The organism is Lysinibacillus sp. FSL M8-0134 (genome assembly GCF_038069745.1).
GTDB classification, from domain to species: domain Bacteria; phylum Bacillota; class Bacilli; order Bacillales_A; family Planococcaceae; genus Lysinibacillus; species Lysinibacillus irui.
Window position 1 is genome coordinate 2,993,617 of sequence record NZ_JBBPAJ010000001.1, and the last position, 230,686, is coordinate 3,224,302.

Genomic DNA, 230,686 nt, shown 5'->3' on the forward strand with positions numbered 1-230,686 from the left:
TATAGATTGGCTAAACCATAATAAGCTGTAGCCGCTGTTTCATCCACAGTAATGGCCTTCTGAAAGAAACGCTCAGCACGTTCTGTATCTTCGAGCACCGCTAATAGATTCCCAAAATTCACATATCCAATAGCATTTTCTGGCTCTGCTTCAATTGCTTTTGTAAATAATTGTGCAGCATCCTCATAACGTTTTTCTTGAAATGCTTGAATGCCTTGTTCATTAAAATTCATTCGTTCTTCACCTCTTATGTAGCGAAAGACTGCTTCTATGAAGCCAAGAGGCAGTAAAAGCAGTCTTAACGCAAACTATCCAACATATGTTAGTTTTTCATTACCTTTAAAGACTTCGTCAATTGTTCCGCCACCCATACATTCTTCTCCATCATAAAGAACAACTGCTTGTCCAGGAGTGATAGCACGAACAGGCTCAGCAAAAATAATATGAGCACGGCCATCTGGTAAAACTTCAACTTCTACTGGAGTATCAGTTTGACGGTAACGGAATTTTGCTGTACATGAAAATTTCCCAGGCAATTTTTTTGTCGAAGTATAATTCATTTTCACAGCAGTTAAAGATGTAGAGTATGAATACTCGTTGTCAAATCCTTGTCCTACAAGTAGAACATTTCGCTCTAAATCTTTTCCTAATACAAACCATGGCTCACCATCTCCACCAATTCCAAGACCATGTCGTTGACCAAGTGTATAGTACATTAAACCATCATGCTGTCCCATCACAACGCCATCCATCGTTTCCATTTTGCCAGGTTGAGCTGGTAAATATTGACTTAAAAATTCTTTGAAATTACGTTCTCCGATAAAGCAAATGCCCGTTGAATCTTTTTTCTTTGCAGTTGCTAATCCTGCTTCTTCTGCAATTTTACGCACTTCTTTTTTCTCAATATCACCAATAGGGAACATGACGTGAGATAATTGCTCCTGTGATAGTTGGTTTAAAAAGTATGTTTGATCTTTATTGTCATCAACACCGCGTAACATTTTGACTTCCCCGTCATCTCTGCGGTCAATACGTGCATAGTGACCTGTTGCTAAGTAATCAGCGCCAAGGTTCATGGCATGCTCTAAAAATGCTTTAAATTTAATCTCTTTATTACACATTACATCAGGGTTCGGAGTACGTCCTGCTTTATATTCTTCTAAAAAGTATGTGAAAACTTTATCCCAGTATTGTTTTTCGAAATTAACGGCATAATATGGGATACCTATTTGATTACATACTTTTATCACATCATCATAATCTTCTGTTGCTGTACAAACACCGTTTTCGTCCGTATCATCCCAGTTTTTCATAAAGATCCCGATTACTTCATACCCTTGTTGTTTTAACAAGTATGCAGCTACCGAGGAATCAACCCCACCAGACATGCCGACAACAACGCGAATTTGTGAGGGGTCACGTGTTTCTTTCATTGTGTTCACCTTTTCTTTTATCTATTTACAGTTCGTTCTTCAAAATTTGTAGAACATAACATTCGTTTCGCAAATTATTTTTTAGCTAGTTTTTTCACAATTTGTGCCGTCTTCTCAGCTGCACGTCGAATATCATTTTCCGTTAAATCCTGACCAAAGCTAAATCGAATGGAGTTTCTTAATTCCTCTGAACCTTGTCCAAACATAGCAACTAACACATGTGATGGATCAATTGATCCAGCAGTACATGCCGATCCACTCGATACACAAATTCCTGCTATATCAAGATTTACTAAAAATGATTCTACTTCCATGCCATCAAAACTGATATTTAGAATATGCGGTAATGACTGCTCCTCATTGCCATTCACATGGAACGCTAACTTTTCCTGTGAAAAAACATCAAGCATAATTTGCTTAAAGTGATTGTATAGTGAACGCTTTTCTTCACGCAACTCATTTGCAACTTGTACAGCTTTTGCAAAACCAATAATAGCTGGTATATTTTCAGTACCTGCGCGACGTTTTTTCTCTTGTGCGCCTCCTAAAGCATAACTCGCTAACGGTGTGCCCGTCTTTTGGTAAAGGAATCCAATTCCTTTAGGACCATTGATTTTATGAGCGGATACACTTAATAAATCAACTTGTAATTGGTCTACATCTATCGCCTCTAAGCCATAAGCCTGTACAGCATCTGTATGGAATGTAGCCTGATGATTACGCAATAGCTCACCAATTTCCGCAATAGGCTGAATCGTACCTACCTCATTATTACCATACATAATCGTTACTAAAACGGTATCTTCACGGAGTGCTTTTTGGACATCCTCCACCGCTACACGTCCCATTTGGTCTACTGGTAAATAGGTCACGTCGAAGCCTTCCCGTTCAAGTTTTTCACAAGTATGTAACACCGCATGATGCTCAACTTGAGTTGTAATAATGTGTTTTCCTTCATTCGCACGGGCATAGACAGTCCCAAAGATAGCCGTATTATCAGCTTCCGTACCACCACTTGTTAAAATAATCTCCCCCGCCTGAGCACCAATGGAATTGGCTAATACCTCACGAGCATCGTCCAAATATTTTCGTGCTTCTCGACCTGCTCCATGAATACTTGATGCGTTGCCAAATACTTGCTGCATAGCAGTTGTCATCGCTTCTATGACTTGGCCGTTCATCGGAGATGTGGCTGCATGATCGAGATAGATATATGAATTCATGTTTAAAAAACTCCTTTTTGATAAAAAGCGCTGGAACCCACATTGATTATCATTCGCTTGTCAAAAGCATTCAGCTTGAAGTCCATTACTTCAACCAACATATGATAAGAATGGGGGAGCAGCGCTTTAGCCTAAACATTTTAAATATAGAACATATAGCCTTCTGCTACATTTTCTTCTGTATATTGTGCTAAATCTTCAATTGTTGTTGTGTCTAATACATTTTTTACCGCATCACGAATACGAAGCCATAGCTCTCGTTGTGGTGCTTCCTCATTTTCGATACCCTCTACAGGTTGAATCGGCCCTTCTAGTACACTAATAACATGGGCAGCTGAAATTTCGCTAGGTGGATTCGCTAGCATATAACCACCATAAGCACCACGTACACTTTTTACTAAGCCTGAATTACGAAGCGGGGACACTAATTGCTCTAAATATGCTTCAGAAAGCTCTTTTTCCGCAGCAATTTTACGCAATGGAATAGGTCCTTCCCCATAATGCTTTGCTAATTCAATCATAATCGTAAGCCCATAACGGCCCTTTGTTGAAATTTTCATTTTATCACCCTCAATTAGTCTAGTCAAAAATACTACCAACAGTATATCATAATCTCCTCTTGAAGAACTCGGAAATACACCTAGAAGGATATGATATACTAATAAATGCGATTCATACTCGTTCAAAAATGACCATCAGCGCTTTATTTTAACGTAAAAACATGGTCGAAGCAAAACATGACAACGACTGAAAGGGGGAATTATTATGCACAATGAACCACTCGCTTTTCGAATGCGTCCTTTAACCCTTGATGAGATTGTTGGTCATCAGGATTTCATTGGTCCCAACACAGCCCTTTATAAAATGATTCAAAACGAACATGTACCTTCGATGTTGCTATACGGAGAGCCCGGCATTGGTAAAACATCTATCGCGAATGCTATTGCAGGAAGCTCAAAGCTCCCTTTCTTTGCACTGAATGCAACTCGTGCTGGTAAAAAAGATGTGGAAGATATTGTACAAGAAGCTAGAATTTCCGGAAAAGTACTCCTTTTTTTAGATGAGATTCATCGTTTCAATAAATTACAGCAGGATACTTTATTACCACATGTTGAAAACGGCTCCATTGTATTGATTGGTGCTACAACGGAAAATCCTTACCATGATGTGAATCCAGCTATCCGTTCACGTTGTGGGGAGATTTATCAACTAAAACGGCTAACAAAAGATCATTTAATTGAGCTTATAAAAAAAGCTCTAGCGGATGAAAAACGAGGCCTTGGTAAATATCATTTTGCATTAACTGATGCTCAAATCGAACAAATTGCTGGAGCAGCTAATGGAGATGCACGAAAGGCATTGACTTTACTTGAATCTATTTACTATGCAAGCGATGAGGTTGATGGGCAAGCCATTGCAGCTGACCACATCATTGAGCACCTCATTAGCCGCATTGGTGTTTATGGCGATAAAAAAGGTTCTCATTTTTATAATTTACTATCTGCCTTGCAAAAATCTGTACGAGGGAGTGACACAAATGCCGCTTTATATTATTTAGCGCATTTATTAGAAACAGGTGATTTAGTAGCTGTCTGCAGACGACTCCTTGTTATGGCCTACGAAGACATAGGTTTAGCCAATCCTGAAGTCGGCCCTCATATGTTGGCAGCAGTCCAAGCAGCAGAACGACTCGGATTACCAGAAGCGCGAATACCACTTGCAAGTGCTGTTATTGAAATGTGTTTATCATCCAAATCCAATTCCGCTATTGCTGCAATTGATGCTGCCATAACGGCCATTCATGAAGGGAGAACAGGTGATATTCCACACCATTTACGCGATGCTCATTATGAAGGTGCGAAAGATTTAGGGCATGTCGGCTACCAATACCCACATAACACGCCGATTGGCACTTTTGGCGGTTGGGTGGATCAGCAATATTTACCCGATGAGCTTGTAGGAACAGAATTTTATAAACCGGTGATTGCTGGTGAAGAAAAACGAATGGCAGGCATTTACGAAAAGCTCAAATCATTTCATCAATAAAAGCACAAAAGCAAAGTCACAATTGCTAGTGACTTTGCTTTTTTTATAATGAAGACTACACTGGCAATCATCCTGTAAAGCTCGGGTTATTAGTTGTGTAACGTTCCTTGTAAAATTGTTTTAAAGGTTCAGCTATATGGCGAAGCGATGGCAAAATGGATTCTTCTCCATCTTCTTCATTTGCCTTACTATGCAAAAAAACAATTAAATTATACGATTGATATAATAAACTTGCGAACTCTTGATTGTTTTCTCTTACTTCAAAGCGAATGGCTTTTACAGCCACTGCTTCTGCAATTTTTTGTTCCCTTGTTTCAAAAAATTCCTCATCAAGTACTTCATCATCTGACACTCGGTATAATAGTTTTAATGAACCATATACTTCTTGATTGTTACTAAAACGATCCTTTAACCACTGCAAGACAAATTGTAAAAGAATAACGGCATAAATAAGGGAAAGACATTCATCATCTCGTGACTTTTTAGCTAAACGTTGAAAGTATTCTGCTTGTGTAACTAACTCAAAAAGAATTAAACGGATTGGAAATAGCATGGCATGACCGCTATTGACGTATAATTTATCTCGATCCCTGTACAGCGCCAACCAAATATCTCTGACTAATGAAATCGATTTTCTTGTAGAAAGAGCTAATTGACATTGAATCAACTCATGCTCAATCGTTGAGTGGATAAGTCGTTGAAATAGATGCTCATCTTCCTCGCTGATTAGTAATAGTGGTTTTTCCAAATTCGCCAGATCTATTTCTATTCCGTTTACTATCATTGCCTAGCCCCCTTCCAATAAGTTTGAACAACATCAAATAGAGTGAGCATATGTACTACCAATTTTTTAACTAATTCGACAAAAATTCATAAATACCTTTTAAAAAAACATGTCTTTTTTATGCTTGTATAAAAAAAGAATCTACAAGACTTAATAAGCAAGTAAATCGATTATCTTCTACAACGTACACTGTAGAAAAAGCTAGAATTAATTGAATAAGTTATGTAGATTCTTGTCTAATATGCTATTTTCTGAAAATAGATGGTCTAGTCTTGTCTATGCTGATAGTTCTTGATCAACAAATAATTTAAACTGTTTTAGACAGCTCTTCACATCACCTTTTTGGGACAACACTTCATCGCGTATTATTGTCGTTTTTTCTTCATCCTCTAGCACTTCCGCTAAAAGGGCCAAGATATCTGTTAATAATTGTTCATTCTCTTCCTGTTCGATACTTGGTAAAGAATAGGCAGCTATTGATAATAAACGCTCCACTTTTTCAGGTGTTTTTTGTAAAGCATTTGAGGAATAATAAGTCGATGCAGCTAAAAAGTAACATAATTTTGCACAGCAATCGATAAATAAATGCCAATACGTATTCGCACTTGGTAATTCTCCAGCACGCTGATCAATATACGCCTTATAATATGTTGTTACTTGTGTATATAAAGGATTTAATTCTCTCATGGCTTTCGGATAATTGTTGGAGGTATCCAAATAGTCAAATACAATGGCATTCATTTTCTCTTGAAGTTTAACAATATCTAAATGATCACGAATTACTTGAATTTCCATTTTCCCACTCTCCCATATGTCATTTGTTGTTTTCACATTTTGCTATTCATTGAGTAGCAATGAGCAACCCAAACAAACTGATCGATTATCTTATGGATGATTCAAATTATAGCAATAAACCATATGAAGAAGTGTAGACATGAAAAAAATAAGACAATTTCGTGAATTAATAGCATTTTATGTACATAAGAGGAACTATTTTGGTAAAATTATACCCTTTGTACATATTCATCAAATAACCATTGTTCCTGTGCTTGATCAACAATTTCGAGAATACTACCCTGCATATATTTTTTAATGCGCTTTTTTGGTGTATAAAAATAAGCATTATTCCTAATTAACCACTCACTTAATGTTAAATCACCCTCTACATATTGATCTGTTAATATTTTCTTATGGCGCAGAACATCCGCCATTTTATAAAAACCATCTGATAATTCATAAGCCGATACATCGAAATTAAAAATGGGGCTGACAACCTGTCCAACGTCAAAAATATGGATGGTTTGCTTTTCTTCATCTATAGCTAACTCTACTGTGCTAATTTCATCGAAAAGATTTAAACCTCTATATTCCATTTGATAAATTTTTTCCATCTGTTTACGCCTCCTTTTTAGAACGGTCTAATTGTAACACAGAAAAAGTAGCTACCTCTAAAAATTGAAGGTAGCTACTTCTACAAAAATAATCCATGATATTGTTTGTTGCAATGTATGGCTTTAACCTTGTACACGAGTAATTTTAACATCTTTTAAGATGGTATTGACCACCCAACTAGCAGCAATTAAACCTGCAACTGACGGCACAAAAGCATTGGACGATGGCGGCATCTTTGCTTTGCGGATCGCCGCATCTGGCTTCCCAACATGTTCTACAACATCTGGTCGAACGACAATCGGGCTCTCATCCGAAAATACAACGGTTACCCCTTTATGAATTCCGTCTTTTCGTAGCTTTGTACGTATGATTTTAGCTAGAGGGTCTGTGTGTGTTTTTGATATATCAGCAATTTGGAAGCGAGTAGGATCCATTTTATTTGCTGCACCCATACTTGATATAATAGGAATATTACGCTTTAAACATTCCTTCATTAAATGAATTTTATACATAACTGTATCACTTGCATCGATTACATAATCAATGTTTTGTGCAAAAAATTCCTCATATGTTTCTTCCGTGTAAAACATATGCATATCAATCACTTCACATGCTGGATTAATATCTGCTATGCGCTCTTTCATTACAGCTGATTTAGATTTGCCCACAGTAGATAGATATGCTACTAATTGTCTGTTGACATTTGTAATATCTACATTATCTTTATCAACTAAAATGATGCGGCCGATCCCACTGCGTGCACATGCCTCAGCAGCGAATGATCCCACACCACCCACACCAAGAATGGCAACCGTTGTATTTTTTAATTTTTCGAGACCCTCTGTTCCTATTGCGAGCTCGTTACGTGAAAATTGATGTAACATCCTGACACTCTCCATCTATGAAATTTTATTAGTAAACCTAGTTATATACTAAGATAAAAACACAACCTATCTTACATTTTATCATGTTATTCATCAAGTGAAAATTATAAAGAAAAAAATAGTTGCCTACTTATAGTCATACTATAAAGAGCAATTGAATCACTTCAACTACTCTTTGATTACTATATATAATTTTTTTGAAATACTTCAACAAAAGACATATGAGGCTGAACGTCTAGCTGTTGAAATGCTGCTATTACTGCCCCACCAATTGGCGGTAAAGCTGGTGTCTTAAAGCTAAAAGGTAATGCTTCCTCTAGTGCCATAGCTTGAAGTCTTGAAACAAAATGAGCTTCATTGGTAAACACCCCACCTACTAAGACGACTGGTACTTCGTCTTGCTCCCACTGCATATCCAAATAGCAAGCCCTAATCGCCTTATAATAGTTTTGACAAGCATTTTCTATTATTTGCTTAGCTACAAGATCCCCATTGTCAGCTGCTTCAAAAATATACACACTCAATGGGGCGACGACCGTACGTGGATGTTCCTCGCCATAAATATGGGCTATTAATTGTGGCACAGTTTTTACAGAAAAATGATGCAGCACAGCTTCGGTTAAGAGTGTAGCTGTTGCTCTTCCATCATAACTTTGAAATACGGCTTTTAGCAGCTGAACACCTAAATCATAGCCGCTACCTTCATCATCAAAAAGATAGCCCCAGCCACCTACTCGATGAAAGCGTTGGTGACAATCGTACCCCATCGTAATGGCCCCTGTTCCAGCAATTTGAACAATCCCTGCTTTGCCAAGTGTACCTGCATAAAGAGCAATTAATGCATCATTATCCACCCTAATTGTTGCGGCTTTGGAAACATAGTGTCGTAAAACAGCTTCAACCACGCCTCCTGCTTGTAGCTCCTGAACTCCTGCCATACCAGCAAAACAGCTAGCAACTTCTGCAAGTGCTTGTGGATTTTGCTGCTGTAAATTTTGCATGATTGTATGCAAAATTGCCTCAAAATAGGTTCTATCCATCGCTGTTGGATTACTTCTTGTCGTCACCACTTGAGCATAAATATTCCCCTTTTCATCACAAATAACAGCTGACGTTTTCGTTCCACCACCATCAATTGCTAATACATACATAACAATGTTTCCCCCCATAAAGAAAAAGAGATTGATAACTCAATCCCTTCCTCTCCATTCTTTACTTGGTAAACCCAAATGATGCCCATGGTTGGATATATGGTAATAAAAATCGCTCTTCCTCGACAATGCTAGCAACGACATTGCTGGAACCAGCATTTGGAATGTCCTTCAGAACAATTTGAAGCTCACCTTTATAACGAACATCAAGATTATTATCAATCGTAACATCACCTAGTTTAAGTGGACGTGTATCATGGATAGGAAAATCCTCATTTTTATATTTAACTCGAGATTGAGTACTCCGAATGACATAATCAGAAACATCACCACGATTAAAATGAGGCTCCTGAAAAAGAATGGTCTCCTCTAAACTACTAGTATCTGAGGACTGGCTCACCTTTAATTCAAGCTTATAGCGATTTAATTGACCTAATGCTCGTATTTCTTCCTCTGAAGCATACATATTGCCAATAATACAATCATCAATTAGCCCCGTGTGCCATAAATCTTTTGCCTGTACAGTAACTGGTAGTTGACGGTGCTCCTCTAGTGTTGGTAAACCATGTTCCGTTTGCTCCCAAGGTCCAAATTTACCATGCTGTGAGGAAATCATCGCTGCCGTTCTTATATTGTGTTCCTTAAAGCATTGTGATGTTTGTAAAAAATGCTGACGAGATAAACCAGTAAAGCGTCTTGGATAAAAATTATGACAGCCAATAATATTCTCTTTATTTGCCTGGTAAGATAACACATTATCGACATACTTCGTACCATTACTAATATTTAATTCTATCTTCAGATTACTTGCGTCAAATGACATCAGCGCTTCTTCCTGACCTGAAAATCCCATGTCTAAACGTATAGCTGCCAAAGAAAAATGTTCTTTTAAATAGCCAATATCCCTATAGGTATAGCCTAAATCATCAAAAACGGCTGGTGCGATATCAGCTGAAATGTCAAAACCTAACTGTTGAGCAAATTGGTTAATTTGCTGTAATTTCTGGCGTTCTTCCTTCTGCTTTAATGACATCAGACATGTAAAAATACGGTCAAAGCCATTGTCATGGGCAAGCTGAACATAGCGCTTCATTTCGTCAAGTGTAGTATGCTGCGGATAGAGCGAAATTCCTAATCTTCTCACTTTAAACCCTCCATTAGTTCACGCTTAAACTTCTACTTTTTGCCCTTCTGCTTGGACAACAGCTTGTTGTTCATTTTGTGCTGCTAAAGCAGCTTTTTGCTCATTCTGCCTTGCCATACGGTTTGCCATCGAAATAAATGGCAAATAAATACAAACGGCAATGACAATTAACACAATACTTAAGACTGCCCCACGCCAAGATTGAGTTGCTAGGAATCCGTTAATAATCGGAGGTGTTGTCCATGGTGGTGCTACAGTAGCTGCTGGCACCCAGCCCAACTTCGTTGCAAAGAAGGCAATCGTTACGTTTACCATTGGTGTCAAAATGAAAGGTACGAATAAAACCGGGTTTAATACAATTGGCAGTCCGAAAAGTAATGGCTCATTAATATTGAAAATCCCAGGAGCTGCGGATAATTTTCCAACTGTATTATATTGCTTATTCTTTCTTGCAAATAGGAATATCGCAATAATAAGTGCTATTGTCGTACCAGAGCCTCCCATGTTAATAAATGCATCAAAGAATGGTTTATTTACAATGTAAGGCGCTACTTTACCAGCAGAGATAGCAGCAACGTTTTCGTTAATAGCTGGTAAATTAATCGTTTGCATAAATGGTTCAATGATATTTGCTCCATGAACGCCAAGTGTCCATAAAAATGTAGGGATAAATGCCAAAATTAAAGCCGCAAGCCATGTATTTGTTAGACCCATAAATGGCTCCTGAATCGCCGTGTAGAAGGAACCAACAATATCTGGTATATCAAAACCTGCCGAAATAATTGTTCGAACTAGAGCAAATAATCCAATAGTTATTATGGCAGGTAGTAACGCTGCAAATGATTTCGCAACAGCTGGTGGTACACCATTTGGCATTTTAATTAGTAACTTGGGATTGCCAGACAATTTACAAAACAATTCTGTAGAAAGTAGTGCAATGATCAGAGCAATGAATATACCACCTGTACCTGTAGTTAATCCTGTTAATCCACCTTCACCAAACGTACCAAATGTCATATAGCTAGCAAGCCCTATTACTCCACCAGATAATGCATCTTTGTCATAGCTTTTCGTCAAATGATAGGCAACACAAAAGGCTAGTAATAGTGAAATAATTCCAAATGTAGCTCCCCAAATATTGCCACCAAACTGTGTCCATGTCTCATGCTTCCAAATGGCATCGAGTGCATTTTGATAAAATTTGATAGGCAAATTGTTAATAAGTACAGCCAGAGATCCCACAATCGTTAAAGGCATAATCGTAATAAATCCATCACGAATGGCAACTAAATGACGCTGATTTCCAACCCTTGCAGCAACCGGTACAAATTTCTCTTCTAAAAAACGGAACATCCCCATACACTCCCTTTGCTTTTTATTGTGACATCAAAATTTGATGTTACTCCCCTTTGATTCGTTCATATAGCTCAATCATTTCCTGTGCTAAATCACGAAATGTAATAGCATTCATTAAATGATCTTGTGCATGAATTAATAACATAGAAACCTCTACTTTTTCTCCCCTTGCTTCTTGAGACAGTAACCCCGTTTGAGCGTGATGTGCATCAATTAGAGATTCATTCGCTAATTTGATTTTCTCCTTCGCCGCCTCAATTTCCCCTTTTTTTGCTAGCTGAATAGCTTCCATACACTCACTTTTCGTATTACCACTATGCACAATAAGACCCATAATCGATTCCATTAATGCTACTTCTCCCATTTCCCGTTGTCCCCTCTTTCATCCTATTAATTGCAGGGCTTGCTTCAAGACATTCTCCCCATTCATCATGCCGTAATCCGCCATATTAATAACATCAATAGGAAAACCCATATCCTTGTATTTTGATTCAAACGTGCCCTTTAAGTAGCGTACCTGAGGGCCTAGTAAAAGCACATCCGCCTTTTTCGCAGCTAATACTTTTTCAACCTCTCCTTCTGCAATAGCATAAATATCAGCTTCAATATTTTTCTCCTGTGCGGCTTTTTGCATCTTCGATACTAATAAGCTAGTACTCATGCCTGCTACACACACTAACATGATGTTTTTCATTCGAAACACTCCTTTAATGTTTTTATTTTGTAATCGCTTACTTATGTTGAGAATAGCACCTATTGGTATATACCACAATACAATTTTTACATTAAATATATGCTAAGCTAATAAATTACAAAATTGGGCTATTGCAGTTGTATAGCATAATTAACGATTCTTTTTAACTGGTATAGTCCAGAAAAAAGTTCAAAAAATTTTTATATTTCCATCAAATTTAATGCCTAAAAATACTCATAAAAAGCAGGTTTTTCTGAAGGTAACGCCCTTTGCCAATGATCAATTATCTTTTTCTCTATAGGCTGATTAGCATAGATAACTGCTTCTTTTACAGAAAGATAGCCCACCATCATTGCAGAAAAAAGATTAATTGGTAGTGTTAACATATGCATGGTATCGGTTGAATTTGTCTCAATTATTGAGACATGACCATTTTTATTTATTTGATAGACATGCTCATTCCAATGACAAAAAGAATCTTCAATACGAATAGTCAAAATGTCATTAATCTCTCCCCATGGATACTGCTGCATGAATGCATAAACGTCCACCACCCTAATCATGACATCCTGAACGACTTCCTTTTTGAATTGTGGCTCTTTGAAATAAAAGCCAAATGGATAATGATTGCTAGTAACTCCTGTAATGTTACTAACACTTGCTGCGTGCGACGTAATATAACGCCATATTGCTTGTTCCGCTAAATGATTGGCTACAATAAAATCTTGAACTTCAAATGTCTCCTGCCTTATTGCATAACGAATATACCCCTCTAGATGCCCATCTAGAAAATAAGCTGCAAAATGACTATCAGGGCTCCTTCTCTCAATTCGCTTCCACCAAGCATCATCACGTACCATGCCACCATGTTGTACGATTGCCATTGCATTATGAAATTCCTTAATACCCTGAAAAAGATCGGGATCTAACCATTCAAAGCTCATCCTTTTAACGACATCTAGTTGTTTACCTAAATCTGGAAAATTCACTTGTGGAATCGTATAATGAAGCTTCTCAAAAAATAGTTCCCACCCAAAATATCGATAGAATGACACGGAATAAGGTGCTAAAACAGAAATCGTCTGCCCATTGTTCCGCATTTTTTGCAGTGCTTCCGTCATGAGCCTTTTCACAATTCCCTGTTGCCGATACTCTGGATATGTAGCGACAAATCCTATCCCCCCCATTTTGTACTGGACGCCATGCACCATCATGTTTAATGGTAATATTAGAAGCTGCCCAACGACTTTTTTATCATCATAAGCCCCTAGTGTTGTGCTATGCTCAATCCAATAGTGAAAATCGTCCCGACGAGCCTTTGTATATTTATTTGGAAAACAATAATCCCTCAATTGATGTATTTGCCAATAATCGTTAGGTGAGACAATGTTAATGTTCATACTTAACCACCTCTGTTTAATGAATATTCTGATAAATATTGATAAATAAATTCTTTTTCCAAGGGCTCTTTTGCAGTGGTATAACAACAACCACTGCAAAATCCCTTAACACTCTTCTCCAAAATTCCCTTAACATCTTTGTTATTCCTAGTTACGAACCGCACTTAACCCATTTTCAACGTAAATTTCCTTTTGCTATTGCTCATGTAAAATCTATACGATGCTGGTATTTTGCAATCATTGTTTCATTATGTGACCAATCTGAATCCACATTATTACTAACAAAAATAGGTAATTCAGTTGAGTTCTTTGCTATCTCCTCAATGATTTCGCTAAATAACGCATTTAATAGTAGTGAACCAATAACAGTAGATGCTGGCGCATATTGCATTTCATGTTTATGCAAAACGCCATCACCAATAGGTATATGTGTGTTGATGATGAAATCTACCACTTCTTCTAGTCTTTGCCCGCTATGATGACGTGTAGGCTGCTCTTTATAGAAGAGCGATTGTAGGGATAGAACAAAAACACCTCTAGCCTTTGCTAATAAAGCGGCGTCAATAGGTGCTGAATTTCTCCCGGAAGTCGAAATCACAATGCACACGTCATTTTCACGAAAATCAAACTGTTCCTTATGTTGTTCAATAATAGTCGGGTCCTTCTCATTACTTGAGGAAGCTAAAGCCCCCGCATGTAATGCTAACGGTTCAATAAAAATGGGACGCACAGGAACTAAACCACCTGCTCGGTAAAATGCCTCCTGAGCTAATAACTGCGAATGTCCACAACCAAAAAGTTGGATAATGCCACCTCGCTGAAGGCGCTGCACAATGATACGAGCAGCTTCATTAATCCGTACAGCTTCCTGCTCTTTTACAACTTGGATTAGCTTTTCGATTTCAGAAAAATATGCATGCATATGATCACCTTTTAATTTCACTTATAAATTTGTAGCGATCCGCTCGATAAGTACTACGTACAAGCTCAAACGGCTTACCATCCGATAAATAACTTGTTCGTTTAATAATTAAAACTGGTGCTGTTTGATTAATCTGCAAAAACTTACTATCTTCTTTTGATACAATGGCTGCCTCCATTTGCTGAACAGCATTTCCAATTTTTTGATGGAATTTTGCTTCAATTAAGGCATAAAGCGAGCCCATAATTTGCTTTTCATCCAATTCAGGATATATTTTCACAGGGATATACGTTCTTTCAATCGCCATTGGCTGAGAATCCGCATTTCTAATCCGAACTACAAAGAATACCTCTTCTCCTGACTCAATCATTAAGTCTCTGGCGATATCCATCGGCGGTACGATTTTCTCAAATCGTAAAACTTTACTGCTCGGTTCCATGCCTCGTGTGCGCATATCCTCAGTAAAACTCGTTAATCCCTTTAATGGTTGCTCTAATTTTGGATTGGCAACATAAGTACCTCTCCCTTTTTCTCGATAAAGAAGACCACTATTTACTAGATTGGTAATGGATTGACGTACAGTCATTCTACTAACGTCAAATTGCGCGGAAAGCTCTCGTTCTGAAGGAATTGTTTCACCAATTTTGTATTCTTCTAAATAAATTCGTTGTTTAATAATCTCTTCTATTTGTATATAAATAGGAATATGGGAATTTTTCTCTAACAAATCTTGCACCTTCCTTATGCCTCATTTATGATATTCCAAATACAACTTTACCTGACAAATCGTTTTTTGCCCATGCAAATGTTGAGTAAGCAATACACAATTCACATGAAAACCATCCTTAGCTTTCTTGGTAAGTCGTAATTTTTTAACATTGGCTTACACTATTTTTTGTATTGACTACTTTGTCATGGCATCTCTATTTCTACTGTCTACTCCATCATTAATTGAATGCCTTTTTATGCATCGTTTGCTAATGGAGACTTTTTTGCTTCCAACTCATGTTCATCATATTACTAGCCAATTACGAAGATAATGTTTGCCTGAGCATTTTTTCTGTAAGGCTAACTTTGCAATTGATGAAGGTATAGTTGTCTATACCAATTATATGCTGATTAACCAAAAATAAAAAGTAATTCTTTCATATTTTCAAAATTTTCCTATTTTTCAATAGCTATGTCCCTTTTTCAACATAAAAAAAGGAGCTATACTCAAGCTCCTTTTAATCCTATGTATAGGACGAATCCCAATTGTGCCGTAATGCCAAGAAACATTCGTTTTGAACCCGCAATTTGCAGGGGGGTGCCCGCTTTGCAGCTTTAAACGTCCCGCTCCGCTAGGGGCATGTTTGCGACTACAAAATGAAGGCTCCCGATTCGATAATGTTCGGTCAAAACTGTGAAGTAGAGTTAGCAGTTAGACAAACACATCAGGATTCGTATTACAGATATCATACCACCACTTTTCTGATAATTCAAACGATTTTCTCTAACAATCTATAATTTCATAAGAAAACGCAAAAAATACCTAGGTTCCCAACAATATTTGCTAGGAAACCTAGGTATTCTGTATTATTGTTTATTTTCTAAATGGTTTAATTGCTAAACTTAATTCGCTTAGTTGCTCTGGTGATACTTCACTTGGTGCTTCTGTCATTAAGCAGCTAGCACTTGCTGTTTTCGGGAATGCAATCGTATCCCGTAAATTGTTACGTCCCGCTAATAACATAACAAAGCGATCAAGACCAAAGGCAAGACCAGCATGTGGTGGTACACCATATTCAAATGCTTCTAATAAGAAACCAAATTGCGCCTGAGCCTCTTCTTCTGTAAAGCCAAGTAATTCAAACATTTTTTCTTGTAGATCACGTTCATAAATACGTAATGAACCACCACCAAGTTCGTAGCCATTTAATACAATATCATATGCTTGAGCACGAACTGCTGAAGGATCTGTGTCCATTAACGGGATATCTTCATCAAACGGACGTGTGAATGGATGGTGTGCTGCATAGTAACGTCCATCTTCCTCAGAGTATTCAAATAATGGCCAGTCAGTAATCCATAGGAAGGCAAATTGAGATTCGTCAATTAAATTTAGATCCTGCCCTAATTTTGTGCGAAGTGCCCCTAAAGATGCGGCTACTACAGCTGCTGTATCTGCTACGAATACTAGAATATCGCCCACTTCTGCACCCATACGTTCTATTAATGCAGCTGCTAATGCTTCATCAAAGAACTTCGCGATTGGACCATTTAAGCCTTCTTCTGTAACCTTTAACCAAGCAAGACCTTTTGCCCCATAGATACCAACAAACTTTGTTAATTCATCCATGTCTTTACGTGAATATTTGTCGGCTGCCCCTTTAATATTGATACTTTTTACTTGCTTCCCTTGTGCCACTGTATCTGCAAACACTTTAAAATTACAACCTTCAAAAACATCATTTAATGCTACTAATTCTAAGCCAAAACGAACATCTGGTTTATCTGAACCATAACGATCCATTGCTTCTTGGTATTTCATGCGTTGGAATGGTGCAGGGATATCAAGCCCTTTCACTTCTTTCATTACGGCTTGGATTAAACGCTCATTCATTTCTAATACTTCTTCTTGTGTTAAGAAACTTGTTTCAATGTCTACCTGTGTAAACTCTGGTTGACGGTCAGCACGTAAATCTTCATCACGGAAACAACGTGCAATTTGGAAATACTTTTCAAAGCCAGCAACCATTAATAACTGTTTAAATAACTGTGGTGATTGTGGTAAAGCATAAAATTCACCTTCATGTACACGTGATGGCACTAAATAATCACGAGCACCTTCTGGCGTTGACTTTGTTAAAATTGGTGTTTCAACTTCTAAGAAGCCTTCATTTTGTAGGAAGTTACGAATTGTACGTGTAACATCAGAGCGCATTTTAAAGGTATCGAACATCACTGGACGACGTAAGTCCAAATAGCGATATTTTAAACGTAGATCTTCTGACACGTCTGTACGATCTTCAATTTGGAATGGCGTTGTTTTGGCCGTATTAATGACAACCAATTTTGTAGCTTCTACTTCAATTTTACCGTTCGGCACATTTGGATTGATTTGGTCCTCTGTACGAAGGATAACCGTTCCTTCCACTTCAATTACATATTCACTACGCACTTTATCCGCTAAAGCATGTGCTTCTGCAACGTCTGGACTAAAAACAACCTGAGTAATACCTGTACGGTCACGTAAATCAATAAAGATTAAACCACCAAGGTCGCGACGACGCTGTACCCAACCTTTTAATACGACTTTTTCGCCTTGTAACGCTTCTGAAAGCTCGTTACTAGCATGTGTTCTTGTAGCCATTGTTAAATTCCTCCAAAAATATCTTCTTTTTATGTAGCATTTAACGAGAAATGCCATGTCTTTTAGGATTGTTGAGATAAATAGTTCACTAATTCTGAAAATGCAACCTTATGCTGCTCACCAGATTCCATATGCTTCACTGCTGCTGCTTGCTCTTCCAGCTCCGTTTCACCAAGGACAATCGTAAACCTCGCCCCTAGGCGGTCCGCTGATTTCATTTGTGCCTTCATTTTTCGATCTAAATAATCCATTTCTGTGGCAAGGCCTTTTGCGCGGAACGTACTAGTTAACTCTACAGCCTTTTGTTTCGCCTCATCGCCCATTGCAATAATATAAACATCTAGTCCAGAAGCCGTATCTAATTCCACACCTTCTGCCTCAAGCGCTAATAATAAGCGTTCAATACTTAGTGCGAATCCAATACCTGGCACATCTGGCCCTCCAATTTCTTGTACGAGACCATTGTAGCGTCCACCGCCACAAAGTGTTGTAATAGCACCAAAGCCAGAAGCAGTCGACATAATTTCGAATGTCGTATGATTGTAATAATCAAGTCCACGCACAAGATTTGGATCAACTTCATACGTAATGCCCAATGTATCCAAATACGCTTTCACTTGAGCAAAATAGGCAGCTGATTCCTTAGTTAGGAAATCTGTCAATGCTGGAGCCGTTTGCATTAATGGATGCTCGCGATCTACCTTGCAATCTAAGATTCGCAATGGATTTTTTTGTAAACGATTTTGACAATCGGAGCAAAACTCCTCTATATGTGGCTCAAAATGTTGTAATAATGCTGTACGATGCGTATCACGAGTTTCTTTGTCACCAAGTGAATTGATGACCAATTTCAAATCCTTTAAGCCCGCTGATTCATAAACATCCATCGCAAGAGCGATAACTTCTGCATCAATGGCAGGATCTGCTGAACCGATTGCCTCTACACCGAATTGCACGAATTGACGGTAGCGACCGGCTTGTTGGCGCTCATAGCGGAACATAGGTCCTAAATAAGAAAGTTTAACAGGTTGGTCTGGGGCACCAAACATTTTATGTTCTACATACGCACGGACAACTCCAGCTGTATTTTCAGGACGCAATGTTAACGAACGCCCCCCGCGATCTTCAAATGTATACATTTCCTTTTGCACAACATCCGTTGTTTCACCAACACCACGTGCAAATAAATCTGTCTGTTCGAAAATCGGTGTACGAATTTCGTTATAGCGATACACACGGCAAATATCACGAATAATCGCTTCAACCTTTTGCCATTTTTCAGATTGACCTGGCAAAATATCTTGTGTTCCTCGTGGCACTTTAAAACTCATGTAATTTCCCTCCTATATTGATTGCTTATGATTGAGCAGCTGTCATTCCACTTGGAGCGGCTTCGAGCTTTCTTTGAGCACTTTCCTCTCCACTTGGAGCAGCTTCGGTCCTTCTTTGAGCGCTTTCCTCTCCACTTGGAGCGGCTTCGGTCCTTCTTTGAGCGCTTTCCTCTCCATTTGGAGCGGCTTCCACCCTTGATTAAGCACTCCGCTCACCAGTTGGAGCTATTTTTCTTGCTGTTCAGTGAAGCATCTTCCACATAGCGCAGAATTCACCCCATTTTCAGCAGGGTCGATTGCTTTTTAGACAACAAAAAAGCCCTCGTCTCCTTGCCATTGCAAGGGACGAGAGCTGTATAAGCTTCCGCGGTTCCACCCTAGTTGACACAAAATATAAATCTGTGTCCTCCTCATAATCGGATAACGGCCGATTCCGTTTTTTCCTAGTAGGCATTGCTGCTTTTCAGAAAAAAGCCTCTCAAGTGTTATTCGCATCATACATATTTGTAGGAAAGATTGCAGCCTAAGTCTTCCCCTCTCTTTTCCAATAGAGGTACACGCTACTTGCTTGGTCATAAGCGATTAATCATTTTTCGATTACCCTTTATGTTAGTCACTAGCCAAGCCAATGTCAACTATTTTTATATTTTTCATCAAACAGCAATGAAAATGACAAATTCCATTACCTTTTTACCACGAATTTTTATACAAAAGCATGGTAAAATAGCACAAGGAATAGGAGGAATCTGATGAGGACAAAAATTTTACATAGTATAATGATCTTCATACTAATGGTAACTATTGCGATGCCAAATAAGAACTTTGTTCAAAAAGCTTCCGCTGACACTAGTGATCTAAAAGTCGCTGGAACAATTCTTCATTTACGTGAGGGTCCTGGTTTGTCTTATCCTATCATTACAACATTAGAAGAAGGTGATCCTTTATCCTCAATTGGTCGTGAAGGTGATTGGATTCAAGTAAAAACAGGTAACTACGAAGGATGGGTTGCCTCTTGGCTGACAGCTCCTACAAATGCTAAACAAGCCTTAGATAAAACTGTCATCGCACAAGTTGACCGTTTAAATATTCGAACAGAGCCAGATATCTCATCAGCAGTGCTTGGGCAACTTTCGACGGGCAACCAAGCAAACCTCATTGAAGAAAATAGTGAATGGGCCAAAATTGATTGGAATGGACAAACTGGATGGGTTTCAAAGGATTATGTCACGATAAACGATAATCCTAAAAAAGAAATAGAACCAAAAGAAGATGCAGTAGAAGTAACTACTACTACAACACCAGTAAACAAGGATACTACTTTTACAATCTTAGTGGACGTTCTAAATGTCCGTAAAAAACCTGATTTAAATACTAAAAAAGTTGGTACTGTGACAAAAGGGCAAGCCTTTAAAGTACTGGCTCAAGAGCATAATTGGGTACAAATACAGTACAATGATAAAAAAACAGGATGGGTCTATAGTTTTTACGGTACATTCTCTAATAAAGTGAAGAGTACTTCCAAAACTTCCTCTTCTAAAGAGTTGGAGTCTGTTACGATTATTTATAATGGGACAAACCTACGAACAGATGCGTCAACAGATGCTGAAGTTGTTGAACGTGTCGATGCTGGCATTAATTACCCGATTGTCGGCGTGAAGAATGATTTTTATGAAATACAATTAGATGATGAAAAAACGGCATTTGTCGCGAACTGGGTAGTAACAACAAGTTCAAATAAAGCAACAATACCTCAAAAGGATAAAGAAGAACCTCGTAAAAAAGGAACTTTAAATGGACTGACGATTGTTGTGGATGCAGGACATGGTGGGAATGATCATGGAACAACAGGGCAGCGTGGTACAGAGGAAAAAGGCATTACTTTGAAAACAGCTACTCTACTTGCTTCTAAATTAAGTGCTGCTGGTGCAAATGTGGTCATGACGAGGGAATCAGATGAATATGTAGCTCTACGTAAGCGTGTATCAATTGCCCATCAATATGAGGCAGATGCCTTTATTAGTCTTCATTATGATGCAACAGACGACAGCTCTATTAACGGCTTCACATCCTATTATATGAATAGTAATCAAAAAGGACTTGCTGAAGCGATCCATGATGGCCTTTCAGGTAAATTAGAATTGAGAGATCGTGGGACACAGCAAGGTAACTATTTAGTACTTCGAGAAAATCGTCAAAAGGCTGTACTTATTGAGTTAGGCTTCTTGAGTAATTCAAGCGAGGAGCGAGTCATCACGACAGCAAAGTTCCGTGAGCAGGCAACACTCGGTATTTATCAAGGTATACTCAACTATTTTAATAAGCAAGAGGAATAAACAAAAAGCTGTGGAAAGAATAATCTTCCACAGCTTTTTTCACGTTTTAAGTGATCCCTATTGCTACTGCAGCAATCAATGCAAGGCATGCAATCACTGCCCAACCAAGTATCATCTTCCAAATAAATTTGATCCACTTTTCATATGGGATACCTGCTACAGCTAAATACGCCATTAGCGCAGATGAAGTAGGAATGATAGAATTTGTTAAGGAATCCCCATATTGAAAGGCTAACACAGCCACTTGACGTTCCAATCCTAATAAATCAGTAATTGGAATCATAATTGGCATTGTGGCTGCTGCCTGTCCACTACCTGATGAAATAAATAAATTCAAAAGTGCTTGGATAAATAACATGCCAATTGCGCTAATAGCATGTGGTAAATGGCCAATGGTTTCTGATGCTGCATAAACAATCGTATCAATAATTTTTCCTTGCTCTAACACAACCGTGATTGCACGGGCAAAGCCTACAATTAAGGCACCGAACGTTACAGCTTTTGCCCCATCAATAAAGGAATCAAAAATAGTCGCAGGTTTTAAACCGCCAATTAGCCCCGCAATTAACCCCATAATTAAAAAGGATGCTGTTAATTGTGTTAGGAACCAGCCCCAATTAAAGACACCATAAATATTAAAGCCAATTCCGCAAGCCATCACAATAAATACAAATTTATGCTTACCTGTTAATGTAGGAATGTCAATTTCGGATACAGTAGATTTAGCCTTTTGCTCAATGTCATAAATAACACTTGCTTGTGGATTCTTTTTTACTTTAAAAGCATAGCGAGACACATAAAATATGGCAAAACCTAGAACAAAAATATAGACAACTGCACGGAAACCTATTCCAGAAAATAGCGGTACATCTGCTAATGATTGCGCAACACCTACTGTAAAGGGATTAAGCATACCTCCAAAAAATCCACTAGCTGCACCAAGAGTAATCATAGCTGTCCCTGTTACAGCATCAAAGCCCATTGCACGAGCAATCGCTACACCAATCGGTACGAAAATAATTGTTTCTTCTGCCATCCCCATTGTAAAACCGCCAACAGAGAACAAGATCATCGATAATGGAATGAGTAATTTTTCTCTTCCCTCTAGCGCTTTTACACCTTTATAGACACCAGCTTCAATGGCACCTGTTGAACGGATAATGCCAAAAACACCGCTGACTAAGAAAATGTAGAAAATAATTTGAGCTCCTTTTTCAAGCCCCATTGGAATCGCTGTAAACATTTCGAAAAATGAAACTGGATCACTCTCAATATGATGATAGCTTCCATCTACAACGAGCATTCGCCCTTCCTCATCCTCTACACGGTCAAACTCACCCGCCGGAATAATATAGCTTGCAATACCTGCTAAAAAAATAATAGCAAAAATAATGGTATATGTATGAGGTACTTTGAGCCAACTTCTCTTTTTAACATTCTGTTCATTTTCCATAAATTCACTCTCCTTTTCATAGATTTAGACATCGGAACAATGTTGTCGTTATATGTCGTTAATTGAGAATAAATATACATGAGTTCAAATTTATTGTAAAGTATTAATTTTCTATTATTTCAGAATGTCCAATAGTTTGTTGCCTTATAAAGCTTTCGCGGACGGCCTTGATGATAAGGTTGCTCCTCTCCTACTAACTTAAAGTAATCATGCTCGATTAATCGATTAATAATGCGTTCAGCAGATCGACGTGACAGATTCATATATTGCGCTAATTCCGTAGCTGAAAATGGGCGATTATTAGTAACTGTGATAAATTGCTTCATAACATTTAAATTTTTAGCACTCATTTTCACCTTTTCAGCCATCTCTAAAATGGCTTTATGATGGCTACTTAATGCAATTTGATTATTATGTTCAAATAATTGTTCATGTAACTTATTCTCTGCATCTACTAAACAAATGACGGTCGATGCATCTCTCCATTTGGACGTGAAAAATAAAGCTTGGGAAGAATGAGTTTCTGCTTCATGTAATGAATATCCATAGCCAATGCCAATCGTAAAAGTGGTTTTAAATTGTCGTTCACACTGTTCAATTAATGATCTTAAATAAGCAGGATCAAGTTGTTCAATTACCCCTCTAGTAGAAATGATTAAATAAGGCTCCTGTTGGGCTTGCGTGATTCTTGCCTGAAAACGCTTGCAAATATTTTCTAACGACTTTACAAATAGTTGTTGTTCATCCATCAACTTTTGTTTACTACAAATAGAAACGACAGCTATTTGCGACGAAGTCAACATTGTATGCTGATAAGCTTCAAGCGCTGAATTAATTGTCATTATGAATGTTTGTTTGCTTTCAACCATGTACTTCGAAGGTATACCTAATCTTTGTAACTCAACAAAAACTGCGTGTAAACTAGTAAGCGCTAAAGTGGTTTTCCCTGCTTTATATAATTCCTTATGAAAGTGAATAAAATCATTCACATTGAGCTTTGTGATTTTTTCTGGTTGATCATAAACCCATTCGTAATCTTTTACATAGACGTCAGTAGATGGAATACCGGCTTCCATCATTACCTGATGAAGACTATTCTGCTTAGGTACATCGATCGATAGCTGGGATAAATCCACCTTTTCATGATGTTGTAAGGATAATAACGATAGTGCTAGTGTCAATTCATCAAAAGGGATAAACACTGCTTGGATGTGAGATGCTTTTATTTTTTCATAGCAGTAATAATAGGGAATCGATCCAGCAAATAGTAATATATCCGAACAAGATGCAGCTTCATCAAAAAGATTTACACATTGATCTGGTGAAGTATAGGGAAAATGAATAAATTGTACTTGTGGAAACAACGTGAAATGTTCTTTTATATTATTCCAGAAAAATAATGAACCTAGAATCCCTATTGTTTTCAAAATGCTCAGATCCTTTAATACGCACAATATTCCGATAATTTTAATCATTATACCGTAAATATATAAAAAAAGAACCTTCTATCAACTATTATGTTGAGAAGGTTCATACATACTTATTTTCTTGTAGCTTCCAGCGTTACCCATACAATCTCCTCCATTGGAATGAAGTAAGGCGTACGACTAATCTCTAGGATTAAATGGTCAGGTAGTATGGATAATAAAATACCTTGCTGAATATTTTTTTCTGTTTGCACGACAACTGCCTGACCAATCATCATTTTAAAAGTTTCGTATAAATATGGATTGGATATACTCCCCATCTGTGCCATGTGTAGACACCCCTTCCTATAAAACTAACCATACTCTTTAGTATATGAAGGAATTATAGGAAATGTACCATTATTTTGATTCTAGAAGTATTGTGACTGGACCATCATTAATTAGTGCAACATCCATCATCGCACCAAAAACACCTGTTTCCACATGTAAGCCATGCTCTCGCAGTGCTTGATTAAAAGCTTCCCACAGCGGTTCGGCTACTTCTGGTCTAGCTGCACTTGTGAAACTTGGTCGATTCCCTTTTTTGGCATCCCCATATAACGTAAATTGTGAGACGGACAAAATAGCACCTCCATGCTCTAAAATGGAATGGTTCATTTTGCCATCAGCATCTTCCCAAAGGCGTAAATTGGCTATTTTTTTCGCTAAATAAAGGACATCCTCCTGTGAATCTTCATGTGTAATACCCACTAGAAGAACGTAGCCACTATCAATTGCTCCTGTGACAGCTCCGTCTACTGTTACAGAGGCAGCTTTACTGCGCTGTAATACTACTTTCATGCATTAAAACCCCAATTCTATGTTGTTGCTTACCATTAATTAATGACCCGTTGCACCGAATAAATATCAGGTGTTTGTTTAATTCGTTCCACAACTTTATGCAAATGAGAAATATTTGAGATCGAAATAGTTAAATGAATTGTCGCCATCTTATCGCGATCAGCACGACCACTGACTGCTAAAATATTCGTTTTTGTTTCACTAACAATTTGCATGATCTCATTTAAAATACCTGGTCTATCGAAAGCTGATACTTCGATATCGACTGGATATTCTTTTTTCTCTGGAATGACACCATGCTCCCATTCCACCTCAATTAAGCGCTCCTGCTCATCCTCGATTTGAATATTTGGACAGTCCGCACGGTGCACAGACACACCTCTCCCCTTTGTGATAAAGCCTACAATTTCATCTCCAGGAACAGGTGTACAACAACGTGAAAGTCGAATAAGCATATTATCAATGCCCTTTACAATGACACCAGATTCCGTACGTTTTTGCGGAATTGGATTTTTCATTTTTTGTTCGATTTTCTCTAAAGCTTCTTCCTGCTCACGCTCTTTACGGCGTTTTTCCGCTAAACGATTGACTACTTGCTGTGCTGTTATACCGTTTACACCAACTGCCGCATACAAGTCTTCTTCGTTCGTATAATTAAATTTATCACACACTCGTTTGAGGTTTTCTGATGACATTGTTTCCTTTAAATCGAAATCCTGTGCACGGATTTCTTTTTCGATCATCTCTTTACCTTTGATAATATTCTCTTCACGTAGATGTCGTTTAAAGAATTGCTTAATCTTATTTTTCGCCTGGGAGGATTGCGCTATCTTTAACCAATCGCGGCTCGGGCCAAAGGATTGCTTAGAAGTTAAAATTTCAATGATATCTCCCGTTTTTAGTGGTGTATCAAGAGGTACCATTTTCCCATTAATTTTGGCTCCAATCGTACGATTTCCGACTTCAGAATGGACACGATACGCGAAATCGATCGGCACAGAACCAGCTGGCAATTCAATGACATCGCCCTCAGGTGTAAAGACGTACACCATATCGGAAAATAAATCAAACTTTAAGGATTCCATAAACTCTTCTGCGTTGGAAGATTCATTTTGGAATTCTAAAATTTCACGGAACCATGTTAGCTTTTGGTCGACATTTTGCTTTTGATGGTCGACCTTTTTGCCTTCTTTATACGCCCAGTGTGCAGCAATCCCGTACTCTGCAATCTTGTGCATTTCCTTTGTGCGAATCTGCACCTCTAGTGGATCACCATAGGGTCCAATAACAGTTGTATGCAAAGATTGATACAGGTTTTGTTTTGGCATGGCAATATAATCTTTAAAACGGCCTGGCATCGGTTTCCATAATGTATGCACAATACCTAAGACGGCATAGCAATCTTTAATACTATCTACAAGTACACGAATGGCTAGCAAATCATAAATTTCATTAAATTGTTTCTTTTGTAGCACCATTTTTCGATAAATACTATATATGTGCTTTGGACGACCATAGACATCTGCTTCGATTTCTACCTCATTCAGCTGTGACTTCATCTCAGCCATGACATTCTCTAAATAAGCCTCACGTTCATCACGCTTTTTCTTCATCAAACTGACAATACGATAATATTGCTGTGGGTTTAAATAGCGAAGTGCTGTATCTTCAAGCTCCCATTTGACTGTTGAAATTCCTAGGCGATGTGCAAGTGGTGCAAAGATCTCTAATGTCTCTTTGGAAATACGTCGTTGCTTTTCAGCAGGTAAATGCTTAAGTGTACGCATATTATGAAGACGGTCTGCTAGCTTGATTAAGATGACACGGATATCCTGTGCCATCGCTACAAACATTTTACGATGATTCTCTGCTTGCTGCGCCTCTTTAGATAAATATTTAATTTTCCCCAGTTTAGTAACACCATCAACTAGCACTGCTACTTCCTCGCCAAATTCCCGTACCAAATCATCCCGCGTAAAATCTGTATCTTCGACAACATCATGCAAAAAGCCTGCCGCTACAGTTTCCGGGTCCATTTGTAATTCAGCTAAAATACCTGCTACTTGTACTGGGTGAATAATATACGGTTCACCAGAGCTACGGAATTGCTCAATATGAGCATCCCTTGCTAATTCATATGCTTTTTTCACGAATGCGACATTTTCATCATTCATGTAGGATTTGACTAACTCAAAAACGTCCTCAGGAGTCAAAATTTGCTCTTTCGCCATAACATGTCCACCTTGCTCGTCAAATTTTTCAGATTAGATATAAACTTAATTGTATAAAATATTATGGTCTATTGTAAAGAGACTGTATCATTTAGTTTAGTTAATCTCGTGAACAGCTTGAAAAATGGAAAAAATAATCTCTTTTTTAATAAAAAAGACCCTTGTGACGATATGCGCCACAAAGGGTCCTTGTTTCGACAAGAGGATTAGTGTAATTGGTTGTAAGCTACAGCAATTTTCGCGCCTACTACTGCATTGTTTTTCACTAATGCAATGTTGGCATCAAGACTTTTACCTTCTGTCAATTCTTTCACTTTACCTAGTAAGAATGGTGTAACGTTTTTACCTTGAATACCATTTTCTTCAGCTTCTACTAAAGCTTTTTCAATAATGTTAGTAATAAATGTATGCTCTAATGCTTCAGCTTGAGGAATTGGATTTGCAATAACAGCGCCGCCTTTTAATCCTAATTGCCATTTCGCAGATAGCATTGCAGCAATTTCTTCTGGCGTATCCAATTGGAAGTTTACATCAAAGCCACTTTGACGTGTATAGAATGCTGGCAGTTCATCTGTTCCGTAACCTACAACAGGCACACCTTTTGTTTCAAGGTATTCTAGTGTAAGACCGATATCTAAAATAGATTTTGCTCCTGCACAGATAACAGCAACATTTGTTTGTGCTAATTCCTCTAAGTCTGCAGAGATATCCATTGTTGTTTCAGCACCACGGTGAACACCGCCAATACCTCCAGTAACAAAGATTTCAATGCCTGCAAGCTCTGCACAGATCATCGTAGCTGCAACTGTAGTAGCACCTAATTTTTTCGTTGCAAGTAGGTAACCTAAATCACGGCGAGATGCTTTTGCAACACCTTGTGCATTCCCGAACATTTCAAGTTCTTCATCAGATAGACCAATTTTAATTTTTCCATCAATTAACGCAATTGTTGCAGGTACTGCTCCGTTATCACGAATAATTTGCTCTACCTCACGCGCAGTTTGCACGTTTTGTGGGTATGGCATACCGTGTGAAATAATTGTTGATTCTAATGCAACGATTGGTAGACCTTTTGCTTGTCCTGCTTTTACTTCTTCTGATAATACGATGAATTCTTTCATGTTGTTATTCCTCCATTTCACTTGTTAACAAATCTACGGATAATTCTGGTCTTACTGTATAGGGAGATGCCAAAGTATTTTTAGCATTTGTTAAGCCAGCATCAATGCTTGTCGCAAAGGATTGTCCTGTCAACCAGCTATGTATGACTGCGCTGACAAAGGCATCTCCTGCTCCTGTAACATCTTCAATTTTTTCTATCACTTTGGCAGCAAAATGACTTGGAGCAATGGTAGTAGATGCTGCATATACACCCTTGCTGCCTGCTGTAATAATGACATGTTCGGCACCTAGCTGCAGGAGCTGTTGTAAAGCTTTTTCATAATGGGTAGCGTTTTCAATTTTATGTCCAACAATTGTTTCCGCTTCATCCGTGTTACAAATAAACCATGTTACTCCTTGTAATGTTTCAGGTAGTCGATTCATTTTCGGTGAAGATACCGGCACAATGACAAGTGGGATATTACGAGCAACGGCTACTTGTTGGATATAGGCTACTGTTTCTTTTGGACAATTTAAATCCAGAATAAAGCAGCCTGCGTTGACTAACATTGTTTCATGCTTTTTCAATAAGCTAGGTACTAGTAGATCATACACTTCCATATTGGCTACAGCTAATGCTAGCTCCCCTTGCTCATCCATAATAGCTGTATAAGAACCCGTTGAAGCCTCTGCTAGCTGCTCCACATAACGTAGGTTCATAAAGGATTCCGAAGCTTCTTGGATGACTTGCCAATCAGCATCTTTCCCAGCCGTTGTCAGCAATGTCACTTGATGGTTTAATCTGCCTAAATTTTCAGCAATGTTTCTACCAACACCACCAACACTAAAAGAAGAGCTAGCAGGGTTAGATGTCCCAAATTGAACATTGCCTTTCACGTGGAATTTTCGGTCTAAATTGGCTCCCCCGATGCAAATAATTTCATTTTCCTCGGGTAAAATATATGCACGACCTACAATTTTTCCTTGCTTTGTTAAACTAGACACTAAATTAGCAAGCACTGGACGTGAAAGATTCATTGCATCTGCCATCTCTTGCTGAGACATAAACGGATTTTGGCGAATTAAAGCAAGCACCGCCTGTTCTCTTTCATTCATAGCATCACCTTTTATTATATTTGTTTACATTATAAACTTTTGTTTGATTCATGTCAAAGGATTTTAAAAAAAGTTGAACCCGTTATTTGAGGTTCAACTTTTTTCGTTTATTATACATGCTGTGGTGTTTGTTTTTTGACAATGATTACGAACAGGCTAGCCATGGCACAGAATATACCCGCAAGGAAAAAAGCCCATGTATAGGAATTAAAAAATTGATAGATCAATCCACCACCATATGCAGCAACAGCAGCTCCTGCTTGATGTGAGGCAAATATCCATCCGTAAATAATACTACTTTTTTGCATACCAAAAATTTGTCGTGTAATACTGATCGTTGGTGGTACTGTGGCAATCCAATCGAGTCCATAAAAGATAGTGAATATCGTCAGTAAAATAACAGAACCTTGTGATAATGCATAAGGGAGTAATAATAAAGAAGCTCCCCGTAACAAGTAATACCAAAATAACAGCCAACGATTATCGAAGCGATCTGATAGCCAGCCTGAGGCAGTCGTCCCTAGTAAGTTAAACACACCCATAAATGATAAGAGTGATGCAGCGGTGACTAAAGGAACGCCAAAACTAATACAATACGAAACAAAATGAGTCCCGATCAAGCCGCTCGTTGAAAGTCCACATATAAAGAAGCTTCCTGCTAATAGCCAAAAGGCTTTAATCTTAACCGCCTCTAGTAAACCGTTAAACGCAATATGAATCGGATTTTTCTTCTGCTGCACTGTCTGTTCTTCAATAAACTCCTCTTGTCCATATGGGTTTAGCCCCACATCCTGAGGCTTATTTTTAATAAAAATAGCAATCAAGGTGAACATCAACGTACTTAGAAGAAGAATTAACCCCATTGCCCAGCGCCAAGAATAATGTTCAATGATCATGGCTAGCACTGGTAGTAGAATTAATTGTCCTGTAGCTGTACTAGCCGTTAATATACCAACTGCTAATCCCCTGCGTTTGACAAACCAATGATTAGCTACATAGGGACTAAGGACCGTTAGAAAAAGGCTTGCACCAAGGCCGATGATGCCACCCCAAATCACAATTAACTGCCATGATTGATTCATCAAAAATGTCAAAGTAATCCCTACAATTAACGTAGCCATCGCGCTTAGCATCATTTTCTTTAAGCCAATAACTTCAAGCAATGCCGCCATAAATGGCCCTGATATACCATATAAAAATAGACTTATGGCGAAGGCTAGGGCAATAGTTGACCGTTCCCATTGAAATTCCTTTTCAAGAGGATTGATAAAAACGCCAGAGGATGACAATGTAATACCTGCCACAATAATAGAAAAAAATGTGACAATTAAAATAAACCAGCTATAATGAACACGCTTCATCCAAACACCTACTTTTCATATGAGTGGCACTAAAAACATGTATATACATGTTTTTATGGTAGTAAAAAAAATAACATTCTCTAATGGGATAGGTGAAAAAGGCTTTCCATTCTATGCTACTTACTTGCCGCTTCAGCCCGCTAGTTGGAAAGCTAAAGAAAACCCTTGTGAACTAACGTTAGACATAAGGTACATCGTAGGCTCCCTGAAAAGGACGCAGCCCCCTTTGCCATAGGTTCTTTTTCATGTCCTACCAATTATATGTATATACATGTACAATGATAATAACTGCCGCTCATATAGCTGTCAAGAAGTAATTTCCACCTCTAAGGTGTATACTTACAATTAGTAGAATCCCTTAAAAGGAGTACTGACCATGAAGAACCAACTAAAAAACATTGATTATACGCAAATATGTGTTTGTGCGAACCTTCGAAAAAAAACGAGGGCTGTCACACAATTATATGATAAGCTGCTACAGCCTACTGGATTAAAGGTAACACAATATTCAATGCTTGCACACATTGACCTTCAGCAAGCTGTCTCGATTAGCCGTCTAGGTGAAATTTTACAACTCGATCAAACTACGGTGACACGTAATATAAATCTCTTAAAGCAACATGGCTATGTGGAATTAAAGCGAGACACAAACGATGCCCGTACGAAACAGATTACACTTACTGAAAAAGGGTTAGAAAAGTTGCATGAAGCTGCTCCCATTTGGCAAGCAATTCAAGATAGAATTATTGAGGATATCGGGATTGAAAAATATGCAGATTTCTACGATACATTGCGAACAATGCAAAAAATCATCCAATCCTATGAGGAGGAATAAAAAAAAGCGCCCCATTGTTTTTAGGGCGCTTTCTTCTTGCTCTTAGTATTGAATAAGTGTTTTAATATTTAAATCGCCAAGTTTAGCACGACCATTTAATTCTAAAAGTTCGATTAAAAATGCACAACCTACTACCTGACCACCTAATTGTTCTACTAAGCGAACTGTTGCTTCCACAGTACCACCAGTTGCTAGTAAGTCATCACAGATTAAAACTTTTTGACCTGGCTTAATCGCATCATGATGCATTGTTAATGTATCTTTGCCATATTCAAGACCATAGTCAGCACTAATGACCTCACGTGGTAATTTACCAGGTTTACGAACAGGGGCAAAGCCGATTTCAAGTGCATAGGCAACTGGGCAACCGATAATAAAACCACGAGCCTCAGGACCTACTACAATTTCAGCTCCTACTTCTTTGGCGTATTCTACAATTTGATCTGTTGCATATTTGTATGCAGCTCCATTGTCCATAATTGTCGTAATATCTCTGAAAATAATGCCCTCTTTCGGCCAGTTTTCAACCGTAGTGACGTATTGCTTTAAATCCATGTTATTGCTCCTCCTACGAAACATTTTTCGTCTAGTCATGTATTCGTTCATCAAACCATTGTTTTAATTCTATATAAGGAGCGTAGACAAGCTTTTGCTCCATTTCAATCTGTTCTGAACGTTGTTTGTAAGACGGTGCCTCTGTTAGTGCCTGTTTTGGGGCATTCACGTTGACAGTCGTCAGTCCACTCTCCATTTTAACAAAACCAAGCTCAAAAAACACCTGTGTCATAAATTTTAATGCATCTAATGGCCATCCTGTATGCTTCGCTAAATCAGCTATGTGCATATCAAGCGGAAATGCTGGTCGATTTTTCAGGAATTTATAAAACCAAGCAAATTGCTCTCGTGTAGGTAAACTACTGAAATATTGTGAATCTGGCATATAAAAGTGCGCATAAATTCGTGAAGGCTTCGTTTTCTGTAATACTTCTTCTAATCTTTGAACATTTTGTGGCAAATCTAAAAGCACAATATAATCACTTTGATCAACATTTGAAAGTGTAGGGTCCACTACTGTAATAGGTACACCAATCAATGACTGATAATAGGTCATCGTTTCAGGACGAAAGGCTATAAACATCGCCTCATCCTTCGGCACTGTATTAAGCCAACGAGCTGTTTGACGGATTCCACGGATATCAAATAGCTGCCATTCTGTTGTTTGGACATCTTCAATCATAAATTGAGCTTTTTTTCGCCCTTGCCATTCGTTAATTTGTAAATCACCTATAAAGGAAACTTTGATGCCATACGTTAGCTCATCATGTAAATGACCTTTATTAAAACCGACACTATCTAATTTGTCATAGCCATTTGTTAATTCCATTTTAATATGATTTTCTGATGCACCAATTTTACGCATGGATGAAATTTCTACATCCTCCAGTACATAAATAGGCTTTGGAAAATCAGTTCCAAATGGGCCAAGTGCTGAAATTTCTTCGATAGCATCTGCTGAAATTTCATCAATACTTAGTGGTATATCAATATGGACAATAGGGGTTAAGTGCTCCTCTGTTAAACAGGCCCTTGCTTGAGCATCTAAACGTCTACGTAGTTCATCAACATGCTCTAACGATAAGGTCATTCCTGCTGCCATGGGATGTCCACCAAAGTGAGGCAAAATATCCCGATTTTTTGCTAGTTCGTTATATAAATGGAAGCCTTCAATGCTTCGGGCGGAACCTTTAGCTATCCCTTTATCAGGATCGAGTGAAAGGACAATGGTTGGACGGTAATATAACTCCACAAGACGAGAAGCAACGATGCCCACAACCCCTGCATTCCAGCCTTCCCCTGCCACAACAAGAACTAAGGAATTGCCAATCGTTTCATCGGCTTCGATAAGGGCGATAGCTTCATCTGTAATGCTTTTCACAATATCTTTTCGTTCTGTATTGCAAGCATTTAACTGTTTTGCCAGCGCAGCTGCCTTGGCATTGTCCTCAGCCATTAATAACTCGACTCCTGGAGCTGCTTCTCCGAGTCGACCAACAGCATTTAATCGAGGGCCAAAATAAAAGCCAATCGTTTCTTCAGAAATTTTTGCCTGCTCTGTACTCGCTATGTCACACATTGCTTGTACCCACGGACTAAGGGAGCGACGCATTTCCTGAATACCCCGTTTGACCAGATAGCGATTTTCATCTACTAGCGGCACTAAATCTGCTACAGTGCCAATCGCAACAAATTCAATTAAGTGGATGGGTAGCTCTCCATATAGAGCATGTGCTAGCTTAAAGGCTACACCTACTCCAGCTAACTCTCCGAACGGATAATGCCCTTCTGGTAATCGCGGGTGAAGAATAATATCTGCTGGCGGTAGCTCCTCCCCAGGTTCATGGTGATCAGTCACAATAACATCCATGCCAAGCTCTTTCGCTACTCGGATAGGTTCAATTCCTGAGATCCCATTATCCACTGTAATGATTAATTGTACCCCTTCTTCATAGGCTTCTCGAAATAGAGCCTCATGTGGTCCATACCCATGGATAAAACGATTTGGGATTTTAAAAGATACATCGGCACCAAGATCCAATAACACATTTAGCATGACAGTCGTACTTGTCACACCATCCGCATCGTAATCGCCATAGACTAATATTTTCTCACCATTTTCTAGTGCTTGCTCAATTCGCGCCACCGCTTCAGCCATGCCATGCATGAGAAATGGATCATGAATATTTGCTTCGGTCATATTTAATAAGCTTTCTGCGTCAGCGGTTGTTTCACAGCCACGTGCTGCTAAAATTTTTGCTGCAATCGCAGAAAGTTGTAAGTCATTTTGTAATGTTTGGACAAGTGTGGCATCTGGACGCTCCACCTGCCATCTTTTTTTCGATAGGATCATCTTCTCACTTCCTTACGAAAGCTATTATACCGAAATTCGATTGGTTACGCACTATCCATTAGATTGATAGTTTTACCATCCATTCGAGATGTAGATCCATCACTTTTCCTTAACTATGCTTCAAATTAAATATTCACTCCCAAGCAAAAAGCCTACTCTTTTAAAGAGTAGACTTCGCTAGTATACCTTTAGAAGCAGCTATTAATGCTTCCACTGTTGCTATATCTCCTTCATGCAGGGCCGTTACAATGGCGCTCCCGACAATAACCCCATCCCCTAATGCCCCCATCTTTTTGACGTGCTCAGGTGTCGAAATACCAAAGCCCGCCAGCACTGGGATTGGACTTGCCTGACGTAGACCTGCAAAATGATGTTCTAAATTATTAGCAAAATGAGACCTTGCTCCCGTAATACCATTAACGGTTACTGCATAAACAAAGCCCTGACTAGCAGCTGCAATACGGGCAATTCGATCTGGAGGGCTAGTTAAAGAAACGAGTTGAATCACATCAATACGATGAGGGTTTAATGTTTCACGTAGCAGTGCACTTTCTTCTAATGGGACATCTGGTACAATTAACCCTTTTACTCCTGCTGCTACACAGTCTTTGGCAAAGGTCTCTAAGCCATAAGCTAACACTGGATTGAAATAAGTCATGACCACTAGAGGCACCGTTATCTCCTCTCTAAATGAAGCGAGCGTTTGCAACACTTTCCTTAATGTCACACCAGCTGCCAGTGCGCGTTCTCCTGCACGCTCAATCGCCGGTCCATCCGCTACAGGATCTGTAAAGGGAATACCTACTTCGATCGCTGTCACACCGAGCTGTTGAAAAGTTAAAATCGTCGGCTTGATTGTTTCTAGCCCCCCATCACCTGCCATCATATAGGGGATAAAAGCTTTATTTCCTGTAGCCTTTGTTTGTTCAATTGCTTGTTTTAGTGTCGTCATTTAGCATCCCCTCCTAGTACCGCTCGAACTGTGTGAACATCTTTATCTCCACGACCAGATAAGCATACAACTATAATAGAATCCTTCGGCATTGTCTTAGCAAGCTTTGCTGTATAAGCAATGGCGTGGGAACTTTCAAGTGCAGGAAGAATGCCCTCTGTTCGACTTAACAATTGCAAGCCCTCTAGTGCCTCATCATCTGTAATGGAGTCAAATTGAGCTCGGCCAATATCATGTAAATAACAATGTTCGGGCCCTTTCCCTGGATAATCCAATCCGGCTGAAATAGAATGTGCTTCTTGAACAAAGCCATTTTCATCCTGTAATAAATACATATAAGCACCATGTAACACCCCTAGCTGTCCACCGGCAATGGCCGCTGCATGCTTTCCAGTATCAAGACCACTCCCTGCCGCCTCAACACCATATAAGGCTACTGATTCATCATCAACGAATGGATGAAACATACCTATAGCATTACTGCCACCGCCAATACAAGCAACTACTGCATCTGGTAAACGTCCCTCTTTTTGCAAAATTTGCTTTCTTGTTTCAACGCCGATTACACGCTGGAAATCCCGAACAATTTTAGGAAATGGATGAGGGCCTAATGCAGAACCTAAAATATAATGCGTATCCTCAACATTTGTCACCCAATAGCGCAATGCTGCATTCACCGCATCCTTTAAGGTTTTAGAACCACTTTCCACCGACTCGACCTTCGTGCCAAGAAGCTCCATGCGAAACACATTTAGCTGTTGGCGTTTGATATCCTCTGCCCCCATAAAAACAACACATTCTAGATTTAGTAAGGCACAAGCAGTAGCAGTTGCCACCCCATGCTGTCCTGCACCTGTTTCGGCAACAATTTTCTTTTTACCCATACGTTTAGCAAGTAGCGCTTGCCCTATGGCATTGTTTATTTTATGAGCCCCTGTATGGTTTAAATCTTCACGCTTTAAATAGACCTTTGCGCCACCTAGCTCCTTCGTTAAATTTTCAGCATAATAGAGAGGGGTTTCTCGTCCAACATACTCCTGTAAATAATAGGTAAGCTCCTCTGTAAACGTTGCATCTTTTAATGCATCATCATAGGCGGTTTCTAATTCTAGTAATGCGGTCATTAAAGTTTCTGGCACAAACTGACCACCAAATCGGCCGAAACGTCCTTCCTTTGTCGGTACACTATTTGCAATTGAAATCCCCATTAGATGATCCCCCTCTTTACTGTCTTTAAAAATTCCTGTATTTTTGCAGAATTCTTCATTCCATCTGTTTCCACACCACTCGAAACATCCACCATAAAAGGGGCTACCGTTGTGATGGCCTCTTCAATATTGTCCACGTTGAGACCACCAGCTAATAGTAATTTTTCTCGTGGGATACCTACCTCCTCCAGTAGGCTCCAGTCAAAAGTATGGCCACTGCCACCTTTAAAATCTGTCCCAGGTGCATCGAATAAATAATAATCTACCTGATAATCAGCTGCAGCTTGAATATCCTCTTTGCCTCGTACCGACAATGCCTTAATAGCTGGATAACCTTGTTCTTGAATAAATGCTGGCGTTTCTTCTCCATGATATTGCACATAGTCTAATGACACACGTTCTACCGCTTCCTTTAGTTCAGCTGCAGACGGATTGACAAAGACACCAATTTTTAATACCCCTTGAGGTACTTCGTTCGCTAAAAGCTGAGCTTGCTCAATAGTTACGCGACGTTTGCTCGGTGCGAAAACAAAACCAATGGCATCTGCACCAGCCTGAATAGCTGTTATGACATGTTCTTGTTTTTGCAATCCACAGATTTTAACTTTTGTCATACAGAAGCCCCTCCTTTCGTACTTGAAAACATTGTAGTGCCTGCCCAGCATCTCCACTGCGCATTAATGCCTCCCCTACAAGAATTCCACTAGCCCCCATGGCTGCTACTTGTTGTGCATCTTCCTGTGACCAAATACCGCTTTCACTTATTAATACACGGTTTTCATTAAATGGAAAAGCGTCAGCAATTTCTTGTGTACGTTGTAAACTGACCTCAAACGTGCGTAAATCTCGATTATTAACACCAATCAACTTTGCATCTACTGCAAGTGCACGGTCGAGCTCCTCTCTATCGTGCACTTCCACTAAAACCTCTAAGCCTAACCCCGTTGCGTAGCTATATAAATCTCGTAAGGATTCGTCCGTCAAAGCAGCTACAATTAATAAAATAATGGATGCTCCTGCTGCCTTCGCAAATCGAATCTGCACCCTATCAATCATGAAATCCTTACATAGTAGAGGGATATTCACAACACTAGCAACCGCTGCTAAATCGTCAAAAGAGCCTTTGAAAAATTCTTTATCGGTTAAGACAGAAATGGCGGCTGCTCCTGCTTGTGCATAGATTTGTCCTTGGGCAACTGGATTTGCCCCTTCTGCAATTAGCCCCTTGGAAGGAGAAGCACGTTTCATTTCAGCAATGACTTGTAACGTATTCGCCTGTCGTAGCGAATCAAATAACGATGGACGTGTCTTTTCTGTATAACTTGCTAGAGGATCAGGTTGCTCTAATAAAGCATCTACTTCTATCCTCTTTTGCTGTAGAATTTTGTTAAGTATATTCATAAACCTACCTCCACTTTTTTTATTTGCTCGCTAAAGGTAACTACCGCTTCCAATTTTTGAAGTGCTCGCCCACTAAAAATACTTTCCTTTGCCATGGCTACCCCTTCTTTAATCGTTACTGCTTGACCATAGCCAAATAAGCCAATACCTGTATTGAATAACACAGTATCTAAATAGGCACTCTGCTCCCCAGCTAATAGTTTTCTCATGAGTACAGCATTTTCATCTGCATTGCCACCTCTGATTGCCTCTAACGGTGCAAATGGGAGACCAACATCTTCTGCTGTTAAGGAAAAAGGAATTAAATCCCCTTTATCTACTAAAACTAGCGTATTTTGACCCGCTAACGAAGCTTCATCTAAGCCTTGTGGTCCTGATACGACAATGGCTCGTTCACGCCCAAGCATTTGTAAAACAGAAGCATATTCCATTACAAAATTAGGTCGGTTAATTCCCGTGAACTGTGTTGACAATGGGACTGGATTTGTTAAAGGTCCAACAAGATTAAAGATTGTTGGTTTCCCTATTGAACGGCGAACCTCCCCAATCCGCTTTAATTTTGGATGAACATTTGGCGCATAGAGAAAGGCGATTCCTTCTTTCTCCAATAACTCAATAGTTTGCGGAATAGAAATAGCTGTATGAATACCTAATGCCTCCAATACATCGGAACTGCCCGAGGAAGATGATATTTTGCGGTTTCCATGCTTGGCTATTTTGACGCCTGCTCCAGCTAGTACAAAAGCGGAAGCTGTACTGATATTAAAAGTATGAAGTCCATCACCGCCAGTACCGCAATTATCCATATAGCCACTAGCTTGTATGGCTACCTCACGTGCAAAAGACCGCATAATTGTTGCTAATGCTGCTACCTCATGCGCCGTTTCTCCCTTTACTGATAAAGCTGTTAAAAAGCATGCCATTTGGTCTTTAGGTGTCTGATCATCAAATAACCATTGTGCCGCCTTCAGCATTTCCTCATACATTAAGTGTTCGCCTTGCAACACTTTTTGTTGTAATTGTTCCATTAATCTTGCCCTCCATTGTTCGTCAGTAACTGTAAAAATGCCTCTTGTTCCTCTTTCACTCGATCTAATACTTTCTGCACGTCTGTATATTTCGTCACGGTGATGGTCGTTTGCATATTCATGGATTCATGATCAACTACAATGGACTGTCCTGTTAAGGCAAAATCTAAATGTCCATTAAATCCAATAAAGCCTAAAGCTCCACCAAAATTGGACCTTCTTTTAATAGATCGTGCCATCTGTTCATTTGGAAATCCCACAGTCGAAAATGTTGGCAATGTTGCTGCTAATACGTCAAGCGCATGAAGCATAGGTAAAAGCTGCCCCTCCACCGTTGATGTCATATGCAATGCCTGTTTCGATTCCTCAATACGCATGGCATCAATAATTTGAACAGAGTCTCTGAAGCAAACAGACTGTAAATCTTGTTGAACTGTACGAACAAGAAGCGCATGTGATTTTCTAATGTCCGAATGATCGTATAATTTGCGCTCATTTTCTAGGTCTTCACTTTTTGTCTCCCCTCGTGGATATGTCCCCTCCATAGGCGTTGCAATGACTTTATCTCCTTTGACACGTATCAGACTTTCAGGGGAAGTTCCTAATACAACATAATCATCGAATTCTATATAATACATATAGGCTGCTGGCTTCATTTTACGTAGCTGTCGGTATAAGGTAAACGCATGCCCCTGAAAGTTTGCTACATATTGCTTGGGCAGTACAACCCGTGAGATATCATTAGTTAAACTTTCTTGTATTGTCTGTAAATCTTTTGCGAATTGTACATAAGACATCCTATCGAGTCCATGATACCGAGAAGTTGCTTCATCACTTACATGTCCGTTTAACAATTGTTGTGCCAATTCTTCCAAACTAGGTTGTTGTTTTTCCGCATCAATATTTGTATGAATTAATGTCACTTCATCTGTTAGATGATCAAACACAATAATTGTTTCATAAACATGAAAATGGGCCTCAAGCATTTCTACTTGATTGTCGTTGAACACCTTTGTTCCACTATGACCTATAAAACCAACAGCCCCACCAGAGAATGGAAATTGTGTCGTATTGGTAATGCGTGGCATTAGTCGTTTAAGTAGGACAAAGAGGTTTCCTTTATGCACATATGTTTTTCCAGTTTCATGGGAAATCTCCTGAATTTCTTGGCCCATTCCTTTATAAGTCTTTCTTGGATTCGCTCCAATAAATGAAAATCTTCCTGCTCCCTCATGCTGGGAGGAGCTCTCCAGCAAAAATTTATGTGTACCCTGTAACCTTCTAAAAATCAAAATAGGTGTTAAAGAATCGCCATTAATGGTTTTCATTTTTGTCCTAGAACTCATTGTTTGCATAGCTATTAAACTCCTTTTTAAAGATTCTTTTTCACTGTTTAGTCGAATGCTGAATCAAATAAAAAAGCCCTCTGCAAAAAGGATTAATCCTAATTGCAGAGGACGATCATGACCGCGTTGCCACCTCATATTAGAGCATTTGCTCTCACCTTTGTGCTTTCCAGCTCTGTTTTACATATGGAAAAGCACCCCTATAACGTGGGGAATCACGTTCGCTGTTTATTAGCGACTCTCATAAGTCCATTCACATAAGCTGTAAATCAGTTTACACCAACCACTGACTCTCTACATTACAGGACTTATGTTACTACTCTTATTCAACAATTTCTCAGCTATTCTCATCTAAACTCAGCTCATCTGTTCTTAGGCTGACCTCGCTCCCGAAGCCTTCTACCTGATCCGAACAAAAAGTTAGCCTTAATTCTATGCCAAAGCAATATAATTGTCAATAAATTCTGAAGAAAAAGTGGTGATACATGCTTTTTGAGTAGACCTTTATAGTGGGTATATTCTCCTTTTAAATACCCTTTAATAGGGAAGTTGATTTCCTACTATTGAATATTTTCTTAGTATTGACCATGTAAATATATCAAGTTATAGTAATTTCAGAACATTATTTTTTCCATATAATTAAAGAAAGTAGGAACGTATATGACCGTTCGCAAAAAACTAAATCTAGGCTTTATTTCTTTAACATGTTTACTTTTCATTTCAAGCATCCTATCATTTCTTCAATTTAAAACAACACAAAATGATTTAGAAGAAGTCTTGAATCATCGTATTGTTCAAATTCAATTAACCGAGAAAATACAGCAAGAACTTGCATCTCAAGGATTGTTTTTACGGTCTTATATTTTAAATAATAAGGATGAAACTGCTAAAGCCAACTTAGAGCGCTATGAAAAGCTATTACCTGAAACCGTAAAAGAACTATCTACCATTGTTCGCTCTGATTATACGAAAAACATTATGCAGCAAATCACAGAATTGCAAAATGAATTATTAGCAAATTCAGCAAAAGCACAGCAAGCGTTTAATAACGGTAAAAAGGATTTGGCACTTACATACATAAATGTCGATGTTACAAAATACAATAAGGAAATTTTTAAGCTAACGAAAGACTTATTAGAATATCATGATCAACAGCTTCAAAAGGTTGATCGTGATGTTAATCAAACCGTTTCTAGCGCAATAATTATTGCCATTAGCCTCCTCATTGCTAGTGTAGTAATCGGTTTATATTTTATGTACTTTATTAAAAATAGCATTGTTATGCCACTTCGGAAGGTCATAGGTGCAGCAGATACATTAGCGCAAGGAGATTTAACGATTGCTGAGCTTAACCATCAAGCAAAGGATGAGATTGGCACACTAGCAAATGCAGTCAATTCATTAAAACAAAATCTCGCTGGATTGATGACAAACATTCAAGATAGTGCATCCCATCTATCAGCTGTCTCTGAAGAGCTTTCAGCTAGTACAGAGGAAGTGACGGCAACATCGGATGATATTGCCCAAAGAATTCAAGAAAACGCAACACATATCAATTCATCTGCTAGTGCTTCACAGCAAAGTGCGGTGGCTATGGATGAAACGGCCGCTGGTGTCCAACGCATTGCGGAAGCAACGCAAAGCCTCCATCAAAATGCAGAAAGTATGACGAAACTTGCCCATACAGGTGGAGCAACTATTTCAACAGCGAAAGACCAAATGGATAGGATTTCAGAGGCTACTACAGAGATTGCTCAATTAACTCAAAAATTAAGTAAGCAATCTGAAGAAATCGGTCAAATTACAACAGTCATCACAGCCATATCAGAACAAACCAATTTACTAGCACTCAATGCTGCTATTGAAGCTGCAAGAGCTGGTGAGCATGGTAAAGGGTTTGCAGTGGTAGCTGATGAAGTGCGTAAACTGGCTGAGGAATCGAATCAATCTGCCAATCAAATCGTTGCTATTACGAAAGAAGTTCTGACAGATACACGCAATGTTGCAGCTGCGGTTGATAACGGCTTAGCATCTGTAAAGGATGGCGTAGTTAAAATTCATGAGGCTGGAGATGCATTTTACTCTATTACTTCAGCCGTTGCAGCCTTTACCGAGCAAATTGAAGAAATTTCTGCTACATCAGAAGAAATTTCAGCAAGTGCCGAGCAGGTCTCGGCGTCTGTCACGGAAATAGCCAATGTCTCGAATCTGTCAGCAAGCAATTCACAATTGATTGCAGAATCTGTAGACGAACAGGTTGCAACAATGCAGCAAGTAAATGCTGTTGCGGAGGAATTAAGCCAAAATGCGCAACAGCTCCAAGAATTACTTCAACAATTTAAATTATAAACATATACGAAAATCTGCTACCTTTTAAAAAGGTAGCAGATTTTTTTGCATAGAAAAAGCAGAGAATAGAAACTAAATTGTTTTCTATTCCCTGCTCACTACTTATACAACAGGTTCGTCTGTACCCCATTGTTTTTTCTCTTTTTTGTGTAGCTGTCCATCTGATTTTTTCATTTCACGAATTTTTAATGAATACCAAATTTGGGCTGCAATACAGATTGATGAATACATACCTGTAATTAAACCGATTAATAACGCGATAGAGAAGTTTTGAATAGATGGTGCACCAAAAATTAATAGGGACACAACGACGATAATAACTGTTAACACAGTATTAACAGAACGTCCCATTGTTTGACGGAGCGATTTATTCACAATATTCGCCAATACTTCACGGTCAGTAATCGTGTCATATTGATCTAAGTTTTCACGCATACGGTCAAAGGTAACGATCGTATCATTAATGGAGTAACCAACAATCGTTAACACAGCCGCAATGAACGTTATATCCACTTCTAAACGCATGAAGCTAAAGACAGCAACGATGAGGAATACGTCATGCAGTAGTGACACAATTGCGCCAATACCCATGCGCCATTCAAAGCGAATTGCTACATAAATAATAATCCCTATTGCTGCAAGGGCTAATGCTTTAATGGCATTTTTCACAAGTTCCTTACCTACTGTAGATGAAACAGTACTTACAGTTGGTTTATGGCCATATTTCTCCGTTGTTTCTTTTTGGAATTTCAAAATATCCGCTTGTGATAAATCAGTTTTATATCGTACAACTGCAGAATTGCTCTTTTCTCCTGAAAGAACAATATCGTCAGAAGGAAAACCGATACTATCTACATATTTTTCAACTTCCTCTTTTGTCAACGATTGTTCTGCCTCAATTTGAACACGTGTACCGCTCGAGAAATCGATACCTAGGTTTAGACGGAAAATACCCAGAACGACTAGACCTGCCACTAAAATAGCTAATGAGAATGTATAGAATTTCTTACGGTTGTGAACAAAGTCAAAGCGATCAAATTTCGTTGATAAATCTAATGTACCAATGTTTTCATCCAGACTATGCTGTTTGGACTTCGCAATTCCAAACCATGCTGAACTGTTGAAATAGCCACTGTTAATAAGTAGACCTAATAGGACACGTGAGCCCCATACCGCTGTTAAGAAGCTTAACAAGATACTAATGATTAATGTTGTTGCAAATCCTTTTACAGAGCTTGTCCCGAAATAGAAAAGAACACCTGCTGCTAATAATGTAGTCAACTGTGCATCGACAATGGCCGATAATGATTGTTTAGAACCAAGCTGGAAGGCTTGTTTCACAGAATAACCTACACGCAGCTCTTCCCGAATACGTTCTGCCGCTAAAATATTAGCGTCTACTGCCATCCCGATCCCTAGGACAATGGCCGCAATACCTGGCAGCGTTAATACTGCATTAATCCAATCAAATACCACCAATACTAGGAATGTGAAAATAGCTAATGTGATGATGGAAATAAAGCCAGGTAAACGATAGTAGAATAACATGAACAAGAAGATGATTACTACCCCGATAATACCTGCTAAAATAGTACTTTTCAGTGCTTCATCACCGAATTGTGCACCAACAGATGTTGAATAAATTTCATCAAGCTTCACAGGTAATGCCCCTGCATTTAAAATACCTGCTAAATTTTTTGTTTCATCAACAGAGAAGTTACCGCTAATCATAACGTCTGTTGTATTTAATGTTTGATTAACTGTTGCAGCCGATGCATAGCGAGGCTTCGCTTTTTGTGACTCAGCTTTATAGGAGTCAACACCCTCTTCAAAGTCTAACCATACAACCAGTAAATTTTGGCCTGCAGGTTTCGCCGCAATTTTACTTGTGATATCAGCAAATTTTTTCGCATCTTTTAATTTAAGCGATACAATTGGACGATTTTGTTGGTCAAAGGAAGCACTTGCTCCATTTTCCTTTAAATCATCTCCATCTAATAATAAATTGTCATCCACATCGCGGAATGTTAAATTCGCAGACGTAGACAATAACTTACGTGCAGACTCTTGGTCCTCAACACCTGCTAACTGCACACGAATACGATTTTCTCCCTCAACCTGAATGCTTGGTTCACTTACCCCAATCGCATTGACACGGTTGCCTAGAGCTGTTGCCGTAGCTGTTACAATTTCCGGTGTGATTTTTTGTCCTTCTTTTAATTCATTCACCTCATAAAGCACCTCAAACCCGCCCTGTAAATCAAGACCAAGCTTAATGTCCTTTAAGACGCCGTTTACAGTCGTACTAATACCTGCTGCCAATAGCACGATAATCAGTAGGAATGCAACTATACGACTTTTTAGTTTCATCAATAAATCCTCCTCGAATTGGTGTAAGGGCTGTCCTTACACGCCAAACAAGTAACTTGCAAACCTTTTGAAACGTTTAATCCTCCTTTTCATCTAGAATTGTGTTACCTTGCTTCAAAAAGGTTGCATACTTATTTCAATCGTTCATAACGCGCAAGTTTTTCTTTGTATTATTAGGTACTAGCCTCCAAGCTTAAGTAAAGCTAAAAAAGACTTATGTAAGTAAGAACTTATTCAAAATAAAAAAAGCGCAACACACTTATTATGAAACAGGTTGCGCTTGGTGTCAATTCAACACATTAAGGATTCTATGAATTGTTGTAAAATTTGACACATCATTGATTACGTTTTGACTGGACCAAGCAGTAATTGCAATTCTTCATTATTGACTTCTTCAAACCAATTATTACTTTGTAAAAACTCTACTTGATTAAATGAGACGATATCAGATGGTGATACCGCAAAAATAGTAGAAATAACTTCATGTAACCGTAGCTGTTCAACCTTCTTTTTACGCCATTTTTTTTCAACACAGTAACGCCAAAGTTCTTCCGCTGTAATGGCATCATATTGATAATACTTAAACTCTGCTATCTTACTATCAATTGCCGGACGAATTTTTTCAAATAGCTGCTCATACTGCATACTCATTTTGAATCATCTCCAATCAAAGTCGTAACGTAAGACATGCTTGCATACAAATAGTGTAAATGAATTTTTGCGGCTTGAGAAGGGACGGATGGCATGAGTTCTTTTGTACGGGGTACATTATTTTTAATGTTTGTCATTTTTTTATCTAAACTTTTTGGCTTCTTTTATAGAATGCAATTTATGCGTATTGCTGGTGAAGAGGCAGTCGGCATTTATATGACCGTCTATCCTGCATTTATTTTCTTCATCTCACTGATTCAACTTGGACTACCTATTGCAGTTGCTAAAATCGTAGCAGAATTACTAGCAAAAAATAAACGTGAAAGCATATTTGGTGTCATGCGTACTGCCATTCTTTGGTCATTTATTGGCATGATTGTATTTATGCCACTCGTTGCACTCACAATACCATATATTTCGACGACGCTATTACATAATGAACAGACAACATTTACGCTATGGATTGCTCTCTTTGCAGTACCTGTATCAGTTGGATCTGGTTTATTACGTGCTTATTTACAAGGTGTAGCTAAAATTACCCCAACAGCTTGGGCACAAATGATTGAGCAAGTTGTGCGTATTAGCTTTATTACACTAATGCTTCCTTATGTGGCCAACTTTAATAATGCTGCTGTGACAGCTGCGGCAGCAATGGGGATTACTCTTCTTGCGGAAGTTGTAGCCTTCCTTTATTTATGGCTGCATTATATCGTCTCCAAAAAGAGATTATTAACACGTAAAACTAAAATCGAAGGGTATCCTGCGTCTCCAATGCTTCGGATAGCGCTACCCTCCGCAGGCAGTAAGCTGTTTGGATCGTTCACTTGGTTTTTGGAACCGATTATCTTTTTAAAAGCTTTAACTGTGGCCGGCCTAACAGCATCTGCAGCCACAATTCTTTATGGTGTCATCTCAGGTGTTTTGGTGCCATTACTGCTATTCCCTGCGTTTGTGTCAACAGCATTATCGATTGTCCTCATTCCTGCTGTTAGTGATGCTGTTGCTCGTCAACATATACCACTACTACAGGAGCGAATTTCGGTCTCACTAAGATTATCTTCCTTAGTAGGCTGTTTTGCAGCTACGTATTTCTTTGTCCATGGTGATGAATTGGCTATGAAGCTCTTCCATTTAGAAGAAAATCGTGGGTACGTAAAAATTTTAGCACCTATTTTTTATTTTTATTATATCCAAAGCCCACTGCATTCCATTTTGCAGGCGATTGGAGAAGCTCGAGCGGCTATGATGAACTCCATCTATGGTGGACTGGGTAAACTATTTGTAATGTTTGTACTTGCCTCACAACCTGGTATACAGGAAAAAGGCGCCGTTGTAGCAATTGGCTTTGGTGTTTTATTAACATCCTTCTTGCACATCGCAACTGTTAGACAAAGAAAAAATTTACGTGCTGGCTTTAGGATGTTCATCGTACCATATAGTTGCTTTATTGCCGTATGCGTAGCACAGTATTTCCTTATCCCAATATTGTCCTTACCATTTATTTTGAGTAGCTGTGTTACTTTATTTTTACTTTTTACTTTTTTATTAGTGAGCAACCAGCTACGGATAACAGATTTCCGCTACATCCGAAAATTAGCAAAAAAAGTTTAAGTTTCTTTTAATTGGATGTGCAACTTATTGTCTTCCCAAATACAAAAAAATACAGTTTCACTATCTGTAATATTATTTTTAGCTAGCTCACCCATTAACCATTCCACATCTTTATGCATAGTGAATAAATGTCTTTCCTGAATATCACCGTCAATTATCAGTGGATACACGAATGATTTTTCATCTTTTTTGTAGACCGAAAGATTGCCTGAAGGCTCTAAATACGCAAATGCAACATCTGTCACAGAGGCAATTCCATTTTCTCGTAATTGCTGACATAAATCATCTAAATTATAGCGGTGTTTTCGCATTTCACTCTCTAAAATAACACCGTCCTTTATTAATAAAGCTGGATCACCATCGACTAAGTCACGAATTCTCTTGAACTTTAACGATAAAAAGGCACTTAATATTTGAATAAAAAGCAAGACGATAATAGGTAGAATGGCATTAAAAAGAGGATTTTTATAATCATCTAGCGCAAAAGCAGCCACCTCTGCAATTAAAACAAAGACAACCAAATCAATGACTGATAATTCTCCTACTTCTCGTTTGCCCATTAATCGAAAAACAATGATGATAAACACATATAAAAAACAAGTTCTAAAAATAATATGGAAATACTCTTCCATAGAAACACCCCCATACTATCAAGGTGACCTTACTCATTGTTTTTTATACAGGTTTATAGTCCGATGTCACTGAAAAAAGTGATTTGCAACGAATAGTCCTTAAAAGAAGGTAAACAATATAAAGAGCCAAATACTTAAAACAAACAAGGTGAGAACATGACAAGGAAAATAATTGTTGTCGTTTTTGTTTATATAGTTCTGTTCACTTATCCTTTTCCCATCCATGGATACCAAGAACAGAAAATACCCGTTCTTATGTACCACCATTTAGCGGAGAATATAAACAACAATACAGTTATTTCACCCAATAATTTTGAAAATCAAATAAAAGCACTTAAAGCAGAGGGTTATCATGCTATTTCAGTGCAAGAATTGTACGATTACTTCAATAATCACATAAAACTACCTGAAAAGCCTATATTGATTACATTCGATGATGGCTATCTCAGCAATTACGAAAAAGCCTATCCTATTTTGAAAAAGTATGACATGCATGCAGAAATTTTTGTGATTGCAAGCCGGATTGTTCATACAAAGAATGTCTACCCAAAGGAAATTGCCAAGATGAATTGGGATCAATTAAATGAAATGCAAGATTATATAACCATCCAAAGCCATACATGGGACTCTCATTATAAATTAACTTCAAAAAATGGAAGAGTATATGGGGCAATTTACGGTCCAAGCTATATAAATGGACAACTAGAAAGTCAGCAACAATTCGAAGAAAGAGTTCGTCATGATTTACTTTACTCAAGACAAATAATTAAAGAAAAATTAGGCTATGAGCCTATCGCTATTAGCTATCCGTACGGTAATCAATCTCCAGCTACCATTCAAATAGTAAAGGAGGCTGGTTTTAAAATGGGCTTTGTGATTCAAAATAAAAGTGTCAGAATGGGCGATGATTTATTTACGCTAAGTAGAATAACTGTAAATGGACATGATACAGGTCCTGAATTAATTCATAAATTAACTACGCAATGAAATAATACGAAGAAAGCAGGAAGGTTCGGCGTCCCTTCTGCTTTCCAATTATAAGAAAAGGCTTACAACATAGCTATTGCCTATTGTAAGCCTTTTTCTTTAATTACTTATTGTCATTGATTTTCATTGACAACTCGTCCAATTGCCTGACGGTCAAATTTCACACGTACATTGTCAGCAATTTTTAATGTCACTGCAGTGTCCTCAATTGCATCGATGACACCATGTAGACCACCAATTGTAATGACTTTATCTCCACGTTGCAAACTATTTTGCATATTTTGAGTTTGCTGCTGTCTTTTTTTAGCTGGACGGATTAAGATAAACCACATTGCAACGAACATTAATAGTATTGGTGCTAATCCTATTAATTGATCCATACTACATCTTGCCCCCTTTCTAAATCTCACTTTTTTAGTATAGACTATTCCACCTGCAAAAAGCGATGGACATGCCCAAAAATTTTCTCAATTACTAATATTTTTTCTATGATTGACAATATTTTGCTAGAAATATTCACTTTTTACAAAGTTTTGAATAACTTTTCCTAACTATAGCTCTTAGTTGACGTTATTACGCCAAAGCGAATTACTTAAAAGTTTTTCGCATTTGGGCCATTAAAGCCATATTTTTCAAAGAATTCCTCACGGAAATCACCAAGACGGTCTTGACGAATTGCCTCACGTACTTGTTCCATCAATTTTAATAGGAAATGTAAATTATGATAAGTTGTTAAACGAATTCCAAACGTTTCTTCTGTGCGAATAAGGTGGCGAATGTAGGCACGAGAATAATTTTTACATGTATAGCAATCACAGTTTGGATCTATTGGGCCAAAGTCACGTGCATATTTGGCATTTTTCACTACTAGACGTCCCTCAGAGGTCATTAGTGTACCATTACGTGCAATACGTGTTGGCAGTACACAGTCAAACATATCAATTCCACGAATAGCTCCATCAATTAAAGAGTCTGGTGAGCCAACCCCCATTAAATAACGTGGTTTATTTTCAGGCATCATTGGTGTTGTGAATTCTAAAACTCTGTTCATCACATCTTTCGGCTCACCAACAGATAAACCACCAATTGCGTAACCTGGGAAGTCTAATTCTACTAAGGCTTCTGCCGAACGGCGGCGTAAATCCTCGTACTCCCCGCCTTGAATGATACCAAATAAACCTTGGTCTTCTGGACGCTTATGTGCTTCTTTACAGCGTTTTGCCCAACGAGTTGTACGATCGACTGATTGCAACATGTATTCATGTGTTGCAGGATATGGTGGACATTCATCGAAAGCCATCATAATGTCAGAGCCTAAATCATTTTGAATTTCCATTGCTTTTTCTGGACTTAAAAATAATTTATCTCCATTTAGATGGTTACGGAAATGAACGCCTTCCTCTTCAATTTTACGGAATTGGCTTAGTGAGAACACTTGGAAACCACCTGAATCCGTTAGAATTGGACGATCCCAGTTCATAAATTTATGAAGTCCCCCTGCTTCCTTGACAATATCATTACCTGGTCGTAGCCATAAATGGTACGTATTGGACAAAATGATCCCTGCATTCATTTCTTTTAATTCTTCTGGGGACATTGTTTTAACTGTTGCTTGTGTCCCTACAGGCATAAATGCTGGTGTTTCAAAGGAGCCATGTGGTGTATGCACGATACCAAGACGAGCTCCTGTTTGTTTACAAGTATGAAGTAATTCATATCGAATTGCTGGTTGTGTCATAAAATAAAAAATCCTCTCTTATCTGAAGTAAAAACAGTACTTCGATTTAATCCCCGATTATTTTTTCGGACGTATAAACATCGCATCCCCAAAACTGAAGAAGCGATATTTTTCCTCTACAGCTTGTTGATAGGCGCTTAAAATGGTTTCGCGTGTGGCTAGTGTACTAACAAGCATGACAAGCGTTGATTTTGGTAAATGGAAATTGGTAATTAACCCATCTACCACCGTGAAGTTGTAGCCCGGATAAATGAAAATTGATGTCCAACCCTGTTCAGCCCGCACTTCGCCATCGTATTTAGAGCCAATCGTTTCTAATGTTCGTGTAGAGGTTGTCCCAACAGCTATTACCTTACCACCGTTACGCTTTACACGATTAATTGTGTCTGCTGCTTGTTCGGTAACACTATAAAATTCAGCATGCATTTCATGGTTTTCAATTGAATCTACACTCACTGGACGGAAAGTACCAAGTCCTACATGTAATGTGATAAAGACTACTTCTACACCTTTAGCTTTCACTTGCTCTAATAATTGCTCTGTCCAATGCAGTCCTGCTGTAGGCGCTGCAGCTGAGCCACGTTCTTTGGCATAAACTGTTTGGTAACGATCCTTGTCCCCTAGTTTTTCACGAATATATGGAGGCAACGGCATCTCACCAAGCTGTTCTAATATTTCATAAAAGATTCCATCGTAATGAAATTCAAATGTACGTCCGCCATGTTCAAGCTCACCCGTACAAGTCGCTGACAATAAACCATCTCCAAATGTGATAGTTGTCCCTACCTTTACACGCTTCGCTGGTTTTACAAGTGTTTCCCACTCATCTGTACCAGCTAATTGCTTCAATAGCAATACTTCTATATGTGCACCTGTTTCTTCTTTGACGCCCATTAAGCGAGCAGGTAAGACTCTTGTATCATTTAATACAAGACAGTCTCCTGCATGTAGCTCATCTAAAATATGAGCAAAATGGTGGTGCTCTACTTTATTGGAACCAGGTGTTACGACCATTAATCGACTTGCTGTACGATCGGCTAATGGTGTTTGGGCAATGAGCTCCTCTGGTAATTCAAAATCAAAATCTTCTACACGCATGAAAAAAACTTCCTTCTATTATGTTTGTTGGGGATATTCATATCCAAAATGTTCGTAAGCTAAATGTGTGGCTACTCTTCCACGTGGTGTACGCTGAATTAGGCCAATTTGCATCAAATAGGGCTCATATACATCCTCTATCGTAACCCTTTCCTCACCAATTGATGCAGCAAGTGTATCTAAGCCCACTGGACCTCCTCGGAAGCGCTCAATCATGTTCGTGACAAGTTTATGATCAATATGATCAAGACCCCTAGGATCGACTTGTAACAGTTCTAGCGCTTGCTGTGCAAGTCCCTCCGTTATCATACCATCTCCAAGCACTTGTGCATAATCTCGCACTCGTTTCAATAGACGATTGGCTATTCGGGGGGTTCCACGTGAACGCCTCGCCATTTCCATTGCCGCTACTTGCTCAATTTCCACTTCAAATAAATGAGCACTGCGCACCACAATTTCTGCAAGAGAACGATCATCGTAATATTCTAATCGTAGTAAAACTCCAAAACGGTCTCTTAGAGGGGCAGATAAGGCGCCAGCTCTTGTTGTAGCACCTACAAGGGTAAAGGGAGGTAAATCAAGTCGAACTGAACGTGCTTCTGGACCTTTCCCAACCACAATATCTAAACAGAAGTCCTCCATTGCTGGATATAACACTTCTTCAATGGCACGGGGGAGTCGATGAATTTCATCAATAAATAAAACGTCCCCAGGCTCTAGTGAACTTAAAATAGCTGCTAAATCTCCTGGACGCTCAATCGCTGGTCCACTTGTCATACGGACATTGACATTCATCTCATTCGCGATAACAGCAGCTAATGTCGTTTTCCCGAGTCCTGGAGGCCCATATAACAGCACATGATCTAAACTTTCTTGGCGAAGCTTTGCTGCTTCAATGAATATTTGTAAATTTTCCTTTACTTTATGCTGCCCAATATACTGTGCTAGTCTTTGTGGGCGTAAAGATAATTCAAATTGCTCATCATAGCTTCCTGCCTCACTTGCCATCATACGTTCAGACATGTACCTTCCCTCCTTTTCTTATTTTAATTTTAACAGTAGTTGCAGTGCTTGTTTCATAAAGGCATCTGTCGTCTCAAGCTTGTCATTATCCTCAAGCTGTGGTCGAATTTTTTCGAGCTCCTTTTCAGAATAACCAAGTGCCATTAAGGCAAGTATGGCTTCTTCTAGTTCATGTTTATAAGGTTTGACACCAAATAACGGTAGCTCATCTTCTGTACTAGGTAACTCTATTGTATCTAATAGAGAGCCTAGCTTACCTTTTAAATCTAGTATCATTTGACGAGCTGTTTTCTTCCCTACTCCAGGGAACTTTACTAAAAACGCCTCGTCTTCCCGTTCAATCGCACTAATAACCTGTTGCGGGTTGCCTGTAGCTAGAATAGCTAGAGCCCCCTTTGGTCCTATACCAGATACTAAAATTAGCTTTCTAAACAGTTCTCGTTGATCTAGATTAGGGAAACCATATAAAACCTGTGCATCTTCTCGAACATGCAAATGAACGTATATCTGTTGTTCAAGAGCAGATGCTCGAAACGCAAACGGGTTAGGGGTATTAAGTTGCCAGCCAATACCCTGTTGTTCAAGTACAATATATTCTGGTGTAATACGAGTAATTTGTCCTTTTAAATAATCATACATCCATAATCCCTCACAATCATCGTCTTCGATTATAGCATATAGCGAACGAATGCTCGACAAAAAGTAGTATGAAAAGCGTTGCTCTCAGACAAAAATGACCGCCAAATGACGGTCATTTCTTGACAAATCTATCAATATCGTACCACAGTTTTGGCCAATAGGTGAGGGCTCGTTTTGTAAATGGCACTAAATAATCTAAAAATACTAGCTGTTGCTCTAATGGTAAATCCACTGCAAAAAGCCATTCACGTAATAATTCATTCGGATATTTCAAACGATGGAGCTTTCTTTTATCCAATCGCTTCAGCTCCGGTAATTCAGCAAAAACCTTTGCAAGGTCATAATCGACAGCTGGTAATACCCGATGCAACCATAAAATATATTCATCATCCGCTTCTCCAAGATGTGCTAAATCAAAATCAATTAAACGCAATTGTCCATCAGAGCACCATAAAAAATTATGATGGACAACATCCCCATGTAAGAGTGTGATGTCTTTTTCTGGTACATCCTCTAGTGCAATCAATTGTAGCGATTTATCGCTGTAGTGCAAAATTTGATCTATTTCTTCTTTTGTTAGAAATGCTCGAAACTCATTTCTTCTACTTTTAAAACGCATATGACGCATTTGCCACTTTAAAAGTTGTGAGTAGGTATGCAAGCCTGGCACTCGCTGCCAAGCAATTTTTTTATGTGTATCATGTAAAGCAATTAATAATTTAAGAGATTCCTTACGATCCTTTTTATGTGCAAAGTTAGCGCCATGACTTCCCTCTTGCCAAACTTGCACAATTAATTGCTCATCATCGCTTTGGACTATTGGTAAAATGAGAGAAGGCTCCAATCTTCCTAACTGGCGATGAATAGCTCTCACCTTCTCCGCAATTTCCACTTGCTTTGCTCGTTTAACAAAATAATTATTCGATTGATACTTATATTTCCAAATATTTGGCTTTACCTCTTCTACTATATACGCTTTTTCACCATCGATAAGGCGTCATCCCGCCTGGGAAATAGTGCGGTGACATCCATGGTCCTGCTCCTGATGGGCACGGCGGTTGACATTGGCAAGGATCCATTTGCCAATTAGGCATCATCATTGGTTGGTTATGACAACCACAGTCTGGCATTGGCATTGGTTTTGTACCACAGCCACAAGATTGACCCATATTCATGTCTGGCATTGGCATTGGCATCGGCATTGGTTGGCTACCACAACCACAAGATTGGCCCATATTCATATCAGGCATCCCCATATTCATATTAGGCATCATATCAAATTGTGGTTTCATTTGCTCATTATGAGTAGGGAAAAACGGTGACGTAGATTCTAAAAAGTCTTCCATCCCCCCAACCTTATGATCTGGCATATCATAGGACATCGGTGGCTGTGGCATCGCATAATGCTCTACCTGTGGCTGCATCTGCATTGGCCACCACATTTGATGATGATAAATCGGCTGGTGACAACTTGAGCAATGTGGTACAACAGGCATTTGTGGCATGATATGCATTGGTGGCTGTGGTGCTGGTTGTGGCACGGGCATTGGCTTTGGTTTTGCTACTGGTGGTGGTGGCGGTGTAGGTGCTGGCGGCGGTGGTGGCTGTATTTGTACGGGTGGTGGAGTAACAGTTTGTTCTACTTGTGGCATTACCACTTGTTGGTGCCAATTCATTTCCACAGGCTGCGGTACCCACATCGGTTGTTGGGGCATCTGCATTGGCATTGGCATTGGTATAGGTATTGGAATCATTTGTGGTTCTGGCATTGGCATAGGAGCTGGTGGTGGTGGTACAATCGGCGGTGGCGGTGGCATCGGTCGTTGTACCTCCTTTTTAGGGCTTTCCTTTGTCGGTGTCTCCTTATGCACTTGTGTTTCCTTTTTCGGCATTTCTTTATGTGAATCTCTATGCGGCTCTTTGTTTATTTTTTCAGGCAATATAATCTCCATGCCTGGAACAATATAGTCTGGGTTGGCAAGATGGACATTGAGCCGCTTCAAATCTTCAAACGAAATGCCGTACTCTTTCGCAATCTTCCACAATGTGTCTCCCTTTTGAACAATATGAATACGCAATTTTTTCCTCCCTTCCTCTCTACGTATCATATGTTCAATGTTTCATTTGGATACAAAAATTTCAGCAAGTAAGAAATGCTTCATGGTACACTTAATCATAAGGAATGCGGATTCCTTTACTATGAGCAGAGGTGAACTCTTATGAAAAAAATGTTAGGCGAAGAACGCCGACTGCAACTATTAACACAATTAAAAAAAAGTAAAACTCCTATAACTGGGACAGACTTGGCTAAGTTTGCTAATGTTTCTAGACAAGTGATCGTCAATGATATGACTTTATTAAAGGCAAGAAATGAGCCCATTATTGCAACGAGTCAGGGCTACCTTTATATGCATCAGGAACATTTACAGCAAACTGTTGAACGCACTCTCCCTTGTTTGCATACCTCTGATCAAACAGAAGATGAATTAATGACGATTGTTGATTGTGGTGGTACAGTGAAAAATGTCATTGTCGAGCACCCAATATACGGAGAACTCATAGCATCGATTATGGTATCTAACCGTCATGAAGTGAAACAATTTATAGAACGTGTTAACGAAACACAGGCAAATTATTTATCAGCTCTCACAGGCGGCATTCATTTGCATGTTATTACTGCACCTTCTGTTGAGGTATTAACTTTGATTGAACAAGCTCTAGAAAAAAAGGGATACTTAGTGCAAGATCAATAAATAAAAAAGCACCGTCTGGGATATCATGTCAAACGGTGCTTTGTGTTTTATTGTAGGTATAGTCTTCTCTCCGCGGGTACCCCTATCATATTAGGAGAGGAATCTTTGTCGTTGAGAAGGTGTTGGCAAAAGACATTCACTTTTCTGACCGAATAAACGATAGCGATATTTGGCAAATAGGCGGTATAGCGCATTGCGTATAAATGGTGGCACGAGGATGAAAAGATACAAGCAAGGCCACAGCCTATCTAATTTCTTACATATTTTTAGAGCAGCTGTTGATTCAAAAAAAACTTGCCCATGTTCAATAAGAATCACACTATCTATATTCTTTGAAATATTGAACTGCGCTAGTAGGTTTTGGCCAAAATCACTTTGAAGTGAGGCAAATTGAAAATAGCCAGCTTGATCACGCTTAATAATAAATTGAACCGTGCTATCACAAAAATTACAGACACCATCAAATAAAATGATCCCACCCATCACATTTCCTCCTTATCGTTACTCTGCATCGTCTGAAGTTAAATAAGTAAAGTAGGTACCCAGTGACTTGACCTTACAGCCTAGGGCAGCAAGCTCTTCCATTGCCCCACGCATCATCGGTTCTTTTTCATCTGCTAATACATCAATCATGAAGAAATAATCGCCTAAACCTGTTTTAAGTGGACGTGATTCAATTTTACTTAAATTCAGTTGACGCCAGGCAAAAACAGAAAGCACCTGATGTAACGCCCCTGAACGATCAGTCGGCAATGTTATCATAAATGTCGTTTTTGCTTGCCCCTCTGATAGCTCTTGTGGCAAGCGTTTATTTTGTTTAGACAATACAAAGAAGCGTGTATGGTTAAAATGGAAATCATGGATATTCGACTCCACTATTTCAAGGCCATACTTTTCCGCTGCCGCCGCATTACCGACTGCCGCTATACATTCTTCTGGGTTTTCAGATACATATTTTGCTGCAGCTGCAGTTGAAGTAGTTTGATGTAATGGTACATGACTGAAACGATAAAATAAATATTTATGACATTGTGCAAGCGCATGAGGATGGGAATAGACACCCTCGATCGATTGCCAATGATCCTTCTGCGCTTTATTGACCATTAAATGTTGCTGGATTTTAAGGAGTAATTCACCAGTCACATACAGTGTTGCCTCATGGAATAAGTAATCTAATGTTAACGTTACAGAACCTTCTAAGGCATTTTCTAAAGGTACGACAGCTAAATCAACCTTTCCCTCTGCGACAGCCTCAATACATTCTGGAATCGTTGCGCATGGTATAAGCCACTCATTTGGAAAAGTAGCCTTTGTTGCTAAGTATGTAAATGATGCTTCTGGTCCTAAATAGGCAATTCGATTTTCCCATTGTTGCTTTGTCATTGCAAATACCTCCTTTATGGCACAATAAGGAGCAGTCCCTCCTGTGCAATCACTGTTGGGACAGCTCCTTATTTGAGCTTTGTTATCGTATTTTTTACCTATAGACTTATTCAATACGATAATTGTCATTTTTATCAAAAATTAAAGGCTTTGAACACTACAATACTTATAATGCACCAGAACTAATCACTTCTGCTGATTCAACAAAATCTAAGCGTTTTAATTGCTGGATGAGATCATCAAGGTCACAGGTCATGCTCGTTACATCCAATGATAATGTAACATTAGCACGACCCTGAATAGGGATTGTTTGATGAATTGTCAATACATTACAATGTGTAATGGTCACCGTTTCTAAAAGCTTGGCAAGTGTTCCTTTTCTATCTTGAAGCTGTAAAAAGACTGTTAAAATGCGTTCCTGCACAATTGAATGAAAAGGAAAAACCGCATCACGATATTTGTAAAACGCACTTCGCGATAAATCCACCTGCTTTACCGCATCCCAAATGGAGGATACTGAACCACTTGATAGTAGGTGTTTCGCCTCCAAAGTTTTTTGCATTGCATCCGTTAAAACATCCTCACGAACTAAATAATATCGCTGATTCGCAACATTCTTCATACGCTTCCCCCTAAAACTCATGTCTTAATCGACAAATTCAAATTCAAACTCTTGTAGGCGTACTGTATCGCCATCTTGTGCTCCACGTTCTCGAAGAGCCTCGTCCACACCCATTGCACGCAATTGTCGAGCAAAACGACGAATTCCATCTTCACGGCTAAAGTCTGTCATTTTAAATAAACGTTCAATCGCATAACCACTAATAATAAAGGTACCATCATCATCACGAGTAATTTCGAAATCTTCGCCTTTTGCTTCATGCTTGTACATGACTGTTGCCTCTGATTGCTCCTCTAAGTCATCATATAGAGGGAATTCAGGCGTTACTTCTAATAGATCCGCAATGGCAAATAGAAGCTCTTTTAACCCTTGACGTGAAATAGCAGAAATCGGGAAGATTTGTACTTCCTCTCCGACCTTTTGGCGGAATTCCGCTAAGTTTTCTTCTGCATCTGGCATATCCATTTTATTGGCAACAATAATTTGTGGACGCTCTGTTAAACGAAGATTATATTGTTTCAGTTCTTCATTGATTGTTAAATAATCCTCATACGGATCGCGGCCTTCCATTCCTGACATATCAATGACATGAACAATAACCCGTGTACGCTCAATATGTCTTAAAAATTGATGGCCTAATCCTACCCCTTCGTGTGCTCCTTCGATTAGCCCCGGTAAATCTGCCATCGCAAAGCTTCGGTGATCATCTGTTTCAATCATCCCTAAATTCGGTACAATGGTTGTAAAATGATAAGCACCAATTTTTGGTTTAGCTGCAGAAACAACAGATAAAAGCGTTGATTTACCAACACTTGGGAAACCTACTAACCCTACATCTGCTAAAACTTTTAACTCTAATATAACATTTAATTCTTGTCCTGGCTCACCTTTTTCAGAAAGTTCTGGCGCTGGGTTAGCAGGTGTGGCAAATCTTGAATTCCCACGGCCACCGCGTCCTGCTTTTGCAATAATAGCTCTTTGTTGGTGCTCGACTAAATCGGCAATGACAGCGTTCGTTTCCTCATTGATAACCACTGTTCCTGGTGGCACTTTAATAATTAAATCATCAGCATTTTTACCATGCATGCCTTTACTCATCCCATGTTCACCACGAGGAGCCTTAAAATGGCGTTTGTAACGGAAGTCCATTAATGTACGGAGACCTTCGTCTACTTCAAATACTACATTACCACCATGTCCACCATCGCCACCTGCTGGACCACCATTGGGTACATATTTTTCACGACGAAAGGCTACCATACCGTCTCCGCCGTCGCCACCTTTAACATAAATTTTTACGTGATCGACAAACATTTAGTTCACTCCCTATTTGCACTCAAGACATATTGCCAGCGCGTATTTGACTGCTCAATTGTTTGAATGTCGAATTGTTTCAAACCTTTTTCGGTGAATGCATCAGCACTCCATAACCCATTTAGCGTGAATGTCACGGCAAATGTATGATCGTCAACACGTACATCAAGCGTTAGGATCTGCTCTGTAAACGGATCTAATGTATCATAAACATGCAAAACTGTTTTGTTTAAATAATCTACAACTTCCTGATCAATATCATTGGTCACAGGCTTTTTTATCTCACCGCTTAGCTTCCATACTAATGATGGATAACGCCATCCTGCTGTTTGTAGCCATTCTATTGTTTGTGGTAATTGTAGTCGATTGAGGATAGAAAACACTCTTAGTTGTTCTGAATAATGCTGAATAAGTTCCTTTGTTTCATCAATTCTACCTAAATCTAAATTCATGCGAATCAGTTGCAGTTGATTCACATAATCATGATTTGCAAAACGTAATACTTCACTAATGGTTAGTGATTGATTGTTCATCCCATTCACTCCAATAAAGTTATCCTTACTAGTATAACAAGTTTTGCTGTAATTTTCCCTAATTCTTTATTCAATTATGCCTTAGCATAATATGTTTCGATTGAGAAGTTAACGTGATAAACTACATTCTTCTCATCACCTATAGAAGAGGGAGACTTCTGTACCAGTTACTATGCTTTCATAAAAACATGTACTAAAAGTCATTGAAATTTAGCCAAAAAAAGGACTGCAATAAATGCAGTCCTCCGCTTTATGTTATCTTATAAAAGATTAAGCTTCTTGTGTTGCTGGGTATACAGATACTTGTTTGCGATCGCGACCTAAACGTTCGAATTTCACAACGCCGTCAACTTTAGCAAATAGTGTATCGTCACCACCACGACCTACGTTTGTACCTGGGTAAATTTTTGTACCGCGTTGACGGTAAAGAATTGAACCACCAGTTACGAATTGGCCATCAGCACGTTTAGCACCAAGTCGTTTAGACTCAGAGTCACGTCCGTTTTTAGTAGAACCAACCCCTTTTTTCGATGCGAAAAGTTGAAGGTCTAATGCTAATAATAATTTCATCGAGTTCCACCTCCTACTTGGTTGTAGTTGATTTGGATGTATTGTCCGTAATTTTGCACCATAGAATACACTTGGGCAGTCATTACTTGAACAATTAACTGTAGTTTTGCATCTATTTCAGGCTCTAAATCTAATGGTAAATCTACCTTCAGATAGCCTCCACCTTCAGCTGCTTGTTCGATTTCTGGTTGAATCTGTAATAATGCATAAATAGCATTGACTGTACCAATGGCAATAGTCGACGCTCCTGCACATACTAAATCTTTGCCAGATTCATCGTAACCAGCATGTCCTGAAAATTCGAATGCTGACACATGTCTATTTTCATCGTGATGAATCGTAACTTGTATCATTCGCTACACCTCACAATTAAGCGTTGATTGCTTCAACAACTAATTTTGTGTAAGGTTGACGGTGACCTTGTTTACGACGGTAGTTCTTTTTAGCTTTCATTTTGAAAACAACGATTTTTTTCGCACGGCCTTCTTTCACAACTTTAGCTGTTACAGTAGCGCCTTCTACGAATGGAGCGCCAACTTTAACGTTTTCGCCACCTACGAATAAAACTTTATCAAAAGTTACAACCTCGTCAGCTTCTACGCCTAATTTTTCAACATAGATTTCTTGACCAGCTTCTACTTTGATTTGTTTACCACCAGTTTCAATAATTGCGTACATTTTACTGCACCTCCTCTTAGACTCAGACTCGCCTGTTTAATAAAGGTGATCCTATCAGATACTTAAACCTTTCCAGAGCGGTTGTAGTAGCACGGGTGCTACAAACAATAACATTAAAATATTACCACATGATTTATTTTAAGTCAATCTATTCATAACATATTTTTCAAAGGCTATTCGATATTTTCGATAATGCCATTCTTTCCATGCTTGAAGCCAAATAAATAAAATGATAATTGCTAAAAAAATAGATTGTGGCAAAAAAAGCAACGTGATGAATAAAAGTATAGTCGAAACGATGAAGGATAGCCAATAATAACTTTCCACCAACTGAGCTCTTGGGTGATGTAAAAAGAGCCAGGCTAAAAATATTCTCCCCCCATCTAACGGTATGATAGGAACAATATTTACAGCCAATAACACTAGTTGCACGCTTATAAGTCTAGTAGCAAGTAGTTCAGGCATAAAAAAAGCGAGGCCAATCCCAATAATGGTAGCGATTGGTCCTCCTAATGCAATCCATAGGAGTGACGACGCTTGCACAACCGCTGGATTTTCAAATTGAATTTCTCCCCCATATGGTGTAATGACGCATGATTTCACCTTGACACCGCACAATAATGCTGCAATTAAGTGCCCTGCCTCGTGCCATAACAATGAAAATAATATAATGGCGTAATAAGCTAATTGCCCACTCAAAATCATGACAAACACAAGAGGGATGCACAGAAGATGTAATTTAATCTTCATTGGTCTCCGACATTTCGAGCCATTGTACAATTTGCTCTAAATCGTAATGGGTATCTCCCTTTTCAATGGAAAGATAAAGTTGACCCGCTTCTTTCATGCCAATTAAATCATTTGCTTGAATAGATGTATAAGGTAGTTGTGCTAAACTATCTAGCATCCCATAAGATACTGTTGTACCATCTTCGTAACTAATGGTCATGGTCTTACCTGTATACTTTGTATGTCCAGTAAAAACAACTAAGCCTGTCTGACCAGCATAGACTGGCAAACCTACATCATACTGCAATAAATAGCCTTCTTTAAAAACTTGGGCGTTGGCAAATGTTAAAAGATCTGCTTGCCCTACATCACTAGATACCATGATCGTCTCTTTTTCTTTTTCGAACCAGCTTTGCCCGAGCTCACTTAAATACGTTAAATCAGCAGAGGTTGTCACAAGCTTCCGAACAGGTGTATCCACTACACCCTGATCCTCTAAACGAATTACAAGCATAATTGCTGCCACAAGTAATATCGTGACGAACCATTTCCATTTTTTAAACAAGCTCTCATCCTTTTTTCCACACTATATGAGATTGCATGTCCAAACATGCACAAGAAAAAACCTTCTCGTACAATTGCACGAAAAGGTTTTAATTTATTTTGAAAATAGCGCTTTAAGTTTAGAAAACATTCCTCTTTGCTCGTCTTGAATAGCCATCAAAGGCACCGATTCACCTAAAATACGACGAGCGATATTTCGATAGCCTAATGATGCTTTATTGGATGGGTCCATGACGATTGGCTCCCCTTTATTTGAAGAAGAAATTACTCCTTCACTATCTACAATAATACCTAATAAATCAATAGATAGATGGGTTGTAATTTCATTGACATCCAATGTGTCACCGCTCTTCATCATATGTTGTCGTATACGGTTAATGATTAGTTTAGGTGCTGTAATTTCCTCTTGCTCAAGTAAACCGATAATTCGATCCGCATCACGAACAGCAGAAATCTCAGGTGTTGTGACAACAATCGCATGATCTGCACCAGCAACGGCATTACGATAGCCTTGTTCTATACCAGCAGGACAGTCAATTAACACATAATCATAATCTCTTTTCAATTCCTCTACTAAGCTCTTCATTTGCTCTGGGGTAACAGCATTTTTATCTGTTGTTTGAGCAGCAGGTAATAAAAATAGTTTTTCATCTACGCGCTTATCCTTAATTAATGCTTGGTGAATTTTGCAGCGTCCTTCCACCACATCAACTAGGTCATAAATAATACGATTTTCTAGGCCTAAAATTACATCTAAATTACGCAGGCCAATATCTGTATCGACTAAACATACTTTTTTACCTTGTAGAGCCAATGCAGTCCCAAGGTTAGCCGTTGTCGTTGTTTTACCGACACCGCCTTTACCTGAAGTTATGACGATCGCTTCTCCCACACTAGCTTCCTCCCTTAGACACATTTAACAATGGTCGAATATTTTTTAAGGCATGAATTTGATCGTACGTAATCCGTCCATCGTAGCCAATAAAAGCACAAGTCATTTCTGCTTGATTCATCGCTTTTACATGTTCATCTGACATTGCCTGAGCTTGATCGGCAATCATGATATGTGTGGCTTCGAATCGAGATGCCGCAATGATGGCTTCTTTATTACCATGCACGCCTGCATGTGCAATCCCTTTCAATTTACCTAGGACATATACATTACCACCAGCCTCTACACGACCATTCGGATTTACATTTCCAACGATGATAATGTCTCCTGACGAACGCAGAATTTGTCCTGATCTGACCACGCCAATATATGTATCTTGTTGACTTTCAATCATTTTCTGGTTGCTTTCATGGACAGTCAGTACTTCACTTTGCACCTTTGATACAATAAGTTGCTCTGTTTCTTCGACAATTTTGATCAATTCATTAATTTGGTCATCAGTACAGTATCGATAGCCTAAGTATAATTGTACATCTACTTTACCATCGATACCGCCTTCTAAAACTTTTTTCTTTAATTCTTCCACTAACTCGCCATACGCACATTGGTCGTCTAGGCGTAGTACAAAACCGTCCTTCGTTCCCTTCATATTAACTAACTGTTTTTTCATGAATGCCTCACCTCACGTTGTTCTTTATTAAGAAACTTCACGTGCTCTCTGTAAGACACGCGCATTAATTAGATATTTGAAGGCCCAACCAAGAATCATTAAAAATAAAGCATTGGCAATGATTGTTGGCAATAGTCGTGAACGTAAGAAATCCGCTAAAGGTATTGCTGTAAAATCGATTAAGAAGAAGAATTGATAGAGTATAAATTCTAAAATTGCTACTAGAACAACTGAAATTGTCGTTGTCACAACTAAGTGCTGATGTATAACTTTCACGATAGACCCTGCTAAAAAACAAATAAGTGGATAAAGTACTGAATATAATCCAATAATATCAATGTAAAAGACATCATACAAGACACCAAAAAAAAGTCCATACATTACCGCACGTTGACGGCTGTAATAGATGGATATAAAAATTAAATATAAGATTAAAAAACGCGGTATCAGATAATAGACTTCCCCTTTAATTTCAATTGGGGAAAGCATGGCAAACTCTGGTTCTACTAAGAACAGTAAAACCGCCACAGAGGGAATGAGAAATCGAACCATCACTCCGCCTCCTCTTTATTCGCCTCTGGCGGATTCGATAAATCCTTATTTGTTGCATTGCCATCTGAGCCATCAATAGCTGTTGACGTACGCTTTGCAATCACGACATGCTCTAAAATTGAAAACTCATCAGATGGTTTGACATAAGCCATTTTCGTTAAGCCATGATCATCTGTACTAACTTCTGTAATTTCTCCAATCGGGACACCTTTAGGGAAAATTCCACCAAGCCCTGAAGAAACTACTTGCTCGCCTTCCTTAACCTTCATGCTAGAATCGATTCGCTTCATAATGAGTTCATTACGTTCTTCATCAAAGCCCTCGATTAAACCGTATGCTTCTTTTTCTCCTAACACCATCGCAGATACACGATAGTTTGGATTATTTGTATATAAAAGCTCTACCTCAGATGTGAAAGGTGTTACTAGTGTAATCTTACCAACTAGTCCTTTCGCCGTCATAACTGCCATATTCTTTTGAACTCCATGAGAAGACCCTTTATCTAAAATAATTTTCTCTTCCCATTGGTCAGGATTTCTAGCAATCACTGTTGCATGAATTGGATTAAATGCTTTTAAGCTCTCAGTTTTACCCAATAGCTCTCGAAGCTTGCTATTCTCTGATTTTAAATCCGTAGCCTCAGCTTGTACAACTGCAAAATCTTCTAAGCGTGCTTTTAAACGTTTATTTTCTTCGTACGTGTTTAAGAGGGAGTCAATATTATTAAAAATGCCATTAATATAATTTGCCGGCTTCGCAACAATTGATTGTGCGACGCCGACAGTATCTTTAATAATTTGCTCTGGTAAAGTTGCATTCGTCCGATCACGTAATGAGAAGCTAATCAATGCCACAAGAAATACCATGCCTACGAGCAGCAAAATTACTTTCTTATTGAAAAAAAAGTGTGGCATTGCCTAAACCCCCTTACCCTTTAACTTGTTGTTGACGAATTAAGTCGATATGATCTAAAGCCTTACCTGTACCGATTGCTACACAGTCTAACGGATCTTCCGCGATAAATACTGGCATGTTTGTTTCTTGGCTAATCACTTTGTCCAAGTTAGTTAATAGCGCACCACCACCAGTTAAAACAATTCCGCGTTCCATAACGTCAGCAGACAATTCAGGAGGAGTTTGTTCTAATGTTTTTCGAACACCATCAATTATAGATGCAACAGCTTCACGTAATGATTCAGAAATTTCCTGTGAAGAAATTTCAATTGTCTTCGGTAAACCAGTTAACAGGTCACGTCCTCTAATTTCCATTTTTTCCTCTGAACCTTCTGCTAAGGCAGTACCAATTTCCATTTTCACAGCTTCTGCTGTACGTTCACCAATTGTTAAATTATACGTTTTACGAATATATGAGATGATAGATTGGTCCATAGCATCCCCACCAACACGTACAGATTCACTTGTTACAATACCACCTAATGAAATAACTGCAACTTCTGTTGTACCACCACCGATATCAACAACCATTGAGCCAGTAGGATCCCATACAGGTAGATTAGAACCGATCGCTGCTGCAAATGGCTCTTCGATTGTGAAAGCCTCTTTTGCACCGGCTTGTCGAGCAGCATCAATAACCGCACGTTGTTCAACTGATGTAATACCGTACGGCACACAAATCATAACATTTGGTTTTTTCCAGTTACCGCCGGAGTTTTTACATGCTTCTTTTAAATAATACTCAATCATTGCTGTTGTAATATCGAAATCAGCAATAACACCATCTTTCATTGGGCGAATTGCTACGATTGAGCCAGGTGTACGACCAATCATATTTTTCGCATCATTACCAACGGCAACGATATCTCCTGTTTTTGTATTTTTTGCTACCACTGAAGGTTCACGTAAAACGATTCCCTTTCCTTTAATAAACACTAATGTATTCGCTGTGCCGAGGTCAATCCCGACATCTTTACTTCCTAGTCCAAACAAATTGTGTACTCCCTTTCTATATAAGCCATACTTTCGTTGACATCCATTATCTTTGACGACAATGTATAGGAAAATTGAATTGTGTAGTGTATCTACACAATTGACTCCTCTCAAAATCCATAACATCCGTCAAATTGTTTATCTTCATCAGCCGGTGATTCACACCACGAAAAAACTACACACTCATTCACCTCACCACCAATTTTCGATGGGAGTCCTTCCTGAATAAAGATAAAATTCATACCTTTCATTATAACGGAATAACGCAAGAATTTGTAGTGCCACATACTCCATCTCACAGAAAAGATACTATTTTAATTCCCTCTTAAACTAAAAATAGTACGTATAGATTAGCATATAATTTTTATTCTCATAAAACAATGTGTATCAGGCTACCAATTTTTGTGAAGATAATAGAGTTTCTATGAATACATTAACGATTTGTAAGGAAAAAGGTTCGCCAATATACCACAAAAAAATACAAAAATTTTATGACTACCTATCATTGACACTTTGATGTTATTATTGCACAGATTTTTTAGCTGACTTACATGATGTAATCAATAGGTATTGCTAGCCCCTCCTACCGAAAGCAAAAAACTCTGCACAATACATGCAGAGTTAAAAATATCCTTTTTCCTTCAAACTAATAAATTGATGATCACCAATAATAACATGATCGATTAATTCAATGCCGATAATATAACCAGCTTCAACGATACGCTTCGTAACTTCAATATCCTCCGTACTTGGCGTTGGAACTCCACTAGGGTGATTATGGGCACAAATAATTGAAGCAGCAGATCTCTTGACAGCTTCACGAAAAATTTCCCTAGGATGTACGATGGAGGCATTTAAACTGCCAATAAAAATCGTTTGTTTATGAATAATTTGATTCTTGATATTTAAAAACAGAACGACAAAATGTTCCTGATTAAGCGAAGTCATATTAGGCATTAAATAGGCCGCTGCATCTTGTGGAGAGCGAATAGTAAATTTTTCATCATTATGCTTCTGAGCCAGACGTCTTCCAAGTTCAATGGCTGCTAATAATTGAATAGCTTTTACCTCTCCTATTCCTTTAATGGCCACCATTTCTTCGATGGTTGCGTGCTTCAGATGGTGTAGTCGTTCAAAAACATTTAAAACTCTATTGGCAAGAACTAGCACAGATTCTTCCTTTGTGCCTGTCCTTAACAAAATAGCAAGTAGCTCTTGGTTAGACAAACTTTCAGCCCCTTGCCTTAGTAGCCGTTCACGGGGACGATCCTCCATATTGACATCACGTATCATTAAAGTTGGTACTTCTAGCAAACATACTCACTCCTTCGCAAATTGGACTATTTGTAGCGCTACCAATTGCGAAAACAAAGCTGCAAGTGGTAGACCTACAACATTGTTATAATCTCCTTCAATTCGTTTAACTAATAATGTACCGATTGTTTGAATGCCATATCCACCAGCTTTATCAAATGGATCACCAGAATCTACATATGCTTCGATTAGTTTTTGTGTTAATTGGTGAAAAACAACTGTAGTTTCTTCCACAAAAACAGTTTCCTGACCACTTGGCTCAATAATGGCTACAGCCGTCATCACAACATGCTTATTGTCTGATAGACGTTGTAAGTGAGAAATAGCTTCCTCACGAGATTTTGGCTTATGTAGTAGCTCATTGTCGTACACTACAATTGTATCCGCGCCAATAATCGTGGCTTCTGATGCTTTTTTGGCTACATCGCGTGTCTTTAATAAAGCTACTCCTTTTACATAATCCTGCATGGTTTCTGCTCGTACACTTGTTTCTTCCACTTTACTTGTCATAACCTCAAATGGAAGAGCTAACATGCCAAGCAATTCCTTCCGTCTAGGTGAAGCAGAAGCAAGTATAAGCTTATGATTTGTTTTCAACATTATCTGACCATTCCTCCTTATCCTTATGATAGCGAAGAATGGGCTATTTGAAAATTTTTTAAAAATCAAGATAACGAGGATTTCGCTATGTTTTATGATTAAAATTTAACCTGTAGACACGTATTCTTCGATTGATAATGAGAAAAAACGTGCAAGCGGATGATATTAAGATCGTTGGAAATAGTAGAGGCTGCCGCACCAATAGATTGCCAATCCTCAGGTAATGTGGAATCTTTTCCTTTTTCCTTAAAATTTAATTTTGTGGCATTTTTATCTGCTAAAGCTGCAGGTATTTCCGCAAGTGTGGGCTCCTTACAACTTTCACCACTAACACTAAAGGCTTTTTTAAATGTTGCAGGTTCCTGTAAAAATTCAAGCTGACTTTCTTCAGTCACCATGCTTGTCCATACATAAAATTTCCCATCAACTTGAACAATTGCACTCTCTTTTAACGCAGGGTACTCTGCAACGAATGAACTGGCACTCTCATAATTTGAGTAGACGCCTGCTTGGCTAGCAAAAAACATCGATGCATTCGATGTATTGCTTGTCTCACCGGCAGTTGGAATCGTCTCTGATTGTGATTGATTATTTGCCACTTCACTACCGTTTTTCTTTAATGGTAATTGCGTACTCGCTTGTAAAGCACCCAAAAAAATAGCTACCCCTAATAGACCAACAAATCCACCTATAATCATTGCTCGAAATATTTGTTTTTTCATCACATGATTGACAATTTTCATTCATCTTCACCTCATCCTTCCACCTATCTATCCTACGAGTAACTTTTTCAAACATACTATGATTCAATATGATATAAGTATATGTAGGTTATGAAGTGTAAATGCGAAATTATTGTTTTTTGATACATAACTAGGTTTGCTAGTATATATAAAAAAACTAGGACCCTCTCTCAAGAGCCCTAGTCTTTTCATTCTTTTAATCTATTACGGACAGCAGTTAATAAATATAACGAGCCAGATACAACCGTTCTTTGCTTGCTCTGTGATTGTGCCTGTAAAAAGGAGGCATAATCAACTAGGACAGTCTTTGAAGTTGCATTAGAAAGCTCTAGCATTTTTTGCGCAGTCATGGCACGTGGATTGTCAAAATCAACAAAATAAAAATCATCACTAACCTGCTCAAAAATTTGTAAAATCTGCTGAACATCTTTATCTGCTAGTATACCAATGACAAATGTGATCGGTTCACTAGGAAACTCATTCTTAATCGTTTCTACTAATTTTTCTGCACTTGCTGGATTATGAGCACCATCCAAAATAATAAAAGGCATTATTTCTTCAAAACGTCCTAAAATCGAGGCATTTTGCACCGCTTGTCTAATGGCTGAATGATTGATCGATACATTTAAAACAGAAGCCACTTCAAAAAACGCTGTGATAGCTAGTGCCATATTATTTGCCTGATGTCCACCTTTCATGGAACGTGTTAGGTTTGAAATTTGGCAATGTTGGGCTTCATTCGTATAGCATTCCCCATCAGGAGTGGCCATAATCGCAAAATGATGGCCTAATTCAAAAACAGCGGCTCTTTTGTCAGAAGCTTTATTATAAACAACACGCTTCGCTTCGTCTGGTAATTCACCAATAATGACCGAGCAATGTTGTTTAATAATCCCCGCTTTGTGATGGGCAATACTTTCAAGTGTATCCCCTAAAAACTTTGTATGTTCTAAAGCTATGCTCGGGATAATGGAAGCAATCGGTGTTACGACATTCGTGCTATCCAATAAACCACCCATACCCGCTTCAATCAACGCGATATCCACCTTCTTATTTACAAAATGTAAAAAGGCTACTACCGTTAAGAGCTCAAAATCTGTTAATTTCCCACTAAGTCCTGCTTGCTGCATTTGTTGAAATACTCGGTCCATTTCAGTAGCTGAAATAGCTTGACCATTTACTTGAATTTGATCATGAACATCAACTATACAAGGTGACATAAATTTACCCACTCGTAATCCATGTTCTTGAGCAATGGCCTCTAGGAAGGTTAATGTAGAGCCCTTCCCATTAGAGCCAGCTAAATGGACAACACGCAATGTTTGTTGCGGATTACCTACTAGAGACAAAGCTTCTTCAATGGCCTCTAGACCAGGTTTAATGACATCATCACTTTCGACTTGCCACTTCACTTTATAATGATCAAAGCTTGGTATCATTGTCCATCCCCCTGTAGCCATTGTCGAACTTCCGCTATAAAGTATAAAGAACCTGTAATCACCACAATATCTTCTTTATGTCTCTCATGTAAGACTGTTTGAACGGTATGTTGCCATTCTTGATGATGTCGTTTATTAGGATTTGTTGACAATATCGCTAAGCTTTCGGCATCCATCGCATTTGGTAAATTTATTTGTGTAAAAGCAATAGAAGTTGCAACGGCATCCATTAACGCAATGCTGTTGGCATGATCCTTATCTGCTAATGCAGCATAAATAAAGTGATATTTTTTTTGCGGATAGACTCCTTCTAGTGTTTTAATAAGGGCAGCTGTACCTTCGGAATTATGCGCCCCATCTAGAATTATATGATTAGGCCATTGTTCAAAGCGTCCTGCCCATTGCGCACGACGTAGACCGTGACGTATTGAATCGTCAGCAATGGTGATTGCTCCTTCCTCACGTAAGATGAGCATAGCCGTTATCGCAAGACTTGCATTACTAATTTGATGAGGGCCAGCCATTTTTAAGGATATATTTGACATCCTGAACTGTTCTCTTTCATATGTAAATTGCTGAAAGTCTGTATTTTGGGAAATAGAGGAAACCTTGAAATCTTGCCCTAAAATAAAGCACGGTGCATGTCGTTCTTCTGATGTAGCTTTTATGACAGCCAATGCCTCCTCATGCTCCACACCAACGACAACAGGTACGCCATCCTTGATGATTCCAGCTTTTTCGGCAGCAACCTTTGCAAATGTGTCACCTAAAAATGCTGTATGTTCAAGAGAGATTGTTGTAATGATGGCTAAAAGTGGTGTTACAACATTTGTTGCATCTAAACGTCCTCCAAGACCTGTTTCAATAAGCGCTAAATCTACTTCTCGATCGGCAAAATATTGGAACATTATTAATGTCACTACTTCAAAGAAGCTCGGAAAATCTCCATTGTATTGCTCTTCTATTATTTCGGCAACTTGATTGAAATAGTATAAAAATTGTTCATCAGAGATTTGTACGCCATTAATGGTTATACGTTCATTAACTCGCTCTAAATGCGGGGACGTAAATGCTCCTACTTTGTAACCTGCATGTTGTAGTATTTCTCTTAGTGCATTGACTGTTGAACCTTTGCCATTTGAACCGGCCACATGGATAACGCGTAGTTTGTCTTGTGGATTGTTCAAATGAGCTAGTACTTCCCGCATGAGTACAAGAGGCTGACGTTTATGATCAACTGCTTTTAAAGTAAAGATAAATTTTGTACATTCCTTCATTGTGTTAAACAATAGAAAACACTCCCTCTTACTGCAATACCTTTATTTTAGTACAAGTATCATTTAATAACATAGCTAAATGTCAAAACTCTAAAAAACACGCAGTGAGCGACTGCATGTTAGCACTCTCTTTTGTTTATGCATCTGGTGAGCATCTAGAAAAGCACCCATATTGTCTAAAATAATTTGACGTCATTATTTATCAGTGGAAGTTCTTTTTAGTATTGATATATAAATCCAAGATTATTGTAAATAACACTATATGTTTTTCCTAAGCCGCACAAAAAAAGCAATGGATGACTTTCCTCATCCATTGCTTCTAGCTTACATATTTTTTAACTCTTCTAAACGTTTTAAAACAACGGCATGTTTACTTTCATAATCCGCTAATTTTTCACGCTCTGCATTCACTAATGCTTCAGGTGCTTTCGATACAAATTTCTCATTTGATAGCTTACCTGTAACAAGCTTCACTTCTTTTGCCCATTTCTCTAACTCTTTTTCAAGGCGAGCGATTTCTTCCTCTAGGTTAATAAGTCCAACAAGTGGTAAGAAAACTTGTGCTCCTGTCACAACTGCCGTCATTGATTGACCTGGCGCTTCTAAGCCTTCACCAATTGTTAGTGTATCAGGATTACAGAATTTTTCTAAATAAGCTTTATTCGCCTCAAGAATCGCCACTGTTGCAGCATCTTTTGCTGAAATAAATAACGGTACTTTTTTGCTCATTGGTGTGTTCACTTCCGCACGAATATTACGTACTGAACGTATAATATCCATTAGGAGCTTCATATTATCTGCTTCATCAGCAAAATGAAGGTCCTCACGTACTGTTGGCCATGCAGCCACAGTAATAGATTCACCATCATGCGGTAAGTGCTGCCAAATTTCCTCTGTAATGAATGGCATAAATGGATGTAATAGACGCATTGTTTGATCTAGAACGTAAGCTAAAATAGAGCGAGTTGTCTTTTTAGCTGCTTCATCCTCACCGTAAAGTGGTAATTTCGCCATTTCAATATACCAAGAACAGAAATCATCCCAAATGAAATTGTAAAGTTCACGGCCTACTTCTCCAAATTCATAGCGTTCTGCAAGAGAAGTTACACGTTCGATAGTCTCATTTAAGCGCGTTAAGATCCATTTGTCAGCAACGGATTTTTCACCTGTTAAGTCGATTTCATCAAATGTCATACCGTCCATATTCATAAGCGCAAAACGTGATGCATTCCAAATCTTATTAGCAAAGTTCCATACTGACTCTACTTTTTCGGTTGTATAGCGCAAATCTTGACCAGGTGATGAACCTGTTGCTAAGAAGTAACGTAATGAATCAGCACCATATTGTTCAATAACATCCATTGGATCAACACCATTGCCAAGTGATTTACTCATTTTACGTCCTTCGCCATCACGTACTAAGCCGTGAATTAATACATCTTGGAATGGACGTTGACCTGTGAATTCTAAACCTTGGAAAATCATGCGAGATACCCAGAAGAAAATAATATCATAGCCCGTTACAAGTGTATTTGTTGGGTAATAGCGTTTATATTCTTCATTCGCTTCATCCGGCCAGCCCATTGTAGAAAACGGCCATAGTGCAGATGAGAACCAAGTATCTAGGACATCTTCATCCTGTGTCCAATTTTCTGCATCAGCTGGGGCTTCTTTCCCTACGTAGATTTCGCCTGTTTCATTATGATACCAAGCTGGGATTTGATGACCCCACCATAATTGACGAGAGATACACCAATCACGAATATTTTCCATCCAGCGAGAATATGTGTTTTCAAAACGAGCTGGTACGAAGTTTACTTTCCCTTCTGCGTCCTTTTGTAGTTCAAGGGAAGCATCAGCAAGTGGCTGCATTTTAACGAACCATTGTGCTGAAAGATATGGCTCAACAACAGCACCTGAACGTTCCGAGTGTCCTACTGAATGCATATGCTCTTCAATTCGGATTAGCACGCCTGCTTCTTGTAAATCAGCAACGATTTGCTTACGGCATTCGAAACGGTCCATTCCTTTATACTTACCAGCAAGATCGTTCATTGTGCCATCTTCATTCATGACAAGGATGCGCTCTAGATTGTGACGGTTACCTACTTCAAAGTCGTTTGGATCATGGGCAGGAGTCATTTTAACAACCCCAGTACCAAATTCCATGTCAACGTAATCGTCTGCAACAATTGGAATTTCGCGGCCTACAATCGGTAAAATAACCGTTTTACCAATTAAATGCTTATAGCGCTCATCATTCGGGTGAACTGCTACCCCAGAGTCACCTAGCATTGTTTCTGGACGTGTTGTGGCAACTTCCACATATCCTGAACCATCAGCTAAAGGATATTTCATATGGTAAAAGGCACCTTGCACATCCTGGTATATTACCTCGATATCTGACAATGCTGTTTTCGCTGCAGGGTCCCAGTTAATAATGCGTTCACCACGGTAAATTAAACCTTTTTCATATAATTGAACAAACACTGTTTTAACAGCATCTGAAAGACCACTATCTAATGTGAAACGTTCACGCGTATAGTCTAATCCAAGGCCAAGCTTTGCCCATTGATCGCGAATATGTCCAGCATATTCTTCTTTCCATTCCCATGTTTTTTCAAGGAATTTTTCACGACCTAAATCATAACGTGTAATATTATCTTCACGCAGTTTCGCTTCTACTTTAGCTTGAGTGGCAATACCTGCATGGTCCATACCTGGTAGCCATAGTGCATCGTAGCCTTGCATTCGTTTCATACGAATAAGAATATCTTGTAATGTTGTATCCCAAGCATGACCAAGGTGTAATTTTCCTGTTACATTTGGTGGTGGAATAACGATCGAATAGGGTTTTTTCCCGCTTTCAGGCTGTGCCTCGAAAAATTTCCCTTGCAACCACCATTCATAGCGACCTGCTTCTATGGACTGCGGGTCATATTTTGTTGGCATTAAAATGTTTTCTGTCATATTGACTCCTCCTAATGTCTGTAGAATGTTGGTAAAATAACGCTGTTCATTTTTTTACCCAACAAAAAAACTCCTCTCGTCAAAAAGGACGAAGGAGTTTTAGTTCGCGGTACCACCTTTAATTCCAGCAGTAGATAAGATAAATGTAAATAAATCACATTTTCTCAGCCTAAATTACTGGCTCTTAATTCGGTAACGGTGTTTAACCGGCTTTAACTACTATTAGTTCACTAAAGCTGCTCAAGGGCTACCTTCAATTACGTACAAATAGAAACTTCTCAGCAACCGTTTCCTCTCTGAAAATGTAAATATAATTTACTCTTCCCCATCATAGCATCTGTATTTGATTTTCCTTATTGTACCGCAGAAACGTGTCATTTTTCAAGTGATTTAGTCATCTTTTAGTAAGAGTAAAGTAAATAGAAAGGAAGTGAGTATTCAAATGCGACGACGCAAGTATAACCCTTGGCTTTTACCACCTTGGCTACGGCAGGTTCGTTTTTATTGTAGAACTATTATCGTACCCATTTGTGCTTTTCAATTTATCCGTGTCATTATTGTGCCAACATCAGGTGATCTAATCTTCTTATTGCTCCTGCTACTTCTCTGCTATTTACTTTTGAAAGACATCATTTGAAACACGGACTTTAAGCGGTGTATATTCTTCTGTAAGGTCCCAAATCATGGAAGGCACTTCATGCCAGGAGCTGGATTCACGCACAACAATATGACTGGAGGATTCCCTCATCACTGCTTTTTGGTCTACTGTTGTCACTTTCTCTTGGCGTGAAGCTGCTGCTACGGCTTGGGGTTGTTCTATATGCATACTTTCTTCAATCGTAGCAATCGCCTTTTCTTGCTCGAAGGCTTGAACAGAGAGATGTTGACTGTCTAACATATCCTTTTCAACAATGGGCTCATATTCATTAAAAATACTTGTTACTGTCCACTCAAGCTGACACATTTGATTTGTTAGACTAGGACGAATATCTTTGACCATTAAATCTTTAAGATCCGATTCTTTTGGTAAATCCACATGTAAAGGTACAGCATACTCAAAATAACCAGTATCGCCTTGGATATCAAGGGCATCAATTGTAATTAGTTCTTCATCGTCTGTAAATGCTTCCATATCTTGAAAATCAAAGCGAACGTGAGCGGTGATGTGGTAGATGCCCATAAGTCGAAGTGAATCCTCTAACTGCATTGCCTGCCACTGAGGCTTAATTTGCACTGCTGCTATTTCAGTTGGGCAGCCGTATCCAGGAAAACAAAATGTTTCGCGCATATTCCATGTTTTTTGTTCGATAATAATCCCTCCCTTTGCATCATATGACAATTGGGAGGGTAGTATGCTAGAATGCTTCAAGTTACATACAACGATAAGAGCATTCTAGTAAAAAAATGGCATGCTAGAGAATTTCATCTAGCATGCCATTTTATGAATGATCTTCCATTCAATTAAACATGTACTAATTTAATTTTATTCGCTACACGATCTGTTAACATTTGTGTTGCTTTTGGAACGATCGGTTTAAAAATTGGATTTAAAACAGGTCCTGCCAAGCCGCCAGCGACTACTTCTAAAAAACCTGTCATTTTTGTATTTTCAGCATCAATGCTTTCTGCAAGGAAATAGCCATTTCCAGTAAAATTATCAGAAAGCCCCTTTAATTCGAATGTTACTTTTGAGGGCGCTACCCATTCTAAAATGATAATTTCTACTTCTACTGTTTTTTTCAAAACACCAACATTACCTTTAAATGTCCATGTTGAATGTTTATCATCAATCATTTCATGTGCATTATAACCTGGGACAAGTTTTGCCCATTTTTCCATATCACTGACGAAATCCCATACATGATCAATTCCTACGGGTACTTCGACTGTATGTGTGCCTGTTGCCATATCAATTCACTACTTTCTTTTATGAATAGCTATATTATAAACGATTTCGCCCACAATTTGGCTATGCTGAAAGATATAATTTTGACAAAAACAGGTCCTTCATCCAGTATAGATGATCTTGCTTACTAGTTAATATATGCTAGTTCCTCATTTTTCTCATTCATTCCTCAAGCACTACCTTATTTTCCATTTTGGTCATCAAAAAAGAGCATGATAGAAATTCTTCTATCATGCTCTCTCATTTTTATCGCGCTAATTGCGCAAACACTTTATGGAATGCATCTACTGTTTTAGTAATGTGTTCTTCCGTATGAGCTGTAGAAATAAATAATCCCTCAAACTGAGATGGTGGTAGGAAGATGCCTTCCTCTGCCATCAATCGGAAGTATTCCGCGAATAATTGTAAGTCGGATGTTTTAGCTGAGGCAAAGTCAACAACCTCATCATTTGTAAAGAAGAAACCAATCATCGAGCCAGCACGATTTACTGTATGTGGAATATTGTATTTCGTAGCTGCCTCACGGAAACCAGCCTCTAGCTGATCACCTAATTGTTTAAAGTAATCATATGTTCCGTGATCTAAACGTGATAACGTTTCATAGCCAGCCGTCATCGCCAACGGGTTTCCTGATAATGTACCCGCTTGATAAATCGGTCCTGCAGGGGCTACTTGCTCCATAATCTCTTTTTTCCCAGCAAATGCACCTACAGGGAGGCCTCCACCAATAACTTTACCTAATGTAGTGATATCAGGCGTTACCCCAAAATAACCTTGTGCACAACCGTAGTCTACACGGAAGCCTGTCATTACCTCATCAAAGATTAATAACGCGCCATGCTCAGATGTAAGTGCACGTAAACCTTCTAAGAAACCTGGTTTTGGTGGTACAACACCCATGTTCCCTGCAACAGGCTCTACAATCACTGCTGCTAGCTCTGCACCAAATTTTTCGAAAACAACTTTTGCCCCTTCTAAATCATTATAGGCAACTGTTAACGTATTCCGTGCAATATCTGCTGGAACACCAGGGCTATCAGGTAAACCTAATGTCGCAACTCCTGAACCTGCTTTAATTAATAAAGAGTCTCCATGACCATGATAAGAACCTTCAAATTTTAAAATTTTATCTCGCCCTGTAACCCCACGAGCTACACGTAACGCAGACATTGTAGCTTCTGTTCCTGAAGAAACAAAGCGAATCATTTCCATGCCTGGTAGACGATCTAATACTAATTGAGCTAAACGATTTTCTGTATAGCTTGGCGCACCAAAGGATGAACCTTTTGCTGCTGTGTCAGCAATCGCTTTGACTACCTCTGGATGTGTATGTCCCAAAATTAATGGACCCCAAGATAGTACGTAATCAATATACTCATTGCCGTCAATGTCTTTAATGATCGCACCATGGCCAGATTCCATAAAAATCGGGTCCATATTCACTGATTTGAATGCACGTACTGGGCTGCTAACACCACCTGGCATTAACTGAACCGCCTCAGCATAGGCTTGTTTTGATTTTTCGTAAGAACGTGTCATTTATTTCTCCTCCAACCAACGTGCAACATCTTTTGCATGATACGTGATGATTAAATCAGAGCCTGCTCGTTTCATGCCTAATAATGTTTCAAGCACAACTTTTTTCTCTTCAATCCAGCCATTTATAGCTGCCGCCTTAATCATCGCATATTCACCAGAAACATTATAGGCAACAAGCGGTAATGGATAGTTATTTTTCATATCTCGGATAATATCTAAATAACTAAGAGCCGGCTTCACAATTAAGAAATCTGCTCCCTCTTCAATATCTGATTCTGCCTCACGGAATGCCTCTAGGCGGTTCGATGGATCCATTTGGTAGGATTTACGATCGCCAAATTGAGGAGCTCCATCTGCAGCGTCACGGAATGGACCATAGTAGCTAGATGCATATTTGACTGCATAAGACATAATTGGAATATGTTCAAATCCTGCTTCGTCAAGTCCTGCACGAATCGCTACAACAAAACCATCCATCATATTAGATGGAGCAATAATATCCGCTCCTGCTTTTGCTTGTGATACAGCGGTACGGGCTAACACGTCTAATGAAGGATCATTTAAAATTTGATCGCCTTCTATTAATCCGCAATGTCCATGATCTGTGAATTCACATAAACATGTATCCGCAATAACTAATAGCTCAGGATGACGTTTTTTTATTAAACGAGTCGCTTCTTGAACGATACCATGATCATGGAACGCACCTGTTCCAACAGCATCTTTTTCAGCTGGTAACCCAAATAAAATAACTGCAGGTATGCCTAAAGCTACAACCTCATCAATTTCTACTTCCAATTTATCCAATGAAAATTGAAAAACGCCAGGCATAGAAGGTACTTCATTTTTAATGTTCTCGCCTTCAATTACAAAAATAGGATAGATCAGGTCCTCTTTATGTAAATATGTTTCTTTTACCATTGATCGCATTGTCGCATTCGTACGCAAGCGACGATGTCTTTGAAATTGTAATTTTGTCATGATTTGTCCCCTACTTTCATAATTTCTTCGATGACTGCTTGCATTGTATATACACTTGGCATAATATCCACAGTAGCACCGTATTGTTCAAGAGCCGCTTCTGTAATATGACCGATGGCTGCGATACGCGTTGCTTGCCAGCCAATCTGTGACGCTACATCCTTTGCGTATACATCAACCGCTGAAGGACTAGCAAAAATCACAGTAACATCTTGTTGGTGATGAATACAATTCATAATAACAGATGTCTGATCATGTCTTTCCACCGTTTCGTAAACTGTCCACTCAACTAAATCAAACGGCAGTCCATCCTTTAGTGTACTTTTCGCCTTTTCTCCTCGTATAAACAGGCAACTCGGACAGCTACCCGCTACAGTCGGAAATTCTTTAACGAAAATATCAGCACTAAATACAGAGGGCATAAAGCTCACTTCAAAGCCAAGCTTTTCTAACGCTGATGTTGTTTTTGTCCCTATAGAGGCAATTTTCCCTCTAAAATTATCGACCCTAAATTGGTGCTGTTGCATCTTACTAGCAAAAGCATCGACAGCATTTTGACTAGTAAATATAATCCAATCAAATTGACATGCCTTTTTCAATTGCTCAGCATCATTACTGCCCAATCGTTCACAAGTTTCAATTAATGGGGCAATTACAGCATGGCCACCTAATGTTGTGATGTCATCTTCAATAGTAGCTGTCTTAGATGTACCAGTTAAAACGATTGTTTTACCCTTTAGAGGTAAATTATTTTGCATCTTGCTCAGCCTTTACGCGCTGAATTAATTCGAATGCACCTTGTTCTGTTAATATTGCTGCAAGCTCTTCTCCAATTTTTTGTGCATCTGTCCCCACTACTGTTTCCTTATAGATAACAGATGCATCTGGAGCGGCAACTAAGCCTGTTAAAGTAATTTCATCCCCATTTGAAGTGGCGTAACCAGCGATAGGTACTTGACAGCCACCATCCATTGCTGCTAAAAATGCGCGTTCTGCATGTGCTTCTTGCCATGTTAATTGATCAGTAAGCTTTGCTAATTCAGCCAATAGCTCCTCATCATCTGCGCGACATTCAATTCCTAGAGAGCCCTGTGCTACTGCTGGCAAGCAATCTTCTACTGGTAAAAATTCAGTAACGACATCATCACTCCAGCCTAATCGTTTCAAACCAGCTGCTGCTAAAATAATCGCATCATATTCTTCATCTTCCAGCTTAGCTAAACGCGTATCAACGTTTCCTCGAATCCATTTTATTTCGATATCAGGGCGTACTGTTAATAGCTGTGCACTACGGCGCAAAGAACTTGTCCCCACTACAGCACCAGCAGGAAGATCTGCAAATTTAATATGTCCTTTTGAAATAAATGCATCACGTGCATCTTCACGTGGAGGAATACAACCAATTACTAAGCCATCTGGCAATACAGCAGGCATATCTTTCATAGAATGAACAGCAAAATCTATTTCTTTATCGTAAAGGGCTTGCTCTATTTCTTTAACAAACAATCCCTTCCCTCCAACTTTAGATAGCTGTACATCTAAAATTTGATCACCTTTGGTCACGATTTCTTTCACTTCAAATTCGAATGGTGCACCAGCCTCTTTTAACTCATTGATAAACCAATTAGTTTGAGTTAGCGCCAACTTACTTCTCCTAGAACCTACAATAATTTTTCTCAACAGTCTCCAACCTTTCTTCTAATACCATAAATGGAATCGCGATAAACTGCTTCCTAAGAAGAAGTTCACAACAACTAATAAATAGGCATATATATGTACCCATGCATAAGTTGTACCTGTCAGCTTGCTTTTGCGATTCACATATAAGATAACGCAATACAAAATTAAAATGATGAAGGACCCTATGATCTTTGCATCGAAAATCGAAAGACTCTCTAATGTTAATAGTGCCCATTCAAAGCCCAATATTAAACTTATAAATAAAACTGGAATTCCAATAAAAAATGACATATTCATCCAGCTACTTGTCTGCTGTAAGGATGGTAACCTTGTCCATAGATGTGACCACTTTTTCTTTTTCAGCAAACGATATAAAACTAAGTATAATATGGCAAACACAAATGTTAACGTGAATGCGGCATAGGACAATATCGCAAATGATATATGAATAAAAAGCATTTCCGAAATTAATGTATCCCCAACAGCGCCTGTAGGACGTTTTGGCATAAAAGTAAATATACTAGCGAATAAAAACCCTAGTATATTAATAATAAATACAGGCAAATCAACCCTAGCTATACAATGTAGAATGATCGATAGCGTCACAAGTAACCAGGAGTAAAAGAGAATCCCCTCTGACAAAGATAAGATCGGAAAACGCTTCGTTTCCACAAACGTTAAAATGATAATAGCGCTTTGAATCATCCATACAAATGAAACAAGCCAAAAAGCTATTCGTCTTGCTCGCACTTGCTTATAGAAATAATCAGTAAAGTAAAAAACTAGACTGATCGCATACAAGACGATCATCACTTCATAAAGCCTCGTCATGGTCAAATCAGCCAATAGACATCCCTTCTTTATAGTGAAATTGTAAAATTACTATACAAAAACAAAAAAACGTTTTCGTATCCTAAGTTTACCATACAGATACGAAAACGCCTCATGTAATATCAGTAGAAATCCAATAGCGTCAACACTATCGTACATTTGTGTATGCGACGCATCAGATATTTAGAAAGAGTACTTTGGTTCAACGGAAGTTTGAGAAGCCTCTGCGCGTTCTTTGCGCTCAAGCTCTTGCTTCGTCATCTCTTGAACTTCAGCTTCCACAGCATCCTCTATACCAAAAATTTGTTGGAATAAACGTAACTGTTCATTTGCTTTTGGTGAATTTGCCATTTCTTTCGCTTGTAAGATTGGCTCTTTTAACAATTGATTAATAATAGATTTTGTATGCTTACTTAAAATTTTACGTTCACGTTCCGTTAAATCTGGCATTTTATTTTCGATACTAGTCATCGTCTCTTCTTGAATTCGATTAGCCTTTTTACGCAAAGCTGAGATCACTGGTACGACGCCTAGTGTTGCTACCCAATCTTTAAATTGCACAACTTCATTACCAATCATATCCGTAATATCAGCAGCAGCACGTTCACGCTCTGCTAAATTCGCCTCGACAATTCCTTGTAAATCATCGATATCATACAAGAAAACATTTGGCAGGTCGCCTACTCGTGGATCAATGTCACGTGGAACAGCAATATCTACCATAAATAAAGGTTTACCTTTACGTAAACGTTCCACAAATTGCATTAACTCATAATCAATGACATAATCTGTTGCACCTGTAGAAGTAATTAAAATGTCTGCTTCTAATAATGAACATTGTAATTCCTTCATTGATTTAGCTTCCCCATGGAATTTAGCGGCTAGGCTTTCTGCTTTTTCAAACGTACGGTTAATGACCGTAACTTTTCCTACACCACTACCATAAAGGTTCTCAATCGCAAGCTCTCCCATTTTCCCTGCACCTAAAATAGCTACATGCTTGCGTTGTAAAGAGCCAAAAATTTTCTTTGCTAATTCTACTGCTGCATAGGAAACGGATACCGCATTCTCACCAATTGCTGTTTCATTATGAGCACGCTTAGCAAATGTTACCGCTTGTTTAAATAGCTGATTGTATACCGTTCCTGTTGTGCCAATCTCTTGTCCACTTAAAAAGCTTTTTTTTACTTGTCCTAAAATTTGTGTTTCCCCAAGAACCATTGAATCGATCCCTGCAGTCACTTTAAATAAATGTTCGATTGCCTCATCTTCTTCTCGAATTGTTAAATAGGAAGAAAATGTCTCCACAGGCAAGTCAAACCAGTTCGCTAAAAATTGTTTCACAAAATGACGTCCAGTATGCAATTGATCCACAACAGCATATATTTCTGTACGGTTACATGTCGAAACAATAACGTTTTCTAATATACTTTTTTGCTTTTGCAGCGCTTCCATTGCTTGTGGTAGTTCACTCTCTATGAATGATAACTTCTCACGTATTTCAACAGGCGCTGTTTTATAATTCAAGCCTACTACGATGGTATGCATGAATAACACCTCACACGTTCTAATTCACAAATCTCATTATAGCACAGTTCGACAATAGTTCACGTATAATTTGTGAACATGTCATGAAGAACTGTCATTCGTCATCTACATTAGAATTATTATAAACTAAGTGTAACAAATTATACGTCTTGTTTCAAATTAAAAAACTGCACCTTCAATTGTTAGATCAATCTAACAATTGAGGTACAGTAAATTTGTGATCAGTATTTTCTTAATTTGTCATTGTGACAGTTTTCATTGCAATAATATTACCATCTTTATCATAGGCTATAAACTCAATGTCATTATTAACTTTAAAGTCCTGCATAGTTTGTACTGTTTTCGTTAGCATATAAACTGAATCACTACGTTTTTGTAAATCAAACTGTACATCTCCACTAACTGAATTGAAGCGTACATTCATCTTTGCAACATTAGAACAATTACCATCAATTCGAGCACTCATAGTAATATAGCCTTTTCGTAGCGAAACGCTTGTTTCTTCAAATAAATCTTCAGGATTGATACAGCTCGAAGCTGGTGTTTTACATAAAATTGTATCAACTAGCTTTTGGAATACTTGATGCAATTGTAAATTATCAATGGCGTGGAAATAAGCGCCGCCAGTTTGCTCTGCTACTTGCATTAACGTAGCATCATTGATTTGTGATTTCTTGCCCATACTAATTGTATAAACTTTCACACCTTGCTTTTTCGCTTCATTGATCGCCTTAGTCATTTTAGATTTACTTGTTTTACCATCCGAAACAACAACAATGGCCTTCGATGTTTTAGTATCATTAGAGAATTTAGTTAAGGCGATATCAATGCCGGCAAAAATATCCGTCGCACCTTTATCTTTGGATGCTTTATAAAGATCTTTTTTCAGTACATTTTCTGTCGTACCTTCACCTAGAACAGTTGCTTTTGTATTCGTTTCAATAACAATATTATTTTTTGCCTTTATTTGATTGATCAATTCAATCATCTTTTTACCACGGTAATTTGTTGGATCAACCGCCTTCATCGAAGAAGAATAATCCACTACATAGGCAATTTCCGTTGCTAAAGAACAAGAGTTTTTACTAAAGTATGGATTCGTAAATATTTCTTTCGTTACTGTCTTATCTTTTAAGCCCTTCAAAATTGTTGCATAGCGTGGATCTAATGGATTAACGAGCGTTGCCTCTACTTTAGATTTTCCATAAATAATTGAGTCAAAGTAAGCGACGGCCGTACCTGGACTACCTGTATTATTTAATGGATCTGAAGTATTTGTTATAAACGACGCTGTTTTTTCTACTCCATCAAATTTAATTTTGACCGTTCCCTGATAGTCCGAAACGGGCTCCCCACCTGGACGAACTAAAGTCACCATAACTTTAGTATATCGATCTTTCCCTGATGGTCTTGATGCAGCATCAGCACTTTCTTTCAATGCTTCAACACGTTTTTTATAGGCTTCCACTTGTCCAAGTAATTTCCCGCCCTGATATTTTAATAACACAGTTCGGTCATAGTTACTTAAGTTTGTGAAGATTGCATAAATCTTCATCACACTATCGTAATGCTCTAATGTTAAATCTTTTTCGTTTGGCATATGATTCATAAGCTGAATGATAGCTCCGACCGGATTAATATTTTCTACCTGAGAAGCAATATCATCATCAATCCCTTGAACACGATAAATTGGTCGTCCATCATCAGAAATCATATACATAATTTCAGTTTTGGCAGGCGTTGTTACTGAGTTATCAAAACGGCGATTTAAGAGCTCTTCAAATAAGTATACTGAGATATCATAGTTTTCAAATTGTAATATTGCATGTTCATATCCTAACGCTGGGTACCTAGGATCAGATCCACCGTAGCGCAAATAAACATTTTGTACGTTCCCTAAAGCATCCGTTACATTTGTTTGCTGACCAATACTAAATAACTTTTCATCAGAGTCAGGATCTAAAGGTACTGGAGCATACACATCAATTAAGTTTTGAGTAAAGAACTCTGGCAATTTTTCATATGGAACATAAGGAGGTGTTACACTACCATTATCATCTGTATTTGTTGGATCATATACTTGGTAATCAATACGTAGTTCTGGCTGTGGTGCATAACGCACTTCTGCATTTAACTTCTCCCCCACTAAACACTTCATAGCAGGGTCTGTATTATTAACTAGCTCAAAAGAAATCGTATCACGGACAGATTTTGTTAGTGATGGTGCGATTACGATAGCAGATACAGTGGAGCCATCAGATTGAACCGTTTTAACCGCTTCACCGGATGTATCCACAATTGTCCCATAGGATGACGTCACTTTGAATGTATACGATTTATCATCCGCAATTGGGTCACCATTACAAGCCTTTAACGATACCGTCACAAGTGTAGAATCCACATCATTTGCGATTAAATCCGGTTTTTCAACTACAATGCTTTGCAATGCATTATTTACATATTCTGGTCCAGTAAAGTCATTTGAGTTATCTTTTGGTTCTTCAAAATCAGCACTGTTAGATCCCATGAAACCTGGTGGTAACGTAATGCTATCATTATCACGGCCAGCAGCACTTCGCTTTAATCCTTGTACAGCAAAATTGCCATTTTGAACAGCTCTATATAAAAATGTAGCAACATCCGCACGTGTTAATTTAGTAGATGGATTAAAGCTAGCAAAAGTCTTTTTACCTGTACCACTGGTAGAAAGATCATTCGAATATAAATATTGTACAGCCTGTGGTTCATCTAAATCTAAACCTTTGAATGCAGCGTAGATCTGGGCAAATTGGCCTCGTGTCACCGCTTTTGAACGATTAGCATTCACATGTGTGCCGTTAAATGGTAAATAAAATTCACTGTAGAAATTATAGGCAACACTATCAATATAAGATAACGCATAATTACGATCTAGCTTGGCAAACATTAGCACAAGCTCTCGATCAGTTACTTGTTCATCTGGTAAAAAGTTATTAGCACTGTTCAAGGACATGAGGTCATTGTCCACTGCCCAGGAAATAGCCTTATAATTATTACTATTTGAAGGAACATCTCTTATTGTGGTAGCTGCTTGCGTGACAACAGGTGTTGCCGTCATCAGTAGTAACATGAAGCAAAGCAAAGAGAGCAATGCTTTTTTTACATATGTCATTAATGTTCAGTCCTTTCTTTAGTTAAAGAACAAGATATCATCACGATAGTTTTGTTTTAGATCATCTTCTAAATATTTTAAGAATCGCTCAAGGACAAGAGAAGCCTCTGCACGAGTTAGCGGCTTATTTGGATTAAAACGGCCAGCGGAATCACCAATCATTAACCCAAGTTCATTTGCAATATAGATGCCGTCTCTAGCATAGTTTGGAATTTGATTGTTGTCTGTAAATTTCGTTAGATAGCCAGGATCAGGCGCTCTATTTTCAAGTCCTAAAGCACGCACAAAAATAGTAGCTGCTTGTGCTCTTGTAATGGCATTATCTGGTTTAAAGTAGTCAGCTGAAACGCCTTTTATTATGCCTTTATTTAATGCCGATTCAATATAGCCATAATCTTTAACCGTACGCTTTAAGTCTTTAAACACACTTGTAGTAGGAGTCTTTTTCGATTTCTTTTCTTCAAATACACGTAAGTCTACGGCTTTACCGATTGCCGTAGTAAAATCTATACGTTTCATTGGTGTATTTGGAGAGAAGAAATTACTTGCATCTGAATAGATACCTAGTGAATACATTTTTTCTATCGCTTCTTTAGCAAAATGGTTTGTTAAATCACGGAATTTAGGGATAATAAGACGTTCAATAGTTGGCATGTATTCTGTATCTAAATCAAGCGTCCCTTTTTGTCCTGAAGATAAGTCGTACGTGTACTCAGAAATAACATCTTTTTCACTTACAACTGCATAGCCACCCTCAAAACTACCCAAGCTTCCAAGATTCTCCTCATAATTTAAAACACGAGATTTACTTGTAGATAAGCGGTTTTTTACATGGCTTGTTTTGCCATCACTGTAGGAATAAACAGACTCTGTGATTTGAGTTTCTGTTGCTCCCCAGAAGTTTTCATAGCCCGCATGGCGACTATCGGTTTCAATCGTTACTGTGTTTTGGACAGCGTTTTTCCCTTTTCCTGTTTCAAAAGCATAGGTTTTTCTAGAGATTACATTCCCCGAATAATAATCAGAGGCAGCTCGATTATCTGTCACCGTTCCTTGAGAAAATTGATAATCAACTAACGTATAAGTAATCGCTCCAATTGTAATTTTTTCAGTGTATTTCTTTACCTCACCATTAGACGTTTTTTGACCAAGAACTGCATAGTCAACAACATCAGATTCATAGGCGATATTTCTTGTCAATGTGGCTCCATTATTACCTGTCAACTTCATGTTATAAGTTTCAGTTAATCTGCCTTTAGATTCCTTTTGTGTAATTTTAATATCTTTACTAGTGCCCTTAAAAATAACAGGTGACCCTGATAGGAAGACAGCTTCTTCATATGTATACTCATTTTTTACTGCACCAGTTGTTTCTAATGAAGCAGCCGATGCATTGAACGAAATAGTAGTTCCCATTAAACAAATAACAAGAACGACTACCATTAGTTTGGCTAAATATTTTTGCATTCGCTTGTCCTTTCTTTCACTGTGCACTGTTATGCATAATGAAGCATATTTTAATGACTAAAAATCTGCTCGTCTTTCGAACATTTTGCCTATGCGAAGTAGCCTTCTCATCAAATGTGAATACATCGCCCTTTTGCAAATATTATTCGCCTGAGACTAAGCAGATTTTCAGTCTATATTTACTTTTAATCTACTAGAATAAAATGAGCTTTTACAAATCGATCTGATAATACAACTAAACGGTCGGATGCTTGTAGATCGGAAGGCTGTATCACTTTACCTGCTTTAATGATTGTTGCTTGGTCAATATTCATATCCACCATTTCACCAGCCTCATACCAACGGCCATTCTGCCATTGGCTTACACTTTTTACGTTAATTACAGCTGGATACTTCGATTTTACAGACTGTAGTTTCCCAGTCAGCATTAATGGGGCTACTGGTTTAGCATTATCTAAAATATGAAGTGCTTGTACATGGCCATCCTTCACATAGAAGTAACCATAATCACCTTCGGATAAATAAAGCTCAATATCTGGCATGACGCTGTATGTTTTATTGCCATCATCGACCATTGCCTTTGTTGAATTACTAACTGATAAGACAGTATCATCTGTTTTCTTGAAAACATTTGATTCAATTTTCATCGCATCATCAATTTCAATTAAATACCCATCAGCTTGAGATAAGCGTCCATAATATAATTCATGTCCAGCTAAGTTAGGTGACATAAAGCTGTCACTTGTCACTTGTACAACCTGCGCATAATGGTCACGTGCAGCACCATCTGCAATGACAAATGCCGTACCATAGGCTAAAAGACCAGTTGGTTCAATTAAACGTCCATTACGAATTAAAATAGTTCCATTATGGAAGTACAATGTGCCTGCAGATTTCAGCTTCAATAATTGGTAATCTGTATCTACAGACAACATGGGTTCGTAATATGTTCGTTCATTGTTTTTCAATACTACAATTTTCTCAATGACTTCTTTACCGAATTGTTTAACCGTCGCATAGTATGCTTCACTACCGATATAATTTTTCAGTTGACCTTTTTCGACTTTCGTATTGCCAACATATATTGGTACCTTGGATGTAAAAGACATAGTCGATAGATCATTGGTTGTTTGAGAGCCAAATTGCCAGTTAATAAAGGCATGTTGATTTTTCACCGTTAATTTATTGGCATTAGGATTGACTGCTTGTATTTCGCCTTTGTATAAGTTTTCAACTAGTGTGCCTGTCTCACTAATGGCTACTTTTGTTACGACAGAAGTGTTTTTATTTTTAAAGTTTAGTTTAACTCGATCCCCAACGTATAACGCACTAATATCAGTGGCTGAAGAGCCTTTTTGATAATTAGTCTCTTTGTTAATATAATAAGTCGTTTCTTCACCTACATCTGGCTTCACTATAATAAATAACCCATTTGGATCGATACTCGTTACTACACCAGCTGTTGTTTTACTGCTACTTCCTGATCCTGCGGATGATCCATTCGGTTCTGTTGCTGTTGTAGATGTACCTCGCAGTTCAACAACACTTCTTAGAGAAATTTCAGCTTCAACTTCCATTCCCATCTTAAAGCCCTCGATAGTCGTTGCCGTGTTGTTAATATATAATCGAGTATTTTTATTAATATTAAAAGTCACTGTTCGGCCACGATCATTTTGCAAAGTTACTTTACTAAGTTGTTGTTCTATCGTGCCATCTGGCTTTGTGTATTCTGAAAATGTTACATCCACAAAGGTTCCAGTAACTAATTGGGCAGCTTTAGCCGGTTGGTTAAAGGCTAAACCGACAACCAGAAGTAACATGATCATGATTATGTATGAATATTTCTTCAAAAATCCTGCCTCCTTACTAAATATTAGTAATCATTATATCGTATTATTGGTAGCTTTTCTTATTTAAAAAGTTACAATTTAGACTATTAATCTTTTCAAGCGATAAAAATAGAGGTAGCTTCCTACTTTCAAGCTACCTGCCTGTTTCATACTTGAATATCAATTGTATGTCCAGCTGTCGGATGTGGAGCATCTAACATTTCAACTAACTGCTCTGTGTTTTGTTGTTGCATCTCCATTGCCTGTTTCGTAACAGCTAAAGAAACGTTTTGCATAAGTGTTGCTTGATTCATTGCCATCGATAAAGCTGCAATATCCATCTAGTCCACCTCCTATCTAATTTATCGGACAAATATTTTAATCATCAAGCATTTTCTACAACTTTCTACATTACCTTCTGTAAAAATGAAAAAAACATCTACTGTCCTAACGACTAGACACAATAGATGTTTTTACATTACATTTTATTTTCAATTGTTCTCCAAGCTTCTTCAAAGCCAAGACCCGTTTCTGAAGAGAAGACAATTAGAGTATCGCCTTTTTCCATTTCCAATGTTTCTTTGACAATCTTTTTATGCTTATCCCATTTACCTTTTGGAATTTTATCTGCCTTTGTTGCAATCACAATACAAGGAATATTATAGTGCTTTAGGAAATCATACATCATGCGATCATCAGCCGTTGGAGGATGACGCAAGTCTATAATTTGTACAACTGCTTTTAATTCCTGACGCCCAGTAAAGTAGCGCTCTATCATTTTCCCCCAAGCTTCACGCTCAGACTTTGAAACCTTTGCATAACCATAACCCGGTACATCCACAAAAAACAATTGCTCTTCAATTTTATAAAAGTTAAGGGTTTGTGTTTTACCAGGCTTAGAAGAAATACGTGCTAAAGCTTTACGGCCGATCATTCGATTAATGAAGGAAGACTTTCCTACATTCGAACGACCAGCTAATGCAAATTCTGGCAGTCCATCTTCTGGATATTGGTCTGGCCGTACCGCACTAATGACCATTTCGACGTTATGGACTTTCATTTTTCTAAAAACCTCCGTCCAGTGCATAGGCTAAAACTTCATCAGCCGATGACACTAGTTTAAATGTTAGTTGCTCACGTACACTGTCAGGAATATCCTCTAAATCACGTTCATTATCTTTTGGACATATGATTGTTGTTAAGCCTGCACGATGAGCACTTAATGTTTTTTCTTTTAGACCTCCGATTGGCAATACACGGCCCCGTAATGTAATCTCGCCTGTCATACCAACTTCACGGCGAATTGGGCGATGTAAAATAGCGGAGACAATAGCAGTTGCCATAGTAATACCTGCAGAAGGTCCATCTTTAGGTACAGCGCCTTCAGGTACATGGATGTGAATATCATGTGTATCGAAATATTCCGCATCCACATCAAGATCTTCCATTTTCGTGCGAACATAGGATAATGCTGTTTGAGCAGATTCCTTCATGACTTCCCCAAGCTTACCAGTAAGCTGTAACTTTCCTTTACCAGGTGTCAAGGATACTTCGATTTGTAACGTATCTCCGCCTACAGTTGTATAAGCAAGCCCAGTAGCGACACCGACTTGGTTTTCCTTTTCAGCCTGCCCATAACGGAATCGATGTTTACCGATTAACTCTTGTAGTGATTTTGAGCTAACAGTTACCCGTTTTTTCTCACCAGATACAATGATTTTGGCAATTTTTCTGCAAAGGGTTGCGATTTGTCGTTCTAAACCACGAACACCTGCCTCGCGCGTATAATAGCGTATAATATCGATGACTGCTTCATCTTTAATCACTACTTGCGTTTTTTTCAATCCATGTTCTTTCAATTGCTTAGGGATTAGGTGATTTTTCGTAATTTGAGTTTTTTCGATTTCAGTATAACCTGCAATAGAAATAACTTCCATACGGTCTAATAATGGACCAGGAATACTACTCAAATCATTAGCTGTTGCAATAAATAACACATTCGATAAATCATATGGCTCTTCAATATAATGATCACTAAATGTATTATTTTGCGCAGGATCTAATACTTCTAGCATTGCTGCTGCAGGGTCGCCTCTAAAATCATTAGACATTTTATCAATTTCATCTAATAAAAATACCGGATTAATGGTACCTGCTTTTTTCATTCCTTGAATAATACGACCAGGCATTGCGCCAACATACGTACGTCTATGTCCACGAATTTCAGATTCGTCTCGAACGCCGCCTAACGAAATTCGAATAAATTTGCGATCTAAGCTTTCTGCGATGGAACGAGCTAAAGATGTTTTACCTACCCCAGGAGGTCCAGCTAAGCATAAAATAGGTCCTCTCAGCGAATTTTTCAGCTGACGTACGGCTAAATATTCTAGAACACGTTCTTTCACTTTTTCTAACCCATCATGATCACGATTTAAAATATTCTCGGCATGTGTAATATTCATGCGATCTTCTGTTGCTTTTGTCCATGGTAGTGAGATCAGCCAATCAATATAATTGCGAATAACGCCGCTTTCTGCACTAGCGCTTGGCACTTTTTCATAGCGATCTAATTCTTTGAGTACAGCTTCTTTTGTTGAATCTGGCATACCTGCTTCATCGATACGCTTACGCAATTCTGCAACTTCTCCAGTTTTCCCTTCGCGATCGCCCAGCTCAGTTTGAATAGCCTTCATTTGTTCACGTAAATAATATTCCTTTTGCGTACGCTCCATGGACTGCTTTACTTTGGAATTAATCTTCTTTTCCAAATCCAATACTTCTTGTTCATCGTGCAAACGGATAATTAAGTGATCAAGACGTTTTTTAACACTTAGCATTTCCAATACTTCTTGCTTATCCGCAATCTTAAACGGTAAATGAGAAGCGATAATATCTGCTAGACGTCCAGGTTCTTCGATATCCGTTACAGTATTGATTGTTTCAGTTGTGATTTTATTGGAGGATTTTGCATATTTTTCGAAATACGTCAATAATGTACGCATCAATGCTAGCGTTTCTACATCTTTATCTACCGATTCCTCTTTAATGTCAATATCCACAACTGTATACTTGTCTAACGCCCGATAATTTTCCCAGGTAGCACGAGCAACCCCTTCTACTAAAATTCGCAGCGTACCATTTGGTAATTTTAGCATTTGTTTGACATATGCAATTGTACCAACGGAATATAAATCTTGCTCCTCAGGCTGTTCATCGTGCATTTCCTTTTGTGTCACCAATAAAATCATTTGGTCCTCTAACATCGCCTGCTCTAGCGCCGCAACAGAACGATTTCTACCCACATCAATATGTAACACCATCGATGGGTATACTAAAAGTCCACGTAAAGGCAATAATGGTACATTTGTTGTTTTTTGTATTGTCACCATGCGGGCATTCACCTCCGTCAAAATTTTCATGTTCACATCCCGCGCTACTAGTATGTGTTTAAAAAATTGATTCACACTAGTTATTGAAGCGAGCCAAAAATTTCTTCAAGTTACAATTAGCTTTATGTAGAAATGAATAAAAAGCTGACTGTCGATATGTGCGAATATTGCACAATCGAAGTCAGCTAATTACTCTCTATCTCACAACGGTAGACAGCCATATCTATTCGTTATGCTGAAGTTTTTGTATCGCTACCTTCATCGAGTTCAGTGCCATCTTCAAGAAGCAATTTCGGTTTTTCTTTATCCGTAATTGTTTTTGCTGTAATGATACATTTTTTTACGTCCTCACGTGAAGGCAATTCGTACATTACATCAAGCATTGTTGACTCAATAATTGAACGAAGACCACGCGCACCTGTTTTACGCTCAATTGCTTCTTTTGCAATTTCAACAAGAGCACCTTCATCAAATTCAAGTTCAACGCCATCTAGTTCAAGCATTTTTTGATACTGCTTGGCTAGTGCATTTTTTGGCTCCGTTAAAATTTGTACAAGAGCAGCTTCATTTAATTGCTCTAGACTCGCAAGTACAGGTAATCGACCAATGAACTCTGGTATTAGACCAAATTTCAGTAAATCCTCAGGAATCAGCTTTGACATGATAGAACCTTCATCTACGTCTACTTTATTCGGATCTGAACCGAATCCAATTACTTTTTCACCCTGACGGCGTTTAATGATCGTTTCAATACCATCAAATGCACCACCAACGATGAAAAGAATATTAGTTGTATCGATTTGTAAAAACTCTTGATGAGGATGTTTACGTCCTCCTTGTGGCGGAACACTTGCAACCGTTCCTTCTAAAATTTTAAGGAGTGCCTGTTGAACACCTTCGCCAGAAACATCACGTGTAATAGATGGATTCTCCGACTTACGTGCTACTTTATCGATTTCATCAATATAGATAATCCCTTTTTCAGCACGCTCAATATCATAATCTGCTGATTGGATTAACTTTAATAAAATATTTTCAACGTCCTCACCTACATAACCTGCTTCAGTTAGGGAGGTAGCATCCGCAATTGCGAATGGAACATTTAGTATACGTGCTAACGTTTGAGCTAATAAAGTTTTACCGCTACCAGTTGGGCCGATTAACACAATGTTCGATTTTGCTAATTCAACATCATCAATTTTACTATTCGTATTGATGCGTTTATAGTGATTGTAAACTGCGACTGCCAATGCCTTTTTAGCACGTTCTTGTCCAATTACATACTCATCTAGAATCGTTAGGATCTCTTTTGGTTTTGGAATATCTTGAAATTCGATTTCCTCTTCTACACCTAGTTCCTCTACAACGATTTCGGAACAAAGCTCGATACATTCATCACAAATATAAACACCTGGACCTGCAACTAATTTACGTACTTGTTCTTGTGGTTTTCCACAAAATGAGCATTTTAAATTGCCTTTTTCATCATTAAATTTGAACAATATGTTTCACCCCTATTCAAGCAACAATCTTACAAGATTATTGAACCTTTATCAAATAAATTGTCTGCATCATTTACGCCAAGGCATTCATGCATGTATAGATTATAACGCATCATCATGTTCTTTTCTTCATTTGCTTACCAAAGTATCCTCTAGGAACGTGTTTACTTCGTGACTTTACATGATTCTTTCGTATGGCACTTCACTTAGATTACACCAAAACCAACTATCCATCGTTATGAATCTACTACATTCATCTACCTAGGGTTTATTCATTCAAAATTAGTAATTTTATTATATATGACTTTTCTGAATGAAGTTTTTAGCATCGTATCAATTTCGCCTTAAATTGTACAGTGTCTAGGTTTTGAATTCCTTGACTCTGGCCATTGGCTTTATCTTCATTCAGTCGTCGTTTAACATACTAAAAAGCTTCTGTGCATACAGTTTACCATCTATTTAGATGGACATGTTTTGTACTTAACATTTTACATTCCGTACAAAACATCTGTTGAATGAAGATAAAAATTAAAACAATACTATGTATAAGTGAAGTATAAAGTGAAAAAAACTATAAGGGGACCATATTTTATAGTTTATGTGATAAAACAAGGCACGGTTTAATGCCGTACCTTGTTTTGTTTAGCTATCTAGTTACACAAATCTTATTCAGTAATTTTAGCGTTTTCTACTAAAAATTCAACTGTTTTTTGGATTTTGATGTCGTTTTCAAGTACTGCAGTACCACCTAAAGCACCTGTAATTTGATCTTTAGTCATATTGAATTGAGTAGCCATTTTTTCTAATTCTGCTTCAATATCTGCTTCAGTTGCTTCAATTTTTTCAGCTTCAGCAATCGCTTCAAGTGTTAAAGATACACGTACACGGCTTTCTGCTTCTTCTTTCATTTGACCACGTAAGTCTTCTTCTGATTGACCAGAGAATTGATAGTAAAGGTCTAAGTTCATGCCTTGCATTTGTAAACGTTGACCAAATTCTTGTAACATACGATCAGTTTCAGAGTTAATCATACCTGCTGGCACTTCGAACTCAGCGTTTTCAGCAGCTTTTTCTACTAGCTCATCACGAAGAGCTGCATCTGATTCTGCTACTTTTTGAGCTGCAGTTTGTTCTTTAATTTTAGCACGTAAAGCTTCTACGCCTTCAACTTCTGGGTCAAGTTCTTTTGCAAATTCATCATTTAACTCAGGAAGAACTTTTGTTTTAACTTCTTTTACTGTTACTTTGAAAGTTGCTTCTTTACCAGCTAATTCTGCAGCATGATATTCTTCTGGGAATGTAACAACCACATCTTTAGATTCGCCAGCTTTCACGCCAACAAGTTGCTCTTCAAAACCAGGAATGAAAGAACCCGAACCGATTTCTAGTGGATAGTCTTCACCTTTACCACCTTCGAAAGCTTCTTCACCTACGAAACCTTCGAAATCGATAACAGCTGTATCACCTTCTACGATTGCTTCGTCTTCTTTAATTTCAAGCTCAGCTTTACGAGCTAATTGGTCTTGAATTTGAGCATCCACTTCTTCATCAGTTACTTCTACAGGAAGTTTAGATACTTCTAGACCTTTGTAGTCACCAAGCTTTGGTTCTGGTTTTACTGTTACTTGTGCAGTAAATGTGAAATCTTGACCATGTACAAAGTTTTCTGTACCAGAAATCTCTGGGTAATCAACTGGCATAATTCCAGCTTCATCAATTGCTTTTGCATAAGAATCAGGAACGATAATTTCTAATGCATCTTGGTATAGTGATTCGATACCAAAGCGTTGTTCAAACATTTTACGAGGCATTTTACCTTTACGGAAACCTGGTACGTTAATTTGTTTTACAACTTTTTTAAATGCTTGATCCATCGCTGCATCTACTTCTACAGCAGGTACTTCGATTGTAAGAGTACCGATATTACCTTCTTGTTTTTCCCATTTTGCTGACATGTATAAATACCTCCAAAATAAATAATCAAGTTTAGATGTTAGACAATTCATTCGTAACTACGATTTTGACAACCATTTTAGTATAACATAGATGTGTATAGTTTCAACTTATTTCATACCTAATGTAGTTCTGTTAGCTTTTCTAACATTTGTAAAAAGTCCATGATCTCATAGTCCATTTCTTGCACATTTCCTAGCATTGTTAAGACAAAATCAATATAACTATAAGCAACATCATCAGCTTGGAATGGATGCCACTCAAACGGATACGTTACAATGGCATGTTTCGCCATTAAATATTGTACCATTTCCAACGTCGTAGGGTCTTGCTCTAACTTCATTTCAATAATATTTTTTATTTCTCCATATTGCGGTAATTGATTAGGCAATACTAGATTGGCTGGATTCACGACTTTTGTTTGTTCAAATTTAGAAACTGTTATGTCTATGGCTACTTCCTGTTCCACTAACAATATTAATGCTAAGCTTTGTACAAAAGGATGAATCGTTGAGCATTCAATAATAGCCTTTAATGCCGTTTTTAATTGTCTTACATTGCTATCCATAAGGCGGTGTATGCGAATAGATTGTTCATTTGGTGAAAGTGCACTAAATTTCGCAAGCTCATATTCTTGTTCCTCTATTAAATGTTGTGCATTTTCTCTCTTTTCTAGATTTCTAGACACTTCTCTATTCAAACTTTTTAATCGTTCAAATTTTTCAACTTGATCATGCGGCAGTACATTTTCTTCAAGTAAAGTCGTTATTAACGTCTCCACTTGATGGTAATCTTTTAACTGCATGCATATGGTAATGTACAATTCCATCACTTCTACATACAATGACGTACCCATCGTAAATAGCTGCTCACATACATTTTTCGCTTTGTCATAGTCCTTTATTTCATATAAAGCAAAGGCATAGGCACTCAGCGCAAATTCATCTCCAGTTTCATATACAAATGCCTTTTCAAAACTCGCCACTGCCTTTTCATATTGATAATTCTCTGCAAACAAATGTCCTTCACGTATTAAAGTTTGGACAGCGCCTGGAAAAACAACAATATTGTCATGTTTAATGACATGACGCTTTCGTTTTGTCATTTTTCTCACCTCTTTATTTCTATTTTTTTATTCGGTTATTTACTAAAAAAATCCACAAGTTTCTTATTTTTAACAAAAAATCATTGCTTTTGGATTCATATTTTGTAATAAATTGTATTATAATTAGAATAATCTAAAATTTATTACAATGACAGACATCACCTTTATTGTCTGTTTGAATAAAACCAAGTTCTTAACAAGGAGTGGAATCCATGCAATTACTAGATACAATTACTGAATTTAATCATTGTATCTCACCTGCATTCGAGGCATTATCGATTAAAGTCATTTCTTTTTCTACCACAAACGGACCGTTTCAAGATAAGCCGATAGAATTTGATTTTTTAACACGTACTAAAATTGATGTCTATACACAAGAAGCAAGTACCTATATTTTACGTATTCAAGGTTATATTCCAGGTTCTATTGCACTTGGTCACCAAAATGAATCACTCTGCATTATTCCTCAAAAAGTAAACATTGAATGTAACTACAAACTATTACATGTTGATAAAAAAGATATGCAGCAAATTTTACAGCATCCAGAACCAAATCGTCATTACAGTGAATGGCTCATTGATGCTATAAAAAACACCCATATTCTTGTCGAGTTACAGACAAATCAGGACTCCCTTATTGAATGGCCAATTGGCATAAAATCAGCTGTCGTCCTCTAATGAGCCAAAGAGACATACTTAAATAGGTATGTCTTTTTTTTGCGCTTAATTTAAGCTTTACCATTTTGTTGCGTTTCTATCATAACAACTTTCTATAGGTTCAGGAAATAATATTGTAAAAAATTCCGTTCAAGAGGGACGTTATGTTGCCGTTCTTTCTTTCCGAAGTTTCAAATTTGTCAATTCGAAATGAAAAGCGGCTATAATAATAGAAGAAAAATTATTATGGGGGCTTTTTCAAACATGACTATTAAAGAAACATTACAGTCTTTTTCTACAATGACACTTTCTGAACGCCAAACTTTTATGTCACAACACAGTGATTGGCTATTACAAGAAATGCTAACTCATATAGGCACAGTCGATGCAGAATTACGGGATCAGTACATATATCGTACATTCATCGATTTACTGAGCGATAATTTAGTAAACCCGCAACAATTACAGATTTTATTTGATACAGCAACTAGTGATGATTTCTTGTACTTACATATAGGTGAAAAATCAACAGATAGCGTCTTTACTCGTTCATTTTCCGCTCTACTAGTTGCAGGTATTCTTGCAAAGGATGCAGAATTATTGATTTTAAACAATGATCGTTTGCAAATTTTCTTTAAAAAAATCGGACGCTATTTATTATTAGAACAAGATACTAGAGGTTTCGTCCCAGATAAAGGATGGGCGCACAGCATTGCCCATGGTGCTGATTTAGCCTCAACGACCATTAAACACCCAAAATTCGATTTACAATATGCCCCTTCCATCTTACATGCTTTAAAGCTTGTCACTTGGAAAGACACCGTCTATGTCAATGATGAAGAGGAACGTTTAATTAACATAGTAGATGCATTATTAAATCAAAATTACTCCGAGGAAGCACTAATTGAATTTGTTGAACAAGCTTTTGATAAATTTGAAATGCACCTAATGATGCAAGGCTATAATGAAAGCTTTTTTAGCGGACGTACTTGCACATTAAACTTTATGAAAACATTGTATTTTTTCTTAAAAATGAATAATAAAGCTCCTCAATTACAAAACACAATTTATGGAAAGGTAGCCAAATGGCTGAAGCTTGGAGATTGACTGTCAATTTAAAAATTGCTGATTTACTACACATCCTTCTCCATAACATAAAAATTTTCTAAAACACCAGCAAACTAGGACTGCTCTTAGTTTGCTTTTTTACTTTTCGAGTAGAATATATCAAGTAAATATATGGATATTAAAGAAAACAAATTATTATATTAACATAATCAATATGATAAGACAGTTATTCCCTTTCCTCTCATTCCTTTGATTGAAAATTCATCCTAATGTTTCCACACACCGTCATTGCGACTACTCCTTTTTTTAAAAAAAGGCAACCCAAAAGTATTGAAAAGACCGATATTACGTTGATTTTATTACAAAACAGCGTCCAAAATGTGAAATGCAATTTTTCATAAAAAAAATTATTTACTTAGTTAAACATAAGGAATGCAGTATTTTCAACGTTTTCACAGTGTTTAATAATTAAAACCTTTAAATACCAATACTAAAATAACGATTTTTGTTCAAAAAATGTTCAAATTCAACACCTCTTTACTATCTTTTTCATAACAAAATTATGTTTTTTCTTAAAAACAGGGCGTATAATCCAATGTGCAAACAACGACACATTGTGACAATCGTTATTAGGCAAGTACGTATTTAAAACGATTGCACAATCATTAGTTTTGCTAACGCTTGCATCAGATCAATCAACACAAGATTTTATGTTTCATATTGAACCATGCCATTGTAAATTCTTATGTTGTTGATTGATACGCCAAGATAAAAGAGGTGACCTCAGTACCAACTATTTGTAAATGTGAGACTGACAAAAAACACATGAATTTTATGAATAGCCGTTCTATAGAAAGGAGTCAAACATGAAGAAAAAATTAAGTTTAATGTTTGTAGCTTTGAGTGCTCTTGCACTTCTTGCTGGATGTGAACCATTAACAGTGTTCAATCCAAAAGGACCAAATGCCGAAACATTATCAAACACAATTATTTTATCCATTATTACAATGGCCTTTATATTACTAGTCGTGTATGTGCTTTTAGCCTTTATGCTAACAAAATACCGTGCATCAAAAGCATCTGCAGATTATGAGCCTCCTCATGAAGAAGGAAGCCATCTTCTAGAAATTACATGGACAGTAATTCCAATTATTATCGTAGCATTCTTAGCTGTTGTGACAGTTAGAACAACTTCTACAGTAGAAGCTCAACCAGCAGGTTATGACGATAAGGAACCATTAGTTATTTATGCATCATCATCAAACTGGAAATGGCACTTTAGTTATCCAGAACAAGGTGTTGAAACAGTTAACTATGTAAACATTCCGGTGGATCGTCCAATCGAGTTCAAACTTTACTCATTTGGTCCTATTACAAGTTTCTGGATTCCTCAATTAGCAGGTCAAAAATATGCCATGAGTGATATGTTAACAACTATTCACCTTGCGGCAGATGAAGTTGGTTCATTTATGGGACGTAACTCTAACTTTAATGGACGTGGCTTTGCCGAAATGGAATTTGAAGCACAATCTATGACACAAGAAGACTTCGATAAATGGGTTGCTGATGTAAAAGCTAAAGAGGCACCATTAACTGAAGAAAAATTTGATGAGCTATTAAAAGCAGAGCACGTTGGTCGTCAAAGCTTCTCATCTACACACTTAGACTTCAGTCCAGCTCCAATGGAACATGGTAAAAACATGGATATGGATAACATGGATCATGGTGATATGTCTGAAGAAGACATGAATAGCGAACATTCAGGTCACTAATTTAACGTTAACTTCGAACGAATATTTACATTAATTTTTATTTCTGAAAGGAGCGCATCCAATGAGTATGGAAGAATTATTCCATCCAATGCAAGAACCGATGATTTTAGCGGCAGCTATTAGTATCGTAGTTGGTGCAGTGGTTATCGTAGCAGGCCTTACTTATTTTAAAAAATGGGGCTTTTTCTACAAAAACTGGCTATCAACTGTTGACCATAAAAAAATCGGGATTATGTATATCGCAGTAGCATTATTAATGCTATTCCGTGGTGGTATTGATGCACTATTAATGCGTGCACAAACAGCCGTTCCAGATAACGGACTTCTTGATGCACAACATTACAACGAGATTTTCACAACACATGGTTTATTAATGATTCTATTTATGGCGATGCCATTTGTTATCGGTTTAATGAACATTGTAATCCCACTACAAATTGGTGCACGTGACGTTGCTTTCCCACGTCTAAATGCTGTTAGCTTTTGGCTATTTGCAGCAGGTGCTGGTTTATTAAACTTATCTTTCATTATCGGTGGTTCACCAGACGCTGGTTGGACAGCCTACTTCCCTCTTGCAAGTACGGATTTTAGTCCTACTGTAGGGAATAACTATTATTCTTTAGCACTTCAATTATCAGGTATTGGTACATTAATGACGGGTGTTAACTTCATCACGACAATTATTAAAATGCGTGCACCTGGTATGACATTAATGAAAATGCCAATGTTTACTTGGTCAATTTTAATTACAAACGTTATTATCGTATTCGCGTTCCCAGTATTAACTGTAGCGCTTGCCCTAATGATGTTTGACCGTCAATTCGGCACAAAATTCTTTGCGATGCAAGACGGTGGTATGGATATGCTCTGGGCCAACCTATTCTGGGTTTGGGGACATCCTGAAGTTTATATCGTTATCCTACCTGCTTTCGGTATCTTCTCAGAAATCATTGCAACATTTGCACGTAAAAACTTATACGGCTACAAATCAATGGTTATGAGTATGGTTGTCATTTCTTTACTATCATTCTTAGTATGGGCCCACCACTTCTATACAATGGGTCATGGCGTAATGGTAAACAGTGTTTTCTCTATTACAACAATGGCAATCGCAGTTCCGACTGGTGTAAAAATATTTAACTGGTTACTCACAATGCGGCACGGGAAAATTCAATTTACAACCCCGATGCTTTATGCATTAGGCTTTATTCCTATCTTCACTATTGGTGGGGTTACAGGGGTTATGTTAGCAATGGCAAGTGCCGACTACCAATATCATAATACGATGTTCTTAGTTGCCCACTTCCACTATGTATTAATTCCAGGTACAGTGTTTGGTGTACTTGCAGGTTACCACTACTGGTGGCCAAAAATGTTCGGTTTCCGTTTAAACGAAAAATTAGGGAAAGCTGGTTTCTGGTTTATTGCTATCAGCTTCAACGTAACGTTCTTCCCATTATTCATTTTAGGTTTAGATGGTTATGCTCGTCGTATGTACACTTATTCAGAGTCTACTGGTTACGGCCCATTGAATATGCTTTCGTTCGTTGGTGCTCTAGGACTTGCAGTTGGCTTTGCATTGATCGTTTATAACATTTACTACAGCTGGAAACACATGCCTCGCAATGAAAAGGCAGATGTTTGGGATGGTCGTACACTTGAATGGGCTACTCATTCTCCAGTACCAGAATACAACTTTGCTGTAGTACCAACAGTTACTCGCTTAGATGAGTTTTGGTTCGCGAAAAAAGAAGGTCGCGATATTACAGCAGGTACAATTGAAAAAATTCACATGCCAAATAATACAGGCACACCATTCTGGATGAGTGGATTCTTCTTCCTTGCAGCATTCTTCGCTGTATTTAATCTATGGATTCCAGCCATCATCAGTATGCTTGGTGTATTTGGTTTCATGATCCATCGTTCATTCGAAAAAGATCATGGTCGTTACATTTCAGTTGAGGAAGTTATGGCAACTGAGAAAAGCTTGAGAGGTGATAAATAATATGAAAATCGATTCTTCACTTCCATTAGAATATAGTACAGAGGAAAACCGCCTAAAAATCTTTGGTTTCTGGGTTTTCCTTGGCGCCGAGATCGTGTTATTTGCCACACTATTTACAGTGTATTTCACACTTCATACACGTACAGGTAGTGGCCCAGATGGCGCTGAAATTTTCGAATTAACTCCAGTTCTGTGGGAAACATTCTTATTATTAACAAGTAGTTTCACAATTGGTCTTGGTGTTCATGCAATGCGTATTGGTCATAAAAAAGCAATGATGACATTCTTCATCATTACCCTTTTACTAGGCCTAGGCTTCTTAGCTATTGAGATTGATGAGTTTGTCACATATGTACACGAAGGCGCAACGATTCAAACGAGCGCATTCTTATCGTCATTAATGACTTTACTTGGAACGCACGGTGCCCACGTAACATTTGGTTTCTTCTGGGGCTTAGCTATTTTAATCCAAGTAGCTAAACGTGGTTTAAATCCACAAACAGCGAACAAAGCGTTTATCTTCTCATTGTACTGGCATTTCCTAGACGTTGTTTGGATTTTCATCTTCAGCTTCGTCTACTTGAAAGGACTGATTAGCTGATGAAGGAATTATTCCCAAAACAACATGTCATGGGCTTCGGCTTCTCATTATTATTGACAATTGTCGCTTTAGCCGTTGTAACCTTTGATATGAGTTATAAAATGGCATTCGCTATTTTACTAGTAACTGCCCTTGCACAAGCAACTGTACAATTAGTTTTATTCATGCACATTGGTGAATCTGAAGATAAGAAAACGTTATATACAACGATTTTATACTCAGTATTCGTAGGTGTTGTAACAATCATTGGTACATTATTCGCTATGATCTGGGGTTATAATTGATCCATTACGCCTTGGCGTAAAAAAGAAGCTGTCCCAACTATCGTCCTTATGCGATAAGTTGGTGACAGCTTTTTTGTTTTTCCCTTTATTCATTTATTAATTATAACGTTTACTACTAATATCAGTAGGAAAAATGTTGTTTTTTTAATAAAAATCTAGTACTTTTTTAACAATTTACGAAACTTTTCCTTTTCTAGCGCGTATAGTAGTAGATAGTGTTTTTTACCAAGAATAGGAGATGAAAGAAATGAAGAAAGTTTTTAAAGTATTAGCAGTTGGAACACTAGCATTGACACTTGCGGCTTGTAACTCAAGCGCTACCCCTACGAAAGACACAACGAAAACAAGCAAGCTTACTTTAGAGCAAGTGTATGACAAAGCGGTGGACCGCCAGGCTGACATTAAAAGTGCGAGTGCCAAAATGGACATGACACAGGTGACAAAGGTTGGATCTGGAGAAGAGGCAATGGAGTTTTCTATCGACTCTAATATGGAAATGGACTTCATTGTTGACCCACTTGCAATGCATTTATCAGGGTCTATGTCGATGCCAGATATGATGAGTGAAGGTGAAGAAACAACGGACATGCCAATGGAAATGTATATGAAAAAAGATACAGGCCTATTTATGAAAGATACGACAACTGATAGCTGGATGAAGCTTCCTGATGAAAACTTTGATGCAATTTTAGATCAAACAGCTGCTTCTGCAGACGCGAAAGAACAACTAGAACAACTAAAAAAATTCATTGGTGATTTTTCATTTGAGCAAACAGATGATGAATATGTTCTTACATTAGAAGCAAAAGGTGATAAATTTAAAGAGCTAATTGATTCTGAAATTAATAAATCGATGCAAGGTATGGGGTTAGAAGAAAACCCACTGGATCAATTAACAATTGAAAAAATCAACTATGTACTTCATATCGATAAAGAGACTTTCGATACAAACAAAATGGATATGAATTTTGATTTAAAAATGGCGGTAGAAGGTGACGAATTAGTAATGAATACAAAATCAGTCGTTACTTATACTGAATTTAATCATCTAAAAACTATCGATATTCCTCAGAGCATTATTGATAACGCTCAAACAAGACAATAAAATAAAGCACCTGCTTGTTTTCGAATACAAGCAGGTGCTTTTTATGCCATCTATTTAATAATTACTTTCTCTATACTAGCGAACTAGTAAGACATCACATAGAGCATGGCGTACAATCTTTTCGGCAACGGATCCTAGCATCATCTTTTCCATACGATTTAATCCAGTCGCGCCACAGACGATTAAATCAACATTCGGTAATTGTGTTAAAATACCCTTCGGTGAACCTGTTTCTACTATTGATTCCACCTCGTTGACACCTAATTGTAACGCCTCTTTTTCTAGTTTTTCCATTTTAAGCATATTTTCTTTCTTTAATTCCTCTGCATATTTTAAATCATAAGCAGATACCGCTCCAAACGATTTCGTATCAATTACGTTCACCAATTGTAAAATAGCCTGATGCTGTATTGCTAAATGATTTGCTCTGTCGAATGCTTTGAGTGATTGCTCTGAGAAATCAATTGCGACAGCGATTTTAAGATAATTAGCCATGTTAGTCCTCCCATTCACTTATCTTCCATGTTTTCACAACTATTATATCACAACGGTGTTCGATAGAGCTTATCGTCACGAGATTGTGGATTTCCACGACCATCCGTATTATTGCTTATAAAATAAAGGTATCCTTCCTCCACAAAAACATCCCGAATTCTACCAAATTCAGTAAAAAGCTCATCTTGTTTATTGTTTGTCACATCGAACTGTAACACAGCTGAGCCTCTTAGTGCTGCAACATATAATTGATTATTGACGATGGCCATACCCGATGGTGCCCATGTTTTAGAAGCACCCGATGTATAGAGTGGTGTTATCATACCTTGCTGTTGGTCCATTCCTTCAATGATTGGCCAACCGTAATTTTTTCCTTTTTCAATCAAATTAATTTCATCATTTGCTGAATTGCCATGTTCACTTGCATACATTGTCCCATCCGCTGCCCATGCCATGCCTTGTGGATTTCGATGTCCATAACTATATACATACGATTTTGGAAAAGGATTATCGTTTGGTACGGAGCCATCCAAATTGATGCGTAAAATCTTCCCTTCTAGGGCATCCAAATTCTGTGCTAAGGATGGTTGTGTCGCATCTCCAACCGTAGCATACAGCTTACCATCAGGACCTATTTGCAAACGACCACCATGATGATAGGTACCACTTCTAATACGATCAATAATGAGATCCGTCTCTTGCCACTTATTATCGCTCAACGTTAATGTCACAATGCGATTAAACTGTTCCGATCCCTCGACATACGTATAATAGGCATAGGCAACCTGTGCTGTAGAAAAATTAGGTGCTAGTACAAATCCCAACAATCCGGCCTCTGGCGCTGTTGAGAGCTCTTTCTTTAGCATGACCTGTTGCCTATCCACAGCCCCTTCCTCAATCTTCACAATATTTCCCGGCCTTTCAGCTATATAAAAAGCAGTTCCACTTTTTTGAATAGACCATGGTGTTTGCAATTGATCTGCTACTATCTCAGCAGTTGAATTGGTTGTGAGTGTAGAACGCGTGTCTTCTTTATCAGGCCTTTTATGCTCCTTATCTTTGTTTGAAGTACAAGCAACACATAAAACTATTAGTAGCAGGAAAAATGGCATGAGTCGTTTCATTGTTTATCATCCTTTCCTTGATATTCTAGCGATACGTTATGAAAATAGAAAAAGACGTCATCTAGACGCCTCTTTTATTACCTTTTATACTATCAAACATAATTATTTCACCATATGCTTTTGTTTTTTCCAATACTTCAAGATACGCTTCTTTCCGATGGATGAGTCGTTCTTGTTGCAATTTTTGATGGGAAAGTTGAAAATCATCAATAGCTACTTTGTCCATAAACTCACCTCTTATAGTAGTATAGAATATCACTATTATAATATTGGAAAATTCTTACGACAATTCTATTTCTATTTTTGATTACAAGTTCCCAATCAGAAAAAGGATAAAAGACATAAAAATGTTGTTAATAGCTATTCAAATTTATCTAGCTAATGCAGGAAATAAGGCAGCACTTTCTCTTCTACTGCTTGTTCTCCTGCCTGAATCCATCTACTTTTATCATGAATGTGTCCATCTGTATCAAGTGGTGTTTGGAATTGGCTAGCACCAGTTGCGTCTAGTAAAGATCCCTCGTCATAATCTAAGCCAATATTGGCAACATGCTTAATGACAAACGGCTTTTGAAAACGAATTTGGCAATCTTCATTATCAAGTTCTCCAGATGTTACGATGAAGGGGACGCGTAAATATATAGTTTCGCCCGCTTCTTTCCATAATACCGAATCGAAACTGCCTTTATAATACTCCCAATTACCTCCGATTGTAAAACCACGATCGGCAATTTTATCTCGTAAATAACCAAAACCAATCTCTTTCCCAACAATTTTTGAATCAAACTGTAACAATTTGCACTCTCCTCCTTTCACTCAATAAAAGTCTAACCTAAAAGGTGGCATTACAAACTTGCTATGTACTAATTAAAAATTGGTGAATGAACACTATCAAAAAAACTCGAAACCTTGATATATCAAAGCTTCGAGACATTCTAAAATTTTTATAGAGGAACCGAAATATTGCGGTTTAAAACATATTTAGCTGCTTCTACATACTCCGTAACAGCTCTTTGACTTATATCAGCAGTTGGAACAATGCTTTCAAAGCCATGATAGCATCCAGGATATAAGTGGAATTCTACATCTACTCCTGCCTGGCATAACTTTGTGACATATTGTAAAGTCTCATCACGGAATGGATCTAATTGACCAACACATATATACGTAAACGGTAAACCTGATAGATCTTCTGCTCTAGCTGGAGCGGCATATTGAGACACATTAGCACTGCCGTTTTCTCCATTCAAATACATTTCCCATCCCTTTTGGTTAAGATCATGGTTCCAAATCATATGCCCTGTAATTTCTAATGAGGATGGTGTATTATTACGATCATCTATCATTGGATATAGAGGCATTTGGAAGCTAAGCTTTGGATAGTTACGATCACGAGTAAGTAATGCAAGGGCAGCTGTTAGCCCTCCACCAGCACTTGCGCCTGCAATGCCTAGACGATTAGGATCGATTCCTAGTTCATCTGCATGATCCGCTACCCATTTTAATGCGGAATAACAATCTTCCAGCGGTGCAGGATATGGGTGTTCAGGTGCAAGTCTGTAGTCTACAGATACAACGACACATTTTGCTTCATTGACAAAGCGCTGACATAGTAAATCATCCCCCTCCGGAGCACCTAACACATACCCACCACCATGAATCCATAGCAGCCCTGGGTAAATCTCATTTTGCTCTTTTGGCTTATAAATTCTAACGCGCAGTGAATCATGATGATCAGCAGGCCCCTGAATCATTTTATTCTCAACTGCAATATGTTCATCTATTGGTGCTGGTACGGCAACTGCCGCCATTCCCTCTCGTGTAGCCTGTACATTGTCTAAATCTAAAGGGGGAAATAAAGCTAATGTTTCTTTTAGTTCTGGATTAATTCGATGTTCCATTCTGATCCATCCTCTCTTATTTAGCTATTTTTCAAGAAGTTAATCCGCCATCAATAGTTATGACAGCGCCGTTTACATAGGAAGCTTCTGGTGAAATTAAGAAAGCGATTACATTTGCAACTTCAATAGGGTCCGCTAATCTTCGCAATGGCCCATTTTCTTCTGGGCTTGATGCTAATCCCTTTGTCATGTTTGTCATCACACCACCAGGACAAATTGCATTAACCCGAATACCACTTGGTCCATATTCAATAGCAGCTGTTTTCGTTAGCCCAACAACACCGTGCTTACTAGCTGCATAGCCACCTAAATAGGGTTGTCCTTGTATACCTGCTGCTGATGCGGTATTGACAATAACACCTGACTGTTGTTGCTCCATTTCTTTCAACACATACTTTAAACCTAAAAAAGCCCCTTTAAGATTGACCGAAATTACTCGATCAAACGTCTCTTCATCTAAATCTCCAAGAAGTGCTGGAGGGCTTAAAACACCTGCATTATTAATAAAGGCATCAATCCTGCCAAATGTTTCTTTTGCAGCGTCCACATACTTTTTGACATCTTGGCTTTTTGCCACATCAGCTTGGACAAAAATTGCGTGTTGTTGATGTTTCTTCACTACGCTTAATGTATCTTGACCATTTTTTTCATCAAAATCTACTAATACTAAAGCCTTGTCCTTTTTTGCAAGTAGTTTAGCAGCCTCTCTGCCTATACCACTTCCGGCACCTGTAATAATGACTACTTGTTGCTCCATATTTATATATGCTCCTCTCTCTCAAACTATGATATCGATTTTAATTTCATTAGCTTAAAGCCCTCATAATGGTTTTGAGCAACTTCATTGCACCGTTTTGTATAATAATCAAATCCTCCAAGATAGATTAAAAAACTTCGAGGTTTCCCTTCAATATTAGCTCCTGTATACCAGGAATCACCTTTGACGTATAGTGTTTCATTAGCAATCTCTCTACAATGCTTGCTCCATGCTATTTCTGCTTCCTCAAAGGGTTCCATTATTTCAATGTCGTGTTCACGTAAGTAGTTAATGCATTGTGCAATCCATTCTACATGCTGTTCAATAGCGACTGGCATATTCACAAGTACAGAAGGGCTTTCTGGTCCCGTTATCATAAATAAATTTGGAAAACCAGCTGTTGTAAGTCCGAGGTAGGTTTGAACAGATGCACCATTCTCCCATTTTTCTTTCAGTGCCACGCCACCCCTTCCCCGAATATCAATTTTAAATAACGGCCCCGTCATACCATCATAGCCAGTAGCAAAAATGATGATATCTAAATCGTACTGATCGTCGGATGTTTGAATACCTGTTTCGGTTATTCGTTGAATAGGTGATGCTTTCACATCCACAAGTAAAACATTATCTCTGTTATAGGTTTCAAAATAATCGCTATCTAAAACTTGTCTTTTTGTCCCATACATATATGTAGGACATAATCTTTCAGCTACAATTGGATCTTTGACAGTTTGACGTATTTTGGAGCGAATAAATTCCGCTGCTTGTTCATTGGATTGTTCATTCGTTAACAAATCATGATAAGTCACTGAGAAGGCAAAGCCACCTTGTGCCCAAGCCTCCTCAAAAACCTCTAGCCTTCTATCATCACTATCCTCCATGGCAGACTGCTGATTTTGTGCAAAGGGTGTACCCGAAACAGAATTTCTCATCGCATGCTTTAACGTTTCGAAGTTCTGCTTTGTTTCTTTTATAAAGTCGTTATCATATGGATGATTACGGGCTGGGATCGTGTACTGTGGCGTCCGTTGGAATACGGTTAAATGTGCTGCTTCTTTTGCTATAACAGGTATTGCTTGAATGCCACTTGAGCCTGTCCCAATAATCCCTACTCGTTTTCCCTTAAAGTTAACTTTTTCATGTGGCCAATGCCCAGTATGATACCATTTTCCGTGAAATTGTTGTAACCCTTGAATGTTAGGAATATTAGCAGCAGATAAACAACCTATTCCTGTTATAAAGTACTTTGTTAAAATCTGCTGTCCATCATTTAAATGAATGAGCCATTTATTCCGTTCCTCATCAAAATGTGCTGCATGGACACGTGTGTTGAATTGGATACTTTCTCGTAACTGAAAACGATCTGTCACATAATTTAAATAGCGCAATATTTCTTCTTGTTCTGGGAATCTAGATGTCCATGTCCATTCTTCATATAATTCCTTTGAGAAAGTATAATTGTAATAGATGCTTTCGATATCACACCTAACACCAGGATAACGATTCCAATACCATACCCCTCCTACACCATCTCCAGCCTCATATACAATGGTAGAAAAACCATTACTCCTTAGCTGATGTAACATATACAAGCCCGCAAACCCTGCACCTAAAACAACTGCATCCACCTCGTTGACTGTTTGACTCCCCAAATTTTGTGCCCCCTCATCTTCATAATTTACTTAATACGAACTAAGAAAATAATGGATTTTCTTAACTTAAATACTACAACTTACAGAATATATTGAAAATTCCTTATTTTAAGGGTAGTATATACCTAAAAAAGGGGATAAATCATGTCCAATCTTTATACCATTCAAAAACGTTTCGACACGATCCAAAGTTTTGCTAATCATGAAGAGTTGTTGATACACATTTTGCAGGTATATTTAGATTCTTTTCCTCTCAAGGATGCCTATTTATTAAGGTATTCTCCAATAGGCTTTGTAGCTGAAGGCATAATTTTTTTGAATGAATCTGGTGGTAGTCATATCGGTGAAATTCGAGAAGAAATTCGTAGTTTTCCTATTATTTACTCTGCTATCGAAGATAAGAAAGCTAAATTTTGTACAGGTATCGATTATTTAAAGAATATTAGTATTAAATATTCTATTCACTCGCAAAATAATTCGTTTTTAATTGTCCCCATTTTTATAGGTCAATATGTTTTTGGATATATTTGTAGTACACAAATGGAGGAAGGGACTACTATAACGGAAAAGATCTTAGAAGACTTAACGACCTTTGGGAACATTATTGGTCAGCTTTTCATTCAAGCAAGAAACGGTAAAAAAGAAGTCTCACTTAGCAAAAGAGAGCTTGAGGTAATGCGACAGGTAGCAATAGGAGAAAGTACGAAGGAAATTGCAGGTTTTATGAATCTTAGTGAATTAACTATTACTCAATATGTTAAATCTGCTATCAAAAAATTGCATGCTAAAAATCGCTCTCACGCGATTAGCATTCTTTATCAGGAAGGCATCCTTCTATAAAAATAAGGGGAGCTAGTTACTCCCCTTATTTTTATTAATTTTTATATTCAAATTGAGTGTCAGGAACTCTATCAAAATAAATAATTTCTAATGAGAAAAAAATCTTCCTTTTAAAGTGGTTCATGCATATGGTCAATGAGTTCAATCGATCTCCGTTTCCATCATATTCGACTCAAAAAAGGTGATTAAACAAGTTAATCACCAGACGTGCCGTAATCCTTGATGGATATAGTAACATCACATGTAATTGGAACTTCACTAAAAATTTGATCCCAATCTTTTTTTACTTTTTTCCATACCTTTGGATACTCAATTCTCAATTTATTGCCAAACCCTGCAACATCCGTCTGATATTCTTGTTGCAACTTATCCAATGTTTTCATCACTAAACGTTCAATTTCTTTCTCGATTATTTTCTCTGCTTTTTTCAAAAATTGATTATTAAATGTTTTGTCTGCTAGTACCCAATGCTCTGCTATTCTGCCTTCGGATTTTATTTTGATTGTAAAAGAAATACGATCCCCTTCAACATGCGGGATAATCTTAGTTTTCAAAGACAATATTTCATATACGATAGGGGAATTCGACGCTTCATCAAAACCCTTTACTAAGCCTCCCTTTCCTTCACCCGTAATCCATGCAATACCCTCTAAGTCACTTTCATTTAAAAAACCTTTTAGTTTTTTGGATTTCCCTTCAATGACCGCAGCTCCTGAAAATTTTACTTCCTCATCTTCTACCACCACATTTTGTAATAAGAAGCTAGAATGTGAATACAGTTTCCCTTCTAATTTAGCTATCGTCATAGGAGGCAAAATCTTTGTCGTTCGTTCGTGTCCACGCATCATTTCTACCAATTGAAAGGCTGGAATTTTAGTTGGTTCATTTGTTTCAAGCACCTGCCTTGCTTGCCCCTGAGCAATTAGCAATATTCCGCTTGGTCGTATTTCCAACTCTCTTAGAAAAAAATCCAACGTTTGTTGCAAGTTGATAGTACTTGCAAGGTCCTCTCCAATCACAATCACTTTGGAATGTTCAGCAAAAGCACGTTTATCAATCTTTAACACCATATTCCGTAGTGTAGGCAAAACGGCATCTCCTGTTTCCGAAACGTTTTTGTAGGCTTTCTGATGTATTGGCCCTGTTTTGGTACCCGTAGAAGTTGTCTCTGAAGTGACAAGTTGATTCGTGACCGTAAGCAGCTCTCTATTAGCATATCTAGCCTCTTGTTGCTCTTCTGACGTAACGTCCCCAGTTTCTAAATCCAAGGACGTACCTACAATTAGCCCTAAGTCTTCAATCTCTTTACTACTCCAGCAGCCTGTGAGAAGTAGGGCAACCATCATCACTAGTAAAAGATGCACATATCGAAGAGTTCGCTTCATGATTTATGTCCTCTCAGTTTTGATATAAGGAGTAAGGTTATAGGGATTACGCCAAATAAAATTAATGCAACATTGCCAATTTTATCTCCAAATTTAAACAGTTCATTAATATTCTTTGGCGTCATAGCAATGATATAAATAACAGGCAATAAGCCATATAGGAAAGGATGTATAGTTTTGTTAAAAAGCTGAGCTAATCCTAAGGCAGCAGCATAATAAGTAATCGTAAAGGTCGCAAATATTTGCATAATCCATATGACAAGCAAAAATGATTCAAAGCGTTCAAAAATTAAGCCAGGAATTTCAAAACTTCTCATTAGTTCAATTGTTGGCCATGTCCTTGTCACTACCCCATCAATAGATAGAGCACCTATCACCATCACGACAGTAATGACATAAAAAAGTAAAGGTACTGTGATGCCAACTAAAACTACCTTAATCGCTTTCGATTTATCTGATGGATACATAAAAGCAACTAGCAACAGCATAATTTCAGGTCCTAAAAAGGCTAATGTAGCTGTTTTTACACCTTTTAACATCGGTACTAATCCTAAACCTAATACGGGTCTAAGATTATCAATCTCAAATATGCCTATGCTTAAAAAAGCAACTAGTAAAAAAATAACAAAGGTTATGGGGAAAATGATTTCGAATAATCGTGCGATTGAATTGATGCCACTACTAATCAAATACAGCCCAACCCATAAGAAGGGTAAAATAATGGCCCATGTTGGCGTTCCCTCCAATAAAAAGAGGGAGGTCACTTCAGCCATTATCCGAACCTCAAATGCAGAAATAGTAAAAAAATAAACAATGACACAGGAGCTAATCAACCAGCCTAGCCATTGGCCAACAATGTCTTGAGTATATTGATAAAAAGTTTTATCTGAATATTGTTGACTAAGCTTGACAATGATAACGCCCGCTATCATTGCGACGATGCCACCTAAAAAAACACTTATCCAAACATCTGGCGTTTTCACCTTCTCTACCGATGCACGAGGTAAGGTAAGAATCCCAGTTGCTAGAATATAGTTAATAATAATAACAACTGCTTGTGACGTTGTTATTTTATCTTTTGAACGATCGGACATGGCAATTATTCTCCCTTCCTCCTAATTCCCTTTGCGAATAGTGTCTTTAGGCTTTAACAATTTTGGTCGACGTTTCATCATCTTTAACGGCATACGTACCATAAAATCCTTCCAATCCCCTGCTCGATAAGGAACGGTTGGGCTAACAAAAGGTACACCAAAACTTTTCAACTTTACTAAATGACTGCACAGGAAAAGGAAAAATAGAATAATTCCATATAACCCAAATAAAGCAGCAGAAAGCATTGCAATAAAGCGTAGCATACGTAACGAAATCCCTGCATTATATTGTGGAATAGCGAAGGATGAAATAGCTGTTAATGCTACGACTATGACCATAATGGGGCTAACAATTCCTGCCTGGACAGCCGCTTCTCCGATGACAAGTCCGCCAACTATTCCCATTGTGGGACCAATCGGCTTAGGTAAGCGAAGTCCAGCTTCTCGTAGGATTTCAATCGCTATTTCCATGATCAGTGCTTCGATTAATGCAGGAAATGGAACACCTTGCCTTGTCGACATCATCGATAAAGCAAGTTTAGTCGGGATTAGCCCCTGATGAAATGACACAAAAGCAATATATATGGATGGTCCAAACAATGTAATACCTGCCGCAAGAAAGCGAAGCAAACGAATAAGTGAGCTAGGTAACCAACGTTCGTAATAATCTTCCGGAGATTGTAAAAGCATATTAAAGGTTACTGGCACAATGAGAGCAAAAGGGGTCCCATCTAATAAAATGGCGACACGTCCTTCCATTAAGGCTGCAAAAACACGATCAGGACGTTCGGTGCTTTGAACTTGCGGAAAAGGACTAAGATAATTGTCCTCAATCAATTGTTCAATATAACCAGATTCAGGTAGATTATCTAGATTTATTTTGCTGATTCGTTTCTTCACCTCTTCAATTAAATCAGGCTCAGCAATTTCATCTATATAGGCTATTACTAGCTCTTTTTTGATACGCGTGCCAACTTCCATTTTAATGATAGCTAAATGCTGATTTTCCCCTTGTTGCCTTAATAAGGAAGTATTCACGCTTAAATTTTCTGTGAAGCCTAATCTTGGTCCGCGCACCAATGCTTCTGAAATAGGCTCATCAAGATTGCGTGTCTTTCCTTGTGCAGTACCAAGGATAAATACACTTGGTATACCATCAATAATTAATGCTGTTGCCCCAGTTAGTACCCCCCCTACAGATTTCATCACGGTTGATTCCTCGAATAGATCGCTCACAGGAAGAACTTCATTTTTTATTAATTGCTGCAATTCATAGCCTTTTATAATCGTAGGATTTTCAGTTAGTCCCTCCATTAATGATTTCAAAATATGCTTATCGATCATTTCTTTATCGCATAATTCTTTTAGAAAGACGATGGCTGCACGAATACCTGTATTCCCTATGTGAAACTCTCTGAATTGTACATCCCAATTATGTTCCAATTCTTTCTTTATTTTTAAAAGATCAACATCATAAACTCCTGTAAATTGGTCAAGCGTTTTTGAAACAGATTCGTACTGCTCCTCACCTTGCACAGTTTGTTCTTTCATATCAATCATTCCATTGTTCTTTTTTACAAATAAAAAACCATTAAACAGTTTGAAAATCAAAAATGGAATTAAAAATGCTAAAAAGGCCTGCATAAAAACTTGCCAATGTGGCATGTAGGAAATCACTTTTTCCCACACAAATCATCACCCTCTTTAGTAGACATCATACATAGTATCTCTACATGTTTTTATCATTATCTAAGCCACCATATTTTAAACTTCTAACCATCAATATTCTGAACAGGAACCTAAAAAAACCAGCCCCCAAAAATTGGAGTACTGGTAGTGGATTTAGAATACAATACTATATTGAATGAGTTGACTGGTTTCCCCTAAATATTCCGCACTTCCCCTTCTACTTATTTCTCTAAACCCTATTTTCTCTAATATGGCTCTTGCTCGCCAATTTGTTTCGTGTGTTTCTGCTAGCAACTGATCAATCTTATTGTTTTCAGAGGCAAAAGCTAGCATGCATTTTGTCGCAATCGTACCAAACCCTTTTCCCCAATAGGAACTATCTCCAATAGCAAGTCCTAGCTCAGCTGTCTGCTCCTTCATATCCACTAAATCGGCATAACCTATGAGTGTACCATTATACGCTATCCCCATTCGTACAAAATCAGCAGAGTTATTTTCCACATATCGGAGCCACCATTCATAAAGTTCTTCATAACTGCTATTAATATTCCATCCATTGGCTGAACAAAACCTATCATCTTTACTCCATTTTAAAACACTAGGAAAATTCTCTATTGTAATCGCTCTTAATTGAATGCCTTTTGAGTTTATTTTTGACTGATCCATCTTATCCTCCCAACATTTTAGAACATGATAAATGAAATCTATTAAATAGAATATGGTATACTAGCTACTATGAAAAATTAGAAGGTGGAATTTATGCTTGAAGTTAGTGAAAGTAAATTAGCACAATATAGTCTACATTTTTTGAACGAGACACTTATTTTGGGTGAAGAAGCCTTTACTCAGCCCGAGGTCATGTTAGAAGCAGCCTTTACACAGCTTGCATTTAGTAAGATTGATTTAGAGCAACAATTCGAATTTTTCCATGAAACAAATATTGCTCTCAATGAAATTTATACGTACGCCAAGGCCATTTTTGAACAAAACAGTAGCTTTCTAGAACAATCACAAAATATAGCTAGACACTTACATAGTGTGTCACAGCATCCCAATATTAAAAGCGGTGAACTGTTTATTGGCTTATTTGAAAACTGTTTACTATTGAATGAGGAAAAAAAGATTATTGCCATTGTTAAAATTGATGAAAAAGAAATATTTTTAGATGTTAAAAATGATCAAAATCAAATGATTGTCAACGGCATTGATGGCATTAACGTCAAAAAAATTAATAATATGGCCATTATTGTGGATATGGGGCCAGAACAACCTCCTGCTGTATTTATGAAAACAAAGCGTAAAGAGGATATCATTTATTGGCAAGAACGTTTTTTAAAAATTAAAGTTGCAGATGAATATTATCATAAAACAGATTTAGCGCTCACTGAATGTAAAAAATACATTTTAAAGGAAGAAAATTATTCAAACACAGAGAAGCTAGGACTTTTGAATAAAACATTGGATTATTTTAGAAATGAAGAAAAGTTTCAAGTAAACCATTATATTGAAACTGTATTTGAGCAAGCTGATGCTACACAAAAGGATATACTGATCAACTCAGTCAAACCCTATGAAACGGTTATATCAGATAGTGCATTAGAAAAGGCCGAAAAAAAATATAAACGTAAAATTAAGCTCGATGCCAACATTGAAATACAAGTAAATATTCAACATATCGACCAAATAGATGAACTGATTGAAGTAGGATATGATGAAGCAACAAATCGAAAATTTTATAAAATTTATTTCCAGGATGAGATGTAGAAGAGGCATTCCCTTAAAGGGATGCCTTTTTTTTAATGTACCATCCCTTTTAAATAGCAGGCAAGCTGAAGCCTTAATACATCATCTGCATTTTGAAAAGAGATCGTTAACTTTTCTTCGATTTTTCTTAATCGCTGATACAAAGTATTGACATGAATGTGTAATTGTTTAGCAGTCTCCCCTACAGAGCCATTTTGTTTTATATACATAAGCAAGGTTTCTTCTAGTAGGTGATGCTTTGTTTTCTCGTTTCGTAACGGAAGGAACACTTCATTCACGAAACCTAGAAGTTCCTCCTGTGTTTGATGGATAAATAGTCGATTCACACCAATCTCCTGATAATGCATGATACCCCAGCGCTGGCGGGTCATTAAAAACGACAGTGCTTTATCTGCTTCATTATAGCTTTTTGCTATTTGATCCATCCCCGAATACAATGTACCAACTCCAATTTTCAATGAATTGTTCTTAACCTTCTCCCAGCTTCCTTGAAATTGCTGCACGAGGTGTAGTAGCTCATTACCTATAAGTTTAAATTGGCAAAGGACCGTTATTTTATGACCAAAACCAAACACTATTGGGGCATGATCCTGAAAATGTTTTTTAATTTCACTAATCAACAGATGTACTTGCATATCCATTGCTTGAATATCTGTGCCCGTAGATAATTGAATTAAAACGACAGCATAATTGGCATTTGACTGAATACCAAGCTCTTCCCCTTTTTTCATGAGTTGCCCAGGGTCCTTAGACGTTAAAAAATCATGAAAAAGGTCATGTGTTTTTTTATAAAACGAATCTACTATTGTTTGCTTCCGTATCAGCTCTAGTGCAATAATGGAGCTTGCCTGTTCAATAATTAATTTGTGAATGGATTCTAGCTTTTGTTCATTAATCTCGATAAGCAGTAAGCCAAGAATTTGACCAACACCGATGATAGGCTGAATATAGTAATCAACTTGCTCATTCTCTACTTCAAGTGAATAAAATGCTGGCGTTTCTGTTAAATGTACAAAACGGAACAAATCACCCTTTTCAATCCAATGACGTGGACTTGCATAAATTGAATCATCCATTAAATCCATAATAACGAGGCGTAAATTTAACATATGTCTTATTTCATTAACAATGACTTGCATACCTGCATTTTGCAAGGAAAGTTTCATAAAGGTGTGGTGGATTTGATCCCGTTGGAGTAGTAATTCATTTTGAAGTTTTAAATTCTGAAATAGTTTTGAATTCGTAAGTGCAATGGATACTTGATCCGAAAAGCTTTCTAACAGTTGTTTATCTTCTATAGTTAGTAAGGCATTTTCTCCATTTTGATAAATAATAACCACACATAATGTCTGCTCTTCTACAGCAATTGGAACAGCAATAACCGATTGTAAATATTCAAAAGTATAGGCATTTAATAAATGACGTAAATTCTCTTCTGTCACAGAAGAGGAGGCTTTTAAAACGTCTGTATACGAATTTAAAATCATAGATTGGTTATCTTTGAAAGTCTTTCCGATAATCCCTTCGCCAACTTTCATGCGCATATTTTTAATGTCCTCACCAGGTCCCCCCACCCAAGCCTTTGGTACAAGTGCAGCTTCACTTTCATCATACATCCATAAAACTCCAAAGTCTGCAGACGGTATAACCGATAGCGCATTCTCCAAAATCTTCGTCAACAATGTGTGTATATCATTTAGTACTGAAATTTCCCGTATACTTTCCATCATTTTGTCTCGAATAAATTGCTCTTTTTCTAACATTAATTCCAAATAATAAGCATGAAGTAATGTTTCGATTGCTTGGTTTTCCGTAGCTGATAGTGCTCTATGGAGCCGTAAGACCAATTGTCTTTTTTCATGGAATTGAAATTGATACTCATATACGTCTATATTTTTCTTGTCATGTGAAGGAGCCAGTTGTTCTTCCATCCCCTGAGAAATGACAAGAGAGAAACGATCCTCATTGATATTTTTCCATACCTGAAATTGCGAAAGATTGCAAAAGTCAGATAGAAATTGTTGTAGCCTATCTACTATTAGCATCACGATATACCTCACCCTTTATGTATATATATCTATATTTAACGCCTTTATTATATGAAAACATACATTGTTAGAAAAGTCTAAATTTTTTATACTTTGCAATATAACCAAATTTACTATAGCTAGGAGGACAAACGATGACAGCAACAACTAAAGCTCGAAATACAAAATATATTGTTATAGCCATGTTATTTTTAGGATGGTCGTTAGGGAATTTTGATCGTTTCATCATAAACTTTGCCATTCTTGATATTTCAAAGGAATTACAATTAACTGAAGCATTAACTGGCATTGTTTTAAGTAGCTTTTTTGCAGGCTATGCTTTAATGCAAATTCCTGGTGGCTGGTTAGCCGATCGCTTCGGCTATCGAAAAGTGCTCATTTCAACCATTTTAGTGTGGTCAATCTTCACCGTATTAACGGGAGCTGCCTGGTCTTTCCTTTCTATCATTGTCATTCGATTCCTGTTCGGGGTTGGTGAAGGTAGCTATTTCCCTGCTGCTTCAAAAGGTATTGCCAATTGGTTTCCTGTCGATGAGCGCAGTAAAGCTATGTCCATAATGTTAACATCCGGCTCCATTATGGGCGTCGTAGCACCCATTGTAGGAACATATCTCATGCTGGCATTAGGCTGGCGAGATATTTTTTATATCGTAGGGGCCATCGGTATCGTTGTTGCACTTTGTTTCTTCTTCCTAGTGAAGGAAAAAGAAATACCAGCTATCCATCAAGTACAAACACAAACTTCAAAAGCACCATTAAGGGATGTCTTAAAGACACCTATGATATGGAAGTTGTTTATTGCCTACTTTAGTATTTATGCAGTGAACTGGGGCTTAACCTCTTGGATGCCTACGTATTTATCTAAAGTAAGGGGTTTGGAGTTGACTGCTGTCGGTATCTACTCAGCCATTCCTCCGTTTGTAGGAATCTTTGCAATGCTGTGTAGCGGTTATATTCTAGATAAAATGCCACAAGGACGAGATAAACTTGTAGCAGGAATTTTCGCTATTATTGCAGGTATTGGTCTTTTACTCATGGCGAATGGACCGAGCATGCTAGTCTTTACAATATGTCAAAGTATTGTAACCGTCATGCTATCCTTTAATATTATTTTAATTACCTCTGTGCCACTGAAGATTTTACCAGAGGCAGTTGTAGGAACGGCAAATGGCTTTATTAATACCGGTGCACAATTTGCAGGCGTACTAACACCTATGCTTATTGGATTTTTAGTGGAGGCTTTCGGTGGTTCATATAGTCCCGCATTTGCTATGTTAATTGGCTTTACCATTGTGTGTGCTGTGTCATTATTCATGATTCGTCCAACTAAACAAACAGTTGTTATCAATCCCCCTTCCATAAACGAGATCATTGACTAAGGAGTGAAAGATTATGAGTTTAACTGAAAAAATTGCAAACTATATCGATCAAAAAAGTGGGCTGTACAAAAATGTAAGCGATAGCATCTGGGACTATGCTGAAACAAGATTTGATGAAGTACGCTCCGCTGATTTACTATGTAAAACATTAGAGAATGAAGGTTTTCATGTCGAAAGAGGTGTTGCGAACCTTGAAACTGGCTTCATTGGTACCTTCGGAAATGGGAAACCTGTAATTGCCATTCTTGGTGAATATGATGCACTTGCAGGTCTTAGCCAACAGGCAGGGAGTGCGAATTATGAACCGATCATTCCGAATGGTAATGGCCATGGCTGTGGTCATAACCTTTTAGGTGTCGGGGCACTTGCTGGAGCCATCGCTACTAAACAATACTTAGAAGATAACCACTTAACGGGAACTGTCAAATACTTTGGCTGTCCAGCTGAAGAAAGTGGCTATGGCAAATCCTTTTTGGCAAGGGATGGTTATTTTAAAGATGTAGATGTTGCTTTTTCATGGCATCCAGGAACGATTAACACTGTTATGCATGCGAGAGCAAATGCCGTTATTAATGCTACTTTTAAATTTAAAGGACGTAGCTCCCATGCTGCGGCATCCCCTCATTTAGGGAGAAGTGCATTGGATGCCGTAGAGTTAATGAACGTTGGTGTTAACTATTTACGTGAGCATATTGTAGATGAAGCGAGAATTCACTATGCCGTAACAAATACAGGGGGCGTTGCACCAAATGTAGTACAAGCAGAGGCTGAGGTGACTTATTTGATACGAGCACCTAAACCAAATCAAGTCAAGGACTTATATAAGCGTGTCCTCAATTGCGCACAAGGAGCTGCTTTAATGACTGAAACAACTGTAGAAGAGCAAATTGTTGGCTCTTGTCATAATTTAATCCCTAATAAAACATTGGAAAAAGTGATGCATCAGCATATGCAGGATTTGGGTAGTGCAAAATTAACAGAAAATGATATTCATTTTGCCAAGGACATCTATAGCACGCTATCCGAAGAGGAAAAGAAGGTAGCTGCTTTACAAGTAGGAAAAGAAGTAGCACAGATGCTTGTTGACCGACCTATTATTGATTTTCTTGCACCACTTCCAGAAGAACCATTTTTCATGGGTGGCTCAACAGATGTGGCAGATGTTAGCTGGAATGTCCCAACGGCTCAATGCTCGACAGCTACATGGGCATTTGGCACACCATTCCACACATGGCAGGCAGTCGCACAAGGAAAATCATCCTATGCTCATGAGGCGACGATGCTAGCTGGAAAGGCGATTGCTTGTACAGCCATTTCTGCGCTAGAAAATCCTACATTGATCGAAAATGCGAAGGCAGAATTAGTGGAACGTCTCGGTGGTGAAACATATGAAGCTTTGATTCCAAAAGATTTAGTCCCTCCTAAATCAAACCGAGAATCAGCTGCAATAATGGCATAACTTGTACAAAATAAGACTTTCTATCATCAACAATAGAAAGTCTTATTTTTTATCGGTTTATATTTGTTATAGCCTCTCTTTCTAGGCCTATCATATTATTCATTTAGTTGTTGTCCAGGATGGCATAGATACACTGCTAAGGGAAATGTTCGATAAATGACATGAGTTTTTTTTAATTCTTTTTTAAAATAATTAAATTTTTTTCTAAAAAGTTAAAACTTTTTCAATTGGTAAAACGTCTAATAATTGGTAACAGAAGTTAACCTAAAGGAGAATGGATAAACATGAAAAAACCTGTTAAAAAAACATGGCTTTTGGCTTCAGCGCTTACACTAGGAATGGCTGTCTTAACACCGCTTCAGGCTGGTGCGACATCTGTAGAAACAACAAAAAATGTCACAATTCAAATAGAACACCAAATAAAAGGGACCATTAAATATTTTGATGGCTATGGCTTAACTATGAAAGGAACAGATGGAAAAAATTATTTCATTGGCTTACACAAGTTCTCTGATAAGCAAATCGAGCAATTAAAGCTTGTAGAAGGTCAAGAAATTTCTGTTGAGGGCACTATTCTAAAAGATTACTCAGACTTCTTTACCTTTGACGTATTCAAAAAAAGTTTACCTAAAGGGGTAACAAAAGAAGAGATTGTCCAATTAGAAAAGCTTTTTAACGACTTAAAAAAGTTTGAAAAAGAAGAGAATTATGAGGAAATGGATCGAATCTATGAGGCGATGAATGCCATTACAAGACCGTATGAATTAGCAAACTGGCAACCAGAGCCCTTTGAGGAATTTATCAATGAAGCAGCTTTCGCTGAAAAAAATATCGTTATTAAAGCACAAGATAAAGAGCAGCTAAAAACACTTTATTCAGAATGGATAAAATTTGTAAAAGAAGATAATATGGATGCAGCTCAAGAAAAAATAGATAAAATTTATTCGATTCTTGATATTTATTACGCAGAACTATATCCACCACTTACGTTTGAACAATATATGGCAGACTTCGAAGTAGAATTAACAAAAGAGGAACTAGCAGAACTAAAAACGGTCTATGAAGATGCTCAAAAAGCAGACAAAGAGAAAAATGAAGAGCTTTCAACGAAGCTTTGGGAGCAATTTTACGAAATGCTAAACTCACACTTTAAATACGAGCCTATTTCTTTTGAAGAATATATGGCTGATATTGAATTCGACATTAGTCAATCAGATTACACTAAATTAAAACAGCACTACGAAGAAGCCGTGAAACTTGAGCAAAATGGCGAAGAAGAAAAAGCTGGCGAGCAATGGGAGGCCTTCTACAAAATTTTAGATCCTTATTATGAAGCTAATAGAGACATCCTAATCTCAGCATCTAAACTAACAATAAATGGGCAAGTTGTACTTCCAGAACCAGAGCTAACTCAATAAATTTTTAAGGGCTCTCCTATTGATATAGGAGCAGCTCTTTTTGATGTGACGAAATTGTCATGTTATCCCTTAAATAGTCATGTTAATCGATGGTTTGACCATAATTTGCTTGTTATAGTAATCCATGTTGAAACAAACAAATTACATCTTAAGGAGAAAATCTACATGACAATGTTCATAAAAAAATTCGTGATGATGGCTGTAATGTTCGTATTTTTTACTTTCATACCCGAAGTAGTACAGGCAACATCGAGGGATACCATTCATAAAATTGACCAATTTATTGAGGAACAACAAAACATTAGTAAAATCCCAGGTCTTTCAGTCATCATTGTTGATAAGGGCGAAACCGTATATCAAAAGAGCTTTGGCTTTGCTGATACAGAAACAAAAACGCCTGTCACATCTGATACCCTTTTTGAGCTAGGGTCCACATCTAAAGCATTTACAGGGCTTGCTATTTTACAATTAGAAAAGCAAGGTTTGTTAAAACGATCAGATGATGTTCGAAAGTATATCCCGTGGTTAACATTAACCTTTAATGGCGAGGAACAGGTTATTACCATTCAGCAGTTATTGTCACATACCAGCGGAATTCCCTCAAATTCAATTACTCGGATTCCAGAAAGTACGGCTGATAACGCCCTTGAGCTAACGGTCAAAACATTACTGGACCAACAGCTAAATCGTAAACCAGGTAGTTCTTTTGAATATGCAACAATTAATTATGATGTCTTAGGATTAGTAATTGAACAAGTTTCAAAACAGCCATTTGATCGGTATATCCAACAAAAAATTTTACAGCCAATTGGTATGAATGAATCTTTTGTAGGAATTCACCAGGTACATTCTTCAAAAATGGCTTCTGGTTATAAAATAGGTCTGATGAAAGAACAGCCATACATACCACCTGTCTATCGCGGCAATATCCCTGCAGGCTATGTCATCAGTAACGCCAATGATATAGCGAGATGGTTAAAATTACAGTTAGGGAACAGTAGCATCTATTCTATCAGTAACCATGTAATACAAGAATCACATACTCCAGATCAAACAGTGGAGCCTTTTGATACCAATACTTATTATGCAAACGGTTGGGCCATTGTGGAGAAGGATAAAAAGCCATACATTTACCATGCTGGTGAAAACCCAACCTTTACCTCGTACTTCATCATGCAACCTGATGAACAAATAGGCGTAGCTATTTTAGCCAATATGAATACAAGCTTTACGACAGCGATTGGACAAGGTGTCATGGATATATGGGAAGGTAAAACGGTTCAAGGACAACATGTTAGTAGCTATCAAAAACTAGATAAAATTGTAACTATTATAAGTGCCTTCGTTATCGTAATCAGTATGATATTCTGTTATCTATTATTTAAAATTGCACGAAGATTTTATAAAAAACAATGTGAGGTCGCAACATTAAATTATAAGAAGATATTCCTTATATCTGTCCATATAGTAATCGTTGCTACGCTAATGACAGCTATATTTATAGCTGCAAATATTGTCGGCTTAAATTGGACATTTATAAAAGTTTGGGCGCCTACTTCTATCACGGTATTATTGTATAGTACCATTTTGGCAGGTTTCCTATATTTATTATTAGGTTTATCACTCACTGTTACTAAAAAGAAAATATAAGAAAATTTATTCCAAAGGAAAGCTTCCATTATGGAGTATGGCCTACATCAGATCATTTGTGCTGCCATTCAACCATTGCAATTCTTGATCGTTTTTCTTTTGTCCAATATAGAATCATAAACTAGACGAAAACCCCCTCTCCTTTCAATGTCATGACATACAATAAATTGAAGAAAGGAGAGGTCTTTATGGGATACTACGGAAATGCAGGCAATTATAATTGTTGTTACGGCGGCTATGGTCATGGCTATGCTGGAAGTTATGGTGGAGGCTATGGTAACGAGTATGGCGGTGGTTATTGCATGGACTATGGTAAGAATAATAGTTCACCATTCGTATTAATTGTTGTACTATTTATTCTGCTCATTATTGTAGGCGCAACATTCGTAGATAAAGAATATTAATTTTTAGCATCTTTCATTACTGGTAAGAAATCTCATATTCTAACGCAAAAGGGTCGCTGTCAGGTGACCCTTTTTATTTATAAAATTTACTTTCAGCCCGTCTCCCCTAGTAGCTTAAAACCATATGTTTATTTCAACAAAATCGTCAGAAAATGAAACGAACTACAACTTTGAAACGTAAATATACTTAAGTAAAGTTAGTAACTATTATTGAAAAAGGGGATGAGTTCCATGATCGAATGGTGGCAAAAAAGGAAAAAGAAAACGAGAAGAAACAGAAAGAGTTATAAAAAGTCCCCTCTAGTAGAATTATTTATTAACGTACTATTTTTGATACCTGAATTGTTTTTATTCCCATTCAGATTAATTTATTGGTTGTTAAGAGGGGTGGGAAGATTTATTGGAGAGGTCATTTAATTTTTTTCTTGAACTTGGATGCTGTGATCTCTTATTTTAATTGTTTTACACAAAAAACACTCAAAAACTTGTATTCATAAGATTTTGAGTGTTTTTTATTTTTCAAGGAGTGAATTTTGAATGGACAGCATCCTACTGTTTTTTTATATAGTAAATAAATGCATCAAATTGCTGTATCACGAGCCATCATAAATACCATATAAACTTATGCAAACAGCTGTTAGAGAGAACACCTTTTTATCTTCTTTCCAAAACAGCCCATACAAAAAGGCAATTCAAGAAAACGGTAAGATATCATAAGTTACTTAAACTTTTGAATACCCACCATATTTTCTTAAACTGCCCATTAAAAATCAATTAATTAGATTCTACAGTCGTGTTCTTAGTGTCTTTAGAGTAATTATACTTTGATGGATCTACAGGTGTATACCCTGTTGGTGTATAGAATCTCAATAAGTCACCATTGACGACTTGATCCGATAATTTTAGTTTATGATCTACTTCGTTTTTCATCGACTTAGCAAAGTCTAATTGACTATCATCTAGAGGCAAACCTGTTTTATTATCATAAAATTTTTCATTAATTGAATAAATCGTAGGACTAACAAAATCTCCATTTCTGAATGGTACGATTTCATCATGCTCTTCTGATAATAAATCAGAACCAAATTGAATGAAATTTTGCGTATCAATTCCTAGTAAATGCAATAACGTTGGAAGAAGATCTATTTGGCCACCATAAGTATGGTTAGTTCCACCTTGCATTCCTGGAACATGGATAAATAATGGTACGCGTTGCAAATTAGCACTTTCATAAGGTGTAATTTCTTTGCCAATCACTTGCTCCATTGCTCTATTATGATTATCTGAAATACCGTAATGGTCACCATAAAGAACAATCATCGAATTATCATATAGGCCCGACTCTTTTAATTGATTGAAGACCTGTTTGATTGCTTCATCTGCATAGCGTGCTGTTTGGAAATAATTATCAACACTTGCATCGCCAGTATTCGCTTTATCAATCGTTACTAAATCTTGACTCATTTTATACGGATAATGGTTACCTACTGTAATTAATTTTGTATAAAAAGGTTGTGGTAACGAACTTAAAAGACTTTGTGATTGTTCAAAGAACGGTTTATCTAACAAACCATATTCAGCCATATCACCTGAAGAACCAGTATTATAATAACTTGCATCAAAGAAATGCTCGTATCCAAAGGACTTATAAATCACATTTCGGTTCCAGAAGCTTCCGTTATTCCCATGGAATACAGCTGATGTATAACCATGATCTTTTAAAATGCTTGGAGCAGCCTGGTACGTATTTTGTGCTTTTGTAATATAAGCAGACCCTTGTGGTAACCCAAATAAAGAATTTTCTAGCATAAATTCTGCATCTGAAGTTTTACCCTGACCTGTTTGATGGAAGAAATTATCAAAATACATTGTATTCTTATCTTTTGTTAATGAGTTTAAAAATGGTGTAACTTCCTCACCGTTTAATTTATAGTTAATAAGAAAGTTTTGGAACGATTCTAAATGTAAATAGATAACGTTCATGCCTTTTGCTGCACCAAAATAGTCTGCATTAGGTTTGGCGTAATTAGATTTTGTATAATTAATTACTTCTGTCGTATCACTACTATCTGCCAAAGCTCTCTGTGAAGAAGCTTTCATAGTTTCTACTGAATCATAAATCGTATAGTTATACATCCCTAAATACTTCACAATATAGTTTCTATCAAAACCTCGTGTTAACAATTGTGGACGACTAGTTTCAGCTAGGCCTAAATTTACAATGGATACTGCTAATGCTAATGCAATAATTGCCGTTGCTTTTTTATACCCTACACGTTCAGTTTCTTTTTGTATTTTTCTTGAGAAACGTAGATAGAACATGACAAGAACATCCACAAAGAACAAGATATCATAAGGCTTAAGTAAAGAAAGAACACTACCACCTAAATCGCCAAAGTTCTGTGTTTGGAAAATTGTTGGTAATGTAATGAAATCACTAAAAAATCGGTAATAAACAATATTGGCATATAAAAGAATAGACATCAAAGTATAAACTATTACTAAAGATGAATATTTTCTTTTTCCTTTAAATAAAAACGAAAATCCTAGAAACAGCATGGCTGATCCTAGTGGATTTAATAGTAAAAGGAATTGTTGAAGAGCTCCTTCTACACCTAGTTCAAATTGTGTTATTTGAGTGATATATGTTTTAATCCATAACATTAAAACAGCTATAAAATATATTCCTAAAAAGTTGTTGAATAGGTCATCTTTTTTACTTACTAGATTTTTCATTACTACACCTACCTTCTACTTATTAAATTAAAAATCTAGTTGTATATGAACGTAGACTATAAGTATTGTAATGCATTGCATTAGAAAAATGTTACTTCACAATAACTTTTTTTAGTAGCTAATGTATAGTACTCCCCATTTAGAAATCTGTCAAGTTGTTAACTAGCACTAAAGACAATTAGTATAAAAATTTCTAGTTACTGTAAATATCATCATAAAAAATACCCTGCAAATGTTAGCCTGTTGACTATTATTTACCGGGCAATATTAACTATCATATTCTTTTTATCTCCTTTCAGTTCAAGCATGCAATTGTTTCATTGCTGTGCACACTTTTTTTGTAGAAAGTTGAAATTTATTGCATGATCAACTAATTTATTTATCCTAGCCTATGTATATCTATTTACTGGATGCTCATGTATATTTTGATCATTTACTCACTTAAATATGGACAAATTTTTCTGCTAAACTTATTTATAAAAACAAAAAGCCATACAACCATTGTTGCTATATGGCTTTGCTAGAAATCCATGCAGAGAATTTATGTGGCTCTTATTGAGTCTCTACACTATTTCTTATTCGCTATCATTCATTTCTAATTTTTTTTGTACAGCTTTAATCATTCGAGCAGACCCATAGCAAATTTCCCCATTTTTCATTAGAATTTCTTTGTTCTTAAAGTCAACTTCCTGTATATTGTCTATATTCACTACGAAAGAATTATGGCAACGAATGAAGCCTTCATACTCTTTCTCTACATCTTTCAACTTCCCATAAAACTCTACTTGGCGATTGTCCAAATGTAAAACAACTTTATGTAATGGGGAGGATTCAAAAAACATGATATCATCATAATTGACACTAATAATTTTATCTGCAATTCTCTGAACAAATTTTTTATTAGAAGTCCTGTTTGTTACTTGCTTTCTTTCATTTGCCACCTTCAAACAGCTAACAACTTTGCTCTGTATAGAATTAACATCATCTTTAATAATAAAATCCATCGCGGCTACCTTATAAATGAAATTTAAATAAGTAAGTTCGGAGTGAGTAGTGACAAAAACAATATCACCTGTTGGATCAATTTTTCTGATTTCCGCGCCAAGTGTGATGCCATTCATCTCATGATTCAAGTCGATATCAAGAAAATATAAACCTGATCGATTGCTCTCTTTTATATACGTTAATACTTCTTCTGGATTTGCGGTTGTTAGAACCAGTTGCATATCAAGGTTTTCAATCATAATATAATTAGAGACATACCTGGCTATCCTTTCTCTTTGTTCCTTTTGATCTTCACAGATAAAAACATCAATCATCTTGATCCCTCACTTTAAAATTACAATTTCCTGCTTAAAATAATTATCCTCTATCACTGTATCCAACCGTGTCTTATTTTCTTGATCTACCATTTTCTTCAGACTATTCAGCCCTAACCCTCGATTTTCTCCTTTTGTTGAGAAACCTTTTTCAAAATATTGAAAGAGCTTATGCCCAGTATCTCTAAACGTATTCCAAACCACAAAGGATACTGATTGTTCAAGTTCTACAAATCCAACTCGAACCATCCCCTTTTCTACTTCTTCTGCTGCTTCAATTGCATTGTCTAAAATAATTCCGATACAGCGGCACAACAGTACACTATCCATATTCAGATCATGTATTTCGTTAGGACATTCAAAAACCACATCTATCCCCTTTTCCTGTGCAGTAATCAATTTGGAGGATACCAAACCTTTTACTTCAGGAATTTTAATTTGAGACAAACCCCTCATCTTAAAATCATTGTCACGAATCTCTTGACTGACACGCATTATATTGTCATTAAAATAGCTCTCTAAAGCTGTCATATCACGATTGGTGATGTATTCAGACATAGAAGACAGGATATTGATGTAATCATGGCGAAAAGTTCGCATTTCATAATAATTTTTTTCCAGCTGTTCCGTGTACATTTGTATACTGTTTAGTTCAATTTCTTTTTCCCTCATCTCAAACTGCTTTCTGAAGGTATATACTAGAAACGACAAACTGACAGCAAAAATAGCAAAATAGATAAATAAGTACATAGTATTCATCAATACCAGCGTATTTTGGTTTCCCGTTAATCTTACATACACAATCATTGTAAAATAAATCACATATGTAAATAGCCCCAGGAAAGCTAAAATACGCTGTAAATTCCTGTCATTCTCATCCTTTTCAAAAATCCGAATATTCAATATTTTCCAAAAAGTTATAAAGATAAGCCCAGTAATTAGGGTAATAAATTGATGAAGTAATATCACCGGAAAAATGGTTTCATTTGATTCTGAAACAGTACTAATCTCTAAGACTTTTCCCATAATAAAAGTTGTTAAATGATCAATCAGAATCATAGCAATCAATAAAATTGATGCGTCGTACAATGCAGGTATCCATTTTCGATAGGTATGCTTTAAAATAGCTAGAACAAATGCAAATATTAATAATGAACCAAAAATGTCTAAATAAGGATATAGCCAGGCCATCATTAAACTAAATAAGATGACTGCAATAATATTTTCCTTTTGAAAGAAACGTTTACCTAAAACAAAGCTTACCAAAATACAATAAATTGCTACTTGTATGAATGCTAATATAGTCAATCACTGACCCCTCATTTCTATATAGTAAACTTTCACTATATATTATACTATAGATCAGTAAATTGTAATATCAGGTAAATTTATACTTTTTGCTTAAAATCTACTTCTTTAATTCCTCTGGAATTTCTGGTTCAAAATTATACAACAAACAGAAATTCTCCACGCTTAACGCACCTACTCCAATAAATAGATTGATTAAACCTTCAGTAAACATTCTTTGAATTTTTTTCATTTTCATCTTCCTCTCTTATTTATTAATATTTTATATGTTATTGGAAGGATACAAATTACAGCTAGTAAACTTCCAAAAAATACTTGATTGATTACTACTTGTGAACTAGTACTAACCATAACTGCCACACATATCGAATAACCTATAATGGCTCTGTTTCTCAGCCTTGCTCTTAACACCTTATCGTTAATGCGGTTCTTTTCTGTATCTTGGGGGGCATACTTATAAAGACAGCTATATACAGCTAGAATAACAATCCAGATAATCGGTTCTGATAGTGAAATATCTGGTACCATTATCGGTAATATTCCGAATAGGAAAACACTTATTAAAGTGCAGGTACTACTTTTTTGAGCATGAATACCTCTAGCATTTAGCCTTATCAAGAAATAAGCACTGTGAAAAATAAATGTCAGCCAAATAGAATGAAGTAAAAATGCTGTCATATAAACTGGAATTGCTTTACCCATATTTATGAGGCAAACTTCAATACCTAATTTACACTTCAACTCTTGAATTCTAGTCAGGTTATGTCTTTTTTTTAATTTCCTAACCATATATTCTGACAACACTTCTTCTTTGAATCCTCTTAGCAAGACTTCCATTTTTACCCCTCCCTTGTTTTTCTTTACAATTATAGGATAACCTTCTTTACTCTATTATTATCAAAAGTATATTAGGTTATTCATTTCATTACATAAATGTTAAAAAAAAATAGGAAAATACACAGTTATGAGTATTTTCCTTACAATCATGATTTATTTTATACAAGCGACTAACTCATTACTTTCGAGTGGTTCCACCCTAGTTATACAAACTCAACTAAATATTTTGGATAAAGTGTAACCGCTTCACTGTACCCTTGGAGATCCATTCGATTTATACAGACTTTGTTTCTAGTTGGGAAAAATTCATTTTGCCGCATTTTATTATATAATTTGAATAACTGAATAAATAGAATTCTCTCTAAGAAGAAACACATCAGTAATTCTTCATGATGCATTATTGCTGCATTCTGCTCTCCTTCTAATGAAAACTTAGGAATCTCGAATTTGGTTGTATTAATTAATGGACCTATCTCCAAACTATTTTCCTGACAGCTCAATGCCAGTACATAGTTTGCAAAAGAGTCTATTTGAGTTGTCTCTACAATTTTCTTTTGTGTTCCAATTAGCAAATCAATATTGTTCTGTTGTTTCTCATCGTATACAGTTTGAATAAACGGTGATTTTTCCAGAAACTCTTGAACATTTGGGAATTTATCTTCTAAAAAGACTTGAACGTTAAATATTTTCCCCGTCTCAATAATTTTTTCTGCAAAAATCACGTATTCACTAATCGCTTCTGTTGATATAAAATATGGGGTAAAGAATTCCGTATAGCTTCTAACTAGATTCAAAAGATCTCTAGATTTTTGTTTTTCATAGAAAGTAAACAGTTTAGAATCCTTTTCCAACAGTTGCTTCCCAAGCCTATTCTCCGAACTGTCTGTTGTTTCATCTATACCATGATAGACAATTTCTTTTAATTTATTAAACTCCATATCTTTGACTTTAAAAGCCATGACGGTTTCTAATGTTACACAATCCTGAATCATAAAGAAATCGTTGACTTTTTTTACTTGATATTTCAATTTTAAGCAATACATATTCCATCTCAGCTCCTTTCTAGCCTAAAAGAAATGCATACAAAGATGTTTGATTATCTCTCAAAAGTCTTGATAACTCAATATCATAAAAACCGCCTAAGGGTACACTTTCCAATCCTAGATAGTTCGCTACTAACTGAATATTCTGTCCAATATGTCCAGCCTCTTGTTGCACCAACTTGTACGAGATATCTGTATACTTCCCAGAGATCTCAGACATGTCACAACTTAATGCAATAGCGAACTGTGCTGTATTAGCAAGATACTTTTGAATAAATACGTTACTGATTTCATTCCACGGCTGATATTGTTTAACCAATAACTTGTGAGTATCACTATTCAGCCGCATAATATTTCCCTGCTCTATTAAATCAATATCTACCAATTGCTCGTTGAATAAAAAGTAAATGTTGACATAATACTGTGCCCCACCGGAAGGGTATGTACGACTCTCTCTATCTCCGCCAATCATAGCCAATTGAGCAAATTGTGCCATTAACTTTCTATCAACCTTTACCTTGGCTTTGAATGGTTCCCTTGCCGAATATCTTGTAGCTAAAATTCTTTCAAATAAATTTTCTTGGTCAACTGTATAATCCAAATCAATTAGTGGATAATTACCATTTCCCTGTATTTCCCTCGGTCTGTGAGCATATACTTGAGTATTGGTGAATTCAGGTTCATTGATCGACATCATATGATAATCCATGAATTTTTTTTCAATATTCCGCTCACCTTTAAAGTTCCACAAATTAAACTCCCCCTTTTAAGAAATCATCCAGCTTTAAGGAAAGCATCTGAGAAAATGAATTCAAATTCCGGAGAAACGCCTAATCGATTATTCAGCATATGAAGATGAGAGATGACTATATAAAAGGCGTACTCTGGCTCGTAAGTCGTTTGACATAGTTTTATTTGGGCAAGCAATGACTTAAAAACCTTGAGATACGGCTGATAGATTGCAGTCGCAAGTTCTCCCTTTTTCAAGCTACTAATTCTGTTGCTAATCACTTTGTATAAATTCTCCGAAGTCTTATTCTTAGAAAATTGTGTCCATATTTCTCGATACGCAAGGAACATTGTCTCATGCTTCTCAATATATCCTAATTCTTCAGCAACTTCTGTACAGAGGTACATGAGATCAATTGCTAATACATAACGTTGATTTCGGTTTAGCTTTTGAATAATTTGCCCAGCAAATCTTGACGAGTGTACAAACATTTCTTCGGACAGTCCCATCGCTTTCTCTCCCCCATAACGGTTAAGCTCTGGTACATAATCAATTGTTTGAATTGAAAAATTCGGATATGGAGCAGTTGGTTTAATGCCTTCTGTCTGTACAATCGCATCATCATATGAAATAGGTTGGAACGTATGATTCTTATGCTTTTGATGAAATCTCTCCAGTAATTGATTTAAATCTTTTTCAAATTTATCTGCTACTTCAGGTTCTGTTTGGTATCTCAATCGGATATGAGGACCCCCATCCCAATAGCGAATGAAGAAATATCGAACCTTTTCTTCATCTAAATAAGGCAACAGACAATCTTTTAAAAATTCCTCAATTAATAGATAATCATGAATGAATAAGTGTTTAGATATCCACATACTACTACTCCCCTTTATTTTAAAAATATACTGTGACTTGTATTCCAGCTCTTAAAAAGATTTAATGAGTAGCCAATCTGTTTATTTTCTTCTAAATTGAATTTCTCTTTTATTGTAGTGTCATTATAATTTTTAATCCCACGAGCAGCTAATCCATATTTCGCTGCAATAATGGATAAACGTTGAGCAAAATGACCAATCTTCAAAAACATTTCATCATAATCATGTCCCGTATTTTCAAATGTAAAGAAGAACCAATAATTCATTCCCTCTAGATTAGTGAAATCTTGATATTCATGTAACATCTTCTTATACATAAATTTTTCATTGGGTTGAATAAATTCACACTTTTCTCCAATCTTGTAAAACCCGCTTCTGAAATCAGTAATATTATCTATAAAACTCCACAAACCTATTTCAGGATAGTCTTGCACAGCTACTTGACACTCCTTCAATAACTGACGATGAGTATCAGCAGACAAAATCTTTCTTACGACTGCGTCACCTCGAATATTTTGCTCCGATACCCTTTTCCTGAAAAATTCTGTTTCTGGTTGCTCTTTTATATCTTCTGTACTCAAATGATATTCTTGATCCATAGCTATTTCTAAAACAAGAGGAATTGTGACAAATTCACGTGGTTTCTCCAACGAAATCGTTGTTAGTCTACGATGCCGAATTTGATGACCATTTAAAACAAAGTCAAGATTATAGAGATAGTGGCCTGTATTCAGTAAACCTAGCATCGTTGAAAAATCACCATAGATTTTTTGGAGCTGACGATTATCATTTACTATGACTAGATAGTCTTTTTCAGCATTCAATCCTTTAAAATACTCTTGCTTATACACATAAATTTTGTCTGTTAATGCATTGTAAACAAACATATGTGTCTTATGGACAAACACCAATTTGAGACTATCAATATTTCTAGCTTTTGGAGAAAAAGAGTGGAAATAGTATTTGCTGAAAAAATCTATCCGTTGTATCATTTCTAAATAATAGTAGAGATCATAAATAATCGAACTCCAGCCATCACTTTTTCCAAGCTCTTTCAAAAATTTCATGTCAATCACATCTATATGATTTTTAAACAACAAATCTCCATCAATTTTTGCAGCAGACAATGTTTGCTTATAACGATCCTCCCCGAATCGTTCTAAATAATGTTGATCAATCATCCTTATTCCTCCCATTCATTTATGGAAATGGATGCGGTGTCTTTTCTATCCAGTCTTTATCTAACTTCCCTTTCTTCTTAAACTTAATAGCCTTTTCAATACGCTGATTTACGACTCGTCTATTTTGATGTCCAAAGGTCATCGTCAGCATACCAGGTACTATATATTTTACGTTCACAAATCCTGCAGAAAATAAATTCGGATTCTCTGTCTTAGCCCGATAAGCTTTACCAGAGATGATGACCAATTGCTCTTCAAGCGCTCGAACAACCTCTAAAAATTTCCCTTGATATGTTGTATACCCTGCTTCTAATTGCTCGAAGGAAGAAACCATTTCAGTATCTAATGCAAATTTAAATGCATTTTTCATTTCCTTATTTGAATAAAGAAGCAAATGGTCTTCCAACCTGTGAACGGATTGAGGATTCTTCAACAATTGTCTTTTTCTAGTCTGATATTCCTGATTATTGAATACATTTGTAAAAACAGTAATCGCTGTTGTAGCTTCAATCAATGCTCGTTCTATAGACTCTTCCAAGTCAAAAGAGGCAGCTGCAGCTGTATAGAAGGCCATTTCATTTTCCTTAGGCTCTTTCTTTTCTAATAACACCCAGATTGTCGGGATTCTCACTTCCATAGATATATCAAACAAATGAACACGGATATCTTTTCGCTTGAGAGATTCTAGATAAGCCTGTATTTTTGTAGAATAAATGCTTGATTCATCAATTCTGACAGGTGGAATCTGCCCATACCATGTAGCTAAAAAAGCATCTCTTTCAATTAGTTCTAGCATCGCATGCAGACTCGCTTCAGCCTCTGTTGAACCGAGAGCACTACCATTGGAGCTTTCATAAATATATCTCTTTTCATCAGAAACAACATGAGAATTGTAATAAATCAACTGCTCGGGAATTAAAACTTCTTTTTCACTGTGCAATGCCCAAACTTTTTCATAGTTCAAAGGCTGATCTTCTGTATAATTCTCTGGATTACCATAATCGCATTGTGTCATTACTTCACTCAGCGTAAGATCAATAATTTCACAATCCTTTTCCCGTATCGCGTTTTTTTGTTTTTTATAAGGAAACGCTGTAGCATAACGCTCCAACGATTCCAGAATAGAAATATATTTTGATTTTTCAAAAGTCCCTGTTCGACCATAGGAAAGCATTGAAATCCCCTTATACAGTACCTCGGTCTGTACCATCGGTGTCCCATAGGAATCTCCTGAACGCGTTAATGCATTCACAATCGACGATGGATACGCATAGATTAACCTCTTGTTTTTTTCAATTTTCTCCCGAACCTTTTCAAAGCTCAGTTGTCGGTTATCTTTTGGATCGAAAATCGTATCCAATTCAATGGGCTGATTCGAACTTGTGTTTACATTACACTCACAATCTCCTCGCTTGAAGGTTGCTTTCGCCTGAATTTCCAATGTATCCCGATTGAGCTCATATAGGAACGGTTCATTACTTTTTTCAAGCTTCTGAACAAGCATAGCGATTAATTCAGATTCTAGCTGGTTTGGCTGATCCTCTAGCCAACCGAAATACTGTTGATAGCATTTTAATTCTTTTGTTCGCTCTTTATAGCAGTTGAAACAAAAGGAAGAGTCATTCTGTGATGAATGAATAAAAATATACTTTTGGTTTATCAGAATTGTAGTAGCTGCAATTGTTTGTATGGACATTACTCCACCTCCAAAAGTTCATATTCAAAACCATTTTCATCGAGAATTTTTCCCACAGTAGTCTGCTGTCCGCTTACTTGTTTTTCTTGAATAGATATGTTCCAATTTAAAGAACCATCTTCCTTGAATCGGAACTCATTTAAATCTACAGATTTAAAGAATGACTCTTTGACAGATACATCGTTTTTATACATACTAATCCAAGTCAGTATGACTGTTGTCAGCTGAGCAGCTGTTCTTACAGGGATTTGGAAAATTAGTGTCTCTGAATCGTTATTTACAACATATAAGTAATACCCTCCACCTACACAAGACTGGAGATAGAAATTTACTGATAGCTTTTCTTGATTCAGTAAACTACTGATAAGGTCGGATTCCTCTAACTCATTCAAATCTAATCTGAAAAGTTCTCCTGTCTTATCGTGTTGGGTACTATATATGATTTTTTCCTGTTGCTTCAGTAAAAGTTCTTTTGAATAACTGTTTTTTAGGATCTCAAGAAATGCTGCTTCTGCAAGAAATTGTGCCAGCCTTTCATAAGAAATATCTGCGAAATAGTAATTTTCTTCGTCCTCTGTTTGTACGGTAATAACCTGCAATGGAGATTGGTTGTAATTGAAATATGCTTTATCATTATTAAAGGAAACGATCTTTGAATCATATTTCTTTACAAAGATTTCAAGCGAATTAAAATTCTTTATAGCGTCTTGATGCGTCCGTCCAGAAAATTGATAATCCACTTTTTCAATTCCGTCAAAAGCCACTTTTCTTTCAACTTCCATCATAGTATTTATATTGAATACAGGGGAATTTTTACCAATAGCAGATATAATGGCGCTATAAAATAGGAAACCTGACAGAAGTTTCTCTGAAATATCCTCTGCTGATACCTCTTCAAAATTCCTATGGTTTCTTGTTGAAACCCAGATTCTTTCTCCTTTTTTTCCAATATGATATTTTGCAACAATTTTTCCATCTGTCAGAACTTCAATATTCTCTACATTTGTAATTTCACTTTTAATTTGATTCTCTTCCAACAATTCTTTTAGGCAAGTTGCACCAAAAAACGATTGGGGAATATTTACACAGATTTTTTCAATTTCTTTTAGACCTTTTTCCACGGATAGACAATGCTCTTCTACCCATGGCAAATAGATACTGCTTTTGTGAATGTTATAGATTTCCGGATCAACCAGATAAAAAATATGTTTTTCTATAAGAAACTGAGTCAATTTCCTATAGCGCATAAACTCTTCAAACAGTTCTGTTTCTTCACTTCCTTGGTATGCCTTACTAATCAAAGAAGTAATGTTTTCATATTCAGAAACGCTCAATTTTAATTTTATTTTTTCGTTTGGCCCATATATAAATAAATTTGGTTCATTATAGTGATATCGAATATTTCTTCTAGCTTTAATAATCATAATAATCACTCCTTCTTGTTGTTGAGCTTAATAACAACTAATGAAATAATGAGGAGAGCCGAAGCGTAACCAACCGAAATTAACATATCTTGATTAAGTTCAAATGACTGATTCCAAACAGAAATATATATGTTATTTAAATGATAGAACGGATTCGCATAAGATACATATTGAATAAAATTAGGCAGACTCTCCACAGGAACAGAAAAGCCACCAGTAAACATAACAATTTGGAATAAAACAATAGAAATAATTAATGCTGTTTTTACTTCTTTGAAATTTGAATAAATGGCATGAGAATAAACCAACATTACTGCATTGATAAGCAGCAAGCTTAGATATGAAACCAAAAAGTTAACAATAGAAAGTTTCAAATCATAAACAAGAAGGCCAATTAATGTTATTAAGAAAAATCCTGCAGTTGCAATAATGAATGACTTAGCAATACTGGACATTAAAAGAATTTTATCTGTTATTGGTGTAATGAAAAGCCTTTTTTCAATCCCAGCTGCACGATTCATTACCTGATCAAAACCAAAGGCAAAAAATACTACTGAAAAGCTAATTAGGACAATAAACGATGGCGTATACACTTGAACATAGTTCATTCCACCACTATAGGTAGCATTACTGAACATTTGTCCCATTAAAATATATGTTACGGGTGGTACAAAAACTGTGAATACTAAATAGAATAGCTCTCTGAAGAACATCTTTAAGTCATATTTAATTTGCGTTAATAACATGTTTATTCCTCCTTATTTGGCAATTTTATCAAGATAGAAGCTATTAATTGATTTATGACCGGATTTCAGTATATTTTCAGGAGTATCAAATACTTCTGTTACACCGTCATTAATGAAAAGAACTTTATCACAGTAAAGTTCGATTTCGTCCATGTAATGCGTTGATAAAATCACTGTACTGTCATTTTTTTTAATATAGCCAGTAATGCTTTCCCATAAAATGTTTCGCATATGTGGATCCAGACCAGTTGTCGGTTCATCTAAAATAATCAAACGTGGTTTTGAAGAAAAAGCAATCGCAAGGCTAACCTTTTGCTTCCATCCCCCTGATAAGTTATCAAAAAACGTATTTAAATGCTCTTGTAGTTCAAATTCTTCTATAATTTCTTTTAAATCCACTTTGCTCCCATAATAGGAACGGAAAAGATCTAATAATTCTTTTACTTTTAATTTTTTATAAAACTGTGTTGGCTGAAGTACAGCTGAAATATTACTTTTGATTTTTCCCAAATCAGCTTGATCAATTTCCTTCAGGTTATTTCCAAAAACAACGACCTTCCCGTCATTATAATCTTTAATCGTCATTAAAATTTCCAAGAATGTCGATTTCCCAGCACCGTTTTTACCGATAACACCTATAATTTCACCTTTTTCAGCAGTAAAGTCTATTCCTTTCAAAACAGCTTTTTTTCCATAATTCTTTGTTAATTTTTCTACCTTTACATTATAGTTTTGCATGGTTCACCCTCCTAATTGTCAATCGTATATTCAACAACATATTCTTTAAGCTTATTTTCAAATTCAGGTAACACCTCTTCGATATAAAACATAGGATCTTGATTTTCTTCATGTATAATTTCATTAATAAAATGTTTGAATAATATTGGTACTGTGATATCAATAAACAATGGCTTCATTGCAGAGATTTCTTCACCCCTACGGTATTTCTTTAAAAAGAATGTTTTAGGTAACTGCTTATTTAAAAAATAGTCATTAATAAGTAAATACAGCTCTAATTCATTTGAAGCCTCTTTGTTTATATTTGCAAAGTCTTCAAGTTTTAAATTCCACTTCTTTCTGTACATCACAATATTTTCAAATATTATTCTTGGCATATCACTTCTTTTTTTCAGGAAATAATTAATATCAAAATTAATTCTCCCGCTTTGAAACAGAAGTAGTAATACAGATAGAACACCTGGGAGAAAGACAGGAACTAATGACGATTTGTAGGCCACCTTCGCTTCTTTCTTTTGATGATCAAGCACTTTCAGTTTTTTCGTTTGCTCATCATATTTAACGGAAAATTCAGATATACTCGGATGCCCTACATCATGAAACCTCTGATTTCCAAATTCCAAATTCAATTTTTGATCATAATATCTATCATGAATTCCACCATTAAAACCAAACAGCTCTGTCACTTCATAATAATTCTTCTCATAATAATTTTTTTGAACATATTCTTGATATAGTAAATCGTCATTCAAATTCTCAAAAAAGTCTTTAAATCTAGATAGAAATTTTTCCTGACCATCATAAATATCGTTTAAAATTACTTTGTCCTGAAAAAGTTGATAAAAAAACGTCATACTAAATTCATTGCCGTATTTAATATACTCAGGAATTTTTTTAGAAAATGGTTTGATAAGTTCTTGAAAATCTATTTCTTTAGTGTTATTTTCATCTAAGTATTGAGAAAAGAATGCCTTGAATTCATCTCTAAGATCATCCAAAATCTTTATTTCAGGGGCAATTGCTTCATCATAGCGGTAATCCATGTCTTGGAAATAAGGGAAGAAGTATCTCAATTTTTCAAAGAATACGTTGTTTAATAAATTGCTGTCAGATAAACTGGTTTCTGAATCCCCATATAATTTCTTATAAAGCGCAGCAACTTCATATTGCACACGAATATTCACATCAAACAACAGTAAGAATGCTGTAATTTCTTCAAAAAAATGATTAGAAAATTTATTTTCGATATCTTTAAGACTGCTCTTATTATTTTGAGCATCAAACAATATATCTTCATAAAGAATTTCTGTACCAAAATTCGGAATGTTTTCACTCAAATTTTTAATAACATCCTCAATTTTTTTCCAAAGAACTAACCGCTCATTAGTACCTGCCTCCTCGAACTTCTTTTTTAATTCATTCATAAACTGAAGCTGGAGTGATAGATCTTCACATATGCCCTGTTCTTTTAAATAGGCAATCATTTCTTCAACAAGATTTCTTTTAGCATTTACTGTAATTTTTTGAACTAATATTTTTGTGGAAACAAGTCTTTTAAATACATCCAACTCGTGTTCCGAATATAGTTCATTTTCTCTAAGAAATTGAGCAAAGTCTTTATAAAATATCGTTTGACCCTGATTTTTCTTTAGAAATTGAATTACTTCTTCCGCAATTCCCATTTCAACCAGCTTATCTCTTGTTTCATATATTTTCTTAGATTGCGGAACATTTTCTTGAGTAACATAGAAAATCTTGGAGTCTCTTTGGCCAAATTTAGAAACATGGACTGGAATTTTTTCTAATGCTTCTTTATCCGAACGAATGATTTCCAAAAATATTCTAAAAAGTAACGCATGGTTCAATTCAATGTTTGCTTTCTTTTTAATTAAAAATCGATTTCCAGAGGAGCCCGTTTGAGTAAGATAAGAAAACGGACTAGTTTTCATTGAGCTACGCATTAACAAATTGATAATAAAATTATCCAACTTTTTTTCTTTTTTATTATGTGTCTGTACAGGTTTTGATAAGTATTTTTCAATGTTCTTATAAATTGTTTGATTGAAAAATAAGACTGTCTTTTGCAATTGGTCATTTGCTATTTCTCGCTGAAGAATCTCTCTTGATTTCACTACCGCTTCTTCATAACTTTGTTGCAGCATTTCTTGATATAAATCTAATTGATTTAAAAGTTCTACTAGACGACTCAACAGAATGGGTCCTTCGTATTTCTTTAAACGAACGCTGCGTAAATTATGAACATCTCGTTTCAAATTCAATAATTTTGGATCCTTTTGCAAAGAAAATTCTTCTTCGATTTGACTAACTACATTTCCCTTCTCTCTTTCAATTTTTTCGTAAATTTTGTTAATCTCGTCTATAAATGTATGAATTTCCTTTGCTTTATCTCGCATTTCAAAATACCACTGATCAGAGGTATTGGTTCCTCGATAAACGCTAAATGGATTTTGAGTAACTGTTATAGTCAAGATTTAACTCCTCCCTCCAAGTCTTCCCTTTATTTTTTTCCACTTCTCTGTACGCCATATAAATATACTTTTGCTTCTTCAAAGCACTAATATTAAAATAAGGGAGTATTAAATACAGCAAATTTACAGTAAATCGATAAGCCGTTGCTTCGGGATTTTCCATAAAATTATTTCTTTTTGAATAGCCAACAAAGTTCCTATGAAAATCATTTTCAAAATTCTTCTCTAATTCCTCAATCGTACGAGCCAATTCCGCTTTATAGTCATCATCTATTAATTCATCCATCTGGCTTAAACAACATCCATAAAACTCCGAAAAATACTCAAACCATCTATTAATTAATTGTGAATGTGCTTGCTTAGAGTCCTTAAAACCCGTTTGTTTTTCTAAATAAAGTGCCTCAAATGATTTTTCGGTATAAGGTTTCTTTTGCTTGGCTGAAAGCTCAAAGAAGCCTTGAACATGCGAGACAAATGAAAGGTAACCTTTATTGTTATTTTCTTCATGATAAATATCTGAGACCCTTGAAAAAATAAGTGGGAATAGCTCCTCAACACTTACTTTCTGCGTTTCTAGATATTTTCTGGTATCTAGTAGCAGTTGGTAATGTCTGAATCGTTCAGCCACATATAAGCTAGTTATTCTTTCATTATGAAAATGAAAAGAATATGGAAAGATGTCTATTTCACCATGTTCTCGAATCACTCGTTCATTTTTCTTACTCTCCAAATTTGAAATCAATTGGAAACTTTGATGATATTTTTTCTTTACTTTTTCAATGTACGATTTGTCTAAGGGATTTTCTTCAATGAGACGGCCGACTCTGTTTTCCAAAGCTGTATACTCAAAATCCAATATTTTATTTTTTGTAATCAACTGAATATGTGGCCCGCCTTCCCAGCCTTTTGAAACAAAATATGGAGTACCTTTCCACATATCATCAATAAGTGATAGCAATGATTGTTCTAATGTACTGTCATAGTTATATATACAGGTTTGATACACAACAACACATCCTTACCTTTATGTAATTTTTCTAAAAGGCAATAATCTACTCGAAAAATTAATTTTTTCACTCTTCTTTAGTATAATCAGGCGGTTGTCACAATTCTTTGTTTCAACCGCCTGATAATAATAGTCAAGTCATTAACAAGAACCACAGCACGATGTTGAGCCGCATGTAGACGATGCTGAACAGCTTGTTGAGCCACTGCTAGCTGTTGTCTCTGGAATCGCTGATACTTCATCAAGATCTAATAGCTCTACTTCTAAATCGAATTCTTTTGTATTTATTTCCTTAGTATTCATTGGTTTTGTCATCATTTGTTCCTCCTATAGAATAGTAATTTTTTTGTTTATATTGTTTTACAAAACTGACTCTTGACCTTCAATAACTATTAACAAGAACCGCAGCATGATGTGGAGCCACATGTTGACGATGCCGAACAGCTTGTTGAGCCACTGCTAGCTGTTGTTTCAGGAATGGCTGACACTTCATCCAAATCTAATAGTTCTACCTCTAAATCAAATTCTTTTGTGTTTACTTCCTTAGCATTCATTGGTTTTGTCATCATTTGTTCCTCCAGTTCAAAAGTAATTTTTTGTACATCTTTTCCTTCAAAAACTGACTCTTAGCCTTCTAGATGATTATTAACATGAACCGCAGCATGATGTTGAGCCGCATGTTGATGATGCCGAACAGCTTGTTGAGCCACTGCTAGCTGTTGTTTCTGGAATGGCTGATACTTCATCCAAATCTAATAATTCTACTTCTAAATCAAATTCATTTGCATTCAGTTCTTTTTCTCGTATTTCTTTTGGCATCTTTTTTTCTCCTTTCATTTTTACTACATACATAACATAACCCGAGACTTCTACAGTTTTTCATTTCATTCATACAAACCGCTCCTCAATACTTAAATGTCCTAAGTATCTGATTTAGGTGTTGGATTTTCCTTCCTAACTGTCAGCAAAATACCATGTGACTTCACTTGTTTTACAAGTTCAGCTGTTTTCGAGGTGGTATATTGAACATGAGCATGGCAAAGAAAATTAAATTGCTAATGGTTGAAAGAGAAGTAACAACTGCTAAATTGGCAGAAAAGCATGGTAGCTACTAACAAGTTAAAGAGAGATAATTTCATCAAAAAGGAATTAGAGGAAATTGCAACTGCATTAGGTGCAAAAAACGAGGCTCATTTCGTTTTAGAGGATGGACGCAAGTTTTAGTAACAGATAACTAACATTAGTTGTCAGTTTTTTATATTCAAATAAATTCCCTAAAATGAATTAAGGAAGGAATTATCTAATGAAAAAAATACTATATAGGAACATTATTAGTTTTATTTCTTTAGCACATGTGGTGATGAAAACATTGAAATATCTAAAGAAGAAAAAGAAGAAATTGATTAAAAACATTGCCCAAATCATTAGTAAAGTTTCAACAGAAGAGGTAGAAAAAATCATTACTGATAAACTAGGAAAAAATAATAACTCGCAGAAAAAAGTAATAGAAAAAATAGAAGCAACTGATAGTGGTTTAAATCTAACTTTAAATGCTTCGGGTAACTTCACATAGATATGAAGAACGCGGTATTTGGATGGATTCTATAAAAATTTTAGAACCACTTTCAAAAGTTGATAATTAAACAAATAAATGTCGATTGGCAGCTACCTCTTGAAGACAATTACGGTAATAAGAAAGATTCCGCAGTAATGAAGTTTAGTATTGATAAAGTAACACTAGATAAAATAAATTGGGATAATTTTTTAACAGAAAGCTTCTCAGATGTAGTTACTAATTATAATGAACATTCATCTTTAAATGAAAAATAGGCATAGGCCACTCAATTGAGCAGCTTTATTTTATATGTAATATTGTAAGTATTTTCTAAATAATGAAATTACAATAATCTGTAAGGAGTGTATAGCATGGACATAATTGAAGAAACAATCAAATTTGCTGGCTTTGATAAAAAGAAAGCAATGACAAATTAAAATGTTTGACGACAGACTAAGTTTTAATCGTTTCTCTTCCTTAGTTACTGCCTCTGCTGTATTAAGCTCAAAGTAACGTTCTTTAATGCCTGCTTGCTGTACATTCTTCTTGCCTATTCGCTTTAATTCACGTTGTATATCATGCTTCTTGTCATATGCCCTCTGTAATGTGCTGGGCCTCATACGGCTCGTAGGCAATAGATATCGTTTGTTTAATATTTTCATAGTCCCACAGCTCCACTCCACCTTTTAAATTGATTAAGTAAAGGTTTGTATGCTCTGGTTCAGCTTGAATAAGACTACAAATAGTTGAATTGATGAGATTACTCTTTCTATACCTTGTGGCACCATTTCAAAGTCATGATACTTAAACTCGTTACGTGCTCTAGTCACTCCTACAGGCACACTCCAACCTTTACCTTGCGTATATGGTACTTCCTTAGATAAATGCTTATCATACACTCGCACAATTAATCATCATAAGAAAGTTCAATTTCCTTTTGCTCCGTCAGCTCTGTCTTCCACAGTTAAATTGCAGTTGAAGAAGAAAGTCTTTATTGAAATCCAGTTGTCGTAAATCATTTAATACAATTTTCTTTCTACGGTAATTTTGTCCATCCTCAAATACCTTCAGCTTAGATTCATAATCAGCAAATGAGCGACCAAGAGGAATCCTGTACTTGTATTCCCATCCCCATTCATATTGTTTTTTCTTCACCAATTGAGTTGTCAAAGTATCTTTACCATCACGAACATTTAAACCAGACAATGACGTTATCCTCTGGATGGGTATGCAAGTGGCCATATAAATTACCGTTCCAACACTTATGAATCCGATTACTCTGATTAGGTTTAATATTAGTAAACGTGGTTTATAGCCTTTGTTACCCTACTCTAAACTACATAATATAAAGAAAAAAGGAGATAACCATCATATGAATAATTGTAGGTGTAATAATGAATCGTCAACATTTAAATGCGATAAGTTCGGGACATTTACAGCTAATGATGTCAACTGTATAAACACTTCAATTCCTGTTGACGGTTCAATAATTCCATTCTCATCTGGAATCTCACTATCTGTAATTGAAGATATACTTGGAGCTATAAGTGGAAGCATGTTAGGATTTGGTTCTGCTTTAAATGCTGTACCTATTATAGGTAATACAATTAATTTAACAAACCTTTTTACCGAAGCTTTCTCAGTTCCACGTGAAGGTAAAATTACAGCAATTTCTGCAACATTTGCCCCAATTGATGGGGCTATTTTGGATGGATCTGTGACAATTCGAGCTCAAATTTTCCTTGCACCTGAAGGTAGTAATATTTTTACCGGCACAAGTGCCAGCGTTGATTTAATTCCACCTATAACAGGTCCTAATCCAAGTGGACAAATAACTTTTGCTTCAGCTAATATCCCACCAGTACCGGTATCTGCTGGTGACCAATTATTAATGGTATTTTATATTTCATCAGTATCAGGAGTAGTTCTAGTTGACGTTATTGTAGGAAATGCAAGTGCAGGAATTAATATTGTTTAACTTAAATATCCCTCTCCTTTAACCAATTATAAAAAGGCACCGGACGCTTTCTTTCTGCTGTTTTTTCTATAGATGAAGATTTATTAGGCTTCACCTTTGAACGTCCTACAGCCTTGTTAAATGCCCCTACGAAAACGGCTCTTAATGTACTTGCTACTGTTAAAGTACCATTCGTAATATCACGGATAATGTCAGCTAAAACATCCTTAGCGTTCACGAAATCACGTACATCGTTTATTTTTGTAGCTAAGATACATTTTTGAAGTTGGTCTTTGAGTTCGTCTCTTAATGGCAGCGAGTGCATGAAATCGAATCTAATCGTATACCTCAAAAAGAAAAAAACGCCCAAAACCCTTATATATCAAGGCTTTCAAGCGTTCTTCTCTCTTCATAAAATCCACTAATTTTATGTCGGCTACGTCCCAGGAGGGATTCGAACCCCCGACCGACGGCTTAGCTTACCACTATAGTTTTCACTACTTATACTAGGCACACCAAGCGTTTGAGACGTATTCAATTCTTACTAGGGATTCGGTCAAATTACGTTCTTAGACCGAAAGTATCTTAAATCTGATTCTAATTTAATCAAGCACTATTAGCAAGTCAAATCTAATATTTTATATGATATTCTTCCTTTATCAAACTCTTGGAAAAATCCATATATTCACTAAGGTACTTCCTCATTAAAATTTTTTCAGACTCATCTGATGTATTATCTATAATATGTAAACATATTGCTATATAAACCGAATTATCAATTACTACGGCATCATTTTCTTTAATGGAGTTTCTATTAACCGTAGGAATTATAGATTCATTCAAAATATTAACTTTAACTTCCTTAAGAATAATGTCTATTATACCATCCTTAATATAGATAGAAGATATATTCTTTACAAATATCCCTCTTATATAGAGTTTCCTAAATAATTCTTCATTTCTAGCTGACAATCTAAATAAATTTAAATCGTCGTCATCATCTTTTAAATGTAAATACTTATTAATTCCATCTACATTAAAAATCCTATAGGCTTGTGCTGTATAAAAAGTTCCGGCATTATTGTTATGATTAAAATTCAAGTTATTTATCTCTTCTATATCAAAACCTATTATATCTTCTGAATCTTTATAATGATATGCAGTATCAAATTTTGTTTCTTTATATTGAGGTATTACTTCCACAGAGTCCGGCATATAAAAGCCCCATACAGATTCAATTAGTTCGTCACCATCTTCTAATATTTCTAATGCTGTTTCTAGCCTTGGAACCAGCTCCTCTTCAACTAAAACTACATTAGTAGTATATATATATCCATCCTCTATATACTCTTTCATCTTTTCTAACTTAGTTTCTTTAGAAAGATGTTTTAACCTACCATTTTTATAAAGCACGATTTCTTCATTAAACATATCTTCTAAACGATTTTTAAAGACAGGTTTTTTTGCAATATATTTCACTTTCAATTCAACATCAATCAAATACTTACTCAAATCAATGGCTTCATCAATATCATTCTTACATATTTCTATTTTGTCGTAATCCTGATAATCATTTTCTATGTATAAAGAAGATTGAATATTATTAAATATAAAACCATTTTTTAGGTAATTTTCTAAGTTTTCAATTTTATTCTCCCATACTTCCATAAACTCTTGATAATTCAATACTATTTCTGTTCCAAACATCCCTGATGCTTTTTCTTCTTTAATAGCTACATATTGGTCATCTTTTTCAACTTCGAGTTCTAAAATTACATCACTTTTATAATGAGATGTTCTAACTTTAATTTTTGAGGAAAGCATAAAACTTGCTAAAAACCCAATTCCATAATTACCTATAGGTTTATATTTATTATCTAGAATCTTAAATTCTTTAGATTTATAGTAAGATGAACCTAGTTCCAAAAAGTATCGTTTTAAAACTGAATAGTCCATTCCAATTCCATTATCTCGAATAATAACTTCATTAGTACTCTTACTTAGAATAATATCTATTTTGCCTTTATATTCATCTTCCCAAGGTTTTTTGTGATTATTTTTTATTACTATTAGATGCTTACAAGCATCAATCGAATTTTGAATTATTTCTCTCAAGCCACTCTTCTTATTACCATATAACTCTTCGCCCATCAAAATTTGCATTACTTTTAAATAATTAAATTCAAATTTCAAGTCTACTACTTTATAGCTTTTAGACTTAATAAAGTTATTTACTTTATAATGTAAATTAAATTTGTGCTTGTCCTCACTATTTTCAGAGATTTCTAAAGCATTGTTAATTTCATTTTCAACCCAATTTAAATACCCCAAAACTTTTCTGTAGATTTTAGGCTCTTCGCAATTCCCATAGAACTCTACAACTTTCAATCCCTGTTTATTCGTAATTACTTTAGGTGCATTTTCAATCGCAAAGTGTTGTTTCCACTCTTGTAAACTATAACCTAATGGTCTAGCAGCTTCAAATAACCTTCCCGGTGTTCTAGAACTATCAAAATCTAAAATGTCTCCTAACCTTAAAGCCATCGCACAAAATATTAAATTAACAGAATAGGAACCCTTAACAATATTACTATCCAAATTTGCTTTCAACCAAAAAAAATCTTTTGTATGAGCTTCACAAACTAGAGCAAGTTCATTCGCAAAAGAAACTGATTGCATATCTGGTATAGTGAAGTACTTTAGCAATTTATTCTTTATAAATTCAGAAGACCTATAAGCATGTACTTCTCTTACAAATTCTTGGAGAGCATAAGTTTCATTATTTGAAAACTCTTTTAATAGTAAGGAATAGTCTAAACCTTCGTATTTTAGTTCCCCACTTTTAATCTTTTCTATTTCCTCTTCATCCGCAGCCATTCCAATATCATGTAACATCGCTGCATAAATTAATAATGCAATCTCTAAATCATTTAATTCCTCCACTTTTTCTATAATGTCATAAATATGCCCCATTATCCTTAAAGAATGTTTTACATCATGTTGTGTATAAAAGGGAAACACACGAGCTATTCTATTATTTAAAACATCTTCTATTTCAACATAAAGTTCATTTATTTTATTAAAAAATGGTGAATCTCTTTTTTCTAATTCTTTCATTAAAAGTGTATCTTTAATATCCATAGTATCTCCCTTTATAATTTCCTAAAAATTTTAAATCAAACATAATTATTACTATCGCATCGTTTCGATAAATTTTTCACTCGGTGTGTTTGTGTTTCAGGTAGGCATATAGTTAATATTTCACTAGTGCAAATATTTTAAAATACCCCCACTTATTATTATTCAACAAAAGTTTGGAAATACCTTCTATTTTATCTACTCTATTTATAAACCTTATCGTATCGGTTCACCCTAACAAGCACTCATTAATGTTCCTCAAAAGCTAAAAATAAAAACGAGCTATAGATTAGCTCGCTTCTTCATCCCAAATGAAAATATTATTAAAAATTGTTTTATAATCAACTGCTTCACCTCTACTCATTTGCCAAGCAATTCTTTCTGATACAGAAAAACAAAAATCTGATTGTAAATCTTGGTCAGTCATATTGAATAATTTATTTAATCGTTGATAACTCAATTCTTTTCCCATGCCATCTTCATCTGAAATTATTTTTTTCTCACATTTTTCAATTTCATATTTTCTGTATGCTTCTAAGAGCATTTTCCACCCTTCATGTTTTGGAGTAATATAAAATTTATCTGTAATGTTATTTATAGCGTTCATCATAACTTCTTTGTCCATACTAACAACTCCTAATTATTATATTATGTTTATAAAGCTAGCGCATATCGTTTTCACATTAACACGGCTGCGTTCGCTCTGCTCTCTACGCTCATGTATAATGTTCAAACAATATTTGCTTGTTTCCACTCACTTTTACGAATTGCTGCTACGCTTGCAATTCATAAAAGCAAGCGAAAACACTGTTATATCTACTCTACTTTTCAACGAGACAAAACAGTCTGTATGTTATATATAGGGTGTTGCTCACTTTGTCTTGCATAAAGTATAAATCCTTGTTTGCTTACGTTTGCCTATGTCATCAGTAATATAACCTTTAGAAACTATAAACTCATAAGGATACTGTCTTTCAGCAAAAATTTTATTCGCTTCAGAAAAGTCTCTTATAACTTTATAATGAGCATTTTTTATATTTAGCTCCTGAAGAATTACTTTTGCTTCTTTGGAAGAATAATAAACAACCTCTTCATACTTTTGAAGTATGTTTAATTCTCTCTGTCTATCTTGTAAATCATCGAGAACATACACCTTATCTTCATAGCCTAAAAGCCTTTGAATTTCTTTTATAAACCCTTTTGGCTGTTCAATATATTTCTTGAAACGAGATACATTAAAAGCAGATTTCACATAAATCATATTATTGATTTGAACATCACTTTCTCCATCATAATAGAACATATTGTTCAATGACATTCGTTGATGCTTTTCTGTTTTAACAGCTTTTACTTTATAATATTGCCTTCCCAATGAAACATTCTTTTGCGCCATTGAGAGCTTACCGCCAATTTGATTGTTATTATAGTTTTGAAACAATACATTCACTTTTTCATCTGCTCCAGGCACTAACCTTTTTCTACCTAGACATTGAATGAAAGTATCAGTATCAAGCATATCAATAACAATATGCTGTACTTCAATATCTTCTATATTAAAGCCCACATCTAGCGCTGCTGTAGTAATTAAAAGTAGTGTTTCAAACTTTTCATTCTCTATCATTTGCTCAATTTGGTATTCATCTACATATCGCTTATATTTGCTACTCACTCCACAAACAAACATTGCATTATCTTTAAATTTGCTATACAACTCATAAGCTTTTTTATCGCTTTGTATAAAGATAATACTTTTCTTGTTATTTGCTACTAACCACTCTACCGAAGCATACAACTGTTGTTCTGATTGATAAGCAGATAATTTTTGAATGTAGCTGTAATCTGGAAGTAAAGAATACTCCTTGATAGACCTCGAGCTGTAAAATTTTTTAATGTACTTTATCAAGAGTTCTCCTGTTGCACTCATTAATAAAGTGATAGCATTACTAGCACTTAAAATCAGCTTTAAAGAATCTTCTGTGTTTGCATTAAACAACGCATCATTTGTAAAATAGTGTGAGTCATCACAAATGATATAATCATATGCTCGTAACCATGATATGTCACCCTCACTATGTACTATAGAATGTTCTATTGCCTGATACATTTTAACTTCAACATTCGTCACATCTGCTTTTTTTAGCCTATTCAAAACTTGTTTTTTTAATTTTGTCCTAGGAACTAAATAAAGAATTAGCTCATTATTCTTTTTAGCTTGTTTAGCTAGAACATTAATAACAAAGTAGGTTTTACCGCTTCCTGTTCCTGCTGAAAGTGAAATAATATCACCTGACTTCCATGTTAGGTACTCTTTTTTAATCAAATCAGTAACTTTCATCTCAAACTCCTAACTCAGTTCTATAGAAGCACCTATTCGGCACTTCTATAAACTGAATATTCCGACTTAAAATCTTACATCAATGCCTGACATAAAATTCTCATTTTACTAATAAAGTAATATCTTCTCAGTAAGAGATAACTCTCCATCACAAATATCACCGATTAAATAATGAAACAAAACATTTTCATCTGCTTGTAAGAAATACTTTAAGTGACTTTTATCCCCTGAATAAATATCACTTAGTTCATTTTCTTGAATAGCTTTTAATTCATTGAAAACTTTTCTCTTGCGATAGTTTTCTAAAATTTCTAAGTCAAATTCATCTTTTCTACAAATAATAATTTTTCATTAATCATTGAAGAAAGCTTACTAATTGCATCACTCATTCCATTAGCTTCCTCTAAAACTTGAGTGATATTTTTTTCTAATACATCTTGCTTAAACATTACAAAACACCTCTGAAATCTTATTAAATCAACGTTTATCGTTGACTGCTTCTACATCATAATGTATATCCAAAATTAGTACAACCCCTCCGATTCACATCCAAAACGTCTTGTCAATATATTTTTAACAAACAAAAAAAGCCGGCTTTTACCCAAAGTACAGAAAGTAGAAAATATACGCATTTAGTATTATTTTCATACATATCTCAAAGGAAAGATAAAGCCGGCTTTTTCTTCGACATAAGAAAGTGATATTGAAATTTTTTAATTTATTTTTTCATTCCACTCGTTTTGGTTATATATATTAAACTTCCCTCCGTTAATCATATATTGAAGCAACTCATAATTATCTTCTGAATCAGCTTTAATCAGTTCTAATGCAAATTCATTAGCCTCCTTCTCATAAGGGTTATCTTCATACTTATTAGATGCGGCTTTATACTTCTCTGTAGTAAGTCCATCGCAAAATTGTTGTAGATGCTTTAACTCATGTAATAATATAAATTCTAAATAAATCAAAGATACTTTCTCGAAGAAGGTATAATTCGTTATAGAATGTTTGTAATTTAATTCAGCTTCTATATGATGTAAGAAAAACCATATTTTCAATTCATCATTTTCTAATTTTGAACTAGCCATAGTTGTATTAGGCTTCAAATAATTTGTATCATCTTTTTCAATATTCCATTTTAATGGATAGACCTGTGCTATTTCCTCAAAATACTGCAAATACTTTTGTTTCAGCAATACTACTTGCTGTTCTAAACCTGATACCTCTACTTTTTGATATAATATTGCAGCCATCTCGTCTAACCTCCCTAAATTCAACTAACCTAAAGATATTCTCTCAAATCTCTTGCTACTTCTTCAACATCTAAATCTAAATACTGTGTTGTTACCGCTAAATCACTATGACCGAGAGCTTTTGATATAATCGCAATGCTCGCTCCCTTGTCATGTAAATTCTTCGCATAGGCTCGTCTAATAGCATGTGCATTGATGTTCTCCAAGTTAAACCGTTTTGCATACTTTGTTAGCTGTTTTGAGATAGCATTATTCGTTGACTTTGTATTTAAGCTTGTTCCTCTTGTTGAGATAAATAAATTGCTGTTATTCTCCCCATAGTGACTGCGAATGTTATCGTTACAACGAATTAACACTTTGAATAGCTCGACTAGCTGTTCATCAATTGGTAGCTTTAAGATTTGATGATTCTTTAAAATAGCACCTTCTAATACGAGCGTCTTATTGTCAAAGTCAATGTGATGCTCCTTTAGCTGACCAAGTGTGTTAATACGTATGCCTGTTTTGTACATCGTAAGTATTGCTGTCACATCTCTAAGCCCAACAAATGTGTTCTTATCAATCAATGAGATTAACACAGCTATGTCGTTTGGCTTTGCGCCTTTTTTCACCTTCTTATCAACCTTCACATTGACTGATTGCCAAAAGTTAATCGTAAGCCACCCATTTGTTAAACACTTTCCAAGAAATGATTTCAGCACCTTTAGGCGTGTAAGCTTCGTTTGATTTACAACAGCCATGCCATTAAGCCATGAATAAATTGTATCGACTGTAAACTCGTCTAAATACTTTACATCTGCGCTTTTCGCAAAGTTCGTTAGCACCGTATCATAATCTTTTAATGTTCTTGCTCGGTAGCCGCTCACTTCCATTTGCTTTACAATCGTCTTTAACGCTTCCGCAAAGCTCTTTGAATAAGTTCTCACTTGCTCTCCTTTAACCGAGGCGGCAAGCTCCTGAGGTGATGTAAACGAGAAATCTACATCAAACAATCCCGACTTTTTAGTCATAAAAAAATCCTCCATTCAGTTGAATTGGAAGATACATTTCGTTCTGTTAGATTGCGTAATTTTGGGTACAAAAAAAGGGATTCTGCATCAGTGACCGAAGCCCTGACCGAATCCCTAGTTTCTCACAAACTCAATGGTATCAAGGGTTTGTGACTGATTTTTGTACGTCCCAGGAGGGATTCGAACCCCCGACCGACGGCTTAGAAGGCCGTTGCTCTATCCAGCTGAGCTACTGAGACATGATGTCGTTTCTTATGTATTCCATAGGAAGGACAATATTTATTATATGTACTTTATAGCATAATGTCAACATTAATTTTACTATGTAGGCAAGGTTTGCCTCATATTTTTTATCATATGCTGTGATAGTATCAATTATACCATCTCTTCACCTTCTAAAGGGACGAATATAAAAAATTTTGCTACACTATTGGCGATAAAAACTTGGAGGTATGTTTGATGTTTAAGGATTCAGTTGTTATTGTCACAGGTGGTGCACAGGGGATTGGGAAAGGTATTGTTCATGCCTATGCACGACAGGGAGCAAAAGTAGTGATTGCCGATTTAAATGAAGGGCTTGGTCAACAATTAGAACAGGATCTGCTTGCTAAAGGCTACTCTGTATTATTTGTTCACACGGATGTGACGAAGGAAGAGGAGATCGTTCATTTAATGCAACGAGCTGTTGAGCAATACGGGACGATTCATATTTTAATTAATAACGCTGGAAAGTTTCAGCATAAATCTCCTTATGATGTGACGTTTGAGGAGTGGAGTGATCTTTTGCATACGAATTTAACGAGTACCTTTTTTTGTGCAAGAGAGGCAGCAAAGGTGATGAGACACAATGCGAAGGGTGGTGCGATTGTTTCATTGGCTTCGACGCGAGCGGAAATGTCTGAGCCTGATACAGAAGCCTATGCGGCTACAAAAGGTGGAATTGTGGCATTAACCCATGCTTTAGCCCGATCTTTAGGGCCTGATCAGATTACTGTGAATTGTATTTCGCCTGGTTGGATTGAAACGGGCGATTATGCAGCTCTTCGTCCAATAGATCATGCGCAGCATTTGTCGGGAAGGGTTGGTGTACCAGAGGATATCGCACAGGCTTGTCTCTATTTAACCAATCCGCAGAATAATTTTGTGACAGGCATTAATATTACCGTTGATGGTGGTATGACCAAAAAGATGATTTACGAAGAGTAATCATAATCTCCTTTACTTTCTTGTTCTTCATACTTAGAGATTGTGCGGAGTATGCTACTGTAGGAGAAAAAACAAGAAGGAGTGAAGCCTTGTACCCCTATTCAAATGGTTTTACTTTAAGCCAGCTGTACCAAGGTCCCTATGGTCAATATACGGCACCGATTCGACACATTTTAAATTCCAATGATTATCGTCGTTGTATCAGTAAAAACGAAGCAGATTTTATGGCCATGAATCGCTTACTCTGGATGGAGCATGTGAATTGGACACGGATGACGATCATCAGCATTGTCTTTAATTTACCTGATTTACCTTTTGTGCAACAGCGTTTGCTACGAAATGCAACCGATTTAGGGAATTGTCTACGGCCCTTTTACGGTGACTCTGTAGCAGATCGCTATGCGGCCTTAATTAAGGAGCATTTACTTATTGCTGCACAATTAGTAACAGCAGCTGCTAAAGGAGATGCTTCAACAGCGGAAGTGAAAGAAAAAGAATGGTATCGCAATGCAGATGATATTGCCATATTTTTGCATACAATCAATCCTTATTTAAGTAGAGAAGCTGTACAAAAAATGTTTTATACGCATTTAGCTTTAACGAAAAATGAAGCGGTGACGATGATACAAAAAGATTATCAAGCAGATGTAGAGGTTTTTGATGAAATTGAAGCAGAGGCACTTGCGATGTCTGATATGATTGCCAGCGCCATTGTGATGCAATTTTGTTACCTCTTTTAATTACGTAAGCTTTTTATGTTCCATTACTGGTGGGAAAACTCTAGCCACCTTGTTCTTGGCATAATGGGCAATAGGCTCCATATGTTGAAAAGTTTTTTTCATAAAGGAAGCGAGTGAATTGCTTTGAATGGTTACTCTGGCTCGTTGCAACTCCCAAGGTGAGTGGTGGATATCAATACGAAGCAGTTTATTGTTGTATTTTGACCATGAATGATAACGTTCTACGATCCAGTGATCAAAATTCGTGGCTGTATGATCCCCCAATGTAAAAGTAACTTTTAATCTTTCATCACATGCCTTGTAATGGCTTGTATAAGAAAAGTGATGATCAATTTGTTTGCCTACTAATTGTGAATAACGATATGGTAAGCTCCCGATTGCCGTTACCTTTGATAGTAAATAATTAGTCACATCTAGATGAAAAAAATAGATTCCTTTCCTACCGTTATACTTGACATATGTTCGGACATTCAACTGTAAATAGTTATTCATGCCAGGGATGGGCGGTAGAAAGCGAAGTCGATGTCGATAAACTTTAAAAAGGACAGCACTAAGCCAAGCATTCTCTTCAAAGAGATCGAGCTGTAACTCATTCGGTATATATTTTTGTAGTTCTTGGGGAGATATAGGCCAATGTAAGAATAATACATCTTGCCATGTTTGTGTCATCATCCACATAATAAAACTCCTTTCTAACGACTAGTTTTTCCTAGAAAGGAGTTATTCAAACAAACGAACTATTTATCTTGCTCAGCAGATTCTATTTCAACATAACGATAATATAAATTACGTAATTCAGATTCTTTATACAAACCTAAATGACTTTTGTATTGGGGATGTACCATTATCCCCTGTGCTCGTAATTTTTTGACAAACCAACCTTTTGAATATTGATGCACCGAACCCATTCTCCTTTATCTTTATTCATACATAGGGTATGCACTTGAATTCTTGAGGGTGCCTTTGTGCAATAAAAAAAAGAGAGGCGGTATCCTCTCTTTTTTAAGTGCCACAAAAAGTGCGATATGGTTGACTACACGATTCAGGCAGTGAAGCATAGTTCTGTTGCTCTTTTGTATGGGCGTAGGGCTGCGCAAGGACTTTTAATAAGTTGTTCATCACACTATAATCCCCTCGTTCTACTGCCGCTTCTAATGCCTCTTCTACTCTGTGATTGCGTGGAATAACAGCAGGATTATGCTGTTGCATTACTTGTTGTGACATTTCTTTCGTCTGCTGCTGCCTCTCTAATCGCGCTTGCCATTTTTGATACCATTCTTTAAAAGCTGATGCAGTAAATAACTCAGATTCATTTACCTGGTCAAATGTTAACGCGATAAATGTATTTGTATAGTCTGCTTTGTATTGTTGCATGAGCTGCAAAAGTTCTTCAATTAATGCTGCATCCTCTTGTTCTTCAGTAAATAATCCTAGCTTAGCACGCATCCCCTTCATCCAATTTTGAGTATACAGCTGGGGATATTGTTGCAGAACATCCTGTGCCAGTTGAATAGCTTCCTCCTGATCTTCATGAATTAAAGGGAGTAACGCTTCAGCCAAGCGTGTGACATTCCAGCCACCTATATTTGGCTGGTTGCCATAAGCATAACGACCTTGATGATCAATTGAGCTAAATACTGTCGCTGGATCATAGGTGTCCATAAACGCACAAGGGCCATAATCAATCGTTTCACCACTAATCGTCATATTATCTGTATTCATCACACCATGGATAAAGCCAACTAATTGCCACTTAGCTATAAGAGACGCTTGTTTTTTGATTACTTCCTGTAGTAAATAAAGATAACGATTTTGGTCTCCTAAATCTGCTTGGAAATGTCGCTCTAATGCATAATCAGCTAAGAGCTGAAGCTCCTCATCCGTCCCCCAGTTTGCGGCAAATTGAAAGGTTCCTACACGCAAATGGCTACTGGCAATTCGTGTGACAATCGCACCTGGCAATTCAGTTTCACGCATAATCGTTTCACCGGTAGTCACGACTGCTAAACAGCGGGAAGTAGGAATTCCTAACGCGTACATCGCCTCACTTATAATATACTCCCTTAACATTGGACCCAATGCAGCTCTTCCATCACCACCACGAGAATAAGGTGTTCTACCGGAACCTTTTAATGCGATATCATAGCGTTCATTATGGGGGGTTATTTGTTCACCATATAGCAGCGCCCGACCGTCACCTAGCATATTAAAATGACCGAATTGATGTCCTGCATAAGCCTGCGCAATTGGTTCGCCACCTTCTGGGATTTTACTACCAGCCAAAATGGCTACTGCCTCCTCATCTTGTAAAGCTTCAATGTCTAGGCCAAGTGATGTTGCTACTGCTTCATTAAGCAACACCAGTTTTGGTGAACGTACAGGATTTAATGAAATGTCGGAATAAAAAATACTTGGTAGTCGAACATAACTATTATCAAAATGCCAGCCAATTGTCTTTTTCATGATGTCTCCTTTGGTTCCTTTTGAGTTTATTTTTTCTATTTCATCATCTTTCATTCATAGACAATTTTACCACTATTCATAGTCAATATAAAAATCCGCAATAACTTCGGAAGTCTTGCGGATTCATTTCCTCTTATTTTCTTTGAAATGTATGACTAGCTATACATTGGTGATCGTCAGTCCAGAATGCCACTTTAAAAGTAGAAGCCTCTATTTCCACAATAGCAAAGCTTTTCTCTTTGCGACCACGTGGTTTTAATAAGCTTCCAGGATTTAAAAATAAAATATCATCTATCATTTCAGCACCGAGGATATGGGAATGACCAAAGCACACAATTTGTGCATCTAGCTCTTTAGCCCGATAGGATAATGAAAGAATGGAATTTTTCACATTGAACAAATGACCATGGGTGATAAAAATCCTTACGTCATTATTCATGAAAATTTCTTCTTCTGGATAAGCCTTCTCATGATCACAGTTCCCACGTACTTTTATCATTCCCGCTAATGACTCATGCGCGAAAGGAAGTTCACTATCTCCACAATGAATCACAGTGTCTATTTCTGGATAAAAACCCTTTACTCTTTCAATGACTTGGCTGTCACCATGTGTATCACTCATAACAAGTATTTTCATGGATATCACCTCTTATTTTATAAGATTCGGTAATTGCTCCTTTAACTTGCGAATGGCATTGCCACGATGAGAAATTGCTCCTTTTTCTTCTGGAGAAAGCTCTGCCATCATACGGTTTAAGCTTGGTACGAAAAAGATAGGATCATAACCAAACCCGTTCGTTCCACGTTTTTCATGTGCAATGACACCTTCACATGTACCAAAGACCGTTGTTGTTGCAAATTCGGGACCTGCTATAGCAATGCAGCAGCAAAAACGTGCTGTACGTTTATCATCTTCGACCCCTTGTAAATTTTCTAATAGTTTTATCATGTTTGCTTCATCATCATGATCGCCAGCATAGCTAGCAGAATACACGCCTGGTTCACCATTTAAAGCATCTACTGCTAAACCACTATCATCAGCAATCACAATCGTACCAAGCTCTTTTGCTAAGGCTTCTGCTTTTAAGATTGCATTTTCTTCAAACGTTGTCCCTGTTTCTTCTATTTCCATTTCTGGTGCCACTTCAAACATTGTTACTACTTCATAACCAAGTGGTCCAAATAATGCTTCGAAATCCTTTGCTTTTCCTTTATTTTTCGTTGCGATTACTACTTGTTTCATATTATTGATTCCCTCCAACCTTGTTTGCTAGTTCACCAAGTGTTGTTTTTTGGAGCTCTACTAATTGCTGAATGCCCTTTTCACCTAACGCTAACAATTCATTCAGTTCTTCACGGGAAAAGGTTGCTTCTTCGCCAGTTCCCTGTAATTCAACAAATCGCCCTGCACCTGTCATCACAATGTTCATATCAACAGCAGCAGCTACATCTTCAACATAATTTAAATCTAAAATGGCACCCTGCTCTTCTACGATACCTACACTAGTTGCTGCTAAAAAGTCTGTTACTGGGAATTTCTCGAATGGCTTTTCTTCAGCAAATTTAGCAATAGCTTGTGTCATGGCAACAAATGCACCTGTAATGGATGCTGTACGAGTGCCTCCATCTGCTTGAATGACATCACAGTCAATCCATACTGTACGTTCTCCCAATGCTTCTAAATCCACTACAGCACGCAATGAACGCCCAATTAAGCGCTGAATTTCCATCGTACGTCCATTGACTTTCCCACGAGAAGATTCACGAGGTGTACGTTGAGCTGTTGCACGAGGGAGCATTGAATACTCAGCAGTAATCCATCCTTTTCCTTGCCCACGTAAAAAGCCAGGTACTTTGTCTTCAATTGTAGCTGTGCAAATTACTTTTGTGTTTCCCACTTGAATCAATACGGAGCCTTCTGGATGTAAAAGATACTCACTATCCATTTTTATCGGTCGTAGCCCGTCTGCATTTCTTCCATCGAATCTTGTCATATATTTCGTTCCTCCTAAAAGCTTTCGCGCACTCATCTTATCATAATTTGTTTCATCAAAAAAGTACTCGTCGGCTTATGTATGATGCTGAAAACGGCAAAAATCAGCCTAGCCAGTTGCTAAGCTGATTTTTTATTTTAATGTCATACGTTTTATGTCAAGAGTACCTTGCCCTAGCCAATTCTCAGCAATCGAACGGAAAATTGGAACAGAACCGGTTGCAAAAAATTTATGAGCAGGCACCGTATTTGCGTTTGCTAAAGTGCCGTTATACGCTAACATTTCTTGAACATCCTTTGCTGTTTCTTCCGCAGAAGAGAGTACATTAACATCTTCTCCGACAACAGCTTCAATTTGTTTTTGTAGGATAGGATAATGTGTACATCCTAAAATAACCGTATCGAATTGTTGATTTTTCAACGGCTTTAAGCCTTCCGCTATCAGTTGATTAGCAAAGTCACCTTTGTATTCGCCACTTTCTACAAGTGGTACGAATGTTGGACAAGCTAGTGGAATAATATGAGTTGACGTATTAAGTGACAATAAGGCTTCTTCATACGCCCCACTTTTTATTGTTCCTTCTGTTGCAAGCACAACGACTTCATGTCGCTTCGTTTTCTTTACAGCTGCACGTGCGCCAGCATTTATAACACCTAGTACCGGAAAAGGCATATTTCTTTGTAAACTTTCGAGTGCTACTGCAGTCGCTGTATTACAAGCAATAACAAGCATCTTAATATTCATTTTTTCAAGTGCTTTTGCCATTTGCCATGTAAAATTCCGTACTTCCTGACGACTTCTTGGACCATACGGACATCTTGCTGTATCGCCAATATAATAGATCGTTTCATTTGGCAATCGCTTCATAATTTCTTTTGCTACGGTTAAACCGCCTACTCCTGAGTCAATAACGCCTATCGGGGCATTCATACTTTCCGCCTCAATCCTGTTTCATGTGTACATGTAGTTTTTCTAAATAGCTTGATAATTGCGCGACTTCTTGTTCATTAAAACCAACAAGCATCTCTTGCAAATATTGCTGTCTTTTTTCAATAACTTCTTGAATAATACGTTCGCCTTTTTCGAGAAGATGAACGACAACGACACGGCGATCATTTTCATCACGCACACGCTTGACTAATTCATTTTTCTCCATACGGTCCACTAAATCGGTTGTCGTACTAAAAGCTAAATATAAACGGTTTGATAATTCGCCAATTGTAATATCACCAAGCTCTTCTAACCACTGTAATGCAACAAATTGTGGCGGCGTGATCGCATAATCGGAAACAATCTCTCTTCCCTTTTGCTTCACGATGGCCGCTATATAGCGTAATTCCTTTTCAACCGTTGCAACGGTTTCAGGTGAGTGCTTTGTTACTTCATCCGACATATAACTATTTCACTCCTAAAAATACGTTGAATAGTTCTATTTTGTCGTTTTTTTCACGAAATAGCAAGTGTCCATTAGTCTAATTTAAATTCTTCCAAGCGTAACAGCTCAATTAACGCCTGAGATCGATTCGTTACACCTAGCTTTTGAATTGTATTGGAAATGTGATTCCGCACTGTTTTTTCACTAATACCAAGCTGCTCTGCAATATCTCTCGTTGTTTTTTCAGCTAATAAAAGCGCAAATATTTCACGTTCTCGGTTTGTTAAAAGAGAACGATGATGAGAGCCATTCATTCAGTTACACCCTCCTCCCCCGCACGTATTGTAACTTATGTTAAGGGGCTTGAAGCGGTGACGGCTATTTGCATGATTATTACATGTTTTCTTTAAAAATTTCGGAAATTGCTTCGACACATACGTTCGTTTTCTGTTTATTGGGTCCATATCTCACCACAATTAAGCGTCGAGATGATTGCCAATGTAGTTTGGTTAGTGGTTTACTCGCAAACAGCTATCACGAAATTGAACAAGATGACTACACTCCTCACTATTTACACTTTTTACTGAGAAATAATTGCTAGACTAATTAAATGAGCTCTCTCCTCCTCTGAAATCGGCACACTTTTGCCTGTTCGAGGATCCATTTGCACAATTGTTCCGCGACCTGTAAAGCATATTTCATTCTTCTGATTTTTTGCTAGATAATGAATGTCCATTGAAGAATTCCCGACATTCGCTATCTTTGTGTAAATTCGTAGAACATCATCAAAGAAAACTTGTTTTACATAATCACATTGTAAATCAGCTACTATCGGTATAGCTTTTACACCTTCATCCACTGCTGAAGGCATTAAAATATCTAAATGACGAAAATAATCAATTCTTGCTTGCTCAAAATATGTAAAGCTAACGGTATTGTTCATATGCCCGTACATATCCGTTTCCGAAAAACGTACACGTACCTCACTATAAAAGGAAAAATCCTTTTGCCACTCTTGTAAATTTTCAATATATTTTGCCTTCATGTTACACATCCCCTTTTCATTGTTTGCCACTCCTATTTTAAGTCGAGTAATGCATTTGCACTTTTATTAATCATGGCAAATAGTAAATGAATCAATATTCATTATAAAAGAAATTGATTTATTAGCATAGAAAAATTCACTATTTACCTATTTTTATTGCAAATATTGCTACCCATTACATCATTAGATTGGTTTCTATAAATATAAAAAACTCCCTCACACAAAAGTGTAAGGGAGTTTGAAAGCCCGCTTATCCGATATTAGTCTACGTAGTGATCAGAACCGAAGAAGTTACGGAACATTTGCACTGTAGTTGCACGGTTAAGTGAAGCGATAGATGTTGTTAAAGGAATACCTTTTGGACATGCAGCAACACAGTTTTGAGAGTTACCACAGTTTGCAAGGCCGCCATCACCCATAATAGCATTTAAACGTTCATCTTTAATCATTGCACCTGTTGGGTGAGTATTGAAAAGACGTACTTGTGATAATGGAGCTGGTCCGATGAATGAAGCTTTTTCAGACACGTTTGGACATGCTTCCATACATACACCACAAGTCATACATTTAGATAATTCATAAGCCCATTGACGTTTACCTTCTGGCATACGTGGACCTTCACCTAAATCATAAGTACCATCGATTGGTACCCATGCTTTAACTTTTTTAAGTGCATTGAACATACGTTCACGGTCAACTTGTAAGTCACGAATAACAGGGAATGTTTTCATTGGCTCAAGTTTAATTGGCTCTGTCAATTGGTCAACAAGCGTTGAACATGATTGACGTGGACGTCCATTAATTACCATTGAACATGCACCACAAACTTCTTCTAAACAGTTCATATCCCAAGTTACTGGCGTTGTGCTTTCACCATTTTCAGTAACAGGGTTTTTTTGAATTTCCATTAAAATTGAAATTACGTTCATACCATGACGGTAAGGTACTTGGAATTTTTGCCAGTAGCTATTGCCGCCTTGTGTATCTTGACGTAAGATTTCCACTTTAACCATTCTTCCAGTATTAGCTGCGATTTGCATAACTTTTAGTCTCCTTTCGCAGAGTAGTCACGTTTACGTGGTGGGATTAAAGAAACGTCGACTTCTTGGTACGTGATAATTGGGTTACCAGTAGTTGGGTCAAACTTCGCCATTGTTGTCTTTAAGAAGTTCTCATCATCACGGTTAGGGAAATCAGGTTTATAGTGTGCTCCACGTGATTCATTACGTAATAATGCACCTTTTGTCATTACTTTCGCAAGAACTATCATATTCTTAAGTTGACGTGTGAAGTGTGCACCTTGGTTACTCCATTTTTGCGTATCGTTAATGTTGATATTATTCCAACGCTCAGTTAGCTCATCAAGTTTTTTCAGTGTTTCTTCAAGCTGATCATTGTAACGTACTACAGTCATTGTAGCAGTCATCATTTCACCAAGCTCTTTGTGAAGTAAGTAAGCGTTTTCTGTGCCATCCATTTTCATGATAGCTTCCCATTTAGCTTGTTCTTCCTTTACGCGAGCATCATAAAGGTCTTGTGGAAGATCTTCAGCATGCTTTTTAAGATGTTTTACATAATCTACTGCGTTTGGTCCTGCAACCATACCACCGTAGATAGCAGATAGTAATGAGTTTGCGCCAAGACGGTTTGCACCGTGTTGTGAGTAATCACATTCACCTGCTGCAAATAGACCAGGAATTTCAGTCATTTGGTTATAGTCAACCCATAATCCACCCATTGAATAGTGAACAGCTGGGAAGATTTTCATTGGTAATTTACGTGGGTCATCCCCTACGAATTTTTCGTAGATTTCGATGATACCACCAAGTTTAACGTCCAATTCATGTGGATCTTTATGAGAAAGATCTAGATATACCATGTTTTCGCCGTTGATACCAAGTTTTTGGTTTACACAAACGTCGAAAATTTCACGTGTTGCAATATCACGTGGTACTAAGTTACCATAAGCTGGGTATTTTTCTTCTAAGAAGTACCAAGGTTTACCGTCTTTATAAGTCCAAATACGACCACCTTCACCACGAGCAGATTCTGACATTAGACGGTTTTTGTCATCTCCAGGAATCGCTGTTGGGTGAATTTGAATGAACTCACCATTCGCATAAGAAGCACCTTGTTGGTATACGATAGAAGCAGCAGAACCTGTATTAATAACAGAGTTTGTTGTTTTACCGAAGATAATACCAGGGCCACCAGTCGCCATAATAACAGCGTCTGCACGGAATGATTTAATTTCTTCTGTGCGCATATCTTGCGCTACGATACCACGGCAAACGCCGTCTTCGTCGATAATAACACCAAGGAATTCCCAGTGCTCATATTTATTTACTAAACCAGCTACTTCGTGTGAACGAACTTGCTCGTCAAGTGCGTATAGTAATTGTTGTCCAGTTGTAGCACCAGAGAAAGCTGTACGGTGGTGTAGTGTACCACCAAAACGACGGAAGTCTAAAAGTCCTTCTGGTGTACGGTTGAACATAACACCCATACGGTCCATTAAGTGAATAATGCCAGGTGCTGCATCACACATACCTTTAACTGGTGGTTGGTTCGCTAAGAAGTCCCCACCATATACTGTATCATCAAAGTGGATCCATGGAGAATCCCCTTCACCTTTTGTATTTACCGCACCATTAATTCCGCCTTGCGCACAAACAGAGTGTGAGCGTTTTACAGGAACTAATGAGAATAAATCAACTTCAGTACCAACTTCAGCTGCTTTAATCGTTGCCATCAGACCGGCAAGACCACCGCCGACAACAATTATTTTGCTTTTCGCCATGATTATTTCTCACTCCTCTTAAAAAATTGCAATGATTGCATGTGTCTATCCTAGCTTCTATGGAATTAAACGAAAGCTAAAATAGCAGCCACACCAACTACACTTAGAATTACGAAAATAATGTTTGTTACGTAAGTAGCAATCTTTTGAGACTGAGGAGATTGTGTAATACCCCAGCTTACTAGGAATGCCCATAAACCGTTAGATAAGTGGAAAGTTGCTGATAAAATACCAACAATGTAGAATCCAAGCATGAATGGATTATTCACGATATTTGCCATCATGTCGTAATCAACGTGTGTGCCAAGTGCTTTTTGAATACGAGTTTGGAAAATATGCCATGCAATGAAAATCACTAGGAATACACCAGTGAAACGTTGTAAAGAGAACATCCAGTTACGGTACGTGCTGAAACGTCCTGTGTTTGGTGTAGCAGTGAATGCAATGTAAACACCATAGAATGCGTGGAACATTAATGGAATATAGATGACAATCCATTCAACTAGGATAAGGAATGGAATCTTTTCCATTACTGCGGTAGCATCGTTGTAACTTTCTGCCCCGCCTGTTGCTGTAAAGTTAATGAACAGGTGCATCGTTAAAAACAGACCTACTGGAATGATCCCAAGTAGAGAATGTAAGCGACGCCATAAAAACTCTCGATCTTTCGACAAGACTGTTACCCCCCTTAGTACTTAAAATAGCACAACAAAAGAAGTCATCATTTTGTAAATGATACTTCATTGACTGTGTATTTCATCATGGTACAATATTATGACATGTTTATTGTACTCTCAAGAGCTACGAGCGTCAAGGCAACTCGGAGTTTTTCATAGAGCTTATTAAAGAACTAATATAGTACATGATGCGTCGTTTTTTCTCGAAAAATCTATCATTACTTTATTACCGCCAAATTTTAAGAATATTCTAAGAAAGAAGGATAACAATGTTAAACACTCCATCTCCTACAATCTCATCATTTGGTTATGAGATCATTCGCGATCATATTCTATCTTCTATACTTGGTAAACATGAAGATGATGTCCTTTATTGGGCAGGTAAAGAGCTTGCACGTAAGTTTCCATGTAAAAGTCAAGACGAACTTATCGCATTTTTCGCAGATGCCTGTTGGGGTACATTAGCGTTATTAAAAGAATCAAAGGATGGTCGCATTTTCGAATTGACTAATGACCCAGAAATATTACAAATCAAACAACGTAGCTTTAGACTTGAGGCGGGATTTATAGCTGAACAAATTCAATTAGCTAAAGGCTATCTTACAGAATGCTATGAAGAAAAACGAGAAAAGCAACACCATGTCATGTTTACAGTCAAATGGGATGTTAAGGAACGTATTATGAATACCATCCCTACAGAGTAATGAAAAGGATTGCCTCCCTTATATGGGATGACAATCCTTTTTTCTTCCTATCATTTCGAACAATTACATAAAATGCTGTTTCTTCTATTATTATATATAAAGTGCTTGCTCTAAATTAAATTCATCATGTAATGCATTTGCTGCACGGATCATATCATCCTGTGGTACGACAACTGATACTTTTATTTCAGATGTGCTAACCATTTTTACGGGAATGTTTTCATGGCGTAATCGATCAAACATACGGGCAGCAACACCAGGATTAGACGCCATACCTGAACCAATAATGGAAACTTTCGCTAACCCTATTTCGAAGTCAGCAAAGCTAAAGCCAAGTGATACTTTGCTATCTTCTAGAACCCGCAATGCTTCCGCAAATTCCTCTTTTAAAATGGAAAAAGATACAGTCGGCTTTAATCCATCAATAATCGCTTGAACAATAATATCTACATTGATCCGATTTTCTGCTAGGGTGGTAAACATATCGGCTAATGAACCTTCGCTATAGGCATCATACCCAACTGTTAACCGAATAATATCTGCTTCAAAAGCTACACCGCGAACTACTAAATTTTTCTCCATTTCCACTTCCTCCTTCAATAAAGTACCTACCGACTCTACTGAACTAGAGCGGATGATAACTGGTAATTGAAACTTCTTCGCTAACTCTACTGCCCGTGGATGTATAACATGTGAACCTAAATTGGATAGTTCCAACATTTCATCGTAAGAAATTTCCTGTAGCTTTTGGGCATTTGTAACATAGCGTGGATCGGCTGTATAAACACCATCCACATTGCTATATATATCAACTCTCTCTGCCTCTAAACCTATGGCAAGAGCTACAGCTGTTGTTTCCGCTCCACCCTTTCCAAGAGTTGTTATATTATAATCGTCGTCAACACCCTGTTCTCCAGCAATGACTACAATTTGGCCTTGTTCAAAATGTTCTTCAATACGATGGACATCTAAATTGTCTATACGTGCATGTCGATACATACGATCCGTATGAATACCTGCCTGCCATCCAGTTAATGACACTGCCTTATAGCCTGCTTCTTGTAATGCAATAGCAAATAAAGAGCTAGATAATTGAGTACATGTGGACATCACTGCAGCTAATTCTCGCTTTGACACATCGTCAGTGAAACGCTTCACCATCATCTTTACGTCTTTTGCAGTTTGTCCCATTGCCGCTACTACCACTACTACATCAAACCCTTTATCCTTCTCAGCAATAGCTTTTCGAGCCATTTCTTGGATGTGGCCCGTTGATGCTATTGTAGCTCCTCCAAACTTCATCACAATTCTAGCCATTTTTTTGTTCCCCTTTCCAGTCTGCGTATTTCACTTAACTTCGAAGTGTAAAAACAGTCTCTAGAAAACTAAAAAAGCAACTTCCACATAACGTGAAAGCTGCTTATAACATGTACAATAATCGTAACTTGCGCATGTGTGATAGCTCTCCGAAACGTTTAGAATCGACAGTCTTACATTTCTTAAATGCAAAACCAGTACAACAAAGGAAACAACAATGCTGTACTTCGGCAAGCTCCCCTTTCACACAATGTCTCTGGACTTGTTCATCCTCCATTGTGCTATTCTTGAATCTTGCACCTCTATCATCACCTTAAAAGTGAAGTATTAAATTTATTAGCCCTGGCGTCCACTAACTAGCCGTCCAAAGGGCTGTTTAACATTGAACAACAATGTTATTTACAACCTTAGCACATGTCTATTCCTTTGACAACGATTCTTGCTGAAAATAGGAGTAAATTTGGCTTGCTAACTTAGCAGGCATCCCAGCCTCCTGTAAAGCTAGTTCGCTCGCCTCTCGAATTTTTTTGACTGACCCAAAATGTTTAAGCAACTGTTGCTTACGTTTAGGTCCTATCCCTTCGATTTGATCAAGGACAGATTGAATAGCATGCTTCTCATGCTGTTGACGCAAGAACGTAATAGCAAAGCGATGGACTTCATCTTGAATTCGTTGTAACAAATAAAAACCATCACTTGTACGCTTTAAGGCGATCACTTCTGGCGGATCACCAAACAATAGCTGCGATGTATTATGCTTGTCATCCTTTGCTAAACCCGCAATTGGTATAACAAGCCCTAGTTCATCTTCTAATACTTCACGAGCTACTTCCATTTGCCCTTTTCCTCCATCAATGAGGACTAAATCTGGTAATGGTAAACCCTCTTTTAAAACCCTCGTATAACGACGACGGATGACCTCCTGCATAGCGCCATAATCATCATGCTTGGCTGCTGAACGCGTTTTGTACTTACGATATTCCTTTCTTGCAGGCTTTCCATCAATGAAAACAACCATAGCAGAGACGGCATCCGTGCCATGCATATGACTATTATCAAAAGCTTCGATTCGTAATGGCGTCGTTATACCCATTGCCTCACCAAGAACCTCACAAGCACCAATTGTACGTTCTTCTTGTCGTTCAATCAGCTGGAATTTAGCTGCCACAGCTATTTCAGCATTTTTGGTTGCTAAATCTACCAATTCCTTTTTCTGTCCTCGTTTTGGTGTGAGTACTTTGATCTCTAATAATTCCGTTAAAATGGCTGCATCAATGGCTTGTGGAATAAAAACTTCTTTTGGCTTTATATGCTCTGGTTTCTCATAGAAACGCCCAACAAATGTTAAAAATTCTTCTTCAGCATCTTGATAGATCGGGAAAATGGAGACATCACGTTCTATTAATTTACCTTGTCGGACAAAAAATACTTGTACACACATCCATCCTTTTTCAACAGCATAGCCAAATACATCACGGTTTGTTGTATCACTTGATACAATTTTTTGTTTTTGCATAACTGTATCAATGTGTGCAATTTGGTCTCGAAACTCCTTCGCACGTTCAAATTCCAAATTTTCAGCAGCTGCAAGCATTTTAGTTTCCAGCTCCTTTTTAACTGCCTCAACACCACCATTTAAAAACTTTGTCATATCCTCAATCATTTCTTGATAAGTTTGACCATCAATTTCCTTTATACAGGGAGCCAAGCATTGACCCATATGATAGTACAAACAAACTTTTGAAGGTAATTGTACACATTTGCGTAGCGGATATAATCGATCTAATAGCTTTTTCGTTTCACTTGCCGCATATGCATTAGGATAGGGACCAAAATATTTAGCCTTATCCTTTTTAACCTTTCGTGTTGTAATAAGACGCGGATGTTTTTCGTTGGTAATTTTTAAATATGGATATGTCTTATCATCCGTTAGCATGACATTGTATTTTGGATCATGTAATTTAATGAGATTCAGCTCTAAAATAAGTGCTTCAATATTGGATGATGTCACGATATACTCAAAATCTTCTATTTCACTTACAAGTCTTTGTGTTTTCCCCTCATGTGTACCTGTAAAGTAAGAACGCACACGATTTTTCAGTACTTTCGCTTTACCGACATATATAATTGTCCCCTGTCGATCTTTCATCAAATAGCAGCCAGGCTGATCGGGTAAAATATCCAGTTTACGCTTAATTAAATCGTTCATTACCTACCTGCCCCCTAAGTAAAATTTCCTCTCCATATTATATAACGAAAAAAAGCCGAACACATCAATTGATGGCTCGGCTTTTATAAACTTCATTTATTACGCATGTTTTGCGATAAATGCTTCTAAAGCTTCTTTAGGTTGGAAGCCTACAGTTTTGTCAACTAATTCTCCATCTTTAAATAATAGTAAAGATGGGATAGACATAATTTGATACTCAGCTGCAGTACCTTGGTTATTGTCTACGTCAACTTTTACAATTTTAGCTGCACTACCAGCAGCGTCCATTTCTTCAAGAACTGGCCCAATCATTTTACAAGGTCCACACCAAGCAGCCCAAAAGTCTACTAGTACTAACCCTTCTTTAATATCGTTTTGGAACGTAGCATCCGTTGCATGTACAATTGCCATTTGAAATCCTCCTTAAGCTTACTATGATTGTAGTATAGCATGGATAAATTCACTTGAGCGAACAATCTGCCTACAATGTATTTTTTATGAAAAACGATGTCGAAAAACGTAAGATTGACTATTCATTTTCTTGATAACGGCCTTTCAATACATAGGATAATGTAATAAAGAGATAAATGCCTAACGTAATGCCTGTGATGATGATGGAAGTTGTGAAAATAATCCCAATTAAAATGGCACTTAACGCAATTATAGCGATCCATGTTGTATAAGGGAACCATTTCACTTCATAAGCACTTGTATTTTCCGCTTGTTTTTTTCGTGATTTCAAATGGGCAATCGCAATAATTAACCAAATGAATAACACCGTATAACCAAGAGATCCCATTAAGAAATCAAAGGTCTTGCTCCCAGCATATAGAGATAAGATTACACCTAAATACATGGCCACTGTACACATTAAAATAGCATATACTGGCACTTTACGTTTAGATAAATAGCCAAAGATTTTAGGTACACGCCCGTCTACAGCTTGGGTATACAGCACACGAGATGAACCATAGAGTCCTGAATTCATGGAGGAAATAATGGCAAGTAAAACGACAGCGTTCATAATATGATCTGCACCAGGAATGCCGATCATTTTAAATACCATTACAAATGGACTTTCAGGTACCCCGTTTACATTATTCCAAGGTATTAAGCTGACAATAATAAAGAAAGGTAGCAGATAGAACGTAACAATACGTACTAGTGTACTGCGAACAGCTTTTGGTACAACTTTTTCTGGATTTTTCGTTTCTGCTAATGTAATCCCAATGATTTCGGTTCCCCCATAAGAATAAATAACCACCAACATGGCAGCAATTAAACCCATTGAACCATTAGGGAAAAACCCTCCGTGCTCCGTTAAATTAGAAAAACCTACAGCTGTATGATGTCCAAACGAAACTAGTAATAAGATAAGTCCCGCAATAATGAACACAATAATAACCGTTATTTTAATTAAGGCTAGCCAGTATTCGGTTTCAGCAAATATTTTTACGGACAATAAATTAATGGCTGTCACTAAAACTGAAACTGACAAGGCAAGTATCCAGATGGGGTATTCTGGCAACCAATATTGAATAAAAATTGCCGCAACGACAGACTCCGCTGCAATATTTAAAACCCACATTTTCCAATAGATCCAATCGAGGAAATAAGCTGGGTATTTTCCTAACACCGATTGAACTAAATCTCTAAACGTTCTGGCTTCTTTATTTCGAACGGCCATTTCTGCGAGGCCTTGCATAACAAATAATAAAATGATGCCCCCTAATAAATACGCAATGAGCACTGACGGCCCTGCCATATCGATAGCAGCACTACTACCTTTGAATAACCCTGCCCCAATTGCCCCACCTAGAGCCATCATTGTGATGTGACGTGAGGTCATTGTTCTTGTTAATTGTTGACTGTTTTTTTCCACTTTCTTACCTCCTAAAATCAAAAAAGCATATCGTCTCTTCTTTCAAAAAAGAAGAGACGATATGCCATTTAGCAAACCGCGGTACCACTCTAATTGGTTCTTTATAGAACCCAGCTTAAAAACCTTGTAACGAAGGTTAATCGTCAAACAAATAGAATAATCAGATAATTCTATCTATCTTACCACTCCTAGGCAAGTTCAAAGCCTTATTGGACTGCGTTGCACCATCCCGCAGCTCTCTTCACCGAATAATGAGCTTTTACTACTCCTAATCTTTGCGTTTCAAATCATTAATGTATCAACCACTATAATAGCTATCGTTAATTATGTCAATATTTTATTTTGCAATAATTTTCAAACACTAATTATTTCTTTCGCCCATTATAAAAAGCAGGAAGGATCTTCCCTCCCTGCTTAACACTTTATGCGTTCACTTTTAATGCTTTAAATTCTTCAATTAGAAGCGGAATAACTTCAAACAAATCACCAACGATACCGTAATCCGCTACTTTGAAAATATTTGCTTCTGGATCTTTATTGATGGCAACAATTACTTTAGAATTTGACATTCCTGCTAAATGTTGAATGGCACCAGAAATACCCGCCGCAATATAAAGGTCAGGTGTAACTACCTTCCCTGTTTGACCGATTTGAAGTGAATAGTCACAGTACTCAGCGTCACATGCACCACGTGATGCTCCAACTGCACCGCCTAGTAAATCTGCTAGCTCTTTTAATGGCTCGAAACCTTCTTCAGACTTCACACCACGACCACCTGCAACAACAACTTTCGCTTCTGAAAGATCTACACCTTCTGAAGATTTACGAACTACTTCTTTGATTATTGTGCGTAGGTTTGTAATATCTACAGTGATAGCAGAAACATCGCCTGTTTTTCCTTCGACTTTTTCTAATGGTGTAATATTATTTGGACGAATGGAAGCTAAAACAACGCCCTCTTTAACTTTCACTTTTTCAAAAGCCTTACCAGAGTAAATTGGTCGGATGAATAGAACATCATCACCGGCACCCTCAATAGAAGTGACATCGGATACTAGACCTGCTTGTAATTTACTAGCGATTTTTGGAGATAAATCTTTACCATTTGCTGTATGCCCGAAGACAATGCCAGCTGGTTTTTCTTGCTCAATAACAGCTAATAATGCCTGACTATAACCATCAGATGTATATTGCTTTAAATGTGGGTGTTCCACTGTTACCACACGGTCAGCACCATATTCAAATAATGGACCTGTTAAACCTGCTACAGCATCCCCTAAAAGTACTCCAACAACCTCGCCACCATCTGCGATTTGTTTTGCAGCTGCAATTGCTTCAAAAGAAACATTACGTAAGCTTCCTTCACGAACTTCACTTAACACTAATACTTTTTTTGACATAGAATATTCCCTCCGTTACCCTTTAAGATTCGATTAACATCATCAAATAATTAAACAACTTTTGCTTCTGTGTGAAGTAGATTTACCAGTTCTTTTACTTGTGCAGAAAGGTCACCTTCAAGAACGCGGCCAGCTGCCTTTTGAGCTGGTAAGAAGATGTCTACTGTTTCAATCTTCACTTCTACATCATCTTCATCGATATCTAAATCATCTAACTCAAGTTCTGCAAGCGGTTTCTTTTTCGCTTTCATAATACCTGGTAATGATGGATAACGTGGCTCATTTAAACCTTGCTGAGCTGTTACTAATAATGGTAAAGAAGTTTCAATGACTTCTGAATCTCCTTCGATATCACGAACAATTTTCGCAGATGTTCCGTCAATTTCTAGTTTTGTAATCGTCGTTACATAATTAATATCCAGTAAATCTGCAACGCGTGGACCAACTTGACCAGAACCACCATCAATTGCAACATTTCCAGTTAAAATTAAATCCGCATCTTTATCTTTTAAGTATTCAGCTAAGAGATAAGCAGCAGCATTTTGGTCTAATTCATCTAAATCATCTTCGGTATTAATTAATACGGCTTCGTCAGCTCCCATAGCAAGCGCTGTACGTAATTGCTTCTCTGCATCCTCGCCACCAATTGTGACAACTGTTACTTTGCCACCAGCAGCATCACGCACTTGAATTGCCTCTTCAATGGCATATTCATCATAAGGGTTGATAATGAATTCCGCGCCATCCTCTTGGATTTTGCCACCCGACACAACGATTTTTTCTTCTGTATCAAACGTACGTTTAATTAATGCAAAAATATTCATATATCCATACCTCCTGGAACGTTTTTATAATTCTAAGTAAACTTATAAATATTATATATTTTCAGTTTCGATAACGCCGATAACATCTTTGTGCTATCGACATTTGGAAAATTATTTACCAGTAAACACAGGCTCACGCTTTTCAATGAATGCTTGAATTCCTTCTTTTGCATCCTCTGTCACGAATACTGTTCCAAAGGATTTCGCTTCTGCTTCAATGCCTTCATAGAACGATGCATGCTTTGCAAATTGCAATGTTTGAATAGCTGCCTTTAAAGCTATTGGGCTTTTCTTAGCAATATTCTTAGCAATCTTTAACGTTTCATCTAGTAGCGTTTCGTCTGTGAATGCACGGTTTGCTAAGCCCCATTGAACAGCTTCTGTACCTGAAATTGGCTCGCTTGTAAACATCATCTCCGCGGCCTTTGCTACCCCCACATAGCGTGGCAAGCGTTGAGTACCGCCAAATCCAGGAATAAGACCTAATTGTAATTCAGGTAAACCTAGCTTTGCAGATTCAGTGACGAATCGCATATGACAGCTCATTGCTAACTCAAGTCCGCCACCTAATGCTGCACCATGGATGGCCGCAATCACAGGCTTAGAGAATGATTCAACACGCTCAAATACTTGCTGTCCATTGCTAGCTAACTTCGTAAATTCTTCCCCAGATTCTACCCCAGTAAATTCTTTAATGTCTGCTCCCGCAGAGAAGAAACGGCCTTCACCATGAAGTACAAGGACTCTTACAGCATCATCGTGTTCTAAAGCATCTAGAACAGCGTTAACTTCTGCAATAATACCGCGAGATAAAGCGTTTGCTGGTGGACGTGCAATTGTAATCATTGCTACCCCATCTTCTACTTTCCAACTTAGAAATTCCATTTCTCCACATCCTTTTAAGCTTTAATGCCGTTCAGGATTAATGCCTGAACCTTTGGAACCTGTTCCATTAAATCATATCGATAGTCATTCATAACCCACGACGTAATAGTTTCATCAATTGTTCCAAAAACCATTTGTCGTGCCAAGCGTACATCCATCGTTTGATTGAACTCACCTGAAAGCATACCTTCGATTAAAATCTGATCGAGTAAGTGTAAATACTCACGTAGTACCGAATTAATTTTTAATCGTAAGTCTTTGTTTGATTGGCGTAGCTCTAATTGTGTGACGGTTGCTAGGTATCGATCTGTCGCTAGAACATTAAAATGATTTTCAATCATTCGTGAAAGTTTGTCTTTTGACGTACTTCCATTTTCTATTATATCTTGTAATGACTCTACAAAAACAGCCATTTTTTCATTAAAGACAGAAATTAATATATCTTCTTTATTTTTAAAATATAAATAGATTGTTCCATCGGCCACCCCTGCCTGTTTGGCGATTTTCGATACTTGCGCTTGGTGATACCCATTTTCCGCAATAACGATGACAGCTGCATCAATAATTTGCTTATATTTCGGCTTATCTCGTTTCACTTTTATATCACCACCTAAAAAACATGCGCACGTCTACATGATCCATATGACGTGTGAACCTAAAAAAATATGAAAATATGAATGGTCATTCATTCATATTTTCATATTATATTTTACAGCATTGCTTGTCAATACTTTCACACGTATTTATTTCGCTTCTTTATTCGCTAATTTTGTTTTTTCTTCTTCTACCAAAGTGCGACGCAAAATTTTCCCTACGGCTGTTTTTGGTAGCTCATCTCTAAATTCATAATAACGCGGAACCTTAAATGCCGCTAGATGTTGACGGCAATATTTATTTAATTCGTCCTCTGAAATCGAATATCCTTCTTTTAATACAATATAAGCTTTAACTGTTTCTCCTCGATATGGGTCAGGTATGCCAGCGACTACACATTCTTGAATTTCTTCGCGTTCGTACAACACTTCTTCCACTTCACGCGGGTAAATATTAAAGCCACCTGCTATAATCATATCTTTTTTACGGTCTACTACATAGAAAAAGCCCTGTTCATCCATATATCCAAGATCACCTGTTAAAAACCAGCCATCTACAAATGTTGCTGCAGTATCCTCTGGGCGGTTCCAGTAACCCTTCATCACTTGTGGTCCTTTAACAGCGATTTCACCTACTTCACCAACTGGTAGCACCTCTGTATCGCCTGTACGTAAGATGACAGCGTCTGTATTTGGCCATGGTAAACCAATTGAACCAATTACTCGCTTCCCCCAAATTGGCGTAGCATGTGTTACAGGTGACGTTTCTGTTAAACCATAGCCCTCTACCAGTTTGCCACCAGTTACAGCTTCAAACTTCTCTTGCACCTCAATAGGCAATGAAGCAGAACCACTTAAGCATGCTTTAATAGACGATAAATCATAATTTGCAATGTCTGGATGATTGAGTAAACCAATGTATAAGGTTGGGGCACCAGGGAACAGCGTTGGTTTTTGTTTATCGATTGTTTTTAATGCTGTTTCTGCATCAAATTTTGGTAGGAGCACCATTTTATTTTGAGTAAATACCGATAACAGCATAACAGTCGTCATCCCATAGACGTGGAAGAATGGTAGAATGCCCATAATGGTTTCTTCCCCATGCACACATTTATACATCCATGCATCACACATTGTCGTATTGGCAATTAAATTTTTATGTGTTAGCATGACTCCTTTTGGAAAACCTGTTGTTCCACCTGTATATTGAAGCAGTGCTAGATCTTCTTCAAAATTAAATGAAATATTCTCAATCACCTTAATTGGTGCAGAGCGCATTATTTCTGAAAACAAGTGATTTTGCCCACTATGCTCAACCTTGACACTAAATCCATACTGCCTTTTTTGAATAAAAGGATAAACTAAATTTTTTGGAAACGGTAAATAATCTTTAATAGCTGTCACAATAACATTTTCGAGAGCCGTCTCCTTCATAATTTTCATCACGCGTGGATATAAAATATCCATGACTAAAATAACCTTTGCCCCAGAATCAGCCATTTGATATTGAAGCTCACGTTCAGTATAAAGTGGATTTGTTTGAACGACAACAGCACCTGCATACATGGCACCATAGTAAGCGATTACACTTTGTGGCGAATTAGGAAGCATAATAGCCACTCGATCACCTTTTTCCACACCAAGTGCTTGTAAATAGTTTGCAAATCTTAAAGCAGACTCATATAGCTCAGTGTACGTCAAATCCTTCCCCATAAAATGAATCGCAATTTTAGATGGATTCTTTTTATAGGCACGTGTCAAAAACTCTTGCACTGGAATTTCCTCAAACGTTAAAGACGATGGTACTTCTTCAGGATAATTTGCTAGCCATGGTTTTGCTGTCATACGTCCTCTCCCCTTTGTCCCAAACTTTGTCAATTCTTATATTTATTATAATGAAAAAGAAATACAGTTTCAAACAGAAAATAGAAAATAAATGCATTTTCGATTAATTATTATGCAATTTACAACATTAATATGACTGATATTTATTGGTGTTTGTACGGATACACCTTATGAATACTCATTCATTCTTCATTATTTCTGCTAAAAAGCTACTCGCATATTCCTATATTATAAAAATAATCTTTTTCAATGTTCCGTTAGATGATTGAGAGAAAATTAATAGTTTTTAGTAGAAATTTATGTAGATTCATTCACAAAAAAACGCACCCTCCTAAGAGAATGCGTTGTTCTTTATACAGTCATCATATAGTAGACGCCCACTGCCAAAAATGCGATACAGACAATGATTAGTACCTTCGCTAATTTTTCCATGTCATGACACTCCTATGCAATACTTGCCCCAATAACAAACGATAGACCGACAGAAATGGTAAAGGAAATAAAACCTACTGAGCGATTATCATTGGCAATCTCTTGATCAACATTAAAACGAGGTGTCATAAATTCAAATAAGAAATACGCTACAATCAATAGTGTAAAGCCAAAAAGACCCCAGCCAATCATTTCACTCAATGTGCTATGGCGTGCAATGGAAAAGCGAAAGATATTGCAAATGCCAAGTATTTTACCACCAGTTGCAAGTGCCACAGCGACATTACCCTTTTTAATTTCTTCCCAATTCTTATATTTCGTAACGACTTCGAACAATGCCATCGAGACGACTAAACATAATACTACAACACTAAAATATCCTGCCGTTTCGATAATTGGATATCGCCAAAAGCCAGAATTCAGCATTTTTCTCCGTCCCCTTTTTAGCTTATTTCAATTCTACAACTGTGACGCCTAAGCCCCCCTCGCCGGCTTCACCAAAACGGAAGGATTTCACGCGTTTATGCTTTTTCAAATAGCTTTGAATACCTTGACGTAAAGCTCCTGTACCAACTCCATGAATAATAGAGACTCGACCATAATTAGCAAGCAACGCATCATCAATATACTTTTCCGTTCTCAAAATCGCGTCCTCATAGCGTTCACCACGTAAATCCAATTCTAATTTAACATGGCTATTTCGATTTTTCACACCAGCTGTTCGTAAAACAGGCTCTTTTTCAGGTTTAATATACTCCAAATCACTATCCGAGATTTTCATTTTTAAAATCCCCATTTGGACAACCCATTCGGTATCCGACACTTTTTCTAACAATGTACCTCGTTGTCCATAGCTTAACACCTTTACCTCGTCCCCGACAACTAAGTTTTGTGCACGGGCTTTAACTTGTGCAGCCTTTTTCAGCACTTTATTGTTATCAAGCGGTGTTGCTTCCTCCAAGCGTTTGCGGGCTTCAATCAATTCATGTTCCTTGACAACTTGGTCAGCATTTTTGCGCATTTCTCTCAGCTCAGCAATAATTGATTCTGCTTCTTTTTTCGCTTCATCAACAATTTTACGAGCTTTTTCCTTCGCTTTCTTATCTAGCGCCTCTTTACGCTCCTCATAGGCTTGTAATTTATCTTGAAGCTCTTTACGTAAAGTTTCAGATTCTACCAGCAATGCATGGGAACGCTCTGCATCATCTTCTGATTGGCGACGTGTTTCTTCTAATGAGGCAATCATCGATTCAACCTCATGTCGATCTGTCCCTGTAAAGCTCTTAGCTCGATCTATTATTGATTCTGGAAGACCAAGGCGACTGGATATTTCAAATGCATTAGAACGTCCAGGTACACCAATAAGTAGTCGATAGGTTGGGCTCAATGTTTCAATATCAAACTCTACACTAGCATTGGCAACACCTGGTCGATTATAGCCATATGCTTTTAGCTCTGGATAGTGGGTTGTTGCCATCACACGAGCTCCTCGTCCATGCACTTCATCTAAAATAGAGATAGCTAATGCTGCACCTTCCTGGGGATCAGTACCTGCTCCTAGCTCATCAAAAAGAACAAGTGATTCATGATCAAATTTCTTTAAAATATCTACAATATTGACCATATGAGAAGAGAACGTGGAAAGTGATTGCTCAATCGATTGCTCATCACCTATATCAGCAAACAGTTGCTTAAATACTGCAAGCTCCGACCCATCCAATGCTGGCACTGGTAATCCAGCCTGCGCCATTAATGTGCATAAGCCCACCGTTTTTAACGTCACCGTTTTACCGCCCGTATTAGGACCTGTAATAACAATGGCTGTAATCTCTTTGCCAAATTCGATATCATTTGGTACAGCCACATCGATTGGTAAAAGTGGATGGCGTGCACGCACTAATCGAATATAGCCATCCTGATTCATTTTAGGCATTGTACATTTATTGGCTTGTCCATATTTACCTTTTGCTAAAATGACATCGATATCACCTAAAACTTTCACTAGGTTAAATAAATCTGATGCTACTTCTTGTACCATTGCACTTAATGCTAGTAATATTCGCTCAATCTCTACCTGTTCCTTCATTTTTAAACGATGTATTTCATTATTCGCTTGTACGACAGAGTCAGGTTCAATAAATAATGTTTGACCGGAAGAAGATTGATCATGCACAATACCACCATAATGATGACGATATTCTTGTTTCACCGGAATAACAAAGCGATCATTACGAATGGTAACAAGTGTATCAGAAAGCATTTTCGCTGCATTACTTCCACGGATTAAACTTTCCAGCTTTGAACGGACTTTTCCTTCTTCAGCACGTAAAGATTGACGAATGGAGCGCAATGTTTGACTAGCTGAATCTACAACAGCCCCATTGTCATCAATACAATTGTTGATTTCATGCTGCAATCCTGTTAAGACAGGCATGGCTTCCTTCTTAGCGATGAAATGTGGAATCTCAATCACTTCATCAGCCTCTATATCTTCAATAAAATTACGTAAAATTCGACTTGCTCGAATCGTACTGGATATTTCCATTAGTTCTATTGCTGCAAGCATGCCTCCTATTTGTGCACGTCTTGCAGATGGGCGAACATCAAAAATCCCTCCCATTGGTACATTGCCCTTAACTCGTAAAATAGATAAACCTTCATCCATTTCTTCTAGTAATTGTACTACTTTATCAAAATCAGTTTGCGGCACAAGCTCCTCAATCGCAGATTTACCAATTGAAGAAGTACAGTATGAAGCCACTTGCTGACGTACTTTATCGTATTCTAGTGTTTTCAATGCGCGTTCTGCAATCACTGAGAACACCTCCTCAGTCTATTTATTTCGTCGTATGAACGCTTCAAACTGGTCACGCGTCCATGTATTCACAATCATATCTTTCGGTAGCCATGCTCTATTGGCATAGCGAACACCAATATCCATAAAACGTAAATGCGCAATATCATGGGCATCTGTATTAATGGCTATAGGAACACCTGCTGCTAAAGCCATTTCTAAATGTTCTACACATAAATCCAGACGGTACGGATTTGCATTTAACTCTAAAATTTTACCATATTCTTTCGCCCAAGCAATTAACTGTTTCATATCAGGATTATAACCATCACGATCTGCAATAATTCGACCAGTTGGGTGGGCAATCATATGGACATACGGATTTTGCATCGCTGTCAATAAACGTGCCATGATTTTATCCTGAGATTGAGTAAAACTAGAATGAATAGAGGCAATAACAAAATCCAGCTCTTTTAACACTTCATCATCGAAATCAAGGGATCCATCTGGCAATATATCCATCTCTGTCCCCTTAAACAAGTGAAAATCAGGATGGCACTCATTAAATGCCTCAATTTCGATACGTTGCTTCTCTAAGCGCTCTGGTGTTAAACCATTTGCTACTCTTAGAAATTGAGAATGATCTGTAATGACGCTATATTGATAGCCCCGTGCTCGTAGTGCCTCTCCCATTTCTGCCACAGAGTATGCACCATCAGACCATGTCGTATGCATGTGCAAGTCTGCTTGAATATCCTCTAGTCGAACTAATTGAGGAATCGTGTTGGGTTGATCAAATTCACCTTTTCCTGTACGAAGGCTCGGTGGAATCCAAGGTAGATCAAAATGGGCAAAAAATGCCTCTTCATCTTGAAACGTCAAGATAGTACCATCTTGCTGTTCAACCCCATATTCACTAATTTTTTCACCACGTGCTTTTGCAAGTTGGCGCATTCGCACATTATGATCCTTTGAACCTGTAAAATGATGCAGGGCAGTTGCATATTCATGATCCTTTACTAACCGGAAATCAACACTAACTGGCTCATCTAAATCTAAAATTACTGAAATTTTAGTATCGCCCGCTGCTACGACTTCCTGAATGGCCAATCCATTTAATAAATTGTCACGTACAGCCTCAACCACTTCTGTCACAACAATAAAATCAATATCTTTACTTGTTTCTAGTGCTCGACGGAAGCTTCCAGCAACTGAAAAACGTTCCACTTCCTTCATACTACCTAGAAGCGCCTCAATTTGTAAAACCACAGGCTCAAGATGCCATATTGGTAAGCGTTCAGAACGATTAGCAAAGTTGGCAAGTTCCTTTAAAATTTTCTCCTCGGTTTTTACAGCAAAGCCCGCTAATTCACGAACTTTTCCTTCTTCACACGCCTTTTTTAAGCTCTCTGCTGAATCAATACCAAGTTCTTGATGTAGTTTCGCAATCTTTTTGCCCCCTAAGCCAGGCAATTTTAACAATGGCAGTAACCCTTTTGGGACTACCACTTCTAGCTCTTTTAACAAACTTGATTCACCTGTTGCCATTAAGTCCTCAATAACAGCAGCCGTCCCCTTACCAATACCTTTAAGTTTTGTTACATCGTCCATTTCACTTAACGAACGCTCGTCCCCTTCAAGTGCTGTAGCTGCTTTTCGAAAGGCAGATACCTTGAATGGATTCTCTCCTTGTAATTCCATATATAAAGCAATTTTTTCGAGTGTACGAATAATTGTTTTTTTATTCATTGGTAATTCCTCCTATCGTAAAAACACTTCTCTCAAATCAGAGAGAAGTGCATAGTTTACTATTGCATATAAATATACCACCAGTTTTGGAACATCTTTGTAATAATCGGAGTATGCTCCAACATAAGACCACTTAACAATGATTTCGACATTAAATTTTGAATAACCTCAATCGGTAATAAGGCGCACACGTATAGCAAAATAAACATAATTAAATAGTTTTCAATCATGCCAAGTAACGCACCCAGCCAACGATTGACTGTATTGAGCACAGGTAAGTACGCAATAAAATCAAATATCGATGCCACAATTTGCAACGTAATTTTCACTGCAAAGAAAATAACAGCAAAGGCGATTACACGATAAAAGGTACGGTCTAAATCTAGGCTATCAATGACGACACTAAGGCTACCTGTATCAGTAACGCCTGGATATGGAACCCAAAATACAAATTTTTGTGCTAATGGCTTATAATAAATATACGCAACAATCAGTGCTACTACGAAACTGACAATGTGCATCATTTGTACAATGAAACCTCTTTTTGCACCGACGCCAATTCCAGCTAACAGTACCACTAATATGATTAAATCTAACATTCTCTTCAACCCTTTAATTTTTTCAATTCTTCTTCTAACTGCTCCATTCGTTCTTTTAATAGTAAATAATCATGTACTGTATTTACTGCTGTCAGAACAGCAAGTTTTGTGCTATCAAGTGAGGGATTATGTACGTTCATTTCGCGCATACGGTCATCAACAATCGAAGCAACAAGTCGCATATGGCCAATGGATTCAGAGCCGACCATTTTATACGTATGACCATATATTTCCACAGAAATTTTATTCTTTTCTTGTTTTTCCATAGTCGCACCCTCCTATAAATTGAATGCTCACGCGATTTTTTCGGTTTGCGAGCACCATCACACAAAAAAGCTATTTATTATCATACCATGAAAGGTATAAAATTGTGAACAATGAGGACAGAAAGGAACGATTAAATGTCAAATATTGTGCTATCCATTTCAACAAATATTCAAAAAGAGGTAATGGCTTACTATGCAACCTATTTTATTGAACGAAAAGCTCCAGGCGTTATTTTTGCTGCAAAACTACCAGATGCCACTATTACTATGTATAAATCTGGAAAATTAATGTTTCAAGGAGGAGGTGCTGAACGTGAAGCGGCTCGTTGGGGAACAGTTGAAAAAACAACTACTCAACATTCCTCGTCTATTGGGGCAAAGGGGGATATTCTACCAGACAAATTCGCGACAATGTCTGTCTTAGGCTCTGATGAAACAGGCACAGGTGATTATTTTGGTCCCATCACCGTAGCGGCCGTTTATGTACCTACATCCAAAATCGAACTTATCAACGAGCTTGGCGTAAAAGATTCAAAAATGCTAACGGATGATTATATGCGAAAAATCGCACCCGATTTACGTGCAGCCTGTGTCCATAGCGTTCTTGTATTACGAAACGAAAAATATAACAGTCTACAAGCAAAAGGCTATTCACAAGGGAAAATGAAAGCTATGATGCACAACAAGGCTCTACAAAATACACTCACAAAGATGGCACCCGAAAAACCAGAATTTATTTTAATTGACCAGTTTGCTGAACGCGGAGTTTATTACAATTACCTAAAAAATGAACGTGAACTGGTACAAGAAAATGTCCTCTTTTCTACAAAAGCGGAGCAACTACATGTAGCTGTAGCCACAGCATCTATTCTAGCCCGCGCTGCATTTTTAAAGGAAATGGATCGCTTGAGTGAAATAGCCGGTCTCCCATTAATGAAAGGAGCCTCCAGCAAAGTAGATGTGCAAGCAGCACGAATCTGGCGTAATCAAGGCGAGGATTTCCTACGCTCCATCACAAAATGGCATTTTGCCAATACAGAAAAAGCACGGAAAATGGTGTAACGGAAACATTTAATGCCTACAACTGTGGAATACTTTTAGAAATGCTTTGCGGGGAATTATAGGGTTATGTAAATGTTGATTTCTATTCCGGGAAAATGCTTTTCGTCATTTTAAACATGCTACTGGCTTAGGGTATTTTTTTTAGGGTTTCCTACCTGATTGGAGCGCTTTGGGACCCTCTTTGAGAGATTTTTTACATGGTTGGAGCGCTTTTGGCTCCTTTTTGAGCGGCTATTTTCTTGGTTGGAGCGCTTTGACCTCCTTTTTGAGCGGTTTCTACCTGGTTCGAGCGCTTTAGTCACTCCTTTGAGCGGTTTTTTACCTGATTGGAGCGCTTTGGCCTCCTTTTCGAGCGGCTTTCTGCCTGATTGGAGCGCTTTAGTCACTCCTTTGAACGGTTTTTTACCTGATTGGAGCGCTTTGGCCTCCTTTTCGAGCGGCTTTCTGCCTGATTGGAGCGCTTTGGGACCCTCTTTGAGCGGTTTTTTACAAACTGGAGCACTTTTGGCTCCTTTTTGAGCATTTTTTCCTGGTTCGAGCGCTTCCAACCCCTTGGAGCGACCTGATTGGAGCGCTTTTGGCCCTTCCTTAATCAATCTTCTACCATAAAGGAGCATTTTCGTCCCCTTAAAGAACCCCCTCAAGCACTAATTAAAGCAATTAATCATAGAAGAATTTGATATTCCCTTCGTTTCGATGCACTTTCTTTCCGATAGCAACTAGTCATTAACATCCTTTTTATTGTATGACGATTGTTTAATCGTAAAAAATGCTGTGCTTGACTGTTAGTAATGCCTTTATTTATTAGCATCCCATAATCTTGTAGAGCACATTTATGGGCTTTTTTATTGCTATAAAGGCAACTTGAGCAAATCCATTTCATCTTTAACCATTGCATCTGTCCAATCTGACATTCTGGACAGATCACCCCTGTTTGAATGGCGTCTATCTCTATGCCATAGTAACGACAAAGCGGGAACAATTCATATGGCTTATGGTGCTGCACAAGTAATGCACTAATAGACTGAGAATCTATGGTTTTTGTCTTCAAAGAACGCTGTTGTAAATAACCTGTTACCTCCCTAGCCATCAACACTGGAAATAAACTATCCTCATATTCGATACGAGCATTGTTAAAAGGAAAAACAATGATACCATGGACAGGTACTTCAATTTGATTTTGATTGAAAAATTCTTTTAAATTGTACATATATTCCTCAAGCTGTACTTCAGGATGGTGAAATACACGCCGTTCTCCTGTCTCAAGAGTACGAATCATTTGACGGGGACGATTTTTTAATTCCACTTCTCCTTTAATATTTTTACTTTCAATAATGATTACCTCATATTTGGTTATCACTAATATCTAGTTGCATCGGAAACGGCCGTTGAAGAGAAATATTATGTAAAACGTGAATACCCCTTACAAAAGATAATTTCTCCAGTTGTTTCATAATAAATTTTTCTCCATGCTCCCCTGCCTCAGCCTGTAGTAACTCTCTTGTTATTTGATCATATAGGGGATGCTTTGATGTAAGTCTTCGAGCTAAAGCCCGTAGACCTAATGTCATTTTTGCTTCTTCATATGGTTTGATAAACATAACATCACGCCCTTTTTACACGACTATAGCAAGGAAAAATGGTCACGCCTAGACAATTTGATAAACTATTTATTTGATCAACTCTGGGGCTCCAAATTTGATTTTTTATGAATTTATGTGAATATCCAACTGTTTCTATAGTATGTTTTTAAAACTCGATCATCTTTTACTTACTTTCAATCATGTTGTACCATCTTGCTTCTCACCTTGGAGCGGTTTCATCCTCTTTTGGATCACCTTCACTTCAATTTGGAGCGGTTGCTTCTCCTTTTGGATCACTTTCTCTTCGAATTGGAGCGGTTTCATCCTCTTTTGGATCACCTTCACTTCAATTTGGAGCGGTTGCTTCTCCTTTTGGATCACTTTCTCCTCGAATTGGAGCGGTTTCATCCTCTTTTGGATCACCTTCACTTCAATTCGGGGCGGTTGCTTCCCCTTTTGGATCACTTTCTCCTCGCCTTGGAGCGGTTTCATCCTCTTTTGGATCACCTTCACTTCAATTTGGAGCGGTTGCTTCTCCTTTTGGATCACTTTTTCCTCGAATTGGAGCGGTTTCACTCTCTTTTGGATCACCTTCTCTACAATATGGAGCGGTTGCTTCTCCTTTTGGATCACTTTCACTTGCCTTGGAGCGGTTTCATCCTCTTTTGGATCACCTTCTCTACAATTTGGAGCGGTTGCTTTTCCTTTTGGATCACTTTCTCCTCGAATTGGAGCGGTTTCATCCTCTTTTGGATCACTTTCACTTCAATTTGGAGCGGTTGCTTCTCCTTTTGGATCACCTTCCATCCCTTGAGCGAATCATTGCCTTCGACAGTATTAATGTAAATCGAGACTTTTACAATGACGTGTTTAAACCATTCTTCAAACAAAAAAGACTGCCTCGAAAGACAGTCTTTTGATAATAATTTTAGCGTACTTCTGTGCCTGGAATCGTCGCAATAGCTTTTAACACTTTGTTATGTGCAGCTACTACTTCTTCGTCTGTTAAAGTATGTTCTGGATCGAAGTATGTGAGTGAGAAGGCAACAGATTTTTTACCTGGCTCCATTTTCTCTCCTTCGTAAACGTCAAATACGCGGATGTCTTTTAGTAATTTCACGCCTGCTGCATCAATAGCATTGATTACTTCACCTGCTGTTGTGTCACGGTCCATAATAAGAGCGATATCACGTGACATAGCTGGGAAACGAGGCACTGGTGTGTAAGCAAGTGGTGCTTCTTGTGTCGTTGCATGTAAGAGAGCAACTAAGTTCATTTCCATGACATATGTGTCTTTTACACCCCATGCTTTTTGTTCTGCTGGGTGAAGTCCTCCAATAATGCCGACTTGTTCGCCATCTAATAAAATGCTAGCTGTACGTCCTGGGTGTAATCCATCGACTTGTGCCTTCACAAATGAAATGCGATTTTCTAAGCCTAGTTTTCCGATTACGCCCTCTACAATACCTTTCAGTACAAAGAAATCTACCGCTTTTTTCTCGCCTTGCCAAGCATGGTCTAGCCATTTACCAGTTAGTACGGCTGCCACATGCTCTTCCTCATACGGTTGCCCCTCATTTGATTGACCAAGGAACACTGAACCAATTTCATATAAGGCCACACCTTCAGCTTGACGCGCTACATTGTACGCAGCCGCTTCAATTAAGTGCGGAATAAGACTTTGACGTAATGTAGAACGCTCCTCACTCATTGGCATTAGTAAACGAGTTACTGGCTCGGCTTTCAAGGCAAAGCGTTGTGATAATGCATCAGATGTTAATGAATATGTTACAGCTTGATAAAGCCCTGCACCCTCCATGAAATGACGCACAACACGACGATTTGCTTGGTAAGATGTTAGATTGCCCACTTGTGTTGCACCCTCTGGTAACGTCATAGGGATTTCATCATACCCATAAAGACGGGCAATCTCTTCTACGATATCTTCTTCAATTTTAATGTCTTGGCGACGTGTTGGAGCATCAATAATTAATAAACCATTTGCTGCCTCTACACCAAATTTTAGACGCTCTAAAATTGAAAGCATATCTTCTAAAGATATCTTCATTCCTAAACGCTCATTAATAAAATCTGGGGAAACAACAACTCGTGCTGGTGCTTTTTCTAATTCATCTACTACACATGTACCCTCTAATACTTCACCACCTGCTAATTCAGCTAGTAAAGCGGCAGCACGTTCAGCAGCAGGTAAAACACGGTTCGGGTCTACCCCTTTTTCAAAACGTGCAGATGCATCTGAACGTAGGCCAAGGTGACGAGACGTTTGGCGCACTGTTAAACCATCGAAATAAGCTGATTCAATGACTACAGTCGTTGTAGAATCCGTTACCTCTGAATTGGCACCACCCATTACACCCGCAATTGCGACAGGCTCTTTACCGTTCGTAATGACTAAATCTGAAGCTTTTAATGTGCGTTCTTGATCATCTAATGTTGTAATTTTTTCACCTTCTGTTGCTTTACGAACGACGATTTCGCCAGTTGCAATGCTATCATAGTCAAAAGCATGCAGAGGTTGACCATATTCCATTAGTACATAGTTCGTTACATCTACGACATTATTGTGTGGGCGTACACCCGCAGCCATTAAGCGATTTTGTAGCCACATTGGTGATTCACCGATTTTTACGTTTTTCACTACTTTTGCTACATACATTGGGTTCGCTTGTAAATCTTCCACACGAAGCTTCAGGAAATCCTGTGCTTTTTCACTAGCTACTTGATACGCAATTTCTGGATATTTAATTTCCTCTGAAAGAATTGCGCCTACCTCATAAGCTACACCTAGCATAGAAAGAGCGTCTGAGCGATTCGGTGTTAGGCCTAACTCTAGTACTGTATCACGTAAGCCTAAAATTGCCAGTGCATCTGAACCTACTTCTGCATCCGCTGGCAGTACGTAGATCCCTTCTGAATAAGCCTTAGGGACAAGCTTCCCTTCGATCCCAAGCTCTTGTAATGAACAAATCATACCATTTGATTCATGGCCACGAAGTTTAGCTTTTTTAATTTTAATGCCACCTGGTAAATGTGCACCCGGGCGAGCAACAATTACTTTTTGACCAGCATCTACATTCGGAGCCCCGCAAATAATTTGTTGTGGCTCTTCTTCTCCTACATCTACTTGGCAAATATTTAATTTATCTGCTTCTGGATGTTTTTCTTTTGATACAACATAACCTACCACAATTTTATCCATAGCATTAGCTCGATCGATTACTGCGTCTACTTCGATACCAGAGCGTGTAATTTTTTCAGCTAATAGCTCAGGTGCCAAGTCCTGTGTACTAACATAATCTTTTAACCATTCTAATGATACTAACATGTTTTATCCCCCTTACGCTTCTGTTCGCTCGAATTGTGATAAGAAACGAGTGTCGCTTGTATAGAAATGACGAATATCATCGACACCATATTTCAACATCGCAATACGTTCGGCACCAATACCAAATGCAAAACCAGAAACTTTTTTCGGATCATAGCCAGCCATTTCTAAGACATTTGGATGAACCATACCTGCACCTAGAATCTCGATCCAGCCTGTGCTTTTACATACGTTACAACCTGCTCCACCACATTTGAAACAAGAAATATCCATTTCTACTGAAGGCTCAGTGAATGGGAAGAAGCTCGGACGAAGTCGAATTTCACGGTCTGCACCGAACATTTTTTTCGCTAATGTATCGAGTGTTCCTTTTAGATCACTCATACGAATATTTTCGCCAATGACTAAACCTTCAATTTGCATAAATTGATGGGAGTGTGTTGCATCATCATTATCCCGACGGAACACTTTACCAGGACAAATGATACGAATAGCTTCTCCTTTTTTAGCTTCCATTGTACGAGCTTGTACTGGGGAAGTATGTGTACGAAGTAATATTTCCTCGGAAATATAGAACGAATCTTGCATATCACGAGCAGGATGTCCTTTTGGTAAATTCAGTGCCTCAAAGTTATAGTAGTCCTTTTCTACTTCTGGACCCTCAGCAATTTCATAACCCATTCCGATAAATAAATCTTCAATTTCTTCAACGACACGTGTCAAAGGATGACGATTGCCAACTTTGATTTCACGACCAGGTAAAGTAACATCAATCGACTCACTTGCCAATTTTTCAGCAATAGCCGCTTCTTCAAGTACAGCAACTTTTGACTCCAATACTGCTGTCACATTTTCACGAACATTGTTCACTAAAGCGCCCATTTTTGGTCGCTCTTCAGCTGATAATTTCCCCATCCCTTTTAATAAATCAGTGATCGGTCCTTTTTTTCCTAGATATGCAACACGCACTTCATTCAATTCTTTTAAATTTGCAGCTGTTTCAATTTTAGCAAGTGCTTCTTGCTCTAATTGTTTTAATTGCTCTTCCATGATAAAACCTCCTTAGAAAATACATGCCTGTTTTTTGACATAAAAAAACTCGCCCCTAAAAAGGGACGAGGACATATTCGCGGTACCACCCTAGTTATTGCAAGGTCAACTATCCTTACAATCACTTCATTGACATAACGACTTGATAAAGCCGGCATACCTTTACAGCATCAAGCTGGTCCCGGTTGCTGCTCGCGGGCTGAATTCAAAACTGCATTGGTACGGCGTTGGCTCTCAATCTCTGGCCTTACGCTCCCTGTCGTCCATTCACAATCTTTACTACTTCCCGGTCAAAGCATTTACTATTTAAACTTAATTTTAGCTTAGATTATACATGAATAAACTGTAGCAAATCAAGAGACAACCGCCTGAATCTCGCAATTATCTTTAAATTACTTCACAAAGCCATATAAAACGATTCCCGTTGCTACTGCCACATTTAAAGATTCAGCCTGTCCAAAAATAGGAATAATCATATTTTGATCAGTCTTCGCCAGCAGTTGTGGCTGAATGCCGCTTCCTTCATTCCCCATAATAATCGCAAATGAACCCGTATGCTTGATATCACTATATGGTACTGCATCCTCATCCAAGGCAGTTCCAAATACAGGTACACTTTGCTCCTGTAGCAAATCGATCCATTCAGCCAATTCTCCACGTACTACTGGGATATGGAAATGAGAGCCTTGTGCGGCACGTAGTGTTTTAGGATTGTAAATATCGGCACAACCCTTTCCTAAAACAACAGCATCTAATCCTGCCGCATCTGCTGTACGGAGCATTGTACCGATATTACCAGGATCTTGGACAGCATCTATTAATAAGACTTTGCGCCAAGTTGCCATCACTTCATCCTCTAATACCGGCTGTTTGCACACAGCAAAAACACCTTGTGATGTTTCAGTTTCAGCAAATTCCTTCGCTACCACTGTCGTTACCTCTACAATAGCGACATCATCAATCGGCCATAACATCGGTAAATCAATACCTTCACGTACAATAATTTGCAATACTTGCTCTTTATTTTTTAATGCTTCTTCAACAAGATGAAAGCCCTCTACTATGAATTCACCTGATCGTTCACGTTCTTTTCTAGTTGTCGCTAGCTTCTTCCAATATTTCACTAACGCATTTTGCGTAGATTCGATTCTTTTCATCGCTACTTCTTACCGCCTTTTTCCTATATAGTGACCATTATTATACCTTAGAAAATGGCTAATTTCATAGCCATGTGAAAAAACTGTTATTTTTCCAATCTTCAAAAGACGCGCTTAGGCAACTGATAAGAAATAAACATGCTATACTTATACATATTTGAAAGTATTTGTTTAATTAAGGACGGGAGAATGTAAATGAAACAAACAATCCATGTAGTCGCTGCAATTATCGAAAATGAGCAACAAGAAATTTTCTGTGCTTTAAGAAATCCAACGATGGTACTTGCAAACTATTGGGAGTTCCCTGGTGGGAAAATAGAACAAGGCGAAACTCCTAAACAAGCACTTTATCGCGAAATCCTTGAGGAATTTAACTGTATGATTCGAGTAGGTGAACAGGTAGCCGAAACCTTTCATGAATACGATCAATTTTTCGTTCACTTAGAAACTTATAAAGCTTCTATCATACAAGGCGTACCAGAAATACTTGAACATGCTGAAGCAAGATGGGTAGCTCTTAATCAGTTGCTTGACCTGCCATTTGCACCAGCAGATCTTCCATCTATCGAAAAATTATTAGCTGAAAAGTAAAACTCATTCCTTTATTTCATGAAAATGAGTGACTTGATTGGTCCATAATGTTTTGACCATATAATGCTTCGTTTGCTTTTTTCAATGTCACTTCTGTGATTCTTCATTTCAATGCCTAAACCAAAGATAATACACTCTGTTCAATATAGCTGGTAAAATCATAACTAATTCTTCACCACCGTAGCGAGCGACGATATCTTCTACAAAAGCTTGGTCTATTAACAGCTGCGCCAATTAAGAGTTATAACATCACATGTTTTGATCACAGACAAATCCATGTACAAAAATAATGGATTGATCCTCTTGACCGATTTTTTTCACCTTATTACGAACAACTATTAGTATTCTAATGACTAATCATGCAATCAAAAAGAGCAGCAATGCCTCTGCACCCTGCTCTACTAAATGTCTATAACCATTTTCTAATAGGTGGAATACTCTGTGGAAATTGAAATACATTTAACGGATCATATTTTGTTTTCACTTCTCGAAGCCTTCTAAAATTATGACCATAATAGGCTGTTGGCCAGTCCGGAATCAATAGATCTGGAAAATTAACATAATCACCAGCTGTATAAGGTGATAAAGCTCGCCGTAAGTTTTCTACCCATTTGATATTTGGTTCTTCTTCATTTGGATTTTCCCAGGAAGTATTATATTCTTGAGCAATTAATGCATCTCGATAGTAATATGCCGTGCGATTTGGTGCAATTTCACTGATTGCACCTCCTAAAGCTTGTTGCCAAATCGTTGTATTTAGATTGGGAGCATTGACTAAATAATCTTTCATTGTTTGAATCGCCTTATATGGAAAGGGTCTTTTAATAAATGATCCTGACCGTTTTCGAAGTGCTGGGAGATTGCCACTTGGTACATCAAAAAATTCTACTGCTTGGATATAAGGCACTTCCTTTATCCATATGCTTGTTGGCGAACCTGTTTTTCTTAGGGGGCGAAGTAATTTCTTTAATTCAGCTGCCGTTCCAATAAACTCCCCTTGTGCGACAATTTCTCCAATTTCCCTTGTCTTTAACTCAATTTGAGAGGTTAGACGTTTATCGGTATAGGGAGCCCATTTCTGCCATGCATCAAAAGCTACTTCAAAATCATCCCATCCCCAGGTAATAGAGAAGAGTGATACATCATGGATAGCATGTAACTTAAATGTCAATGCGGTTACAATGCCAAAGTTTCCACCCCCGCCACCACAACTTGCCCAAAAGAGCTCATTATTTTTTTGCTTATTTGCTTTGATTACCCGAACCCCCTCCTGTCCATCAGCGACCACCAATTCTATTTCTATGAGACTATCACAAGTTAAACCAAATGGACGTGATAGCATCCCAATTCCCCCGCCAAGGGATAAGCCGACCACCCCCACACTGCTTTCTGTGCCACCAGGAATGGTTACACCGTGTTCCCATAATGCACGATATACTTTACCCATATTGGCTCCAGCATCGATTTTAGCTGTCATTTCTGACCGATCAATTAAAATAGAATTCATGTCGCTTACGTCAATGACAAGACCTTTATTTAATAATGAAAAATTTTCATAGCTATGCCGTCCACTTCTAATTCGAAAAGGCTCATTGTTTTCTCTAGCCCACTTCAATGCATTGACCACGTCTTTCGTTTCTTGACAAAACACAATGACACTCGGATATTTAGGGTTATTTAGATTATTGTTCGTCCTCGCTTTTTCATAATCAGAATCTTCAGGAGTAACGATTCTACCCGTGAGCTTTACCTTTTTCAACATCAAACCCCTTTCTCACAATGATACTTATCCTATGCAACTAATTTAGAAAGAATTTGCTTTTATACTAGACTCAACCTAACATTCTCTTTTTCATAATTGAAACATATGATGCACTAATATCATCGTGTTGGAGGTGTTCTATGCTTATTCATGTAGTGAGTGCTGGTGAAACACTGTGGCAAATTGCTAATCGTTATACTGTACCTGTTCAAACGCTCAGTCAATTAAATGCATTGACTACACCCGATCAATTAGCTATCGGACAATCACTGGTTATTCCTTCTCCTTATATAATTTATACCGTTCGAAGTGGAGATACGTTATGGTCAATCGCACATCAATTTAGCGTTCCTGTACAATCCATCGTGACAGCAAATCATCTAACAAATCCTGATAGGATAACACCTGGAACAAAATTATTGATTCCACCAATTATTCATAGCGTGCAGCCAGGAGAAACATTATGGCAAATAGCTCAGCGATACGGAACAACGATTCAAGCCATTGCGGCGGAAAATAATATTACTAATCCTAATATGCTTTACATTGGTACTCATTTAATTATTCCAAGGAAGTTACCACTGATTGAAGTCAACGCTTATTCCTACCAACCTTCAGAAGAAGCAATTGACTCCATTAATGCAATTGGTCATTTACTAACTTATTTTAGTCCCTTTGCTTATATGATGAAGGAAGATGGTACGTTACAACCAATAAATGATGAAAAAATGATTATCGCTGCAAAAGCTAACAACATCATCCCTATGTTAACGCTCACTAATTTTACTTCTACAGAAGAGGGCTCAAATTTAGCACATGTCGTCTTATCCAATGCAGATCTGCAAAAAAAGGTGATGAATAATGTTTTACAAGTGATGCAAAATAAAGGTTATAAAGTCTTGAATATTGACTTTGAAAATGTTTTGCCAGCAGATCGTGAAAATTATAATGCATTCATTCAACTAGCAGCTGATACACTTCATCCAAAGGGTTATCTTGTGTCCACGGCTCTCGCACCCAAAACGAGTGCTACACAGGCTGGAACGTTATATGAAGCTCAGGATTACAAGGCACACGGTAGAATAGCAGATTTCGTAGTATTAATGACATATGAATGGGGATACCGCTTTGGCCCTCCTCAAGCCATTTCTCCTATTAATGAAATGCGAAGAGTGGTGGAATATGCTTTAACGGAAATGCCTGCTGATAAAATTTTATTGGGCTTTGAACTGTATGCAAGAGACTGGCTTTTACCACATGTCAAAGGGCAAGAAGCCGAAACATTCAGTCCACAGGAAGCATTGGATAGGGCCATCAAGTATGGGGCAACGATTCAATTTGATCCGATAGCACAATCTCCTTTTTATCGATATGTTGATGAGCAAGGAAGAAATCATGAGGTATGGTTTGAAGATGCAAGGAGTGCACAGGCTAAATTTGACATGGTTAAACAATATAATCTTCGTGGTATCAGTTATTGGGCATTAGGATTCCCATTCCCTCAAAATTGGGCTTTGTTGGATAATAATTTTTCCATCAAAAAATCTTAGTTCTACTTATTGTTCTCATAAAACAAAAATTGATGCGACTTTTCCACATGTGAATTAGCGTTTTACTCATTTTAATTACGGGATAAAAAATTCAGTTCAAAGCCATATTAAAAGATATCAACATGAAAGGAGCAACTCACATGGGAAGAGATAATAAACAAGGTCAAAGTAATAATAAAGGTTCATTACCTCAAACACCAAAAAACCAAAAGATAGCACCAAACAAGGTTAGTGAGGAATTTTCTCAAGAGTTCATGGAGCTGATTAACTCAGTTGCGCAAAATAAAAATAAGAAGAAAAAATAAGGGGGGCTTCCGTTGGATTATCAGCGTGCACAAGAAATTGTCGCCTCACCGCTAGAATATGAAGTGAGCTATAATGGCGTTTCCATCTGGATCGATAAACTCCATGACGATGAGAGAACAGCGACAGTTCACCTCCGCCGTTCATTAGAAGAGCGATCAGAAGTGGATATATCAGAATTAAAGGAAGAATATCTTGTTCACTAAAGATCAAAAACCTGCTTATTATTGGAAATAAGCAGGTCCTTTTTTATTTTAAATCATATAGTCCTCATTATATTGTAGCGGTGTTAAAACGTTTTCCACATGACGGTGTAGCTCGCTAAAGGTTTCTGAAATTTGCTGTGGAGAGATTGGCTTACTAAATAAGTAGCCTTGGATATAATCACAGCCACCTTCTATTAGAAAAGATAGTTGCTCCACTTCTTCAATGCCCTCCGCAACAACCTTCAAGCGTAAATGTTTAGCCATTGAAATAATCATGGATACAAGCGCTTCATCATTCGGATTATTTGGAACATTTCTTACAAAGGTGCGGTCGATTTTTAGACAATCAATTGGAAAATCCTTTAAATACGATAAGGATGAATAGCCTGTTCCAAAATCATCGACGGCAATTTGAATGCCAAGTGCCTTTAACTCATGTAAAAGCTGTGTCATTTGATCGATATTCATCGTCATACTTTCAGTAATTTCTAATTGAAGAAATTTAGGTTCTAAATTTGTACGTTGCAATATATGTTCTACCATTTCTACTAAATCTTGCTGGAACAATTGTCCAAGGGATAAATTCACTGCTACTTTCATCTGTGGTAGCCCTTGTCTCTCCCATGTTTTCGCTTGCATACAAGCAGTTTCTAAAATCCATTTACCTAATGGAATAATTAGGCCACATTCCTCAGCAATCGGAATAAATACATCAGGTGGAATAAAGCCACGAGTTGGATGACGCCAGCGAACTAATGCTTCAACAGATTCAATGGTCCCGGTTTTTAAATTAACCTGTGGTTGATAATCTAAATAAAATTCCTGATTTTCTAATGCATTATGTAAGTCCTGCTCTAACAGAATTCGATCTCCGATGCCCTTTGACATATACGGTTTATAAAAAAGAAACCTTTGAGGTATTTGTTTAGCCTCACGCATTGCTAGCTGTGCATGCATCAGTAGCTCTTCGCTCGTCCATTGATCCTCATAAAGAGCAATCCCCATATTTAGATTGCCATTTAACGAAAATAATTGTACCTGCAATGGATCTTTCATGGCACTTTTGAGATTTAAGCAAAATTGTAATAATTCTTCAATTGTTTTTACATGGTTAATATAAATAACAAATTGTCCCTCTTGTAATTTAGTAGCAAAATAATGGGGAGGTACAATTGTTTGTATACGCTTGGCGACAAGCTTCATCATTTTATTAGAATTGCTTATCCCTATCGATGAACGAATAGCTGCAAAACGGTCAATTTCTATGGCTATGATTGCTTTTTGCGTTTTATTATTATCGTGTAATTTGTCTTTTAATGTTTTTAGTAATAAATGTTCATTTGGCAACAGTGTAATATCATCATGATAAGCTTGAAACCGAAGTTCTTGTTGGGATTGTTCAAGATCCTTTTTTATTTTTAACAGTTGTTGAAACGGCTTTTCAACAGATGTATAAAAAATGGCTTTTAAGAAAAAGTAAAAAGCCAAAAATAGATAGATCAATGCAGAGAAATCCCAAATAGCATTTTGATCTTGACTAATTATAAAAAAGGCATCGCTAATTATTAAGGAGATAGCTGCACTAATCAGCAACATGGATTGCTTCGGTATTTTTTTTATGTACCTACTAATAATAACGATAGTTAAAATTTGAAAAATAATGGCCAATAAGTGTACGATATTATCGATAAGATCCAGCAACTGACCTGTCATGATGTCGGCCGTCATATACACCAGAAAAATACTTCCTATTACGAAAAGCAATGAACTTGCATATGAAAACTTTCGATAGTTGAGGGTCATTTGTTTTCGAGGATGTAAAATAAGAAATAAAAACCCAAATGAAAGGAACAAACGCAAGATTATATGTAAGGATTGATTTTGACTTGAAAACAAGCCTGCTAATTCTAGTAATGAAACAACAAAAAACATATTACCTATGTATAACGTTTGATTTGATAATAAATGTGAAAATACTAAATAGGATTGGATGGCAATCGCCATTGTAAATGCAATAATTAATACTCGTATCACTAATTCTAAATTACTGTAGATGTCTCCTTGAAAAACATCGTATAGCTGATGACTGAAGCTTAATAATGGTATGACAAGTATTAGTGGCAATACTATAAACCAAACCTCTTTTTTCTCTACCCGATTAAACCATTTCTCCAATACAAACCCTCCATACCACTCTATAAACATTCACTAGGAAAATTTATCTATCTATATTGAATAATAAATTTAGACTTGTATATTTCTTTGACTTCTTACAAATCATAACACTTTTATCGGAATTTGTATGCACTTTAACAAAGTATGCTAATATTCATTTTATTTCAATATTAGCATACTTTTGATATTTTAGTGCTTTACTCTACTTGAAAAATTGGTTCTCTTAGCCTTTGGATGACTCTCATTCGTCTTTTTTTACTGACAGCGTTAGATAAACCTAGGATGTCAGCAATCTCTCGATCATTATAACCAGCTACATAATAAAGAACGATTATATGTCTTTCTCCCTGCTCTAATTGGGTAAAAATACATTCAAGGTAGTCGGAACTTTTTTGACTCTCCCCTCTCTCACGTTCACTAAGCATATAATGGAGTGTTTCATCCTCAACAACTGTTATTCGCTCTAAATAATTTTTTTCCTTAGATAATTCATTTAAAATCTCTCCTTTTATCGAAGAATATATATAAGCTGAAAATTGTCCTTTTGCTGGTTGTGCTTTTAGCCATGCTTTCCATACAGCAATAGAAGCAATTTGACGATAATAATCAAAATCCTTATAAATTTGAAGCTTAGTTATTATCGATGTAATCATTGGTTGCACAGCTTCTAATACTTCTTCGAACGTCTGAGTAGACGACAGTTTTTTGCTCTCAATGGTCATTTTCTTCTTTCCAATCGACTATGCACAGTCCTAATTCCTAGGTAATCCTATCTTAGTGCTGCTGATAATAGAAGGCGAATGGTCTTTTTCGTCATTACATAACTTAGAATGGCTCAAATTCTTTACATATTTATACATAATTACAGTATGTTATTGTAAAAATCTTATATTTTCTGTGGGATTTCATACATATTTAAACGAAGGTTGGACAAATTACTACTAAGGAGGCGAAATAGATGAATTTTCAAATAAGAGATGCCATTACAGCGAATGTCCATGGTCAATCTGCAGCTGAATTTAAAGATATTGTCGAAGATGCAATTAGCCGTGGAGAAGAGCATTTACTCCCAGGACTTGGGGTGTTTTTTGAAAAATGGTGGAAACAATCAAGTACATCTGAACAAGATTCATTCGTTCAAAAACTAGAAAAAGCATTTGCTAACTGATTTTTTATGAAGAGTGCATTCCAATTCCAATAAATGCATGATAAAGTTTTAGTTATCAGAAAATTTGGAGGGATTGGAATGACTATTGCTGTAGAATTAATTGTCAATCAACTCAAACAGGTCTTAGTAGAAGATCAAGTGTCAACCAACGAAACGGTACGACAGCTACATGGGAAGGATGAATCTCATCATGCGATGAGCCTACCTGATATCGTTGTTTTTCCCCGCTCCACAGCAGATGTCAGTGCCATCCTAAAAATTGCGCATGCACAATTTGTTCCTGTTGTACCATTCGGTGTTGGCTCTAGCTTGGAAGGCAATGCCATTCCCATTTCACATGGTATTTCTATTGATTTCTCTGAAATGAATGCTATTTTAGAAGTTCGACCAGATGACCTTCTTGTAAAAGTACAGCCTGGTATCACACGCTCCCAATTAAATAAGGAGTTAAAAAAACATGGTCTTCAATTCACAGTAGATCCAGGTGCAGATGCCACACTGGGTGGTATGGCAGCAACTAATGCTAGTGGTACTACTGCTGTGCGCTACGGTGTCATGCGTGACCAAGTTCGTGATTTAGAAGTTGTACTTGCAGATGGCTCTGTTATCCATACTGGCAATTTGGCGGCAAAGTCCTCTTCTGGTTATCATCTAAACGGTTTATTTTTTGGCTCAGAAGGGACACTTGGCTGCTTTACTGAGTTAACTTTGAAAGTCTATGGTATACCGGAATTTGTAACTGCAGGGCGTGCGGTTTTTGACACAGTAGGAGATGCTGTCAGTGCCGTCACTGCTTTATTGCAGGCAGGTATTGCAATTGGACGAGTGGAATTGGTCGATGAAGCCTCTATTACACAAGCCAACATCTATAATGATACTTCCTTCAACGAAAAACCAACTTTATTTTTAGAATTTCACGGTAATGAAGCAGGTATGCATGCAGATATAGCATTTGCCACTGAAATTTTTGAGGACTTTCATTGTCTATCCGTTGAATTTGAACAAGATACTGCTGCTCGTAATAAACTTTGGGAGGCCCGTCATTCGTTAGCGTATGCGTATATTCATGCATACCCCGGGAAGAAGCTTATGTCAACGGATGTCTGTGTACCGATCTCTATGCTTGCAGAAACCATTTTATATGCACGTGAACAGCTTGATCATGTTGGACTTGCCGGTGGGATTGTAGGCCATGTAGGTGACGGTAATTTCCATGCTCTCTTAATGTTAAACCCAAATGACAAAGAGGAGCAGGCAAAAGCAGACCGCTTCAATGAACAGATCGTTCAATATGCTTTACTTCGAGGCGGTACATGCACAGGTGAACATGGCGTTGGCATTGGCAAAATGAAATATCAAGCCACTGAGCATGGTACCTCTTTAGCAGTCATGAAGAGTATAAAAGCAGCACTCGATCCACATAACATTATGAATCCAGGAAAGATTTTCAACCTATAACTAGCAATAACCCGCTGATTGTCGAATCATCAGCGGGTTGATTGTTTATTCATAGCAAAACGTCAATCTGATCTTTGTTCACAAGTAAAAAAGTAACCTAGCGTCTCCCAGGTTACTTTACTATGTAGCGATGTGCCATCCATCTTGACAACAAACATCGCGCGCGGTATACATCCCTCTGTCTGCCTACCACAGTATGTTATTCACATGGATACCCTCTGTTGCCCAAGTGAACTCTCTTTATCGTACTTCTCAAACTCATAAGAATGTCCAAATTCTAAGCTAAAATCGATGCTAGCACTGCTTTTTGTGCATGTAATCTATTTTCAGCTTGTTCAAAAATATAAGAATTAGGCCCGTCAATAACAGAAGTCGCAACCTCTTCTTCACGATGTGCTGGTAAACAATGCAAGAACATATAATTCGATTTTGCATAGGCAACTAGTTCATCATTAATTTGATAGCCTGCAAAATCTTGTAATCGTTTTGCCGCCTCTTCCTCTTGACCCATTGATGTCCAAACATCCGCATAGACCACATCTGCATTTAATACAGCTTCTACAGGGTCATTTGTGATCATAATTGTACTGCCATTAGCCGCTGCAATTGCCTGTGCTTTTGCGATTACTTCTGCATCACATTCATAACCAACTGGCGTTGCCACTGCGACGTTCATCCCTACATGTGCTGAAGCAACAACAAGTGAGTGCGCTACATTGTTGCCATCTCCCACATAGGCAATTTTAAGCCCTTTTAAAATTCCTTTATTCTCTGCAATCGTTTCTAAATCCGCTAATGCTTGACAAGGGTGATAAATATCCGTTAATCCATTGATAACTGGAATGGCAGCATGCTCCGCCAACTCTTTGACCATTGCGTGAGAGTTTGCACGAATCATAATACCATCTAAATAACCTGATAATACATGGGCTGTATCATAAATTGATTCCCCACGACCAATCTGTAAATCGCGAGCATGCATAAACATACTTTTTCCACCTAATTGATTCATGCCAACTTCAAATGAAATACGTGTACGAGTTGAATGTTTTTCAAAAATCATGCCAAGTGTTTTACCTTCTAATAATCTTGGGCATTTCCCTTCTTTTGTAATCATTTTAAGCTGTGTCGCTAATTCAATAAGTTCTTGAACCTCTTGACTAGTATAGTCTAGCAAAGTTAGTAAATCCTTTCCTTTTAAACTAGACACTAACTTTAACTGGACTTCTTCGAGTAATTTCATAGCATTCGCTCCTTATATCGTTGCTGTTGAAATTAGTATAACATGCATAAATATAAAATCAACTGAATTTTTATAATTTATTTCAGTAATTATTCATTCGTCTTCAAATGTGACAAAAATTCGTACTTTTGAATAATTATGCATACAACATAAAAAAGATAGCTAGTTTAAACTAGCTACCCTTCATCTGCTTATTAGTCAAATGTAATTTTATTCACTGCTTCACGGTCTAATTTTTTAATGACTTCTACCATTAATTTAACAGCATTATCATAATCATCACGATGTAGGATACCTGCATGTGAATGGATGTAGCGTGTCGCAATACCGATGGATAGTGCTGGTACACCATTTGCTGTTACATGGATGGAGCCAGCATCTGTACCACCGCCAGCCATCGCTTCAAATTGATATGGAATATTGTGCTCATCTGCTACATCTAATACAAACTCACGTAAGCCACGGTGTGAAACCATTGATGCATCATACACAACGATTTGTGGGCCAGCACCCATTTTACTAGTTGATTCCTTTGCTGTAACTCCTGGAGTATCTCCCGCTACACCTACATCAACTGCAAAGCCAATATCTGGTTGAATTTTATGTGTTGCCGTTTTAGCACCACGAAGCCCAACTTCTTCTTGCACATTTCCTACAGAATAAAGAATATTTGGGTGCTTTTCATTTTGTAACGCTTTCATTACATCAATAGCTATAGCACAACCGATACGATTATCCCAAGCTTTTGCTAATAGATACTTGTCATTCTTCATGACGTTAAATTCAAAGTATGGTGTTACCATATCGCCAGGACGTACGCCCCATTCAAGTACTTCATCCTTAGAAGCAGCACCTACATCAATAAACATATCTTTAATGTCTACCACTTTATTACGCACATCTGCAGGTAAAATATGTGGTGGCTTTGAACCAATAACCCCAATCACTTCGTCACCTTTACGTGTAGTAATTGTTACACGCTGTGCAAGCATAACCTGGCTCCACCAGCCGCCTACTGTTTGGAATTTAATAAAGCCTTTGTCATCGATTTGCGTAACCATGAAACCTACTTCATCTAAATGTCCTGCTACGACAATTTTTGGACCGTTTTCATCGCCCACTTTTTTAGCAATTACACTACCTAAGTTATCTGTTTCTACAGTGTCTGCATATGGTGCAATGTATTTTTTCATGACCTCACGAGGTGCACGTTCATTACCTGCAATACCATTCGCATCTGTTAAATCTTTAAACATTTGTAATGTTGGATCTAGTTGTGTCATCCTTTGGCCTCCTACTTCTTGTATCTTCTTTATTATACTTCGTTTACCGAAATATTCCTAGCTTAATCGTCTGAAAATTGGTGTATTTCTTAATTTTAATAGCCTGAGCGCTGACGATTATAATTTTCTTGATTTTTTTCAATATAAGCACCAACAACATCCTCAAATGTAAATCCAAGATTATACGCTAGTAATCCATAGCATTGCCAAATGGTTAAATAGTGATCCTGAGTAGGTTGTTGAATAAATGTTAAAATAGCACTTTGTGTCTGTAAAAAAGTTTCCGTTAAATTTCTTTGCTCTTCAATTACTGGCCACTTTTCAATGGATGTATAGCCCTTTAATAAGCCAAGGGATAAGATAAAATGGATAGAATCAACATATTCCTCTAAAATGACTTCACGTGCTGATGGTCCTTTAGTACTCCAAAATTTAAAGCAGCGCGTTTCATTGGCAAGCTCAGCAAGCTCTACCATTAATGCCAAGCCCTTTTCTTGAAATACATCTTGTTGAATATTTTGTGTTTGCTCGATAAAATCATCAAGCTCTTTTTGCATAGTAAACAATTGTTGTAAATTCATTTTTTTCTCCTAAATTTCTAAAAAATATTTAAGTAAAAGTGAAACCATTTGACCTCTCTAATCGTATAGGAAAGAATAACCTTTCTTCAAGGGGGAAATTTAAACATGTTGCCGTTACTAATTCGACTTGCTGTAATAGCGCTTATTATCTATGTATTTTATAAAGCGATTCGTTATATAACCGATCCTAAACGCAAACTTGATGAAGCCTATGAAAAAGGCCAATATTATTTTTATGATGACGTTAAAAATGTCCGCAAAAATTTCTTTATTTCTTATAAGGGTGCTCTTTTTGAAGGTGAAAAATACCTGGGTACGACAGAAGATGCCTTCGAGGTTGTCACTATCTTCGTTGGTGCTCGAGATGCTGCAACGTTGCAAGGCTTCACCAAGAGCGACTTTGAATATTTACAGCAAGAAATTTTATTGAACTATCCAAGTGCTAAAATTAATTGGAAGCAGCCCATTGAACAGCTTATGCGGAACACATCCTCTTCATGAGGATGTGTTTTTCTTATTTTCGTTTAAACCCACAATTGTACAACAATAAATAGTTGAATGGCTGCTAGTAGTGGAAACCCAAATGCAAAACTATTGTGGCGTGTTTTGTGGCGGAATAAATACATACCAAGTACACCACCAACTGCCCCTCCTACAATAGCTAATGTAAACAAAGTGCGCTCTGCAATTCGCCATTCATGCTTTTTCGCACGAGATTTGTCCATACCCATTAAAATGAGCAGCACAATTGATAGTATACCCATATAAGCTAATAATGCTTGTCCCATTCTCTACTCCTTATCAAAAAACGTTATACTACTAATCTAACATAAAAAAGACTGATGGAAAAATCCATCAGTCTTTTTGGCACCTGTCGCTACGCTTTCGGTGTAGGAATCTCCTATTTTGCACCTGTCGCTACGCTTTCGGTGCAGAAATAATAATTGACATTGTCAACTATTATTTAGCTACTGCTTTTTTTGCAGCGTCTGCTAATTGAGTGAATGCTGCAGCATCAGTTACAGCAAGGTCAGCTAACATTTTACGGTTAACTTCGATACCTGCAACTTTTAAACCGTGCATTAAACGGCTGTAAGAAAGACCATTCATGCGAGCAGCTGCGTTGATACGAGTGATCCATAATTTACGGAAATCACGTTTTTTCTGACGACGGTCACGGTATGCATATTGACCTGACTTCATTACTGCTTGGTTAGCAACTTTGTATAATGTATGTTTTGAACCATAGTAACCTTTAGCTAATTTTAATACTTTTTTACGACGTTTGCGCGTCACTGTTCCGCCTTTTACGCGTGGCATATGAATTACCTCCTGCTTTTCATTAAAAAATGAATGTTAGTATTTTTTTGTAGTCAATTATTTCATGTAAACAAGTAAAGATTTGATGCGTTTGAAGTCACCAGATGAAACGATGTTTGCTTTACGTAGGTGACGTTTTTGTTTCGTAGATTTGTTTGCGAATAAGTGACTTCCATAAGCACGGTCGTATTTTAATTTACCTGAACCCGTTTTTTTGAAACGTTTCGCAGCTCCACGGTGAGTTTTCATTTTTGGCATGTCGAATTCCTCCTAAACTGTTCGTCTAATATTATTTCTCGTTCTTTGGTTGAAGAACTAAGAACATGCTTCGGCCTTCCATCTTCGGTTTTTGTTCTACCGTTGATACTTCAGCACAAGCTTCAGCAAAACGATCTAACACACGCTGACCAATCTCTTTGTGTGTAATCGCACGACCTTTGAAACGTAGGCTACATTTTACTTTATCGCCTTTTTCAAGGAATTTAATCGCATTACGTAACTTCGTTTGGAAATCATGCTCATCGATAGTTGGGCTCAGACGAACCTCTTTCATTACGATGACCTTTTGATTTTTACGAATTTCACGGTCTTTCTTTTGCTGTTCAAACTTAAATTTACCATAGTCCATGATACGAGCGACTGGCGGCTTGGCTTGAGGGGCCACAAGGACAAGATCCAAGTTTACACGAGCGGCGATTTCTAGCGCTTCATTACGTGTCTTTACACCAAGCTGGTCACCATTGTGATCGATTAATCGAAGTTCACGTGCGCGAATGCCTTCGTTTACATACATGTCTTTGCTAATAGTAATCCACCTCCAAGTAGTTGTCGCGAATACATGGTTTGGGCAAAGCCTTGCCCGGTTGAACGGTACATCCTCTTGTCATGTCCATAAAAAAAGGACGGACATTTTTGAAGATGTCCGCCCGCTATATGTGCATGCGCAAGTTTACGCAAAACAATTCAACGTGTCATACCTGTTCACAGCCTTTAAAGCGTTGTATCAGGTGAGAAGCGGGCAGCCTCTACTTCAACCACAAACTTTGTATTCATTAACCTTAATTATATTAGCATGTATATGATAAGTTGTCAAATGTTTAATTTCTTATCTCTACCATATTGACCTAGAATGAAATATTTTATACAAAAGTAAGATTTATTTTATACAGAAACCCTCACTTATGCAAGCGAGGGTTTCTTGTAAATGCTTATTTAGTAATTTCAGCTTTAATCGTTGCTAGGAAATCTTCAAAGCTAATTGTTTCAGAATCTTTTGAGCCATAACGACGTACATTCACGCCATTTGCCTCAACTTCTTTATCCCCAATGACAAGCATATACGGAATTTTCTTCATTTGCGCTTCACGGATTTTATAGCCTAATTTCTCTTCACGGTCATCCATTTCTACACGTAAACCAGCTGCAGTTAATTGTTCTTCAATTTGTTTTGCATAGTCGAAGTGAGCTTCATTTGATACTGGAATGACTTCCACTTGTACTGGTGCTAACCATGTTGGGAATGCGCCTTTGTACTCTTCAATTAAGAAGGCAACAAAACGTTCCATTGTTGATACTACACCACGGTGAATAACGACTGGACGATGTGGTTTACCATCTTCTCCAACATAAGTTAGGTCAAATCGTTCAGGTAATAAGAAGTCTAATTGAACTGTTGATAAAGTTTCTTCTTTACCAATCGCTGTTTTTACTTGTACGTCAAGTTTTGGTCCATAGAAAGCAGCCTCACCTTCAGCTTCGAAGTAATCTAAGCCAAGCTCATCCATCGCTTCTTTTAACATGCTTTGTGCTTTTTCCCACATTGCATCATCATCAAAGTATTTTTCAGTATCCGCTGGGTCGCGATACGATAGACGGAATGAGTAATCATTTAAATCAAAATCTTTATAAACTTCTAAAATTAATTGTACAACTTTTTGGAACTCCGCCTTAATTTGGTCTGGACGAACAAAAATATGAGCATCGTTTAAAGTCATCCCACGTACACGTTGTAGGCCTGAAACTGCTCCTGACATTTCATAACGGTGCATTGTTCCAAGCTCTGCAATACGTAACGGTAGGTTACGATAAGAATGCATGCTGTTTTTGTAAACCATCATATGGTGAGGACAGTTCATCGGACGCATAATTAATGTCTCGTTATCCATTTCCATTGGTGGGAAAATAGAATCTTGATAATGATCCCAGTGACCAGAAGTTTGATAAAGCTCTTTCGAACCTAATACTGGTGTATAAACATGCTTATACCCAAGTGATAATTCTTTATCCACGATATAGCGCTCAATAACACGACGAATTGTTGCACCATTTGGTAACCAAAGTGGTAAACCTTGCCCTACCTTTTGAGAAGTTGTGAACAGGTCTAATTCTTTCCCGATTTTACGGTGATCACGTTCTTTTGCTTCCTCTAACATTTGTAGGTGATGTTTTAATTCTTCTTTTTTGAAGAACGCTGTACCATAAATACGTTGAAGCATTTTATTATCAGAGTTTCCTCTCCAATAAGCACCCGCTAAAGATAAAAGCTTGAATTCACGAAGCTTACCTGTTGATGGTACGTGAATACCACGGCAAAGGTCGAAAAATTCTCCTTGATAATAAATAGACACTTGCTCATCAGCAGGAATAGCTTCTAGTAATTCTAATTTATATTCATCGCCAATTTCTTCATAGATTGCTTGAGCTTCCGCACGACTTACATTTTTGCGTTCTACTTCTAGGTTTTCAGCAATAATTTTTTTCATTTCTTTTTCAATTGCAGGTAGATCTTCAGCAGTAATTGGTGTTGGTGAGTCAATATCATAGTAGAAACCACCTTCAATAACTGGACCAATACCAAGCTTCACATCTGGGAATAGACGTTTGATAGCTTGCGCTGTTAAGTGAGCTGTTGAATGTCTTAAAATCTCAAGAGCTTCCTCATCATCCTGTGTAATGATTGCAATTGTTGCATCCTCTTCAATTGGTGTTTTTAAATCCACTAACACACCGTTAATTTTACCCGCATAAGCCTTTTTACGTAAGCCTGGGCTAATTGATAATGCTACGTCATCAGTTGATGTGCCTTTTGCAAATTCCTTTACAGCGCCATCTGGAAAAGTTAATTTAATCATTTCTGACATATTCTTTGCACTCCTTTAGTTGTGTTAAATTCATAATGATTGATGAGTGAATCCGGCAATCGTTCGAGTATTTCAGCTTAGCTAGAAATTAGGGCACCCTATTTGAGCAGGTCTCAAGTCTTTTGGAGCGGATTTCTCCTCCCTTGGAGCGGTGTGAACTACTTTTGGAGCGGTTCTCCCCCTTCTTGGAGCGGTTGCGACTCCTTTGCAAGCTGTGTGACCACTTTTTTGAGCGGTTCTCTCCTCTCTTGGAGTGGTTACAACTCCTTTGCGAGCGGAGTCTTCAACTTTTCGAACAGCTTCCTTCTCATTCTAGGGTATTCTTCATATGTGCTAGAAAACAAAAAAGCTCCGTCCCTACGAAAGGGACGAAGCGTATGCTCGTGGTTCCACCCTTCTTCCTTCCGACTTATCTAAAGTCAGACGAAGCTCAAGGCTAGCTAACGGGCTAGGGACCGGCGAAAGATTATCCCTTTCGCTGCTCAGTAGGTAGTAAATAATGTGCCGACACTAGGAAGTTTACAGCCGATGACTTCCCTCTCTATAAGCTGATACACAAAATTCATGTCCTCATCAATGCATGTTGATATTAAGTATATGAGTCAGTATACGCTCGATTGTCGAAAAATGCAACTACCAATGTTACATACGACGATTTTTACCTCGCATTTCAATCGGTATAGTCAAGGCTTTAATACGCTCCATAATTCGTCCTGCTTTTACAACTTCAATATCACCCTTTTGTGACTGTGCTAAATGGTGCTCCAATTCATCATAATTAAAATTAGACGTGATAAACGTTGGTAATTGCTCTGCCATACGATAGTGGAAAATGGTTCCTAAAATTTCATCTCGCGTCCACGCCGTCATAGTTTCTGCACCTAAATCATCCAACATTAGGACAGGAGCTTTTTTAATATAATCTATTTTCTCGTTTAATGTATTATCGCCTATAGCATTTTTCATTTCTCGTAAAAACTCTGGGACAAACACAACAACAGAGCGAATTTTAATCGATGCTAGCTCATTAGCTAAAGCACCAAGCACAAAAGATTTCCCAACACCAAATTTACCAAATAAGTAAAACCCTTTGGAGGGTAGTTGACCTGACTCTTTTGTCATTTTTACAAATTGAGCCGCTTTTTGTGCAATCGCGACGCGAGATTCATCATCAATACTTAGATCTTGAATGGTCGCTTGGAGCACATCTTTTGGCATGTGCATGCTTGCAATCATATTCGCAACATCTCGGCGTTCTTCTTCTCGTACCTTTTGCTCACAACGAACATAGTCCATTTCAATAGAATTCCTGACGATTCTTAATGTCGGGAGGAAGCCTTTTAAATAGTTGGTACAGTGTTCGGTATTATCGCAACCACAGCATTCTGTAGATTGACTAATAAATTCATGAAGCTTTGGTAAATTTCGTTCAATATTCTCGTAGTTTAATTCATCTGCATGTTGAGCTAGAAATTCCTGTACTTGTGGATGTTCTAAAATTTCACGTCGCATAGCTTCATAGCGTTCTTGAAACGACGGTACATTTATTGCTCGTTTTAATGGTCCATTTATAGGTTCGATTGTTGCTCACCTTCTTCGCTATTCACTTTTTCCTAGCATTTCCAATATTTTCTGACGTTCTTTTTCAAAGTCTATCGTGCTAGAAGCATCTTCCTCTTGTTTTTCATTACGTTTATAAAACCATTCAGGGACTTTTTCTTCACGTTGATTTCTTGAACGTCCTTTGACCTGTTGACTTGTTTTATTTGCAGTTTGTGGCTTGTTTTTCCAAGCAGTATATTTATCATGCTCTTGGCGTGCAAGCTCCATTGCTTCCTTTGCCGTTTGGACATTTTTACGTACCCAGTGATCAGCAATCGTTTCCACATATTTTTTAGGTAGTTTCATATCTGTCGTTAGCATAACGTATTCTAATAATGCATTGACTACCCCAATTGGCATGCCGTGCTGAACGATTAAATTTTCTGCAAGTTGAACAGACGTTTGTAATGGTTCTTTACCATTATTAATATCACGTAATACTTGAACAGGAGCTGTTGTCTCTAAATAATGTTGGAGCTCCTGATCCTTCGTTTTTTGCCCCACTTCTGCTACTGGTAGAGGTTCGTTTACTCTTGCTAGTTTTGGCGGCTCCTTTGAAACTGTTAATTTATAAAAATCGGCAGCAGCCTTGCGTAAACGTTCTTGGGAAATTCCTAAATCATCGTCCAAAGCAAGAATGACCACTTTTTGCATATCAAGGGCTGTTAAATGATATAAAAATGCCAGTTTCGCTATCGCTTCACGTACTTCTAATGTCAACAAATTGGAAGGTACCAATTGCTCTGACAAACCTGCTTGCAACAAATCAAAATCAAATTGCTCCAAATAAAAAGGATATACTTTTTGCTGTTTATCCTTTTGACTCGTATCCACTTGTAAATCGGATGGGATATTAGAATGAACAGGCTTAAAGACATCAATAAAGGCGCGAGACACATCCTTAAATTCTTTGTCCTTTACAGGTGACATAAAGCGCTGACGTAAGTTTCGATAGGCCTGCTCGCCGATTTTACTAAACAGAAACATCGACAACAACGGATCTTTCATAAAACTATCTGCATCAAGTGGGCGCTGTAGCTCATATAAAAAACTACGCTCCCCCGCATTTTCTTTTTTCCATGTGCGTAGCAAACCGATTGCCTCCAGTGCAATACGGGCCTCAAACACTTTACCAATGGGCAAACCGAGCACATTCATTAAATAATAATGGGTCATTTGCTGTTTTGGCATTTGTTCAGCTTCAGCCCATAACGTTAAATAAAGGCTAATTGGCTCCGAGCCGGTTAATGGTTGATAAAACAATGTAACTAATTGACGCTCCTGTGTAGAAAATGCATGAGGTAGACGAATGTCGAAAGGATCGCCAGGCTGCAATTCCTTATATAAATGGATCAACGTCATTCATCCTCTCTGTTTTCTATGATTTTTTCTCCGTTTGACGTTGAATAATATCTTTAATTTCCTCAATAAAAACATTAATATCCTTAAACTGACGGTAAACCGAGGCAAATCGCACATAGGCTACCTCATCAATTTTAGCTAAGCGATCCATTACCATTTCACCGACGTCTTCTGAGCGTACTTCTGAATTGCCTATACGACGAAGATCTTTTTCAATAGATAGGACAAGTTCCTCCAGTACATCAAGCGCTACTGGGCGTTTCTCACAAGCACGAATAAGTCCACGAAGTACCTTCTCACGGCTAAACTCCTCTCGTGAACCTTCCTTTTTAACTACGACTAATGGTGTCTCTTCAATTTTTTCAAACGTTGTAAAACGGAAGCCACACGACTCACATTCACGACGTCTACGAATTTCTTTATTATCATCTACTGGCCTCGAATCCACAACACGCGTTCCGTTAAATTGGCAAGATGGACATCTCATATAATTACTCTCCTGATTTACAACAATTTAATATTTCTATTATAACAAATTTCCTACATGTAAGAAAAGTGCATTCATGTTTGTGAGCACATGATAAACCTAAAGCACCTAAAGTACAAGAAAATTATTCAAATTTAAGAGGTCTAGAAGGATTGCCATTGTAGCACAAATAACATAACACTTAACCATTTTCGGTATTCCTCTGCATAAAAAAAGCACATTGAAATCACTTAGATTTCAATGTGCTCACGATGAAATTTTTATGCGTTTACTGTTTCTAAAGCATTCGCTACTTTTTTCACAAGATCTACTACACGTGCAGAGTAGCCCCATTCATTGTCATACCATGCAAGTACTTTTACTTTACGGCTGCCTAATACCATTGTAGAAAGTCCATCAACCGTTGATGAGTAAGTAGTTGTGTTGTAATCAGAAGATACTAATGGTTCAACAGAGAAGTTCAAAATGCCCTTCATCGGACCTTCTGTTGCAGCTTTTACGAATGCAGCATTGACAGCATCAACTGTGACATCCGTATTTAAATCTACTACAAGATCTACTAAAGAAACGTTTGGTGTAGGAACACGCAATGCCATACCATGAATCTTACCTTCTAATTCAGGTAAAACTAATTTTAATGCTTTTGCAGCACCTGTAGATGTTGGAATAATGGATTGTGCGCATCCACGTGCACGACGTAAGTCTTTATGTGGATTGTCTAGGTTCTTTTGGTCATTTGTATAAGCATGAACTGTTGTCATTAAGCCATTCTCAATTCCAAATGTGTCATTCAATACTTTCGCTACTGGAGCTAAGCAGTTCGTTGTACAAGAAGCATTTGAAATAACATCATGTTTAGCAATATCAAGTTTGTCATCATTTACACCTAAAACAATTGTTACGTCCTCGTTTTTACCAGGTGCTGTTAAGATAACCTTTTTAGCGCCCGCTTCTAAGTGCATTGCTGCTTTGTCACGTTCATTAAATTTACCAGTAGCTTCAATAACGATATCTACACCCATTTTTGCCCAAGGTAATTTTAATGGATCACGTTCGCTAATAATTTGAACACGTTTACCGTTTACAACTAAAGCATCGCCTGCTGGTTCTACCGTACCTTCAAATGTTCCGTGATTTGTGTCATACTTAATCAAATGTGCTAACGTTTCAGCTGGGTAGCTCGCGTTAATTGCAACGATATTTAAATCCTGTTGTACGATCGCTTGGCGGAAAACCATACGTCCGATACGTCCGAAACCATTAATAGCAATTGATACTGTCATTTATAATATCCTCCTGTGAGTACATACTCAGATTAATTAATTATATACTTTATGGTGATTAGTATAACACAATTTTAAAAAAGATGAACATTATATATTCACAATATAAAAGTTCTTATTTTCTGAAAAATTAATCCTTATTATGTCGTTTCCCCATTAAAAAATGCGCAGCAAACATATTTTGCTACGCATCTTAATGAAACCATTAAATAACATTCCAATAACTGAGGATTTTCCTTAATTGTTCCTCTGTATTTTCTATATTCTCATTATTATAAATAACCGCATCTGCGCCTTTTTCTTTGACAGACATTGGTAGCTGTGAATGCATACGTGCTAAAGCATCTTCTTTTGATAAATTATTACGTTCCATTAAGCGTCGAAGCTGAACTTCTTCACTGACCGATACGACAATGATACGCTCCACAAAATGCTGAAGCTTACTCTCAAATAACAATGGTATATCCATCACAACATGCTGATACCCTGCCTCTAAATAAGCATCACGTTGACGTAGCATTTCTTTTCGGATGGCTGGATGCATAATATCATTTAAAATTTTGCGTTTGGCAGGCTCATGGAAAATAATATCCCCCAGCCTTGTTCGATTTAAATTGCCATCCTCAAGCAAAATAGCTTGTCCGAAGCTTTCAGCAATTAAAGCTAATGTCTCTGTTCCTGGTTCTACGACATCTCGTGCTACAATATCTGCATCAACAATCGGTAACCCTAGTTCGGTCATCATTTTTGCTACTGTACTTTTGCCGCTTGCAATACTTCCTGTTAGTCCGATAATCATCGTTAAATCCCCTTTAATGTTGACAATTTGGGCAATAAACAGAGGTACGTCCACCAATTGTCATTTGACTCGTTGCTGTTTCACATACTGGACATATCTTTTTCCCATACATTTTCAGCCGATTCTGCATACTCCCGGCTTCCCCATTAATGTTTCGATAATCAGAAATAGTTGAACCACCCGCTTCAATACTTTGGCGTAGGACAGCAACAATTTCCTCAAATAAAGCTCTTTTACGTTTGTCACTAATGCGATTCATTTTCCGTGCAGGATGAACTTTCTGGGCAAACAATGCTTCAGTAGCATAAATATTGCCACAGCCCGAGATGACTTGCCCATCCATAATAACCTCTTTCACAGCTTTATTTTCATATTTTGGTAATTTAGATTGTGCTATAAAAAATTCACAAGCATGCTCATCGAATGGCTCTGGTGCCATCTTTGTTAGCGGCACATGATCTTCAATCTTTGCCAAAAATCGAAGTTCACCAAAGCGACGAATATCCGAATAAATTAAGTATCCCCCATCTGCCATTTTAAATGTTGCATGGATATGCTTTTGGAATTTTTCCTCATTGATTTCTTCTGGTTCATTCACAACAAACCATGCACCTGTCATGCCTAAATGACTGACAAGCACATATGGCACATCATCCTTCATCAAATGAAAGAATATATATTTCGCTCGTCGTTCAATTTTAGTTATTGTCATGTGCGACAAAGACAATTCAAATGCATCCGGCTCTGCTTGTTTAACGATGCATTGCTTACCCTCACTAAAAGAGAAACGTACCCTTTCAGATAGCTGTACTTGTTGAATTGTCCGTCCTTCAATTTTTGGCTTCAATGCCTGGACGACACCTTCCACCTCTGGTAATTCAGGCATTTGAATCCCTCCTTATTTTGCTTCGTACCATGTAGAGCCATGGTTGAAGTCTACTTTGAGCGGTACGGAAAGCCCAATGGCATTTTCCATTACCTCTGGTACAATTTTTTCTAGCAAAGCAATCTCCTCTTTTGGAGCTTCAAAAATTAATTCATCATGCACTTGTAGAAGTAGTTTTGCCTGCATCTTTTCTTTTTTCAAGCGAGCATCCATATCAATCATTGCTTTTTTAATAATATCAGCGGCACTACCTTGGATCGGTGTATTCATTGCCGTTCTCTCCGCAAAGCTTCTTAAATTAAAATTCGAGCTTGTAATGTCTGGTAAATAGCGACGTCTATTTAAAATGGTTGTGACATACCCATTAAATTTTGCATCTTGTACAATATCATCCATATATTGTTTAACCCCTGGGAAACTTGCGAAATATTTTTCAATAAATATCGCGGCTTCCTTACGCGTTATATCCAAGTTTTGTGATAGTCCATAATCACTGATGCCATAAACAATCCCAAAGTTAACAGCCTTCGCAGCACGCCTCATATTACTATCCACTTCATCCTCTGCTACATGGAATACATCCATAGCAGTTCGCGTATGAACATCCATGCCTTCGCGGAAAGCCTCTACAAGGTTTTTATCTTCTGACATATGTGCCAGCACGCGCAATTCAATTTGCGAATAATCGGCAGAAAATAAAATCCAATCCTCTTTTGAAGGGACAAATGCTTGACGGATTTTGCGTCCTTCTTCCAAACGGATAGGTATATTTTGTAAATTAGGATCTGTAGAACTTAGACGTCCTGTCGCAGTTAAAGCTTGCTGGAAGCGTGTATGCACCTTGCTATCCGATTCATGAATTTCCTTTAGTAAACCTTCGATATACGTGGATTGTAATTTACCAAGCTGTCGATACAATAGGATATGTTCGATGATCGCATGCTCCGACTGTAATTTTTCCAATACATCAGCCGCTGTAGAATAGCCTGTTTTGGTCTTTTTAATCACAGGTAGACCAAGCTTCTCAAATAAAATAACCCCTAATTGTTTAGGTGAATTAATATTAAACTTTTCTCCAGCCTCTGCATATATTTCTTGCTCAATCACTATTAGTTTGTCATTCAGCTCGTGCCCCATTTTTTCTAACGTAGCACGGTTAACTGTAATCCCTTCACTTTCCATCTCGCCCAAAATTCTTGCCAATGGTAATTCTAAGTTTTTATAAAGATCAAATTGTTCATTCTCTTTTAATAACGTTTCTAGCTTCGGCTGTAATGACCACACAGCAAAAGCTTTACGACAAACATGCTGAGCAAGTTGATCGATGTTTGGAATCGCACGCTTAGCTCCTTTGCCATAAACCGTCTCATTTGCTTGGACATCATAGTAGCCTAACTCCCTTGCTAGTGTGGCAACATCATCTCCACTTAGCCCAGGATTATTAATATATGAGGCTAAAAGCAAATCAAAGTCAACGCCTGCTAATTGAATACCTGCTCGCTTTAATGCCGCTTGAGCTGCCTTAGAATCAGACATATATTTTATTTTTGTTGCATCTTCTAACCAGCGACGAAGTTCATCTGATTTTGCTGCAATATCAAACGGGATATATTGTGTCTTAGTACCATCTGATAAAGCGATTCCTAATTGCTGACATGTATGATAATGCTCATTCTCAAGCTCAACATGTACAGCCATCACATCTTTTAAGTCTTCTGGTTTTACTTCTTGCACTAACTCATATTCAAATGGTGCTTGTTCTTCTTCTTGGACTGTAAAATCACTTTTTTCAATGAGTGATTTAAAGCCAAGCTCACGCCAAACACTCATTAATTCTTCTTCGTTTGGCCCGTTATAAACAAGATCAGCAAGTGAAATGGTAATTGGAGCATCTGTATAAATCGTTGCCAGCTTCTTACTCATGATGGCCTGCTCTTCATTAGCTACCAACTTTTCCTTCATTTTGGAGGCCTTCAACGTATCCATTGCCTCATAAAGTGCCTCAACGGAGCCATGCTCTTTTAATAATTTTACTGCTGTTTTTTCACCGACACCTGGTACTCCAGGAATATTATCTGAAGAATCTCCCATTAAGCCTTTCATATCAATAATTTGTAGTGGCGTTAAACCGTACTTTTCTTCAATAAAGGCTGGTGTATTTTTCTCAATTTCCGTAATGCCCTTTTTTGTAATATAGACCGTTACTTGCTCTGTCGCTAACTGAGTTAAATCACGGTCTCCCGATACAATAATCACATCCATATCCTGTGATGATGCCTCTTTAGCGAGCGTTCCTATAATATCATCCGCTTCATATAATTCTTGTTCATATTGCTTAATTCCATAGGCATCAATTAGCTTGCGTAAATAAGGGAATTGCTCTGATAATTCTGGTGGGGTTTTTTGTCGCCCACCTTTATATTCCGTAAACGTTTCATGGCGGAATGTTGTTTTTCCAGCATCAAAAGCGACTAATATTTTTGTTGGCTGTTCTTCCTCTAATATTCGTTGTAGCATTGTTGTAAAGCCGTACACAGCATTGGTATGAATGCCACTATCATTCGTTAACAATGGCAACGCAAAAAACGCGCGATACGCTAAACTATTACCGTCCAATAATAGTAATTTTTCTTTAGTCATGTTTTTATCCTCCTGCGTTGTCTTCTACTTAATTGTAAAACGAAAACGTATGTTTGAAAATGCTTCTCCTTTCTACTTTATCGGGAAAACAACCATTTTGCCAACAATAACAGCATATTTCAAATAAAAAAGCCGATGACAACGGAGGGCCTTATCCTAATGATCGCTTTTGATGCACTATCCAATTTTGCAGCTTTTTGCGATTAGTCAAGTTGCAAACATAAAAAAACTTCCATTCAAAGAATAAACTCCTTTAAATGAAAGTGATTAATTTATGCTTTTATTTTGACTGGACGATAAAAAATTTCCTCATAAATAACCGTTAAGATAAACGCATTCATAAACGCAAATACTAAAAACAAAGGCATTCCACCTAATTGTGGCTGTGTTAACTCTTGTCCAAATACCATAACAGTACTAATTTGAGTTAAAAAGAATATAAAGCCAATCCCCACTTGCCAAATTGGACGCTGAACTTTACGTTTCTCATACCAAAACAGTTTTTTAAAGAGATTTCTTACATCCTCTGCAATGACGATACTAACTAAAAAGATACTTACAAAAAATACGGGTATATGATAAACAGTTCTTGTCATCCATGAAAATTCTGATAGGCGGAAGAACAATGTCAATAACGATGCTATACTACAAGCAATTCCTAAATTTTGGAGCCATGTGCTAATTCTTAATTTCAAAGCTATTACCCCCAACTATTCTTTTTAAACATTATCATTCTATCAAATTATAGTTGGGAGGGGAATAAAAAATTATATATTTCTATTATTTTCATAAAATAACATTTCAAATTAAGTGATAATTATAATTTTCATAAAAAAGTCGTCTCGATAACAAACGAGACGACTTGATGTTATTTTATATAACCAGATAATATTTTTGCATATGGTGATGAGGCAGGTAAAATGATAACTGTATCCTCTCCCACTGTTTTCTTATAGGATTCCAGTGTGCGGTATAAAGAATAGAATTCAGGATCTTGGGAGAATGATTTATTGTAAATTTTTGCGGCTTCTGCCTCACCCTCTGCTTGAATTAAAGCAGCTTCTTTACTTGCTTTAGCAAGCATTTCTTGTACTTGTTGATCCGTTTGGGCCTCAATACGACGTTTCTGTGCATCTCCCTCTGACAAGTACTTTTGGGCAATTGATTCACGATCTGAAATCATATTCGTAAAAACAGATTGCTCATTTTCAGTAGGTAAATCAATGCGACGAATACGTACATCTACTACTTCAATACCATAGTTATCGTTGGAAAGAAGTTCATTAACACGTTGAGTTACTTGATCGTTTATGCTACCTCTCGAAGAATCTTCATCGTTTATAATTTCAGTGTAGTTAATTCGGCCAAGTTCAGAGCGAATTACAGAATATATAAACTCTTCCATACGAGATTCAACTTTTTCAATTGTACCTGCATTTGAAATTAATAACTTAGGATCCGTAATACGCCATACCGCATAATTGTCGATAATAATCCGCTTCTTATCCTTTGTATTAATCTCTTCCTCTGAAATCTCATATGTCATTTGGTTTTTTGGTAGCTTTGTGACACTTTGGATAAAAGGTATTTTCATATTTAAACCTGGTTCACGTTCAAACTTTACAACCTCTCCAAATTGTCGAACAACAGCATATTCTGATTCTTTCACAATATAAATATTAGATAGTAGAATAATTACAAGAGCAAACACTGCAGTTAAAGTTACAGCTAGGGAGATATATTTCTTTGGATTCTTAGGGCCCTTTTTTGACATTTTCACTACATTGTCCCCTGAATCACCATCTGATGGAGCGGCTTTTTTACTTTTACCTGATAAAAAATTGAGGAATTTGTCAAGGTCCTTATTTTTTTGGTCCATTAATTACCGCTCCCCTCTTTTTTCTCTGTTTGTGCCTGCTGAGGCTGTAATGGCTGAAGTGGTAAATACTTCATTGTACTACCATCATCATTCATAATATAAATTTGTGCTTTCGGTAGAACATTTTCAAGCGTCTCTATAATTAATCGCTCTCGTGTAATTTGCTGATTGCCCTTATATTGCTCATACATTTTATTAAAGACTGCTACATCCCCTTGCGCTTGCTCGATACGAGCTGTTTTAGTTCCTTTTGCTTTCGACATAATAGCATCTCGTTCACCTTCAGCTTCACTAATGCGTTGGTTTTCATATTTTTCAGCTTCATTTATTTTTGTATTTTTCATTTCCCGTGCATCTGTTACAGCAGTAAATGCTGCACGGACATCTTTATTTGGTAATTCTACATCTTGCAATTTTACACCTAAAACACTTATCCCAATATCGTATTTTTCAATAAGTGAAACTAATAATTGACGAGTATTTGCTTCGATGTCAGCTTTACCTTCTGTTAACGCTGCATCGATAGAAGAACTTCCGATAATCGAACGAATGGCACTCGATGTCGCGCTATGTAATATTCTTTCTGGATCTTGTGAATTAAATAAAAACTTATTAGGCTCTGTAATTTTCCATTGAACAACAAGGTCTGTTAATACAATATTTTCATCCCCTGTAATCATTTTCGTTTCGGCATCGTATGCCTCTAATTCACCTGATTTATTTTGCTTATAACCGAACTGTAAACTAAATGTTTCTTTCGACAAAATTTCAACAGATTGGACTGGCCATGGCAATTTAAAATGGAGACCTGGATTAGTTATTGTATCATCAGCACGACCAAATGTAATGACAACGGCTTGTTCTGATTCATCCACAGTGTACCATGATGTAAAAACTGAAATAAGAGCTATAACTCCAACTATTCCAAGTCCAACCATCATTAGTGTCCTTTTCACACTCATGTCTGTTCCTCCCTTTTATTTATTACTACTGTTTACGGAAGACATTTAAAAAAAGTTTCAAAATATTTTCATATAATTTACGGAGGGGGTCTCCCTTACCAGAGCTCTCAATCAAATTAAAAAATCCTGTCACCTTTTAAGGCAACAGGATGTTAATCACTAGATGTTCAAAAACTGGGAAAATGGTTGTAGATAAGACAATGCTAATTAATGCGGCAACGATCATTGCTAGACTGGCAAATGTTCCTTCTAGCTCTCCAAATTCAAATGCTTTAGATGTTCCAGTGCCATGGGCTCCCATTCCAAGCAGTAAGCCTTTAGAAGAGGGGCGATGAAAACGACATATTTTAATGAGGATAGGTGCTAATAAGCTCCCTAAAATACCCGTTGTCATAACGAAAACAGCTGTTAGAGTTGGAGAACCACCAATCATATTTGAAATGTCCATTGCAATCGGTGTCGTAACAGAACGAGGCACTAAACTATGCACTAATTCATCATTTAACCCTACCATTATAGCCATGATAAAGGAGGATACAATAGCAACCGCAGAACCAACGGCAATACTAATAAAAATTTCAAATGCATGTTTTTTTAATAAATTAACATTTTTATATATCGGGATTGCAAACGCTACGGTTGCAGGTCCTAATAAATTGGTTAAAACAGTGGCTCCTGTATTATAGGATTTATAAGGTATACCTGTCAGTAATAAAATACAAATAATCACTAAAGGTGTAATCAATATAGGTGATAGCCATTCCTTTTTATTTTTTTTATAGATCATTTTACTAATATAAAAAATAGTAATAGTCCCTAGTAAGCTGACAATAGTAATGAATAGATTCATATTGTATTACCCTTCTTTCGTTGCTCTAGCCATTGTGCCGTATAGCCTGTTACAAACATCACAACAATTGCACTTACAACAATAACTAGCACAACCTTCATTCCTTGCATACCGAATAAGGCTTGATAATCAATAACTCCGATAGCAGATGGAATAAAGAATAATAATAGTTCACTTAGTAATACCGCTGCGCCTAACTCAATCCATTCAAGCTTGATTATATGAAACTGTAAAAGTAAAAATAATAGAACAAGTCCTATTATGCTTCCTGGAATCGGCAAATGAAGTAGGCGTGCAATAGTATTTCCTATAAATAATAGGATATAAAGATAGCCGATCTGCACGATACTTTTGACGATTTTCATGATCATCCTTCTCTCATTTTTTTCTCTGCCTTCACAGTCAGAAAAACACGATTCAAATGAAAAGAAGACTGATTCACTGACTGTAAAAGCTATTGTTTAACAACATAATCGGCGTAAGATTCATGTTAAACTTTTATGCTACTATACTTTACACCTATTTACCTCCCCTGTAAAACAGAAAAAGAACCTAGCGTCTAAATTTAGACAGTAGATTCTTCCTGTGGGGAATAAAAGCAGTTATTAAAAACCTTTAACAGATTTTTTATGGTTATCGTCTTAACAATCATATAGGGGGTTTCTACTAACAAGTATAGTACCCAAATATGAATGGAACATGTTATTCATGTTAAGGAATTGTTAATTTTTCGGAATCATGACAATCATTTTCGTTCCTATTCCGACTTCACTTTCCACTTGAATACGACCATGATGGGCCTCTACAAGATGCTTTACAATCGCTAGCCCTAAGCCTGTACCACCTGAATTTCGACTTCTTGCACGGTCCACACGATAAAACCGCTCAAAAACGCGGGCGATTTCATGCTTTTCAATGCCAATTCCTTGGTCCTCTATTTCTATAATGCCATATGTTTCATTTTCCTTTAAACGGATGGAAACGGTTGTGTTTTCAGGAGAATATGTAATAGCATTAGTAATTAAATTCGTCACAATTTGAATAATACGATTGGCATCTCCCATCACTTGGACATCCCTTTCAATGTCCACTTGGAAACTCATATTTTTCTCATCTAAGCGTGGTGCTGTCAACTCTGCTCCACGGATTAAAACATCCTGCAAGCCCATTGGCATAATATTGACAGTAAAGCCATGTTGCTCAATCTTCGAAAGCTCTAATAAATCTTGAATGAGCATTTGAAGTCGATTACTTTCTTTATAAATGATCTCTAGGAAGGAGATCAGCATTTTTTCATCTTTATAGGCTCCATCCAGTAATGTTTCAGAAAAGCCCTTAATTGAAGTAATAGGTGTACGTAATTCATGCGAGACATTAGCAACAAAGTCTTTACGAATTTGCTCTAATCGAACAAGTTCCGTAATATCATGCATTACAATTACAACACCAAGCCATCTTCCATGGTCGCCAATGACAGGAGCCCCGTATACTTCTTTATTGTAAAACTCCTGTTGTATTTCCATTTTAATTTGTTGTCGATAAGGCATTTCAGTTAAAAATACATGATCAATAAATTGCTCCAATGATTTCGGTAAGCCAATTGTACGAAAAACTTTGCCCTGTACTTCATCAAGCTGCATACCAAATCGCTCTAGAAATACCCGATTGACTATAGAAATATTCCCCTCTCGCCCGATCATCATGAGAGAGCTTCCCATATTTTCAATTAAGGTTTTCAATCTTTCTTCTTCCACTTCTCGTATTGTCGTAATATCCTGCAGATTACGTGCCAAAATGTTTATAGAATGGCTAAGTGGTATCATACGTTCATGTTCATTTTCTTGAGCACGTGCACGATAATTCCCTTTTGCAAGCTCAAGTGCCGTCTCTGTGACGTTATCAATCGGTGCAGTGAAATTACGAATCATATAGCGACTTATAATGGCAATTAAAATCAAAGTGATCGTAAAAAGAATAGCCAGTACTAAATAGAGTCTGGTACGCACATACGTTAGCACAGATTCCTCTTGACCTTTGCTCTGTACGGCATACAATGCTTCTTGATCTTCCTTGGATAATTTAATCTTGCGCTCATCTATTACTTGATCCATGGACGCTTGTATTTGTGCGTTTGTTTGTTCATGGTATTGCTTGATATAAACAGGAAAAAGCTGACCTATAACAATCATTAGGACAGCTAGTATCGTTCCAAGTAAAAGCATGAATGTCAAGAATAAGCGTTTGCTCATTGATTTCATGTCGTTTTCGGCTCCTCAAATTTATAGCCTAGACCCCTGATTGTTTTAATGAACATCGGCTTACGGCTATTTTCCTCGATTTTATCGCGAAGGTGGCTAATGTGTACATCCACTATTCGAGTATCGCCAGCAAAATCGTATTTCCATACAGCACTTAACAGCTGATCACGCGTTAGTACACGATTTTTATTTTCAAGTAAGTATATGAGTAGCTCAAATTCTTTCGGCGTAAATTCCAGTGCCTCGTCTTGCAAAAAGACTTCAAAACGCTCCGGAAACACACGTAATTGGCCAAACTCATACATTTTCTCTTGTGGTTCATCCTTATCATCAGCCACAACGTTTTGTGTGAAACGTCTTAATACAGCCTTGACACGCGCCAATACTTCACGGGGACTAAAAGGCTTGGTCATATAATCATCTGCTCCTAGCTCAAGACCAAGAACTTTATCAAATTCGTCATCTTTAGCAGTTAACATAATAATAGGCGTATTCATACGTTGCTGTCTGATTTGCTTACATACCTCCATACCATCTAGCTTTGGAAGCATCAAATCTAAAAGAATTAAATTTGGCTGTAAGTCGATCGCTTTTTCAAGTCCTTCTTGACCATCAGCAGCCGTTTCGACAGCGTAACCTGCCTGTTCTAAATTATATTTCAATAATGTTGCAATCGAAAATTCATCTTCAATAACTAAAATCGTTTTTGTCATGTATAATGCCTCCGTTAGTGATTTGAAACCCCCATTTCAAATCTCAAGACGTCTATAATGCAAGTGGTGGAGTCACTAGCAACATACCTTCAATCACAAGCTGCTTTTGCTCATTATAGGAGTGTACAGACACAGTAATTGTATTGTCGTATTTATTGACTGCCGTTACCTCTAATAGCGTATCAAACAATTCATAATGATAGAGTGGTCCTAAATATTTTAAATGTTGCTCAATAATTCGTGCACCCGGTCCAGGAATATACTTTGACACAGCTGATGTAATAATTCCATTTAACATAATTGTCGGCACAATTGGCTTCTGAAAAGGTGTCATTGCCGCGTAGTCATGTTGAATATAAAGCGGGTTACTATCGTTTGTAAGCCCTAAATACAGCAATAAATCCCTATCTTCAATTTTTTCAGTTATATGGATTTTCTCGCCAACTGTTATTTCATCGATTGAAAGACCAAGTTTACCATTTTTTTGAAGCAAAGATACGCCAACCCCTTTTCTATCATATTACATTCATAGTATCAATTTTATGCCAAAAGTACAATGAAAAGCAGAAGAACAATAGCCTAAACAATATTTGAATATAAAAAAACGAGCAGGAATCATTCCTACTCGTTTTCTATTTTTCGAGTGTATTGAACACACTCGCAAGAAATCTGGACACCTTATGACGAGTCATAATCAAATTACACTAAAATTTTCATCACTTGACGGACGGCATCTGCCGATTGGTCTAAAGCCGCCTTTTCTTTATCTGTTAACTGAAGCTCAAAGATTTTTTCAATGCCATTGGCCCCTAATAATGTGGGAACACCTAAATATAAATCATGATAGCCATACTCGCCTTCTAAATAAGCAATGGAAGGAAGAATACGTTTCTGATCTTTTATAATTGCTTCTGCCATTTCGATCAGAGCCGCAGCTGGTGCATAATACGCTGAGCCGTTCCCAAGCAGGTTGACAATTTCAGCTCCACCGTTGCGCGTACGGTCAACAATCTCTTCTAAACGTTCTGCAGAGATTAACGTTTCTAATGGAATCCCACCTGCAAATGAATAACGAGTTAACGGTACCATTGTGTCACCATGCCCACCTAATACAAAGCCTGTAATGTCCTTTACGGAGATATTAAGTTCTTCCGCCACAAATGCACAGAAACGAGCCGTATCAAGAACACCCGATTGACCGATAACACGGTTTTTAGGGAAGCCTGTTTCTTTATATACTGTATACGTCATGGCATCAACTGGATTTGTCAGTACAAGAATTGTGGCATTTGGTGAATGCGTTGCAATCTCTTTTGAAACAGTTTTCATGACACCTTGATTGATTTGGACTAAATCATCACGACTCATGCCTGGTTTACGTGCAACACCAGCAGTAATGATGACTACATCAGAATTAGCCGTATCTGCATAATTAGATGTACCTTGTACAAAAGAATCAAAACCTTGTATTGGCGCTGCTTCCCACATATCTAAGGCCTTCCCCTTAGTTGGGTTTTCAGCTTGTGGAATATCCACTAAAACAACATCACCAAGTTCTTTCTGAGCTGCTAAAAATGCTGCAGTAGCGCCTGTAAAGCCGCCACCAATTACTGAGATTTTTTTACGTTTCAGAGACATTTGAATACGCTCCTTTAAAATTAGGTTATATATTTTAAAAGAGGGAGGAGATATACATCTCACTCCCTCGATTAAACAAGTTTATCGTAAATATTAAATTTAATTTACTTTCACCCTAATTATATCGGCAGAATAAAACATCCGCTTTAGCGATAATTCTTATTGTAGAATAGAAAATTATAGGTTTTTGATTAACTCATTCGCGAATTCTGAACATTTCACTTCTGTTGCTCCGTCCATTAAACGTGCGAAGTCATAAGTTACAACTTTAGAAGAAATTGTTTGCTCAACAGATTTAGTGATCATGTCAGCAGCTTCTTGCCATCCTAAGTGTTCAAGCATTAATACACCTGAAAGTAATACTGAAGATGGGTTTACTTTATCTAAGCCAGCATATTTTGGTGCTGTACCGTGAGTAGCTTCGAAGATCGCATGTCCAGTTACATAGTTAATGTTCGCACCTGGAGCGATACCAATACCACCAACTTGTGCAGCTAGTGCATCAGAAATATAGTCACCATTTAAGTTCATTGTAGCAACTACATCGAACTCAGTTGGACGAGTTAAGATTTGTTGTAAGAAGATATCAGCGATAGAATCTTTAACTAGGATTTTACCTGCTGCAAGTGCATCAGCTTGAGCTTTGTTTGCTGCTTCTTCACCTTGTTCAGCTTTAATTGCATCGTATTGGTTCCAAGTGAAAGTTTGATCAGCAAATTCTTTTTCTGCTAATTCATAACCCCATTTTTTGAATCCACCTTCAGTGAATTTCATGATGTTACCTTTATGAACTAAAGTAACAGATGGGCGTTTGTGTTTAATTGCATATTCGATAGCAGAACGTACTAAACGCTCAGTACCTTCTTTAGATACAGGTTTTACACCGATACCAGAAGTTTCTGGGAAGCGGATTTTGTTTACACCAAATTCAGTTTGTAGGAAGTTGATGATTTTTTGAGCTTGTTCTGAACCAGATTCGAATTCAATACCAGCATAGATGTCTTCTGTGTTTTCACGGAAGATAACCATATCAACGTCTTCTGGGCGTTTAACTGGAGAAGGCACTCCATCAAAGTGACGTACTGGACGTAAGCATACATATAGGTCAAGTTGTTGACGTAATGCTACGTTAAGAGAGCGGATACCACCACCGATTGGCGTAGTAAGAGGACCTTTGATTGCAATTAAGTATTCGTTAATTTTGTCTAAAGTTTCTTGTGGTAACCATTCACCAGTTTGGTTAAATGCTTTTTCACCAGCTAAAACTTCTAACCATTCGATTTTCTTTTCACCGTTATAAGCTTTTTCTACTGCTGCGTCGATTACGCGTGATGCTGCTGCCCAGATATCTGGACCAATTCCATCACCTTCGATGAAAGGAATTACTGGATTATTTGGTACATTAAGTACGCCATTTTCAACTACAATTTTGTTTGACATTCTGTTGCCTCCTAAATTCATAATCATAGGACTGTGTTAGTGATAACACAGTCCCAAACATTCTAGCATATTTTCCAAATTAGCGCTCGCTGATTGGAACATATTTTTGCATGCCTGGTCCAACATACTCAGCACGTGGACGGATTAGGCGGTTATTTGCATATTGCTCAAGGATGTGTGCCACCCAACCTGAAGTACGTGATACTGCGAAAATTGGTGTGAACAGGTCATGATCAATACCTAAAGAATCATACACTGACGCAGAGAAGAAATCTACGTTAGCAGGTAATTTCTTTTGTTCCACGATCATGTCATGGATTTTAACTGACATTTCATAAAGCTCTGGTTTACCAGTTAGTTCAGTTAATTTTTGAGACATTACACGTAAATGTGGTGCACGAGGGTCGCCTTTGCGATAAACGCGGTGACCGAAGCCCATGATTTTTTCTTTGTTGTCTAATTTATTTTGAATATAAGATTCAACATTTTCAAGTGAGCCGATTTCAGATAACATCTTCATAACTTGCTCATTTGCTCCACCATGAAGTGGTCCTTTTAATGCGCCGATTGCCGCAGTTACACCAGAATAAACATCTGATAATGTAGCTACACATACACGTGCTGTAAATGTAGATGCATTTAACTCATGGTCAGCATGTAATACTAATGCTTTATCAAATGCTTCAATTTCAACTGCTGCTGGCTCTTCACCTTTAAGCATGTATAAGAAGTTTGCAGCATATCCTAGTTCAGGTTTTGGTGCAACTGGCTCTAAGCCTTTACGAACACGTGCAAATGCAGTTACTACTGTAGCAATTTTAGCTTGAAGACGAATTGCTTTGCGGTAGTTTGCTTCTGGATCCATAACATCCGCTTCTTCATCGAATACACCAAGTAGAGATACTGCAGTACGTAGTGCAGCCATTGGATGTACAGTTGAAAGTGGGTATGTTTTGAATTGATCGATAATCGCTTGCGGAATTGACATGTTGTCTGCCAA

General features: G+C 37.3%; 220 protein-coding genes, 1 tRNA gene, 1 other RNA gene, 1 pseudogene, 1 riboswitch and 5 other annotated features (2 of these 229 running past the window's edge). Of the genes and pseudogenes, 34 read left to right on the forward strand and 189 right to left on the reverse strand.

The window, feature by feature from the left end; all coding sequences use genetic code 11:
• The 4 genes from MKY49_RS15325 to cymR form a co-directional block, all read right to left on the reverse strand.
• Positions 1 to 233, reverse strand: partial view of a tetratricopeptide repeat protein gene (locus tag MKY49_RS15325; protein ID WP_274793877.1) — the 5' end (the start) only. Its footprint begins 427 nt before the window's first position; only the first 233 of its 660 coding nucleotides appear in the window; its start codon is at positions 231 to 233; the stop codon falls past the left edge of the window.
• Positions 234 to 308: 75 nt separating this feature from the next.
• The gene (gene mnmA, locus MKY49_RS15330) at positions 309 to 1,433 is read right to left on the reverse strand and encodes a tRNA 2-thiouridine(34) synthase MnmA (protein ID WP_312506734.1); all 1,125 of its coding nucleotides are present in this window, start codon (positions 1,431 to 1,433) and stop codon (positions 309 to 311) included.
• Between the two features lie 74 nt (positions 1,434 to 1,507).
• The gene (locus tag MKY49_RS15335; RefSeq protein WP_312506735.1) at positions 1,508 to 2,656 is read right to left on the reverse strand and encodes a cysteine desulfurase family protein; all 1,149 of its coding nucleotides are present in this window, start codon (positions 2,654 to 2,656) and stop codon (positions 1,508 to 1,510) included.
• A 140-nt stretch (positions 2,657 to 2,796) separates the two neighbouring features.
• Entirely contained in the window at positions 2,797 to 3,216 is a 420-nt protein-coding gene (gene cymR, locus MKY49_RS15340) for a cysteine metabolism transcriptional regulator CymR (RefSeq protein WP_008181126.1), read from the reverse strand.
• A 205-nt stretch (positions 3,217 to 3,421) separates the two neighbouring features.
• Here cymR and MKY49_RS15345 point away from each other — a divergent pair, with 205 nt between their 5' ends.
• The gene (locus MKY49_RS15345; protein ID WP_274793880.1) at positions 3,422 to 4,702 is read left to right on the forward strand and encodes a replication-associated recombination protein A; all 1,281 of its coding nucleotides are present in this window, start codon (positions 3,422 to 3,424) and stop codon (positions 4,700 to 4,702) included.
• Between the two features lie 67 nt (positions 4,703 to 4,769).
• On the opposite strand, the gene MKY49_RS15350 is transcribed toward MKY49_RS15345, so the two are convergent.
• The 16 genes from MKY49_RS15350 to MKY49_RS15425 form a co-directional block, all read right to left on the reverse strand.
• Positions 4,770 to 5,486 (reverse strand): hypothetical protein, encoded by a 717-nt coding sequence (locus MKY49_RS15350; RefSeq protein WP_312506736.1) that lies wholly within the window; start codon positions 5,484 to 5,486, stop codon positions 4,770 to 4,772.
• 276 nt (positions 5,487 to 5,762) lie between these two features.
• The gene (locus MKY49_RS15355; protein WP_312506737.1) at positions 5,763 to 6,281 is read right to left on the reverse strand and encodes a hypothetical protein; all 519 of its coding nucleotides are present in this window, start codon (positions 6,279 to 6,281) and stop codon (positions 5,763 to 5,765) included.
• 209 nt (positions 6,282 to 6,490) lie between these two features.
• Positions 6,491 to 6,877 (reverse strand): hypothetical protein, encoded by a 387-nt coding sequence (locus tag MKY49_RS15360; RefSeq protein WP_274793883.1) that lies wholly within the window; start codon positions 6,875 to 6,877, stop codon positions 6,491 to 6,493.
• Positions 6,878 to 7,000: 123 nt separating this feature from the next.
• Positions 7,001 to 7,762 carry a tRNA threonylcarbamoyladenosine dehydratase gene (locus MKY49_RS15365; RefSeq protein ID WP_312506738.1) on the reverse strand — a complete coding sequence of 254 codons (762 nt, stop codon included), beginning with the start codon at positions 7,760 to 7,762 and terminating at the stop codon, positions 7,001 to 7,003.
• Positions 7,763 to 7,944: 182 nt separating this feature from the next.
• On the reverse strand, positions 7,945 to 8,913 hold the full coding sequence (locus MKY49_RS15370; protein ID WP_312506739.1) for an N-acetylglucosamine kinase: 969 nt from the start codon (positions 8,911 to 8,913) through the stop codon (positions 7,945 to 7,947).
• 61 nt (positions 8,914 to 8,974) lie between these two features.
• A complete protein-coding gene (locus MKY49_RS15375) occupies positions 8,975 to 10,057 on the reverse strand; it encodes a DUF871 domain-containing protein (protein ID WP_274793886.1) in 1,083 nt (360 codons plus the stop codon).
• 24 nt (positions 10,058 to 10,081) lie between these two features.
• Positions 10,082 to 11,410: a PTS sugar transporter subunit IIC gene (locus MKY49_RS15380; protein WP_274793887.1), complete on the reverse strand. Its 1,329-nt coding sequence runs from the start codon at positions 11,408 to 11,410 to the stop codon at positions 10,082 to 10,084.
• Positions 11,411 to 11,456: 46 nt separating this feature from the next.
• On the reverse strand, positions 11,457 to 11,777 hold the full coding sequence (locus MKY49_RS15385) for a PTS lactose/cellobiose transporter subunit IIA (protein ID WP_274793888.1): 321 nt from the start codon (positions 11,775 to 11,777) through the stop codon (positions 11,457 to 11,459).
• Between the two features lie 18 nt (positions 11,778 to 11,795).
• Positions 11,796 to 12,107 carry a PTS sugar transporter subunit IIB gene (locus tag MKY49_RS15390; RefSeq protein ID WP_274793889.1) on the reverse strand — a complete coding sequence of 104 codons (312 nt, stop codon included), beginning with the start codon at positions 12,105 to 12,107 and terminating at the stop codon, positions 11,796 to 11,798.
• Positions 12,108 to 12,331: 224 nt separating this feature from the next.
• Positions 12,332 to 13,507 (reverse strand): GNAT family N-acetyltransferase, encoded by a 1,176-nt coding sequence (locus MKY49_RS15395; RefSeq protein WP_341386607.1) that lies wholly within the window; start codon positions 13,505 to 13,507, stop codon positions 12,332 to 12,334.
• Positions 13,508 to 13,709: 202 nt separating this feature from the next.
• Positions 13,710 to 14,429, reverse strand: coding sequence for an SIS domain-containing protein (locus tag MKY49_RS15400; RefSeq protein ID WP_274793891.1), 720 nt, complete (start codon positions 14,427 to 14,429; stop codon positions 13,710 to 13,712).
• A gap of 4 nt (positions 14,430 to 14,433) precedes the next feature.
• Complete coding sequence (locus tag MKY49_RS15405; protein ID WP_341386939.1) at positions 14,434 to 15,156, reverse strand: GntR family transcriptional regulator; 723 nt, start codon at positions 15,154 to 15,156, stop codon at positions 14,434 to 14,436.
• Positions 15,157 to 15,672: 516 nt separating this feature from the next.
• A non-coding RNA gene (ssrS, locus tag MKY49_RS15410) (6S RNA) lies at positions 15,673 to 15,872 on the reverse strand.
• 139 nt (positions 15,873 to 16,011) lie between these two features.
• Positions 16,012 to 17,781, reverse strand: a complete 1,770-nt coding sequence (aspS, locus tag MKY49_RS15415) for an aspartate--tRNA ligase (protein ID WP_274793893.1) — start codon at positions 17,779 to 17,781, stop codon at positions 16,012 to 16,014.
• Between the two features lie 62 nt (positions 17,782 to 17,843).
• Entirely contained in the window at positions 17,844 to 19,112 is a 1,269-nt protein-coding gene (hisS, locus tag MKY49_RS15420) for a histidine--tRNA ligase (protein ID WP_341386608.1), read from the reverse strand.
• A 42-nt stretch (positions 19,113 to 19,154) separates the two neighbouring features.
• Positions 19,155 to 19,319, reverse strand: coding sequence for a hypothetical protein (locus MKY49_RS15425; RefSeq protein WP_341386609.1), 165 nt, complete (start codon positions 19,317 to 19,319; stop codon positions 19,155 to 19,157).
• A gap of 131 nt (positions 19,320 to 19,450) precedes the next feature.
• Positions 19,451 to 19,697, reverse strand: a binding site (T-box leader).
• Positions 19,698 to 19,861: 164 nt separating this feature from the next.
• Between MKY49_RS15425 and MKY49_RS15430 the strand changes: the two genes are divergently transcribed.
• Positions 19,862 to 21,445, forward strand: a complete 1,584-nt coding sequence (locus tag MKY49_RS15430; protein WP_274793896.1) for an SH3 domain-containing protein — start codon at positions 19,862 to 19,864, stop codon at positions 21,443 to 21,445.
• A gap of 46 nt (positions 21,446 to 21,491) precedes the next feature.
• Here MKY49_RS15430 and MKY49_RS15435 read toward each other — a convergent pair whose 3' ends face one another.
• From MKY49_RS15435 to MKY49_RS15470, 8 genes are all read right to left on the reverse strand, one after another.
• Positions 21,492 to 22,898, reverse strand: a complete 1,407-nt coding sequence (locus tag MKY49_RS15435; protein WP_274793897.1) for a YfcC family protein — start codon at positions 22,896 to 22,898, stop codon at positions 21,492 to 21,494.
• A gap of 119 nt (positions 22,899 to 23,017) precedes the next feature.
• Complete coding sequence (locus MKY49_RS15440; protein ID WP_341386610.1) at positions 23,018 to 24,325, reverse strand: MarR family transcriptional regulator; 1,308 nt, start codon at positions 24,323 to 24,325, stop codon at positions 23,018 to 23,020.
• 113 nt (positions 24,326 to 24,438) lie between these two features.
• Positions 24,439 to 24,654, reverse strand: coding sequence for a DUF2642 domain-containing protein (locus MKY49_RS15445; protein ID WP_274793899.1), 216 nt, complete (start codon positions 24,652 to 24,654; stop codon positions 24,439 to 24,441).
• 70 nt (positions 24,655 to 24,724) lie between these two features.
• A complete protein-coding gene (gene dtd / locus MKY49_RS15450) occupies positions 24,725 to 25,165 on the reverse strand; it encodes a D-aminoacyl-tRNA deacylase (RefSeq protein ID WP_274793901.1) in 441 nt (146 codons plus the stop codon).
• A 35-nt stretch (positions 25,166 to 25,200) separates the two neighbouring features.
• A complete protein-coding gene (locus MKY49_RS15455) occupies positions 25,201 to 27,396 on the reverse strand; it encodes a RelA/SpoT family protein (protein WP_274793902.1) in 2,196 nt (731 codons plus the stop codon).
• Between the two features lie 206 nt (positions 27,397 to 27,602).
• Positions 27,603 to 28,517: a pseudouridine-5'-phosphate glycosidase gene (locus tag MKY49_RS15460; RefSeq protein ID WP_274793903.1), complete on the reverse strand. Its 915-nt coding sequence runs from the start codon at positions 28,515 to 28,517 to the stop codon at positions 27,603 to 27,605.
• Between the two features lie 4 nt (positions 28,518 to 28,521).
• A complete protein-coding gene (locus MKY49_RS15465; protein ID WP_274793904.1) occupies positions 28,522 to 29,613 on the reverse strand; it encodes a carbohydrate kinase in 1,092 nt (363 codons plus the stop codon).
• Between the two features lie 110 nt (positions 29,614 to 29,723).
• Positions 29,724 to 30,974, reverse strand: coding sequence for an MFS transporter (locus MKY49_RS15470; RefSeq protein WP_341386613.1), 1,251 nt, complete (start codon positions 30,972 to 30,974; stop codon positions 29,724 to 29,726).
• A 376-nt stretch (positions 30,975 to 31,350) separates the two neighbouring features.
• Here MKY49_RS15470 and MKY49_RS15475 point away from each other — a divergent pair, with 376 nt between their 5' ends.
• Positions 31,351 to 31,809: a MarR family winged helix-turn-helix transcriptional regulator gene (locus tag MKY49_RS15475; RefSeq protein WP_274793906.1), complete on the forward strand. Its 459-nt coding sequence runs from the start codon at positions 31,351 to 31,353 to the stop codon at positions 31,807 to 31,809.
• Positions 31,810 to 31,851: 42 nt separating this feature from the next.
• Here the strand turns inward: MKY49_RS15475 and MKY49_RS15480 are convergent, their stop codons facing one another.
• From MKY49_RS15480 to MKY49_RS15515, 8 genes are all read right to left on the reverse strand, one after another.
• Entirely contained in the window at positions 31,852 to 32,364 is a 513-nt protein-coding gene (locus MKY49_RS15480; protein ID WP_274793907.1) for an adenine phosphoribosyltransferase, read from the reverse strand.
• A gap of 31 nt (positions 32,365 to 32,395) precedes the next feature.
• Positions 32,396 to 34,717: a single-stranded-DNA-specific exonuclease RecJ gene (recJ, locus tag MKY49_RS15485; RefSeq protein ID WP_341386614.1), complete on the reverse strand. Its 2,322-nt coding sequence runs from the start codon at positions 34,715 to 34,717 to the stop codon at positions 32,396 to 32,398.
• Positions 34,718 to 34,877: 160 nt separating this feature from the next.
• Positions 34,878 to 35,669, reverse strand: a complete 792-nt coding sequence (gene trpA / locus MKY49_RS15490) for a tryptophan synthase subunit alpha (RefSeq protein ID WP_341386615.1) — start codon at positions 35,667 to 35,669, stop codon at positions 34,878 to 34,880.
• Positions 35,666 to 36,877 carry a tryptophan synthase subunit beta gene (trpB, locus tag MKY49_RS15495; RefSeq protein WP_313470709.1) on the reverse strand — a complete coding sequence of 404 codons (1,212 nt, stop codon included), beginning with the start codon at positions 36,875 to 36,877 and terminating at the stop codon, positions 35,666 to 35,668. Before trpB ends, trpA begins: the two co-directional genes overlap by 4 nt.
• Complete coding sequence (locus tag MKY49_RS15500; protein ID WP_322606420.1) at positions 36,877 to 37,491, reverse strand: phosphoribosylanthranilate isomerase; 615 nt, start codon at positions 37,489 to 37,491, stop codon at positions 36,877 to 36,879. The genes trpB and MKY49_RS15500 overlap by 1 nt, the downstream gene beginning before the upstream one ends.
• Positions 37,478 to 38,278, reverse strand: a complete 801-nt coding sequence (trpC, locus tag MKY49_RS15505) for an indole-3-glycerol phosphate synthase TrpC (RefSeq protein WP_274793912.1) — start codon at positions 38,276 to 38,278, stop codon at positions 37,478 to 37,480. Before trpC ends, MKY49_RS15500 begins: the two co-directional genes overlap by 14 nt.
• Complete coding sequence (gene trpD, locus MKY49_RS15510; protein WP_341386616.1) at positions 38,275 to 39,306, reverse strand: anthranilate phosphoribosyltransferase; 1,032 nt, start codon at positions 39,304 to 39,306, stop codon at positions 38,275 to 38,277. The genes trpC and trpD overlap by 4 nt, the downstream gene beginning before the upstream one ends.
• Complete coding sequence (locus MKY49_RS15515; protein ID WP_341386617.1) at positions 39,306 to 40,661, reverse strand: chorismate-binding protein; 1,356 nt, start codon at positions 40,659 to 40,661, stop codon at positions 39,306 to 39,308. Before MKY49_RS15515 ends, trpD begins: the two co-directional genes overlap by 1 nt.
• A gap of 95 nt (positions 40,662 to 40,756) precedes the next feature.
• Positions 40,757 to 40,991: a binding site (T-box leader), on the reverse strand.
• Positions 40,992 to 41,312: 321 nt separating this feature from the next.
• Here MKY49_RS15515 and MKY49_RS15520 point away from each other — a divergent pair.
• The gene (locus tag MKY49_RS15520) at positions 41,313 to 43,001 is read left to right on the forward strand and encodes a methyl-accepting chemotaxis protein (protein WP_341386618.1); all 1,689 of its coding nucleotides are present in this window, start codon (positions 41,313 to 41,315) and stop codon (positions 42,999 to 43,001) included.
• 102 nt (positions 43,002 to 43,103) lie between these two features.
• On the opposite strand, the gene secDF is transcribed toward MKY49_RS15520, so the two are convergent.
• Both secDF and MKY49_RS15530 read right to left on the reverse strand, forming a co-directional pair.
• Complete coding sequence (gene secDF, locus MKY49_RS15525) at positions 43,104 to 45,371, reverse strand: protein translocase subunit SecDF (protein ID WP_341386619.1); 2,268 nt, start codon at positions 45,369 to 45,371, stop codon at positions 43,104 to 43,106.
• A gap of 342 nt (positions 45,372 to 45,713) precedes the next feature.
• A complete protein-coding gene (locus MKY49_RS15530) occupies positions 45,714 to 46,022 on the reverse strand; it encodes a post-transcriptional regulator (RefSeq protein WP_274793917.1) in 309 nt (102 codons plus the stop codon).
• A 93-nt stretch (positions 46,023 to 46,115) separates the two neighbouring features.
• Between MKY49_RS15530 and MKY49_RS15535 the strand changes: the two genes are divergently transcribed.
• Positions 46,116 to 47,633: a putative polysaccharide biosynthesis protein gene (locus MKY49_RS15535; RefSeq protein WP_274793918.1), complete on the forward strand. Its 1,518-nt coding sequence runs from the start codon at positions 46,116 to 46,118 to the stop codon at positions 47,631 to 47,633.
• Here MKY49_RS15535 and MKY49_RS15540 read toward each other — a convergent pair.
• Positions 47,630 to 48,265, reverse strand: a complete 636-nt coding sequence (locus MKY49_RS15540) for a DUF421 domain-containing protein (protein ID WP_341386620.1) — start codon at positions 48,263 to 48,265, stop codon at positions 47,630 to 47,632. The genes MKY49_RS15535 and MKY49_RS15540 overlap by 4 nt on opposite strands.
• 156 nt (positions 48,266 to 48,421) lie before the next feature.
• Between MKY49_RS15540 and MKY49_RS15545 the strand changes: the two genes are divergently transcribed.
• Positions 48,422 to 49,252 (forward strand): polysaccharide deacetylase family protein, encoded by an 831-nt coding sequence (locus MKY49_RS15545; RefSeq protein WP_341386621.1) that lies wholly within the window; start codon positions 48,422 to 48,424, stop codon positions 49,250 to 49,252.
• A 113-nt stretch (positions 49,253 to 49,365) separates the two neighbouring features.
• Here the strand turns inward: MKY49_RS15545 and yajC are convergent, their stop codons facing one another.
• The 7 genes from yajC to MKY49_RS15580 form a co-directional block, all read right to left on the reverse strand.
• Positions 49,366 to 49,632 carry a preprotein translocase subunit YajC gene (yajC, locus tag MKY49_RS15550; RefSeq protein ID WP_274793921.1) on the reverse strand — a complete coding sequence of 89 codons (267 nt, stop codon included), beginning with the start codon at positions 49,630 to 49,632 and terminating at the stop codon, positions 49,366 to 49,368.
• Positions 49,633 to 49,844: 212 nt separating this feature from the next.
• On the reverse strand, positions 49,845 to 50,990 hold the full coding sequence (gene tgt, locus MKY49_RS15555; RefSeq protein WP_274793922.1) for a tRNA guanosine(34) transglycosylase Tgt: 1,146 nt from the start codon (positions 50,988 to 50,990) through the stop codon (positions 49,845 to 49,847).
• A 57-nt stretch (positions 50,991 to 51,047) separates the two neighbouring features.
• Complete coding sequence (queA, locus tag MKY49_RS15560; protein WP_274793924.1) at positions 51,048 to 52,088, reverse strand: tRNA preQ1(34) S-adenosylmethionine ribosyltransferase-isomerase QueA; 1,041 nt, start codon at positions 52,086 to 52,088, stop codon at positions 51,048 to 51,050.
• 18 nt (positions 52,089 to 52,106) lie between these two features.
• The gene (gene ruvB / locus MKY49_RS15565) at positions 52,107 to 53,111 is read right to left on the reverse strand and encodes a Holliday junction branch migration DNA helicase RuvB (protein ID WP_274793925.1); all 1,005 of its coding nucleotides are present in this window, start codon (positions 53,109 to 53,111) and stop codon (positions 52,107 to 52,109) included.
• 18 nt (positions 53,112 to 53,129) lie between these two features.
• A complete protein-coding gene (ruvA, locus tag MKY49_RS15570; RefSeq protein WP_341386622.1) occupies positions 53,130 to 53,750 on the reverse strand; it encodes a Holliday junction branch migration protein RuvA in 621 nt (206 codons plus the stop codon).
• Positions 53,751 to 53,862: 112 nt separating this feature from the next.
• Entirely contained in the window at positions 53,863 to 54,741 is an 879-nt protein-coding gene (locus MKY49_RS15575; protein ID WP_312506780.1) for an aminoglycoside phosphotransferase family protein, read from the reverse strand.
• Positions 54,731 to 55,828, reverse strand: coding sequence for a LysM peptidoglycan-binding domain-containing protein (locus MKY49_RS15580; RefSeq protein WP_274793927.1), 1,098 nt, complete (start codon positions 55,826 to 55,828; stop codon positions 54,731 to 54,733). Before MKY49_RS15580 ends, MKY49_RS15575 begins: the two co-directional genes overlap by 11 nt.
• Before the next feature lie 141 nt (positions 55,829 to 55,969).
• On the opposite strand from MKY49_RS15580, the gene MKY49_RS15585 reads away from it, so the two are divergent.
• Entirely contained in the window at positions 55,970 to 56,503 is a 534-nt protein-coding gene (locus MKY49_RS15585; RefSeq protein ID WP_274793928.1) for a transcription repressor NadR, read from the forward strand.
• 90 nt (positions 56,504 to 56,593) lie between these two features.
• On the opposite strand, the gene MKY49_RS15590 is transcribed toward MKY49_RS15585, so the two are convergent.
• The 38 genes from MKY49_RS15590 to MKY49_RS15775 all read right to left on the reverse strand — a co-directional run bounded on the left by MKY49_RS15590 (position 56,594) and on the right by MKY49_RS15775 (position 98,181).
• The gene (locus MKY49_RS15590; protein WP_274793929.1) at positions 56,594 to 56,986 is read right to left on the reverse strand and encodes a thiol-disulfide oxidoreductase DCC family protein; all 393 of its coding nucleotides are present in this window, start codon (positions 56,984 to 56,986) and stop codon (positions 56,594 to 56,596) included.
• An 18-nt stretch (positions 56,987 to 57,004) separates the two neighbouring features.
• Positions 57,005 to 57,886: a prephenate dehydratase gene (gene pheA, locus MKY49_RS15595; protein ID WP_274793930.1), complete on the reverse strand. Its 882-nt coding sequence runs from the start codon at positions 57,884 to 57,886 to the stop codon at positions 57,005 to 57,007.
• A 166-nt stretch (positions 57,887 to 58,052) separates the two neighbouring features.
• The gene (locus tag MKY49_RS15600) at positions 58,053 to 58,508 is read right to left on the reverse strand and encodes an ACT domain-containing protein (protein WP_004226679.1); all 456 of its coding nucleotides are present in this window, start codon (positions 58,506 to 58,508) and stop codon (positions 58,053 to 58,055) included.
• A 24-nt stretch (positions 58,509 to 58,532) separates the two neighbouring features.
• Positions 58,533 to 59,822, reverse strand: coding sequence for a GTPase ObgE (obgE, locus tag MKY49_RS15605; RefSeq protein ID WP_274793931.1), 1,290 nt, complete (start codon positions 59,820 to 59,822; stop codon positions 58,533 to 58,535).
• Between the two features lie 5 nt (positions 59,823 to 59,827).
• The gene (locus MKY49_RS15610) at positions 59,828 to 60,355 is read right to left on the reverse strand and encodes a Spo0B domain-containing protein (RefSeq protein ID WP_341386623.1); all 528 of its coding nucleotides are present in this window, start codon (positions 60,353 to 60,355) and stop codon (positions 59,828 to 59,830) included.
• A gap of 270 nt (positions 60,356 to 60,625) precedes the next feature.
• On the reverse strand, positions 60,626 to 60,925 hold the full coding sequence (gene rpmA / locus MKY49_RS15615) for a 50S ribosomal protein L27 (RefSeq protein WP_024363181.1): 300 nt from the start codon (positions 60,923 to 60,925) through the stop codon (positions 60,626 to 60,628).
• Positions 60,922 to 61,278, reverse strand: a complete 357-nt coding sequence (locus MKY49_RS15620) for a ribosomal-processing cysteine protease Prp (protein ID WP_274793933.1) — start codon at positions 61,276 to 61,278, stop codon at positions 60,922 to 60,924. The genes rpmA and MKY49_RS15620 overlap by 4 nt, the downstream gene beginning before the upstream one ends.
• A gap of 16 nt (positions 61,279 to 61,294) precedes the next feature.
• A complete protein-coding gene (rplU, locus tag MKY49_RS15625) occupies positions 61,295 to 61,603 on the reverse strand; it encodes a 50S ribosomal protein L21 (RefSeq protein ID WP_274793934.1) in 309 nt (102 codons plus the stop codon).
• A 14-nt stretch (positions 61,604 to 61,617) separates the two neighbouring features.
• Positions 61,618 to 61,696, reverse strand: a sequence feature (ribosomal protein L21 leader region).
• Positions 61,697 to 61,741: 45 nt separating this feature from the next.
• A complete protein-coding gene (locus tag MKY49_RS15630; RefSeq protein WP_274793935.1) occupies positions 61,742 to 62,353 on the reverse strand; it encodes a stage IV sporulation protein FB in 612 nt (203 codons plus the stop codon).
• Positions 62,343 to 62,897 carry a peptidoglycan DD-metalloendopeptidase family protein gene (locus MKY49_RS15635; RefSeq protein WP_341386624.1) on the reverse strand — a complete coding sequence of 185 codons (555 nt, stop codon included), beginning with the start codon at positions 62,895 to 62,897 and terminating at the stop codon, positions 62,343 to 62,345. Before MKY49_RS15635 ends, MKY49_RS15630 begins: the two co-directional genes overlap by 11 nt.
• Before the next feature lie 93 nt (positions 62,898 to 62,990).
• On the reverse strand, positions 62,991 to 63,788 hold the full coding sequence (minD, locus tag MKY49_RS15640; RefSeq protein WP_274793937.1) for a septum site-determining protein MinD: 798 nt from the start codon (positions 63,786 to 63,788) through the stop codon (positions 62,991 to 62,993).
• Position 63,789: 1 nt separating this feature from the next.
• On the reverse strand, positions 63,790 to 64,458 hold the full coding sequence (gene minC, locus MKY49_RS15645; protein ID WP_274793938.1) for a septum site-determining protein MinC: 669 nt from the start codon (positions 64,456 to 64,458) through the stop codon (positions 63,790 to 63,792).
• A gap of 27 nt (positions 64,459 to 64,485) precedes the next feature.
• A complete protein-coding gene (gene mreD / locus MKY49_RS15650; RefSeq protein WP_274793939.1) occupies positions 64,486 to 65,010 on the reverse strand; it encodes a rod shape-determining protein MreD in 525 nt (174 codons plus the stop codon).
• Positions 65,010 to 65,924 (reverse strand): rod shape-determining protein MreC, encoded by a 915-nt coding sequence (mreC, locus tag MKY49_RS15655; RefSeq protein ID WP_341386625.1) that lies wholly within the window; start codon positions 65,922 to 65,924, stop codon positions 65,010 to 65,012. The genes mreD and mreC overlap by 1 nt, the downstream gene beginning before the upstream one ends.
• Before the next feature lie 13 nt (positions 65,925 to 65,937).
• Positions 65,938 to 66,957, reverse strand: a complete 1,020-nt coding sequence (locus tag MKY49_RS15660) for a rod shape-determining protein (protein ID WP_274793941.1) — start codon at positions 66,955 to 66,957, stop codon at positions 65,938 to 65,940.
• Between the two features lie 621 nt (positions 66,958 to 67,578).
• Positions 67,579 to 68,250 (reverse strand): RadC family protein, encoded by a 672-nt coding sequence (radC, locus tag MKY49_RS15665; protein ID WP_341386940.1) that lies wholly within the window; start codon positions 68,248 to 68,250, stop codon positions 67,579 to 67,581.
• A 27-nt stretch (positions 68,251 to 68,277) separates the two neighbouring features.
• Positions 68,278 to 68,871, reverse strand: a complete 594-nt coding sequence (locus MKY49_RS15670) for a Maf family protein (protein WP_341386627.1) — start codon at positions 68,869 to 68,871, stop codon at positions 68,278 to 68,280.
• Between the two features lie 98 nt (positions 68,872 to 68,969).
• A complete protein-coding gene (locus MKY49_RS15675; RefSeq protein ID WP_274793943.1) occupies positions 68,970 to 69,614 on the reverse strand; it encodes a hypothetical protein in 645 nt (214 codons plus the stop codon).
• A 188-nt stretch (positions 69,615 to 69,802) separates the two neighbouring features.
• On the reverse strand, positions 69,803 to 71,053 hold the full coding sequence (locus tag MKY49_RS15680; RefSeq protein WP_341386628.1) for a bifunctional folylpolyglutamate synthase/dihydrofolate synthase: 1,251 nt from the start codon (positions 71,051 to 71,053) through the stop codon (positions 69,803 to 69,805).
• Positions 71,050 to 72,330 carry a bifunctional folylpolyglutamate synthase/dihydrofolate synthase gene (locus tag MKY49_RS15685; RefSeq protein ID WP_341386941.1) on the reverse strand — a complete coding sequence of 427 codons (1,281 nt, stop codon included), beginning with the start codon at positions 72,328 to 72,330 and terminating at the stop codon, positions 71,050 to 71,052. Before MKY49_RS15685 ends, MKY49_RS15680 begins: the two co-directional genes overlap by 4 nt.
• Before the next feature lie 324 nt (positions 72,331 to 72,654).
• Positions 72,655 to 75,300, reverse strand: coding sequence for a valine--tRNA ligase (locus MKY49_RS15690; protein WP_341386629.1), 2,646 nt, complete (start codon positions 75,298 to 75,300; stop codon positions 72,655 to 72,657).
• Positions 75,301 to 75,381: 81 nt separating this feature from the next.
• Positions 75,382 to 75,641 (reverse strand) — a binding site (T-box leader).
• 272 nt (positions 75,642 to 75,913) lie between these two features.
• Positions 75,914 to 76,669: a valyl-tRNA synthetase gene (locus MKY49_RS15695; protein WP_312506764.1), complete on the reverse strand. Its 756-nt coding sequence runs from the start codon at positions 76,667 to 76,669 to the stop codon at positions 75,914 to 75,916.
• 92 nt (positions 76,670 to 76,761) lie between these two features.
• A complete protein-coding gene (locus MKY49_RS15700; protein ID WP_274793948.1) occupies positions 76,762 to 77,208 on the reverse strand; it encodes a CoxG family protein in 447 nt (148 codons plus the stop codon).
• Positions 77,209 to 77,452: 244 nt separating this feature from the next.
• On the reverse strand, positions 77,453 to 78,745 hold the full coding sequence (hemL, locus tag MKY49_RS15705) for a glutamate-1-semialdehyde 2,1-aminomutase (protein WP_274793949.1): 1,293 nt from the start codon (positions 78,743 to 78,745) through the stop codon (positions 77,453 to 77,455).
• Positions 78,746 to 79,726: a porphobilinogen synthase gene (gene hemB, locus MKY49_RS15710; RefSeq protein ID WP_274793950.1), complete on the reverse strand. Its 981-nt coding sequence runs from the start codon at positions 79,724 to 79,726 to the stop codon at positions 78,746 to 78,748.
• Positions 79,723 to 80,484 carry a uroporphyrinogen-III synthase gene (locus MKY49_RS15715; protein ID WP_341386630.1) on the reverse strand — a complete coding sequence of 254 codons (762 nt, stop codon included), beginning with the start codon at positions 80,482 to 80,484 and terminating at the stop codon, positions 79,723 to 79,725. Before MKY49_RS15715 ends, hemB begins: the two co-directional genes overlap by 4 nt.
• Entirely contained in the window at positions 80,474 to 81,406 is a 933-nt protein-coding gene (gene hemC / locus MKY49_RS15720; protein ID WP_322611645.1) for a hydroxymethylbilane synthase, read from the reverse strand. Before hemC ends, MKY49_RS15715 begins: the two co-directional genes overlap by 11 nt.
• An 18-nt stretch (positions 81,407 to 81,424) precedes the next feature.
• Complete coding sequence (locus MKY49_RS15725; RefSeq protein WP_274793953.1) at positions 81,425 to 82,252, reverse strand: cytochrome C assembly family protein; 828 nt, start codon at positions 82,250 to 82,252, stop codon at positions 81,425 to 81,427.
• 168 nt (positions 82,253 to 82,420) lie between these two features.
• The gene (hemA, locus tag MKY49_RS15730) at positions 82,421 to 83,785 is read right to left on the reverse strand and encodes a glutamyl-tRNA reductase (protein WP_274793955.1); all 1,365 of its coding nucleotides are present in this window, start codon (positions 83,783 to 83,785) and stop codon (positions 82,421 to 82,423) included.
• Between the two features lie 232 nt (positions 83,786 to 84,017).
• Positions 84,018 to 86,936, reverse strand: coding sequence for an S-layer homology domain-containing protein (locus tag MKY49_RS15735; RefSeq protein ID WP_274793956.1), 2,919 nt, complete (start codon positions 86,934 to 86,936; stop codon positions 84,018 to 84,020).
• Positions 86,937 to 86,954: 18 nt separating this feature from the next.
• Positions 86,955 to 88,403 carry an S-layer homology domain-containing protein gene (locus MKY49_RS15740; RefSeq protein WP_274793957.1) on the reverse strand — a complete coding sequence of 483 codons (1,449 nt, stop codon included), beginning with the start codon at positions 88,401 to 88,403 and terminating at the stop codon, positions 86,955 to 86,957.
• Positions 88,404 to 88,588: 185 nt separating this feature from the next.
• Positions 88,589 to 90,253, reverse strand: coding sequence for a hypothetical protein (locus MKY49_RS15745; RefSeq protein WP_322611646.1), 1,665 nt, complete (start codon positions 90,251 to 90,253; stop codon positions 88,589 to 88,591).
• Between the two features lie 146 nt (positions 90,254 to 90,399).
• On the reverse strand, positions 90,400 to 90,573 hold the full coding sequence (locus tag MKY49_RS15750; RefSeq protein ID WP_081011007.1) for a YjfB family protein: 174 nt from the start codon (positions 90,571 to 90,573) through the stop codon (positions 90,400 to 90,402).
• Positions 90,574 to 90,710: 137 nt separating this feature from the next.
• Positions 90,711 to 91,292: a ribosome biogenesis GTP-binding protein YihA/YsxC gene (yihA, locus tag MKY49_RS15755; RefSeq protein ID WP_274793959.1), complete on the reverse strand. Its 582-nt coding sequence runs from the start codon at positions 91,290 to 91,292 to the stop codon at positions 90,711 to 90,713.
• Positions 91,293 to 91,296: 4 nt separating this feature from the next.
• The gene (gene lon, locus MKY49_RS15760; protein ID WP_312506783.1) at positions 91,297 to 93,621 is read right to left on the reverse strand and encodes an endopeptidase La; all 2,325 of its coding nucleotides are present in this window, start codon (positions 93,619 to 93,621) and stop codon (positions 91,297 to 91,299) included.
• Between the two features lie 230 nt (positions 93,622 to 93,851).
• Positions 93,852 to 95,123, reverse strand: coding sequence for an ATP-dependent protease ATP-binding subunit ClpX (clpX, locus tag MKY49_RS15765; protein WP_274793960.1), 1,272 nt, complete (start codon positions 95,121 to 95,123; stop codon positions 93,852 to 93,854).
• A gap of 665 nt (positions 95,124 to 95,788) precedes the next feature.
• Positions 95,789 to 97,078, reverse strand: coding sequence for a trigger factor (tig, locus tag MKY49_RS15770; RefSeq protein WP_341386631.1), 1,290 nt, complete (start codon positions 97,076 to 97,078; stop codon positions 95,789 to 95,791).
• Between the two features lie 119 nt (positions 97,079 to 97,197).
• The gene (locus tag MKY49_RS15775) at positions 97,198 to 98,181 is read right to left on the reverse strand and encodes a hypothetical protein (RefSeq protein ID WP_341386632.1); all 984 of its coding nucleotides are present in this window, start codon (positions 98,179 to 98,181) and stop codon (positions 97,198 to 97,200) included.
• Positions 98,182 to 98,393: 212 nt separating this feature from the next.
• Here MKY49_RS15775 and MKY49_RS15780 point away from each other — a divergent pair, with 212 nt between their 5' ends.
• The 7 genes from MKY49_RS15780 (at position 98,394) to MKY49_RS15810 (ending at position 105,672) form a co-directional block, all read left to right on the forward strand.
• The gene (locus MKY49_RS15780; protein WP_274793963.1) at positions 98,394 to 98,858 is read left to right on the forward strand and encodes a hypothetical protein; all 465 of its coding nucleotides are present in this window, start codon (positions 98,394 to 98,396) and stop codon (positions 98,856 to 98,858) included.
• A gap of 243 nt (positions 98,859 to 99,101) precedes the next feature.
• Positions 99,102 to 99,944, forward strand: a complete 843-nt coding sequence (locus MKY49_RS15785) for a DUF2785 domain-containing protein (protein WP_341386633.1) — start codon at positions 99,102 to 99,104, stop codon at positions 99,942 to 99,944.
• A gap of 827 nt (positions 99,945 to 100,771) precedes the next feature.
• Positions 100,772 to 101,677, forward strand: coding sequence for a cytochrome aa3 quinol oxidase subunit II (gene qoxA / locus MKY49_RS15790; RefSeq protein ID WP_274793965.1), 906 nt, complete (start codon positions 100,772 to 100,774; stop codon positions 101,675 to 101,677).
• 61 nt (positions 101,678 to 101,738) lie between these two features.
• On the forward strand, positions 101,739 to 103,682 hold the full coding sequence (qoxB, locus tag MKY49_RS15795) for a cytochrome aa3 quinol oxidase subunit I (RefSeq protein ID WP_312506772.1): 1,944 nt from the start codon (positions 101,739 to 101,741) through the stop codon (positions 103,680 to 103,682).
• A 1-nt stretch (position 103,683) separates the two neighbouring features.
• Positions 103,684 to 104,283: a cytochrome aa3 quinol oxidase subunit III gene (gene qoxC, locus MKY49_RS15800; protein WP_274793967.1), complete on the forward strand. Its 600-nt coding sequence runs from the start codon at positions 103,684 to 103,686 to the stop codon at positions 104,281 to 104,283.
• Positions 104,283 to 104,567: a cytochrome aa3 quinol oxidase subunit IV gene (qoxD, locus tag MKY49_RS15805; protein ID WP_274793968.1), complete on the forward strand. Its 285-nt coding sequence runs from the start codon at positions 104,283 to 104,285 to the stop codon at positions 104,565 to 104,567. The genes qoxC and qoxD overlap by 1 nt, the downstream gene beginning before the upstream one ends.
• 247 nt (positions 104,568 to 104,814) lie before the next feature.
• Entirely contained in the window at positions 104,815 to 105,672 is an 858-nt protein-coding gene (locus MKY49_RS15810) for a DUF6612 family protein (RefSeq protein ID WP_341386634.1), read from the forward strand.
• A gap of 75 nt (positions 105,673 to 105,747) precedes the next feature.
• On the opposite strand, the gene MKY49_RS15815 is transcribed toward MKY49_RS15810, so the two are convergent.
• From MKY49_RS15815 to MKY49_RS15845, 7 genes are all read right to left on the reverse strand, one after another.
• Positions 105,748 to 106,167, reverse strand: a complete 420-nt coding sequence (locus MKY49_RS15815; RefSeq protein ID WP_274793971.1) for a universal stress protein — start codon at positions 106,165 to 106,167, stop codon at positions 105,748 to 105,750.
• Between the two features lie 47 nt (positions 106,168 to 106,214).
• Positions 106,215 to 107,291 carry a PQQ-dependent sugar dehydrogenase gene (locus MKY49_RS15820; protein WP_341386635.1) on the reverse strand — a complete coding sequence of 359 codons (1,077 nt, stop codon included), beginning with the start codon at positions 107,289 to 107,291 and terminating at the stop codon, positions 106,215 to 106,217.
• A gap of 61 nt (positions 107,292 to 107,352) precedes the next feature.
• Positions 107,353 to 107,517 (reverse strand): hypothetical protein, encoded by a 165-nt coding sequence (locus MKY49_RS15825; RefSeq protein ID WP_312506775.1) that lies wholly within the window; start codon positions 107,515 to 107,517, stop codon positions 107,353 to 107,355.
• 152 nt (positions 107,518 to 107,669) lie between these two features.
• Positions 107,670 to 108,086 carry a YugN family protein gene (locus MKY49_RS15830; protein ID WP_274793974.1) on the reverse strand — a complete coding sequence of 139 codons (417 nt, stop codon included), beginning with the start codon at positions 108,084 to 108,086 and terminating at the stop codon, positions 107,670 to 107,672.
• A 149-nt stretch (positions 108,087 to 108,235) separates the two neighbouring features.
• Positions 108,236 to 109,192, reverse strand: a complete 957-nt coding sequence (locus MKY49_RS15835; protein ID WP_341386636.1) for an alpha/beta hydrolase — start codon at positions 109,190 to 109,192, stop codon at positions 108,236 to 108,238.
• A gap of 31 nt (positions 109,193 to 109,223) precedes the next feature.
• Entirely contained in the window at positions 109,224 to 109,955 is a 732-nt protein-coding gene (locus MKY49_RS15840; RefSeq protein WP_274797360.1) for an SDR family NAD(P)-dependent oxidoreductase, read from the reverse strand.
• A gap of 20 nt (positions 109,956 to 109,975) precedes the next feature.
• Complete coding sequence (locus MKY49_RS15845; protein WP_341386638.1) at positions 109,976 to 111,601, reverse strand: flavin-containing monooxygenase; 1,626 nt, start codon at positions 111,599 to 111,601, stop codon at positions 109,976 to 109,978.
• A gap of 144 nt (positions 111,602 to 111,745) precedes the next feature.
• Here MKY49_RS15845 and MKY49_RS15850 point away from each other — a divergent pair, with 144 nt between their 5' ends.
• Positions 111,746 to 112,441, forward strand: a complete 696-nt coding sequence (locus tag MKY49_RS15850; RefSeq protein ID WP_274793977.1) for a response regulator transcription factor — start codon at positions 111,746 to 111,748, stop codon at positions 112,439 to 112,441.
• A 194-nt stretch (positions 112,442 to 112,635) separates the two neighbouring features.
• Here the strand turns inward: MKY49_RS15850 and MKY49_RS15855 are convergent, their stop codons facing one another.
• The 4 genes from MKY49_RS15855 to MKY49_RS15870 all read right to left on the reverse strand — a co-directional run bounded on the left by MKY49_RS15855 (position 112,636) and on the right by MKY49_RS15870 (position 117,275).
• On the reverse strand, positions 112,636 to 113,826 hold the full coding sequence (locus MKY49_RS15855; RefSeq protein WP_341386639.1) for a Ger(x)C family spore germination protein: 1,191 nt from the start codon (positions 113,824 to 113,826) through the stop codon (positions 112,636 to 112,638).
• Entirely contained in the window at positions 113,823 to 114,920 is a 1,098-nt protein-coding gene (locus MKY49_RS15860; RefSeq protein WP_274793979.1) for a spore germination protein, read from the reverse strand. The genes MKY49_RS15855 and MKY49_RS15860 overlap by 4 nt, the downstream gene beginning before the upstream one ends.
• Before the next feature lie 21 nt (positions 114,921 to 114,941).
• Complete coding sequence (locus MKY49_RS15865) at positions 114,942 to 116,471, reverse strand: spore germination protein (protein ID WP_322611666.1); 1,530 nt, start codon at positions 116,469 to 116,471, stop codon at positions 114,942 to 114,944.
• A 291-nt stretch (positions 116,472 to 116,762) separates the two neighbouring features.
• Positions 116,763 to 117,275, reverse strand: a complete 513-nt coding sequence (locus MKY49_RS15870) for a GNAT family N-acetyltransferase (RefSeq protein ID WP_341386640.1) — start codon at positions 117,273 to 117,275, stop codon at positions 116,763 to 116,765.
• A gap of 93 nt (positions 117,276 to 117,368) precedes the next feature.
• On the opposite strand from MKY49_RS15870, the gene MKY49_RS15875 reads away from it, so the two are divergent.
• The gene (locus MKY49_RS15875) at positions 117,369 to 118,373 is read left to right on the forward strand and encodes a nucleoid-associated protein (RefSeq protein WP_341386641.1); all 1,005 of its coding nucleotides are present in this window, start codon (positions 117,369 to 117,371) and stop codon (positions 118,371 to 118,373) included.
• 32 nt (positions 118,374 to 118,405) lie between these two features.
• Here MKY49_RS15875 and MKY49_RS15880 read toward each other — a convergent pair whose 3' ends face one another.
• A complete protein-coding gene (locus MKY49_RS15880) occupies positions 118,406 to 120,418 on the reverse strand; it encodes a helix-turn-helix domain-containing protein (RefSeq protein WP_341386942.1) in 2,013 nt (670 codons plus the stop codon).
• Between the two features lie 137 nt (positions 120,419 to 120,555).
• Here MKY49_RS15880 and MKY49_RS15885 point away from each other — a divergent pair, with 137 nt between their 5' ends.
• From MKY49_RS15885 to MKY49_RS23045, 5 genes are all read left to right on the forward strand, one after another.
• Complete coding sequence (locus tag MKY49_RS15885) at positions 120,556 to 121,800, forward strand: MFS transporter (RefSeq protein ID WP_341386642.1); 1,245 nt, start codon at positions 120,556 to 120,558, stop codon at positions 121,798 to 121,800.
• Between the two features lie 13 nt (positions 121,801 to 121,813).
• Positions 121,814 to 123,259: a M20 family metallopeptidase gene (locus tag MKY49_RS15890; protein ID WP_341386643.1), complete on the forward strand. Its 1,446-nt coding sequence runs from the start codon at positions 121,814 to 121,816 to the stop codon at positions 123,257 to 123,259.
• A 284-nt stretch (positions 123,260 to 123,543) separates the two neighbouring features.
• Complete coding sequence (locus MKY49_RS15895) at positions 123,544 to 124,677, forward strand: hypothetical protein (protein WP_274793985.1); 1,134 nt, start codon at positions 123,544 to 123,546, stop codon at positions 124,675 to 124,677.
• Between the two features lie 165 nt (positions 124,678 to 124,842).
• Positions 124,843 to 126,327, forward strand: coding sequence for a serine hydrolase domain-containing protein (locus tag MKY49_RS15900; RefSeq protein WP_341386644.1), 1,485 nt, complete (start codon positions 124,843 to 124,845; stop codon positions 126,325 to 126,327).
• Positions 126,328 to 126,515: 188 nt separating this feature from the next.
• Entirely contained in the window at positions 126,516 to 126,731 is a 216-nt protein-coding gene (locus MKY49_RS23045) for a YjcZ family sporulation protein (RefSeq protein ID WP_396631778.1), read from the forward strand.
• A 774-nt stretch (positions 126,732 to 127,505) separates the two neighbouring features.
• On the opposite strand, the gene MKY49_RS15910 is transcribed toward MKY49_RS23045, so the two are convergent.
• The 18 genes from MKY49_RS15910 to MKY49_RS15995 all read right to left on the reverse strand — a co-directional run bounded on the left by MKY49_RS15910 (position 127,506) and on the right by MKY49_RS15995 (position 145,681).
• Positions 127,506 to 129,467: an LTA synthase family protein gene (locus MKY49_RS15910; protein ID WP_313469768.1), complete on the reverse strand. Its 1,962-nt coding sequence runs from the start codon at positions 129,465 to 129,467 to the stop codon at positions 127,506 to 127,508.
• 575 nt (positions 129,468 to 130,042) lie between these two features.
• Positions 130,043 to 130,786, reverse strand: coding sequence for a LytR/AlgR family response regulator transcription factor (locus MKY49_RS15915; protein WP_274793988.1), 744 nt, complete (start codon positions 130,784 to 130,786; stop codon positions 130,043 to 130,045).
• 9 nt (positions 130,787 to 130,795) lie between these two features.
• On the reverse strand, positions 130,796 to 132,094 hold the full coding sequence (locus MKY49_RS15920) for a sensor histidine kinase (RefSeq protein WP_341386645.1): 1,299 nt from the start codon (positions 132,092 to 132,094) through the stop codon (positions 130,796 to 130,798).
• 100 nt (positions 132,095 to 132,194) lie between these two features.
• The gene (locus MKY49_RS15925; RefSeq protein ID WP_274793990.1) at positions 132,195 to 132,326 is read right to left on the reverse strand and encodes a cyclic lactone autoinducer peptide; all 132 of its coding nucleotides are present in this window, start codon (positions 132,324 to 132,326) and stop codon (positions 132,195 to 132,197) included.
• A gap of 2 nt (positions 132,327 to 132,328) precedes the next feature.
• Positions 132,329 to 132,931 carry an accessory gene regulator AgrB gene (locus MKY49_RS15930; RefSeq protein WP_341386646.1) on the reverse strand — a complete coding sequence of 201 codons (603 nt, stop codon included), beginning with the start codon at positions 132,929 to 132,931 and terminating at the stop codon, positions 132,329 to 132,331.
• Positions 132,932 to 133,134: 203 nt separating this feature from the next.
• Complete coding sequence (locus tag MKY49_RS15935; protein ID WP_274793992.1) at positions 133,135 to 133,974, reverse strand: ABC transporter permease; 840 nt, start codon at positions 133,972 to 133,974, stop codon at positions 133,135 to 133,137.
• A 19-nt stretch (positions 133,975 to 133,993) separates the two neighbouring features.
• On the reverse strand, positions 133,994 to 134,725 hold the full coding sequence (locus MKY49_RS15940) for a SagB/ThcOx family dehydrogenase (RefSeq protein ID WP_274793993.1): 732 nt from the start codon (positions 134,723 to 134,725) through the stop codon (positions 133,994 to 133,996).
• Positions 134,726 to 134,748: 23 nt separating this feature from the next.
• Positions 134,749 to 135,582, reverse strand: coding sequence for a thiopeptide-type bacteriocin biosynthesis protein (locus MKY49_RS15945; RefSeq protein ID WP_274793994.1), 834 nt, complete (start codon positions 135,580 to 135,582; stop codon positions 134,749 to 134,751).
• Positions 135,583 to 135,596: 14 nt separating this feature from the next.
• Positions 135,597 to 136,763, reverse strand: coding sequence for a hypothetical protein (locus MKY49_RS15950; RefSeq protein WP_274793995.1), 1,167 nt, complete (start codon positions 136,761 to 136,763; stop codon positions 135,597 to 135,599).
• Positions 136,764 to 136,782: 19 nt separating this feature from the next.
• The gene (locus tag MKY49_RS15955; RefSeq protein ID WP_341386647.1) at positions 136,783 to 138,459 is read right to left on the reverse strand and encodes a YcaO-like family protein; all 1,677 of its coding nucleotides are present in this window, start codon (positions 138,457 to 138,459) and stop codon (positions 136,783 to 136,785) included.
• Complete coding sequence (locus tag MKY49_RS15960; protein ID WP_341386648.1) at positions 138,459 to 139,883, reverse strand: hypothetical protein; 1,425 nt, start codon at positions 139,881 to 139,883, stop codon at positions 138,459 to 138,461. The genes MKY49_RS15955 and MKY49_RS15960 overlap by 1 nt, the downstream gene beginning before the upstream one ends.
• A 5-nt stretch (positions 139,884 to 139,888) precedes the next feature.
• Positions 139,889 to 140,629 carry an ABC transporter permease gene (locus MKY49_RS15965; RefSeq protein WP_274793998.1) on the reverse strand — a complete coding sequence of 247 codons (741 nt, stop codon included), beginning with the start codon at positions 140,627 to 140,629 and terminating at the stop codon, positions 139,889 to 139,891.
• A 12-nt stretch (positions 140,630 to 140,641) separates the two neighbouring features.
• On the reverse strand, positions 140,642 to 141,367 hold the full coding sequence (locus tag MKY49_RS15970; protein WP_274793999.1) for an ABC transporter ATP-binding protein: 726 nt from the start codon (positions 141,365 to 141,367) through the stop codon (positions 140,642 to 140,644).
• A gap of 11 nt (positions 141,368 to 141,378) precedes the next feature.
• Positions 141,379 to 143,856: a lanthionine biosynthesis protein gene (locus tag MKY49_RS15975; protein WP_341386649.1), complete on the reverse strand. Its 2,478-nt coding sequence runs from the start codon at positions 143,854 to 143,856 to the stop codon at positions 141,379 to 141,381.
• A complete protein-coding gene (locus MKY49_RS15980; protein WP_322606140.1) occupies positions 143,825 to 144,862 on the reverse strand; it encodes a hypothetical protein in 1,038 nt (345 codons plus the stop codon). Before MKY49_RS15980 ends, MKY49_RS15975 begins: the two co-directional genes overlap by 32 nt.
• A gap of 141 nt (positions 144,863 to 145,003) precedes the next feature.
• Positions 145,004 to 145,177, reverse strand: coding sequence for a thiazolylpeptide-type bacteriocin (locus MKY49_RS15985; RefSeq protein ID WP_341386650.1), 174 nt, complete (start codon positions 145,175 to 145,177; stop codon positions 145,004 to 145,006).
• Between the two features lie 77 nt (positions 145,178 to 145,254).
• Positions 145,255 to 145,428 carry a thiazolylpeptide-type bacteriocin gene (locus tag MKY49_RS15990; protein ID WP_100795899.1) on the reverse strand — a complete coding sequence of 58 codons (174 nt, stop codon included), beginning with the start codon at positions 145,426 to 145,428 and terminating at the stop codon, positions 145,255 to 145,257.
• 79 nt (positions 145,429 to 145,507) lie between these two features.
• Complete coding sequence (locus MKY49_RS15995) at positions 145,508 to 145,681, reverse strand: thiazolylpeptide-type bacteriocin (protein ID WP_312507379.1); 174 nt, start codon at positions 145,679 to 145,681, stop codon at positions 145,508 to 145,510.
• A 484-nt stretch (positions 145,682 to 146,165) separates the two neighbouring features.
• Between MKY49_RS15995 and MKY49_RS16000 the strand changes: the two genes are divergently transcribed.
• The gene (locus tag MKY49_RS16000) at positions 146,166 to 146,435 is read left to right on the forward strand and encodes a hypothetical protein (protein WP_341386651.1); all 270 of its coding nucleotides are present in this window, start codon (positions 146,166 to 146,168) and stop codon (positions 146,433 to 146,435) included.
• Between the two features lie 570 nt (positions 146,436 to 147,005).
• On the opposite strand, the gene MKY49_RS16005 is transcribed toward MKY49_RS16000, so the two are convergent.
• Together MKY49_RS16005 and MKY49_RS16010 are read right to left on the reverse strand one after the other, a co-directional pair.
• On the reverse strand, positions 147,006 to 147,173 hold the full coding sequence (locus MKY49_RS16005; RefSeq protein WP_341386943.1) for a hypothetical protein: 168 nt from the start codon (positions 147,171 to 147,173) through the stop codon (positions 147,006 to 147,008).
• Positions 147,174 to 147,362: 189 nt separating this feature from the next.
• Positions 147,363 to 147,623, reverse strand: coding sequence for a hypothetical protein (locus tag MKY49_RS16010; RefSeq protein WP_341386652.1), 261 nt, complete (start codon positions 147,621 to 147,623; stop codon positions 147,363 to 147,365).
• 166 nt (positions 147,624 to 147,789) lie between these two features.
• Here MKY49_RS16010 and MKY49_RS16015 point away from each other — a divergent pair, with 166 nt between their 5' ends.
• On the forward strand, positions 147,790 to 148,395 hold the full coding sequence (locus MKY49_RS16015; RefSeq protein WP_341386653.1) for an exosporium glycoprotein BclB-related protein: 606 nt from the start codon (positions 147,790 to 147,792) through the stop codon (positions 148,393 to 148,395).
• Position 148,396: 1 nt separating this feature from the next.
• Here MKY49_RS16015 and MKY49_RS16020 read toward each other — a convergent pair whose 3' ends face one another.
• The 8 genes from MKY49_RS16020 to MKY49_RS16055 form a co-directional block, all read right to left on the reverse strand.
• Positions 148,397 to 148,726, reverse strand: coding sequence for a hypothetical protein (locus MKY49_RS16020; protein WP_341386654.1), 330 nt, complete (start codon positions 148,724 to 148,726; stop codon positions 148,397 to 148,399).
• 278 nt (positions 148,727 to 149,004) lie between these two features.
• The gene (locus MKY49_RS16025) at positions 149,005 to 151,515 is read right to left on the reverse strand and encodes an HD domain-containing protein (protein ID WP_341386655.1); all 2,511 of its coding nucleotides are present in this window, start codon (positions 151,513 to 151,515) and stop codon (positions 149,005 to 149,007) included.
• Positions 151,516 to 151,801: 286 nt separating this feature from the next.
• Positions 151,802 to 152,137, reverse strand: a complete 336-nt coding sequence (locus MKY49_RS16030; RefSeq protein ID WP_341386656.1) for a hypothetical protein — start codon at positions 152,135 to 152,137, stop codon at positions 151,802 to 151,804.
• A 246-nt stretch (positions 152,138 to 152,383) separates the two neighbouring features.
• Positions 152,384 to 153,847: a DEAD/DEAH box helicase gene (locus tag MKY49_RS16035; protein WP_341386657.1), complete on the reverse strand. Its 1,464-nt coding sequence runs from the start codon at positions 153,845 to 153,847 to the stop codon at positions 152,384 to 152,386.
• 311 nt (positions 153,848 to 154,158) lie between these two features.
• Positions 154,159 to 154,296, reverse strand: a complete 138-nt coding sequence (locus MKY49_RS16040) for a hypothetical protein (protein WP_341386658.1) — start codon at positions 154,294 to 154,296, stop codon at positions 154,159 to 154,161.
• 264 nt (positions 154,297 to 154,560) lie between these two features.
• Positions 154,561 to 155,100 carry an ImmA/IrrE family metallo-endopeptidase gene (locus MKY49_RS16045; RefSeq protein WP_341386659.1) on the reverse strand — a complete coding sequence of 180 codons (540 nt, stop codon included), beginning with the start codon at positions 155,098 to 155,100 and terminating at the stop codon, positions 154,561 to 154,563.
• A 29-nt stretch (positions 155,101 to 155,129) separates the two neighbouring features.
• Positions 155,130 to 156,110 carry a tyrosine-type recombinase/integrase gene (locus MKY49_RS16050; RefSeq protein ID WP_341386660.1) on the reverse strand — a complete coding sequence of 327 codons (981 nt, stop codon included), beginning with the start codon at positions 156,108 to 156,110 and terminating at the stop codon, positions 155,130 to 155,132.
• A 165-nt stretch (positions 156,111 to 156,275) separates the two neighbouring features.
• Positions 156,276 to 156,349 (reverse strand) — tRNA-Arg (locus MKY49_RS16055).
• A gap of 220 nt (positions 156,350 to 156,569) precedes the next feature.
• On the opposite strand from MKY49_RS16055, the gene MKY49_RS16060 reads away from it, so the two are divergent.
• A complete protein-coding gene (locus MKY49_RS16060; protein WP_274794004.1) occupies positions 156,570 to 157,316 on the forward strand; it encodes an SDR family NAD(P)-dependent oxidoreductase in 747 nt (248 codons plus the stop codon).
• 89 nt (positions 157,317 to 157,405) lie between these two features.
• Entirely contained in the window at positions 157,406 to 158,056 is a 651-nt protein-coding gene (locus MKY49_RS16065) for a hypothetical protein (protein WP_274794005.1), read from the forward strand.
• On the opposite strand, the gene MKY49_RS16070 is transcribed toward MKY49_RS16065, so the two are convergent.
• The 13 genes from MKY49_RS16070 to MKY49_RS16130 all read right to left on the reverse strand — a co-directional run bounded on the left by MKY49_RS16070 (position 158,057) and on the right by MKY49_RS16130 (position 168,407).
• Positions 158,057 to 158,734, reverse strand: a complete 678-nt coding sequence (locus MKY49_RS16070; protein ID WP_341386661.1) for a YqjF family protein — start codon at positions 158,732 to 158,734, stop codon at positions 158,057 to 158,059.
• Positions 158,735 to 158,793: 59 nt separating this feature from the next.
• Positions 158,794 to 158,964: a DUF2639 domain-containing protein gene (locus MKY49_RS16075; RefSeq protein WP_274794007.1), complete on the reverse strand. Its 171-nt coding sequence runs from the start codon at positions 158,962 to 158,964 to the stop codon at positions 158,794 to 158,796.
• Between the two features lie 94 nt (positions 158,965 to 159,058).
• Positions 159,059 to 160,519 carry a protein adenylyltransferase SelO gene (locus tag MKY49_RS16080; RefSeq protein WP_274794008.1) on the reverse strand — a complete coding sequence of 487 codons (1,461 nt, stop codon included), beginning with the start codon at positions 160,517 to 160,519 and terminating at the stop codon, positions 159,059 to 159,061.
• A gap of 133 nt (positions 160,520 to 160,652) precedes the next feature.
• Positions 160,653 to 161,156 carry a metallophosphoesterase gene (locus MKY49_RS16085; protein WP_274794009.1) on the reverse strand — a complete coding sequence of 168 codons (504 nt, stop codon included), beginning with the start codon at positions 161,154 to 161,156 and terminating at the stop codon, positions 160,653 to 160,655.
• Between the two features lie 12 nt (positions 161,157 to 161,168).
• Positions 161,169 to 161,762 (reverse strand): XTP/dITP diphosphatase, encoded by a 594-nt coding sequence (locus MKY49_RS16090; RefSeq protein ID WP_341386663.1) that lies wholly within the window; start codon positions 161,760 to 161,762, stop codon positions 161,169 to 161,171.
• A gap of 1 nt (position 161,763) precedes the next feature.
• Positions 161,764 to 162,513 carry a ribonuclease PH gene (gene rph, locus MKY49_RS16095; protein ID WP_274794011.1) on the reverse strand — a complete coding sequence of 250 codons (750 nt, stop codon included), beginning with the start codon at positions 162,511 to 162,513 and terminating at the stop codon, positions 161,764 to 161,766.
• A 132-nt stretch (positions 162,514 to 162,645) separates the two neighbouring features.
• Complete coding sequence (gene racE, locus MKY49_RS16100) at positions 162,646 to 163,443, reverse strand: glutamate racemase (protein WP_274794012.1); 798 nt, start codon at positions 163,441 to 163,443, stop codon at positions 162,646 to 162,648.
• Positions 163,444 to 163,453: 10 nt separating this feature from the next.
• Complete coding sequence (locus MKY49_RS16105; protein ID WP_016991542.1) at positions 163,454 to 163,906, reverse strand: MarR family winged helix-turn-helix transcriptional regulator; 453 nt, start codon at positions 163,904 to 163,906, stop codon at positions 163,454 to 163,456.
• 74 nt (positions 163,907 to 163,980) lie between these two features.
• Positions 163,981 to 164,202: a helix-turn-helix domain-containing protein gene (locus MKY49_RS16110; RefSeq protein ID WP_004226437.1), complete on the reverse strand. Its 222-nt coding sequence runs from the start codon at positions 164,200 to 164,202 to the stop codon at positions 163,981 to 163,983.
• A gap of 266 nt (positions 164,203 to 164,468) precedes the next feature.
• Complete coding sequence (locus MKY49_RS16115) at positions 164,469 to 164,933, reverse strand: acyl-CoA thioesterase (RefSeq protein ID WP_341386664.1); 465 nt, start codon at positions 164,931 to 164,933, stop codon at positions 164,469 to 164,471.
• A gap of 260 nt (positions 164,934 to 165,193) precedes the next feature.
• The gene (gene sdhB, locus MKY49_RS16120) at positions 165,194 to 165,973 is read right to left on the reverse strand and encodes a succinate dehydrogenase iron-sulfur subunit (protein ID WP_016991544.1); all 780 of its coding nucleotides are present in this window, start codon (positions 165,971 to 165,973) and stop codon (positions 165,194 to 165,196) included.
• 5 nt (positions 165,974 to 165,978) lie between these two features.
• Positions 165,979 to 167,733, reverse strand: coding sequence for a succinate dehydrogenase flavoprotein subunit (gene sdhA / locus MKY49_RS16125; RefSeq protein ID WP_274794014.1), 1,755 nt, complete (start codon positions 167,731 to 167,733; stop codon positions 165,979 to 165,981).
• Between the two features lie 65 nt (positions 167,734 to 167,798).
• Positions 167,799 to 168,407 (reverse strand): succinate dehydrogenase cytochrome b558 subunit, encoded by a 609-nt coding sequence (locus tag MKY49_RS16130; RefSeq protein ID WP_274794015.1) that lies wholly within the window; start codon positions 168,405 to 168,407, stop codon positions 167,799 to 167,801.
• Between the two features lie 272 nt (positions 168,408 to 168,679).
• Between MKY49_RS16130 and MKY49_RS16135 the strand changes: the two genes are divergently transcribed.
• On the forward strand, positions 168,680 to 169,114 hold the full coding sequence (locus MKY49_RS16135; protein ID WP_274794016.1) for a YslB family protein: 435 nt from the start codon (positions 168,680 to 168,682) through the stop codon (positions 169,112 to 169,114).
• A 90-nt stretch (positions 169,115 to 169,204) separates the two neighbouring features.
• Here MKY49_RS16135 and MKY49_RS16140 read toward each other — a convergent pair whose 3' ends face one another.
• From MKY49_RS16140 to zapA, 14 genes are all read right to left on the reverse strand, one after another.
• Positions 169,205 to 170,431 carry an aspartate kinase gene (locus MKY49_RS16140; protein WP_341386665.1) on the reverse strand — a complete coding sequence of 409 codons (1,227 nt, stop codon included), beginning with the start codon at positions 170,429 to 170,431 and terminating at the stop codon, positions 169,205 to 169,207.
• Between the two features lie 134 nt (positions 170,432 to 170,565).
• A riboswitch (Lysine riboswitch) is annotated at positions 170,566 to 170,744 on the reverse strand.
• A gap of 105 nt (positions 170,745 to 170,849) precedes the next feature.
• Positions 170,850 to 172,640, reverse strand: a complete 1,791-nt coding sequence (uvrC, locus tag MKY49_RS16145) for an excinuclease ABC subunit UvrC (protein WP_341386667.1) — start codon at positions 172,638 to 172,640, stop codon at positions 170,850 to 170,852.
• A gap of 99 nt (positions 172,641 to 172,739) precedes the next feature.
• Positions 172,740 to 173,051, reverse strand: coding sequence for a thioredoxin (gene trxA / locus MKY49_RS16150; RefSeq protein ID WP_274794019.1), 312 nt, complete (start codon positions 173,049 to 173,051; stop codon positions 172,740 to 172,742).
• A gap of 118 nt (positions 173,052 to 173,169) precedes the next feature.
• Positions 173,170 to 174,489, reverse strand: a complete 1,320-nt coding sequence (locus tag MKY49_RS16155; RefSeq protein ID WP_396631780.1) for an amino acid permease — start codon at positions 174,487 to 174,489, stop codon at positions 173,170 to 173,172.
• 82 nt (positions 174,490 to 174,571) lie between these two features.
• Positions 174,572 to 174,807: a binding site (T-box leader), on the reverse strand.
• Between the two features lie 137 nt (positions 174,808 to 174,944).
• Positions 174,945 to 175,922, reverse strand: coding sequence for an electron transfer flavoprotein subunit alpha/FixB family protein (locus tag MKY49_RS16160; protein ID WP_274794021.1), 978 nt, complete (start codon positions 175,920 to 175,922; stop codon positions 174,945 to 174,947).
• A gap of 50 nt (positions 175,923 to 175,972) precedes the next feature.
• Positions 175,973 to 176,746 carry an electron transfer flavoprotein subunit beta/FixA family protein gene (locus MKY49_RS16165; RefSeq protein ID WP_274794022.1) on the reverse strand — a complete coding sequence of 258 codons (774 nt, stop codon included), beginning with the start codon at positions 176,744 to 176,746 and terminating at the stop codon, positions 175,973 to 175,975.
• Between the two features lie 111 nt (positions 176,747 to 176,857).
• On the reverse strand, positions 176,858 to 177,631 hold the full coding sequence (locus MKY49_RS16170; protein ID WP_341386668.1) for an enoyl-CoA hydratase: 774 nt from the start codon (positions 177,629 to 177,631) through the stop codon (positions 176,858 to 176,860).
• A 14-nt stretch (positions 177,632 to 177,645) separates the two neighbouring features.
• Positions 177,646 to 178,227, reverse strand: a complete 582-nt coding sequence (locus MKY49_RS16175) for a TetR/AcrR family transcriptional regulator (protein WP_274794024.1) — start codon at positions 178,225 to 178,227, stop codon at positions 177,646 to 177,648.
• A 147-nt stretch (positions 178,228 to 178,374) separates the two neighbouring features.
• Positions 178,375 to 180,069: an AMP-binding protein gene (locus MKY49_RS16180; RefSeq protein ID WP_274794025.1), complete on the reverse strand. Its 1,695-nt coding sequence runs from the start codon at positions 180,067 to 180,069 to the stop codon at positions 178,375 to 178,377.
• Between the two features lie 444 nt (positions 180,070 to 180,513).
• A complete protein-coding gene (locus MKY49_RS16185) occupies positions 180,514 to 180,927 on the reverse strand; it encodes a DUF350 domain-containing protein (protein ID WP_008179180.1) in 414 nt (137 codons plus the stop codon).
• Positions 180,928 to 180,949: 22 nt separating this feature from the next.
• Positions 180,950 to 183,316: an endonuclease MutS2 gene (locus tag MKY49_RS16190; RefSeq protein WP_312507432.1), complete on the reverse strand. Its 2,367-nt coding sequence runs from the start codon at positions 183,314 to 183,316 to the stop codon at positions 180,950 to 180,952.
• Positions 183,317 to 183,334: 18 nt separating this feature from the next.
• Positions 183,335 to 185,044 carry a DNA polymerase/3'-5' exonuclease PolX gene (polX, locus tag MKY49_RS16195; protein ID WP_341386670.1) on the reverse strand — a complete coding sequence of 570 codons (1,710 nt, stop codon included), beginning with the start codon at positions 185,042 to 185,044 and terminating at the stop codon, positions 183,335 to 183,337.
• Positions 185,045 to 185,103: 59 nt separating this feature from the next.
• The gene (locus MKY49_RS16200) at positions 185,104 to 185,643 is read right to left on the reverse strand and encodes a CvpA family protein (RefSeq protein ID WP_274794029.1); all 540 of its coding nucleotides are present in this window, start codon (positions 185,641 to 185,643) and stop codon (positions 185,104 to 185,106) included.
• A gap of 5 nt (positions 185,644 to 185,648) precedes the next feature.
• Positions 185,649 to 185,909, reverse strand: a complete 261-nt coding sequence (zapA, locus tag MKY49_RS16205; protein WP_016991554.1) for a cell division protein ZapA — start codon at positions 185,907 to 185,909, stop codon at positions 185,649 to 185,651.
• 135 nt (positions 185,910 to 186,044) lie between these two features.
• On the opposite strand from zapA, the gene rnhC reads away from it, so the two are divergent.
• The gene (gene rnhC, locus MKY49_RS16210; protein WP_274794030.1) at positions 186,045 to 186,971 is read left to right on the forward strand and encodes a ribonuclease HIII; all 927 of its coding nucleotides are present in this window, start codon (positions 186,045 to 186,047) and stop codon (positions 186,969 to 186,971) included.
• 119 nt (positions 186,972 to 187,090) lie between these two features.
• On the opposite strand, the gene MKY49_RS16215 is transcribed toward rnhC, so the two are convergent.
• The 8 genes from MKY49_RS16215 to MKY49_RS16250 all read right to left on the reverse strand — a co-directional run bounded on the left by MKY49_RS16215 (position 187,091) and on the right by MKY49_RS16250 (position 194,107).
• Entirely contained in the window at positions 187,091 to 187,588 is a 498-nt protein-coding gene (locus MKY49_RS16215) for a hypothetical protein (RefSeq protein WP_341386672.1), read from the reverse strand.
• Positions 187,589 to 187,635: 47 nt separating this feature from the next.
• Entirely contained in the window at positions 187,636 to 188,277 is a 642-nt protein-coding gene (locus MKY49_RS16220) for a hypothetical protein (RefSeq protein ID WP_341386673.1), read from the reverse strand.
• Positions 188,278 to 188,314: 37 nt separating this feature from the next.
• Positions 188,315 to 188,572: a hypothetical protein gene (locus tag MKY49_RS16225; RefSeq protein WP_341386674.1), complete on the reverse strand. Its 258-nt coding sequence runs from the start codon at positions 188,570 to 188,572 to the stop codon at positions 188,315 to 188,317.
• A 180-nt stretch (positions 188,573 to 188,752) separates the two neighbouring features.
• Positions 188,753 to 189,187 (reverse strand): hypothetical protein, encoded by a 435-nt coding sequence (locus tag MKY49_RS16230; RefSeq protein ID WP_341386675.1) that lies wholly within the window; start codon positions 189,185 to 189,187, stop codon positions 188,753 to 188,755.
• Positions 189,188 to 189,189: 2 nt separating this feature from the next.
• Entirely contained in the window at positions 189,190 to 189,444 is a 255-nt protein-coding gene (locus tag MKY49_RS16235) for a hypothetical protein (protein WP_341386676.1), read from the reverse strand.
• A gap of 38 nt (positions 189,445 to 189,482) precedes the next feature.
• A complete protein-coding gene (gene pheT / locus MKY49_RS16240) occupies positions 189,483 to 191,900 on the reverse strand; it encodes a phenylalanine--tRNA ligase subunit beta (protein ID WP_341386677.1) in 2,418 nt (805 codons plus the stop codon).
• A 12-nt stretch (positions 191,901 to 191,912) separates the two neighbouring features.
• Positions 191,913 to 192,950, reverse strand: a complete 1,038-nt coding sequence (gene pheS, locus MKY49_RS16245) for a phenylalanine--tRNA ligase subunit alpha (protein WP_274794035.1) — start codon at positions 192,948 to 192,950, stop codon at positions 191,913 to 191,915.
• A 392-nt stretch (positions 192,951 to 193,342) separates the two neighbouring features.
• Complete coding sequence (locus tag MKY49_RS16250; RefSeq protein WP_341386678.1) at positions 193,343 to 194,107, reverse strand: TrmH family RNA methyltransferase; 765 nt, start codon at positions 194,105 to 194,107, stop codon at positions 193,343 to 193,345.
• A gap of 195 nt (positions 194,108 to 194,302) precedes the next feature.
• Between MKY49_RS16250 and MKY49_RS16255 the strand changes: the two genes are divergently transcribed.
• The gene (locus MKY49_RS16255) at positions 194,303 to 194,698 is read left to right on the forward strand and encodes a (deoxy)nucleoside triphosphate pyrophosphohydrolase (RefSeq protein ID WP_341386679.1); all 396 of its coding nucleotides are present in this window, start codon (positions 194,303 to 194,305) and stop codon (positions 194,696 to 194,698) included.
• Between the two features lie 262 nt (positions 194,699 to 194,960).
• Here MKY49_RS16255 and MKY49_RS23050 read toward each other — a convergent pair.
• Positions 194,961 to 195,017, reverse strand: a pseudogene (locus MKY49_RS23050) (hypothetical protein); the annotation flags it as partial.
• Between the two features lie 90 nt (positions 195,018 to 195,107).
• Positions 195,108 to 196,457 carry an FAD-binding oxidoreductase gene (locus MKY49_RS16260; protein WP_341386680.1) on the reverse strand — a complete coding sequence of 450 codons (1,350 nt, stop codon included), beginning with the start codon at positions 196,455 to 196,457 and terminating at the stop codon, positions 195,108 to 195,110.
• Positions 196,458 to 196,600: 143 nt separating this feature from the next.
• On the opposite strand from MKY49_RS16260, the gene MKY49_RS16265 reads away from it, so the two are divergent.
• The 3 genes from MKY49_RS16265 to MKY49_RS16275 all read left to right on the forward strand — a co-directional run bounded on the left by MKY49_RS16265 (position 196,601) and on the right by MKY49_RS16275 (position 198,519).
• Complete coding sequence (locus MKY49_RS16265) at positions 196,601 to 198,010, forward strand: LysM peptidoglycan-binding domain-containing protein (RefSeq protein ID WP_341386682.1); 1,410 nt, start codon at positions 196,601 to 196,603, stop codon at positions 198,008 to 198,010.
• A gap of 140 nt (positions 198,011 to 198,150) precedes the next feature.
• Positions 198,151 to 198,315: a YfhD family protein gene (locus tag MKY49_RS16270; protein ID WP_274794040.1), complete on the forward strand. Its 165-nt coding sequence runs from the start codon at positions 198,151 to 198,153 to the stop codon at positions 198,313 to 198,315.
• Positions 198,316 to 198,327: 12 nt separating this feature from the next.
• Positions 198,328 to 198,519: an H-type small acid-soluble spore protein gene (locus tag MKY49_RS16275; protein WP_274794041.1), complete on the forward strand. Its 192-nt coding sequence runs from the start codon at positions 198,328 to 198,330 to the stop codon at positions 198,517 to 198,519.
• A gap of 48 nt (positions 198,520 to 198,567) precedes the next feature.
• Here the strand turns inward: MKY49_RS16275 and MKY49_RS16280 are convergent, their stop codons facing one another.
• A complete protein-coding gene (locus tag MKY49_RS16280) occupies positions 198,568 to 200,694 on the reverse strand; it encodes a putative bifunctional diguanylate cyclase/phosphodiesterase (RefSeq protein WP_341386683.1) in 2,127 nt (708 codons plus the stop codon).
• A 197-nt stretch (positions 200,695 to 200,891) separates the two neighbouring features.
• Positions 200,892 to 201,416 carry a sigma-70 family RNA polymerase sigma factor gene (locus tag MKY49_RS16285; protein ID WP_274794044.1) on the reverse strand — a complete coding sequence of 175 codons (525 nt, stop codon included), beginning with the start codon at positions 201,414 to 201,416 and terminating at the stop codon, positions 200,892 to 200,894.
• Between the two features lie 236 nt (positions 201,417 to 201,652).
• Between MKY49_RS16285 and sspI the strand changes: the two genes are divergently transcribed.
• A complete protein-coding gene (gene sspI, locus MKY49_RS16290) occupies positions 201,653 to 201,862 on the forward strand; it encodes a small acid-soluble spore protein SspI (RefSeq protein ID WP_341386684.1) in 210 nt (69 codons plus the stop codon).
• Between the two features lie 78 nt (positions 201,863 to 201,940).
• Positions 201,941 to 203,320: an FAD-binding oxidoreductase gene (locus MKY49_RS16295; RefSeq protein WP_341386685.1), complete on the forward strand. Its 1,380-nt coding sequence runs from the start codon at positions 201,941 to 201,943 to the stop codon at positions 203,318 to 203,320.
• A gap of 277 nt (positions 203,321 to 203,597) precedes the next feature.
• On the opposite strand, the gene argF is transcribed toward MKY49_RS16295, so the two are convergent.
• The 3 genes from argF to MKY49_RS16310 all read right to left on the reverse strand — a co-directional run bounded on the left by argF (position 203,598) and on the right by MKY49_RS16310 (position 206,427).
• A complete protein-coding gene (gene argF, locus MKY49_RS16300) occupies positions 203,598 to 204,563 on the reverse strand; it encodes an ornithine carbamoyltransferase (protein WP_274794047.1) in 966 nt (321 codons plus the stop codon).
• A 194-nt stretch (positions 204,564 to 204,757) separates the two neighbouring features.
• Positions 204,758 to 205,846, reverse strand: coding sequence for a M42 family metallopeptidase (locus MKY49_RS16305; RefSeq protein WP_274794048.1), 1,089 nt, complete (start codon positions 205,844 to 205,846; stop codon positions 204,758 to 204,760).
• Between the two features lie 95 nt (positions 205,847 to 205,941).
• Positions 205,942 to 206,427 (reverse strand): dUTP diphosphatase, encoded by a 486-nt coding sequence (locus tag MKY49_RS16310; protein ID WP_274794049.1) that lies wholly within the window; start codon positions 206,425 to 206,427, stop codon positions 205,942 to 205,944.
• 105 nt (positions 206,428 to 206,532) lie between these two features.
• Here MKY49_RS16310 and MKY49_RS16315 point away from each other — a divergent pair, with 105 nt between their 5' ends.
• Positions 206,533 to 206,928 (forward strand): sigma-w pathway protein ysdB, encoded by a 396-nt coding sequence (locus MKY49_RS16315; protein WP_274794050.1) that lies wholly within the window; start codon positions 206,533 to 206,535, stop codon positions 206,926 to 206,928.
• Positions 206,929 to 206,951: 23 nt separating this feature from the next.
• Here MKY49_RS16315 and MKY49_RS16320 read toward each other — a convergent pair whose 3' ends face one another.
• The 23 genes from MKY49_RS16320 to citZ form a co-directional block, all read right to left on the reverse strand.
• Positions 206,952 to 207,215: a DUF1294 domain-containing protein gene (locus tag MKY49_RS16320; protein WP_274794051.1), complete on the reverse strand. Its 264-nt coding sequence runs from the start codon at positions 207,213 to 207,215 to the stop codon at positions 206,952 to 206,954.
• A gap of 172 nt (positions 207,216 to 207,387) precedes the next feature.
• Positions 207,388 to 207,747, reverse strand: a complete 360-nt coding sequence (gene rplT / locus MKY49_RS16325) for a 50S ribosomal protein L20 (RefSeq protein ID WP_004226314.1) — start codon at positions 207,745 to 207,747, stop codon at positions 207,388 to 207,390.
• 57 nt (positions 207,748 to 207,804) lie between these two features.
• Positions 207,805 to 208,005, reverse strand: coding sequence for a 50S ribosomal protein L35 (rpmI, locus tag MKY49_RS16330; protein WP_004226312.1), 201 nt, complete (start codon positions 208,003 to 208,005; stop codon positions 207,805 to 207,807).
• 31 nt (positions 208,006 to 208,036) lie between these two features.
• Positions 208,037 to 208,540, reverse strand: a complete 504-nt coding sequence (infC, locus tag MKY49_RS16335; RefSeq protein ID WP_016994853.1) for a translation initiation factor IF-3 — start codon at positions 208,538 to 208,540, stop codon at positions 208,037 to 208,039.
• A gap of 415 nt (positions 208,541 to 208,955) precedes the next feature.
• Entirely contained in the window at positions 208,956 to 210,887 is a 1,932-nt protein-coding gene (thrS, locus tag MKY49_RS16340; protein ID WP_274794052.1) for a threonine--tRNA ligase, read from the reverse strand.
• A 642-nt stretch (positions 210,888 to 211,529) separates the two neighbouring features.
• Complete coding sequence (dnaI, locus tag MKY49_RS16345; RefSeq protein ID WP_274797364.1) at positions 211,530 to 212,459, reverse strand: primosomal protein DnaI; 930 nt, start codon at positions 212,457 to 212,459, stop codon at positions 211,530 to 211,532.
• Between the two features lie 27 nt (positions 212,460 to 212,486).
• Entirely contained in the window at positions 212,487 to 213,851 is a 1,365-nt protein-coding gene (locus MKY49_RS16350; protein WP_274794053.1) for a replication initiation and membrane attachment family protein, read from the reverse strand.
• Between the two features lie 16 nt (positions 213,852 to 213,867).
• Positions 213,868 to 214,338, reverse strand: coding sequence for a transcriptional regulator NrdR (gene nrdR / locus MKY49_RS16355; protein ID WP_004226277.1), 471 nt, complete (start codon positions 214,336 to 214,338; stop codon positions 213,868 to 213,870).
• A 260-nt stretch (positions 214,339 to 214,598) separates the two neighbouring features.
• The gene (locus MKY49_RS16360; RefSeq protein WP_274794054.1) at positions 214,599 to 215,621 is read right to left on the reverse strand and encodes a glyceraldehyde-3-phosphate dehydrogenase; all 1,023 of its coding nucleotides are present in this window, start codon (positions 215,619 to 215,621) and stop codon (positions 214,599 to 214,601) included.
• Positions 215,622 to 215,826: 205 nt separating this feature from the next.
• Complete coding sequence (gene coaE / locus MKY49_RS16365) at positions 215,827 to 216,420, reverse strand: dephospho-CoA kinase (RefSeq protein ID WP_274794055.1); 594 nt, start codon at positions 216,418 to 216,420, stop codon at positions 215,827 to 215,829.
• 13 nt (positions 216,421 to 216,433) lie between these two features.
• Positions 216,434 to 217,306 carry a bifunctional DNA-formamidopyrimidine glycosylase/DNA-(apurinic or apyrimidinic site) lyase gene (mutM, locus tag MKY49_RS16370; protein WP_312506595.1) on the reverse strand — a complete coding sequence of 291 codons (873 nt, stop codon included), beginning with the start codon at positions 217,304 to 217,306 and terminating at the stop codon, positions 216,434 to 216,436.
• Positions 217,307 to 217,318: 12 nt separating this feature from the next.
• The gene (gene polA / locus MKY49_RS16375) at positions 217,319 to 219,946 is read right to left on the reverse strand and encodes a DNA polymerase I (protein WP_322606040.1); all 2,628 of its coding nucleotides are present in this window, start codon (positions 219,944 to 219,946) and stop codon (positions 217,319 to 217,321) included.
• Between the two features lie 272 nt (positions 219,947 to 220,218).
• Positions 220,219 to 220,641 (reverse strand): DNA polymerase I, encoded by a 423-nt coding sequence (locus MKY49_RS16380; protein ID WP_274794058.1) that lies wholly within the window; start codon positions 220,639 to 220,641, stop codon positions 220,219 to 220,221.
• A gap of 173 nt (positions 220,642 to 220,814) precedes the next feature.
• Positions 220,815 to 221,825: a protease modulator HflC gene (gene hflC / locus MKY49_RS16385; protein ID WP_322606039.1), complete on the reverse strand. Its 1,011-nt coding sequence runs from the start codon at positions 221,823 to 221,825 to the stop codon at positions 220,815 to 220,817.
• Positions 221,825 to 222,787 carry an FtsH protease activity modulator HflK gene (hflK, locus tag MKY49_RS16390; protein ID WP_312506598.1) on the reverse strand — a complete coding sequence of 321 codons (963 nt, stop codon included), beginning with the start codon at positions 222,785 to 222,787 and terminating at the stop codon, positions 221,825 to 221,827. The genes hflC and hflK overlap by 1 nt, the downstream gene beginning before the upstream one ends.
• A 136-nt stretch (positions 222,788 to 222,923) precedes the next feature.
• Positions 222,924 to 223,637 (reverse strand): LrgB family protein, encoded by a 714-nt coding sequence (locus MKY49_RS16395; protein WP_322606038.1) that lies wholly within the window; start codon positions 223,635 to 223,637, stop codon positions 222,924 to 222,926.
• On the reverse strand, positions 223,634 to 224,005 hold the full coding sequence (locus tag MKY49_RS16400) for a CidA/LrgA family holin-like protein (protein ID WP_274797365.1): 372 nt from the start codon (positions 224,003 to 224,005) through the stop codon (positions 223,634 to 223,636). The genes MKY49_RS16395 and MKY49_RS16400 overlap by 4 nt, the downstream gene beginning before the upstream one ends.
• 354 nt (positions 224,006 to 224,359) lie before the next feature.
• Positions 224,360 to 225,895, reverse strand: a complete 1,536-nt coding sequence (pnpS, locus tag MKY49_RS16405; RefSeq protein WP_341386686.1) for a two-component system histidine kinase PnpS — start codon at positions 225,893 to 225,895, stop codon at positions 224,360 to 224,362.
• Positions 225,892 to 226,608 (reverse strand): response regulator transcription factor, encoded by a 717-nt coding sequence (locus MKY49_RS16410; RefSeq protein ID WP_274794063.1) that lies wholly within the window; start codon positions 226,606 to 226,608, stop codon positions 225,892 to 225,894. Before MKY49_RS16410 ends, pnpS begins: the two co-directional genes overlap by 4 nt.
• A gap of 52 nt (positions 226,609 to 226,660) precedes the next feature.
• Positions 226,661 to 227,101 carry a MaoC/PaaZ C-terminal domain-containing protein gene (locus MKY49_RS16415; protein WP_274794064.1) on the reverse strand — a complete coding sequence of 147 codons (441 nt, stop codon included), beginning with the start codon at positions 227,099 to 227,101 and terminating at the stop codon, positions 226,661 to 226,663.
• Between the two features lie 206 nt (positions 227,102 to 227,307).
• Positions 227,308 to 228,246 carry a malate dehydrogenase gene (gene mdh, locus MKY49_RS16420; protein ID WP_312506600.1) on the reverse strand — a complete coding sequence of 313 codons (939 nt, stop codon included), beginning with the start codon at positions 228,244 to 228,246 and terminating at the stop codon, positions 227,308 to 227,310.
• 177 nt (positions 228,247 to 228,423) lie between these two features.
• Entirely contained in the window at positions 228,424 to 229,686 is a 1,263-nt protein-coding gene (gene icd / locus MKY49_RS16425; RefSeq protein WP_274794066.1) for an NADP-dependent isocitrate dehydrogenase, read from the reverse strand.
• A 79-nt stretch (positions 229,687 to 229,765) separates the two neighbouring features.
• Positions 229,766 to 230,686 carry the 3' portion of a citrate synthase gene (gene citZ / locus MKY49_RS16430; RefSeq protein ID WP_274794067.1) on the reverse strand. Its footprint extends 195 nt past the window's final position, so only the last 921 of its 1,116 coding nucleotides appear in the window; the start codon falls outside the window, past its right edge; it ends in the stop codon at positions 229,766 to 229,768.

Bases quoted from the DNA above. Each gene is read 5' to 3' on its own strand.
- mnmA (WP_312506734.1), bottom strand. From the start codon at position 1,433: ATGAAAGAAACACGTGACCCCTCACAAATTCGCGTTGTTGTCGGCATG.
- MKY49_RS15335 (WP_312506735.1), bottom strand. From the start codon at position 2,656: ATGAATTCATATATCTATCTCGATCATGCAGCCACATCTCCGATGAAC.
- cymR (WP_008181126.1), bottom strand. From the start codon at position 3,216: ATGAAAATTTCAACAAAGGGCCGTTATGGGCTTACGATTATGATTGAA.
- MKY49_RS15345 (WP_274793880.1), top strand. From the start codon at position 3,422: ATGCACAATGAACCACTCGCTTTTCGAATGCGTCCTTTAACCCTTGAT.
- MKY49_RS15350 (WP_312506736.1), bottom strand. From the start codon at position 5,486: ATGATAGTAAACGGAATAGAAATAGATCTGGCGAATTTGGAAAAACCA.
- MKY49_RS15355 (WP_312506737.1), bottom strand. From the start codon at position 6,281: ATGGAAATTCAAGTAATTCGTGATCATTTAGATATTGTTAAACTTCAA.
- MKY49_RS15360 (WP_274793883.1), bottom strand. From the start codon at position 6,877: ATGGAAAAAATTTATCAAATGGAATATAGAGGTTTAAATCTTTTCGAT.
- MKY49_RS15365 (WP_312506738.1), bottom strand. From the start codon at position 7,762: ATGTTACATCAATTTTCACGTAACGAGCTCGCAATAGGAACAGAGGGT.
- MKY49_RS15370 (WP_312506739.1), bottom strand. From the start codon at position 8,913: ATGTATGTATTAGCAATTGATGGTGGTGGAACGAAAACGTCAGCTGTT.
- MKY49_RS15380 (WP_274793887.1), bottom strand. From the start codon at position 11,410: ATGTTCCGTTTTTTAGAAGAGAAATTTGTACCGGTTGCTGCAAGGGTT.
- MKY49_RS15385 (WP_274793888.1), bottom strand. From the start codon at position 11,777: ATGGGAGAAGTAGCATTAATGGAATCGATTATGGGTCTTATTGTGCAT.
- MKY49_RS15390 (WP_274793889.1), bottom strand. From the start codon at position 12,107: ATGAAAAACATCATGTTAGTGTGTGTAGCAGGCATGAGTACTAGCTTA.
- MKY49_RS15395 (WP_341386607.1), bottom strand. From the start codon at position 13,507: ATGAACATTAACATTGTCTCACCTAACGATTATTGGCAAATACATCAA.
- MKY49_RS15400 (WP_274793891.1), bottom strand. From the start codon at position 14,429: ATGCATGCATATTTTTCTGAAATCGAAAAGCTAATCCAAGTTGTAAAA.
- aspS (WP_274793893.1), bottom strand. From the start codon at position 17,781: ATGGCTACAAGAACACATGCTAGTAACGAGCTTTCAGAAGCGTTACAA.
- hisS (WP_341386608.1), bottom strand. From the start codon at position 19,112: ATGAGTTTTAAAGTGCCACGAGGAACACAAGATATTTTGCCAGGTCAA.
- MKY49_RS15430 (WP_274793896.1), top strand. From the start codon at position 19,862: ATGAGGACAAAAATTTTACATAGTATAATGATCTTCATACTAATGGTA.
- MKY49_RS15435 (WP_274793897.1), bottom strand. From the start codon at position 22,898: ATGGAAAATGAACAGAATGTTAAAAAGAGAAGTTGGCTCAAAGTACCT.
- MKY49_RS15445 (WP_274793899.1), bottom strand. From the start codon at position 24,654: ATGGCACAGATGGGGAGTATATCCAATCCATATTTATACGAAACTTTT.
- dtd (WP_274793901.1), bottom strand. From the start codon at position 25,165: ATGAAAGTAGTATTACAGCGCAGTAAAGCTGCCTCTGTAACAGTAGAC.
- MKY49_RS15455 (WP_274793902.1), bottom strand. From the start codon at position 27,396: ATGGCGAAAGAGCAAATTTTGACTCCTGAGGACGTTTTTGAGTTAGTC.
- MKY49_RS15460 (WP_274793903.1), bottom strand. From the start codon at position 28,517: ATGAAAGAATTCATCGTATTATCAGAAGAAGTAAAAGCAGGACAAGCA.
- MKY49_RS15465 (WP_274793904.1), bottom strand. From the start codon at position 29,613: ATGAATGAAAGAGAACAGGCGGTGCTTGCTTTAATTCGCCAAAATCCG.
- MKY49_RS15470 (WP_341386613.1), bottom strand. From the start codon at position 30,974: ATGAAGCGTGTTCATTATAGCTGGTTTATTTTAATTGTCACATTTTTT.
- MKY49_RS15475 (WP_274793906.1), top strand. From the start codon at position 31,351: ATGAAGAACCAACTAAAAAACATTGATTATACGCAAATATGTGTTTGT.
- MKY49_RS15480 (WP_274793907.1), bottom strand. From the start codon at position 32,364: ATGGATTTAAAGCAATACGTCACTACGGTTGAAAACTGGCCGAAAGAG.
- recJ (WP_341386614.1), bottom strand. From the start codon at position 34,717: ATGATCCTATCGAAAAAAAGATGGCAGGTGGAGCGTCCAGATGCCACA.
- trpA (WP_341386615.1), bottom strand. From the start codon at position 35,669: ATGACGACACTAAAACAAGCAATTGAACAAACAAAGGCTACAGGAAAT.
- trpB (WP_313470709.1), bottom strand. From the start codon at position 36,877: ATGGGGATTTCAATTGCAAATAGTGTACCGACAAAGGAAGGACGTTTC.
- MKY49_RS15500 (WP_322606420.1), bottom strand. From the start codon at position 37,491: ATGACAAAAGTTAAAATCTGTGGATTGCAAAAACAAGAACATGTCATA.
- trpC (WP_274793912.1), bottom strand. From the start codon at position 38,278: ATGAATATACTTAACAAAATTCTACAGCAAAAGAGGATAGAAGTAGAT.
- trpD (WP_341386616.1), bottom strand. From the start codon at position 39,306: ATGGAACAATTACAACAAAAAGTGTTGCAAGGCGAACACTTAATGTAT.
- MKY49_RS15515 (WP_341386617.1), bottom strand. From the start codon at position 40,661: ATGCAAACAATGAGTTCTAGGACAAAAATGAAAACCATTAATGGCGAT.
- MKY49_RS15520 (WP_341386618.1), top strand. From the start codon at position 41,313: ATGACCGTTCGCAAAAAACTAAATCTAGGCTTTATTTCTTTAACATGT.
- secDF (WP_341386619.1), bottom strand. From the start codon at position 45,371: ATGAAACTAAAAAGTCGTATAGTTGCATTCCTACTGATTATCGTGCTA.
- MKY49_RS15530 (WP_274793917.1), bottom strand. From the start codon at position 46,022: ATGAGTATGCAGTATGAGCAGCTATTTGAAAAAATTCGTCCGGCAATT.
- MKY49_RS15535 (WP_274793918.1), top strand. From the start codon at position 46,116: ATGAGTTCTTTTGTACGGGGTACATTATTTTTAATGTTTGTCATTTTT.
- MKY49_RS15540 (WP_341386620.1), bottom strand. From the start codon at position 48,265: ATGGAAGAGTATTTCCATATTATTTTTAGAACTTGTTTTTTATATGTG.
- MKY49_RS15545 (WP_341386621.1), top strand. From the start codon at position 48,422: ATGACAAGGAAAATAATTGTTGTCGTTTTTGTTTATATAGTTCTGTTC.
- yajC (WP_274793921.1), bottom strand. From the start codon at position 49,632: ATGGATCAATTAATAGGATTAGCACCAATACTATTAATGTTCGTTGCA.
- tgt (WP_274793922.1), bottom strand. From the start codon at position 50,990: ATGACACAACCAGCAATTCGATATGAATTACTTCATACTTGTAAACAA.
- queA (WP_274793924.1), bottom strand. From the start codon at position 52,088: ATGCGTGTAGAAGATTTTGATTTTGAATTACCAGAGGAGCTCATTGCC.
- ruvB (WP_274793925.1), bottom strand. From the start codon at position 53,111: ATGTCTGAACGTATGATGGCAAGTGAGGCAGGAAGCTATGATGAGCAA.
- ruvA (WP_341386622.1), bottom strand. From the start codon at position 53,750: ATGTATGATTATTTAAAAGGACAAATTACTCGTATTACACCAGAATAT.
- MKY49_RS15585 (WP_274793928.1), top strand. From the start codon at position 55,970: ATGAAAAAAATGTTAGGCGAAGAACGCCGACTGCAACTATTAACACAA.
- MKY49_RS15590 (WP_274793929.1), bottom strand. From the start codon at position 56,986: ATGGGTGGGATCATTTTATTTGATGGTGTCTGTAATTTTTGTGATAGC.
- pheA (WP_274793930.1), bottom strand. From the start codon at position 57,886: ATGACAAAGCAACAATGGGAAAATCGAATTGCCTATTTAGGACCAGAA.
- MKY49_RS15600 (WP_004226679.1), bottom strand. From the start codon at position 58,508: ATGAAGAATGTTGCGAATCAGCGATATTATTTAGTTCGTGAGGATGTT.
- obgE (WP_274793931.1), bottom strand. From the start codon at position 59,822: ATGTTTGTCGATCACGTAAAAATTTATGTTAAAGGTGGCGACGGCGGA.
- MKY49_RS15610 (WP_341386623.1), bottom strand. From the start codon at position 60,355: ATGAACAATCAATCACTAACCATTAGTGAAGTATTACGTTTTGCAAAT.
- rpmA (WP_024363181.1), bottom strand. From the start codon at position 60,925: ATGAAATTATTATTAGCATTAGACCTTCAACTTTTCGCATCGAAAAAA.
- MKY49_RS15620 (WP_274793933.1), bottom strand. From the start codon at position 61,278: ATGATACAAGTTACGATTCATCACGATGAAAATAGACATGTGTCAGCA.
- rplU (WP_274793934.1), bottom strand. From the start codon at position 61,603: ATGTACGCAATTATTGAAACTGGTGGTAAACAAATCAAAGTAGAAGCT.
- MKY49_RS15630 (WP_274793935.1), bottom strand. From the start codon at position 62,353: ATGAAGATTAAATTACATCTTCTGTGCATCCCTCTTGTGTTTGTCATG.
- minC (WP_274793938.1), bottom strand. From the start codon at position 64,458: ATGAAAAAACAGTTAGTTAATATGAAGGGAACGAAGGACGGTTTTGTA.
- mreD (WP_274793939.1), bottom strand. From the start codon at position 65,010: ATGGTTCGATTTCTCATTCCCTCTGTGGCGGTTTTACTGTTCTTAGTA.
- mreC (WP_341386625.1), bottom strand. From the start codon at position 65,924: ATGCCACACTTTTTTTTCAATAAGAAAGTAATTTTGCTGCTCGTAGGC.
- radC (WP_341386940.1), bottom strand. From the start codon at position 68,250: ATGATACGTGATGTCAATATGGAGGATCGTCCCCGTGAACGGCTACTA.
- MKY49_RS15670 (WP_341386627.1), bottom strand. From the start codon at position 68,871: ATGTTGAAAACAAATCATAAGCTTATACTTGCTTCTGCTTCACCTAGA.
- MKY49_RS15675 (WP_274793943.1), bottom strand. From the start codon at position 69,614: ATGAAAATTGTCAATCATGTGATGAAAAAACAAATATTTCGAGCAATG.
- MKY49_RS15680 (WP_341386628.1), bottom strand. From the start codon at position 71,053: ATGATACCAAGCTTTGATCATTATAAAGTGAAGTGGCAAGTCGAAAGT.
- MKY49_RS15685 (WP_341386941.1), bottom strand. From the start codon at position 72,330: ATGAAGGAATGTACAAAATTTATCTTTACTTTAAAAGCAGTTGATCAT.
- MKY49_RS15690 (WP_341386629.1), bottom strand. From the start codon at position 75,300: ATGACAGAAAACATTTTAATGCCAACAAAATATGACCCGCAGTCCATA.
- MKY49_RS15700 (WP_274793948.1), bottom strand. From the start codon at position 77,208: ATGGCAACAGGCACACATACAGTCGAAGTACCCGTAGGAATTGATCAT.
- hemL (WP_274793949.1), bottom strand. From the start codon at position 78,745: ATGACACGTTCTTACGAAAAATCAAAACAAGCCTATGCTGAGGCGGTT.
- hemB (WP_274793950.1), bottom strand. From the start codon at position 79,726: ATGACAAAATTACAATTTCAAAGACATCGTCGCTTGCGTACGAATGCG.
- MKY49_RS15715 (WP_341386630.1), bottom strand. From the start codon at position 80,484: ATGCAAAATAATTTACCTCTAAAGGGTAAAACAATCGTTTTAACTGGT.
- hemA (WP_274793955.1), bottom strand. From the start codon at position 83,785: ATGCATACCATCGTAGTAGGCTTGAATTATAAAACAGCGCCTGTTGAA.
- MKY49_RS15735 (WP_274793956.1), bottom strand. From the start codon at position 86,936: ATGACATATGTAAAAAAAGCATTGCTCTCTTTGCTTTGCTTCATGTTA.
- MKY49_RS15740 (WP_274793957.1), bottom strand. From the start codon at position 88,403: ATGCAAAAATATTTAGCCAAACTAATGGTAGTCGTTCTTGTTATTTGT.
- MKY49_RS15750 (WP_081011007.1), bottom strand. From the start codon at position 90,573: ATGGATATTGCAGCTTTATCGATGGCAATGAATCAAGCAACACTTATG.
- yihA (WP_274793959.1), bottom strand. From the start codon at position 91,292: ATGAAAGTCCATAACGTCGAAATGGTCATTAGTGCGGTACGGCCAGAC.
- lon (WP_312506783.1), bottom strand. From the start codon at position 93,621: ATGGTGACAATACAAAAAACAACAAATGTACCATTATTGCCTTTACGT.
- tig (WP_341386631.1), bottom strand. From the start codon at position 97,078: ATGTCAGCAAAATGGGAAAAACAAGAAGGTAATATCGGTACTCTTACA.
- MKY49_RS15775 (WP_341386632.1), bottom strand. From the start codon at position 98,181: ATGACAAAACGAAAGCGTCATGTCATTAAACATGACAATATTGTTGTT.
- MKY49_RS15780 (WP_274793963.1), top strand. From the start codon at position 98,394: ATGCAATTACTAGATACAATTACTGAATTTAATCATTGTATCTCACCT.
- MKY49_RS15785 (WP_341386633.1), top strand. From the start codon at position 99,102: ATGACTATTAAAGAAACATTACAGTCTTTTTCTACAATGACACTTTCT.
- qoxA (WP_274793965.1), top strand. From the start codon at position 100,772: ATGAAGAAAAAATTAAGTTTAATGTTTGTAGCTTTGAGTGCTCTTGCA.
- qoxB (WP_312506772.1), top strand. From the start codon at position 101,739: ATGAGTATGGAAGAATTATTCCATCCAATGCAAGAACCGATGATTTTA.
- qoxC (WP_274793967.1), top strand. From the start codon at position 103,684: ATGAAAATCGATTCTTCACTTCCATTAGAATATAGTACAGAGGAAAAC.
- qoxD (WP_274793968.1), top strand. From the start codon at position 104,283: ATGAAGGAATTATTCCCAAAACAACATGTCATGGGCTTCGGCTTCTCA.
- MKY49_RS15810 (WP_341386634.1), top strand. From the start codon at position 104,815: ATGAAGAAAGTTTTTAAAGTATTAGCAGTTGGAACACTAGCATTGACA.
- MKY49_RS15815 (WP_274793971.1), bottom strand. From the start codon at position 106,167: ATGGCTAATTATCTTAAAATCGCTGTCGCAATTGATTTCTCAGAGCAA.
- MKY49_RS15820 (WP_341386635.1), bottom strand. From the start codon at position 107,291: ATGAAACGACTCATGCCATTTTTCCTGCTACTAATAGTTTTATGTGTT.
- MKY49_RS15825 (WP_312506775.1), bottom strand. From the start codon at position 107,517: ATGGACAAAGTAGCTATTGATGATTTTCAACTTTCCCATCAAAAATTG.
- MKY49_RS15835 (WP_341386636.1), bottom strand. From the start codon at position 109,192: ATGGAACATCGAATTAATCCAGAACTAAAAGAAACATTAGCTTTATTT.
- MKY49_RS15850 (WP_274793977.1), top strand. From the start codon at position 111,746: ATGTCCAATCTTTATACCATTCAAAAACGTTTCGACACGATCCAAAGT.
- MKY49_RS15855 (WP_341386639.1), bottom strand. From the start codon at position 113,826: ATGAAGCGAACTCTTCGATATGTGCATCTTTTACTAGTGATGATGGTT.
- MKY49_RS15860 (WP_274793979.1), bottom strand. From the start codon at position 114,920: ATGTCCGATCGTTCAAAAGATAAAATAACAACGTCACAAGCAGTTGTT.
- MKY49_RS15865 (WP_322611666.1), bottom strand. From the start codon at position 116,471: ATGAAAGAACAAACTGTGCAAGGTGAGGAGCAGTACGAATCTGTTTCA.
- MKY49_RS15870 (WP_341386640.1), bottom strand. From the start codon at position 117,275: ATGGATCAGTCAAAAATAAACTCAAAAGGCATTCAATTAAGAGCGATT.
- MKY49_RS15875 (WP_341386641.1), top strand. From the start codon at position 117,369: ATGCTTGAAGTTAGTGAAAGTAAATTAGCACAATATAGTCTACATTTT.
- MKY49_RS15880 (WP_341386942.1), bottom strand. From the start codon at position 120,418: ATGCTAATAGTAGATAGGCTACAACAATTTCTATCTGACTTTTGCAAT.
- MKY49_RS15885 (WP_341386642.1), top strand. From the start codon at position 120,556: ATGACAGCAACAACTAAAGCTCGAAATACAAAATATATTGTTATAGCC.
- MKY49_RS15890 (WP_341386643.1), top strand. From the start codon at position 121,814: ATGAGTTTAACTGAAAAAATTGCAAACTATATCGATCAAAAAAGTGGG.
- MKY49_RS15895 (WP_274793985.1), top strand. From the start codon at position 123,544: ATGAAAAAACCTGTTAAAAAAACATGGCTTTTGGCTTCAGCGCTTACA.
- MKY49_RS15900 (WP_341386644.1), top strand. From the start codon at position 124,843: ATGACAATGTTCATAAAAAAATTCGTGATGATGGCTGTAATGTTCGTA.
- MKY49_RS23045 (WP_396631778.1), top strand. From the start codon at position 126,516: ATGGGATACTACGGAAATGCAGGCAATTATAATTGTTGTTACGGCGGC.
- MKY49_RS15910 (WP_313469768.1), bottom strand. From the start codon at position 129,467: ATGAAAAATCTAGTAAGTAAAAAAGATGACCTATTCAACAACTTTTTA.
- MKY49_RS15915 (WP_274793988.1), bottom strand. From the start codon at position 130,786: ATGATTGATGTTTTTATCTGTGAAGATCAAAAGGAACAAAGAGAAAGG.
- MKY49_RS15925 (WP_274793990.1), bottom strand. From the start codon at position 132,326: ATGAAAAAAATTCAAAGAATGTTTACTGAAGGTTTAATCAATCTATTT.
- MKY49_RS15930 (WP_341386646.1), bottom strand. From the start codon at position 132,931: ATGGAAGTCTTGCTAAGAGGATTCAAAGAAGAAGTGTTGTCAGAATAT.
- MKY49_RS15935 (WP_274793992.1), bottom strand. From the start codon at position 133,974: ATGTATTGCTTAAAATTGAAATATCAAGTAAAAAAAGTCAACGATTTC.
- MKY49_RS15945 (WP_274793994.1), bottom strand. From the start codon at position 135,582: ATGTGGATATCTAAACACTTATTCATTCATGATTATCTATTAATTGAG.
- MKY49_RS15950 (WP_274793995.1), bottom strand. From the start codon at position 136,763: ATGATTGATCAACATTATTTAGAACGATTCGGGGAGGATCGTTATAAG.
- MKY49_RS15955 (WP_341386647.1), bottom strand. From the start codon at position 138,459: ATGTCCATACAAACAATTGCAGCTACTACAATTCTGATAAACCAAAAG.
- MKY49_RS15960 (WP_341386648.1), bottom strand. From the start codon at position 139,883: ATGATTATTAAAGCTAGAAGAAATATTCGATATCACTATAATGAACCA.
- MKY49_RS15965 (WP_274793998.1), bottom strand. From the start codon at position 140,629: ATGTTATTAACGCAAATTAAATATGACTTAAAGATGTTCTTCAGAGAG.
- MKY49_RS15970 (WP_274793999.1), bottom strand. From the start codon at position 141,367: ATGCAAAACTATAATGTAAAGGTAGAAAAATTAACAAAGAATTATGGA.
- MKY49_RS15985 (WP_341386650.1), bottom strand. From the start codon at position 145,177: ATGACAAAACCAATGAATACTAAGGAAATAAATACAAAAGAATTCGAT.
- MKY49_RS15990 (WP_100795899.1), bottom strand. From the start codon at position 145,428: ATGACAAAACCAATGAATGCTAAGGAAGTAAACACAAAAGAATTTGAT.
- MKY49_RS15995 (WP_312507379.1), bottom strand. From the start codon at position 145,681: ATGCCAAAAGAAATACGAGAAAAAGAACTGAATGCAAATGAATTTGAT.
- MKY49_RS16000 (WP_341386651.1), top strand. From the start codon at position 146,166: ATGAAAAAAATACTATATAGGAACATTATTAGTTTTATTTCTTTAGCA.
- MKY49_RS16015 (WP_341386653.1), top strand. From the start codon at position 147,790: ATGAATAATTGTAGGTGTAATAATGAATCGTCAACATTTAAATGCGAT.
- MKY49_RS16025 (WP_341386655.1), bottom strand. From the start codon at position 151,515: ATGGATATTAAAGATACACTTTTAATGAAAGAATTAGAAAAAAGAGAT.
- MKY49_RS16030 (WP_341386656.1), bottom strand. From the start codon at position 152,137: ATGGACAAAGAAGTTATGATGAACGCTATAAATAACATTACAGATAAA.
- MKY49_RS16035 (WP_341386657.1), bottom strand. From the start codon at position 153,847: ATGAAAGTTACTGATTTGATTAAAAAAGAGTACCTAACATGGAAGTCA.
- MKY49_RS16040 (WP_341386658.1), bottom strand. From the start codon at position 154,296: ATGTTTAAGCAAGATGTATTAGAAAAAAATATCACTCAAGTTTTAGAG.
- MKY49_RS16045 (WP_341386659.1), bottom strand. From the start codon at position 155,100: ATGGCTGCAATATTATATCAAAAAGTAGAGGTATCAGGTTTAGAACAG.
- MKY49_RS16050 (WP_341386660.1), bottom strand. From the start codon at position 156,110: ATGACTAAAAAGTCGGGATTGTTTGATGTAGATTTCTCGTTTACATCA.
- MKY49_RS16060 (WP_274794004.1), top strand. From the start codon at position 156,570: ATGTTTAAGGATTCAGTTGTTATTGTCACAGGTGGTGCACAGGGGATT.
- MKY49_RS16070 (WP_341386661.1), bottom strand. From the start codon at position 158,734: ATGTGGATGATGACACAAACATGGCAAGATGTATTATTCTTACATTGG.
- MKY49_RS16075 (WP_274794007.1), bottom strand. From the start codon at position 158,964: ATGGGTTCGGTGCATCAATATTCAAAAGGTTGGTTTGTCAAAAAATTA.
- MKY49_RS16080 (WP_274794008.1), bottom strand. From the start codon at position 160,519: ATGAAAAAGACAATTGGCTGGCATTTTGATAATAGTTATGTTCGACTA.
- MKY49_RS16085 (WP_274794009.1), bottom strand. From the start codon at position 161,156: ATGAAAATACTTGTTATGAGTGATACACATGGTGACAGCCAAGTCATT.
- MKY49_RS16090 (WP_341386663.1), bottom strand. From the start codon at position 161,762: ATGAAACAAGTAGTAATCGCAACGAAAAATAAAGGAAAAGCAAAGGAT.
- rph (WP_274794011.1), bottom strand. From the start codon at position 162,513: ATGACAAGATTCGATGGAAGAAATGCAGACGGGCTACGACCGATAAAA.
- racE (WP_274794012.1), bottom strand. From the start codon at position 163,443: ATGAATGCCCCGATAGGCGTTATTGACTCAGGAGTAGGCGGTTTAACC.
- MKY49_RS16105 (WP_016991542.1), bottom strand. From the start codon at position 163,906: ATGTCGGATGAAGTAACAAAGCACTCACCTGAAACCGTTGCAACGGTT.
- MKY49_RS16110 (WP_004226437.1), bottom strand. From the start codon at position 164,202: ATGAATGGCTCTCATCATCGTTCTCTTTTAACAAACCGAGAACGTGAA.
- MKY49_RS16115 (WP_341386664.1), bottom strand. From the start codon at position 164,933: ATGAAGGCAAAATATATTGAAAATTTACAAGAGTGGCAAAAGGATTTT.
- sdhB (WP_016991544.1), bottom strand. From the start codon at position 165,973: ATGCAAATCGCAGCTAATACTGGAAGAATGGTTAAAGTGGAAATCTTA.
- sdhA (WP_274794014.1), bottom strand. From the start codon at position 167,733: ATGGCGAAAAGCAAAATAATTGTTGTCGGCGGTGGTCTTGCCGGTCTG.
- MKY49_RS16135 (WP_274794016.1), top strand. From the start codon at position 168,680: ATGTTAAACACTCCATCTCCTACAATCTCATCATTTGGTTATGAGATC.
- MKY49_RS16140 (WP_341386665.1), bottom strand. From the start codon at position 170,431: ATGGCTAGAATTGTGATGAAGTTTGGAGGAGCTACAATAGCATCAACG.
- uvrC (WP_341386667.1), bottom strand. From the start codon at position 172,640: ATGAACGATTTAATTAAGCGTAAACTGGATATTTTACCCGATCAGCCT.
- trxA (WP_274794019.1), bottom strand. From the start codon at position 173,051: ATGGCAATTGTACATGCAACGGATGCTACGTTCCAAAACGATATTAAA.
- MKY49_RS16155 (WP_396631780.1), bottom strand. From the start codon at position 174,489: ATGACCTCACGTCACATCACAATGATGGCTCTAGGTGGGGCAATTGGG.
- MKY49_RS16160 (WP_274794021.1), bottom strand. From the start codon at position 175,922: ATGTCAAAAAAAGTATTAGTGTTAAGTGAAGTTCGTGAAGGAAGCTTA.
- MKY49_RS16165 (WP_274794022.1), bottom strand. From the start codon at position 176,746: ATGAATATTTTTGCATTAATTAAACGTACGTTTGATACAGAAGAAAAA.
- MKY49_RS16170 (WP_341386668.1), bottom strand. From the start codon at position 177,631: ATGGAATTTCTAAGTTGGAAAGTAGAAGATGGGGTAGCAATGATTACA.
- MKY49_RS16180 (WP_274794025.1), bottom strand. From the start codon at position 180,069: ATGACAGCAAAACCATGGCTAGCAAATTATCCTGAAGAAGTACCATCG.
- MKY49_RS16185 (WP_008179180.1), bottom strand. From the start codon at position 180,927: ATGCTGAATTCTGGCTTTTGGCGATATCCAATTATCGAAACGGCAGGA.
- polX (WP_341386670.1), bottom strand. From the start codon at position 185,044: ATGAATAAAAAAACAATTATTCGTACACTCGAAAAAATTGCTTTATAT.
- MKY49_RS16200 (WP_274794029.1), bottom strand. From the start codon at position 185,643: ATGTTAGATTTAATCATATTAGTGGTACTGTTAGCTGGAATTGGCGTC.
- zapA (WP_016991554.1), bottom strand. From the start codon at position 185,909: ATGGAAAAACAAGAAAAGAATAAAATTTCTGTGGAAATATATGGTCAT.
- rnhC (WP_274794030.1), top strand. From the start codon at position 186,045: ATGTCAAATATTGTGCTATCCATTTCAACAAATATTCAAAAAGAGGTA.
- MKY49_RS16215 (WP_341386672.1), bottom strand. From the start codon at position 187,588: ATGCTCCTTTATGGTAGAAGATTGATTAAGGAAGGGCCAAAAGCGCTC.
- MKY49_RS16225 (WP_341386674.1), bottom strand. From the start codon at position 188,572: ATGTTTATCAAACCATATGAAGAAGCAAAAATGACATTAGGTCTACGG.
- pheT (WP_341386677.1), bottom strand. From the start codon at position 191,900: ATGTTAGTATCATTAGAATGGTTAAAAGATTATGTTAGTACACAGGAC.
- pheS (WP_274794035.1), bottom strand. From the start codon at position 192,950: ATGGAAGAGCAATTAAAACAATTAGAGCAAGAAGCACTTGCTAAAATT.
- MKY49_RS16250 (WP_341386678.1), bottom strand. From the start codon at position 194,107: ATGAAAAGAATCGAATCTACGCAAAATGCGTTAGTGAAATATTGGAAG.
- MKY49_RS16255 (WP_341386679.1), top strand. From the start codon at position 194,303: ATGAAACAAACAATCCATGTAGTCGCTGCAATTATCGAAAATGAGCAA.
- MKY49_RS16265 (WP_341386682.1), top strand. From the start codon at position 196,601: ATGCTTATTCATGTAGTGAGTGCTGGTGAAACACTGTGGCAAATTGCT.
- MKY49_RS16270 (WP_274794040.1), top strand. From the start codon at position 198,151: ATGGGAAGAGATAATAAACAAGGTCAAAGTAATAATAAAGGTTCATTA.
- MKY49_RS16285 (WP_274794044.1), bottom strand. From the start codon at position 201,416: ATGACCATTGAGAGCAAAAAACTGTCGTCTACTCAGACGTTCGAAGAA.
- sspI (WP_341386684.1), top strand. From the start codon at position 201,653: ATGAATTTTCAAATAAGAGATGCCATTACAGCGAATGTCCATGGTCAA.
- MKY49_RS16295 (WP_341386685.1), top strand. From the start codon at position 201,941: ATGACTATTGCTGTAGAATTAATTGTCAATCAACTCAAACAGGTCTTA.
- argF (WP_274794047.1), bottom strand. From the start codon at position 204,563: ATGAAATTACTCGAAGAAGTCCAGTTAAAGTTAGTGTCTAGTTTAAAA.
- MKY49_RS16305 (WP_274794048.1), bottom strand. From the start codon at position 205,846: ATGACACAACTAGATCCAACATTACAAATGTTTAAAGATTTAACAGAT.
- MKY49_RS16310 (WP_274794049.1), bottom strand. From the start codon at position 206,427: ATGAATTTACAACAATTGTTTACTATGCAAAAAGAGCTTGATGATTTT.
- MKY49_RS16315 (WP_274794050.1), top strand. From the start codon at position 206,533: ATGTTGCCGTTACTAATTCGACTTGCTGTAATAGCGCTTATTATCTAT.
- MKY49_RS16320 (WP_274794051.1), bottom strand. From the start codon at position 207,215: ATGGGACAAGCATTATTAGCTTATATGGGTATACTATCAATTGTGCTG.
- rplT (WP_004226314.1), bottom strand. From the start codon at position 207,747: ATGCCACGCGTAAAAGGCGGAACAGTGACGCGCAAACGTCGTAAAAAA.
- rpmI (WP_004226312.1), bottom strand. From the start codon at position 208,005: ATGCCAAAAATGAAAACTCACCGTGGAGCTGCGAAACGTTTCAAAAAA.
- infC (WP_016994853.1), bottom strand. From the start codon at position 208,540: ATGTATGTAAACGAAGGCATTCGCGCACGTGAACTTCGATTAATCGAT.
- thrS (WP_274794052.1), bottom strand. From the start codon at position 210,887: ATGTCAGAAATGATTAAATTAACTTTTCCAGATGGCGCTGTAAAGGAA.
- MKY49_RS16350 (WP_274794053.1), bottom strand. From the start codon at position 213,851: ATGACGTTGATCCATTTATATAAGGAATTGCAGCCTGGCGATCCTTTC.
- nrdR (WP_004226277.1), bottom strand. From the start codon at position 214,338: ATGAGATGTCCATCTTGCCAATTTAACGGAACGCGTGTTGTGGATTCG.
- MKY49_RS16360 (WP_274794054.1), bottom strand. From the start codon at position 215,621: ATGACAGTATCAATTGCTATTAATGGTTTCGGACGTATCGGACGTATG.
- coaE (WP_274794055.1), bottom strand. From the start codon at position 216,420: ATGATTATCGGACTAACAGGAAGTATTGCAAGCGGCAAAAGTACAGTA.
- mutM (WP_312506595.1), bottom strand. From the start codon at position 217,306: ATGCCTGAATTACCAGAGGTGGAAGGTGTCGTCCAGGCATTGAAGCCA.
- polA (WP_322606040.1), bottom strand. From the start codon at position 219,946: ATGACTAAAGAAAAATTACTATTATTGGACGGTAATAGTTTAGCGTAT.
- hflC (WP_322606039.1), bottom strand. From the start codon at position 221,825: ATGGACCAAAAAAATAAGGACCTTGACAAATTCCTCAATTTTTTATCA.
- hflK (WP_312506598.1), bottom strand. From the start codon at position 222,787: ATGAGTGTGAAAAGGACACTAATGATGGTTGGACTTGGAATAGTTGGA.
- MKY49_RS16395 (WP_322606038.1), bottom strand. From the start codon at position 223,637: ATGAATCTATTCATTACTATTGTCAGCTTACTAGGGACTATTACTATT.
- pnpS (WP_341386686.1), bottom strand. From the start codon at position 225,895: ATGAAATCAATGAGCAAACGCTTATTCTTGACATTCATGCTTTTACTT.
- MKY49_RS16410 (WP_274794063.1), bottom strand. From the start codon at position 226,608: ATGACAAAAACGATTTTAGTTATTGAAGATGAATTTTCGATTGCAACA.
- mdh (WP_312506600.1), bottom strand. From the start codon at position 228,246: ATGTCTCTGAAACGTAAAAAAATCTCAGTAATTGGTGGCGGCTTTACA.
- icd (WP_274794066.1), bottom strand. From the start codon at position 229,686: ATGTCAAACAAAATTGTAGTTGAAAATGGCGTACTTAATGTACCAAAT.